We start from the raw sequence: 209,342 nt of genomic DNA, 5'->3' as shown, positions 1-209,342 counted from the left end.
GTTGACTTTTGGCACGCTGTTGAGTTCTCAAGGAACGGACACTTCCTTCGGACCGCCTTCCAGCGGGCCCTCCGGGCGCTTCGTTCTTTCGTGTTCTCAGCTTACCAGATGTTTTCCGCTCCGTTTCCGGCGCTTCGTTCATCCAACTCGCTGGTGTCTTCTGCGGCTTGACGCCCCGTCCGACGTTTCAAACTCTAGCCGATCCCCGCCCCGAAAGGCGAATCCAGCCGCAACCCATATAAACGGACATGCCGAATACAGCGTGAGCGGCGCCGTCGAAAAGAGATCGGGGCACAGCCCGGCCAGAACCGGAAAGTGGTGTTTCTAGGGATTGGCTGCCCCGGGACCGTCCGCGCAGATACGTGTCCGGTGCTCCCAGCCAGGCAGCTCGAAGAACACTAGACCTGTCAGGAGGACGAGTCAAGTGCCGCTCCCGGCTCCGGGAGCACCGGGAGGTTCTCGTCGGCCGGCAGCTGGAACGCCAGGACGGCGACGTCGTCGTCGTGCTCCGAGGTGACGCCCATGGCCCTGAGCAGGCGGGCGCAGATCACCTCGGGTGCGCCCGCGGCTCCGGCGAGCGTGCGGGCGAGCAGGTCGAGGCCCTGGTCGATGTCCTCGTCCCGGCGCTCCACCAGACCATCCGTATAGAGGACGCCGGTGGTGCCGGGGAGCAGGCGCAGGGTGTGGGAGAGGTGGACCCCGCCCCCCGTGCCCAGCGGCGGGCCGTTCTGTTCCTCACTGCGCAGGACGGTGCCGTCGGGGCAGCGCAGCAGCATCGGCAGGTGGCCGGCGGAGGCGTAGGTGAGGGCGTGGCGCCGAGGGTCCCAGACCGCGTAGGTGCAGGTGGCGATCTGGTTGGCGTCGATCTCCATGGCGAGGCCGTCGAGCAGGCGCATCACCTCGTGCGGTGGCAGGTCGAGGCGGGCGTAGGCCCGGACGGCGGTGCGGAGCTGCCCCATCACGGCGGCGGCGCGCAGACCTCGGCCCATCACGTCGCCGATGACCAGCGCGGTGCGGCCGCCGTCGATGGCGATGACGTCGTACCAGTCGCCACCGACCGCGGCCTCGGCTCCGCCGGGCTGGTAGGTGGCGGCGACCCGGAGGTCGGCGGGCTGGTCGAGCTTCTGGGGGAGCAGGCTCCGCTGGAGGGTGACGGCGGCCTCGCGCTGGCGGCGTTCGGCCTCGCGCAGCCGGGTGGCGGCGAGCACCTGGTCGGTGACCTCGGCGGCGAAGATGAGGACGCCGGCGGGCAGCCCGTCCCTCGGTTCCTCGCCCTCGCCCGGCTCGGACCGGACCTCGGCCCGGTTCTCGCGCCGGCCCTCGGCCCTGCTTTCGGCCCGGTTCTCGGCCCGGCTCTCATGGCGGCTGAGCGGGACGCAGGAGACGTTGTAGTAGCGGTTGCCGGTGAGCCCGAGGATGCAGCGCGCTTTGACGCTGCGCGGACTGCCGCCGCGGATGACCTGGTCCATCAGCGGCAGGACGCCCATCGTGCCGAGTTCGGGCAGCGCCTCGCAGGCGGGCAGGCCAGTGGGCCGGTCGCCGAAGAGCTCGCGGTAGGCGCGGTTGGCGTAGCCGAGCTGGTGCAGCGGGCCGTAGGTGACGGCGACCGGGGCGGGGATGCGGTTCAGCACCTCCCGCAGGTCCTGGGGCCGCTGCGGGTCGAGCACCTCGGTCGGGCTGACGAGGCTGGTGGGGTCGCGGGGGCTGGGGACCACGACGCCGTCGCCGGACGGTGCGCCCTGGTCGGTGCCGCTCCCGGTCGGTGGGGCGGTCCGCCAAGGGGCTCCGGTGAGCCGGGCGCTCCAGCGCATGAGGTTCAAACGACGGCCGCTTCCTCGTTTTCCAGGCATATCATCACTTTTTGTGTGCGGACTGGCACACCGGGTAATGACTCGGTCGGGCCGATCCTGTCAGGCGGAGGCCCGATTCCGGAAGTCGCGCGCGCCAGGCGCGGCCGTCTTGTCGGTCACGGCGGGGCTGCCGTCACGTCGGCCGGTCGTCCGTGGTCCCCTTGCCGAACCCGGCCTCGAACTCCGAGCGGGGGTGCTCCAGCGTCCCGAGCGAGACCACCTCCCGGGAGAACAGGCCGCCCAGCACCCAGTCCATCAGCACCCGCACCCGCCGGTCGGCGCTCGGCAGCCGGCGCAGGTGCCGGGCCCGGTGCAGCCACCAGGCGCGCCGGCCGGTGAGCCGCCCGCCGCGGCTCGTGTGGGCGACGGCGCGGCCCAGCCCCAGCGAGGTCGAGCAGGCGGGGCGGTCCGGCCGGTACTCGACGATGCCCTCGGCGCGGGGGCCGCCGTCCAGCGCGACGAGGACATTGGCGGCGAGCAGCTCGGCCTGGGCGAAGGCGTGCTGGGCGTTGGGCGCGCAGGGCGCCCCGTCCGCGTGCGGGTCCGGGACGGCGGCGCAGTCCCCGGCGGCCCAGACCCCGGGCAGCGCCCGCCCGTCCGGGCCGACCGCCTGGAGGGTGGCCAGACAGCGGATCCGACCGGTGGTGTCCAGCGGCAGGTCGGTGTCGCGCAGCAGCGGGGACGGCCGCACCCCGGCCGTCCAGACCAGGGTCCGGGCGGCGAACCGGCTGCCGTCGGAGAGCAGCACGACCCGGCCGGCGGCCGACTCCAGCCGGGTGCGCAGCCGGACGTCGACGCTGCGCTCGCGCAGCTGGGCCAGGGTGTGCGCGGCCAGTTCGGGCGACTCCTCCGCGAGGATCCGGTCGGTGGCCTCGACCAGCACCCAACGCAGGTCCTCGGGGCTGATGTTGTGGTAGCCGCGGACCGCCGTCCGGGCCATGTCCTCCAGCTCCGCGAGCGCGCCGACGCCGGCGTAGCCGGCCCCGACGAAGACGAAGGTGAGCGCCGCCTGGCGCAGGGCCGGGTCGCGGGTGGCGGAGGCGAGGTCGAGCTGCTCCAGGACGTGATTGCGCAGGCCCACCGCCTCGCCGACGGTGGAGAAGCCCAGGCCGTGCTCGGCCAGGCCGGGCACCGGCGCCGTCCGGGAGACCGAGCCGGGGGCCACCACCAGGACGTCGTAGTCGAGCTCGACCGGGGCGGGCGGTTCGCCGTGGGCGGCGGCGTCGGCCCAGGCGCGGCGGGTGGCGTGCTCGATCCGGGTGATCCGGGCGGTGAGCACCCGGCAGTCGGGCAGCGCCCGGCGCAGCGGGACGACCACGTGCCGGGGGTCGATCGAGCCGGCCGCGACCTCGGCGAGCAGCGGGTGGTACGTCAGGTAGGACTGCGGTTCGACCACGGTGATCTCCGCCTCGCCCCGGTGCAGCCGTTCGCGCAGGCCGCGCTGGAGGTGCAGCGCCGTGGACATCCCGGCGCAGCCGCCGCCGACGATCAGAATTCTGATGGCGAACCTCCTGCCGATGCGACCTTCCCCCGGCCCTCGGCCGGGGGTACCCCCCACCACGCCCTCAATGAAGGACCGTCGGGGGGCCTCTTGTCCACAGTCCGTGCCGGGTCGGTTGGGGCAGGAGTTGCCGCGTGGTGCCAGATGTGCTGCCTGGGTGACTTTCTGACGCACTTTCGGCTTCGAACGGGCGTGAACTATGGTCGGATTGTGCGTCGGGGCGGCCATCGCCATGACAACTGGTGGCGACGCACCGTGGAGCGGCCATTACGGCCTGTTCCAGCGTTGGCCCGAGAACCCGACTGCGGGACCGTGTTCCGGGGAAGGGTAGTTCCCGGACGAGGCCCCGTACGGTGCCGACGCGCCGAGCCGGATGCGCGACCCCGGCCCGGTGGCACCGGCCACGGCGGAGTCCGTGTGGCCGAGCGCGCGCGGTCCTCGTGCGTGTGCGGTCATGGCGCCACCCGGGCGCGGCGAGCGACACAACCGGCTACGAGCGATGGGTCATCGGGTCATTTCTGACAGACGGAGCTGCACCGGGGGGTGCAGGGGCGGGCGACGGCAGGGTCCGGGATCGGGCACCTGCGGGGGAGAGTTGGGATGATGGAGCAGGAGCGACTGTTGGGCCGGGCGGCTGTACCGCGCATCGGCCAGGGCGTGGTGCCGGAGCAACGCAGCCCCACGGACCTGCCACCGCAGGCCGGGGTGGCGTACGCGGCGATCCCCTACCCGGCCGAGCCGCCGCAGGGCGGAGGCGGGCCCGTGTCCGGCGCCCGGTTGCGGGTGGACGCCCGGCGGAACCTGGAGAGCGTGCTGCGCGCGGCCCGCGAGGTGTTCGGCGAGTTCGGCTACGGCGCGCCGATGGAGGAGGTCGCCCGCCGGGCCGGGGTCGGGGTGGGCACCGTGTACCGCCGCTTCCCGAGCAAGGAGGTGCTGGTCCAGCGGATCGCCGCCGAGGAGGTGGCCTGGCTGACGACCCAGGCGCGCGAGTCGCTGTACGGCGGTGGCGGTGCCTGGGAGTCGCTGGCCGGCTACCTGGCCCGGGCGGTGAGCACGGGCGCCGGGCGGCTGCTGCCGCCGGAGGCCTTCCGGTACGCGGAGGAGCTGGGCCGGGTGCCCGAGCAGCGCTCGGTCGATCCGGCCGGGGCGGGCGGCCTCCTCGGCGGCCGGTTCGATCCGCGCCATGCCGGACAGCTGCCGGACGGCGGCGGCGAACCGGCGGCCGACGCGGACCCGCGGCTGCTGCTGCAACTGCTCGCCGCCCTGGTGGCCCGCGCGGGTGCGGCCGGGGAACTGCGGCCGGGGGTGACGGTCGCGGACGTGGTGCTGGTGCTGACCGCCTCGGTGCCGGTGCACGCCGCGCGCACCGCACCGGGGGCGGACCCGTACACGGCGCCGGTGTCGGCCGCGTTCGGCGGTTCGTATCCGGCGTCGGGTGGTCAGCAGACGGACGGTCAACCTGTCGAAGGCCCGGCCGACCGGCTGCTGCGGATCCTGCTGGACGGGCTCCGGGCGCGCTGATCCCGGGCGCACGGGTGGCCGCTACCCCTCGCGGGAGCGGGAGTTGGGCGTCGGACCGGCGCGGGCGGACCGGCCGCGCGCCCGGTGCGGCCGCCGCCGCACCGGTTCACCGGACCGGGCCGAACACATCCGCGACGGCCCCTCGGAAGAGTGGGTCGCGGCGGTCCGGCTACCGCCCAACTCTGCGCTATGCCATCCTTTGCCCGTGGTTGGAGCCAATGTCCCGATGCGCGCCGTTCGCGCGCCCTCGGCGCCGTACAGCGGAGAATCGTGCGCTCACGCACTCCCGCACGCTCTGCCGCACTACGGGGGCTGTCGTGGAATCTGGGGTCCGTTGTGAGCGCCGAGGAACAGAACGACTACGGCTACGGCCTCGACTTCGGCCGCTTCGGCCCGGGCGGACCGAACGGCGGGACGAACGGCCCGGACGGGGGTTCCGGTGCGCCGGAGCACCTGTCGGGCCAGCTCCCGGGGCAGGCGCCCGGTCCGGTGCCGGGTGTGTCGGGGCAGGTGCCTGACCAGGCCGGGATGCCCAGCCGCGAGACCCTCTCCGCCTCCGACGCGCTCCCGTCCACCCGCGTCCCCGGCCAGGCCCCGGCCGGCCGCGGCGGGGTGGCCCCCGAGGCGTTCGTCGGCGGCGGCGCCCCGGCCCGCCCGACCGTCCCGGCCCCCGCCGACCCGGTGGACGGCGAGCGCCCGGCCTCCGACGCCGAGTTGACCGCCCGGGTGCGGGCCGGCGACGACGCCGCGTACGAGGAGATCTACCGCCGGCACGCCGACTCGGTGCGCCGCTACGCCCGGACCTGCTGCCGGGACAGCTTCACCGCCGAGGACCTGGCCGGCGAGGTGTTCGCCCGCACCCTGCAGGCGCTGAAGGCGGGCAAGGGCCCGGAGTTCGCCGTCCGGGCCTATCTGCTGACCGCCGTCCGCAACGTCGCCGCCGCCTGGACCCGCAGCGAGCGGCGCGAACAACTCGTCGACGACTTCAGCACGTTCGCGCAGACCTCGGCCGCCACCGTCGATCTCGACCTGGCCGACCCGGGCGCCGATGCCTGGGCGATGGCGCTGGCCGACCAGCGCATGGTGATGCAGGCCTACGCCGAACTGCCCGAGGACGACCGGGTGGTGCTCTGGCACACCGAGGTCGAGCGGGAGTCCCCCAAGACCGTCGCGGTGATGCTCGGCAAGACCGCCAACGCCACCGCCGTCCAGGCGCACCGGGCCCGCGACCGGCTGGCCGCGGCCTTCCTGCAGGCCCACGTCTCGGGCAGCCAGGCCCGGGCCTGCGAGGCGTACGCCAACCGGCTCGGCGCCTACGCGCGCGGATCGCTGCGCAAGCGGGCGTCGGCGGAGGTCGGCCGGCACCTGCAGGAGTGCGACCGGTGCACGGCCGCCTGCCTGGAACTGTCCGAGATCAACCACGGCCTGCGGGCGCTGCTGCCCGGCGGCGTGCTGGTCTGGGTCGGCGTGGGCGGCTTCAGCGCCGCCGCTGCCGCCGTGGGCGGCGCGGCGGCGGTCGGCGGCGCGGCCGCGGGGACGGTGGCCGCCGCCTCGGGCGGCGCGGCCACCGGGACCACGGGCGCGTCGGCCGGGGCGGCGGCCGGCTCCGCCGGTGGTGCGGCAGGCGGTGCAGCGGGTGGTGCGGCGGGCGGGGGTGCGGCGGGCGGGAGCGGTGGTGCCGGTGCGGCGGCGGGCGAGGGCCTGGGCATGGCGGCCAAGGCCGGGATCGCCGCCGCGGTCGCGGTGGCCGCGGCGGCCGTCGCCGCCTACGCGCTGACCGGCGCGCCCGAGCCGAAGCCCCCGCTGGCCGCTCCGCCGGCCTCCTCCCCGGCCGTGCCCGCGCCGCCGCCGGTGGCCCCCGCCCCGAGCGCGGCGCCGAGCACCCCCGATCCGGTGCCGGTGGAGGCGCCCGCACCGAGCCCCTCCGCCACGCCGTCGCCCTCCCCCTCCCCCTCCGCCACGCCGCGCCCGGCGCCGAAGGTCGTGCCGCCGCCCGCGCCGAGCAGTCCGGCCGCGTCCTCCCCGGCGCCGGCCGCACCGCCCGCGGCGCCCTCGCCGCGGCCGACCGGACCGCCGCTGCCACCGGTGCCACCGCTGCCCGTGGTGCCGACCCCAACGGTGCCCGCCGTGCCCACGCCCGAGGTGCCGGCGCCGCCCACCCCGACTCCCCCGCCGGTGCCGACCCCGACCGTCACCCCGCCGGCCCCGACCGACTTCTGGGCCGACGACCTGCCCGTGCTGAAGCCCGGGAACAACCGGGTACCGCCGCCGACCCCGAGCATCCGGCAGCGGGGCAGCGACTGGTTCTGGCAGCGCGACAGCGTCTCGATCGGCGGCACCCGCCGGGCCCACGGCATCACCGTGCACGCGCCCGCGACCACGGTGATCGACCTCAACCGCAGCTGCACGTCCTTCGACGCGGTGGCCGGGGTGGACGACCTCACCGCCTCGGTCGGCGGCGTGGTCTTCTCGGTGCAGGGCGGCGACGGCCGCACCCTGTGGCGGTCGCCCGCCCTGGCCACCGGGGACGACGCGGTGCGGGTGCGGGTACCGCTGGCCGGGCAGACGTCGATCCGGCTGGTGGTCACCCCGGCGCACGGCATCTGGTCGGCGCTGAACGTGGCCGACTGGGCCGAGGCCCGCTTCAGGTGCGTCTGAAGCGGGCCTCGGGGGGCTCCGGTCGCGGAGCTGTGCGGACCGGACGGCGCAGCGGCGGTGCGGGTCCGGCCGCGTAGGCGCGGGTGCGCGTCAGCCGGCGGTGCGGGTCGGCCGGCGGTGCGGGTCAGACGGCGCAGGAGCCGTCCGCGCAGGCCTCGCCGGCCGGGACGACCGGCACCGGCGCGGGCCGGCGCTCACCGATCTCGTCGGCGACCTGCTCCAGCACCTTGCGGAAGGTCTCGGCCTCCTGGCCGCCCTGGACGGCCCACTTGCCCTCGAAGACGAAGGTCGGCACGGCGGTGATGCCCAGCTCGCGGGCCTCGGCCAGCTGCGCGTTCACCTCGGCGACGCCCTCGTCGCCCGCGAGGTAGGCCGCCGCCCGGTCGCGGTCCAGGCCGGCGGCCGCGGCCACCTCGGTCAGCGCGGCCCGGTCGCCGACGTCCACCCCGTCGCTGAAGTGCGCCTTGAGCAGCGCCTCCTTCAGCCGGCCCTGCACCGCCGCGCCGTACTCGGTCTCGGCGAGGTGGAGCAGCCGGTGGCCGAGGAAGGTGTTCGCGTGCAGGGCGGCGTCGAAGTCGTAGTCGATGCCCTCGGTGCGGCCCAGCTCGGCCACCCGGGCGTCCATCGCGACGGACTGCGGGCCGTAGCGCTCGGCCAGCCACGCGCGGTGCGGGCTCGCGGCCGCCGGGGCGTCCGGCACCAGCTGGTAGGGCCGGTAGACCACCTCGACGTTCTCCTTGCCCGCGAAGCCGTCCAGCGCCTGCTCGAAGCGGCGCTTGCCGATGTAGCACCAGGGGCAGGCGATGTCGGAGTAGATCTCGACCTTCATGGCGGGCGTTCTCCAGGGGTGGGGAGGATGGGTTCCGAGATAGGTGAACGGTGAACCATCTCGGGACATTCCCGGCGCTCACGCCCGGTGCCCGCGCTGTCCGGGGCGGTGCGCTCCGGCACGGGGTGCACCGACCCGGCGTGAACCCTGGTCCGGACGCCCCCGGCTCTCTCGTTCAGCGCTCCGGGGGCGCGGGGACGATCAGGACGGGGCAGGCCGCGTGATGGACGGCGGCCGAGCCGACCGAGCCCAGCAGCAGCCGGCCGAAGCCGCCGTTGCCCCGGGTGCCGAGCACCAGGGTGTGCTGCCGGGCCGAGGCCGCGAGCAGCACCTCGATCACATTGCCGAGCACCACGTGCAGCGACAGCGCCCCCGTGTACGGGCGGATCCGGGCCCGCTGCACCGCGGCGACCGCGCGGCGCAGGCCGTCCGCCATGCTCTCGACCAGCGTCTCGACGCTCTCCTGGACCAGCTCGGCCATCCCCGGCGGGTACCCGGCCGGGGCCGGGTTGACCACCGCGAGCACGTACAGCGGCAGCTCGAACCGCTCGGCCTCGGTCATCGCCCGGTCCAGCGCCCAGAGCGAGCCGTCCGAACCGTCGCACGCGGCCAGCACCCCGGGCGGGCGGCCCGTCGGCGGCCGGCCGAGCACCGAGAGCACGACGGGGACGGACGGATCCGGGCTGGCGCTGGTCACCACGGCCTCCACGGGGACGGGACGGGATGGCGTCATGATCGCCCGCCCGGGGGACGCGGCCGTCGAGCCGCGCCGAGCCGGACGAGGAGGCCGGACCGGTCGGCCTCCCCGCACCCTTCCCGGGTGCCGACCGGGGCGGTCAGGCGAAGCGGGCGGCGGGCAGCGCGGTGCGCCGGGCGAGCGGCAGACCGGTCCAGCAGGCGCCGTGGCGGCGGGCGCGGACGCGGCGGAGCCAGAGTTCGGTGAAGACCAGCTCGGCGAGGCCCGCCAGGGTGCCGGGCGCGAGCGGGGCGCCGGGCTCGGCGGAGCGGGCGAGGCCGGCCCGCACGGCGGCGAGGTCGATCAGCCCCGCCTCGGCGAGCAGCGGGGCGTCGAAGAGCTCGGCGATGCCGTCGGCGGCGAGCCGCAGGCCCGCCCGGGCGGGGGCGGTGCGGTCGGGGCGGGGGCCGCGCCCCCAGTCCGGCGGCAGGTCGGTGCGGCCGGCGCCGGTGAGGACGGCGTGCAGCAGGGCGTGCCGGGCGCCGGGCTGGAGCCGGATGTCGTCGGGCAGCAGCCGGGTCGCGCGGACCACCTGGTTGTCCAGGAACGGCGCGTGCAGCCGCTGGCCGGGCTGCTCGGCGGCGTGGACCAGGGTGCGGAACCCGCGTGCGTGCCGGTGGAGGGCGTACCGGGCCCGGCGCACGCCTGGTGGTTCGGCGGGCGCCGGCTCGCGCGCCGCCAGGCGCAGCCGCAGCGCGACCGCGGAGAGCGCCTCGTCGGAGAGCCAGCGGGCCGCCGGTCCGGGCACGCACCAGACCAGGTCGTCCGCCGAGCGGGCACCCGCCGTCCCGCCCCCGTCCGGGACCTGCCGCAGCGTCAGCCGCACGGCCGCGTCGTCGAGCGCGTCGGCGTACCGGATCCGGGAGAGCCGGTGGGCCGCGCGGACCACGGTGAGCGGGGTGCGCAGCGCGCCCGCCAGGACGCCGGCCGTCGCCCGGTCGGCGCCGGCCAGCGCGGCGACCGGGGGCAGCAGTTCGCGCGGCCGGCCGGCCCGGACGAGGTCGGCCAGCCGGGCCGGGTGCCCGTCCAGGACCTGGCGGGCGCCGTAGCCGGTGAGGTGGTCGGTACCGCCGGCGTCGAAGCGGGCCCCGGCGCGGGCGGCGGCGATGAGTTCGGGGCCGGGCTCGTCGGTGAGGCGGCCGGTCCGCGGGTCGGCCCGCAGGTCGGCGTAGGGGAGGGTGTCGGGGCCGGGGGCGAGCACGGTGTGCCGCAGCCGGGGGGTGTGCGGGGCGAGCGCCAGGGTGGCCGGGCCCTCGGTCTCGCCGAGGGTGACGGCGGCCAGCTGCTCGGGGGCGGGGCGGCCCGGGGCGGACGCCCGGGCCCAGGAGCCCTTGACCGCACCGTTCCTGGCCCGGGCGCCGGGCCCGGGCGCCGTTTCCGCCACCGCGGCCGTGGCCGCTCCGGCGGCGACCGGCACCGGCGGGACGGCCGCGGCGAGCAGGGCGACGGTGGCCGAGGCCGTCCCGTACGAGAGGTCGACCCCCAGCCGGGCCCGGCCGGCCTCGGCGGACCCGGACCCGGGGGTGCGGACCCGGGAGCGGACGGACTCCAGCAGGGCGCGGGTGAGTTCGCGGACGGCCGGCGCCTCGCCGCGCGGCTGCGGCCCGCCACCGGGCTCGTCGTACGCCGCGAGGTAGGGGCGGCCGCCGCGAATGGCCAGCGTGTGGCCGGGCGGTACGCGCTGCACACCCAGGTACGGGGTGCCGGTGCCGAGCGCCTCCGGCGACTCGGGGCAGGCGAGCCGGGCGGCGAGGTGGCCGGTGTCCAGGGGCGCACCGACCAGGTCGGCGAGCGGGAGCGCGGCGGTGGCGTAGGCGGTGCCGTCGCCCCAGGGGGTGTGGAAGACGGGCTGGGCGCCGGCCAGGTCGGTGAGCAGGGCGGTGGAGCGGGTGCCGGTGCGCAGGACGACGGTGTAGCTGCCGGGCCAGGTGGTGAGGTGGCGGACGGCGCCGCCGCGGGCGGCGGCGAGGCCGGCGGCGAGCTCGGCGTCGGAGGCGCCGCAGTGGCCGAGGACGGCGAGCCGGGTGGTCGCGGGGGTGTCCTCGACCGGGTCGGGGGCGACGGGGCCGGTGGTGACCACGGCGGGGGCGCCGGGGCGCAGGGTGACCAGCCGGATCTCCTCGGACCGCCAGTCGCCGACCGCCCAGAGCGGGTTGGGCCCGGCCCAGAGGGGGCGCGCGGCGATCGGTACCACCGCACCGGGTGCCTCGTGCGCCGGGGCGCCCGCTCGGGGCGCACCCGTGCTCCAGCCCGTCAGCCACCGCATCGCGCCTCCACCGGACGAGGACCTGCACCGTGCGGCGCGTCCGCTCCGGACGGCCCGGCCGGCCCGTGGCGCGCCGCGGCGGCCGGCCGCCGCGATCGGGCGCGCCGTCAGGAGACATCGTGCCACCGCTCGCCCGTCCCGTGACCGGAGTTGGCGTTTCCGATTCGTCCGCGGGGCTGCGCGGGCGCACCGCTGCCCGGGCACCGCCCTCCCGGCGGGGGCCGAACGCGAACCGGCCACCGTCGCGGCGGCCACGACGCCCGGCCGCGGCCGCGCGCCCCGTGCGGGCCCGGTCCGGCGGGCCGCTCCTCGACCGGGCGGGCCGGGCCTCCCCCTCCCCGGCCCGGACCGCCCTTTCGCCGCCTTTGTCATGGCCATCGCGATATGGCCGAAAGGCGTCGTCCGGCCCGGGAGGGCATCCGCATGCCCTCCCGGACTTCGCCACCGTCCGCGGGGATTGAGACGGCGGCATCCCCCGGCCCGCCGGGTCCTCGACGGCGGGCCGACCCACGACCACCAGCGAATCGCCGACCGGCCGGTCGGGCCAGGGGGCACGGCCGGGCGCACATCGACACGGGACCGGAGCACAACGCTCCGGCGCGCGGCCGGCCCGATCGGCCCCGGCCACTTCCGGGTGGTCCGGCCCGACCCCCGCCGGACCGCCCGCCGCCCGCCGCCGGGTGCGCGATCCCGCCATCCGGAATGCGGCCTCTTAACCCTCGGAACGCGTCCGACTACTCTAGGTACAGCAGCTACGGCCCGGTGCCGCCCGGGCCCCGCGCACAAGGCCGCAGGAGGTGCCGCCGCCACCATGACCGTCAGCCCACGAGGACCGAACGAACGGCTCGGCACACTCCTGACCCTCGCCCAGATCAGCAACGCCGGCCTGGCCCGCCGGGTCAACGACCTGGGCGCCCAACGCGGGTTGACGCTGCGCTACGACAAGACCTCGGTGGCCCGCTGGGTCAGCAAGGGCATGGTCCCGCAGGGCCCGGTGCCGCACCTGATCGCCACCGCGATCGGCGGCAAGCTCGGGCGGCCGGTGCCGCTGGAGGAGATCGGCCTCGGCGACACCGACCCGGCACCCGAACTCGGCCTGGCCTTCCCGCGCGAGGTCTCCGAGGCGGTCCGCTCGGCCACCGACCTCTGGCGGGTCGACCTCGATCTGCGGCGCGGGCCCGGCGGCGGCCGCTGGAGCGACAGCCTGGCCGGCACCTTCTCGGTCGCGGCGTACGCGACGCCGGTCTCCCGCTGGCTGATCAACCCGGCCGACGGCTCGGTGGCCCGCGAGGCCCCGCGCACGCCCGCCGAGGCCGGCTCGTACCGGGTCGGCCACTCGGACGCCGCCAAGCTCCGCGAGGCCGCCCAGGAGGCCCGCCGCTGGGACTCCAAGTACGGCGGCGGGGACTGGCGTTCCTCGATGGTGCCGGAGTGCCTGCGGGTGGAGGCGGCGCCGCTGCTGCTGGCCTCCTACAGCGACGCGGTGGGCCGGGCGCTGTTCGGCGCGACGGCCGAACTCACCCGGCTGGCCGGGTGGATGGCCTTCGACACCGGCCAGCACGAGGCCGCCCAGCGGTACTACATCCAGGCCCTGCGGCTCGCCCGGGCCGCCGCCGACGTACCGCTCGGCGGCTATGTGCTGGCCTCGATGAGCCTGCAGGCCGGTTACCGGGGCTTCGCCGAGGAGGCGGTCGACCTCGCGCAGGCCGCGCTGGAGCGCAACCGCGGGCTGGCCACCACCCGCACCATGAGCTTCTTCCACCTGGTCGAGGCACGGGCCCAGGCCAAGGCCCGCAACGCCGCGGCGTGTGCGACGGCGCTCGGCGCCGCGGAGAGCGCACTGGAACGGGCGCGCGCCGGGGATCCCGATCCGGCGTGGATCGACTTCTACGCCTACGACCGCCTCGCCGCCGACGCCGCCGAGTGCTTCCGCGACCTCGGAGTGCCCTCCAAGGTCCGCCAGTTCACCCGGGAGGCGCTGGCCCGGCCCACCGAGGGGTTCGTCCGCTCGCACGGGCTGCGGCTGGTGGTCTCCGCGATGGCCGAGGCCGAGGCCGGCAACCTGGACGCGGCGGTCGCGGCCGGCGAGCGGGCCGTCGAGGTCGCCGGCCGGATCTCCTCGCAGCGCAGCCGCGAGTACGTGGTCGAGATGCTCCGCCGCCTCGAACCCTTCCAGGGCGAGCGCCGGGTCAGGGAGTTGACGGAACGGGCGCGCGCGGTGATCGTCGCCCCGGCGTAGCGGATCCCCGCGGGTAATTCGGATGCACGGGCGGGAGAGGCCTGGCTAAGGTCTCTCTCGTCCAGGTGCGCAGGCAGAGGTTACTTCCACTGTTAATGGGCGGGTCGCGGGTTCGAGTCCCGCCACCGGCTTTCGGGCCGGTGTAGCTCAGTCGGTAGAGCAGCTTCGTCACCTCAGCCGCCTTCGATCTCTGGACACCACATTCCTGAATAGGTTTTCCGCACCTCCCGGTGCGACGGCAGCGGTTACTTCGGTCGAGTGCCCCCAGCGGGGCGCGTTGAAGCTGGTCTCCATCGACCGCCGCCCACTTTGATCTCGGGAGGCAGAGCGCCGGGGTGCCCGGTGCGCAGGCGGGGGTTACTTCGGATCTTGCGGTTCCGGGTTCGAATCCCGGGCGTGCCGTTCGCGGCCGCTAGCTCAATCGGACAGAGCACAAGGCATACACCTCCGCCGAGGCCGGCCGCCGGGCCGGCACGATCTCGGGCACCCCTTCCTTCGCCGTGCCTCCTGCGCGTTCCACCGTCCAGCAGGGGGATTTCACCATGTCGCGTTTCAACACCCGTACCACCAGGCCCAGTCCGAACTCGCCCGTGACCACCACCGGGCGGCGCACCGCCAACCACAACGGCGGCACCGGGTTCCTGCGCGACGCCAAGTCGGAACTCTTCCTGTTGGCGGTGGCCAACCTCGTGGGCCAGGACACCTTCCACGAGAAGGGCGGGGCCCGCGACGACCGCTACACCGCGCTGGTGCGCGAACTCGCCGTCACCGACCCGGAGTGGACCCTCGGCCTGCTGCGCTGGCTGCGGTACGGCGCGCACCTGCGCACGGCCGCACTGGTCGGCGCCGCCGAGTTCACCCGCGCCCGGCTGGACGCCGGGGCGCCGGGCTTCTCCCGGCAGGCCGTGGACGCCGCCCTCCAGCGCGCGGACGAGCCCGGCGAGCTGCTCGCCTACTGGACGTCCCGTTACGGCCGCGCGCTGCCGAAGCCGCTCAAGCGCGGCGTCGCGGACGCCGTCCGCCGGCTCTACCACGCCCGCTCGCTGCTCAAGTACGACACCGCCGCCAAGGGTTACCGCTTCGGCGACGTGCTGGAGCTGACCCACCCCTCGCCCGACCCGGCCAAGCCGTGGCAGGGCGAGCTGTTCCGCTACGCGCTGGACCGCCGGCACCGGCCGGACGAGGCCGTCCCGCCGGCCTCGGACGCGCTGCTCACCGCCAACCGCGAGCTGCTCGCGCTGCCCGTCGAGCAGCGCCGGGCGGCGGTCACCGCCGAGGGCGGCGCCGAGCGGCTGGCCGCGGCGGGGCTGACCTGGGAGGCACTGGCCGGCTGGCTGCAGGGGCCGCTGGACGCGGCGGTCTGGGAGGCGGTCATCCCGTCCATGGGTCCGATGGCGCTGGTGCGCAACCTGCGCAACTTCGACGGGGCCGGCGTCTCGGACGAGGTCGCGGCCGACGTCGCGCGGCGGATCGCCGACAAGGGCGAGGTGCTCCGCTCCCGCCAGTTCCCGTTCCGCTACCTGGCCGCGTACCGGCACGCGCCGTCGCTGCGCTGGGGGCACGCGCTGGAGACGGCGCTCTCCCACTCGCTCGCCAACGTGCCCTCGCTGCCCGGCCGGACACTGATCCTGGTCGACCGCTCGGGCTCGATGTTCGACCGGCCGAGCGCGCAGACCCTGCTCAACCGGGCCGACTCGGCGGCGATCTTCGGGACGGCCCTGAAGGTCCGGGCCGCCGACGCCGACCTGGTCGAGTTCGGCTCCACCAGCCGGGTCGTCGAGGTGGGCCGGGGCGAGGCGGTGCTGCGCGTCCTGGAGCGCTTCGGCGACCTCGGCGGCACCGCCACCGCCGCCGCCGTCCGCGCCCACTACCGGGACCACGACCGGGTCGTCATCGTCACCGACGAGCAGACCGGCCCCGGCCACCGGAACGACGACCCGCTGGCCGCCGTACCGGCCCGGGTGCCCGTCTACACCTGGAACCTGGCCGGGTACGCCGCCGGCCACGGCCCGAGCGGCTCGGCGCACCGGCACACCTTCGGCGGGCTGAGCGACGCCGCGTTCCGGCTGGTCCCGCTGCTCGAATCGGGCCGCGACGCGACCTGGCCGTGGCTGGAGACCCGGGGCCGCTGAGGCCCCCTCGACCGGCCCCGCCCGCCGTGGCAGCATCGGCGGCGGGCGGGGGCCGGGTCGACCGAGGAGCGAGCGGTGGCGTACGACTTCGACGTGCTGGTGGTGGGCGGCGGGATCGTCGGGCTCTCCACGGCGTACGCGCTGACCCGGGCCCGGCCCGGGCTGCGGCTGGCGCTGCTGGAGAAGGAGCCCGGCTTCGCCGCCCACCAGAGCGGCCGCAACAGCGGGGTCGTCCACAGCGGCGTCTACTACCGCCCGGGCTCGCTCAAGGCCCGGTACGCCGTCGCGGGCGCCGCCGAGATGGTGGAGTTCTGCCGCACCCACGCCGTCCCGTACGAGGTGACCGGCAAGCTGATCGTGGCCACCGACCGGGCCGAGCTGCCCCGGCTGCGGGCCCTCGCCGACCGCGGCCGGGAGAACGGCATCCCGGTCGCCGAGCTGGACGGCGCCGGCATCACGGCGTACGAGCCCGAGGTCACCGGCATCGCCGGGCTGCACATCGGCACCACCGGCATCTGCGACTTCCCCGCCGTGGCCGCCACCTACGCCCGGCTGGCCCGCGAGGCGGGCGCCGAGCTGCGGACCGGCACCGAGCTGCGGGCGGTCGCCCGCCGGGCCGACGGCGTGACCGTGCAGACCTCCGGCGGCGAGCTGCGCGCCCAGGTGCTGGTGAACTGCGCGGGCCTGCACAGCGACCGGATCGCCCGGCTGGCCGGTGACGACCCCGGCGTGCGGATCGTGCCGTTCCGCGGCGAGTACTACGAACTCGCCAAGGAGCGCCGGGAGCTGGTGCGCGGCCTGGTCTACCCCGTCCCCGACCCGGCCTTCCCCTTCCTCGGCGTGCACCTGACCCGGGGCATCCACGGCGACGTGCACGTCGGCCCGAACGCGGTGCCCGCGCTGGCCCGCGAGGGCTACGACTGGCGCACCGTCCGCCCGCGCGACCTGGCCGGGACGCTCGCCTTCCCCGGCACCTGGCAGATCGCCCGCCGGCACTGGCGGTACGAGCTCGGCGAGCTGCGCCGCTCGCTCTCCAAGCGGGCGTTCACCACGGCCGTCCGCCGGCTGCTGCCCGCCGTCACCGCCGAGGACCTGGTGCCGGCCACCGCCGGGGTGCGGGCCCAGGCGGTCACCCGGGACGGCGCACTGCTGGACGACTTCGCCTTCGCCGGCTTCGATCCGGACGACCCGCGCTCCACCCGCCGCCTGGTGCACGTGCTGAACGCCCCCTCCCCCGCCGCCACCGCCTCGCTGCCGATCGGCCGCGAGGTGGCCCGCCGGGCGCTGGCCGCCCTGGCGGCGGGCGGCTGATCCGGCGGGGGTCCGGGGCCCCGCGTCAGGTCCGTCACAGCCCCTGGGGCCGCGCCCGGCGGCCCCGTAGAATCGGGTGATTGTGACTGCCACCGCCCCGATCCCCCAGCAATCGCCGTCCGCCCGGCTCTCCGCCGCGCCGGCCGGCTACCCCGCGCCGATGTACCCGCACCGGGCCACCGAGGCCCAGCACAGCGAGCGGCGCATCCGCAGCTTCCAGCCGCGCCGGGGCCGGATGACCAACGCCCAGGCGGGCGCGCTGGACCGGGGCTGGGAGACGTACGGCATCGCGATCGACGGCAGCCCGCTGGACCTGGCGGAGCTGTTCGACGGCCTGCCGGTCACCCTGGAGATCGGCTTCGGGATGGGCGAGACGACCGCCGCGATGGCCGCCGCCGACCCGGCGATGGGCATCCTCGCGGCCGACGTCCACACCCCCGGCCACGGCAACCTGCTCGGCATGCTGGAGCGGGACGGCTCGCCCAACGTCCGCCCGGCCGCCGGCGACGCCGTCATCCTGCTGCGCGACATGCTGCCCGACGCCTCGCTGGCCGGCCTGCGGGTCTACTTCGCCGACCCGTGGCCCAAGCCGAAGCACCACAAGCGCCGGCTGGTCCAGGCCTCCTTCCTGGAGCTGGTGCTGCCCCGCCTGGCCTCCGGCGCCCTGGTGCACTGCGCCACCGACTGGGAGCCCTACGCCGAGCAGATGCTGGAGGTGCTCTCCGCCTCGCCCGAGCTGGAGAACCTGCACCCCGAGGGCGACGGCACCGGCTGGCTGGAGCCCGCCGACCACCCGGACGGCAGCGTCCCCGGCTACGCGCCCCGGCCCGACTGGCGGCCGGTCACCAAGTTCGAACGGGCCGGCATCGCCAAGGGCCACGTGGTGCACGACCTGCTGTTCCGCCGCCGCTGAACCGCCGCCGGGCGTTCGACCCGGCGACCCCGCGACGACCACCCGGCTCCGGCCGACCCGGCCCGCAGGAGGGGATTCGTCCCGAGTCCTCCCGGCGGGCCGGTGCCGTGGCCTACCCTGTGCCGGGTGAGCAGCCCGTCCGGCGGCGGGTACCGGGCCACCGTCCAGGCCGCCGGCGACCGAGAGATGCCCACGCGCACCGCCGGCACCCGCACCATTCCGGGGCCCAGGGGGCGCCGGGCCCATCGGCTCCTGCCCTGGCCCACCGCCCCCGCCCCGCCGGTGCCGGCCGCTCCGGGGCCGCGCCCGGCCCGCCCGCTCGCGCTCTCCTCCGTCACCGCCACCGCCGTCCTGACGCTGGCCGGCTGCGGCGTGCTGATCCTCCACCTGGTGCGCCGCCAGACCGGGACCACCGGGCTGCTGGTCGGCCTCGGCCTGGCGCTCGTCCCGCTGCCCTTCGTGCTCGGCGGCCTCGCCTGGCTCAACCAGACCGCCCGGGTGCCGCTGCGCCACATCGTGTTCTGCCTGGGCTGGGGCGCCTTCGCGGCGACCACGGTCGCGATCCTCGCCAACGGCTGGACCAGCACCTACCTGACCGCCCACCAGGGCAGCCTGGGCGAGGTGCTGGGCGCCGACCTGGTCACCCCGGTGATCGAGGAGAGCGCCAAGGGCGCCGCCCTGCTCGTCCTGCTGCTGCCGCTGGGCCCCCGGATCCGATGTCACGGCCACCGCACCGACCGCCCCTGCGCGAGCGTGCTGCGCCGGCTGCCCGGCCCCGGGCAGCCCCGCGGGTACGACCGCCGGCCGGCCCGGCCGCACGCCCGGGACCGGCTGCGGCTCCGCCCCTACCTGCGCCCGCTGCCGTACCTGCGGCCCTACCCGCCGACGCCCGACCGCCCGCGCGCCCGGGCCCGCCCGCGCACCCTGGCCGCCGGGGTCGTCCTCGGCGGGATCACCGCCTGCGGCTTCGCCTTCACCGAGAACGCGCTCTACCTGGGGCGGGCCTTCACCGACGACCAGCAGCAGCGGCTGGACAGCATCGGCCTCGGGGAGTCCCCCAGCCTGCGGGACTTCGACGGCACCGTGCAGACCTTCGTCCTGCGCGGCCTGCTCTCGCCCTTCGCCCATCCGCTGTTCACCGCGCTGACCGGGCTCGGCCTGGCCATCACCCTCACCACCGGCCGGCGCCGGCTGGCCCAGCTGGCCGCACCGGCCGGACTGCTGCTGGCGATGGCCCTGCACGGCACCTGGAACGCCGCCGCCGACCTCGGCACGCACGGCTTCCTGCTGGTGTACGCGGTGCTGATGGTGCCGTGCTTCGCCGCCCTGGTCTGCTTCGCCGCCTGGGCCAGGACGAGGACGGCGCGGCACGCCGCGCGCCGTGCGCGGGCCCCCGCCGGGGTCCGGTGAGGAACCGATTTCCCATCCGGGTGACTTCCCCGTATTGTTGTGTTCACCGACGCGGGGTGGAGCAGCTCGGTAGCTCGCTGGGCTCATAACCCAGAGGTCGCAGGTTCAAATCCTGTCCCCGCTACTCAGTAGCAGGAAGGCCCGGAGGATTCGTCCTCCGGGCCTTTCGCATGTCCGGCCCCTTTCCCTCTCCGAACCCTTTCCCTCTCCGGGCGCACCCGCTCCCGGAGCCCGCGGACCGGTCGGAGACCGCCCGGACCCCGGTCGACGACCCGCGAATTAATCCGTTGCCCTCCTTCGGGCGAGCTGCCTAAGCTGGCTGCACACTGAAGGGAGGTGATCCTGAATTGAGTTCCATCAGGATGCGTGAGGTGGCTGCTCGCTAGAGCCGCCCCTGCCTGCGCAGGACGAGGCCCAGTGCCTCCGGCAGGCGAAATCCAAGCAGTCACCCGGCCCGTGGGCTCACCGGTACATCCCCGGTGCCTCGGCGCCCGGCCCTCGCGAGGCCGGACACCGAGGAGCAGCCCACGGGCCGTCTGCTGTTCCGGGGCCGGTGCTCCGGAGCGGGCGCGGCCGCCGGCGGGGCCGGGCGGCCCGGGGCGTTTGCGTCCGGCGGCTCCGGCGCTAGAGTCGGCGCGGATTCCGGAGCGGAGCGGGACGGCCACAGGGGGTAGGCGATGGCGAGGACGCGGCGGGCCGGGGGTACGGCGGTCCTGCGAACGGCACAGCGGGGCGCGGCCGGGGGGCTGCTGGGCGTGGGGGCGCTCGGGCTGCTGCTGTTCGCCCTCGGCCGGGAGCACGTCTGGCAGGCGCTGGGCGGCGGTCTGGTGGTGGCCGGGGCCTCGGCCGTCCTCGGCGGTGCGCTCGGCTTCCTGTTCGGAGTGCCCCGGGTGCGCGGCGGCTCAGGCGGTGAGCCGCAGGGCTCGTACGCGCCGAACACCAATCTGGAGCAGGTCTCCGACTGGCTGACCAAGGTGCTGCTCGGCGTCGGGCTGACCCAGCTCGGTTCGCTCGGCGAGCGGCTGCACCAGCTCGGTGCGGCGCTGGCCCCCGCCCTGGGCGGCGAGGAGGGCGCGGCGCCCTTCGCGGCGGCGCTCGTCCTCCACTTCCTGGTGCTCGGCTTCCTGACCGGCTGGCTGGTGACGCGACTGGCCCTGCCGCAGGTGCTCTCCGACGCCGACCAGGCGCTCGACCTCTTCCTGGCCGGCCAGGACCGTGACCGCCGGGGCGACAAGGTGGGCGCGGACGACCTGCGGGTCCGGGCGATGCAGCACCTGGGCCTGCTGGGCGGCAGCGTCGACCGGGCGAACGAGCCCCGCCTGCCGTCGTCGAACGCGACGACCGGGCCGGAGAGCGTGATGGCCGAGGTCAGGTCGACGGCCCGGCGCTCGGCGCTCACGGCGGACCGGGTCCGGGAGCTGTTCGCGGACGGCTCCGAGGACCGGCGGATCCAGGCGCTCGCCCTGATGCAGGGCGATCCGGCGCTGGCCGACCTGCCGAGCGTGCTGGACGCGATCGAGCACCCGCGCTCCGGCTTCGAGCAGTACCACGCGCTGCTGGCGGCCCGGGGGCTGCTCTACCGGCTGCCGGCCGCGCAGGCGCAGCGCCTGCGCGACGCGGTGGCCGGCCGGCTGGTGGCGCCGGACGGCATCCCGTACGGCTCCGACCGGAGCTGGCTGGCGGAGAAGATCCTCTCCCGCCTGGAGACCACGGCCCCCCTCCCCGAGCGGGCCGCCCCCTCCCCGCAGGCCCCCCTCCCGCAGCAGACCGGTCCGGCCGCCGGGCCCCGGCCGGAGCCGGCCGGGCAGCAGGGCGACCAGCCGGCCGAGCAGCCGGACCGGGCGGCCACGTGAGGCCCGACCGCCGCTAGGAGGTCTCCGGCGGGGGCGGGCTCCCGCCGGCGGCCCGGCGGCGGTGGTCGGCGGCCCGCAGGACGAGCACCCGGCCGAGCCGCCCCGAGCCGGCCGGGAGCCGGCGGACCTCGCTGGCGATCCGGCGCTCCCCCAGGGCCCGGCGCAGCCCGTCGAGGTGGCGGCAGCGGCGGCCCGCGCCGTCGTTCAGGGGGTGGACGCGGACCTCGCCGTCGGGGGCGGTCACCCGGACCAGCTCGGTCAGCGCGGCCAGTTGCCGGGCGGGGCCGAAGAGTTCGGGGTAGGCGAAGACCAGGAATCCGCTCAGGGTGAGCGCGAAGGTGCCGTCCGCGAACGGCAGCCGGGGCAGTGCGGCGGCCACGTACTGCTGCGGGTGGGCGGCGCAGTCCGCCGCGAACAGCCGGCGGGCCCGGTCCCAGCTGCGCAGGTAGCGGTCGTACGGGCGGTGGTAGGAGGCCGGGAAGAGGTCGGGGCGGGTGTCCATCGCGGCGGCCATGGCGGCGCGGGCGGCCAGTGCGCGGGCCGCGAGCTCGGGGGCCGGCCAGGCGTACGCCGGGTCGGTGGCGATCACCCGGCAGCCCAGCTCGCGCGCCTCGGCAGCGAGACCGGCGGCGCCGCCCGGGCAGTCGAGCACCGGTCCGCGGAGGGCGGCGAGCCCGGCCCGGGTGAGGTCGAACAGCGCGCAGTACTCGTCCAGCGGACGGGAGGTGACCAGGACGTCGGCGGCGGGGTCGGTACGGGCGGCCATTCGGCCATCGGAACACGGGCCGGCCCCGCCCGCACCCGGAGCGTCCGGGACGGGCGGGGCCGGTAGGGCCGGTGGGGCCGGTGGGGCCGGTAGGGCGGGCGGTCAGCGGCCGAGCAGGCCCCGGACGGCGAGCCGGTTGACGTTGGTCAGTCCGCGCACCAGCTGCGGGGTGAGGAGGACGAACACGAAGCCGAGCAGCGAGATCCCGGCGATCTGCAGCGGCCCCTCGATGTAGTAGACGTGCTCGACGCCGTGGCTGTCGTAGAAGTCGAACACCTTGAAGCCCGGCCAGCCGACGTACGTCGGGTACACCCAGTGGTACAGCGGGTAGAGCGCCAGCACCCAGCCGACCAGCAGGAACGTCAGCGACATCACGAAGCTGAAGACCGCCCACGGGAACATCACCACCTGGTACAGCACGGCCTTCCAGCCCGCCGCGTCCGCCAGCCGCGCGGTGATCGCGCCCCAGGTGCCGGGCCTGCTCGCCCGGACCGGCTTCGGGCCGGGCACGTCCAGGGCCAGCATGCCGAGGGCCCGGGCCCGCTCCAGCCGCCCGAACCCCCGGGCGCCGCCGGTCAGCGCGGCCAGCACCGGCATGCCGAGGACGGTGACGAGGGTGCCGAGACCGAAGGAGAACAAGGTGACGGCGAAGGCGAACCCGGCGAGGGCGACCGGCAACCCGGTGAGGGCGAAGCCGAGCTCCCGGTAGAAGTAGGACGAGAACGGCGCCCGCCAGACGTACGGCGGCTCCTCGGTGCGCCGTACCGCGTCGTCGCGGTCGTACTCACTGCGCTGCGTGCCGATGCTGCTGCTCATGGCCCTCGGGTCCTTCTCGATGGCGTGCCGGGCTGACCTCCCAAGCCTGTCAAAGCGACGGTCGGGCGGACATCCGGCTCCCCCGCGAAGCGGGTGGGGGGTTAACCCCCGGTTCGCGGCAGCCCGCCGGGCGGCCACTCGTCGGCGAGCAGCGAGTACTGGAAGGAGTCGCGCCAGGCGCCGCGCAGCAGCACGTCGTGGCGGATCCGGCCCTCCGGCCGGAACCCGGCCCGGGTGAGCACCCGGACGGAGGCCGCGTTCTCCACGTCCACCCGGGCGGCCAGCCGGTGCAGGCCGAGCGGGCCGAAGGCGAAGTCGCAGAGCAGCCCGGTGATCTCGCCCGCGTAGCCGTTGCCCCAGGTGTCGGGGCGCAGCGCGTAGCCGAGGTCGGCGCACCGGTGGCCGCCGAGCGTGAGGGCGGCGTTGCCGATCGGCACGGCGCGGGCCGGGTCGCGGGCGTCGGCGCGGCGGGTGACGGCCAGCCGGTAGACCGTCCGCTCGCCCTGCACCGCCTCCTCCAGGTACTGCTCGATCTGGTCGGCGCAGTCCTCGCGGTCGCGCGGCTCGAACGGGAGGTAGCGGGTGGCCTCCGGGTCGCCGAACACCGCGTACAGCGCGTCGATGTCGCCGGGGGTGTGGTGGAACTCGCGGATGGCCAGGCGGGGGCCGGTGAGTCGGACGGGGACCATGCCTGCCGACCCTACCCGGGCTTTCCGGTTACCTTACGTGACATGGAAGAAGAAGACCTGCGGCTCGCCCCGCGCACCAAAGCCGCCGAACTGCTCGCCTGGGCGCTGACGCAGGGCCACCCGCCGGTGGCCGAGGCGCCGGTGCGGGCGGTGCTGGCGCTGCTGGAGCTGGGCGAGGGCAGGATGCGTGACGGCTGGCCGGAGCTGACCTCGGACGCCGTGGAGCAGCTGCTGTACGAAAGGCTCTACCTGTACGTCCAGCCCGCCCCGGAGCAGGACCCGCTGGCGTACGGCGCGGCGGTGCGGCTGCTGATCGACCACCAGCGGGCGGCGAAGCGGCTGAACGCCAAGCGGCAGGAGCGGCTGCACGCGGAGGCCGAGTGGCAGGGCGAGGTGGCCGCCGGGCTGCTGCGCCGGGCCGATCTGGTCACCTGGCCCCGGCTGTACACCCTGCTGCTGCGCGCGGACGGGGTGGACCTCGCCGACGGGGCGGCGGTCCGGGCCTGGCTGGCGGCGTTCCGGGAGCTGGCGCCGCAGGACCGGTCGGCCGCGTACGAGGCGCTGGAGTGGTCGGGCGAACTGGACGCGGTGGACGACGGGGGCTGGGGCGAGGCCCGGATGCTCAGCGTCGGGATGGCCACCGACGGCGCGCGGCGGCTGCTGGAGCAGGGGTTGATGCGGCGCAGCTACCGCAATCTGACGGAGCTGACCGCGCTGGGCCGGCCGATGCCGGAGGAGCTGGCCGGGGACTTCGGGGCGTTCGAGGAGGCCGCCGCCGAGGCGGCGCTGGACCTGGTCGGCGAGTGGACGACGCCGGGACTGCCGCGGCTGCTGGTGGAGGAGTTCCCGGAGCTCGCCCCGGAGCCGGGCCAGGAGGAGATCGACGCCTACCTGGCGCAGCTGCCCGAGGCCTACGAGGCCTACGAGGACGAGGAGGCCCAGGAGGCCTACGAGGACGACGGGGCCCAGGAGGGCGGGGCGGCCGGGGAGTCCGGCTGGGGCGCCCCCGGGGCCTGAGACGCGACGGTGCCCCGGCCGTCGTGGAGACGACCGGGGCACCGTGGCGGGCTGTCAGGGGGTGATGCCGCGCTGCTCGAACCAGGTCTCCGGGTCGACCGGGGCGCCGCCACCGGGGCGGACCTCCAGGTGCAGGTGCGGGCCGGTGACGTTGCCGGTGGCGCCGACCTTGCCGAGCTGCTGGCCGGGGACGACCTTGCCGGAGCCCTTGATGATCGAGGAGAGGTGGCAGTACCAGATCTCGGTGCCGTCGGGCAGCGTCTCGACGATCCGGTAGCCGTACGACCCGGCCCAGCCGGCCGAGGTGATGGTGCCCTGGCCGACGGCGTACACCGGGGTGCCGGTGTCGGCGGCGAAGTCCAGCCCGGTGTGCAGGTGGGCCCAGTAGGAGGCGCTCTGGCCGTAGTGGGCGGAGAGGTTGTAGTCGCGCACCGGCAGGTTGATGGCGGCGAGCTTGGCCTTCTCGGCCTCCTCGGCGGCCCGCTTGGCCTCCTGCTGCTGGGCGGCGCGCTTGGCCTCGGCCTCCTTGGCGGCCTGCACGCGGGCGCCCTCCTCGGCGGCGGTGCGCTGGCTGTCGGCCTGCAGCTGGATCCGGGCGGCGAGGGCCAGGCCGGGGTCGGCGGAGAGCGCGACCGGCGTCTCGTCCGGGGCCTCGACGGCCGGCGCGGCGGCCGGGGTGGCGGAGGCGAAACCGGTCGCGCCGAGGGTGGCGGCCACCGCGGTGACGCCGAGCAGCGGAGCGGTGCCGCGGGTCTGACGGGGCATCCGGTGCCGGTTGGCCTCGACGGCCTGCGGGCCGGCCTCGGTGCCGGCCCCGCCGTACTCGCCCGGGTGGGCGGGCGGCCAGGGGTGGTCGAGCAGCTGGGTGCCGGCGGTGGAGCCGGGCAGGTGTGCCGGAGAGTGCGACGACGCCACGGAGGCGCGCTCCTTTCCTTCCTTCGCGCCTACCGGGTTAGCTGACGGGTTCGGAGCAGGAAGGTCTCCTACGGCTGGGCCTGGGCCCGGCCGATTCACCCCAAGGAACGTGGTTCCCCGGCTCCCAGGCCTGCCCGGAGGCGGCCGGCGGGATTAGGCGACGGCGCACGGTGCCGTCTGGGTACGGCGTTTGGGACCGCGCTGCGTTATCAAACGTTAATCCTAGGAGCCTCTGATTCCAAGCCGTCCGTTCGGTACGGCCGGATACGACTCGGACACTACGCGACCGGATGGGCGATTTGGGGCGATTGGCGACAACTGACACTACCGAACGTGATTGGACGTCAACGAACGACCCCCTATCTGAGTACTCCTACTCATGTGCGGGCCGGACCGGCGCGGCCATCCTGACGCCATGAACGCACCGATGCAGTCACGTACCACGGCCGCGTACTACATCCAGGCCGTCCTCTCCTTCGCCCTCTCCGGCGGCGCCCTCGCGATCGGGATCGCCTACCTGCCGGTCGGCGGCTGGACCCGCGCCTTCCTCGGGATCGGGCTGCTCTACACCGTCACCTCCTCGTTCACGCTGGCCAAGGTGGTCCGGGACCGGCAGGAGACCAACGAGATCGTCACCCGGGTGGACCAGGCCCGGCTGGAGAAGCTGCTCGCCGAGCACGACCCGTTCAAGGTGGAGGGGATCTGAGCCGCGACGCCGGGACACCCCGGGAGCCCGCCGGCCGACCGCTTGACGGCTAAGGCTATTAGCCTTAGCTTTATGGCTATCGGCACTACCGGCCGACACCCCGTCCCGGCGGACCGAGGAGGCCCCCCATGACCGGCACCTTCACCCCCAGCACCCAGTACCTCGACCGCCCCGGCGGCCGGCTGGCCTTCGACGACACGGTGCAGGGCGGCGGCGCCCCCGTCGTCCTGCTGCCGGGGATGCTCGACAGCCGGGCCGCGTACCGGCACCTGCGCCCGCTGCTGGTGGCCGCGGGCCGCCGGGTGATCACCCTGGACCTGCGCGGCTTCGGCGAGTCCTCGATCGCCTGGGACGACTACTCCCCGGCCGCGATCGCCACCGACGTGCTCGCCCTGCTGGACCACCTCGGCATCGACCGCGCCGCGCTGGTCGGCAACTCCTACACCGGCGCGACCGTGGTCAAGGTGGCCGGGGACGCACCCGGGCGGGTCGCCGGGATCGTCCTGCTGGACGCCTTCGTCGAGAACGTGCCGCCGAACGCGCTGAACCGCGCGATGTTCGCCGTGATGGGCGCGCTGCTGGTGCACTCGCCCGCGTTCTGGGGCCTCTACCACCGCAGGATGGCCTACCCGGGCGCCAAGCCGGCCGACTTCGACGCCTACGTGGACGGGCTGGTCGCCGCGATGCGCACGCCGGGCCGCAAGCAGGCCACCCGGGGTTACGTCCGCGGGGACTCCGCTCCGACCGGCTGGACCGCCGCCGTGACCTGCCCGGCGCTGGTCGTGATGGGCGGCAAGGACCCCGACTTCTCCGACCCGGAGCTGGTCGCCGACCGGCAGGCCGCCGCGCTGAAGGCCCGCAAGGTGATGATCGAGGGCGCCGGGCACTACCCGATGGCCGACCGGCCGCAGGCCACCGCCGACGCCCTGCTGCCCTTCCTCGCCGAGCTGAGCTGAACCGAGCTGAGCCGTCACTGCCCGGGTCGACCGGGCCGAGCCCAGCGCCGCCTTCCGCCGCCACCCCGCCACCCCACGGAGACCGCACCATGCCCCGAGTCGGACTGACCCCCGAGCAGGTCGTCGACCACGCCCTCGCCCTCATCGACGAGCAGGGGCCCGACGCCCTCACCCTGGCCGCCGTCGCCGGACGCGCCGGGGTGGCCACCCCCTCGCTGTACAAGCACGTCAGCGGCGGGCTCGCCGAGCTGCGCCGGCTGGTCGCCGTCCGGGTCACCGGGGAACTGGCCGACCGGCTCGCCGAGGCCGTCCTCGGTCGAGGCGGGGACGACGCCGTCGCCGCCCTCCTGCACGCTTACCACGGGTACGCCACCGAGTACCCGCACCGGTACGCCGCGCTGCCGCAGGCCCCGCAGCCGGACGACGACCTGACCAGGGCGGCCGGCCGGCTGGTCGGGGTGATCCTCGCGGTCCTGCGCGGCTACGGGCTGGACGGCTCCGAGGCCGTCCACGCCGCCCGGACCGTCCGCTCGGTGGCCCACGGCTTCGCCTCCCTGTCGATCGGCGGCGGCTTCCAGCTCGCCGAGAACCTCGCCGACACCCAGGACCGCCTGATCACCCTGCTCACCGGCGGCCTGCGGAACTGGCCCGGGGCCTGAGCACCACCGCGTGCGGGCGCCCGGGGCGATCGCGCCACACCGGGCGCACCCGCCGCACCGGGCGGCCCCGGCCGCGGCGAACCGCCTGGTCAGGGCGGCCGCCCGGGCCGGCCCCCACGACCGGACACCGGCCCGCGTACGCCGTCCGGGTCACCCTTCACCGCTTCGAGAAATAAGGTATGAAGAATTGAGTGCCCGATAAGCGACGGAAAGGCCGGGAATCCCATGGACCTGACCTCGCCGTGGCTTCCCCCCTCCGAGGACGAGAGCCGGACGCCGCGCAGCAGCCCCACCGCGCGCAGCGCGATGCGCTGCGTCCGCTTATTGCTCGGCTGCACCACCGCCGCCGAACTCCTCGGCACCGTCCTCGCCGAGGGCCCGAGCTGGATCACCGGTGAGGGCTCCGCGCTCTACCTGCTGGACCCCGCCGGAATGCTCCGGCTCACCGCCTCGCACGGCCTGCCCGACTGGGCCCACGAGCGCTACAGCGTCGTCGATCCGGCCGGTGACCTCCCCGCCGCGATGGCCCTGCGACTGCGCCGCCCGTACCTGCTCAGCCCGGAGCGCACCAGCGTCGACTACCCCAACCGCAACGCCGGCATGGGCACCGGCATGGTCGCCCTGATCACCCTGCCGATGATCGTCGACGAGCGGCCCATCGGCGTGCTGGCCCTCGCGCTCGCCCACCGGGGCACCGTCCCCCGCCGCGACCTGGACGTCCTGGAGACGCTCGGCGACGCCTGCGCCCACCGGCTCGCCCATCTGCTCGACAGCGCCCGGGCCGGCGCCCGCCCCGCGCCCGCCGGCGGTTCCGTCGACGGCGCCGGGGCCGGGGACCGGACCGCCGACCTGGCCCATCCGATGCTCTCGCTCGCCGTCCGCTCCGCCGGGCACGGCGCCTTCGAGCGGGACCTGGTGACCGGCGAGACCTACTGGGACGCCACCGCCTACCGGGTGGTCGACCGGCCCGTACCGCCCGAGGGCGCCCCGGCCGCCGCCCCCGACCTCGACGGGCTGGTCCACCCCGAGGACCTGCCGGACGTCCAGGCCGCCCTCGCCGAGGCGCTGGCCACCGGCGGCCCGTACCGGATCGAGTACCGCGTGCCGCGCCGGGGCGGCGGCGCGATCCGGATCGAGGAGACCGGCGAGGTGATGCTGGACGTGCACCGGCGGCCGGTCCGGATCGCCGGGCTGCTCGCCGACCGGGACCGCGCCCGCGCCCCCGAGGAACAGCCGCCCGCCGGCGAGCCGGGCGACGGCGCCCCGGCGGCCGGTGCCCGCTCGGCGCTGCTGCTGGCGCTGACCCGGTCGCTGTCCCGCGCCGTCACCGTCCGGGACGTGACCACCGCGGTGACCGATGTCGCCCGGCCGGCCTTCGGAGCCGCCAGCATCGTGCTCGACCTGGTCGACGAGGGGCGGCTGCTGCCGGTCTCGCACACCGTCTACGGCGGCCCGCGCCGTACCGAGCTGACCCGGCTGGCCGACCTCTCCGAGGGCGTGATGCAGCACTCGCTGGCCCGCTCCGCGCCGCTGTTCAGCGAGCCCGGCCGGGCCCGGCGCGGCGTCGGCGGGCCGCTGACCCCGGCCGCCTGGGCGGTGCTGCCGCTGGTCGCCTCGGGCCGCCAGGTCGGCTCCTGCCTGATCACCTTCTCCACCGACCGGGCCTTCGGCCGTGAGGACCGCACCCTCTACTCCGCCTTCGCCGGCATCCTGGCGCAGTCCCTGGAACGCGCCCGGCTCTACGACACCCACCACCACCGGGCCACCGAACTCCAGCGCGCCATGCTGCCGCGCACCCTGCCGCGGCTGCCGGGGCTCGCCAGCGCCGCCCGCTACCTGCCCAGCACCGAGGGGATGCAGATCGGCGGCGACTGGTACGACCTGCTCCGGCTGCCGGACGGCCGGATCGGGCTGGTGATCGGCGACGTCCAGGGCCACAACGCCGAGGCCACCGCCGTGATGGGCCAACTGCGCAGCGGCCTGCGCGCGTACGCCACCGACGGGCACGACCCGGCCGCCACGCTGGCCCGGACCAGCCGGCTGCTGTCCGAGCTCGACACCGACCTCTTCGCCACCTGCCTCTACCTCACCCTCGACCCCGCCGACGGCACCCTGCGGGCGGCCCGGGCCGGGCATCCCTCCCCGGTCCGGATAGCGGCGGACGCCAAGGCCGTCGAGCTGGACCTGCCGGGCGGCCCGCCGCTGGGCGTGGACCCGGGGATGCCCTACCAACTGGCGGTCGGGCACCTGGCGGTGGGCGAGACGCTGCTGGTCTACACGGACGGCCTGGTGGAGGACCGCGAGGAGGACTACGACGAGTCGGTGCAGCGGATGCTCGGCGGTCTGGAGCTGTGGGCCCGGCAGACCGGCCCGGTCCGGCTCGGCCCGGCCGCGGCCCTGGAGCGGCTGGCCGACCTGCTCACCCTCAACGTGACCGAGCGCCGCTCCCGGCCGGACGACGTCGCCCTGCTGTTGCTGCACCGGAGTTCGCCGGTGCAGTGAGGAGGCCGCTCCCGCCCGGCGGCGGCGGGCAGACCCCTCCGGGCACGGGCCGGTCGGGCCCGAAGGAGGTCTGATTGACGTCGTATTGACGGGATATTGACGAGATCCGGTCACTTGGCGAGATCCGTTCACACCTTCGTAGGATCATCACCCTAGAATTCGCCGCGTGACGATGACTCAGTGGTGCGCAACGGCAACCGGCGTTCTCGCCGCCCTCGCCCTCGTGGCCGCCGCCCGCTACCGCGCGGTCTCCGTCACCCAGCGCCGCCGGGCCGACCGGCAGCAGCGCGACAACGCCCGCCTCCAGGAACGGCTCGCCACCGAACTCGCCCGCCGCGGCAGCGAGCTGGCGGCCGTCCAGCAGGAGCAGGAGCTCAACGCCTCCACCCAGCGGGCCTTCCTCAGCGTGGCCCGCCGGATCCTCGTGATGGCGCACGACCAGCAGGCCCTGCTGGACGAGATGGAACGCACCCACGACGACCCGGCGCTGCTGGAGGGCCTGCTCAAGGCGGACCACGCCGCCGCCCAACAGGCCCGCCTCGCCCAGACCCTGGCCGTCCTCTGCGGGGCCCGGGCCGGGCGGCACTGGCCCGAGCCGGTCTCCCTGGAGGACGTGGTGCGCGGCGCCCAGTCGCGCATCCTGCCCTTCCAGCGGGTGGTGGTCCGCAGCCGGATCGAGACCGCCGTGGTCGGCGCCGCCGCCGAGGCGCTCATCCACGCCGTGGCCGAACTGCTGGACAACGCGACCCGCTACTCCCCGCCCAGCACCCAGGTGTTCGTCACGCTGATGCCCGTGCACAACGGCGCCGTCGTCGAGATCGACGACGGCGGTGTCGGGATGCCCGAGCAGGCCGTCGCCAAGGCCGCCTCCGCGCTGGCCGGCGGCACCTCGCTGGAGGTCTCCCGCCTCGGCGAGGTGCCGCAGCTGGGCCTGGCCGCGGTCGGCCGGCTCGCCGAGCAGTACGGGTTCCGGGTCACCCTCAGCTCCGCGCCCTCCCCCTACGGCGGGGTGCGGGTCGTGGTGCTGCTGCCGAACGCGCTGCTCACCGAGCCGCTCCCGCCGACCGTCCCGGGCCTCGGCCCCGACGACCCGGCGTTCACGGCCGGCCCCCGCCGGGCCCCGGCCTCGCCCTACCCGGGCGGCCACCCGCTGACATCCGGCCACCCCCTGGTGGAGACCCCGCCGGCCGGCCCCACCGCTCCGCCGCCGCTGCCCCGCCGGAGCCACCGGCGCGACCGCGCCAACCGCCATGCCGCGCCGGCCGCTCCCCCGCCGGCGCCCGCCCCGCCGTACCGGTCCGCCCAGGACGCCCGGGCGTTCATGGCGATGTTCCAGGCCGGCACCGCCAACGGCCGATCGGCCGCCCGGACGCAGGCCCAGCCCCACCCTTCCCTTCCCGCTTCCCCCCAGCTCCCCCAGCGCTTCGGAGAGTTCCATGACCACCACCCCTGATCTCGGCTGGCTGCTCGCCGACATCATCTCCGTCCCCGAGGTCCAGCACGCCGTCGTGGTGTCCAACGACGGCCTGGAGATCGGCCGCAGCGCGGGCATCCTGCGCGAGGACGCCGAGCGGCTCGCCGCCGCGTGCTCGGGCCTGCAGTCGCTGGCCCGCGGCGTCGCCCAGGGCTTCGGCGGTCACGGCAGCGCCACCCGCCAGATCGTCATCGAGTACGGCGGCGGCTACCTCTTCATCGTCGCCGCCGGTGCCGGGGCCCATCTGGCCGTGGTGACCGGCGAGGCGGTGGACGCCGGCCTGGTCGCCTACCAGATGCAGGTCCTGGTCGAGCGGATCGGCAGCCATCTCACCAGCCCGCCGCGCGTCGATCACGCGGCGGGGGGCCAGCGGTGAACGGGCCGGTACGGCCCTATGTGATCACCGGTGGCCGCAGCCGGCCCACCCGTTCCGCGCTGGCCGTCGAGAGCCTGGTCAGCGCCGTGGCCGACCGGCCCGAACTGCCCGAGGACGCGCTGCTCAACCGCGAGCACCAGCGCATCCTGGACCTCTGCCGCAGCCTGCTCTCGGTCGCCGAGGTGGCCGCCTACCTCGGGCTGCCGCTCGGCGTCGTCAAGGTCCTGGTCGGCGACCTCTGGGACCTCGGCGCCGTCCAGGTGCTCCCGCCCGTCCCGCAGGCCGAGCGCCTGCCCGCAACCCTCCTGGAAGAGGTGCTCGTTGGCCTCCGCCAACTCCGCTGACCCGCGGACCGCCCGGCCCCAGTCGCCGCCGCAGCCGCACGCGCAGCCGCCCGAGCCGCAGTACCTGCCGCCGTCCGTCCAGGGCGCGGTGAAGATCCTGGTCACCGGCCCGTTCGGGGTCGGCAAGACCACGCTGGTCGGCGCGCTGAGCGAGATCACGCCGCTGCGCACCGAGGAGACCATGACGGCCGCCAGCAGCGGCATCGACGACCTCACCGGGCGCCCCGGCAAGACCACCACCACGGTCGCGCTGGACTTCGGCCGGATCACGCTCAACCCCCGGCTCGCCCTGTACCTCTTCGGCACCCCCGGGCAGCAGCGGTTCTGGCCGCTCTGGGACGACCTGTCGCGCGGTGCGCTCGGCGCCATCGCGATGGTGGACCTGCGCCGCCCGGACGAGAGCTTCGACGTGCTCGGCCGGCTGGAGGAGCAGCGGATCCCCTTCGCGGTGGCCGTCAACACCTTCCCGGACACGCCGAGTTACCCCGAGGAGGAGCTGCGCTCCGCCCTCGACCTGCTGCCCGACGTCCCGATCCTGTACTGCGACGCGCGGGACCGCCGGGCCGCGTACGACCTGCTGATCGACTTCGTCGACCATCTGCACTCCACCGCCGTACTGGAGCTCCAACGATGACGACTCCCGATCCGGGCCCGGCCGCCGCGCAGCCGGCCGGGCAGCTGTCCGCACCCCCCGGCTGCCCGGCGCACGCCGGCGGGGGCCTGCCGACCGGGGTGCCGCTGCCGCCGCTGTACGGCGCCGCCGTCGCCGACGACCCGCACGGCCTGTACGCCCGGCTGCGGGCGCAGTACGGTCCGGTCGCCCCGATCGAGCTGGAGCCCGGGGTCGAGGCCTGGCTGGTGATCGGCTACCCCGAGCTGCTCGAACTCACCCGCAACGAGGCGCTGTTCTCCAAGGACTCGCGCCGCTGGAGGGTCCCCGCCGAGGGCCGGCTGGCCGCCGACTCCCGGCTGCTGCCGATGACCGCCTGGCGGCCCACCCTGCTCAACCTGGACGGCGCCGAGCACCAGCGGCTGCGTGCCGCCGTCGCCGACACGCTGGCCCAGATCGACCACCGCCAGCTGCGCGAGACCACCGAGGCCGCCGCCGACGCCCTGATCGACAGCTGGGGCCCGGACGGCACCGCCGACCTGATCGCCCAGTACGCCCGCCGGCTGCCGCTGCTGGTCTTCACCCAGCTGATCGGGCTGCCCGCCGAGGCCGGACCGCGCCTGGTCGAGCTGATCAGCCACTTCGTCGACAGCAGCAAGGACTCCGTGCGCGCCAACGCGGAGTTCCAGGCGATCCTGGTCGACCTGGTCCGGCGCCGCCGCGCCGCGCCCGGCGCCGACCTCACCTCCTGGCTGCTGGCCCACCCGGCCGCGCTGAGCGACGAGGAGGCGGTGCACCACCTGGTGGTGATGATGGTCGCGGGCAACGAGACCACCATCAACTGGACCGGCAACACGCTGCGGCTGCTGCTCACCGACCGCCGCTTCCGGGCCACCCTCACCGGCGGCCGGCTCACCGTCGCCGACGCGCTGGAGGAGGTGCTCTGGCGCGACCCGCCGACGCAGAACTTCCCCGGCCGGTGGGCGACCGGCGACACCGTCCTCGGCGGCCAGTACATCAGCGCCGGCGACATGCTCGTGCTCGGCCTGGCCGCGGCCAACGCCGACCCGGCCGCCCAGGGCGCCTCGTCCGCCGCGCACGGCTCGCTCGGCGGCAACCGGGCCCACCTGGCCTGGGGCGCCGGCCGGCACGTCTGCCCGGCGCAGCACCCGGCCCGGATCATCGTCGAGACCGCCGTCGAGACCCTGCTGCACCGCCTCCCCGACCTCCAACTCGCCGTGCCGCCGAGCGACCTGGCCTGGCGTCCGTCGCCCTGGTCACGTGCCCTGGTCGGCCTGCCGGTGCTGTACAGCGCCTTCACCCCGCCCCGCCCGCCAGCCCCCGAGAGGCCGTCATGGACACCGCCGCCCCTGAGCTCGACCGACCCGGCCGCCGGCCCGAGCCCGTCCGGCTCGACCCCTTCGGACGGGACCAGCACGGAGAGAACGCCCGACTCCGGGAAGCCGGCCCGGCGGTCCTGGTGGAACTCCCTGGCGGGGTGGTGGTCTGGGCGATAACCCACCACGACACCCTCCAGGAGCTGCTCGCCGACCCCCGGGTGGGCAAGAACCCGCAGCTCTGGAGCACCTTCACCGAGGGCCGCCTGCCCAAGGGCTGGCCGTTGCTGAACTTCGTCACCGTGCCGGGCATGATCACCGCGGACGGCGAGGACCACCGGCGGCTGCGCGGTCTGGTCACCCAGGCGTTCACCCCGCGCCGGATCGCCGAGCTGCAGCCCGCCGTCGAGGCCCGCACGCTGGCGCTGCTCGACGACCTCGCCGGGCTGACGGGCGGGTTCGACCTGCGCGAGCACTTCGCCTACCCGCTGCCGATGCAGGTCATCGGCGAGCTGCTGGGCCTGCCGCCCAAGCAGCAGGACGAACTGCACGAGCTCTCCGACACCCTGGTCTCCAGCTCCGCCACCCCCGAGGCCGCGATCGCCGCCCAGCAGGGGCTGCAGGCGCTGCTCGCCTCCGTGGTCGAGGCCAAGCGCGCCGAGCCGGGCGACGACCTGACCACCGACCTGATCGCCGCCCGGGAGTCCGGGGACCGGCTCAGCGAGCGGGAGCTGGTCGGCACGCTGCTGCTGATGCTGGTGGCCGGCCACGAGACCACCCTCAACCTGATCACCAACGCCGTCCGCGCCCTGCTCGCCCACCCCGAGCAGCTGCGGCTGGTGCTCGACGGGGAGCAGCCGTGGTCCGCGGTGGTCGAGGAGACGCTGCGCTACGACTCGCCGGTCGGGCAGTTCCCGCTGCGGTACGCGACCGAGGACATCCCGGTGGGTGACGTGGTGATCCGGCGCGGCGAGGCCCTGCTCGCCTCGTACGCGGCCGCCGGTCGGGACTCGGGGCACTACGCGGACGCCGACCGCTTCGACATCACCCGGCAGCCGAACCGGCACCTCTCGCTCGGCCACGGCCCGCACTTCTGCCTCGGCTCCGGACTCGCCCGGATGGAGGCGGAGACGGCGCTGCGGTTCCTGTTCGACCGCTTCCCCGGGCTGGCCCTGGCCGAGGGGGCGGTGACGGAGCCGATCGGGTCGTTCGTCAGCAACAGCGTGAGGACGCTGCGGGTGACGGTGTGACACCGCCGCGGTGACCTGAGGGCGGCCGGGTCGTTGGGGGTTCCATGAAGAAACTCGCGACCCTGGCCGCCCTCACCATGGCAGGCCTCGCCCTGGCCGCCCCGGCCGCGTCGGCCACGACCTCCACCGCGACGTCGCCGGACGCCCTGGACGGGCTCTCCAGCGGCCTCAACCTGTCCCCCACCGATCTCGCCCTGCACGAGGCGGGCAAGCTCCCGCTGGTCGGGCACACCGCCCAGGAGGTGGAGGCGATCGGCACCAACCAGATGACCCACCCGGGCCTCAGCGGGCAGATCGGCTGACCGTCCGCCCGGGGTGCTCCCGGGGCGCGGGCGCTCGCGCGGGGCGCCCGGCCGCGGGTGCACGCCGTGGCCGACGGCCTCGGACCGGGCGTCGGCTCAGCCCGCCGCGAGGGCGTTCAGCTCCTGGTAGGTGAGCCCGCCGTCGAGCGCGGCGTACGTCCCCCCGGCGTACACCTCCTCGGCGGCGCGGCGCACCGCCGCGTACGCCGCCTTCGCCAGGCCCGGCCCGAGGCTGACCCGGGCCACGCCGAGCTTCGCCAGCTCCGGCACGGACGGCGAGCCCGGGCCGGCCAGGACGTTCAGCGGTGCCGGGACGGCGGCCACCAGGGCGGCGATCGTCTCCGGGTCCGCCACGCCGGGCACGAACACGCCGTCCGCGCCCGCCGCGACGTAGGCCCGCAGGCGGGCGACGGCCTCGTCCAACCGGTCGGCCGGGTCGCCGAGCTGCCGCAGGAAGACGTCGGTGCGCCCGTTGACGAAGAGCGCGATCCCGGCCGCGTCGGCGGCGGCCCGGGCCGCCGCGATCCGCTCGGCCGCCTCGGCGGCGGGCCGCGCCGCGTCCTCCAGGTTCACCCCGACCGCGCCGGTGGCCAGCAGGGCGGTGATCGTCTCGCCGACCTCGGCGGCCGTCGCGCCGAAACCGCTCTCCAGGTCCGCCGTCACCGGCAGCCCGACCGAGCGCACGATCAGCGCGGTCTGGGCGAGCACCTCGTCGCGGTCGGCCGCGTCGCCGTCCGCGCTGCCGAGCGTCCAGGAGACGCTCGCGCTGGCCGTCGCGACGGCCCGGGCCCCGGCGGCGGCGACCAGCCGCGCGCTCGCCGCGTCCCACACGTTGGCGAGCACCAGCGGCTCGCCGGGGCGGTGCAGGGCGTGCAGGGCGCGGGCCCGCTCCTGCTGAGTGGTCGTCATGCCGGGCACCCTACTTGGCGGCCGGGCTGAGGCGGGAGGTCACGCCGATCCGGTTCCAGGAGTTGATGGCGATGATCAGCGCGATCAGCTGGGCCAGCTCGGCCTGCTCGAAGTGCTCGGCGGCCTCGTTGTAGACGGCGTCCGGCACGTGCCCCTGGGTCAGCAGGGTCACCGACTCGGTCAGCGCGAGCGCCGCCCGCTCCTTGGCGGTGAACCAGGACGTCTCCCGCCAGGCCGGGAGGGAGAGCAGGCGGTGGTTCTCCTCGCCGTTCTTCAGGGCGTCCGTGGAGTGCATGTCGATGCAGAAGGAGCACCCGTTGATCATCGAGGCGTGCACCTTGACCAGCTCGGCCAGGACCGGGTCCACCCCGTGCCGGGCGGCGCGGTCCAGGGCGATCATGGCCTTGTAGAAGTCGGGAGCGAGGTCGGGCAGGGAGATCCGCTGCTCGGGGGCGGACACGGTGGCGGTGGCGTTCTCGTTCGTCGTCGTCATACCGGCCAGCCTAGGGGCCGAGTGGACTGTCTCCCTGGCACATTCGGGCCGCGAAATCGTGGGCCACTTGCGCGGGGTCGGCGGCCGCCGCGCGGCCTGCCCGAGTGTGGCACGGCGCGGGCGGCAGGGGGAGGGTGCGGGCCTGCCGGGATGCGAACGATCGTGCGAGGATCGCGGGGAGGGCGGTGCGGCCGGGCCGCCCGGTGTGGGCGAGGTCAGGGGGTCAGGATCGTGTGTACCGCGTTCGTCAGCATCGAACCGACGGCGTCGGTGCCGGTGCTGCTGCTGTCGGTGCGGGACGAGTACGCCGGGCGGCGGTGGTCCCCGCCGGACCACCACTGGCCCGCGCACCCCGCGGCCGTCGGCGGGCTGGACCTGGCGGCGGGCGGGACGTGGCTCGCCGTCGATCCGGGGGCGGCGGGGGCCGCCGGTGCGGCGGCCTGTCTCCTCAACGGCTTCGGCACGATGGCGCCGGCCCGGGCGCGGCTCTCGCGCGGGGAACTGCCGCTGATCGCCCTGCGGGACGGCGGGCTCGACCGGGTCGACCTGGAGCGGTACGACCCGTTCCACCTCGTCCTCGCGGGCCCGGCCGGGGCCCGGGTCCTGAGCTGGGGCGGCCGCACCCCGGCGGAGTACGACCTGCCGTCCGGGCTGAACGTCGTGCTCAACGACGGACCGGAGGGGCTGGCGGCGGACCGCACGGCGTCCGAACTGGTCCGCTCGCTGATGGCCGCGCGGGCCGCGCACTTCCGGGCCCGCTTCGAGTCCGCCGCCCGGCCGGCGCCGGTGCCCGGGCCCGCCACGACGGAGCAGGCGTGGGGCGCGTGGCTGCCGATCGTCTCCGGCGACGGCCTGGCGCTCGACGATCCGGCGGCGCTGATCCAGCGGCGGGAGTTCGGTGACGGGCGGATCTGGGGCTCGTCCTCGATATCGCTGCTCGCGTTCGGGCCCGACGGGGTGCGGTACGACTTCGGCCGGGCGCCGGTGGCGGAGCCGGGTGCGCCCGGGGACGGTTGGCGCCGGATCGGATAGACGGGGGGAGTAACGGGCATACGCTCCCCCCGTCGCACCGAGTCGGCCGGCCCCGGCCCGCCCGTCGGCCCTCGCCATCGGACCTGCCCGTCGGCCCTGCCCTGTCAGCCCTGGGCGCGGGCCTCCAGCCAGCGCTTCGCGAGGGTCGCGTTCACCGTGTAGAAGAACTCCGACTTGAGCCCCGGCTCGGTGGTGAGCGCCTCCACCCAGGTCATCGGCCAGTTGCGGCGCCGGTAGTGCTGGTGCACCGCGCGGGTGAAGGCGGCGAGGTTGCCCTGCAGGCTCTTCTTCTCCATGCCCAGCCGGGTGGCCAGCGCGGTGTAACTCACCCGCGCGTCCGGCTGGTCCGCCAGGATGTCCAGCACCCGGGCCACCGTCTGCACCGAGCCCAGCGGCTCGATCATCAGCCGGCGGAAGTCCTCGACCGTCCACTCCACGACCGGGAGCCGGCCGTCCTCCGCCGGGGCCCCCTCCGCCGGCGCGGCCGGGGGAGCGGCGGCCGTCCCGGTGGCCGCCGCAACCCCGGTGGCCGCCGTGGCACCGGTCAGTTCCGCGAGGTACGCGTACACCTGCGTGACGTACTGGCTCGGCACGGGCACCGAGACGAACTGCGGCTGGTTGTCCTGCGACATGTGGTCCTCCCCTGGTCTGTCCGCCGTCTTCGCTGTCCGGCGACAGCACCGATCCTGACAGACCGCCAGTCACCCTGTCCAGCCTTTACTGCCGACTACTTCCTTGATCTGTCGGGCAGCTGTCGCCCCTACTGCCCGCGGTCGTCCCGGCCGGCGCGCCCGACAGCCCAGCGGCGGGCAGATCCGTCCCGACCGGGGGACGACCTGCCGGAGGCAGCCGACGGCGACGTCCGGCCGAGCGCGCCGGTCCGGTCGCACCGGCGACCCGGCGAGGTGGCCCCGGGGCGATCGGAGGCACAACCTTGGAGTGGCCGGGAGAAGTTCTCCCGGCGGCTGGCGGGCGACCGGCGCGTCGAGCCGGTCCGCGAGGCCTTCGAGCAGGGCCGTCGCCGGACCCGGTGCGGGCGCTGCCCCGGAGCACCCGGCCGGGCGGCAGGCGCGTCGCCGCACCTGCCGCCCGGGCCGCCCCCGCCGTCCGCTCAGTCGCCGAGCAGCGCCCCCAGGCCGAGCCGCGCGAGGCGGTCCGGGTCGGTGAGGATGTCGAGCGCGGTGATCCGGCCGCCCCGGATGGTGAACGCCATGAGCGACAGCGGCTTGCCGTCGGCGAGGGAGAGCACACCGGGCGCGCCGTTGACGAGCACCGGGCGGCCGTCCTGGGCGAAGCGGGCGAAGGCGATCGCCTGCGAGGCGACGTCGGCCGCGCCGCGCCGCAGCAGACCCGGCCGCAGGGCGCCGCCGTCCGAGCGGGCCACCACGTCGGGGTCGAGCAGGGCGAGCAGGGCGTCCAAGTCGCCGCCGCGCGCGGCGCCGAGGAAGGCCTCCACCACCTCGCGGCGCAGGGTCAGGTCGGCGTCCTGCGCGGGCGCGGCGCCCTGGACGCGGCGGCGGGCCCGGCTGGCCAACTGCCGGGTGGCGGCGGACGTGCGGCCGAGGATCGGCGCGATCTCGTCGAACGGCACGGAGAACAGGTCGTGCAGGACGAAGGCGAGCCGCTCGGCCGGGGCGAGCTCGTCCAGCACCACCATCAGCGCGATCCCGACCGAGTCGGCCGTCAGGACCTCCTGCTCCGGGTCGGCCGCCCCGAAGGCGGCGACGACCGGATCGGGCAGCCGGACCAGGCCCTCCTGGCCGTCCTGGCCGTGCAGCGGGTCCTCCCGCCGCGCGGTGCGCGAGCGCAGCAGGTCCAGGCAGACCCGGCCGGTCACGGTGGTGAGCCAGGCGCCGAGGTTCTGGACGGCGCCGATGTCGGAGCGGTCCAGCTTCAGCCAGGTCTCCTGCACGGCGTCCTCGGCCTCGCTGAGCGAGCCCAGCATCCGGTAGGCGACGGCCCTCAGCTGGGGCCGGTGCTCCTCGAACCGCCGGGCCAGAATCTCGTTCCCGCTCACCTGTCACATCCTCGCGTCGCGATCCGTCGGTGCAGTGAAGGACGATAACCGGCCCGGCGCGCAAGGCACTCGGGCCCTCGACGGAGGAGACGCCATGACCGCCCGGATGAAGAACCCCGCGATGGTCCTGCCCGACGCGATGAAGGGCATCCAGAACATCTACCGGGCCATGTACCAGGGCGGCGTCGCCCCGCAGATCATGGAGCTGGTGCATCTGCGGGCCAGTCAGATCAACGGCTGCAGCGCCTGCGTGTTCGCCGGCGTGACCACCGCGAAGAAGGGCGGCGAGAGCGACGAGCGCCTGCACGCCGTCGCCGCCTGGCGCGAGGCGCCCTTCTTCACCGAGGAGGAGCGCGCGGCCCTCGCCCTGACCGAGGCGGCCACCCGGCTCGCCGACCGCTCCGGGCCGGCCGTGCCGGACACGGTCTGGGACGAGGCCGCCGACCACTTCAACGAGGCGCAGCTCTCCGCGATCATCCTGATGATCGGCCTGACCAACCTCTTCAACCGCCTCAACGCCACCATCCAGGAGCCCGCCGGCGCGACCTGGGGCTGACCGCCGCCCGACGGGCACCCGCCGCCGCGCCGCTGCGACGATAATCCCGTACGGACAACAGCCCGGACGGCACAGCGCCCCGCACGGATCGGCCCCTCCCGCCCATGAGCACCACCTCCTGGACCGCCTTCGGCGGCGATCTGCACCTCGACCTCACCGGTCGGCGGGCGGCGGGAACCGGCCTGCGGGCGGCCCTGGAGGACGCGCTGCGGGAGGCCGTGCAGGACGGCCGGCTGGCCCCGGGCACGCGGCTGCCGTCGTCCCGGGCGCTCGGCGAGGACCTGGGGATCGCCCGCAACACCGTGGTCGAGGCGTACGGGCAGCTCACCGCCGAGGGGTGGCTCGCCTCGCGACAGGGATCGGGCACCACGGTGGCCGGGCGGACGACGCCCCGGCCCGGCCGGCGCGCGGCCGATCCGCCGCGCGGGCGCCGGACGGCCCGGTACGACCTGATGCCCGGACGGCCGGACGTCTCGCTCTTCCCGCGCACCGCCTGGCTGACCGCCGCCCGGCGGGCGCTCGCCACCGCGCCGCACGAGGCCTTCGACTACGGCAGCCCGCTCGGGCGGATCGAGCTGCGGCAGGCGCTCACCGACTACCTCGCCCGGGTGCGCGGGGTCCGCACCGACCCCGACCACCTGCTGATCTGCTCCGGCTTCACCCAGGGCATCGGCCTGCTCTGCACCGCCCTGCGCGAGCGCGGCGCGGGGCGGGCACGCGGCGCCCGCACCCTGGCGGTCGAGGGGTACGGGCTGCCGCCGCAGCGCGACATGGTCCGGGCGGCCGGGCTGACCCCGGCGCCGCTGCCGCTGGACACCGCGGGTGCCCGGACCGAGCTGCTCGGCGCCCGGCGGGACGCGGCCGTCCTGCTCACCCCCGCCCACCAGTACCCGACCGGCGCGGCGCTGGCCGCCGACCGCCGGTCGGCCGCCGTCGGCTGGGCCCGCGAGCAGGACGGGTACGTGATCGAGGACGACTACGACGGCGAGTTCCGCTACGACCGGCAGCCGCTCGGCGCGATGCAGGCGCTCGACCCCGAGCGGGTCGTCTACGCGGGCACCGCGGCCAAGAGCCTGGCCCCCGGCCTGCGGCTGGCCTGGCTCGCCCTGCCGGACGCCCTGGTCGAGCCGGTGGCCCGGCTGAAGCAGCTGGCGGACACCATGTCCCCGGTGCTGGACCAGCTCACCCTCGCCGAGCTGATCACCTCCGGCACCTACGACCGCCATGTGCGCCGCAGCCGGCTGCACTACCGGCGGCGCCGGGACGCACTGGTCGCGGCGCTCGCCGAACGCGCCCCGCACGTCCGGGTGACGGGCATCGCCGCCGGGCTGCACGCCGTGCTGCAACTGCCGCCCGGCGCCCCCTCGGAGGCCGAACTGCTGGCCCGTGCCGAGGACTTCGAGCTGGCCGTCACCGGCCTCTCCTGGCACCTGGCCGATCCGGCGCTCGCCCCGGACGCCCCGCCGGCCCTGGTGGTCGGCTACGCCACCCCGCCCGACCGCCTCTTCCCGGCCGCCCTGGACGCGCTCTGCGCGCTGCTGCGGACGGCGGGAGCAGCCGGCGCGAGCTGACGGTTCCGGTGAACTGCCGCTCGGCGAAGGCTACTTGTTGCGATTGCCCAGCTCGAAGAGCAGCATGATGAAGCCGGCGAAGGCGTGCGTGGCGACCATGTAGATCAGGACCCGGATGCCGACCCGGCGGTTGGCCCACTTGCCGGCGTCGACGGTCTTCGGGGCCTCGGCCGGGGCGACGGCGGCGAGGGCCTCGGTGGCCGCGCCGGCGGTGGTGGCGGTGGTGGTGGGATCAGCCATGGGAGATCTCCTCCGGGAGTTCTGACGGTGGGTCAGTGCGGTGTGGCGGGGCCGCCGCCGAGGCAGAGTTCGCCGCCGGGGCTCTGCAGCAGGGTGTGCACGAAGAGCAGCTCCACCCCGTCCGCCGAGTCGGCGGCGATGCAGTGCGGGGTGAGCGAGTCGAAGTGCGCGGAGTCGCCCTGCGCGAGCAGGTGGACGCGGTCGCCGAGGGTCAGCCTCAGCCGGCCCTGGAGGACGTAGAGCCACTCCTCGCCGGGGTGCACCCGGACCACCTCGTCCTGCACGCCCGGGGGGACGTGGACGCGCAGTGCCTGCATCGCCCGGCCGGGGGCGCCGGCCCGCCGGTAGCCCCAGCCGCCCGCGCGGCCCGGTTCGATCGCGCCGCCGCGCACCACCGGGTCCGCCTCGGCCGCGGACTCGCCGAGGAGGCCGGAGACGGAGGTTCCGTAGGCGCGGGCGAGGCCGAGCAGGACGGGCAGCGAGGGCTGCCGGCGGCCGGTCTCCAGCCGCGACAGATAGGCTGGGGAGAGGCCGACCCGGGAGGCGGCGACCTCCAGCGTGAGGCGGCTGCCGAGCCGGTGCTCGCGCAGCCTCGCGGCGAGGCCGACGACCTCCAGGTCGTCGATCCGGTCGCCGGGGGTGGAGGGGCCGGGTGGGCTGGTGGTCATGTGACCAGTGGACACCTCCCGTGCCGCACGGGCAAGAATTTTGCCTCAGAGGCAAACCGCCCCCGGGCCCCTACGGCCGGGGGATGTTCCGCAGGTTGCTCCGGGCCAGGTCGATCATGCGCCCGACCCCGCCGGAGAGCACCGTCCGCCCGGCCGCCAGCGCGAAGCCCTTCAGCTGCGCGGCCGTGATGTGCGGCGGGATGGAGAGCGCGTTCGGGTCGGTGACCACGTCCACCAGCGCCGGTCCGGGCCGTTCCAGCGCCTCCGCGAGCACCTCCCGCACCCGCGCCGGATCGGTGACCCGCTTGGCCGGGATGCCCATCGCCCGGGCGATCCCGGCGTAGTCCACGTCCCCGTTGTCGATCTCCGCCTCGGGGTAGCCGGAGACCAGCATCTCCAGCTTGATCATGCCGAGCGCCCCGTTGTTGAAGACCACCGTCTTCACCGGCAGCCGGTGCTTCACCACCGTGAGCAGCTCGCCCAACAGCATCGAGAGGCCGCCGTCCCCGGACATCGAGACGACCTGCCGCCCGGGGCAGGCCAGCTGGGCGCCGATCGCGTGCGGCAGCGCGTTCGCCATCGAGCCGTGCAGGAAGGAGCCGATCACCCGGCGGCGGCCGTTGGGCCGGAGGTAGCGGGCGGCCCAGACGTTGTTCATCCCGGTGTCCACGGTGAACACCGCGTCGTCGGCGGCGACTTCGTCCAGCACCGAGGCCACGTACTCGGGGTGGATCGGCAGGTGCTTGTCGATGTCCCGGGTGTAGGCGCCGACCACGTCCTCCAGCGAGCGGTAGTGCTTGCCCAGCATGTCGTCCAGGAAGGTGCGGTCGGCCTTGGGCTCCAGCAGCGGCAGGACGGCGCGCAGGGTGGCCGAGACGTCGCCGTGGACGGCCAGCTCCAGCGGGGTGCGGCGGCCGAGGCGGGTGGCGTCGTGGTCCACCTGGACGGTGCGGGCCTGCGGGAGGAAGGAGTCGTACGGGAAGTCGGTGCCGAGCAGCACGAGCAGGTCGGCGGAGTGCACCGCCTCGTGGCAGGCGCCGTAGCCGAGCAGACCGCTCATGCCGACGTCGTACGGGTTGTCGAACTGGATCCACTCCTTGCCGCGCAGGGAGTGGCCGACCGGCGCGTGCAGGACCTGCGCGACCTCCATCACCTCGGCATGCGCCCCCCGGACGCCCGCGCCGCAGAACAGGGTGACCTTGCGGGCGTCGTTGAGGGCGCGGGCGAGGGCCTGGACCTGGCCCCAGGGCGGCGCGGCGACCGCCTGCTCGGTGAGGAAGTGGCTGCTGCCGGTCGGCCCGGCGGCCGGCAGCGCGGCGACGTCGCCGGGGAAGGCCAGCACGGAGACGCCGTGGGCGCCCAGCGCGTGCTGGATCGCGACCCGCAGCAGCCGGGGCAGCTGCGCGGGCGTGGAGACCGTCTCGCACCAGCTGCTGCAGTCCGTGAACACCCGCTCGGGGTGGGTCTCCTGGAAGAATCCGGTGCCGATCTGCCCGGACGGGATGTGCGAGGCGAGCGCCAGCACCGGCAGACCGCTGCGCTGGGCGTCGTACAGGCCCTGGATCAGGTGGGTGTTGCCGGGCCCGCAGCTGCCCGCGCAGACCGCGATCCGGCCGCTCAACTCGGCCTCGGCGGCCGCCGCGAAGGCGCCGGCCTCCTCGTTGCGGACGTGCACCCAGCTGATGCCCTCGGCCCGGCGGATGGCGTCCACCACCGGGTTGAGGCTGTCCCCGACCACCCCGTAGACCCGCTCCACGCCGGCCTGCCGGAGCACCTCCACCATCTGCTCGGCCACACTCACCACGGGGCGCTCCTTCACCGGCCGCCGGTTGCCACAGGACACCAGCACCCTCCGGCGGGGCGGCCCGCGCCGCACCCCGGCCGGGGCGAACGGGTGACGTCCCCGGTCGCCGCCGAGGGCGACCGGGGACGCGGCCGCTCGGGCCGTCGCGCTGCTCCGCTACCGGGCTGTTCCGTTGCCGGGCCGCCCGGGCTGCTCGGCTACTCGGCCGCGAGGTGTTCCGGCCCGGGGCCCAGCGTGCCGCTGACCACCCCCGCCTGCGGCTGGCGCCGGGCCGGCTCACGGCCCGGCGGCTGGGCGCACCGCTCCTGGGTGGGCGGCACGAAGGTCGGCAGGGTGACCGGCTCCCCCGCCTTCACCTGCACCCCCTCGCCGTCGTGCCGCAGGTGGATCACCTCGCCGCGGCGCAGCGTGTACGTCGTGCCGTCGTGGGTGATCCGCACCCCGAGCAGCTGGCCGCGCACCATCAGCGAGAAGCTCAGCCGCATCAGTCCGGCCGGCAGCCGGGGCCGGAAGGAGAGCGCCTCGCCGTGGTCCCGCAGTCCGCCGAAACCGGCCACCAGCGCGATGCAGGCGCCGGCCAGCGAGGCCATGTGCAGGCCGTCGCGGGTGTTGCCGCCGAGGTCGTGGAGGTCCATCAGGGCGGCCTCGGCGGTGTAGTCGTACGCGAGGTCCAGCTGTCCGACCTCGGCGGCGATCACCGCCTGGGTGCAGGCGGACAGCGAGGAGTCGCGGACGGTCAGCCGCTCGTAGTAGGCGAAGTTGCGGGCCTTCTGCTCGTCGGTGAAGGCGTCCCCGCGCACCTGCATGGCGAGCACCAGGTCGGCCTGCTTGACCACCTGCTTCCGGTACAGGTCGAAGTACGGGTAGTGCAGCAGCAGCGGGTAGTTCTCCGGCGGGGTGCGCTCGAAGTCCCAGACCTGGTGGTCGGTGAAGCCGTCCGCCTGCGGGTGGACGCCGAGGTTCTCGTCGTAGGGGATGAACATCGCGGCGGCGGCGTCCCGCCAGGCGGCGGTCTCCTCGGTGTCCACCCCGAGCGCGGCCGCCTCGCGCGGGTGCCGGGCGGCGGACTCGGCGGCGGCCCGCAGGTTGCTCTGCGCCATCAGGTTGGTGAAGACGTTGTTGTCGGCGACGGCGCTGTACTCGTCCGGCCCGGTGACGCCCTCGATGCGGAAGTTGCCGGCCGCGTCGTGGTGACCCAGCGAGCGCCACATCCGGGCCGTCTCGACCAGCAGTTCCAGCCCGTACTCGCACTCGAACTCGACGTCCCCGGTGGACCGGACGTAGCGGGCGACGGCGGCCGCGATGTCCGCACCGATGTGGAACGCCGCCGTGCCGGCCGGCCAGTAGCCGGAGCACTCCTCGCCGCGGATCGTCCGCCAGGGGAACACCGCGCCGGCGAGGCCGAGTTGGACCGCCCGGTCGCGGGCCATCGGCAGTGTGGTGTGCCGCCAGCGCAGCGCCTGGTTGACGGCGCTCGGCAGGCAGTAGGTGAGCACCGGCAGGACGAAGGTCTCGGTGTCCCAGAAGCTGTGCCCGTCGTAGCCGGGGCCGGTCAACCCCTTGGCGGGGATGGCCCGTTCCTCGCTCCGGGCGCCCGCCTGCAGGACGTGGAAGACGGCGAACCGGACGGCCTGCTGGAGTTCGACGTCGCCCTCGATCTCGACGTCGCTGGTCTCCCAGAACTCCTGGAGGAACGAGGCCTGTTCGGCCACCAGCCCGTCCCAGCCGGTGTACCGGGCGGCGTTCAGCGCGGCCTCCACCTGGTCCCGGACGGCGGGCAGCGAGCGGGTCGCGGACCAGCCGTAGGACATGAACTTCACCAGCCGCAGCTTCTCGCCCGGTTCGAGCAGGGTGGTGACGCTGATCCGGCAGTGGTCCGCCTCGGCCTCGGCGACGGTGTCCAGCCGGTCCGGACCCTCGATGATGTGGTCCATCCCGGCCGCCACCCGGATGCCGCTGTAGCGGGTGCGGTGCACCAGGACGGCCTTGCTGCCGCCCGCGTGGTGCGCCTCGGCGAGCAGCGGCGCCTCCAGCACCGCGGACGCCCGCGGATCGCCCTCGGCGCCGCCGGGCAGCTGCTCGTTGGCGACCAGCTCCGACTGCAGGACGATCCGGACCGGCCCGTCCACCGCCTCCACGGTGTACTCCACGGCGGCGATCGCCCGCTGGGTGAGGGAGACCAGCCGGGTCGAGTGCACCTTGATGGTCCGCCCGGCCGGGGAGGTCCACTCCGCCTCGCGCCGCAGCAGCCCGTCCCGGAAGTCCAACCAGCGCCGGTGGTTGAGCAGTTCGCCGTAGCGCAGGTCGAAGGGCTCGTCGTCCACCAGCAGTCGGATGATCTTGCCGTTGGTCACGTTGATGACGCTCTGGCTGGACTCCGGGTAGCCGTAGCCGCCCTCGCCGTACGGCAGCGGGCGCAGCTCGAAGACACCGTTCAGGTAGGTGCCGGGCAGGCCGTGCGGCTCGCCCTCGTCCAGGTTGGCGCGCAGGCCGATGTGGCCGTTGGAGAGCGCGAAGACGGACTCGGCGCGGGCCATCGCGGCCAGGTCGAGGCCCTGTTCGGCGATCTGCCAGGGATCGACGGTGAAGTTGTCCAGCCCGGTCATGCCGCGCCCCCTTCGAGCAGCTCGGCGAGGTCGCCGACGACCACGGTGGCGCCGTGGCGGCGCAGTTCGTCGGCCTGGCCGGTGCGGTCGACGCCGACCACCGCGCCGAAGCCGCCGGCCCGGCCGGAGGCGACCCCGGCGAGCGCGTCCTCGAAGACCGCGGCATGCGCGGGCTCCACGCCCAGGGCCCGGGCGCCCGCCAGGTAGGTGTCCGGCGCGGGCTTGCCCGGCAGGCCGTCCCGTTTGGCGACCACGCCGTCCACGACGACGTCGAACAGCTCCTCGATCCCGGCGGCGCGCAGCACGTCCCGGCAGTTGGCGCTGGACGAGACCACCGCGGCGGGCAGCCCGAGCGCCCGCAGCCGGTGGACGTAGGCGACCGAGCCGTCGTACGGCTGGACGCCCTGCTCGCGGATCATGCGCAGCACGGTGTCGTTCTTGGCCAGGCTCACGCCGTGCACGGTGCGGGCGCCGGGTGGGTCGGCGTCGGTGCCCTCGGGCAGGTCGATGCCGCGGCTGTGCAGGAAGGCCCGGGTGCCGTCGAGTCTCGGGCGGCCGTCGACGTGGGTGTCGTAGTCGGTGACGGCGTCGAAGGGGACGAACTGCCCACCGGTGCGGGCAGCTTCGGCGCGCAGGAAGGCGTCGAAGGTGTCCTTCCAGGCCGCGGCGTGCACCTTGGCGGTCTGGGTGAGCACCCCGTCGAGGTCGAAGAGGAAAGCGCGGATGTCGTCCGGAAGCCCCAGCATGGGTGCAGTCTTACCCGCGAATGCGGGGAAGCCCCCCATTCCCGGCGGCGCGTCGCGGGAACGGGCGGCTTCCGGGGCCGCGGCGGTGGGGCCGCGGCGGGTCGGCCGCGGCGGCGCGGCTACGGCGAGTCGGGCGAGGCGATCACCGCGAAGACGGCTCCCTGCGGGTCCTGGACGACGGCCATCCGGCCGGACTGCATGTCGAACGGCGGCTGGATCACCGAGCCGCCGGCCCGGACCAGGGCGTCCACGGTGGAGTCGGTGTCGTCCACCGAGAAGTAGGTCATCCAGTGCGGCGGCGTACCGGGTGCCAGGTAGTCGGGCAGCCGCTGCATGCCGCCCACCGTGCGGTCGCCGACGTTGAGCGAGAAGTAGCCGTCCAGGCCCTGGACGGTCGCCGGGCGCAGGCCCAGCGCCCGGTGGTAGAACGCCCCGGCCACGTCGGTGTCGGTGGTGTTGAGCTCGTTCCAGACCAGCGCGCCGGGCTCGTTGACGATGCCCGCGCCGATGAAGTCGACCTTCTGCCAGACGCCGAACACCGCGCCGGCCGGGTCCGCCGCGACCAGCATCCGGCCGACGGTGCCGACGTCCATCACCGGGTAGAGGATCGTGCCGCCGCTCTCGGCGACGGACCGGGCGGCGGCGTCGGCGTCGTCCGCGGCCAGGTAGGTGGTCCAGCCTACGGGCGGGAGCGGCTGGCCCTCGGGAGCCGTCTGCGCCATGATCCCGGCCACCGGCCTGCCGTTCAGCGCGCACACGGCGTAGCCGCCGAACTCGGGCGGGCCGACCTCACCCTGCCAGCCGAACAGGTCGCGGTAGAAGTCGAGCGCGGCCTGTTGGTCGCTCGCCATCAGGTCGATCCAGCACGGGGTGCCGGGCTTGTACGGAGCGGTCACTACGGGCATTGCTGGGCCTCCAGAAGACTGGTTCCTCCGCCGCGACCGGGCGGGGCGCCGGGGGTCGCTGGCAGCGGCGCGGCCGGGCGGCGGTACACCGCCCACCTTCGCCGCGCCGTCGCGATCGCGCCACCGGACGGCGACCCGGCGGGCGACCCGTGCCGCGCGGGCGTACCGGCGGCGAACCGCGCGGCGGGGGCGCTCACGGGGCGTGCTGCGGCGGCTTCACGAAGTAGGGCTGCACCTTGCCGCTCTGCGCGTGGTCCTTGAGCCGGACCAGCAGCTCGGCCCAGGTACCGGCCACCAGCGGCACGCCGTCCTCGCTGCCGGGCTGCCAGCCGCCGTGGCGCAGCAGCAGCCGGGTGCGGTCGCTCGCGCCGGGCTGGTCGGCGAGGTCCCAGCTGATCCAGGTGCCCGCCCAGTGCGGCGGGAAGGTGCCGACGTTCGTCCACACCACCCGTTCGCGGTCGGCGCGCTCCCGGCGGAGCCGGAAGGGCTCGGGGACGTCGGGGAAGTCGAGCAGCAGCACGTCGCCGTCCCGGTCCACCTCGGTGGTCCACCAGCCGGTCAGGCCGTCGTGGCTGTCCAGCGCGGCGAGGACGACGGCGCGCGGCGCCGCGATGTCGATCTGCAGGGCGATCTCGGCCATGAGGTCCGCCTTTCGGGCCGGCGCCCCCCTGCTGCGCCCCCTCCGGCCACCATGGCACGGGCCCGGGGCGCACGCGCCCCGGGCCCGGTACCGTCGCCGTCCGTGCCCGCCGGCTACCCGCCGCTGCCGTAGGAGGTGTTGGCGCAGATGTCGTCGTCCGCCGAGCGGGCGTCGTTGGTCACGCTGGTGGGCAGCGGGGCCGGCACCGCGGGCGCGGCCGGGGTGCCGGCGGTGCCGGTGGCTCCCGGGGCGGCCGCGCCGCCGCCGTTGGCCGCCACGAAGTCCTTGCCCACGATCACGGTGATGCCGGCCGACTTGCCGACCTCCACGGTCGCCCCGGGGAACAGCGCGGCGACCTTGTCCGCGTTGGCCTTCTGCCCGGAGCCGTACTCGACCATCGTGGTGGCGTACTTGGTGCTGGCGGCGGGGCCCGCCTTGCTCGCGGCGAACTTCGCCCCCTTCAGCAGCTCGCTGGCCTTGCCGTCCATGCCGGCGGCGGTGGTCCCGTTGTAGACGGACACCTTGACGGCCGCGTTGCCCGCGTCGGCGGCCGGCACCGGCGCCGAGCTCGACGCGGCCGGGGTGGTCGGCTCGGCGGGCGTGCCGGTCGCGGCGGGCTGCTCGCCGGTGGCGTTCTGGCCGTCGATGGTCCGGTCCGCCTTGAGGGTCTCCCAGAGCTTGTCGGCGTCCGCCTTGACGATGTCGATGTTCTTGTCCTGGGTCCGGAAGCGCCACGGCAGCGTGATGAACTTGAGCTCGTGCATGTCGATGTTCTTCAGCGACAGGCCGAAGGAGAGCAGCTTGTCGGCGGAGCCCAGGCCCGGGTCGACGATCATCGACTTGGTGGCGGCGTCCGCGAGCGGCAGCAGCGTGGTCGGGTTGAGGCCCTGGCCCTTGATGTTGGAGGCGAGCGAGCCGAGGAAGGCCTGCTGCCGCTTCATCCGGCCGATGTCGGAGCCGTCGCCGATGCCGTGGCGCAGCCGGACGTAGTCGAGCGCCTGCTGGCCCTCGACCTTCTGCTTGCCCTGCGACAGGACGAGCTTGCCCTTCTTGGGGAGGTTGGGGTTGATGTCGCCCTCGTAGATCGGCTGGGGCAGGCAGATGTCGACACCGTTGACGGCCTTGGTCATCGCGGCGAAGCCCTGGAAGTCCACCACGATGGTGTGGTCGACCCGGATGCCCGTGAGCTTCTCCACCGTGTTCTGGGTGCAGGCCGGGTTGCCGTCGTCACTGGCGCCCTTGGAGAACGCCGCGTTGAACAGGTCGCTGGTGGCCGGCTTGCTCCACGAGCCGTTCGGCAGCTTGCAGGACGGGATCGCCACCATGGCGTTGCGCGGGATGGAGATCCCGACGGCGTGCTTGTGGTCGGCGTAGACGTGCAGCAGGATCGTGGTGTCCGAGCGGGCACCGCCCTCTTCCCCGCCGCCGAGGTCGGAGTTGTCCTTGCCGCGGCTGTCCGAGCCGATCAGCAGCACGTTGACCGGCTTGTTGCCGTCCGCGTTGGCCTGGGCCTCCGGCGGCCGGTCGCCGGCTATCGCGTCCGCGTCGAAGGTCTTGATGTTGGCGTTGAGCTTGAGGTAGATCGCGCCGCCCGCGCCGGCGACCAGCACCAGCACCCCGGCCGCCGACCAGGCGACGATCTTCTTCACGTTCTTCTTGGGCTTGCGGCTGTTGCGGGCCGCCGCCCGGCCGCCGGCCGCCGGCGCCTCGGCACCCGCCCGGCCGCCCCTGCCCTGGGCTCCCTTGTCCTGCGCGCCCTTGTCCTGGGCACCCTTGCCCTGGGCCGCGCGCCGGGCCTGCGCCCGCCCGCCGGTCCGCGGCTGCGGCACCCCGCCGTCGCCGCCCTCGGTCGTGAGCGCGCCGGGCGCGTCGTCACCACGAGCCGGGCCCTCGCCCCACTGACCTGACATCCGTGTACCTTTCACCGGCGGACGCGGCGCCCCACGACCGGGCGCTCTGCACACAAGAGAGACGGCCTGGAACGCCCCCGGGTTGCACATACGAAGGTCGTAATGACCGATGAACACCCCCGCGGCCGACTCCGCCGTCCCCCTCCGGAGCCCCCTGCGACCACAACAAGCCCCTTCCGGAGCATACAAGCCGGTCATATTTATCCGGCCACACCGCCGGTGACCGAGACACCGACGGGCACCGCACCATGTGCCGCGTGACGTACGGCACTTCGGGCCGGCGGCCACCGCCGCCGGCCGCCGGGCCGGACGGGCAGGCCTGACGAGCACTCAGCGCGCACCCCGGCCACCACCCGCGCCCCGGGCCCGCCGCAGCCGGCCGGACCGCGGCAGAACGCCGCCGGGAACCCGAAAGACCCAGGTCGGAGATCTCCGACCTGGGTCTTCACGGTGGGCCGCCAGGGGCTCGAACCCTGAACCTACGGATTAAAAGTCCGCAGCTCTGCCAATTGAGCTAGCGGCCCGTGGCCCGCCCCGTGCGGGGCGGGCCAGGGCGATCCTACCCGGTGGCGCCCACGGCTCCGCCAGTGGATTGTGCGGACGCGCCGGGCTCAGCGGCTGTCCGGGAGGGGTGGGGTGTAGTGGGCGGCGCGGACGCGGCGGAGCCAGGCCTCGGCGGGGCGCGGGTCCGGGGCCGACGGGAGGACGCCGGGGCGGGCGAGGCGTTCGGCGGCGGTGGCGAGCAGGGACTCGGCGGTGGCGGGGTGTTCGGCGATGCGGTCGCCGAGGTCGCGGACCCGCTCCGGGTCGGGCAGCCGGACGACGTTCTCGCCCGTCTCGTGGAGCCGCACGCCCTGCTCGGTGAGCCGGACCAGGTGCCGGGCGTGCTTGGCCGCCCGGCGGTGACCGGCCCGGTCGGCGGTGTCGCGGGTGAGCAGCTTGCGGAACTGCTGGTCGGCGTAGCCGAGATAGGAGTTACGGACGGCCGGGGCGCTCAGGAAGGAGCCGCGGATCGCGATCAGCTCCTCGCCCAGCGGGCTGCGCACCTCGTACAGGTCCGCCGGCAGCCAGACGAGTTCGGAGGCGGTCGGGTTGCAGGTGAGCGCGAGGCGGCACCACTTGGCGGCCTCGTGCAGGGTGGTGTCGGGATCGGTGGTGACCTGGGACTCGGCCGGGCGGTGCAGGCCGTGGAAGTCCTCGGTGGGGGCGGCGAACAGGCCGAGCCGGTCGACGTCCGAGCCGGCGTGGGCGAAGCCGTACGCGGTCGAGCCGACCACGCCCGAGAGCAGGACGGTGCCGGGTGCGGGGGGCATGGGTCTCCTCGGATCTCGGGCGCCGGATCTCGGGCGTCAGGTGTCGGGCGTCAGGTGTCGGGCGTCGGCTGTCGGGCCGCCTCGCGGGCGGCGGCGGTCCGAGGAGTCTGCCCTGCCGGGGCCGCACCGGGCGAACGAATTCCCGTGCCTCGAACGGCTTCCGCCCCACCGGCTTGGCCCGCCGCCCACCGGGTAGCGTTCGAACCATGTCCTCCCTTCCTTCCGCCGCCGTCACCGACGCCGCCTCCGCCGACCGTCCGGAGGTCCTCCTGATCACCGGAGCCGGACGCGGCATCGGCGCCGCCACCGCTCTGCTGGCCGGGCGGCGCGGCTACCGGGTCTGCGTCAACTACCGCGCCGACGAGGCCTCCGCCACCGCCGTGGTGGACGCCGTCCGGGCCGGGGGCGGCACCGCCGTCGCCGTCCGGGCCGACGTCACCCGTACCGCCGAGGTCGAGCGGCTGTTCGCCACCGTGGACGACGAACTGGGCCCGCTCACCGCGCTGGTGAACAACGCCGGCACGCTGGAGAAGCAGTGCCGGCTGGAGGAGATCGACGAGGACCGGCTGAACCGGATCTGGGCCTCCAACATCACCGGCCCGTTCCTCTGCGCCGCGCAGGCCGTCCGCCGGATGTCCACCCGGTACGGCGGGCGGGGCGGCGCCATCGTCAACGTCTCCTCCGCCGCCTCCCGGCTCGGCTCGCCGAACGAGTACGTGGACTACGCGGCCGCCAAGGGCGCCGTCGACTCGATGACCCGCGGGCTGGCCCTGGAGGTCGCCGCCGAGGGCATCCGGGTGAACGCCGTCCGCCCCGGTCTGATCCACACCGAGATCCACGCGCTGGGCGGTGAGCCCGGCCGGGTCGACCGGGTCGCGCCCGGGCTGCCGATGCAGCGCGGCGGGCGGCCGGAGGAGGTCGCCGAGGCGATCCTCTACCTGCTCTCCCCCGCCGCCTCGTACAGCACGGGTACCTTCCTGGACGTCTCCGGCGGCCGTTGAGACCGCGCGGTCCGTTTCCTTCCCCCGCGAGCTCCCCCGCCCGTACGGTGGAGCCCATGACCGACGACCTGCCGGACCGTGAACCCGACCTGCCGTCCGCCTTCCTCGACATCCCCGGCGTGCGCAACTTCCGCGACGCCGGGGGCGTCGGCACCCTGCGCACGGGCGTGCTCTTCCGCTCCGGGTCCTTCCACACCCTCACCCCGGAGGGCGCCCAGCGACTCAAGGACCTCGGTCTGCGCACCGTGATCGACCTGCGCAGCCCCTTCGAGCTGGAGACCTGGCCCGACCTGCGGTTCGGCCTCGACCACGAGGCGCTCAGCCTCCCCACCCTCCCGGCCGACCGCGAGGACCTCGACCGCCCGTGGCCCGAGGACCAGGCCGAGCTCTACCCCTTCATGGCCGAGACCGCCGGCCCCTCCCTGGTCGCCGCGATCCGCCGCCTCGGCGCCCCCGGCGGTGTGCCGGCCGTCGTCCACTGCGCCGTCGGCAAGGACCGCACCGGTCTGACCATCGCGGTCGTGCAGTCCCTGCTGGGCGCCTCCGACGCCGACCTGATGGCCGACTTCCTGCTCTCCAACGCCGGCCTCGGCCTGCTCGCGGGCCCGACCCCCTACGTCGACGAGACCGGCACCGAGCGCGTCTCGCGCCCGATCTCCGCCCCGCTGCTGGCCTCGTCCCTCAGCTGGATCCGGGCCCGGCACGGCTCCGTCGCCGACTACGTCCGCGCCCACGGCACCACCGAGGCCGAACTGGCCGCCCTCCGCGCCAACCTGTCGGCCTGATCGGGGCCGCCGGCCGCCGCCCGGCCGGCGGCCGCGCTACCCCCGGCGCTCCAGGCGCCACCACTGGGTGGGCGAGTCGAGGTCCTCGCGCTGTTCGACCGGGTGGCCGGGGGTGGTGGCGGTGAGCGGCTTGCCGCTGATGAAGCTGGTCAGGGTGTAGGTGCCGGGGGCGTCGAGGTGGTGTTCGAGGAGCCACTCCTGGGCCCCGAAGGCGTTGGCCGACCACTGCTGGATCAGGACGCCGTCCTCCGGGGACGCCCCGGTGACGTCGAGGCGCTTTCCGCTGGCGGCGTTCTCGACGTGGAAGAGGGCGCCGCCCGGGTGGACGGCGGCGAACCGCCAGAGCTGGGCCTCGGAGCCGCTCTCCGCCCCGAGGACGACCTTGGCGCCGCTGCGGCGGCTCCCGTCCGCGACCTCCAGCAGCAGGCCGCTGCCGACGTTGCGCACCCGGTAGAGGCCGTCCGTGATCACATGGTCAGTCACGGTGCGAGTCTCTCACCGGCGACCGACAGGCCTCCGGTACGCCTCGTGGCCGAAGGCCGCGCCGAGCACTCCGGCGACGGCGGCCACCTCCGCCAGCGCGGAGACGGCGGTGCCGAGCCGGACGGTGGCCACCAGCGCGGCGGCCGCGAGCAGGCGGGGGAGGTTCGGGGTCAGCGCGAAGGTCCGTCGGACGGCGGTGTTGACGACGAGGAAGAGGGCGACGCCACCGGCCAGCGCCGAAGCCTGGGCGAGGCCGATCGGGGCGTCCGGGTGGGCGACGGCGGACTTCACACCGGCGGCGAAGAGCAGGACCCCGAGCAACAGCCCGTAGTGGCCGAGGTTGTAGACGCTGACGGCGAGCCGGTTGCGGCGGTCCGCGGGGAGCGCGGCCATGTGGTGCTCGGCGCGGGCGTCGTCGTCGTGGCCGAAGTAGGCCCACCAGAGGCCCACGCAGACGGTCAGGCTCAGCAGGGCGACGGCGACCAGCGGGGCGGTGAGGTCGGCGGTGCCGGCGCCGACCCCGATGGCGATCACGGACTCGCCGAACGCGATGATCACGATCAGCCCGTGGCGTTCGACGAAGTGGTCCGAGCGGAGCTGGAACTGCGGCAGGTCGACCAGCCGGGGTATCGCGAACTGCAGCGCGAAGGCGGCCGCCCAGAGGACGAGTTGGGCGAACCCGGTGAGGTAGCCGCCGGTCACCACCAGGACGGTGCCGACCAGGTTGAGCCCGCCCATCCGCAGCACGGACGCGAGCACCACGCCGGAGGCGGCGAACATACCGGTGTGGACGGCGACCACCAGCAGGTACGCCCAGCCGAAGGCGACGCCGCTGCCCTCGAAGGCGTGCGGGACGGCGAGCGAGATCACCAGGAAGCCCGCCATGGCGAGCATCAGCAGGCCGCGCCGGCCGTGGGTGCGCGGCGGCATCGCGTTGGTCAGCCAGATGAACGCGTCGTACATCCACCAGATCACGGCCAGCATCACCACCACCTGGGCGAGGCCGCCCGCGGTGAGGTGGTGGACCAGGCTGCCGGTGAGCTGGGTGATGGTGAAGACGAAGACGAGGTCGAGGAAGAGTTCGAGCGGGGCCACGCGCAGAGCGGGTTCCGCCGCGGCTGTGGAGGGGGCCGTCAGGGCCCGGGTCGCGGTCACCCGCGCGAGTATGGATCACACCGTCCGCCCGGCGCGGGCGTTTTCGGCACGTGGACGTGGCGGGGCTCGGACGGGCCGGGACCTCGGGCGGACGCGCGCGCCGGACCGGCCGGCGTCGGCCGGCCGTGCCCTCGTCGGCCGGCCGTGCCCTCGTCGGCCCCGTCCGGTGCGCGCCGCGACCCGGCGACGGGGGTGTCCGGGCGGCCGCCTATGCTGCCGCGAATGGTGTCCGACCGAATTCCCACGCACGGCGGGTCCGCGGATCCGTTCGACCGTCAGCAGTCCGCCCTCGCCGGGGCGACGGCCGATCTGGAGGCGGCGATCGCGGCCGGCGAGGCCGAGCGGACCGAGGCCGCGTTCCGGCGGCTCGGCGGGCTGCTGGGACCGGCCGGCGAGCGGGAGTCGGCCGCGGTCGGCCCGCGGCTGGCCGCACTGCTCCCGGACACGCCGCCGTTCCCCCGGGCACAGCTGGCGATGATGGTGGGCGCCTGCGTCGAGCGCGGCGCCGACCCGGTGGCCTGCGCCGACCCGGTGCTGGCGGGCCTGCGCGGGGCACTGAGCGGCGCGCTGCTGCTGGTGGAACGCTGGCAGGAGACCGGCGGCGGTGACCTGCCCGACCCGGACGAGGACGACCCGGGCCGGGCGCACGCCCGGATCGAGGACCCGGAGCGGCTGGACGAGTGGCACGCGCACCGGGCCGTGGTCGGCTGGTGGACGCTGCACCTGTGGCAGATGGCCTCCTTCGCGGTCTACTCCCACGCCGCCGTCCGCACCGCGGCCCGGGCCTCCGGCGTGACGGACGTCCTGCTCGAACTGATCGACCGCTACGGCGAGGGGCAGCACGACCTCAAGGGCCTGGTCCACCTGGCGAAGACGCTCGACGACGAGCCGCTGCTGGTGCTGGACCGCCCGAGCGGCACCGGCTACCTGCTGCGGATGGACGGCCTGACCGACAACTTCCAGTTGCACACGCTGCTCGCCGGCGTGCTGATCGGCGGCGGGCACCTGCCGGGACCGCCGCCGGACCCGGAGGTCGTCGCGCTCAGCCGGAGCGCGGAGCTGGACGGCCGCCGGCGGGTCACCGCGTACGGCTCGTTCAACCTGGTCGCGCCCGACGGGGCGTGGATCTGGAACGAGGGCACGCCCGGCGACATCCCGGTGGTGGACGGCGTCCGCACCCTGGTGCTGGACCCGCAGGCGTACGAGCGCAGTTGGTCGGCCGGCCGGTTCATCCAGCAGGTCCCGGGGGACCTGCGGCTGGAGCGCGTCCTGGCACCGGCCGAGGCCGCGGACCGGCTCTCCCGGGCGGCACCGGCCCTCCCGTTCGAGCAGGCGTTCCGCTAGGAGCGCCCGTCGGACGGGGCCGGGCCGGCGGAACGGGCTTTGAACCGGTCGGCGGAACGGCCGGCGGAACGGGCTGCGAACCGGGCGGCGGGCCGGGCGGGTTATGGTCGGACGACCCGAGGATTCTGAGGAGTGGAGTCGACGATGGCGAGGATCCCGAACGTGCTCTCGGCCGCCGCGCCCGCCGCACTGACCGCGGCCGGCGGCCTGGTCGGCGGCTACGGCGTCGCCCGTTGGACCGGCCGGCGTGAGCTGGGTGGCGCCGTCCTGGCCGTGGCCGGGGCCGGCGCCGCCGCGCAGTGGAACCGCCGCTCGGGCGCGGCCACCGCCGCCGCACTGACCGGGCTCTACGTGGCGGCCTTCGGCGGCTCGCACCCGCTGGCGAAGAAGATCGGCGCCTGGCCGTCCGTCCTCGCCGTCACCGCGGTGGTCGCCGCCGCCTCGACCGCCGCGACCGCCGTGGGCCCGCGCAAGCACTGAGCCCGCACGGAGGCCGGTCCTGCGCGGGCCGGGCCCGCGCAGGAACCGGCGCGGTCGTCCGTCAGCCGGCGGCCGCGCCGAACCGGGCCTCGAAGGCGGCCCGGTTCGCCGAGACGGGCGTGCGGTCCCAGACCGCGAACACGACCCGCTCGAAGGCCGCGCCGTACTGCGCCAGCGCCCCCTCGAAGGCCTCCGCCACCTGCGCCGGGTCGTTGCGGAACACTCCGCAGCCCCAGGCCCCCAGCACCAGCGCGCGTATCTCGTGCCGGGCCGCTGCCGCGAGCACCCGGACCGCCCGCTCGGCGAGCACGCCCCGGACGTCCACATCGGCCGAACGCAGCTCCAGCTGGCCGGCGTTGGGCGCCGGCGAGGTCAGGAAGGTCACCGGGTAGGGCCGCGCCAGCAGCTCCCCCTCCTCGCTCCGGATCACCGGGACGTCGGGCGAGACGATCACCCGGTGGCTGTACCGCAGGTCACCGGAGGCCCGGTGCGCCTCGTAGTAGTCCGGCGCCTCCAGCAGGCAGGAGTACAGCAGGGCGCTGCGGCACACGTCCTCCTCCTGGGCCCGGGCGCCGCGCAGATAGCCGCCGCCCGGGTTGCGCGCCGAGGCGAAGTTGAGCACGCCCACCCGGCCGGCACCGGCCTCCACCAGCCGCCGGGCGGCCCCGATGCTGCCCTCGGCCGTCACCTCGACGGCCGGCGCCCCGGACGCCCCCGACGCCGCCGGGCCGGGCCCGGGGGCGCCGGCCCGCAGGAGCGCGTCCAGCGCCTGCGGCGTGTACGACACCGTCCCCGCCCTGGCCGCCGCCAGTTGCTCCGCCACCCGAACGGGCTCGCCCCCGGACGCCCGGTAGCTCCCCCGCTCGGCGATCTCCTCGTTCACCACCGCCACGCCGTGCAATCTGCTGCTCATGTCGGTGACCGTACGGGAGCGGGCCTCCCCCGCGCCACAGGTTATTCTCACCGGCAGAACAACGCGGCCGGCGGGCCGGGGTTCCCGCCGGGGCGGGAACGCGGACGGGCCCGCCCCACCGAAGTGGAGCGGGCCCGTCGGGCGTCAGTGCGATGCGCTACGCGGCGTCAGTTCTTCCAGCGCGGCTTGCGGTCGTCGCGGTTGAAGCCACCGGAGTTGAAGCCACCGGGGCGGCCGCCGCGCTCGCCGTCGCGGTCACGGTTGAAGCCGCCGGAGGCCTGCGGGCGGCCACCGGAGCGGTGGTCGTCGCGGCGGGAGAACGGACGGCTGCTGCCGGCGCTGCCGCCACCGCGGTTGTCACGGTCACCGAAGGCCGGACGGTCACCGAAGGTACGGGCCGGACGGTCGCCGAAGGAACGGCCGCCGCGGTCGTCGCGGTCACGGTTGAAGCCGCCACCCGAGCGGTTGTCGCGGTCACCGAAGGAACGGCCACCACGGTCGTCACGGTTGAAGCCACCGCCGCGGTTGTCACGGTCACCGAAGGAACGGCCGCCGCGGTCGTCGCGGTTGAAGCCACCGGAGCGGCCGCCGCGGTCGTCACGGTCACGGTTGAAGCCACCGCCGCGGTTGTCACGGTCGCCGAAGGAACGGCCACCACGGTCGTCACGGTCACGGTTGAAGCCGCCACCCGAGCGGTTGTCGCGGTCACCGAAGGAACGGCCGCCGCGGTCGTCACGGTTGAAGCCACCGGAGCGGCCGCCGCGGTCGTCACGGTCACGGTTGAAGCCACCGCCGCGGTTGTCACGGTCGCCGAAGGAACGGCCACCACGGTCGTCACGGTCACGGTTGTACGCCGGGCGCTCGGTGCGCGCCTCGCGGTAGGACGGAGCCCGCTCCTCGGTCACGGCGGCGGCCGGGGCGGCCGTCTCGACGGGAGCCTCGGTGGTCTCGGCGGTCTCGGCCTCGGCGGCGGGCGCCTCGTCCTCGATGCCCAGGTCGGCCCGCTCGCGAGCGGCGCGGGCGGCCAGGCGGTCGGCCTCCTCGCGCAGCTCGGTGGCGCGGCGCTGCGCGCGCTCCAGCTGGCGGGTCATGTCGGCGAGCTCGCGCTCGGCGGCACCGGCGATGCCGGCGGCGCTCTCGGCCTGGACCTCGATCAGCGAACGGGCACCGGTGATCTTGGCGACCTCGGCGTCGAAGGCGTGGTCGAGGATGTGGCGCGAGGCGTCGACGCCCGCGTCCTCCATCAGGCGGAACACGCCGCGACGCTGGTGCGGCAGCACCAGGGTGACGACGGCGCCGGAGCGGCCGGCCCGCGCGGTGCGGCCCGAGCGGTGCAGGTAGTCCTTGTGGTCACCGGCCGGGTCCACGTTCAGGACCAGGTCGATGCCGTCGACGTGGATGCCGCGGGCGGCGACGTCGGTCGCGACGACGACGTTGACGTAGCCGTCCTTGAAGTCGCCGAGGACGCGGGTACGGGCGCCCTGGGTCATGCCGCCGTGCAGCGCGTCGGCCTTCACACCGGCCTCGATGAGCTGCTCGGCGACGCGGTCGGCGCCCATCTGGGTGCGGACGAAGATGATCGTGCGGCCCTTGCGGGCGGCGATCGCGTTGGTGATCGGCGCCTTGTCCTTGGGCTTCACCACGAGGATGTGGTGGGTCATGGTGGTGACCGCGCCGGCCGACGGGTCGACCTCGTGGGTGACCGGGTTCTTCAGGTAGCGCTTGACCAGGGTGTCGATCTCGTTCTCCAGGGTGGCGGAGAACAGCAGGCGCTGGCCGCCGGCCGGCACCTGGTCGAGGATCTCGGTGACCTCGGGCAGGAAGCCCATGTCGGCCATCTGGTCGGCCTCGTCGAGCACGACGGTCCGGACGTCGCCCAGCTTGGCGCTGCCGCGGTTCAGCAGGTCGCGCAGACGGCCGGGGGTGGCGACCAGGATGTCGACGCCGCGCTCCAGCGCGTAGATCTGGTTCGACATCGAGGTGCCGCCGCAGACGACCTTGAGCTTGAGGCCGAGCACCGAGCCGAACGGCTCCAGCGCGTCGGCCACCTGCATGGCCAGCTCGCGGGTCGGGACGAGGATCAGGCCGCGCGGGTGCTTGGGCTTGGTGCGCTCGCCGTCGGCGAGGCGGGTCAGCAGCGGCAGGCCGAAGCTGAGGGTCTTGCCGGAGCCGGTGCGGCCACGGCCCAGCACGTCCTTGCCGGCCAGGGCGTCCGGGATGGTCGCGGCCTGGATCGGGAAGGGGGTGGTGACGCCGCGCTTGGCGAGGGCACGCACGACGTCGTCGTGCAGGCCCAGGTCGCCGAAGGTGATGGTCGGCTCGGCGGGCTCGGCGCTCTCCTCGGCCGCGGCCTCGTCGGCGGCGTCCTGGTCGGCGGTGGGGTCGATGTCCTGGTCGGCGTCGATCAGCTCGACCTCGGGGGCATCGGTGGGGGTGACATCGGCGGCGGACTCGCTCGCGGGCATGGCGAAGCGGGCGTCGTCAACGAGAGACATGCAAAACCTTCCGGAAGTGGCACGCGCCAAAGTCCGGGTTCTGTTTCACAACCGCCTCTATGCGGTCAGCCACGGATCGCCGGTACGCGCCAAGGGCGCCAGATGGGAATTAGGGCGCCAGTCAAATGAATCAAACGAACGATCTACCACCATAGGCGAACCTGGGGATCAGAGGCAAATGCACTGGCCAGAGCGCTAGTGCCCGCCCGAACCGGGGCTCGGGGCCGAAGATCCGGAGTTGCCGGGCGAGGGCTCCGGGGCCGGCGTGGCGGGCGGGGCGGGCGTGGCGGGGCTGGGATCGGGGGAGGCGGACGGCCGGACGGTCGGGCTCGCCGCCGGTCCGGTGGCGGTGCCGCCGCCGGAGCGTCCGTCGCCCGAGCCACCACCGGTTCCGGCGCTGCCGCCGGTTCCTCCGCCGCCCGTACCGCCCGTGCCACCCGTGCCGGCCGTCGTCCCGCCGACGGAGGAACCGGTACCCGGGTGAGGTGCGCTGCTTGCGCTCACGCCCCCGGCAGCACCGTTCGCGCCCGGCTCGGCCTCGGGCGGCACCGCGCCCGGTGCCGCCTCCGCGCCGGCGGCCGCGGCATTCGCGCCGGGAGGCGCCTCGCCCGGCGCCGGGGTCGAGCCGGCCCCCGGCGTGTTCGCCACCTGCACGCCCCCCGGGCGCTCCGACCGCCCGGACGCACCACCCGGGCGGGCGCCGGTCGGCGTGGCCGACGCCCCGGCACCGGCCTTGCCCACCGTCCCGGCCTGCCCGACCGGCACCGTCCCGTGCTTCTCGTCCGCGCCCGGACCCACCGACATGCACCCGGTCAGGCCGAGCCCGGCCACCGCCAGCACCGCCGCCGCCCGCACCACACCGTTGCGCACCGCCACCGCCCTCGGCTCCGCCTGCCGGACCGCCACCGCCCGCACCACCACCGGCCTGTCGACCGCCGGACGGACGGCCGCCGGACGACCGGCCGAACGTTCCTCCTGAGCGCCCACCTCGCGCACCGAACGCATCGCCGCCACCGAGCTCCCTCTTCCGCTGCCCCACCCGGGCCCGGGCCGCCGCCCTCGCGCGCGGCACTTTCGGTGCCCAACGCGTGCCCCGGGCCACGGGACACGGGCGGCCCGGCAGGAAGCCCCCGAACGCCATCCGGCCGGCGCAACCCGGCCGGTTCAAACCTCCGGACGGGACCCGGACGGGTCCGGGCCCAGACCCGGACCGACCGGGCCGGACGGGACCGGCCCGCCCGGGTGCTCACCCCCAGAGCGCCGAGGCCAGCCCCGCCCCCGCGTACACCGCCGCCAGCCCCGCCGCCACGCTGCCCGCCACATTGGCCAGCGCATACCGCCCGGCCCCGCCCTCGGCCAGCCGCAGCGTCTCGTACGAGAAGGTCGAATAGGTCGTCAGCGCCCCGCAGAGCCCCGTCCCGAGCAGGAGTTGGACGTGCGAGGACGCCGCGCCGGCCGCCACCGCCCCGGTCACCAGCCCGAGCACCAGGCAGCCGGCCACGTTCACGGTGAAGGTGCCCCACGGGAACACCGAGTCGTGCCGGGTCTGCACCGCCCGGTCGGTGAGGTACCGCAGCGGCGCACCGACCACCGCCCCGACCACCACCAGCAGCCAGTTCACCGCCCCGCCCCCGCCCCGTCGCCGCCCGCCCCGCCGCCGTCCGCCCCGCCGCTGTCCGTCCCGCCGCCGCCCGCCCCGCCGCCGTCCGTTCCACTGTCGCCGTCGCCGCCACGCCCGACGTACCGGATCACCTCGCAGGGGTCGAGCACCACCAGCCCCTCCGCCACCAGCCCGTCCAGCTGCGGCAGGAAGGCCCGCACCCGCTCCTCGGCGTCCACGATCACCACCGCCACCGGCAGGTCCTCGCTCATCGACAGCAGCCGGGCCGTGTGCACCAGCGACGAAGCCCCGAACCCCTCGATCCCCCGGAACACGCTCGCCCCCGCCAGCCCGGCCGCCCGCGCCCGGTGCACGATCTCGCTGTACAGCGGGCGGTGGCGCCACCGGTCGTTCTCGCCCACCAGCACGGTCAGCCGCAGCGCCGGCCCGGTCAGCCGCGTCACCCCGACCACCGCGCCCCGCGCAGGACCAGACGGCGCGTCAAGCCGGCCGCCGCCCAGACCGCGGTCAGCGCCACCAGCAGCGTCAGCCCCAGGTACGCCGCCCCGGCACCGGGCCGGCCCTGCGCCACCAACTGCCGGATGTCCACCGCGTACGTCGAGAAGGTCGTGAACCCGCCCAGCACCCCGGTGCCGAAGAACGGCCGCAGCAGCGGATGCGCGGGCCGGCCCTCGGTGATCACCACCAGGAAGACCCCGATCACCGCGCAGCCGGTCCCGTTCACCGCCAGCGTCGTCCACGGGAAGCCCCCCGGCCCGGTCGGCCAGAGCAGCCCGGCCCCGTACCGGGCCGACGCCCCGATCGCCCCGCCCAGCGCCACCACCGCCACGGCGGGTCCCTGCCCGCGCAGCACCGGCGCCCGGCGCGGCGGCACCGCCGCGGGCTCCGTCCGCAGCGCGCCGCCCGCCCCGCCCGCGCCCGCCACGCCGTCCACCGCGTCCACCGCGTCCTCCGAGGTCGCCATGGGCCCATGAAACACCGGCCGCCACCGCCTGGCACACCGTCACCCCAGACCCGACAATGATCCGGTGGAGATGACCCGGGAAGAGTTCGAGACGCTGGTCAGTGACGCCCTCGACCAGATTCCCCCGAAGCTCGCGGCCATGATGGACAACGTGGCGGTGTTCGTCGAGGACGAACCCGACCCCGCCGACCCGGAGCTCCTGGGCCTCTACGAGGGCACCCCGCTCACCGAGCGCGGCGAGTGGTACGCGGGCGTCCTGCCCGATCGGATCATCATCTACCGGGGCCCGACCCTGCGGCACTGCGAGACCCGCGAGCAGGTGGTCGAGGAGGTCCGCACCACGGTCATCCACGAGGTCGCCCACCACTTCGGCTTCGACGACCACGAGCTCGACGAACTCGGGTGGTCCTGACCGGCCCGTCGGGCCCGTCCACCCGCCCGGCCCAAACCCGTTTTGGCGATCCGCCCGACATCCCATATGCTTCTCGACGTCCCCGAACGCTGGAAACAGCGGGACAGGCCGCAAGCCCTCATCGTCTAGTGGCCCAGGACGCCGCCCTTTCAAGGCGGTAGCACGGGTTCGAATCCCGTTGGGGGCACAGCAGTACCGTAGTAAAGTGCAGTGCGCAAGACCTAGCAAGACCTCAGTGGAGCAATCCACACAAGGTCCCGTGGAGCAGTTGGTTAGCTCGCCACCCTGTCAAGGTGGAGGTCGCGGGTTCAAGTCCCGTCGGGATCGCTCGTCTCGCAAGAGACGGTGCAGTACGGCCAGGTAGCTCAGTTGGTACGAGCGTCCGCCTGAAAAGCGGAAGGTCGCCGGTTCGACCCCGGCCCTGGCCACCGTACTGGGAAGGCCCCGGAGAGTTCGCTCTCCGGGGCCTTCTGCGTGCCGCTTACCCCAATCGTTACCCCAACGGCTCAGGAGAGCCGGTCGCTGAGGGACCCGAGGGCCTTGCGCTGCTCGTCCAGCGACGCGTGGGCGTAGACCTTCACCGTCACCCCGATGTCGCTGTGGCCGGCGATCTGCCGGACGATGTGCGGCGGGACTCCGAGGTCCAGCAGCAGAGTCACGCAGGTGTGGCGCAGATCATGGAAGCGGAGCGTGAGCCCAAGGCGGTCCCGGAGCGGGTACCAGCTCCGCCAGCACCTCACGGGCGACATCGGTGCGGGCCTGGTACTCGTCGGTGCTCTCGCCGGCCACGCCGCCGAACAGCGCGTCGAACGGCGCGTTGTCGACGCCGAGCGCCAACTCAGCGAACTCCCGGGCCGAAACCGCCCGTTGACCTGCAACAATCGACTTCACGGGTTCACCTGTTGCTCGATGGGGTGTGGACCCGAGGGCCGCCGCGCGCCCGGCCAAGGAATGCGCGGCGGCCCATCTCAGGTCCAAGAACGCAGCCCCGACGCGAATGCGCGGCGTGCTGCACGTGGACGGGGAGGGAGTCGCACCCTCGCCCCCGCGGGGGCCCACTACGGGCCGTCCGTGGTCTGCCGTCCGCCTTCTCCCCAGACACCTCCCTTCACGGGGCACTCGGCGGGACCTATGGAGTTGTCAAGGAACCAGCACTTCCTTCAGGGGGCTGTCACCCCACCCCTCCAGGTGCGTTCATGCAGGTCAGAGCAGCCCAAAGAAAGCCCTCCGTGACGCTTCCGCTTCTCTCGGTTGCGACACTCTCAACATAAAGAACCTGCCTAGGCAGATCAAGAGAGTTGGGTTTCTCGCGTCTGTTGGGCATCTGCCTTAGCATTGGCGCATGGCCCTAGACCCGGATGACTCGCGCCCCCCGTATCAGCAGGTCAGCAGCTCTCTGCGGGCCTCGATCCTCACCAAAAAGCCAGGCTTCGAGACCGGCGACAAACTTCCTTCCGGCCCCGAGTTGGCGAAGCACTTCGGCGTGGCACGCGGCACCGTCGACAAGGCGCTGGACCTGCTCCGTACCGAGGGGCTGATCGTGACCAGGCAGGGAAGCGGCTCCTTCGTCCGGGAGCGCACCTCTCGGCCGGTCGGACTCCGGCCCCATCTCGAAGCGGCCTTCGAGCAGCAGCAGGTGACTCTGGACTTCGCCGGCTTCTCCAGCGAGACACTGCACAACGCACTGCAGGAGCCGCTGGACAAGGTCCGCTCCGGCCGGCTCACCCCGGAGTCCATTACCGTGCGCCTCCTGCTGCCGGACACCACGGAGCCGATGGCCGTTCCCGTGCTGATCGACGGGCTCAAGGACGAGGTGGTGCTTCGAGAACGGGCACGCAACATCGCCTTGACCAACGCCGGCGGCATCGCCCACTCAGTGGAAGTGCTGGCGGAGCTAGGGCTAGTCCAGTCAGCGAGCGTCCAGGTCAAGGTCCACCGGGCGTCGAGCTTGTTCAAGCTGTACATCCTGAACCGGTCGGAAGCCTTCTTCGGCTTCTATCCGCTGCGTGAGCGGACCATCGCGGTGGACGGCACGGACCACACGTTCTACGACGTGACGGGCAAGGACACCACCCTGTTCCACCACGCCGCCCGCCCGGATGACGCCTCGCTCGGATCGCAGTACGTCCAGCAGGCTCAGATGTGGTTCGATAGTGTGTGGTCCACCATCGCCTACGAGCGTCAGCCATGAATACGGCTCCCCAGTCGCTCGCAGACGTACTCCGGCCGGTGAAGCACGTGCTACTCGACTTCGACGGCCCGGTCTGCTCCGTCTTCGCGGGGCTGTCCGCCCCGAAGGTTGCACAACGACTCCGCGAGGGCCTGCTCGCCACCGGCGAGCAGGCCCCGGCCGGGGCCGAAGGCGAGTCAGACCCGCTCGCACTGCTCCGCCTGATCTCGGATGCCCGACCAGACCTCACGGCCAGCATGGACGAGGCGCTGGCGGTGCTGGAGACTGAAGCGGTTCGGGTCGGCCGGCCGAACGCGGGCGGAGAATCGGTTCTGCGAGCCTGCCTTGGCTCTGGTCGGCTGGTCTCGATGGTCAGTAACAATTCAAGTACTTCCATCAAGACCTACCTCGCCAGGCGTGGCCTAAGCGATTACGTGACAGGCATTTTCGGGCGGACTCTAGGTGAACCGTCGTCCATGAAACCAAACCCGCGCCTCCTGCTGGAAGCCATGACAGCTGCGGACACCAAAGCAGAGAACTGCATCTTCATCGGTGACGCAGCTCGCGATGTAGAAGCCGGGAAAGCAGCTGGCGTTCCCACGATCGGCTACGCCAACAAGCCAGGAAAAGACGCAAAGCTAGCTGCTGCCGGTGCCGTCGCGATCGTAAGTTCAATGCAGCTAATTGCCGATGCCATCAATCGATCCGCGTGAGGCGTGAAATCTAAGCTCGGACTATTGCCAGCATCGATTCGAGGCGCCACTAAGCCGACCGAGCAACCACCTATTACATCAGGGCCCGACCCACGTAAGGAGGTTGGATCAGTTGAGTGACGCTGTGAACGAGCCGCTACCTCGCTGAGCCGACGGCACGCTACGACTAGGGGTGTCCCTGTGGCACGCCTTCCCAAGTGTCGCCCCAAAGAGATGCCGTGTCAGCCCAACGCTGACACGGCACCTATGGCCCACGTGATCTAGATGTCTCCGCCGACCACCCCGTGCGGAGAATTCTTCCTCGGCAAATCGGCTGCACTCTCAATGAATGGATTTATTAGCGAGAGGAGAGGAGCCGGAACACCGAGCTTCATCGCAGAACTATGAACAGCCTCTCGAAGGTACGGGTACAATACGGTGACTCCAACCTTGTCGGTAAACTCCCGCTCAAGACCTTCCCCCCATGAGCACTTGTCTCCGACAGAGAAAACCGCCACCGCGTCGGCCACAAACGATGCGCTGTCGGACGCAACTTGCAGTCGACACCGAACCTCGATCGTATCGTCGCCATCGGCCCGAAACCACGCCATCATTGGAGTGGTAATACTCGACCGATCTTCAGATTCGGGACCTAGTTCCCTTTTTGCTGCCACCTCAAGGAAAACGACATCCCTGAGTTCGGTGGATTCAATCATGTCAGCCAAGGACTTGAGCCGCCGGCTACGACGTGTCTCGCTCATCGGACCCGCACCGACCTGTGCTCCTGCCCCGTCCACTCCCGCGTGAGCCGACCGTGGTCCCGTTCACGCACTGCGACCCGCACAGGCACCTCAGTAGCCAGGCGCCAAGCAGGTGCAAGCGCGGCTCCAGGATGACCGACCATGCTGTGCAATCGCACGCCCACAGCGCGCGCATAGCGCTGCAAGGTTGAGTAGCGAGCGTCGCCCCCAACGCGCTCAAAGTTGGAGATCGTCGACTGTGTGGTGCCCATGCGCTCAGCGACGTCCTGTTGGGACAGCCCCCGCTTCCTTCGCATCACGACAAGTGCCTCAACGAGGTCGGCGTAGTCCTCGGAGTCTTCAAGCGCCGCTGCGGTGTGGGGGTCATCTGGGTCGATGCCGAGCAGGTCATCCAATGTAGGTGCCATGTCTTCCTCCCCTCCTACTCTCCCAAGAGTATCGCCCAAAAGCGATACGGAGAACCTTAAAGTCACTCCTTCGCGCGACGCTCCTGCCAGTCCGCGAGACGCTTCCTGGCTGCATTGAGATCGTTTGAGGGGGTCTGCTGCGACTTCTTCTGGAAGAAAGCGAGGCCGAGGAGGACCAGGCCGCCTTCTTCCTCGGCGTAGAGCAGCCTGAAGATCCGCTGGTGGCCGCTGAGACGGACCTCCAGCATGCCCTTGCCAAGGTTCTTCACATCACCAGGCAAGGTCTGGCGGTCTACGACACGCTGCATGAGGGTTCGGAGCTTCGCACTCTCAGGGGTGCTGAGCTGGCACTTCGCGAGTTCCTTCTTGACGGGGGTGGACCCGTCTGAACCCTCGTAGAACTCCCAAGCCCGCTCCAAGTTCCCACCCCTGCTCGCCGCACATGCCAGCGTCCTTGATTCTAAGCCCTGTTGACGACTTAGGGCCGTCCAAGAACACCCTCACCCTCCCCTGCGCACGCTCAGGCCTACGGCATCCCTCAGACCCACCACACCTTCGGGCTACGCCAGCACGTACGCCAACAGGAACGAACACTGGTGCACGGCACCGGACGGGCGGGTCGCCGCTCCGCGGCGAAGAGACACAGACGCAACCGTCAAAGGTGGTTCCCCAGCGGCCTGAAAAGCGGAAGGTCGCCGGTTCGACCCCGGCCCTGGCCACCGTACTGGGAAGGCCCCGGAGAGTTCGCTCTCCGGGGCCTTCTGCGTGCTCGGTGCGTGACCGGCTCGGCTGAGCCGGTCACGCCGTGCGGGTCGTCCTGCCCGCGCCCGTGCCTCCCCGACCACCGGCCGGGTAGGCACGGGGAGGCGCGGGGAGGCACCGGCGCGTCCGCGTGTCAGGCGTTGCGGCGCAGGCGGCGGGCGACGAGGACCGCGCCGGCACCGAGGGTGGCGAGGACGGCGGCGACGACGGCCGGGACGGTGGAGGATCCGGAGCCGGTGGCGGCGAGTTCACCCGTGCCCGGCGCGGCCGGGGCGGAGGCCTGCGAGGCCGGGGCAGCCGGAGCGACTGCGGCGGGAGCGACCGCGGCGGGAGCGGCCGGGGCCGCGGGGGCCTCGGCAGCGACCGGCTTGGCGTCGGTCACGGGCTTGGCGGCCGGCTTGACGGGTGCCTCGACGGGTGCCTTGACGGGTGCCTTGGCGGCCGGCTTGGCCGCCGCCGTCCCGGTGGCCGGCTTGGCGGGCGCCTCGGTCGCCTTGACGACCTTGACGGTGCTCCCCGCCGCGCACAGGGTGGTCCCGCTGAACGGCGTGGCGCCCTCGTTGACGAAGACGCACGGGTTGATCTCGGTCGCCCCCAGCGGCGTGCTCGCGTCGTAGGACACGCGGACCTTGGTCACCAGGGTCTTCCCGGCGCCGATGCCGGAGTTGCGGCCCTGCAGGTAGACACCGGCCAGGTCGTCGGCGGCTCCGCCGGACACCTTCTTCAGCGTGGTCCACGTCCCGTCCGCCTTGCGGACCTGCACGGTGGCGTGGGGGTCGCTGAAGAGCACGTTGCCGAGGTTGACGTAGCCGGACGGCGTGGGGTTGGCCAGGACGGCGTCGAACTCGATCGGCGCCCCGCCGGCGACCGCCGTGGCGGGCACCGAACCGAGCGAGGTCCGGATGGACTCGACCTTGACCGTCTTCACCTGCTCGGCCAGCTTCACCCACGACCCCGGCGCGACCACGGCGGAACGCAGCGCGATGGAGCGGAAGCCGCCGTTGCTGGCCCCCTGGTGGGGCAGGCCCATCGGGGCACCGATCCGCAGGTTCAGCGTCAGCGTCTTGCCGGCCTGGACGGTGATGCCGTGCACCATGCCGTCGTAGGTGGCCGCCTCGGCGTCCTGGTGGAAGTCCAGCGGCACCGACTTCCAGGCGCCGTCGGCGGGGTCCTTGTAGTCGATCGTGATCGCGTCCGACGGCGTGCCCGGCTCGCTCGTGGTCTCCAGGACGAGCGCGAAGGTGGTGGCCTCGGTGCCGGTGTTGGTGATCTTCTCGGTGAACGCGACCGGCTGCCCGGCGAAACCGACCGCCGTCGGCGCCTGGACCGACAGCGTCGCCTTCTTCACGCCCTCGGCGAAGGCGGCCTGCGCCGGGACGGCGAGCGAGCCGCCGAGCGCGACGACCCCGAGTGTGGCGGCGACGGCGACGGCGCGGCGCGGACGGCGGACACGGGTGACGCTGGACATGGTTCCCCCTGGAACGTGATTGCGGGCACGCCGAATACCGGGTCGGCGGCGCCGTCTTGGACTGGTGGGTGAGTGGCTGAGGCGGCCCGTGAACCACGGGTCACGGGCGAAAGTCCCCCCGCCTTCGGAAGGTGGCCCCCTTCCGTGCCTCTCACTTGATTGGACGTGTGGCCCCCGCCGGGGTTGCAGGTGGGTTCGAAGAATTTTCGGACCGTTCTCGCGCACCGGTTCCACCGCAGGTCAGCGGCCGTCCGCCGGCGAGCCGATCGCGCGCCGACCGCGGGCGGACCGCTGCCGGACCGACCGGCCCCGGTGCGGACCGTCGCCCGGCGGCCCGACCGGCGTGACCGGCACCGGGGAGGCAAACGACCGGCAACTCCGGGCGGATCGGAAGCTTCCGGTCAGCGGGACCGCCGTCGGGTTCCAGCAGTTCGGGCCCGTCCGGGCCGCCCGGTGGACCGGCAATATTGCCGACCCTGCTTCCTGGCCGCCCGCCTCCGCCCGGCCTTCACTTGCACCGCACGAGGCCCGGGGCCCCCTCCCGGGCCCGGAGTCGCGGAGGAGGCGGAGCGGCATGGCACAGCAGAGGCTGTTGTCGAAGGTCGGGTTCTCGGGGCTTTCCGCCCGTAGCGGTCCACTGGCCTTCGGGCTCACCAACCTGCTGCGTGCGGTCATCGTCGACGACGACCCGTCCCATCTGAACCTGACCTCGGTGCTGCCGGTCCCGGACGGCACCGGGCTCGACGCCGTCGAGGCGGCGGTCGGCGTGCTGCTGGAGCGGCACGAGTCGCTGCGCACCACCTACCGGATCGCGCCGGGCATCGGCCCGGACACCGTCCAGCTGGTGGCGGGCGAGGGAACGCTGGACCTGCTGCTCGTGGAGGCCGGGGGCGACCCGAACGAGACCGCGGTCGTCCTGGCCCGCGAGCTGCGGACCGGCGGCTTCGACCTGGAGGCCGACCTGCCCGTCCGCCTGGCCGTGGTCCTCTCCGGCGGCGCCCCCGCGCTGCTGGTCTGCGTGGTCTGCCACACCGCCATGGACGCCACCAGCTGGGAGATCCTGGTCGAGGAGTGGGCCGCCCTGATGGACGGCCGCGAGTTGCCGGCCCCGGCCGCGCTGCAGCCGATCGACGTGGTGGCGCTGGAGGAGCGGCCCAGCGTGCGCCGGCTCACCGAGTCCTCGCTCTCCTACTGGGAGGCCCGGATGCGCGCGGTGCCGCAGGCGGCCTTCGCCCTGCCCGGTCTGACCGACCCGGCGGAGAAGGACTGGCACCACACCGGTCTGCGGATCGTGTCGGACCGGGCCGCCGAGCACCTCGGCCGGATCGCCGAGCGCACCGGGGTGTCCCGCTCGGTGATCACGCTCGCGGCCTTCGGCGCGCTGGTCGCGCGGCGGGTCGCCGAGCCGGACTGCGCGATCACCTCGCTCTCCGCCAACCGGGTGGTCAAGGAGCTGCGCGGCTACTTCGGGACGCTCGCCCAGGACGCCGTGCTGCTGCTGGACACCGCCGCGCCCGAGACCTTCGACCAGCTGGCCCGGGAGTGCCGGGCCGAGGCGATGCGGGCCTACCGCGCCAGCTGGTTCGACCCGATCCGGGCCTGGGAGGTGATCAACGGGGTCGGGGCGCAGCGCGGCATCTCCTTCGCCCGCGACCTGGTCTTCAACGACATGAGCGCGCTCGGCAAGGGAGCCGGCGGACCGGCCGGGCGACGGTTCCCCGCGGTGCGCACGCTCGGCGAGGAGAAGGCCCGGGGCGACTACGACGACACCCTCGACCTGCGGCTCGAACCGCTGCCGGCCGAGCTGGTGCCGAGCCGGCTGGTGCTGATCGCCCACCGTCTGGAGGACCGGCTGGACCTCGGCCTCTGGGCCGACCCGCAGGTGCTCCCGGCCGAGGAGGCGGCCGAGTTCGGGCGCTCGTTCGTCCGGCTGCTGGCCGAGGCGGCCGACGGGGACCTGCCGCTGGACCGGCTGCCCGCGCTGACCGGTCTGACGCCGGTGCGGCGGGGCGAGGACTGGGTGCGCAGCGACCGCTGCTGGATCGACCTGGCGGCCGTGCGCAGGCTGGCCGCCGAGGCGCTGGGCGACCGGCCGCACCTCGTGCTCGCCGAGCCGGACGAGCGGCTCGGCCACCGCCTCGTCTGCCACCTGGCCGCCGACCCGGCCGCACCGGCGGACCCGACCGCACCGACCGCACCCGCAGACCCGGCCGAGACGGCCGAGACGGCCGACCCGGCCGGGGTGCACCGGCGGATGCTCGACCTGCTGCCGGGCCGGCCGAGCGCCATCACCCCGCAGTGGTACGTCGTGCACACCGGGCCGGTCCCGGACGCCGCCGGCGCCGACGTGGCCGCCGCCTGGCGAGCCCTGCCCGTGCTGACCGAGGGGCCGGGCCGGTGAGCAGCGTCGAGGAGGCCCCCGCCGTCCCCCTGCCGACGGCGAAGGCCGCGACGGCCGCGACGGCCGCGAAGGCCGCGACGGCCGCGAAGGCCGCGAAGGCCCCGGAGCAGTCGGCGCAGTCGGCCGAACCGCCCGCGCAGCCGCCGGCCGGGCGGCTCTGGAGCCGCGACTTCCGGCTCTTCTTCACCGCCCGCACGGTGGCCATGCTGGGCGACGCGATGCTGCCGGTGGCCCTCTCGGTCGGCATCCTGGACGCGGGGTACGGCCCGAGCGGGGTCGGCTACGCACTCGGCTCCTGGACGGCCGCACTGGCCCTCTGCATGCTCTTCGGCGGCGCGCTCGCCGACCGGCTGACCCCGCGCCGCCTGATGGTCTGGGCCGACGGCGTGCGCCTGGTGGTGCAGAGCGTGGTCGCGCTCGGCTTCCTGCTGGGCACGCCCTCGCTCTGGCAGATCATCGCGGCGCAGGTGGTCAGCGGCGTGGCGACGGCGATGTTCCAGCCGGGCGTGGCGTCGATGGTGCCGGCGGTGGCGACGGACGTCCAGCGGGCCAACGGCTCGCTGCGGGTCGCGGAGGCGCTGGCCGCGCTGTTCGGCCCGGCCCTGGCCGGTGCCATGGTCGCCGGGCTCTCGCCCGGGGCGGTCTTCGCGGTGTACGCGGCGACGTACGGCATCAGCGGCTGGTGCCTGCTCGCGCTGCGGGTGAAGCTGGTGCCGCAGGCCGCCGGGGACGGTTCGCTGCTGCGTCAACTGGCCGACGGCTGGCGCGAGTTCCGGGCCCGCACCTGGCTCTGGGGGGTGATCTCGCTCTACACCGTCTACGGCTTCACGGTCGCCGGGGTGTCGCTGGCGCTGGGCGGCGTGCTGATCATCGAGGAGCACGGGGCGACCGCGTACGGGGCCGCGATGGCGGCCTTCGGCGGTGGCTGCGCCGTGGGCGGCGCGATCGCGATGAAGGCCCGTCCGCAACGGCCGCTCCTGGCGGGCGCGGCGGCGCTGACGCTCTTCACCGTCTACCCGCTGGCACCGGCCCTCGGCCTGCCGCCGTGGGCGGTCGCCACCGGGTGGGCGGCGGCCGGGGTGGGCTGCGCGTTCTGGGGCGTGATCTGGGCGACGACCGTCCAGACCCAGGTCCCGACCGCGCTGCTGAACCGGATGTACGCCTACGACGTCACCGGCTCGCTGGCCGCGATGGCGCTCGGCCGCACCTTCGCCGGGCCGCTGGCCGAGCGGCTGGGCGGGCAGCACGTGCTGATCGGGGCCACCGTCCTGGCCCTGGGCTGCTGCGCCGCGCTGCCCGCGGTGCCCGCGATCCGCGGGCTGCGGGCCGTCCCGCCGGCCGCCGACCGGGCGCCCGCCGCGTGAGCACCGGCCGCACGGGCGCCCCCGGGCCCCGGCCCGGGTCCACCGGCCCGCACCACCGGCCGACCGAACGAGTCACCGATCGAGTCACCGAACGAGCCACCGAGGGGGCCCACCGATGAGCACAGGCGAGACGCGGTTCCAGGGAATCGCGATCACGGAGCTGGCCGAGCAGTTCGGCACTCCGCTCTTCGTCTACGACGGCGAGGTGCTCGAACGCACCTTCCGGGACCTCCGGGCCGTCCTGCCCCCCGAGGTCGACGTCTTCTTCTCGCTCAAGGCCAACCCCAACATCAGCGTCTGCGCCCTGCTGCGGTCGCTGGGCGCCGGGGCGGAGGTCTCCTCGCACGTCGAGCTGGTCACCGCGCTGCGGGCGGGCGTCGCCCCGCAGGACGTGATCTTCCTGGGGCCCGGCAAGGACGCCGCCGAGCTGGCCGCGTGCGTCGAGGCCGGCATCCACGCGGTGGTGTGCGAGTCGGTGGAGGAACTGCTGCAGCTGGACGACCTGGTGGCGGCGGCCGGCACCGGCCCGTGCCGGGCGATGCTGCGGATCAACCCCGACTTCGCCACCAAGGGCTCCGGCCTCGCGATGGGTGGCAAGCCGCGCCAGTTCGGCATCGACCTGGACGTCCTGCGGGCGGCCCGGCCGGCCCTGGCGGGCCTTCGGCACGTCGAACTCGCGGGCCTGCACGCCTACATGGGCACCCGGTTCCTGGACCACGCCGATGTCGTGCACAACACCCGGGAGATCCTGGCGGCGGCCGAGCGGCTGTCGGACGAACTCGGCGTCCCGCTGGGGACGGTGGACTTCGGCGGCGGCCTGGGGGTGCCGTACTTCGACAACGAGAAGGAGCTGGACCTGGCCCGGCTGGGCGCCGGCCTGCACGAGGTGGTGGCCCCGTTCGCGGCCCGGCACCCGGACTGCCGGCTGATCATGGAGCTCGGCCGCTACCTCACCGCCTGGGCCGGCACGTACGTCGTGCGGGCCCGCTACGTGAAGCAGTCCAGGGGCGAGTGGTTCGTGGTGGCCGACGGCGGCACCAACCACCACATGGCGGCGGTCGGCGTGGGCAGCTTCGTGAAGCGCAACTTCCCGATCAGTCACCTCGGGCGGCCGGCCGAGCCCGCCGTGCGCGCCTACTCCGTCACCGGGCCGCTCTGCACGCCGAACGACGTCATCGCGAAGAAGGTCGAACTGCCCGAGGTGGCCCCGGGCGACCTGCTCGGGGTCGAGCGGTCCGGCGCGTACGGGCCGACGGCCTCACCGGGGCTGTTCCTCAGCCACGGCTACCCGGCCGAGGTCCTGGTGCACCGCGGGACGGCCCATCTGGTCCGGGAGCGGGACACCCTGGCCGATCTGCTGGCCAAGCAGCGGCTGGTCGACCCGGGCGCCGGGGTGGTCACCGGGGCGGGGGCGGAGGTCGTGACGTGACCGGTGCGCCACTGGTCGGCATCGACGTCCTGGAACTCGGGGAGCTCGACCGGCTCTGCGAGCGGCCGTGGTTCCTGCGGCACTGCTTCGCCGAGGAGGAGCTGGCCCGGGCGGGGCGGCTCGGGGCGGATCGGCGCCGGGAGTTCCTGGCCGGCCGGTTCGCCGCCAAGGAGGCCGTGCTGAAGGTGCTCGGCACCGGACTGCTGCGCGGCATCGCACCGCGTGAGATCGCCGTCGGCCAGGACCCGAGCGGCCGGCCGTCGCTCCGGCTGCACGGCCGGGCCGCCGCCCGGGCCGCCGAACTGGGCCTGGCCGCCACCGCCGTGTCCATCGCCCACAAGCGCCGGACGGTGACCGCCGTGGCGGTCGGCCGGCTCGGCCCGCCGGCCCCCGCCGCCACCGCACCCGCCGACCTCGCCGACCTCGCCGATCCGGAGGAACCCCGTATGGACCGCCCGCCCCGCACCACCGCGCCCGACAGCACCCCGCCGGACGCCGCCCCACCGGACGAGGTCGTCGCCCGGCTGCGGCTGCGGCTCGGGCAGGAGGACGCCCACTACGGCGGCGGCCTGGTGCCCGGCGCCCGCCTGCTCGGCCTGTTCGGCGACCTGATCACCGAGATCACCATCCGCACCGACGGCGACGAGGGGCTGCTCTCCGAGTACTCCGCCGTCCGGTTCACCGCGCCCTGCCACCCCGGCGACTACCTGGAGCTGACCGCCCGGCTGGTCCGCCGCACCCGGCTGCGCCGGGTGGTCGCGTTCGAGGCGTACAAGGTGATCGCCGCCCGGCCGGAGCGGTCGTCCTCGGCCGCCGAGGTGCTGGCCGAACCCCTGCTCGTCTGCACCGCCACGGCGACTGCCGTGGTGCCGCCGCCGGCCCGCACCGGCAGGGCCGCGCCCGCCGGGCCGGCCGAGTCCGCCGAGTCCACCACCGCCGATGGGAGTTCCCGATGACCGGACCGGAGCCGTCGCCGCCGGCCCTGCTGCACGAGCTGCTCGACCGGGCGGCCGACCGCTGGCCCGACCGCCCCGCGCTGTCGCAGGACGAGCTGACCCTGGACTACCGCGCGTTCGCGGCGGCCAGCGTGCGGGTGGCCCGGTGGCTGCGGGCGACCGGGGTCGGCCGGGGCGACCGCGTCGTGGTGGCGGCGCCGTCCGGGCCCGCCCTCGCGGTGCTCGTCTTCGCGGCCTCCCGGGTGGGCGCCGTCTACACCCTGCTGCACGAGCAGGTCCACGGCACACCGCTGGCCCACGTCCTCGCCGACTGCGAGCCGCGGCTGCTGATCACCGAGGATGCGGCCGACCGGGCCGCCGCCGACGCCCGCTCGATCGCCGCCCTGCCCCTGTCGGCCCTGACCGACGCCACCTTCCCGGCCCACCCGGTGGCCCCGTCCGGCACCGCCGAAGCGCCCGGCAACCCCGCCGAGCCGCTCCCCGGCAGCGGCGAACCGCTCCCCGACCCGGGGGTGCTGGCGGTCGATCCAGTCAGCCTGATCTACACCTCCGGCACCACCTCCCTGCCGAAGGCCGTGGTCAGCACCCACCAGCAGGTGCTGTTCGCGGCCCGGGCCATCCAGTCCGTGCTCGGCTACCGCGCGGACGACGTCGTCTACTGCCCGCTGCCGCTCTCCTTCGACTACGGCCTCTACCAGGTCCACCTGGCCGTGCTGGGCGGCGCCCACCTGTGGCTCGGGCGGCCGAACGAGGCGGGCCCGCTGCTGCTGCGCCGGCTGGCCGCGACCGGCGCGACCGTCCTGCCCGGCGTCCCCTCGGCCGCCGAGGGCCTGGCCTGGCTGCTGCGCCGGTCGGCGAAGAAGCTGCCGGCCCTGCGGCTGCTCACCAACACCGGGGCCGCCCTGTCGGCGGAGACCATCGCCGCCCTGCGCGAGGCCCTGCCGGAGCTCAAGGTCCAGGTCATGTACGGCCTGACCGAGTGCAAGCGGGCGACGATCATGCCGCCGGACGGCGACCTGGCCCGGCCCGGCTCCTGCGGCCTGCCGCTGCCCGGCACCGAGGTCCTCGCCGTCGACGACGACGGCGCCGCGCTGCCGCCCGGCGAGATCGGGCAGCTGGTCGTGCGCGGCCCGCACGTGATGGCCGGCTACTGGCGGCGGCCGGAGCTGAACGCCGAGCGGTTCCGGCACCGGGACGGCCTCTTCCCCGAACTCTGGACCGGCGACTACGGCTGGCTCGACGAGGACGGTTTCGTCTACTTCAGCGGCCGCCGCGACGACCTCTACAAGGAGAACGGGTTCCGCCTCAGCGCGACCGAGGTGGAGGCCGCCGCGCACCGGGTGCCGGGTGTGGTGTCGGCCGCCGTCCTCCCGCCCGAGGGCCGCCGGCCGTCGGTGCTCGCGGTGGTCGGCCGGATCGAGGCGCCCGACGTCCTGGAGCTGATGCGCGAGCAGATCGAGGTGTACAAGATCCCGCGCAGGTGCGTGGTGCTGGACGAGCTGCCGCTCAGCGCCAACGGCAAGGTCGACCGCCGCCGGCTCGCGGCCGTGCTCGCCGAAGCCGCCGTCTGAACCTCCCGCACACCCCAACGAACCATTGAAGGAGTCATCATGACTGACCGTCAGTACATCGTGAACGCCCTGGAGACCGCCCTCAGCGAGGTGCTGGAGCGGGAGATCGCCGGTCTGGCCGACGACATCCGCCTCTTCGACGACCTGCACCTGGACTCGACGACCATGCTGGAGCTCCTGATGGCCCTGGAGGACTCGATCGACCTGGTCGTCGACCCGGAGACGCTGGACATCGAGGACTTCGCCTCGGTCGGCACGTTCACCGACTTCGTCCTCACCACCCGTGGTGAGCTGTCGGCAACCGCCTGACCTGCGGCGTTCCAGGTTGGTCTAGACCTGACATCGCGTAGGTCGGTATCTTCACCCCGGGGCAGATCACTGGGGGGTGGCCGCGTGTATGCCGATGACGTGACGTCGGCCGGTGCCGGGGAGTCCGGCCGTCTTCTGCGCACCTTCCGGGAGTCCCGGGGGTGGACGCAGGAGCGGCTGGCGGACGCGTCGGGAGTCAGCGTCCGCACCATCGGAAACCTGGAGAACGAACGGATCGGCCGGCCCCGGCAGAGTTCGGTCCTCGCACTCTGCCGGGCGCTGCAGCTCTCCCGCACCGAGGCCGACCACGTCCTGCGCGAGCTGCGCCGCACCCGGCGCCCCGCCACCGGCCCGGACGCGGCGGCGGCGCGGCGCTGCGTACCCCCGCCGCCCGACCCGGTCAGCCTGGCGCCGCCCGTCCACGGGACCGAACTGCTCGGCCGGGGCGACGATCTGCGCAGACTCCGGCAGGTCCTGGGCCACCACCGGGCGGCCACCCTCACCGGACCGCCGGGCATCGGCAAGTCCCGGGTGGCGGCCGAGTACGCGCTCCGGGCGGAGGGCCCGGTCTGGTTCGTCGACCTCGCCCAGGACGACACCCGCGAGGTGCTGGCCACGCTCACCGCCGAGCTGCGCGGCGGCCGCGCCCGGCCGCCCGCCCTGCTCGTCCTCGACAACGCCGACGACGCCCTCGACGCGGTCTCCCGGCTCGCGGCCTTCCTGCTGCGCTCGGCCGACAACCGGACCAGGCTGCTGACCACCAGCCGCGAACCGCTCGGCCTCGCCCTGGAGTCCAGCTGGCAGCTCGGCCCGATCGCCGCCCCCCGGGGCCCGACCCGGCAGGGCGTCCTCGGCTCCCCGGCCGGCCGGCTGTTCGTCCAACGGGCCACCGAGGCGGCCCCGTTCTGGTCGCTCTCCGAGGCCAACTGCGCCGCGGTGGCCCACCTCTGCTCGGCGCTGGACGGCCACCCGCTGGCCCTGGAGCTGGCCGCCAGCCAGCTCAGCGCGATGACCCTGGAGGACATCCTCTCCCGGATGGCCCACCAGCTGGACCTGTTGGAGCGCCGCCGCGCCCCTCAGCAGGGCCACCACCAGTCGCTCCGGCAGGCCCTGGAGCGCAGCTGGATCCGGCTGCGGCCGATCGAGCAACGGGTCTTCGCCGCCGTCTCGGTGTTCCGCGGCGGCTTCTCCCTGGAGGCGGCCGAACACCTCGTCGCCGGCACCGACTGCGGCGCGGAGGCCGAGAGCGCGCTGGACACCGCCCGGGCGCTGCGCGACCTGGTCACCCAGTCCCTGATCACCGTCCACCGGTACGGCGACCAGCTGCGCTACCGGCTGATCGGCCCGCTGCGGGCGTTCGCGGTCGAGCGCAGCGTCGAGGCGGGGCACCACTCCGCCCTGCGGCACCGGCACGCCCAGTACTTCTGCACGCTCGCCGAGCACCACGCCCGGCTGGTGGAGGCCGGGGTGGCCGCCCGGCTGCTGCCCTGCGACGAGGAGAACGTCCGCGCCGCCGCCCACCATGCTCGTGTCCTGGGGGACTTGGTGCTCTGGACCCGGATCATGCGGACCAGGCTCTGCTTCTCGGAGACGCTCGGCCGCCCCGGGCCGGCCGACTGACCCGCAGCCACCACCGTCGGGACGGTCCCACGCGTGCCCGCCCGCAGGGCGGTTCAGCCCGCCGTCGCGCGGGCCAGCCGTGCGGTGAGCCAGTCCGCCGTGGCGGGGAGCCAGTCCGCGAGGGCGTTGCCGAGCAGGTGGTTGCCGTGCGGGACGAGCAGGAGCTCGGCCCCGGGAACCCGGCGGGCCAGCGCCTCGGCGTTGGTGACGCCGGGGATCCGGTCCTCGCCGCCCTCGACGACCAGCAGCGGGCCGGTGAGGTCCTCGGCCGGGCCGGTCAGGTCGACCCGGCCGACGAAGGCGCGGGCCGCGTCCGCGCTCCCGCAGCGCTGGGTCAGCGTCGCGGTGACGAACGGCACCAGGGCGTCCCAGTCCAGCCGGTACGGGCCGCTGACGACGGCGGTGGCCCGGATCCGCGGCTCGCGGGCGGCGGTGACCGCGGCGTAGTAGCCGCCGAGGCTCAGCCCGACCACGCCGATGCGGTCGGCGTCCACCCCCTCCCGGACGGCCACCGCGTCGATCACCCGGCCGACCACCCGGTGGTAGTCCGGCTCGGGGGCGCTGGTCGCGGCGAGGACGCCCTGCCCGGGGCCGTCCAGGGCGAGGACGGCCGCGCCGCGCGCCAGCAGCGCCTCGGTGACGGCGTGGAACTCCTCCTTGCCGGAGTCCATCCCGGGGACGACGATCACCAGCGGCCGCCGCCCCGTCCCGGCCGGGCGGCGGAGCCAGCCCGCGAAGGACCCGCCCTCGACCCGCTCGGCCGCCGGGTCGAGGCGGGCCAGGGCGGCGCGCATCGCCCCGTCCGCCTCGGTGGCGTCGCGGGCGGCGGCCGCGCGGTCGGGGTGCGGGAGCAGGCCGGCGCAGTGGAACCAGCGGGCGGCCGTCCGGTAGGACTCACCGGCCGACACCGGCCGGCCCTCGGCGGCGGCGCGCTCGGCGGCGTCGCGATGGCGCCGGCCGGCGGCCCGGAACGCCTCCGGCCACTCGCGCGCGGAGCGCAGCGCACCGGTGACCCGGGTGTACTCGTGCGGGTCCAGCCCGGCGCCGGTGGCCCGCGGGCGGTTCTCCTCGACGAAGGCCGGCAGCAGGCCGGGGTGGTCGAGGAAGGAGAGGTCGGGCGAGTCGGTCAAGGGGATCACACTCATCTCACGGTGGAGGGGCGGCGGTGGGCGGCGGGCGGTCGCGGCGGGGCGGTCGCGTCGCGGGCTGGGCGGTCGCGTCGGGGCGCCGCGCATCGGGCGGGGCGCCGCACCTCAGGACAGCGTGAGCACGGCCTTGCCGCGGATCCGCCGCTCCCGCAGGTCGGTGAGCACGGCGGCGGTCTCCGCCCAGGGCGCGACCCGGCCGATCTCCGGGGTCAGCCGCCCCTCCCCCACCAGGCGGACCAGGGTGGCGAGGTCCTCGCCGTCGGCCACGTCGGAGTCCGCGTAGTGGAAGTGCCGCAGCACGGCGGACTCCGGCCCGGCGAAGAAGTCGAAGAAGTCCAGCGTCACGGGCGTCCGGGAGGCCTGGCCGAACCAGATCAGCGTGCCGCGCCGGGCCAGCCGGGCGAGCGCGAGCGGCAGACCGGCGCCGCCCGTCGACTCCAGCACCAGGTCGTACGGACCGCGCGCCGCGCCGACCTCGTGGACCACCTCCGCCGCGCCCAGCTCCACCAGCCGCCGCCCGCGCTCCGCCGAGGCGGTGACGGCGGTCAGCTCCGCCCCCGCCGCCGAGGCCAGCTCGGTGACGTAGTGGCCGACGCCCCCGGACGCGCCGGTGAGCAGCACCCGGCGGCCGGCCAGCGCGCCGGCGGTGCGCAGCAGCCGCAGCGCGGTGAGCCCGGCCAGCGGGAGGGCGGCGGCCCGGACGGCGTCCAGTCCGTCGGGGATCTCGGCGAGCGAGCCGACGGGCACGCACACGTACTCGGCCCAGCCACCGGCCGGCGGGTGGCCGACGACCCGGCGGCAGACGGCCGGCCCGGAGCCGTCGGCGGCGGCCTGCACGACCAGGCCCGCGATGTCCTTGCCGGGCCGCCAGCCCGGCCGGGGGGCCTCCAGCTGGAACGTCTCGCCGCGGTTCACCGCGAACGCCTCGACCTTCACCAGGGCCTCCCCCGGGCCCGGCCGCGGCTGCTCCACCTCCGCGAACGCCACCGTCGCGTCCGCCCGTCCGGTCGGTGTCAGCGCCTTCATGGTCCTCGGCCCTCCCTCTTCCTCGCCGGCCGGTCCGGCCGAGGCGGTGGCACCAGCAGACCCCGGCCGCGCACCACCGGTCCAACAACCGCCCCACCGGGCCCGACAACCGGCCGTTGTCGGGCCCACCCGTCCACCACCCCGACGGCAGCACCCCGATCGCGGGGCGGCCGGGGGCACCGGCGGCTCCCTCGCCGGGCAGCGCCCAACCGGTCCGGCCCGGCGCCCGGACCTGCGCCGACAGGCCCTAGGGTGGGCGGCCATGGATCTCGATCTCGCCCAGGTCCGCGCCTTCGCGACGGCGGCCGAGGAGCTGCACTTCGGACGCGCCGCCGCACGGCTGGCGATCAGCCAGCAGGCCCTGTCCAAGCGGATCGCCCGGCTGGAGGCGGCGCTCGGCGCCCGGCTGCTCGACCGCGACCCGCGCGGTGTCGGGCTCACCGGGGCCGGGCACCGGTTCCTGGAGCCCGCCCGGCGGCTGCTCGCCCAGGGCGACCTCGCCGTGGCGGCGGTGGCCCGCGCCCGGCGCCCGCTGCGCGTCGACGTCTGGGGGCACCTGTACGCGCCGATGCGCACGCTCGCCCGGGCCGTCGACGGGGTGCCCGGGCTGGAGGTCGAGCCCGTCCCCGGGCGGGACCTCCCCTCGGTGGCGGCGGCCCTGCTGCGCGGCGAGTCGGACGCCGGTTTCGGCCGGGTGCACCCGCTGCCGGACGGCCGGGACGCGGGGCTGGCGCACCGGCTGGTCCGGCTGGAGCCGGTGGACGCGGTGCTGAGCACCGACCACCCGCTGGCCGACCGCGACGTGCTGCGACCGGTCGACCTGCGCGGCAGCGTGCTGCGCTACCCGGCCGCGGTGGACCGGCTGGACTTCCTGACCCGGTTCGCCGACCGCTTCGGCATCGAGGAACGGGCCGGCTCGACCAACCTGGGCCTGGAGGCCTTCGCCGAGCGGATACGTACCGATCCGGCCGGCTTCTCGCTGCTCCCCGCCGACTGCCCGCTCCCCGACCTGCCGGCCGGCCCCGGCCGCCCGGGCGTCCGGACCGTCCCGCTGGTCGACCCCACCCCCCTCTACGCCTGGTCGCTGCTCTGGCGCGACACCGACGAGCCGCCGCACCGGCTGGATCCGCTGCTCGGAGCGTTCACCGAGGCGGCCCGGCGCAGCCGCTGGCTGGAGTACGACCCGGCCCGCGACTGGCTGCCCGGCCCGGACGAGGCGGCCCTGGACGGCTGACGTCCCCCGCCCCCGACCGGACCTCCCGCCCGTCCCCCGACCCGACCGGGCCCGGGCCGTGCCCCGACCCGCCCGTCCCCCGACCCGCCCGGGCCCGGACCGTCCCCCGACCGGCCCGGGCCCCGGCGCGCGGCACCCCGTTCGGGCGCCCGCCGCGCCGCCGCCCCCTCAGTTCATCCAGTCCTCGCTGGTGGCGAGCACGCCGCCGTCCCGGCCGAACAGGGTGATCGACTTCGCGCTGCTGCCCGCCTTCTTCGCCACCCCGAACCACCGGACCGGGGAGTCACCGACGCCGACCGGTCGCGGCTCGGTGGTGCTGCCGTCGGCCCAGGTGACGACCACCCGGTCGACGTCCGGGGCGACCGCGGCCAGCAGGACGGGCGAGGCGTGCATCTCCCCGCCCTTGAAGCCGAGCAGCGTCCCCTCCAGGCCGCCGTTCGGGTCGGTGGACAGCGGGCCGGGGGCGCCGGGCACGGCGCTGTCGTGCACCGAGTCGTCGACCTGCCGACGGCCGTCCACGGTGACGTAGAGGTTCACCACGTCCCGGCCGGCCCGCCAGGAGCGGAGCACGTCGGCCGCCACCGGCTCCGGGAGCTGCGGGACGGCGGCGTGCCGCTCCTCCCACATCAGCTCGGCCTGCCGGAGGGCCTGCTCCCTGGTCCCGGCGGGCCAGAGCGCGGCCCAGGCCTTCCACTCCTTGCCGTTGGAGGTGCCCTGCCCGATCACGACCCGGACCGGGGCGAACGGGTCCCGGCCGGCGGCCGGGGTCGTCGCCGCGACCGCGACGGTCGCGCTCACGGACGCGCCGGCCGGGGCCGCCGCGGGCAGCGCCGTGCCCCCGGCCGTGCCCCGGTCGAGCCCGCCCAGGGCCGTACCGCCGCCGACCACGGCCGCCAGCAGCACCGCGACCGCCCCGGCCGTCGACAGCCGGCGCCGCCGGAGCCGCCGCCGCCCGCCCGTGATCAGCAGCTCGTACGGGGCCGGCCGGAGCTCGGCCCCCTCCGCGAGGTCGCTCAGCCCCCGCACGGCCGCCGCCTCGTCCTCGTTCAGTTCCCGTTCGTCCCGCACGCTCATCCCCTGTCTCCGATCGTGGTCATCCCGCGCAGTGAGGTGGCGGCCCGCAGCTTGGCCAGGCCCTTCGCCGACTGGCTCTTCACCGTCCCGACCGAGCACCCCATCGCGGCCGCGGTCTGCGTCTCGCTGAGGTCCTCCCAGTACCGGAGCACCACGGCCTGCCGCTGCCTGGGCGGCAGCGCGCCGAGGGCCGCCAGCAGCGCGGCACGCTCGTCGAGCCGGTCGAAGCCGTCCGGGCCCTCCGGCCCGGCCCGCTCGGGAACGGCGGTGACCAGGTGCTCCGGCGGCCTGCGGCGGAACCGCCGGGCGTGCTCGTTGACCAGGATCCGGCGCACGTAGGCGTGCGGGTCGTCCGCTCCGCGGACCCGGCCCCAGGCGACGTACGCCCGCTCCAGCGCCTGCTGGACCAGGTCCTCCGCCGCGTGCGCGTCGCCCGCCAGCAGGTACGCCGTCCTCAGCAGCCGCGTCCAGGCCACGGCGATGAACGCGCGGAACTCCTCGTCCCGCTCGGTCTTCTGGGCTCCCATGAGCACCCCCTCACCCTCCAGAGCCCGCACCGGCCCCCGACCGTTGCCCCGGCTCCCGCGATCGCCCGCACGCCGCCCCGGACGGGGTTCGCACTTCCCCGGCAGCGGCTGTGACACTGGAGGGGCTCGAAAACCGAGGTGCGCGCCGCCGCATCTCCTTGCGAACCTAGAGGGATGCCCGCAGTGAGTTCTCCCGCAGTCCAGTCCGCCGACGCGTCCACGGACGGCGGCGGCCCCGGTATCGGCGAGCTGGCCGCCCGTCTGCCCGAACTGACCCTGCGCGACCAGGTACGGATCGGGCGCCGGCTGGAGGGCGCCCGGCGGGTCCGCAAGCCCGAGGCCCGGCAGAAGGTCGCCGCCGAGATCGCCGGCGACATCGAGCGTGCCGAGCTGCTGGTCGCGCAGCGCCGCGCCGCCGTCCCCGAGATCACCTATCCCGCCGAGCTGCCGGTCAGCCAGAAGAAGGACGAGATTCTCGCCGCCATCCGCGACCACCAGGTGGTGATCGTGGCGGGCGAGACCGGCTCCGGCAAGACCACCCAGATCCCGAAGATCTGTCTGGAGCTGGGCCGCGGGGTCCGCGGCCTGGTCGGGCACACCCAGCCCCGCCGGATCGCCGCCCGCACGGTGGCCGAGCGCGTCGCGGAGGAACTGCGCACGCCGCTCGGCGAGGCGGTCGGCTGGAAGGTCCGGTTCACCGACCAGGTCGGCCCGGACACCCTGGTCAAGCTGATGACGGACGGCATCCTGCTCGCCGAGATCCAGACCGACCGCGAGCTGCGCCAGTACGACACCCTGATCATCGACGAGGCGCACGAGCGCAGCCTCAACATCGACTTCATCCTCGGGTACATCAAGCAGCTGCTGCCCCGCCGCCCGGACCTCAAGGTCGTCATCACCTCGGCGACCATCGACCCCGAGCGCTTCGCCCACCACTTCGGCGACGCCCCGATCGTCGAGGTGTCCGGCCGCACCTACCCCGTCGAGGTCCGCTACCGGCCGATCGTCGACGACGACGCCGACCTGGACGGCGACAACGGCCCCAGCGACGCCGACCGGGACCGCGACCAGATCCAGGCGATCTGCGAGGCCGCCGAGGAGCTCCAGGCCGAGGGCCCCGGCGACATCCTGGTCTTCCTCTCCGGCGAGCGCGAGATCCGCGACACCGCCGACGCGCTCAACAAGCTGAAGCTGAAGTTCACCGAGGTCCTCCCGCTCTACGCCCGGCTGAGCTCGGCCGAGCAGCACAAGGTCTTCCAGCGCTCCAGCTCCCGGCGGATCGTCCTGGCCACCAACGTCGCCGAGACCAGCCTCACCGTCCCGGGCATCAAGTACGTGATCGACCCGGGCACCGCGCGGATCTCCCGCTACAGCCACCGCACCAAGGTGCAGCGGCTGCCGATCGAGGCGATCAGCCAGGCCAGCGCCAACCAGCGCAAGGGCCGCTGCGGCCGTACCTCGGACGGCATCTGCATCCGGCTGTACTCGGAGGAGGACTTCCTCTCCCGCCCTGAGTTCACCGACGCCGAGATCCTGCGCACCAACCTGGCCTCGGTCATCCTCCAGATGACCGCCGCCGGCCTCGGCGACATCGCCGCCTTCCCGTTCCTGGACCCGCCGGACTCCCGCAACATCAAGGACGGCGTCAACCTCCTCCACGAGCTCGGCGCGCTGGACCCCGACGAGAAGGACGTCCGCAAGCGCCTCACCCCGCTCGGCCGCCAGCTGGCCCAGCTCCCGGTGGACCCGCGGATGGCCCGGATGGTGCTGGAGGCCGACAGGAACGGCTGCGTCCGCGACGTCATGGTGATCGCCGCCGCGCTCTCCATCCAGGACCCGCGCGAGCGCCCCACCGAGAAGCGCCAGGCCGCCGACGACCGGCACCGCCGCTTCCAGTCCGAGACCTCCGACTTCCTCTCCTACCTCGCCATGTGGCGCTACGTGCGGGAGCAGCAGAAGGAGCTCTCCTCCTCGGCCTTCCGCCGGATGTGCAAGGCCGAGTTCCTCAACTACCTGCGGATACGGGAGTGGCAGGACATCTACTCCCAGCTCCGCACGGTCGCCAAGCAGCTCGGTGTCACCATCGAGGAGCCGCACCCGGACGCCGAGCCGGACGCCGACCGGATCCACCAGTCGCTGCTGGCCGGCCTGCTCTCGCACATCGGCCTCTTCGACGTCGAGAAGCGCGAGTACGGCGGCGCCCGCGGTGCCCGGTTCGCGGTCTTCCCCGGTTCCGGCCTGTTCAAGAAGCCGCCGCGCTGGGTGATGTCCGCCGAGCTGGTGGAGACGTCCCGGCTCTGGGCGCGGATCAACGCGAAGATCGAGCCCGAGTGGGTGGAGCCGCTGGCCGGCCACCTGATCAAGCGCAGCTACAGCGAGCCGCACTGGGAGAAGAAGGCCGGCGCGGTGCTGGCCTACGAGAAGGTGACCCTCTACGGGATGCCGGTCGTCGCCCAGCGCAAGGTCAACTACGGCCGGATCGACGCGGAGCTCTGCCGCGAGCTGTTCATCCGCAACGCGCTGGTCGAGGGCGACTGGGAGACCCACCACCGCTTCTTCGCCGAGAACCGCAAGCTGCTCAGCGAGGTCGAGGAGCTGGAGAACCGGGCCCGCCGGCGCGACATCATGGTCGACGACCAGACCCTGTTCGACTTCTACGACAGCCGGCTGCCGGACGACATCGTCTCCACCCGGCACTTCGACTCCTGGTGGAAGAAGGCCCGGCACGACCAGCCGGACCTGCTCAACTTCGAGAAGTCGATGCTGATCAACGACTCGGCGGACGGCGTCACCGAGGCGGACTACCCGGACTACTGGCAGCAGGGCAAGCTCCGCTTCAAGCTGACCTACCAGTTCGAGCCGGGCAGCGACGCGGACGGCGTGACCGTCCACATCCCGCTCCCGGTGCTCAACCAGGTCACCGCCGAGGGCTTCGACTGGCAGATCCCCGGCCTGCGCGAGGAGCTGGTCACCGCCTACATCCGGGCGCTGCCCAAGGCGATCCGCCGCAACTTCGTCCCGGCCCCGGACTTCGCGAAGGCCGCCCTGCGCCAGGTGAAGGACCGCCAGGAGCCCCTGCTGCCCACGCTGGAGCACATCCTCAAGCGGATGACGGCGATCACCGTCCCGCCGGAGGCCTGGGACGACGAACGGGTACCGGACCACCTCCGGGTGACCTTCCGGGTGGTCGACGGCCGCAAGAAGCTCGCCGAGTCCAAGGACCTGGAGGACCTGCGGCTGCAGCTGAAGCCCAAGCTCAAGGAGACGCTCTCCTCGGCCGCCTCGGGCCAGGGCATCGAGCAGTCCGGGCTGACCGCCTGGCCGGCCTCGCTGCCGGTGCTCCAGCGCACCTTCGAGCAGCGCTCGCGCGGCCACTCGCTGCGCGCCTACCCGGCGCTGGTGGACGAGCGGGAGGCGGTCGGGATCAAGCTCTTCGACACCCCGCAGGCGCAGACCCAGGCGATGTGGGAGGGCACCCGGCGGCTGCTGATGCTGACCACCAACTCGCCCGCCAAGTCGATCCAGGGCCGGCTGGGCAACCAGGCGAAGCTCGCGCTCTCGTACAACCCGCACGGCTCGATCCCGGCCCTGTTCGAGGACGTGGTGGCCTGCGCGACCGACCGGCTGATGACCTCGGCCGGCGGGCCGGCCTGGGACGAGGCGGCCTTCGGCAAGCTGCACGAGAAGGTCCGGGCCGATCTCTACGAGCTCTCGGCGGACACCACGCTGAAGACGGCCACCGCGCTGATCGCCTTCCACAAGGCCTCGACCCGGCTGAAGGCGGTGAGCAGCCCGGTGCTGCTGACGGCGGTGAACGACATCCGGCTGCACCTGGCCTCGCTGGTGCACCCGGGCTTCGTGACCGAGACCGGCTGGCAGCGGCTGCCGGACCTCAAGCGCTACCTGCTGGCGGTGGACCGCCGGCTGGAGGCGCTGCCCAACCACCCCCAGCGGGACGCCCAGCAGCTGCTGAAGGTGCAGCAGGTGCAGCAGGAGTACGGGGAGCTGCTGGCGGCCGTACCGGCCGGGCAGCAGCCCTCCCCGGCGGTGCTGGCGATCCGCTGGATGATCGAGGAACTGCGGGTCAGCTTCTTCGCCCAGTCGCTGGGTACGCCGACCCCGGTCTCGGAGAAGCGGATCATGAAGGCGATGGAGGCGGCCAGGGCCGCGCTCTGAGCTGGGCGGGGCCCTCAGGAGCCAGTTCGACCTGGGGGCCCACCATGGGTTAGAGTCTGTCTTGTTCGCAGCGCGGCAAGCGGGTGAACGAGATCGGAAAACTCTGGTCCTGTGGAGCAGTTGGTTAGCTCGCCACCCTGTCAAGGTGGAGGTCGCGGGTTCAAGTCCCGTCAGGATCGCCGTAGCCGAGAGGCCCGGAACCGTTTGGTTCCGGGCCTCTCGTGTTTCTCCGGGGCGCTCCCTACCCCGAGCCAGGTCTAGACCACAAGTAACGGTCCGTGTGATCGTCGTCACTTATCTTTTCCCGAGACCGGGCAGGGGGCACCCCTCCCCAAGGGGCGCTAATTTAATATGTAAAATTGCACAGCTATGAACTGTATATCCCCCCCGCCCCAGGGCCCCCAAATCGTTATCCGGAGTTCAACATTCCGGACGCCCGGCATGATCTCGGGGACTGCGCGCGGGCATGCAAAGGGGCCGCTTACCGGACCCGGCGGAGTCCGGTAAGCGGCCCCTTTGAAAGAGCCTTCGGCCTATCAGGCCTCGGTTCGCTGGGCGGGAATACCGGCCAGCAGAGCGCGCACCTCCGCCTCGCGGTAACGACGGTGCCCGCCAAGCGTGCGAATGGACGTCAGCTTGCCTGCCTTGGCCCAGCGAGTAACCGTCTTCGGGTCCACGCGGAACATGGTGGCGACCTCTGCCGGCGTCAGCAGGGGTTCAGCATCAGGGGTACGAGCGGTCATGAGCGGCCTCCTCGGGAGAACCGAACCAGGGCGGTTCTATCCTTCAAATTCTGCACCTTGGCCCGCGATGCCCGAAATGGCATAGACGGGCCGAGTCGGTTATAGGACGAACGGCTTGTCCTGGTGTCTACAACTACACCATCCGTCCAGCCCTATCGACCAAACCGCCAAAATTGACCCCTCACGGGTTCAAGGCTGACGGATGGCGATGGACCACCCCATAACGGGCAGTCACCTTATAGTGACATCCGGTTACGGAGGGACCAGACCCTCCGTTTTCCCGCAAAGCACGCATCGACTCCAGAACCACCCAAAAGTGGGCACGCTCACGTGAAGTTGGGCTGGTTGTCCCATTTTTGCACATAGGGGTTAGTTCGCGTCAACGGTGAGTAGTGTCACGTTCGACAGGTATTGACCCGAACCAGGACCTTGGTCATACGGCTCGGGCCGTAGGACTCTTACAGTCTTACAAGTACCACCGACACCCCGTCCGGCCAGCGCTGACGCCCCTTCGGGCCGGCCCGCCCGGCCCCGCGGCAGCCCCCTCCGGCCCCTCCCCGCCGACCGCCCCGGATCCCCCGCGGGCTCAGTTCGCGTACCGCAGCGCCAGTACCCGCCGCCAGCGCACCGTCAGCTCCTCGTACGCCCGCAGCGCCTCCGCCGCGTCACCGGCCCGCAGCGCGCGCAGGCCGTCCTCCAGCTCCCCCGCCGAACGGTCCGCCAGCAGCTCCTCCGGCCCCAGCAGGTGCACCAGCCCCCCGTAGTCCAGTTCCACCAGCGAACGCGGGTGGAACTCCTCCAGCCACCGCCCCACCAACTCCGCCCCGCGCACCAGGTCCCCCTCCGGCACGGCCTCGCGCAGCGCCCGGTAGGCCCGGGCCACCCGGCGGCGCGCCTGCGCCATCGGCGTCAGGTAGAACAGCGCCGCCTGCCCGCCCCGCTCCCCCTTCTCCTCCCGGCCGGGCCCCGCGGCCGCGGCACCGCCGGCGTCGGCCGCCCCCACGCCCGTCCCCGCAGCCGCACTCGCCGCGTCGCCGGCCGGGTCGCCGGCCTCCCCCGCCGGCACGAAGCAGCGGTCCTCCTCCCCGAACGGCAGGAACCAGCGCACCGGCACCTCCCACCGGCTGGTCACGATCCACGGCCGGGCGTCCGGGTGCTCGGCCCGCCAGCGCTCCCGGTCCGCCTCCGCGGCCGCCCGGGTGGCCGGCGGCAGCGCGGTGTCCAGCAGCGCCACCGGCGCCGCCGCCCGCAGTTCGTCCAGCGCCTGCCAGGTGCGCAGCCTGGTCGCCCACGGACAGACGTACAGCACCCCGTCCACCGACCGGACGAAGGCCCGCTCGCTCTCCCGCTCCGGGAGCGCCCGGGGAGTGCGGCCGACCAGCTCCGCCAGCGCCGCCCGCTGCTCCTCCAGCGCCGCCGCGGCCACCGGCCGGCCGGCCTCCGCGGCGTCCGGCCCGTGCGCCGCGGCATAGGCCTGCCAGCGCGCCCGCTCGGGCTCCGGGTAGGCGGCCAGCGGCTCGTAGACCCGCAGGTGGGCGGCGTAGGGCGGCAGTACGGAGGTGCGCACGACGGTCACGTTCTGCATCGTCGCACGCACCGGCCCCCGCCCGGGAGGGCTTCGCCCGGGAGCCGTTCGCGAACGCACTCCGGCCGCCCCCGTCTCACCAGGCGGACAAGCTGCGCAAGCTCGTACAAGAGGGCAGATCGAGGACGCCCGCGCGACTACGCTTCGCCCTAGGCGCCCGCACCACAGCAGCGGGCCTCGGATACTGGAGTCACCACAGTGACCGACGTACAGACCGCATCCGCCGCGTACCCCGCACCCGGAGTGCTCAGCAGGATCTTCCGTACCGAACAGGACGGCGCCGCCCCCGGCGACGGCCACGAGCAGGTCGTGCTCTGCCACGACCGGAGCTCCGGCCTCAAGGCGATCATCGCCATCCACTCGACCGCGCTGGGCCCGGCCCTCGGCGGCACCCGCTTCTTCCCGTACGCCTCCGAGGAGGCGGCCCTGGAGGACGCGCTGAACCTCTCGCGCGGCATGTCGTACAAGAACGCGCTGGCCGGGCTCGACCTCGGTGGCGGCAAGGCCGTCATCATCGGCGACCCGAACAAGGACAAGAACGAGGCGATGCTGCGGGCCTACGGCCGCTTCGTCGAGTCCCTGCGCGGGCGCTACATCACCGCCTGCGACGTCGGCACCTACGTCCAGGACATGGACGTCATCGCCCGCGAGACCGAGTTCGTGACCGGCCGCTCGCCCGAGAACGGCGGCGCCGGCGACTCCTCCATCCTCACCGCCTTCGGCGTCTTCCAGGGCATGCGCGCCAGCGCCCAGGCCCGCTGGGGCCAGCCCACCCTGCGCGGCAAGCGGGTCGGCGTGGCCGGCGTCGGCAAGGTCGGCCACTACCTGGTCGGCCACCTGGTCGCGGACGGCGCCACCGTCGTCATCACCGACGTCTCCGAGGCCGCCGTGAACCGCGTGCGCGCCGCCCACCCGGAGGTCGAGGTGGTGGCCGACAGCGCCGCCCTGCTGCAGAGCAAGCTGGACGTCTACGCCCCCTGCGCCCTCGGCGGCGCCCTCACCGACGCCACCGTGGGCGCGCTCGGCGAGTTCGGCACCTCCGTCGTGTGCGGCGCGGCCAACAACCAGCTCGCCCACCCCGGCGTCGAGAAGGACCTCGCCGACCGCGGCATCCTCTACGCCCCGGACTACCTGGTGAACTCCGGCGGCGTGATCCAGGTCGCCGACGAGATCGAGGGCTTCAACTTCGAGCGGGCCAAGAACAAGGCCACCCGGATCTTCGACACCACCCTGGAGATCTTCACCCGGGCGACCGCCGACGGCGTGCCGCCGGCCGTGGCCGCCGACCGGCTCGCCGAGAAGCGGATGCGCGAGATCAGCGCGCTCCGCTCGGTCCTGCTGCCGGGCGCCCGCCGGGGCTGACCCCCGCGCGGCCGGGGCCGCCCGCCGGTGCGTCGTGGGACCCGTGACGCACCGGGGGGCGGCCCCTCCCTTTTCCGGGCCCGTCGGCGGGGCGGGGGAACACCTCCCGGCCCGCCGACGGGGGCGGCGGCCCACTCGTCCCCCGCGCATCACAATGTGGAACCGGATTCTCACTTCTGCGCCCGATCGGGTGATCCAACATCCCCCTTGGGGGGATAATCGATCCCGGAACGACGGACCTCAGCTACCTCCGGACAGCGCGCAAACTGCCGCAAAACCTCCCGTGACCTGGGAAGACCTGGTCTCGGGTGCGGCCGGTGCGCGCCACGTCACACCGACGACGTACCGTCCAGCGGCAGAAACAGGTACCGTTAATGCTCCAAGGGACGGTTCTCCCCATTCGGGCAGGCCGCTCTTGATCATGAACACGTGTCAGACTCGGGGCCGTGAGCCCCATCGTTGAGGGGGTCGACCCATGGGGCGCGGCCGGGCCAAGGCCAAGCAGACGAAGGTCGCCCGCGAGCTGAAGTACAACAGCGGCGGGTTCGACGCCAATCGTCTGTCCAACGAGCTGGGCGTATCGCCCTCTACCGCCTCGATCGAGCCTGAGCCGATCGAGGAAGAAGAGGACGACGACCCCTACGCGGAATACGCGGCTCGTTACGCCGACGACGACGAGGACGATGACAGCACGTCGGGGACCGGGCCCTCGCAGGCCCGCCGCCGCGCGTAGTCACAGTCTGGCCTGACCGGCCCGAGCGCCCAGTGCGCCGGGCCGGTTTTCGGCGTTCCCGGGGCCGGGCCCCGCGTGTCCGGTCGTCCGTACGGCTCCGGCCCACCGGTCCCGCTGCCCGGCCTCCCGGCGTCACGGGCGGGCGCCCCCGGCGTCACGGCGGCCCGGCCGCCCGGCACGCTTCGGCCGGTACGCGAAGGGCCCCTCCGGCGATCCGCCGGACGGGCCCGTTCACGATGTGCCCGGCCGTGCTCAGCCGGCCGTGAAGCCCTCGTACGCGTTGTAGAGCGCCGCGCCGCCCTCGTGCTCGCCGGAGCGGTCGACGATGTCGCCCAGCAGCCAGGCCTCGACGCCGCGGTCCTCCAGGATCGACAGCACGACGTCCACCGAGTGCGGCGGGACGACCGCGACCATGCCGACGCCCATGTTCAGCGTCTTCTCGATCTCCAGCGTGGACACCTTGCCGACCTCGGCGACGGTCTGGAAGACCGGCAGCGGGGTCCAGGTGCCGCGGTCCAGGCGGGCGTGCAGGCCCTCCGGGATCACCCGCGCCAGGTTGGCGGCCAGGCCGCCGCCGGTGACGTGCGAGAAGGCGTGGACCTCGGTGGCCCGGGCGAGCGCCAGGCAGTCCAGCGAGTAGATCCGGGTCGGCTCCAGCAGCTCCTCGCCGAGCGTGCGGCCGAACTCCTCGACCTTGCGGTCCAGCTTCCAGCCGGCCTCGTTCAGCAGCACGTGGCGGACCAGCGAGTAGCCGTTGGAGTGCAGGCCGGAGGCGGCCATCGCGATCACCACGTCGCCCGCGCGGACGCGCTCGGCGCCCAGCAGGGCGTCCGCCTCGACCACGCCGGTACCGGCGCCCGCGACGTCGTACTCGTCCGGGCCGAGCAGGCCCGGGTGCTCGGCGGTCTCGCCGCCGACCAGGGCGCAGCCGGCCAGCGCACAGCCCTCGGCGATGCCCTTGACGATCGCGGCGACCCGCTCCGGCACGACCTTGCCGACGCAGATGTAGTCGGTCATGAAGAGCGGCTCGGCACCGCAGACCACCAGGTCGTCCACGACCATGCCGACCAGGTCGTGGCCGATGGTGTCGTGCTTGTCCATGGCGGCGGCGATGGCGACCTTGGTGCCCACGCCGTCGGTGGCCGAGGCCAGCAGCGGCCGCTCGTAGCGCTTGAAGGCGGACGCGTCGAAGAGCCCGGCGAAGCCGCCGATGCCGCCGACCACCTCGGGGCGGCTCGCCTTCTTCACCCACTGCTTCATGAGCTCGACGGCGCGGTCGCCCGCCTCGATGTCGACGCCGGCGGCGGCGTAGGTGGCGCCGTTCTGGTTCGTGGTCACTGCGGTGCGGCCCTTTCGGGTCAGTGGGGGTTGGAACAGCGGTGGGGCCCCGGGTTCCGGGACCCCACCGTCAGGTCGTTACGGGCGGCGCAGGGCGTCGGCCGCGCCCGCTCCGCCGAGCAGGGACTGGACGCCGTCCAGGTCACTGCCGCTGGTCGGCTTGCCGCGGACCGCGGGCGGCTGCTGGCCGCCCTTGATCTCGGCCTCCAGCAGGAGCTTGCCGAGCAGCGCCGGGTCGGGCAGCTCCATCGGGTACTCGCCGTCGAAGCAGGCCCGGCAGAGCCGGTCCTTCGGCTGCTTGGTGGCCTCGATCATGCCGTCGATCGAGATGTAGGAGAGCGAGTCGGCACCGAGCGTGCGGCCGATCTCCTCGATGGTCATGCCGTTGGCGATCAGCTCCGCGCGGGTCGCGAAGTCGATGCCGAAGAAGCACGGCCACTTCACCGGCGGCGAGGAGATCCGGATGTGGACCTCGGCCGCGCCGGCCTCGCGGAGCATCTTCACCAGGGCGCGCTGGGTGTTGCCGCGGACGATCGAGTCGTCCACGACCACCAGGCGCTTGCCCTGGATGACCTCGCGCAGCGGGTTGAGCTTCAGCCGGATGCCGAGCTGACGGATGGTCTGGCTGGGCTGGATGAAGGTGCGGCCCACGTAGGCGTTCTTCACCAGGCCCGAGCCGTACGGGATGCCGCTGGCCTCGGCGTAACCGATGGCCGCCGGGGTACCGGACTCCGGCGTCGCTATCACCAGGTCCGCGTCGACGGGCGCCTCGGCGGCCAGCCTGCGGCCCATCTCCACGCGGGAGAGGTGCACGTTGCGACCGGCGATGGAGGTGTCGGGGCGGGCCAGGTAGACGTACTCGAAGACGCAGCCCTTGGGCTTGGCCTCGGCGAAGCGGGAGGTCCGCATGCCGTTCTCGTCGATGGCGATGAGCTCGCCCGGCTCGACCTCGCGGATGAAGGAGGCGCCGCAGATGTCCAGCGCCGCCGTCTCGGAGGCGACCACCCAGCCGCGCTCCAGCCGGCCGAGCACCAGCGGGCGGATGCCCTGCGGGTCGCGGGCGGCGTAGAGCGTGTGCTCGTCCATGAAGACCAGCGAGAACGCGCCCTTGACCTTGGGCAGGACGAGCTTGGCCGTCTCCTCGATGGAGAGGTCCGGGTGGCCGGCGAGCAGGGCCGTCACCAGGTCGGTGTCGTTGGTCGCGGCCGACCGGCCCGAGCGGGAGACGTGCTCCTCACCGGGCAGTTCGGCGACCATGGCCGCCAGTTCGGCGGTGTTCACCAGGTTTCCGTTGTGCCCGAGGGCCAGCGAACCGTGAACGGTCGCGCGGAAGGTCGGCTGGGCGTTCTCCCAGACCGAGGAACCGGTGGTCGAGTAGCGGGCGTGTCCGACGGCGATATGCCCGTGCAACGACCCCAGGGAGGCCTCGTCGAAGACCTGGGAGACGAGTCCCATGTCCTTGAAGACGAGAATCTGGGAGCCATTGCTCACTGCGATCCCCGCGGATTCCTGACCGCGGTGCTGCAGGGCGTAAAGGCCGAAGAACGTGAGCTTGGCGACCTCCTCGCCGGGAGCCCAGACACCGAAGACGCCGCAAGCGTCCTGGGGGCCTTTCTCACCGGGAAGAAGATCGTGGTTGAGTCTTCCGTCACCACGTGGCACGCCTTCGAGTCTAGGGCAGTTGGCACAGGCTTCCGGAACCGGGGAGGCGGGGATTCTTGGGCGATCGGTCGGCAACGCGCGTAGACAAAACCCCTTACCAGGTGCGGATTTCGGGGTCGCGGAATTCGGCCGAGGGGCGCTTGGCCTTGCTGTTCGCGCCTGTTGGCACATTCCGCATGCGGACGACCCGGAGGTGAACGGCGGGCAACGTGAGCCTGCTCACCCGAGGGGTCGGCGGGGCCGGACAGGGGGCGCGACGGGGGCCGGGCAGGGTCCGAACGGGGGCCGGGCGAGGTCCGAACGGGCTTCGGCACCCGGCGGGCGCCGTCCCTCCCCGACTCCTCAGCCGGCCGGGAGCAGGAGCCCCCAGGCGCCCGGGTGCACCGTCCAGGTCCGGACCCGGACCGGGCCCACCGGGTGGCCGTCCGCCTCGTAGCCGAACCCGCGCCCGGTCACCGAGACGCTCGCCGCCCGGGCGCGCACCAGCGCGCCGGGCGTGCGGACCACGACCTCCATCACGCCGGCACCGCTCGCCTCCCCGCCCGGCAGGCTCACCTCGACCACCCGGACGGGCCGGTGGACGTCCGCGAGCAGCCGGCCGTCCGCCTCGACCCGGAGCCGGGCGCTGTGCTCGCCCTTGCCGGTCTCGATCGTGAGTGAGGTCCCCTGCTCGGCCGCAGCCAGTTTCGCCCATAGCGAACGCCAGCCACTCGTACGGCTCACCATCCGACGTGCCCCGCTGCCGGAGATCCGCACCCCGCCGAGCGCCACTCCACCGCCGTCGTCCACCAGCAGGTCCAGCTTGCGCGGCACCCCCGCGAGCACCGCCCGCGCGGCCGGCACCGGCTCGCCCGGCACGCCGAGCGCACGGGCCGCCACCAGCTCGTCCGACCGCCCCACCGGGACCATGCCCACCGGGTCCGCACCCAGCTCACGCTGGCGGTGGAGGGCCTGGAGCACCCGCTGCATCGCCAGGTCGGAACCGATCACCACCGGTCGGCGCCGACCCCGGTGCGAAAGCACCCGGTCGAGTTCGGACGGGCTCTCCGGATAGGCCACCTTGGCGTCCGTCCCCCCGCACAGGACGTCCTTCGCGATCCGCACCGACTCGCCGTCGGTCTGCCGGGCCGCCGGGTCGAGGAGCAGGAGGAGCGGTTCGGGGCCGCCGCTCGCGGGCGTGGACAGGGACGACACGACCGGTCCTTCCTCAGGTAATCTCTCGGTGCAAGAGCCCCTTGCGCTATTGCGCCAGGGGCTTCGTCTATCTCGGGGCAGACTGCGGCTTTCGCAGGATGCCCCAACCGGAAGGGGTGTACGCCTGTGCCGGCACTCGTGCTCGTTGGCGCTCAGTGGGGGGACGAGGGCAAGGGGAAGGCGACCGACCTCCTCGGTGGCTCCGTCGACTACGTCGTTCGCTACCAGGGCGGCAACAACGCCGGTCACACGGTGGTCATCGGCGACCAGAAGTATGCCCTGCACCTGCTGCCTTCCGGCATCCTCAGCCCGAATGTGACTCCGGTGATCGGCAACGGCGTCGTCATCGACCCGGGCGTGCTGCTCTCCGAGCTCAGCGGGCTGAACGAGCGCGGCATCGACACCTCCAAGCTGCTGATCTCGGGCAACGCCCACCTGATCACGCCGTACCACCGCACCCTGGACAAGGTCACCGAGCGCTTCCTCGGCAAGCGCCGGATCGGCACCACCGGCCGCGGCATCGGCCCGACCTACGCGGACAAGATCAACCGCGTCGGCATCCGGGTCCAGGACCTCTTCGACGAGTCGATCCTGCAGCAGAAGATCGAAGCGGCGCTGCACGACAAGAACCAGCTGCTGGTCAAGCTCTACAACCGCCGGGCCATCCCCGCCGAGCTGGTGCTCGAGGAGTACCTCGGCTACGCGGACAAGATCAAGCCGTTCCTGGCCGACACCACCCTGGTGCTCGACGAGGCGCTCAAGGCGAACAAGGTCGTCCTCCTGGAGGGCGGCCAGGGCACCCTGCTGGACGTCGACCACGGCACGTACCCCTTCGTGACCTCGTCGAACCCGACCGCCGGCGGTGCCTGCACCGGCGCCGGCATCGGCCCGACCAAGATCGACCGGGTCATCGGCATCCTGAAGGCGTACACCACCCGCGTCGGCTCGGGCCCGTTCCCGACCGAGCTGCTGGACGCCGACGGCGAGGCCCTGCGCCGGATCGGCGGCGAGCGCGGTGTGACCACCGGCCGTGACCGGCGCTGCGGCTGGTTCGACGCCGTGATCGCGCGCTACGCGACCCGGGTCAACGGCCTGACCGACTTCTTCCTCACCAAGCTGGACGTGCTGACCGGCTGGGAGCAGATCCCGGTCTGCGTCGCGTACGAGATCGACGGCAAGCGCGTCGAGGAGCTCCCGTACAACCAGTCCGACTTCCACCACGCCAAGCCGATCTACGAGACGCTGCCGGGCTGGACCGAGGACCTCAGCAAGGCCCAGAGCTTCGCCGACCTGCCGAAGAACGCGCAGGCCTACGTGAAGGCGCTGGAGGAGATGTCGGGCGCCCCGATCTCCGCCATCGGCGTCGGCCCGGGCCGGTACGAGACGATCCAGATCAACTCGTTCGTCTGAGCCTGAGCATGTGAGGCCGAGAGGCCCTGCGGACCGCACTGCGGACCGCAGGGCCTTCTTCTTCGCGTTTTGCGTATGCACTAGTGCAATAGCATCTTGCATCTAGTGCAGAGTTTGGCTACGTTCGGGATCATGACTGCGAAGCTGCCTGCCCCCGTGACCCTGACCGGCCGCCACGTCCGCCTGGAGCCGTTGAGCCGGGACCACCTCTCCGACCTGTGGGCCACGGTCGGGCCCGACCCGGACGTCTGGCGCTGGATCCCCTTCCACCCGCCGGCGACGGAGGAGGAGCTGGGCGCGGTACTCGACATCCGCCTGGCCGAGGTGGCGGCCGGCACCGCCGTGAAGTTCGCCGTGATCGACCTCGCGAGCGGGCGGGCCATCGGCATCACCGGGTACTACGACTTCCGCGCGGAGGACGAGCTGGTCGAGATCGGCGGCACCTGGTACGCCCGGTCGGCCTGGCGGACGGCGGTGAACACCGAGGCCAAGCTGCTGCTGCTCGTCCACGCCTTCGAGGACCTGGGCATGGGCCGGGTGTCCTGGAAGACGGACGCGCTCAACGACCGCTCCCGCAACGCGATCCTGCGGCTGGGGGCCCAGTACGAGGGCATCCACCGCCGGGAGAAGCTGCGGGCCAACGGGGTCTGGCGGGACACCGCCTACTTCTCGATGCTGGCGGACGAGTGGCCCGCGGCCAAGTCCCGCCTGGTGGAGCGTCTTTCCCGCGGCTGACGGCACGCGATGAGCTGCGCGACGATGCCGACGAAGAGCACCGACACCAGCAGCCCGGCCAGCAGGAAGACACCCATCAGCCGGCGACCGCCACCACGGCCCAGACCGCTTTGCCGTACGACCCGATGAGTTCCACACCCCACTCATCGGCAAGCGCGCCCACGAGGTCAAGCCCGCGCCCGCTCGTTCGAGCATCGTTCGGGGCCGGCCGGACGACGGGGGCGACGGAGGCGTCCGAGACGGCGATGTAGAGCCTGCCGCACCGGAGTTCGAGCACGACGGTCGGCGGGCCGTCGCCGTGGACCAGGGCGTTGGTGACCAGCTCGGAGAGGATCAGGCAGGGGGCGTCGGGGTCGAGGTCGAGGGCGTGAAGGGTGTCCCGCAGGAGGCGGCGGAGCGCCCCGACGATCCCGAGAAGGGCCGGCGGGAAGAGGTCGAGCCTGAAGTCGGACGCCGGATCGGCGTCGAGCGGGCGCAGGAGCGGAAGCAACATCGACTGTCTCCAGTCCAGTTGAGGTGAGGGTGTTGATGAAGGGCCATCCACCCGTGGCCTGCCCCCGCCGACGACGAGGAGGGCAGGCGTCGGCAGCCTGCACTCGCCCATCCGGGGTGCACTTCGGGAGCACTGACCAACCATCAGAGCTCGGGTACGACACTCAACATAGAAGCAAGGGTCCATCGATGCTACAAAATATGGAGCCATTCACCCGATCGTGCGATCGCGGCCTGGCCTTCCCCATCGAGGTGGACCACCCGATGCCATGGCGGCAGACTGCACCGAGGACCTACTGAGGGAAGGGATGCATGCCACCCCGCTTGTCGCCGACCGTGCGCCAGCAACGACTTGGCCTGGAGCTACGCAGGATGCGCGAGTACGCAGGGATGACGCCGCGAGCCATGGCAGCAGAGTTGGGCACGGACGCGCCCAAGGTCTCGCAGATGGAGAACGGCAAGTCCGGCATCAGCGTCGACCGCCTCCACGCCTGGGCGGCAGCCTCCAAGTGCACCAATACCGCTCTGATCGACGGGCTCGCGCTGATGGCGCGGGACCGCGGGAAGAAGTGGTGGGACAACTTCCGAGAACAGATCCCCACCGGCTTCCTCGACATCGCCGAGATGGAGCATCATGCAACGTCCTTGGTCGTCCTGAACACCACCTTCATTCCCGGGCTTCTACAGACCACCGGATACGCGGCCGGCGTGTTCGCCCGGATTCGCCCGCCACTTCCTCGCCACGCCACAGACATTCGAGTCGCATTTCGAGTCCAGCGCCAGAACCTGCTCACGAACACCGACAAGCCGTACGTCGCCTTCGTACACGAGACCAGCCTGCGGATGCAGTTCGGTGGGCCCGCCGTGCTGCGAGAGCAGCTCGCCAGCCTGCTGGAACACTCCGAGCGCCCTGGCATCACCATCCGCGTGATCCCCTTCGAGATGGACACGTTCCCGGGTGCCGGCGAGAACCTCTACCTCGCGTGCGGCGCGATCCCGGAGCTGGACACCGTCCAGTACGACCTGGCACAAGGGCCTCAGTTCGTCCACTCCGGCGCCGAGCTGCACACCTACCGCGAAATCATCACGGAAGCCGATTCCAGCGCCCTCAGCCCATCGAAATCTCGCGATTTCATTCACCGCACCATGCATGACCTGAAAGGATAGCGAGAAATGAGCAGCTGGCAGAAGTCCTCCTACAGCGGGGAATCCAACGAGTGCATCGAGGTTCGCGCTGCCGAGGGCGCGGTCGAGCTGCGCGAATCGGAGACCGGCGACGTCGTCATCAGCACCACCCCGCGGAAGTGGGCCGCCTTCCTCCTCGGCGCGAAGGCCGGCGAGTTCGACCACGTCGGCGCCTAGCGGAATCGTTCCGGTGGTCCCTTGCGCTACGCAAGGGACCACCGGGCCCCAACGCACGAATCTGAAGGGTTGGTCACCATGCAGGACTGGCAGAACTCGTCACACAGCGGGAACAGCAACGAATGCCTCGAAGTCCGCACCGCTGACGGCATGGTCGAGATCCGCGACCCCGACACCGGCGACATCATCGTCCGCACCACCCCACGGAAGTGGGCCGCCTTCCTCCTCGGCGTGAAGGCCGGCGAGTTCGACCACTTCGTCGCCTGACGAGCCGTCCCGGTGGCCCCTTGCGCGGGCAAGGGGCCACCGGAGTTCGTCGTTCGGGGGACAGAACCCGGCGTACAGACCGACTTGCCTCCACTCAAGGCTGTTTCGGGCAGCCGTTCGGCATTCAAGGCGGTCGCGCACGAGCAGGCACAGCAGCCGGTCCTGTTTCCTGTTCTCTCAACTGCCGCTTCTTGACTGCGCCATCAAAGTGTCGGGAGCATCGAACCGAGACACCGGCCGCCAGGAGAGGAACGATGGTGAAGCTGACGCGACTCGCTGGTGAGTGCGAGAAGGGCACCTGCCCGACCGTGTACGCCGTGGACGGTACGGGAGACCTGATTGTGCAGGGCTACCTGGTGACCGACACGGAGGCGTTGAGCACTCTCCGACTCCCTGCCGGAGAGACGGCCGTCCGCATCCCTGCTTCCCTGCTTCGGAGGATCGCCAGTGAGAATCTCGGGTGAAGAGTTCGAGCGGCTCTTCTCTGACTTCAAGAGGGAAGCCTTCCGACTGGAAACGTTCGACGACTACACCAAGTCGTCGAACGCCGAGAGCATCCGAGCCTTCCTGGCGGGCGAACCTCAGCCCGCCGACTACAACCAGGAATGGGTGGAGGAGGTACGATCCGGCGTCATCAACGGCAAGCGCATGTACCGGGTCCACATCCTTTCACGCCCCTTGACGCCGTATCTTCGATTCGAACTCGGTTGGGGGTATCGAAAGAACGCCACAGCCGGCGAGGAGTTCTTCATTCTCGACGTCACCGACAAACCCAATCCACTCGAAGGTGTTCCGGACTACTGGGCCTTCGACGAGTCCACTGTGGTGACGATGCAGTACGGCGACGGCGGCTCCTTCATCGGCGCCGAGAAGCAACCGAGTGTGGCCGAGTGGCTCCAGCGCCGTGACATTGCGCTCGGCCAAGCGGTGCCATTCGCCGAGTGGTGGGAGCGGTACGGCAGCGAGTGAACAGCACGGACCTGGGGAAGGCACTGCGGCAACTGCGGCAGGCCGGCGGGAGAGAGGCCAAGGCGGTTGCCCGCAGTGCTGCCATGTCTCCGAGCAAGCTCAGCAAAATCGAGAACGGGCACCTCGCACCCAGCATCATGGATGTCGAGCGCATCCTGGCTGCCATGAATGTACCTGAGGACGTCAAAGCCCAGTTGACCGAGGCTGCACGGGCTGTCGCCACAGAGGCGACAGCCTGGCGCATATATCGTCGAACCGGCCTGCACAAACACCAGGAGGACATCCGGGCGATAGAGGCACAGACCCGATGCCTGAGAGTCTTCCAGGCGTCCTGCATCCCAGGTCTGCTCCAGTCCGCAGAATATGTGCGCGCTGTCCAGCAGAACTCGGAGTTGTCCGACGAAGCGCTTGAGAAGATGATCGGCGCGCGTCTTCGCAGACAGGAAGCTCTCTACGACCAGCAGCACTCTTTTCATTTCCTGATCACGGAGTCGGCGCTCCGCTGGGAACTCGTCCGGCCGACCATGATGGCGGCACAGCTGGATAAACTGGCCACCATGTCAAGGATGCCGAACATCACGATCGGCGTGGTGCCTCAGTCAGCTCCGAAGACGGAGATTCCGACCTGCTCATTCGTCATGTTCGACAAGCGTCTGGTAATCGTGGAGATCCCCCATGCGGAGATCAGCACCAGCGAGCCGAGAGACGTCGAACAGTACGTCAAGAAGTTTACCGAATTCGAACGCCTGGCGGTTACCGGCGACGGCATGCGCCACATGATCGAGGGCATCCGAGACGATTTCTTGCGGCAACAGGAAACCGGCTAGGCAGGCCCCGTCAATACTCCCTAAATTGGTCTCCCACCCGATGAAATTCCGAGTGTTTCAAAGAGAGGGGAGAACCAGTGTCCACCGAAGTTCTCAGTCTGCCCGAGTCGTGTTTGCCTGTACTGGACGGCCGGCGCGGGCCGGGCGACCCCTTCGCGTTCCGCTTCCTCACGCCGGTCACCGGTGCCGGAGGCATCCTGCCCTCGGACATCGCGTACGACGAGGAGTCGCAGACCTGCACGTACGAGGGGCTGCCGCCCGGCGTCTACATGACCAGCGCTCCTCCGAAGACCTTCGGGCCCACCCAGCCGACCGGGCAGCTGGACGCGCCGGACGACCCGGGAAGCAGCAACGACTGATGAGGCCGACTCCCGGGTCCGTCCTGGTGATCACGGGCGCATTCGACCCGACCGCCGACCTGGTGATCGAGGAGCTGAACCGGCGTGCGGTGCCCGTCTTCCGGGCCGACACGGCTTGGTTCCCGTCGAGGCTGGCCGTGGCGGCCGGCCTCGACGGGTCCGGTTGGCGCGGCACGCTCGCCACGGACCGCCGCACGCTCGACCTCACGACCGTCCGCGCGGTCTACTACCGCCGCCCCACACCGTCCGCGTTCCCCGACGACATGCCTTCGGAAGCCCGTGCGGTCGCCGCGGCCGAGGCGCGGCGCGGGTTCGGCGGACTGCTCTCGGCACTGCCGGCCCGGTGGCTGCCGCCGCCGGGCCGGGCTGCGGACGCCGAGTACAAGCCGCTCCAACTGAGAATCGCGGCCGAGTGCGGGTTACGCGTGCCCCGGACACTGGTCACCAACAGCCCCGACGCGGCAAAGGAGTTCGCGGAGCAGATCGCCGCACCGGTCATCTACAAGCCGTTCACACCCATCCGTGGGACGGTCGACGGCAGGTCAGTGGCGGTCTTCGCGAGCTTGCTCCGAGCCGGCGATGTCGGTCACTCGTCCATCGCCACCACGGCGCACCTGTTCCAGGAATGGGTGCCCAAGGCGTTCGAGGTGCGGCTGACCGCCGTCGGCAGTCGACTCTTCGCCGCCGAGATCCATGCCGGATCAGCCGCCGCCCATGCCGACTGGCGCAGCGACTACGACAGCCTGACCTATCGCGTGTGTGAACCCCCGACTGCCGTGACACGGGGAGTTCACCGGATGCTCGGCCAACTCGGTCTCCCGTACGGCGCGTTCGACTTCGTGGTCACACCGTCGGGCGAGTGGAACTTCCTTGAGGTGAATCCCAACGGGCAGTACGGGTTCATCGAGCAGGCGACCGGGCTGCCCATCACCAGTGCCATCTGCGACTACCTGCAAGGAACCGACACATGACCGCCGCCGTAGAGACCGGGAGCCGGCTCCTCCAGGCCCGGGTAAGGCTCGCCTGCGACATCGAGCGCGCCAGTGCCGTCCTCTCCTCCCGGGTGGTGGAGGCGTTCCTGAATGTTCCCCGGCACTCGTTCGTTCCGGTGTTCTACCGCTCCGACCACACGACTCGCCTCACGTCCGGGGACGGTGAGGCGTGGCTGCGCGAGGTCTATGCGAATCGGGCGCTGGTCACCGAGGTGGACGGGCTCAGCACGGCGGCGACCTCCTCGTCCACGCTGCCGAGCCTGATGGCCGACATGCTCGACGCCCTGGACGTCCGCCCGGGCGACCGGGTGCTGGAGATCGGTACCGGTACCGGTTACAACGCCGCGCTGCTCTGCCATCTCGCGGGCGCGGAGAACGTGACCACCCTCGACTGCACCGCTCCCCTGGTCACCGCTGCCCGGGACCGGCTCCACAACGCGGGCTTCGAGCCGGTCGTCCTCACCGCCGACGGCGCCGCCGGGCACCCCGGCGGCGCCCCGTTCGACCGGATCATCGCCACCTGTTCCGTCCGGCGCATCCCGCAGGCGTGGCTCGACCAGTGCGCGCCCGGGGGCGTCATCGTCGCCCCGATCGGCGGCGCGCTGGACGGCGGGGCGGTCGCCTGCCTGACCAAGCAGCCGGACGGGCGCGCGGTGGGACGCTTCCTGGCCGCGCCCGCCGCGTTCATGCCCCTGCGGTCAGGGGCGGCCGCCGCATCGGACGCCCCTGAGAGCGTCGAGGCGGCGCAACGAACCACACCGGTCAGAAGCAATGCCCTCAACGACTACGGCTTCTCCTTCTGGGCCTCTCTCCACCTGCCGCCGAACGTCGTCCGGCAGGCGGGCAGGCTTCACGATTCCGCCGATGGCTCGACCGCACTGGTGCGCGACCACTCCGACGGCTCGTCCACCGTGACGGTCGCGGGCCCGCGCGACCTCTGGGAGGTCGTCGAGACCGCCCACCGCGAGTGGCTCCGCCGGAACCGTCCCCGCCGGGAATGGCTCACCATCGAGGTCGGCGTCGAAGGCCAGATCGTCCGTTACGCCGCCCCGGACGGCTCGGTGTCGCGTTGGGTGCTCTGAGAAGTCGGTGGAGGCGGTTCCGCGGCTCACACACCTGGTCGCGCGGCGGCGCTGGCCGCCGCCGACGACGGGCGGGATGTGTTCGAGCACATCCCCTGTGAGTGGAAGGCAGTACGAGCATGGGCGAGTTCGCTTCCTGTCCCCCGGAAGCCGTGAAGGCCGCAGAAGCGATTTGCGGGCCGGTCGAGCTGAAGGAGATCACCGACCGACGCGGGTCTGCCGTCTGGAAAGCCACTGGCCCCATGGCCGCTGTCGCCATCAAGCTCGGGACAGGGGAGTCCGCCGAGGTGACAGCGCGAGAGGCGTCGGTTCTGGATCAGCTTCCCGGCTACACGGTCACGGCAGGCCGAGCTGGTGAGGCCGTTTGGTTCGTCACGCCGTGGCTGGCTGGGCGATCTACCTGGGAAGTCTTCCGAGCCGCCCGAGAAGGCGCTGCTGGCCGACCGATCGCGCTCGCCGGATCAGTCGATCTGTGTCGCTCGGTCGCCGGCCTCCACGCCGCCGGCTGGGTGCACGGCGATTTGCAGCCGTCGCACGGCATCCACACCAGCGGCGAGGTGAAGCTGATCGACTTCGCTTGGTCATGGCAGGAAGGGGCAACGCCCTGGACCTCCTTCCAGGGAGCCATGGTGCACCTGATGGCACCGGAGCTGGCCGCCTGGATCTCCGCCGGGCCGCAGCCGGTCAAGACGTCACCGGCCGCAGAGGTGTATGCCCTGGCGGGAGTGCTCTGGACCTGCGCGACCGGCGACTGGCCGCTCGACTATCGGGCCGCCGGAATCGACCGGAAGGAGGCCGGCCCCGATGGGCTGCGCGACGCCATCGCCACGGGGAAACTGCCTCTTGCCCCGGCGACGCCATGGCCGGAGCTTCAGGACGTGCTCCGTCCCGTGCTGCTCTCCGGGCCGGCTGATCGGCCGACCGCCGCCGACCTCGGTGACACTTTGGCGGCGGTGAGCACGTGATCCGGCTGCGGGAACTGCGGGCCGGGGACGAGCAGGCTCTCCAGCGGATCTACAGTCCCGCGTCGGTCCGGTATCTGGCCCGGAGCCCAATGAGTGAGGATGAAGCCAGGATCTACGTCAGCCGGGCCGTGGTAGCGGCCGGACTGTCTCCTCGGACGCACTTCATGCTCGGCATTGAAGCCGCCAGCGACCTGGTGGGCATTGCCAAGCTGGGCATAGCCCATGGTGCCGGCACGCTGAGCTACATCCTGCGACCGGAGGCCTGGGGCCAGGGCTACGCCACCGAGGCGGCAACCCGTCTCCTGGCCCTGGCCTTCGGTGCGTTGCGCCTTCCGGTCGTGCGGGCCAAACACCACCCGGACAACTCGGCCTCTGGCCTCGTGCTGGCCAAGGCCGGGTTCTCCCACACGGGGGCGGAGGGCGGATTTGAGCGTTACGAGGTTCGACTGCCTCGTCCGTGACCAGTCACGACAACGGCAGGCCGCGTGCGGCCTGCCGAACAACAAGCAGGTTCGAGACCGTCCTTGCGGCTGTAATGCAGTACGAGCATGGGCGAGTTCACTCCCTGTCCCGGAGACGCCCGCAGCCTCGTCGTCACTTCGCGATGAGCCGGTCCATGGGGCCGAGGAGCTGCGCCCACCGTTGCATTCCCACGACGGGCCGGCCCTGGAAGTCCCGGACGCGGACCACATCGAAGCCCCGGGGCTTGTAGTACCGGACCAGGCCCTCCTCGAAGGTGACGCGCCGCACCCACGCTGCGGGGCGCATGCGATACACGAGTGCTCCGATGGTCTCGGGGGAGCACTCAGGCTGGACGATCCACACCCCACGCAGGGGAAGCATGAGCGACGCCCTGCTGCACAGGAAGTCGGACCGGCCGACTTCCTGTGCAGCGAGCAGAGAGGCTGGCCACCCGGCGGCCCGGATCATCCGGGACCGCCGGGCTCGATAGGGCGGCGACCAACGCCGTCGGCCGCTGCGAGTGGTGCGGTGGCCCCGGGTGGGCGTGTGTCACGCCCACCCGGGGGTCTGGAGGCCGAGCAGCTCCAGGCCCCGGGCCAGCGTCCACGCGGTCAGGTGGCACACGGCCACTCGGTTCGCCCGCACGGCCGAAGTCTCCGCCAGTTGCGCTCCCGTAGAAGTCGGTGGAGCCCGGTTCGGGCCGCGGACTACGCTCGGGTGACCGACGTACTCGATGCCGGGAAGGCACTGTGACCTCGAACGATCTCTTCTCCCGTACCTCCGTGCGGCCATCGTGGGAGGCACTTCCGGCCGCTGTCCGTGACTCGGTGGAGTCCGTGCTCGGCTCGCCCGTGGTCGCGGCGGCGACGCAGGTGGCCGGGTTCAGCCCGGGGCTCGCGGTGCGGGCCACGCTCGCGGACGGTCGGGCGGTGTTCCTCAAGGGCGTCGCCACCGACCACCCCGTCCACCCGACGTACGCCACCGAGGCGACCGTCAACCGCAGCTTCGGCCCGCAGGTGCCCGCACCACGGATGATCGACTCCTGGGAGGGCGGGGGCTGGCTGCTGATGGCCTTCGAGGACGTCGCCGGCGGCCACCCGGACCTCGGGCCCGGCTCGCCCGACCTCCCGGCGGTGCTGGAGCTCCTCGACCAGCTCCCCGCGACCGTCGACCCGTCCCCGGTGCCCGACGGACCGACCGTAGCCGCCGTCCTCGGGGACCGCTTCCACGGCTGGCGCGTCCTGGCCGGGGAGCGGGCCCGGCTCGATCCGTGGTCGGCGCGCCACATCGAGCGGCTGGCGGCCGTCGAACGCGACTGGTTCGACCACTCCGGCGGCGACTGCCTGCTCCATGTGGACCTGCGCGCCGACAACATGCTGCTGCGCGACGGGGCGGCCCTCGCCATCGACTGGACCTACCTCCACCACGGCGCCGCCTGGATCGACCCGGCCTTCCTCGTCACGCAGCTGATCCGGGCCGGCCACACCCCCGGCCGGGCGGAGGAGCTGATCGGGCGCGCCGCCTCCTGGCACCACGCCCCGCCGGCGGCGGTCACCTCGTTCGCGGTCGCCCAGGCCGGATACTGGGAGCGCAACTCCCGCCTCCCGGCCCCGCCCGGTGTGCCGTACCTGCGCGACTACCAGGCCCGCATGGCGGCGGTCGGACGGACCTGGATCGCCCACCGGACCGGGTGGCGCTGACCGACCGACAGAGACGAGCCGTACGTGCCGACCGCACCCGTGATCCGCAGTGACGCCCCCGGCTCCTTCCCCTGGAGCGTGTTCCACGAGCGCCACCCCAAGCTCCTGGGCCAGGTCCTCGACGCGCTGCCGTACGGGCCCGCCCAGCGGGCGGCGGTGGAGCGGCTGCTGGTGGAGAGCACCACGGGTGTCCTGGAGCCGCCCGGCGAGAGCGTCCACGACCGGGAACAGTGGCTGGCGTGGGGCGAGGGCCTCTGGGGCCGGCCCTGGGGCGAGGCGCCGTTCCTGTGGGCGGAGAACTGGTTCTACCACCGGCTGCTCGACGCCACCGGCTGGTTCCGGCCCGGCGCGTGGCACGGCATCGACCCCTTCGGCCCGTTCAAGGCCGCCGAGTTGGCGGGCCCGGCGGTGGACGCCGAGCTCGCGGCACTGGAGCCGCTGGGCGAACTGCCGCGACGCCGGCGCGAGGAGGCCCTGCTGGCCTCCGCGCTGTGGGGGAACCGCGCCGATCTGAGCTTCCGGATCACGGCAGCGGACGACGACGCCGCCACCGCTCCGGTCGCCGACGACAGCGCGGCGTTCTGGACCGAACTGGAGCGGGCCCGGGGCGGGCGGGTCTGCGTCGTCGCGGACAACGCCGGCCGGGAGCTGCTGCCCGACCTGGTGCTGATCGACCACCTGCTCACCGAGGGCCTGGCGGCCGAGGTGGTGCTGTACGTGAAGCCCCGGCCGTACTTCGTGTCGGACGCGACCACGGCCGACCTGCTCACCACGGTCGAACGCCTGCGCGCCGCGCCCTCGCCCCGGGCGGCGGCGGTCGGGGCGCGGCTGTGGCGGGCCCTCGGCACGGGCGAACTCGCCGTCCGCGCCCACGCGTTCTTCTGTGCGCCGCTGACGTTCCACGACCTGCCCGCCGACCTCCGGGCGGAGTTCGCCGGTGCGGCGCTGACGGTCCTCAAGGGGGATCTCAACTACCGGCGCCTGGTGGGCGACCGGCTCTGGCCGCCGACCACCCCGTTCGCGGACGCGGTGGAGCACTTCCCGTCGTCCGTCGCCGCGCTGCGGACGCTCAAGTCGGACGTGGTGGTCGGTCTCGAACCCGCCGTCCTCGCACGACTGGACGGCACGGGGACGGCGTGGCGCACCAGCGGCCGGTACGCGGTCGTCCAGGTCCACCGGCGGCCGCCCGGCCGGTGAGGGCACGGCCCGATCCGCCGGGGCCGTCCGACCGGTGAAAAGGGCGAGGAGGGGCCGCCCCCGCTTCGATACACTGCGCACGCCCACAGTGGACCTTCGCTCTGTGTGGCAGCCCGGAGTCCGGCGTCCGTGCCGGGGTTCCGTTGCGGCCCCCAGACCCTGCGCCTGTCACGGCACTCCGGGCTGGGGTGCGTGCGGGAGAAATTGGAGCATCCGAGGATGGCTCGGCACCTGATCACCAGCGCCCTTCCGTACATCAACGGGATCAAGCACCTGGGCAACATGGTCGGGTCCATGCTCCCGGCGGACGTCTACTCCCGGTACCTGCGCCGGCGCGGGCACGAGGTGCTGTACATCTGCGCCACCGACGAGCACGGGACGCCGGCCGAGCTGGCCGCGCAGGAGGCCGGGCTGCCGGTCGCGGAGTTCTGCGCGCAGGCGCACGACCAGCAGAAGGCCGTCTACGACGGGTTCCGGCTGTCGTTCGACCACTTCGGGCGCAGCTCCTCGCAGCAGAACCGGGAGATCACCCAGGAGATCGCCCGCGAGCTGCACGCCAACGGGTTCATCGAGGAGCGGGCGATCCGCCAGGTGTACTCGGTCACCGACGGGCGGTTCCTGCCGGACCGGTACATCGTCGGCACCTGCCCGCACTGCGGCTACGACAAGGCGCGCGGCGACCAGTGCGAGAACTGCACCCGGGTGCTCGACCCGACGGACCTGCTGGAGCCGCGCTCGGCGATCAGCGGCAGCTCCGACCTGGAGGTGCGGGAGACCAAGCACCTCTTCCTGCTCCAGTCGAAGCTGACCGAGCAGGTCGAGGAGTGGGTCGACGCGCACGGCGACCAGTGGCCCGTCCTCGCCTCCTCGATCGCCCGCAAGTGGCTGACCGAAGGCCTGCAGGACCGCGCCATCACCCGTGACCTGGAGTGGGGCGTCCCGGTGCCGGCCGACGTGTGGCCGGAGCTGGCCGCCGCGGGCAAGGTCTTCTACGTCTGGTTCGACGCCCCGATCGAGTACATCGGCGCCACCAAGGAGTGGGCGGACGCGGCGGCGGACGGCGAGGTCCGGGACTGGAAGTCCTGGTGGTACGAGGCCGACGAGACCGTCCGGTACACGGAGTTCATGGCCAAGGACAACGTCCCGTTCCACACGGTGATGTTCCCGGCCACCCTCCTCGGCTCGCGCAAGCCCTGGAAGAAGGTCGACTACGTCAAGGCCTTCAACTGGCTGACGTACTACGGCGGCAAGTTCTCCACCAGCCAGAAGCGGGGCATCTTCACCGACGTCGCGCTGGAGCTGCTGCCGGCCGACTACTGGCGCTACTTCCTGATGGCGCACGCCCCCGAGTCGGACGACTCCAGCTTCACCTGGGACCTCTTCTCCTCGGTCGTCAACAAGGACCTCGCCGACACCCTCGGCAACTTCGTGAACCGCGTGCTCTCCTTCAGCCGCAAGCGGTTCGGCGACGACGTCCCCGCCGGGCACGCGGCGGGCGAGGCGGAGGAGCGGCTGGGCGCGCAGATCGCCGAGCTGCTGGCCGAGTACGAGACCCAGCTGGAGGCGCTGAACTTCCGCAAGGCGGCGCAGAGCCTGCGCACGCTGTGGAGCGCCGGGAACGCCTACCTGGACGAGAAGGCGCCCTGGCTCCAGGTGAAGACCGACCCCGAGGCGGCCGCGCTCACCCTGCGGACGGCGATGAACCTGATCCACCTCTACGCGGTGGTCTCCGACCCGTTCATCCCGGCCGCAGCGCAGGCCATGCGCGAGGCGTTCGCGCTCGCCGACGACGCCCCCGCCCGGACCCGGTCCTGGGTGAGCGCCGAGGAGGCGCGCGCGCTGGACTTCGTCCCGGCCGGCACCGCGTTCACCGTCCCGCCGGTGCTCTTCGCCAAGATCACCGACGAGGACCTGGCCGCCTGGACCGCGCGCTTCGGCGGCGGCGAGTAGGCGCGGCGCGGGCCGGCAGGTCACGTGCCGAGTCGCCTCCGGGCACGCCGGACCGGGCGTGCCCGGTGAGGACTCGGCGCGGCCCCCGTTGCCACCGACCGGCGGCGGGGGCCGCGCCGTCCCGGCGGGCCCGAGTGCCCGGTTTCTGCCCGGGTACCCCGTCAGGGGTGTCCGGTGGTCTCGGCGGCGACCCAGGCCAGGTAGTCGGCGCTGCCGGCGACCACCGGGACGGCGACGATCTCGGGCGTCTCGTAGTCGTGGTGCTCGGCGAGGAAGGCACCGAGGCGGGTGACGAGGTCGGCCCGGGTCTTGAGGTCGACGCGCCACTCGGGGCCCTCCCGCACCTCGCCGTCCCACCAGTAGACCGACCGGACGGGGTGGATCTGCGCGCACGCGGCCAGGCGTTCGCGCACGGCGGCGGCGGCCAGGGCGCGCGCCTTGTCCTCGGCGTCGTGGGTCGTGGTCACCACGACGACGTCAGGGGTGGAAGCTGCCATGGCGCGACCGTACCGCCGACGCGCCGGCCTACGGAGCAGGACGTCGGACCGGCCGGCTTCCGGTGCGCGGGGTGACGGCGGGCCGGGCCGCGGCCGCCGTGCTCAGGAGAGGGCGGCGCGGGCCGCGGTGAGGACGGCGGCGATCTCGGGGGTGCCGGCGGCGGCCTCGTCGAGGCTCGCGGTGAGCGTCTCGCGGTAGGTGCTCCGGGCCTCCTCGTGGCGGGCGCGGCCGGTGGCGGTGATGACGGTGTAGACGCCGCGCTTGTCGTCCGGGCAGGAGTCCCGGTAGGTGAAGTCGGCGGCGTGCAGGCGGGCGACCAGGCGGGTAACCGAGCTCTGGTTGAGGCCGAGGCCGGCGGCGAGGTCCTGCATCCGCAGCTCCCCCTTGGCCGCTTCGGCGAGCAGGCCGAGGGCGCGGTACTCGGAGAGGCCGAGGCCGTGCCGGCGCTGGAGGGCGGTGGCCAGGCGGCTCTCGACGTGGGTGTGCAGAGCGGTCAGCCGGCTCCACGTCCGGGCGTCCGCATCGTCGCCGGTGGGGCTGGGTGAAGAGGTCATGGGCTGCTCCCTGGCCGGGCCGGGTGGGTTGACACAGATTACTTGTACATGCATGCTCTTGCCCAGTCGACATCAATTTGCACATACATGCAACCACCATGACCCCGGGGGATTCCCATGGCCTGGATCTACCTGCTCGTCGCCTCGGTCTTCGAGGTCGTCTTCGCCCTCGCCACCAACGCCACCCACGGCTTCACCGTGCTGGGGCCGTCACTGCTCAGCGCCGCGGCGGCCGCCGGCGGGATCTTCTTCCTCAGCCTGGCCCTGAAGACCCTCGACGTCGGCGTCGGCTACACCGTGTGGACCGGGATCGGCTCGGTCGGCACCGTCCTCCTCGGGTCGGTGATCTTCCACGAGTCGATGAACGCCGGAAAGGCGGTGGCCTTCGTGCTGATCATCGGCGGGGTGCTCGGCCTCAAGCTCGCCGACCGGTTCGGCGCACGGCAGTCGGCCTCGGCCTGAACCGCCGGTCCCGGTACCGCGGTTCGACACACCCACCCCTCTCCCCCCTCACCCACAGGAGCAGTCCGTCATGGCCTGGGTCTTCCTCGCGATCGCCGTCGTCTTCGAAATCGCCTTCGCCCTCGGCACCAACGCCACCCGGGGCTTCACCCGGCTCTGGCCGTCCGTCTTCACCCTGGTCGCCGCCGCGGCCGGCGTCTTCACCCTGAGCCAGGCGCTCAAGACCCTCGACGTCAGCGTCGGGTACACGATCTGGACCGGGCTCGGCTCGATCGGCACCGTGGTCTTCGGCGCGGTGCTCTACAAGGAGCGGATCACCCTGCCCAAGCTGCTCTCCTTCGCCTCGATCATCGCCGGGGCGATCACCCTGAAGCTCGCCGCCGGGGTCTGAACCGGCCCGGCCGGCCCGGGGCGACCGGCCCGGGGCGACCGGGCCGGCACCCGGGCGGCGCCTCACTCCGCGCGGATCGCCCGCGCCGTGTGGACGGTCGTGGCGGTGAGGTAGAAGGCGTCGGGCCGGGCGAGGATGCCGGTGGGCGCCTCGGGGTCGAGCAGGGCGTCCAGGGTCGCGCGGTCGGTGGCGTCGAGGCCCACGCCGATCCGCCCGCGCTGACGGGTCAGGTGCGTATGCAGGTACTCGCGGGCCGTCCGGTCCAGGGGCGCCGGCAGGTCGGTGAGGAAGGTCCGCGTGCCGCTGGGGGCGAGACCGGCCCCGGCCAGCAGCGCGGGCCAGTCCTCCACCGTGTCGACGGCGTCGGGGACTTCGGCGCGCATCTCGGCGAAGGTGTCCTCCAGGGCGGCGTCCAGCCGGGCCTGGAGGCCGGGGCGGCCGAGGCCGATGTCCCGGGGGAGGAAGCGCAGCGGCAGGCCGCGCTCGGCGACGGCCAGCAGACCGCCCGGGCGCAGCGAGCCGGCCAGCGCGGTCAGCGCCGCCTGCTGGTCGCCGAGGTGGTGGATCGCGTTGGCGGACCAGATCAGATCGGCGGCGCCCAGCACGGCGAAGTCGCCCGGCAGGTCGGCCTGCTGGGTGGTGAGGCGGCCGGCCGAGCGGACCCGGGCCCGCTCCAGCAGGGCCGGGGACTGGTCCACCGCGACCACCTCGGCGCCCGGGAAGACCTCGGCCAGCAGCCCGGCGATCACGCCCGGCCCGCTGCCGACGTCCAGGACGCGCCGAACGCCGCCGCTCGCGCGGCTGTCGCCGCTCGGTCCGCCGCTGCCGCTCGATGTGCTGCCATTGCTCGCACTGCTGCTGCCGCTGCTCGATGTGCTGCCAGTGCTCGCATCGCTGCCGGCCAGCAACTCCCGGAGCCAGTGGGCGGCCTGGGTGACGGCCGGGGCGCGCAGCTCGGCCTCGTGCTCCAGAAGGGTGGCGAGGGCGTCCCAGTCGAAGTCACCGGCGGCCTCGTGGTCGTGCCCGTGGTGGTGCGCGTGCCCGCGGCCCTGACCGTGGTCGTGCTCCTGGCCGTGGCTCGGCACGGGGTGGTGCGGTCGGTTCATCACGTATCTCCGTTCCAGTGGCGGGGGTTCCACAACGGTCCGGCTCGTCCGTGCCGGCCCGCTCCGGGCCCCGCGGTAACAGGCCCCGCGGTGACAAGTCCCTGCGGTAACAGGCCCCTCGGTAACAGGCCCCTCGGTACAAGGCCCCGCGGTGACGGTCCCCGGCGCCGCTCTGCCTGTCGCCCATGGCGGTCACCTACCGCGCCAGGCTGCGACAGGCCCCGCGAGCACGGCAAGCCTTGTTGCCGGTTCCGCAAAAGAGCGGCCGCGTCACCGCGTGCGGTACCAGTACGAGCGGGCGCCGGCGGCCAGGGCGACGCCGAAGACGGCGAAGGCTCCGAGGCCGATCCAGCCGACCAGCAGGACGTCCGCCTCGGTGGGGAAGTCCCCGCGCGGCAGGGTCAGCACGCCCGTGGTGGCGAGGGCCAGGTAGCCGGCGCCGACGACGCCGTACGGCGCGAGTGTCGCGGCGCCGAGCAGCGCGGGGGCGAGCGGAAGCCAGCGGGGGACGCGCCGGCCGCGCAGCACCGGGGTCCACCGGGGGAACACCTGGCCCCACGGACGGACCAGGCCCCAGAGCAGGAACACCCCGAGCACCGCCAGCAGCGCCGTCGCGTCCACGCCCCAGGACTCCAGGGTGAGCCAGAGCCCGGAGGCGCCGTTGCGCTCGGCGACGGCCCGCATCGCCGCCCCGCTCAGGCCGGCGAACGTACCGCCGAGGGCCCAGGTCAACTTCATCGCGACGTACGGCACGAACGCCAGCGTCCCCGCGAGAGCGGCCAGTTGGACCGCGCCCGAGGCCTCCGACGGGGCGGCGGGCACACCCGTGCCGGCCGCCCGGACGGTCGCACCGCCGGTGCGGGCGCAGGCCGCCAGCAGGACGGCGCCGAGCGCGGCGAGCGCGTGCTGGGCCGCGCCCGGCCAACTGCCCACGTCCTGGTCGAAGACCAGCGTGATGACGTCCATCAGCAGGCCGAAGGCCGCCGCTCCGGTCAGGGCGCAGAGCGTCCACAGCACCGTCCGCAACCCCCGGGGCCGCGCCGGTCGCCGTGCTCCCCGGGCCGCGGTCGCTCCGGCCGCCGCCGCGACGGCGCCCACCGCGGCGACCGCCCACCCCGGCCGGGCCGCACCGATCAGGGTGGCACCGGTCAGCGCGCAGCCGAGCCCGAACCCCGCGTACGCGACGCCCCAGACGGCCACCCCCCGGCCGTCCGTGCCCCACCCCGCCGGACCCTGCTCCCCCGGGCCCCCGTCGCCCGCCGCCCGTACCGCTGCTCCGCCCGCCGCTGTCGTCATGCCCCCACGCTCACACCGGCCGCCCCGCCCGGGCCTCCCCCGCGCGAGCGAGCCCGCTCCCCCGGGAGGGTGATCCCGGAGGGTGAGCCCGGAGAGCGAGCCCGGAAGGTGAGCCCGGAGAGCGAGCCCGGCCGCGGCCGCCCCTTGCCCTGGAGTGCACTCCAGCCCCTACTGTCGGACGCCTCGGCACGGAACCTTGAACAGGGGGACTGAACCATGCGCTACCGCATCCTGGGCGGCACCGGTATCGAGGTGAGCGCCTACTGCCTCGGCACCATGATGTTCGGCGCGGTCGGCAACCCCGACCACGACGACTGCGCCCGCATCATCCACACCGCCCTCGACCAGGGCATCAACTTCGTCGACACCGCGGACATGTACTCGGCGGGCGAGTCGGAGGAGATCGTCGGCAAGGCGCTGCAGAGCCGCGGCACCCGCGACGACGTCGTCCTCGCCACCAAGGTGCACTTCCCGATGGGCGAGGGCCGCAACCGGGGCGGCAACTCGCGGCGCTGGATCGTCCGCGAGGTGGAGGAGAGCCTGCGCCGGCTGCGCACCGACCGGATCGACCTCTACCAGGTCCACCGGCCCGACCACACCACCGACATCGAGGAGACCCTCGCCGCGCTCGGCGACCTCGTCACGGCCGGCAAGATCCGCGCCTTCGGCTGCTCGACCTTCCCCGCCGAGGAGATCGTCGAGGCGTACCACGTCGCCGAACGCCGCGGCCTGCCGCGCTTCCGCACCGAGCAGCCGCCGTACTCGCTGCTCGCCCGGGGAATCGAGCGGGACGTGCTACCGACCGTACGGCGGCTCGGCATGGGCGCACTGACCTGGAGCCCGCTCGCCTCCGGCTTCCTCACCGGCCGCTACCGCAAGGGCCGCCCGATCGACCTCGGCACCGGCCGGGCCGCCCTCACCCCGGCCCGCTTCGACCCGGCGCTGCCGGTCAACGTGGCCAAGCTGGAGGCCGTCGAGGAGCTGACCGCGCTCGCCGACGACCTCGGCCGCACGCTGCCCGAACTGGCCCTCGCCTTCCCCCTGGCGCACCCGGCCGTCACCTCGGTGATCATCGGCCCGCGCACCGGGGAGCAGCTGGCGGCGGCCCTCAAGGGCGCCGACCTCACCCTGGACGACGCCGCCCTCGACCGGATCGACGCCATCGTCCCGCCCGGCACGAACGTCTACCACCCGGACGGCGTCTGGCAGCCGCCCGCCCTCACCGACCCGGCGCTGCGCCGCCGCCCCGCCACCGACCGCGCGGCCGGATAGCGGCCGGCGAGCTGCCGCCCCGGCGAATCACCCCCGGGGAATCACCCCCGGGGCAGCAGCTCCCGCGCCGCCCAGGCCAGCGCGTCGGGCAGCGCCTCGGCGGTGACCGGGAACCAGAGGGAGCAGGAGCTCAGCCCGGCCTCGGCCAGCTCGCCGAGCGCGTGCCGGACGCTCTCCGCCGACGCCGCCGTGCCGCCGAGCGGGGTGCCCGGCACGGGGCCGGCCGGGGTGTGGCCGGGCGGGACGAGGAAGACCCCGGCGGTGAGCGCCAGCGTGCCCGGGTCCCGGCCGGTCTCCTCGCCGAGGGCGGCCAGCCGGGCCCGGACGGCGGTGAGGCCCGCCGGTTCGACCGCCGCGCCGTGCCAGGCCTCGCCGAACCGCAGGGCCCGGCGCAGCGCCGCGTCGCCCTGGCCGCCGACCCAGACCGCCGGCCCGGACGGGCTCAGCGGCGGCACCCCGATCCGGACGGCCCCCTCGCCCCGCCACAACTCCCGGACGACCGCGAGCTGTTCGTCCGCCCGGCGGCCCCGGCCCGCGAACGGCACACCGACCGCCTCGAACTCCCCGGCGTCCCAGCCCGTCCCCACGCCGAGGGTGAACCGGCCGCCGGAGAGGCGGTCCAGCGTGGCGCCCTGGTGGGCCAGGAGCACCGGATTGTGCAGCGGCAGGATCAGCACGCTCGTCACGAGCCGGATCCGCGAGGTGGCGCCGGCGACGGCGGAGAGCAGCACCAGCGGGTCGTGGGACAGGCCGACCTCGGTGCGCAGCACATGGCTGCCGGCGATCAGGTGGTCGAACCCGAGCCGCTCCGCCTCCTGCGCGGTGCCCAGCACGGCGTCGAGGTCCCGGACGTCCTTCGGCCAGAGGCGGTGCGGCGCGACTCCGAGCTTCATGCTGTCCCACTTCCCCGCGTCGGTCGTGACACCCGGTCAACAGGCTTACGGCGCCGGGGATTCCCCTCGTCAGGCGGCCGAAGTCTCCTGGCGCCGCAGCAGGTCGATCACGCCGGTCAGGTCCTCCGCTCCGGACGCCTCCGCGAGCCGGCGCGCCATCAGCCCGAAGTACGGGGCGAGCAGCTCGGTGCTGACGCCCTGCTCCTCGGCGGTGCGCAGGAAGGTGGGGGTGCCGGCGACCTGCATGGCGAGGTTGGAGACCACCCCCAGGGTGTAGTCCCCGGCCTCCAGCTGCGCGGCGGTCTGCGCCGCCGAGCCGGCCATCGCCCGGAGCCAGGAGGTCAGCAGCGGGGCGAGGTCGCCCGGGGCCACGGACTCCTTGCCGATCAGCGCGTAGGCGTGCGCCACCCCGGCGAACATGCCGTACATGGCGCTCAGCAGCGCGACGTCGTACAGGGCGGCGAACCCGGCGTCCTCGCCGACGAACCGGGTGCCGGCCGGGACGGCCAGGGTGTCGCGGTGCTCCTCGAACAGCTCGCGCGAGCCGCTGTAGAAGACGTACGGGCCGGCCTCCGAGACGCCGATCATCGGCGGGACGGCCATGATCCCGCCGTCCAGGTAGCGGGCGCCGCGCTCCTGGGCCCAGGCGGCGCGGGCGCGGGCCAGGCCGGGGGTGCTGGTGACGAGGTTGACCACGTCCCGGCCGGCCAGGTCGAGGCCGTCCAGCGCCTCGGCCACGGAGGCGTCGTCGAGCAGGCAGACGACCACCAGCCGGTTGGCCGCGACCGCCTCGGCGGGGGTGGCGGCGACGGTGGCGCCCCGGGCGGCGAGGTCCTCGGCCCGGGCGGCGGTGCGGTTCCAGACGGTCAGCGGGTGCCCGGCGGCGAGCCAGGTCCGGGCCAGCGCGGCGCCCATCGCGCCGAGTCCGAGCAGGGTGAGGGAGGTCGTCGAAACGGGGTCAACAGTGTTCTGTGCCATGTCGATCAGGCTCGTCGCCGGGGCGGTCCGCGGACAAGTACGCACCTCGAAGTGGGTGGTTACCCTGAGGTGAGCGATGAGGTCGGGAGGGGTGGGTCATGGCGACGGTGCCGAGGCCGGGCGCGTACGTCTGCGGGATCGACGCGGCGATGGACGTGATCGGCGGCAAGTGGAAGGTGCTGATCCTCTGGGCGCTGGACGAGCGGCCGAACTGCCGGTTCGGCGAGCTGCGCCGCCGGGTGCCGGGGATCACCGAGAAGGTGCTCGCCGCCCATCTGCGCGAGCTGGAGGCCGACGGCATCGTGCACCGCGAGTCGTACGACGAGGTGCCGCCGCGCGTCGAGTACTCGCTGACGGCGGTCGGGGCGCGGCTCAACGCGGCGCTGGCACCGCTGGGGGCCTGGGGCCGCGAGCACGTCCTCGGCGGGGCGGAGCACCCGGGCCGGGGGGCCGCGTAACGCGACGGGGCCCGGGGCGCCGCGCCGGTCCGGGCCCGTCGGCGGCTCAGGCGATCGAGGCCGCCACGATCGCCGCCACCGCGACGTTGCAGCTGGCGGTGACCCAGACCGCCGGGTGCGGCTCGGGGTCGACCAGGACGGCGCCGAGCTTGCCGGGCGTCAGGATGTCCACCGCCCAGAACGCGACGGCCATCAGCACCAGGCCCAGCAGGCCGAAGCAGGCCGTCGAGACGAGGCCCTTGCCGAAGTCCTCGTAGGTGTACATGATCGCGGTGAAGACGATGCCGCCGATGCCGAGCAGCGCGGAGCTGAGCAGCACGGCGGCGTTGCGGTTGCGCTCGACCCAGATCTGGTGGCCGAGCCTGCCCGGCGTCAGCGCGTCGACCAGGCCGATGCCGAGGAGGAGCAGCAGCACGCCGACGGCGCCGAAGGCGGCCGCCGCACCGAGGCCGTGCAGGATGTCGTTCATGGGTGTCCGTCCCCCGTGTCCGCTCACTGAATCCCGCCGGGCCCGGCTCCGCCCGGTCCGGCGGTCAAGGATCGGCAAAACATATCCCATCGGCCCCGTGGCCGGACAGGAATCCAGGGCCCCTCCCGTACCATCCCGCCCCACGCGTACCATCGGGCGCCATGACGCCGTCCCAGTCACCCAGCACATCCCCCGGAGCCGGCCGACCGGGACCGGACGCCCGGCGCCGCTCGGGCTTCGTCACCCTCGGCATGGTCGGCACCCTCGCCCTGGCGCTCTCCGGCTGCTCCTCCGGCAGCGGTGGCAACCCGCCGAGCCGCTGCGTCGACCCGTCGACCCTCAAGGTGCTGGACAGCCACGCGTGCACGGGCGGCACCACCGCCGCCGCCGGCCGCTGGTACTACTGCGGCTCGGGCGGCACCACGGCGCTCGGCGGCACCTTCGACAAGGCCGCCACCAAGCGCGGCGGCTTCGGCTGCCCGTCCGGCTCCAGCGGCTCGGGCGGGGGCTGACCGCGGTGCGCCGCCGCGCCATCGCCCCGCGCCCCGACTGGCTGGCCACCGTCGAGGGCCAGGGCCTGATCTACGCGATGTGCTCCGACCCGTGCAACCAGGGCGGCCCGCACGCCTACTGGGACGAGAGCGGGTACTACGAGTTCTCGCTGCCCGAGGTGGAGGCGCTGGAGGAGGTGGTCGAGGAGCTGCACGGGATGTGCCTGGCCGCCGCCGACCACGTGGTCCGCACCGGCCGGTTCGCCGACTACGGGATCACCGACCCCCGGCTCGCCGCGACCGTCGCCGAGTCCTGGCGGCGGCGCGCCGAACAGCCGTCCGTCTACGGGCGGTTCGACCTCGCGTACGACGGCACCGGCCCGGCCAAGCTGTTCGAGTACAACGCCGACACCCCGACCTCGCTGATCGAGGCGGCCGGCCCGCAGTGGTTCTGGATGGAGGAGCGCTTCCCCGCCGCCGACCAGTGGAACTCGCTGCACGAGCGGCTGGTCGCCTCCTGGGCCCGCCAGAAGCACCTGCTGCCGCCCGGGCCGGTGCACTTCGCCCACTCGCGCGGCGACACCGAGGGCGAGGACTGGATGACCACCCTCTACCTCCAGGAGTGCGCCGAGCAGGCCGGCATCGACACGGTCGGCATCGCCGTGGAGGACATCGGCTGGGACGGCCTCTCCGGCCGCTTCGTCGACCTCGAACACCGCTTCATCCGCTCGGCGTTCAAGCTCTACCCGTGGGAGTGGCTGGCCGGGGACGAGTTCGGCGAGCAGCTGCTGGACGTCGTCGACCACGGTGGCGGCACCGGCTCCACGCTCTGGATCGAGCCGGCCTGGAAGATGCTGCTCTCCAACAAGGCGCTGCTGGCGGTGCTCTGGGAGCTCTACCCGGGCCACCCCAACCTGCTGCCCGCCTACCTGGACGGCCCGCGCGAACTCGCCGCCCCGGACGGCCCCGGGTACGCGGCGAAGCCGCTGCTCGGCCGGGAGGGCGCCGGCATCCGGATCGTCGGGCCGGACGGCGCCGAGACCCGGCTCGCCGCCTGGGCCGGCGACCCGGACCGCTACGGCGCCGAGGGCCACTGCTACCAGCAGTACCACCCGCTGCCCGACTTCGACGGCAACCGCCCGGTGCTCGGCGCCTGGGTGGTCGACGGCGAGGCGGCGGGCCTCGGCATCCGCGAGACGGACGACAGCCCGATCACCCACCAGGGCGCCCGCTTCCTGCCGCACGTCATCGTCTGAGCCGTCCGCAGGGCCGGGCGTCCCCGCCCGGCCCTGCGGCCACCCGGGGTCAGTCCTCGTGCGTCAGGTGGTCCACGCAGGCCGCGACGGCCAGCAGCAGCCCCGCGTCGGCGCCGTCGGCCACCTCCACGCCGTAGGTGTCACGGACCCGGAACCACTTGCGGGAGATCCGGGCGAGGTCGTCGCCGTGGGCGTTCTCGATCCGGTAGTCCTTGTCGATCAGGTTCCCGTGGATCTTCAGCTCGCCACCGCCGGCCAGCTCCACCAGGTACTTGTCGCGGAACGGCGTGAACAGCTTCTCCCGGACGGTCGCGACCACGTCGCCGTCGGCGTTCTCGATCTTCATCGCGTCCCGGACGGTGAACGCCTTCTCCTTCACCACCGCCACCACCCGGCCGGCGGCGTCCTTCAGCTCGAAGGTGTCGCGCAGCCGCAGCACCTTGCCGTCCACCAGGAACGCCTTGTGCCCCCGGTCGTCCTCGATCCAGTAGTCGTCACCGATCGCGAACAGCTTCTCCCTGACCAAGTACCGCATACCGCCTCCTCCGTGTGGGACGTCCCGCCCATTCGACCCGATCGGCCTCCCCCCCTGAAGGACCGCCACACGCCGGAGGGCCCGGCGGAGCAGGGCCGAGCCGGTCGCACGTACTGCACAGAACCACACAGAACAACCACTGGATGGTCAAGAACGGCCACGGTCGGCCATGATGTCGCTGCCCCGACCGTGGGTGCCCGCGCGGGTGTCCCGGCACCGACACCCCGCCAGCCCGGAGACTCCCGATGCGCCGACTCACCCACGCCGAATTCCTCGCGATGCGGCGGTTCGACGCACTGGACGGACTGCGTGCCGTCGCCGCCGTGATCGTGGTCTTCTTCCACTACGGCGGCCCGGAGTCCCGGTTCCTCTCCGGCTGGATCGGGGTGCACGCCTTCTTCGTCCTCTCCGGCTTCCTCATCACCACCCTGATGCTCCGGGAACGGGACCGGACCGGGCGCATATCGCTGCGGAACTTCTACATCCGGCGGGTCTTCCGGATCGTGCCGCTCTACTACGCGGGCCTGGCGATCACCATGGTCGCCGTCTACCGCTCCGGCCACAGCTGGGCGGTGCTGATGGACCACCTGCCGAACTTCCTCGGCTTCATGAACGAGTACCACCTCGCCGGCGACACCCCGTACCTGCACACCTGGACCATCGGCATCGAGCAGAAGTTCTACCTGGTCTGGCCGCTCGCGCTGATCCTGGTCGGCCTGATCTCCGAGAAGCTCCGCATCCCGCTCGCGGTGGCCGCGATCGCCCTCGTCCTGGTGCCGTACAACGAGACCTGGAAGGGCATGGGCCTGCACTACTCGGTGCTGCTGATCGGCGCCCTGCTCGCCGTCGTCCTGCACAGCCGCCGCGGTTTCGCCCTGCTCAGCCCGCTGACCCACCCGGTCGTCGGCGCGGTGGCCGGCCTCGGGTTCCTCGTCCTGCACGCGAAGCTGCCGGACCTGACCGCCCACTTCGGCGGCGAGCAGATCCCGATCTTCCTCTTCGGCCTCGGCGTCGCGCTGCTGCTGCCCACCCTGCTCGGCCCCGGCCCGGGCCGCCTGATCCTCTCGCTGCGCCCGCTGGTCTTCGTCGGTGAGCGGTCCTACGGCCTCTACCTGCTCCAGGCCTCGGCCGTGAGCGTCACCGCCGCCCTGGCCCCGTGGCTGCCCGGCGGCACCCCGCTGTTCGCGACCGCCGTCTGCCTGGTCGCGCTGGCCGCCGCCGACCTGCTGCACCGCCGCCTGGAGACGCCGATGATCGAGGTCGGCCGCCGCCTGATCACCTGGTGCGACACCGTCTCCCGCCGGATCCGGCCCACCGTGCCCGCCCCGGCCACCGCGCCCGACACCACCGTCCACCCGCCGGCCGGGGCCCGGCCCGCCCCGGCCCTCACCGGCCCCTCCCGGCCGGAGTGACCCGGCGGCGGCGCCGGTGCGCCCCGCCTCCGTGACCGGCCGGAATGAGCAGCACCCCCGTGCGGTTTGATGGGGGTATGGCATCTCGTGCACGTGTACGCGCCCCCGAGCTGGTCGGGGCAGGCGGTTGGCTGAACACCGGCGGCAAGGAGCTCACGCTCGCCGACTTCCGGGGCAAGATCACCGTCCTGGACTTCTGGACCTTCTGCTGCATCAACTGTCTGCACGTCCTGGACGAGCTCCGTGAGTTGGAGGAGAAGCACCGCGACACCGTGGTGATCGTCGGCGTGCACTCCCCCAAGTTCGTGCACGAGGCCGACCACCAGGCCGTGGTGGACGCCGTCGCCCGGTACGAGGTGCACCACCCGGTGCTGGACGACCCGGCGCTCGCCACCTGGAAGCAGTACGCGGTGCGGGCCTGGCCGACGCTGGTGGTGATCGACCCCGAGGGGTACGTGGTCGCCCAGCACGCCGGCGAGGGGCACGCGCACGCCATCGCCCGGCTGGTCGAGGAGCTGGAGGCCGAGCACGCGGCCAAGGGCACGCTGCGCCGCGGCGACGGCCCGTACGTGGCGCCCGAGCCCACCGCGGGGGACCTCAAGTTCCCCGGCAAGGTCGTCCGGCTGCCGAACGGCCACTTCCTGGTCGCCGACTCCGGCCACCACTCGCTGGTCGAGCTGGCCGAGGACGGCGAGAGCGTCGTCCGCCGGATCGGCGACGGCGTGCGCGGGCTGGTCGACGGCACCAGCCCCCGGTTCAGCGAGCCGCAGGGCCTCGCCCTGCTCCCGGAGGGCTCGGCGTACGACGTGATCGTGGCCGACACCGTGAACCACGCGCTGCGCGGTGTCCGGCTGGCCGACGGCAGCGTCGAGACCCTGGCCGGCACCGGCCGGCAGTGGTGGCAGGGCTCCCCGACCGAGGGCCCGGCCCGCGAGGTGGACCTCTCCTCGCCGTGGGACGTCGCCTGGTTCGACGGCAAGGTCTGGATCGCCATGGCCGGCGTCCACCAGCTCTGGGCGTACGACCCGGCCACCGGCACCGTCGGCGTCGCGGCCGGCACCACCAACGAGGGCCTGGTCGACGGCCCGGTCGCCGAGGCCTGGTTCGCCCAGCCCTCCGGCCTGGCCGTCTCGGCGGACGGCGAGCTGCTCTGGGTGGCCGACTCGGAGACCTCGTCGCTGCGTTCGGTTTCACGTGAAACGAAGACGGTCCGGACGGCCGTCGGCACCGGCCTGTTCGACTTCGGCCACCGCGACGGCGCGGCCGAGCAGGCGCTGCTCCAGCACCCGCTGGGCGTCACCGTGCTGCCCGACGGCTCGGTGGCCGTCAGCGACACCTACAACCACGCGCTGCGCCGCTTCGACCCGGCGAGCGGCGAGGTCACCACGCTCGCCACCGACCTGCGCGAGCCCTCCGGCGCGGTGCTGGTGGACGGCGACATCGTGGTGGTCGAGTCCGCCCGGCACCGCCTCACCAGGCTGCGGCTGCCCGAGGAGGCCGTCCGGGTCGAGTCGGTCGCGCACCGCACCCGGCGGGCCGCCACCGAGGTCGCCCCCGGCACGTTCCGGCTGGACGTGGTCTTCTCGGCGCCCACCGGCCAGAAGCTGGACGAGCGCTACGGCCCGTCCACCCGGCTGCTGGTCAGCTCCACCCCGCCCGAGCTGCTGGTCTCCGGCGCCGGCGCGGACACCGCGCTCTCCCGCGAACTGGTGCTCTCCGACCGGGTGACCGAGGGCGTGCTGCACGTCTCGGCGATGGCCGCCTCCTGTGACGACGACCCGGAGATCGAGTTCCCGTCCTGCCACGTCCACCAGCAGGACTGGGGCGTGCCGGTGAAGCTGGCCGCGGACGGCGCGCGCCGGCTGCCGCTGGTGCTCGCCGGGATGGAGTAGCCGCGGCCGGCACCGGCAGCACGAAGGGCCCGGCACCCGCCGGGCCCTTCGTGCTGTGCGGGCTCAGCCCTCCAGGAAGGCCTTGACCGCGCTCGCCAGCAGGTACGGGTCGTCCGCACCGCAGAGCTCGCGCGCCGAGTGCATGGAGAGCGCCGCGATGCCGCAGTCCACCGTGCTGATCCCGAGCCGCGCCGCGGTGATCGGGCCGATCGTCGTACCGCAGGGCATGGCGTTGTTGGAGACGAAGGTCTGCCACGGCACGCCGGCCTTCTCGCAGGCCGCCGCGAAGACGGCCCGGCCGACCCCGTCGGTCGCGTACCGGTTGTTGACGTTGACCTTCAGGATCGGCCCGCCGTTGGGCATCGGGTGGTGCCCCGGCTCGTGCCGCTCGCTGTAGTTCGGGTGGACGGCGTGGCCCATGTCGGAGGAGAGGCAGACGGTGCCGGCCAGCGCCCGGGCGCGGTCCTCGGGGCTGCCGCCGCGCGCGTAGACGCTGCGCTCCAGCACGTTGCCGAGCAGCGGGCTCTGCGCGCCGGTGTCCGACTCGCTACCGGTCTCCTCGTGGTCGAAGGCGGCCAGCACCGGGATGTACGGCAGGGCCTCGCCGGCCACGGCGGCCAGCGCGGCGGTGGCCGCGTGCACCGAGAGCAGGTTGTCCAGGCGCGGCCCGGCCAGCAGCTCGCGGTCCCGGCCCAGGTAGGTGGCGGGCTGCACGTCGTGCGTCATGAGGTCCCAGCCGGCCACGTCGGCGGCGTCCACCCCGGCGCGCTCGGCGACGTACTCGATCAGCGAGCCCTCGTCGACCGGGCCGAGGCCCCAGATCGGGGTGAGGTGGCGCTGCTTGTCGAGCTTCATCCCCTCGTTGACCTGGCGGTCCAGGTGGATCGCCAGCTGCGGCACGCGCAGCAGCGGCTCGTCCAGCTGCACCAGCCGCGAGCTGCCGTCCCGCAGCGCGAGGCGGCCGGAGAGGCCGAGGTCACGGTCGAGCCAGGTGTTCAGCGGCACGCCGCCGTAGATCTCCACCGCGACCTGCCGCCAGCCCGCCGAGCCGGTGTCGGGCACCGGCTTGACCCGCAGGTTGGGCGAGTCGGTGTGGGTGCCCACGACGCGGAACGGCGTCTGCGGCCCGGCGCCCTGCGGCACGTACCACGCGATCAGCGCGCCGCCCCGGATCACGTAGCGGCCCCCGGCCACCGCGTCCCAGGCGTCCGTCTCGGCGACCTGCCGGAAACCCGCCTTCTCCAGCCGCTCGGCGGCGCTGGCGACCGCGTGGTAGGGCGACGGTGAGGTACCGAGGAAGGCAATCAGATCATCGGTGTGCGTCCGGTCGAAGAAGGCCTGACGGGCGGCGGTCGACATGCTGCTCCTGAGTCGAGGGAGGGCCGAAGCCGGATGGGGGTCGGCTTCGCACCTTGAGCATATGCCCGTACACGGACAGGACACTCGGAACCTCCCAACGGATGCAGAACGCAGACAGAACCGTGAACTGACGCAGCGCCGGACGCCGCGCACCCAACGGTTGCGCCCGGTCGCGGACGGTCATACCGGGGCCGGCCCCGGGCAGCGGCGCAGGCCGGGACGGGGGAACGCCGAAGGGCCCGGTCCGGGAACCGGGCCCTTCGGCGTGAGGGTTGGGTCAGGCGGTCAGTGGGAGGGCGGGCGTCAGAACGCCTCCTCCGCCAGCTCCATGATCTCGTTGTCGATGCCCTCGGCGATCAGGCGCTGCGAGGAGACGGTCGGCAGGATGTTCTTGGCGAAGAAGCGGGCCGCCGCGACCTTGCCCTGGTAGAAGGCGACGTCCTTCTCCGAGGCGCCGGCCTCCAGCTTGGCCAGGGCCACCGCGGCCTGGCGCAGCAGCAGCCAGCCGACCACGACGTCGCCGGAGACCATCAGCAGGCGGGTGGTGTTGAGGCCCACCTTGTACATGTTCTTGACGTCCTGCTCGACCGAGGAGAGGTCGGCCAGCAGCTTGCCGACGATGGCCTCCAGGTCACCGGCGGCCTTGGCGAGCAGCTCGCGCTCGGTGGCCAGGGCGTCGCCGCCCGCGGCGGAGCCGAGGAACTTCTGGATCTGCTCGGACAGCGCGGTGAGCGCCTGGCCGCCGTCCTTGACGATCTTGCGGAAGAAGAAGTCCTGGCCCTGGATCGCGGTGGTGCCCTCGTAGAGGGTGTCGATCTTGGCGTCCCGGATGTACTGCTCGATCGGGTACTCCTGCAGGTAGCCGGAGCCACCGAAGGTCTGCAGGGACTGGGCGAGCTGCTCGTAGGACTTCTCGGAGCCGTAGCCCTTGACGATCGGCAGCAGCAGGTCGTTCAGGCGCTCGGCCGCCTCGTCGGCCTCGCCGCGCAGGCGGGCGGCGAGCACGTCGTCCTGGGTGGAGGCGGTGAGCAGGACCAGCGCGCGCATGCCCTCGGCGTACGCCTTCTGGGTCATCAGCGAGCGGCGCACGTCCGGGTGGTGGGTGATGGTCACCCGCGGCGCGGTCTTGTCCAGGAACTGCGAGATGTCGGCGCCCTGCACGCGCTCCTTGGCGTACTCCAGCGCGTTGAGGTAGCCGGTGGAGAGGGTGGCGATGGCCTTCGTGCCGACCATCATCCGGGCGAACTCGATGATCTTGAACATCTGGCGGATGCCGTCGACCTTCTCGCCCAGCAGCCAGCCCTTGGCGGGGTGCTTGGCACCGAAGGTCATCTCGCAGGTGTTGGAGGCCTTGAGGCCCATCTTGTGCTCGACGTTGGTCGCGTAGACGCCGTTGCGCTCGCCGAGCTCGCCGGTCTCCCAGTCGAAGTCGTACTTCGGCACGATGTAGAGGCCGAGGCCCTTGGTGCCCGGCTTACCGCCCTCGGGGCGGGCCAGCACCATGTGGATGATGTTCTCGGACATGTCGTGCTCGCCCGAGGTGATGAAGCGCTTCACACCCTCGATGTGCCAGGAGCCGTCCTCCTGCTTGATCGCCTTGGTGCGGCCGGCGCCCACGTCCGAGCCGGCGTCCGGCTCGGTCAGGACCATGGTGGAGCCCCAGAGGCGGTCGGTCATCCGCTTGGCGACCTCCAGCTGCTCCTCGGTGCCCTCCTCGGCGATGACGCCGGCGAAGGCCGGGCCGGAGGAGTACATCCAGATGGCCGGGTTCGAGCCGAGGATCTGCTCGGCGAAGCCCCAGATCAGCGAGGACGGGGTGACCTGGCCGCCGATGGACTCCGGGATGCCCAGGCGCCACCACTCGGCGTCCATGAAGGCCTGGTAGCTCTTCTTGAACGAGGCCGGGATCGGCGCGGTGTTGGTCTCCGGGTCGAAGACCGGCGGGTTGCGGTCGGTGTCGGTGAAGGACGCGGCGAGGTCGTTCTCGGCGAGGCGCGCGATCTCGCTCAGGATGTTCTTCGCGGTCTCGACGTCCATGTCCGCGAACGGTCCGGTGCCGTAGACCTGCTCGCGGCCGAACACCTCGAAGAGGTTGAACTCCACGTCCCGCAGGTTGGACTTGTAGTGACCCATCGCCGTTTTCTCCGGTTCGTCGCTTCCGGGAGACCGCCGCGTTCGGGCGCCCCGTACCCACCAGTAGGCAACATGATGCTACCCAGCGGTAACTTGTTTCAAGCCCCTGGCAGTGAATCCGCTATGAACGTGGTCACGTCCCACAAGCCGGGACGGCCACTCCTTGTCAGGATCGACGCCCGCACAGGCGGCTGCGCTCCCGATAGCCTGTCCGTGTGTACGGCTATGACCAGAACGCATACCCGGGTGATCCCTACCAGCAGCAGGCGGGACCGCAGCCGGGCATGAACGGCATGCCCGGCCCCGGCCCGTACGGCGAGCAGCCGCAGGCGTCGCAGCAGCAGTCCCTGTACCCGGAGCCGTCCCCGCCCTCGCTGGCGGACGCCGTCCGGGCCTTCACCACCGGGTCGATGGCGGTGGAGGACTTCCAGGCCATCTTCATCACCTCCAAGGTGCACTGCCCGCGCGGCGACCGCCCCGGCTTCCTGGCGCTGCACAACACGCCGACCCCGGTGATCCCGATGTTCAGCTCGCTGAAGGAGCTGCGCCGCTACGCCGGTAAGGACTCCAAGCACTTCACGGTCACCGGCGCCGAGGTGCTCGACCTGCTGCCGACCGGGTACGGCTTCGCCCTGGACATGGAGGGCGAGCACCGGATGGTCTTCGACGCCAAGGCGGTCGAGCAGATGGTCGACTTCACCATGCGCCGCATGTACGGCTGACGCACCGGACGACCGCCGCACGGCCCGGGGCCCCTCCGGAACGGGCCCCGGGCCGTCTCGTCGACACATAGTTCAAAGTTCAACTTGCTTCTTGTTGAGAATTGAACTAATCTCGTGGACGTAGGCCAGAGGAACCCCCCGAAGGAGGCCGACATGCCCGCCGTGACCGTCGAGAACCCGCTGACCCTCCCCCGCGTCACCACCCCCGACCCGGCCGCGACCAACGCCCGGCCGGTGCTCACCGTGGTGACCGCCCCCGAGGGCTTCGAAGGCGAGGGCTTCCCCGTCCGCCGCGCCTTCGCCAAGATCAACACCAAGTACCTCGACCCGTTCATCATGATGGACCAGATGGGCGAGGTGGAGTACGCGGCCGGCGAGCCCAAGGGCACGCCCTGGCACCCGCACCGCGGCTTCGAGACGGTCACCTACCTGATCGACGGCGAGTTCATCCACAAGGACTCGCACGGCGGCGGCGGCCACCTCGGCGGCGGCGACACCCAGTGGATGACGGCGGGCTCCGGCATCCTGCACATCGAGACGCCGCCGGAGTCCCTGGTGACGACGGGCGGGCTGTTCCACGGCATCCAGCTCTGGGTCAACCTCCCGGCCTCCGACAAGATGACGACCCCGCGCTACCAGGACATCCACGGCGGGCACGTCAAGCTGCTCTCCACCCCGGACGGCGGCGCGATCCTGCGGCTGATCGCCGGTGAGCTGGACGGCCACCGGGGCCCGGGCGCCACCCACACCCCGATCACCCTGCTGCACGCCAGCATCACCCCGGGCGCGCAGGTCACCGTCCCGTGGCGGCAGGACTTCAACGCGCTGGCCTACGTGCTGAACGGCGACGGCAAGGTCGGCGCCGAGGGCCGGCCGATCCACACCGGGCAGGCGGCGGTGTTCGGCGAGGGCGACACCCTCACCATCTCCGCCGACAGCCGGCAGGACTCCCGCCACCCCAACCTGGACGTGATCCTCCTGGGCGGGCAGCCGATCCGGGAGCCGGTCGCCTGGTACGGGCCGTTCGTCATGAACAGCCACCGCGAGCTGGAGCAGGCGATGCGGGACTTCCAGTCCGGCTCGTTCGGTCACCCGATCGACTGACCCCGCCCGGATCCCGGCCCCCGGAACGCCGGGGGCCGGACCCCGGCCCGCCGACCACGCCCCGGCCCGCTACCGCCGCATCGTCACAGCAGCGCGTAGAGGGCCGAGGCGTCGTCGTGCGCCTTCCCGCGCGGCCAGCGCTCGCAGCCCGCGTCCGACCGCTCGACCGCCCGCACCTGGGCGATCAGCTCACCCGGTCCCGCCTCGGCGAGCAGTCGCAGCGCGTCCGCCCAACTGCCCAGGCCGAAGCGCTCGGTGTAGCGCGAGGCGCCGTCGCTCAGCGCGGCCACCGCGTGCAGCCGCGCCAGGTCGACGAAGCCGGTCTCGGCGTGCTGCGCGGCCCTGGGGCTGGCGGCGGCGATCCACGGGCCGCCGCCGGAGTTCCGGGCGGCCCGGACGGCCAGCGCGTACTCCAGGTGCAGCGCGGCGCGCTCGGCCGTACCGGGCACCGTCGACCAGACCTGCCGGCGCAGCTCCTCGCCGTCGGGGAAGCGCTGGTTGTCCCCGATCACCCTGGGCGGGCCGTCCTTGTACTGCAGCACCAGCAGCGAGTCCCCGAGCACCAGGTACTCCAGTGCGGCGCCGTGCCGCCGGGCGGCGACCACCATGGCGGCGGGCGTGTTGGGGTGGGCGAGGTCGCAGCGACCGCCGTGCAGCGCGGCCGTCTCCACGATGGCGTCGGCCAGGCACTCGGCGATCGAGCGGTCCGCCCGGTCGGTCAGCCGGGCCAGCAGGTGCACCCCCAACCGCCGTACGTACCAAGGGGTGCCGTGGCGGCACCCGGACTCCAGGCCGGTCGGTGAACTCGCACCGTCGAGCAGTACGAGCGCCTCCGGCGAGGCCGCCGCGAAGTCCTCGCTCTCGCGGTCCGGCCGCCGTGCTTCCCCTGCCAGCTGTACCTGCATCCCGACAGTGTGGACGCCGGGTGGGGCGCGCGCCCAGACCCGTGCACGCGGCGTGCCCCGGCCCGGCCGGGGCCGTCCGGTGGCAGTGGGGGTAATTCGGCCATACCGTCGGATATCGACTGGACAATTCGGCCAATCAGGGCCCGTCAGGTTTGCGAGCTCCTTCGAGGGGCCGGCCGACACGGCGCTGACGAGGACGAGGAGCGACGGATGTTCTGGCAGTTCATCGTGCTGGTGGCCGCCTCGATCGGCTTCCCCACCGCAGCACTGCTGTTCCTGATCGGCGGCCCCCGCTTCCCCGACGAGCAGCGCGACCGGCGCTGACACCCGCCCGGCCGGGCGCCGCACGGCGACCGGCCGGGCCGGAGCCGCTCACCCGGCCGGCCCGCCCAGGGCCCGCTCCAGCGGGGCGGCCCGGGCGAGCAACAGCTCGTCGGCTCCGGCCGCGCCGACCACCTGGAGACCGAGCGGCAGACCGTCCGCACTCACCCCGGCGGGCAGGCCGAGGGCCGGCAGCCCGGCGTAGCTCCACGGCAGGGACATCACCGCGTCGCCGGTGCTGCCCAGCCCGAGCGGGGCCGGCCCGGTGGCGGCGGGCGCCAGCAGCAGGTCCACCCCCGCGGCCGCCCAGGCGTCGGCGAGGCGGGCCCGGGCGTACGTGCGGGCCCGCAGCGCCGTCTCGTAGTCCTCCGGCCGGACGGCCTGGCCGTGCCGGATGCCGGCCGCCGTCTCCGGCCGGTAGAGACCGCCGAAGCGGGTGAACCAGTCGGCGTGGCTGCGGGCCTGCTCGAAGCGGTTGATCGTCCGCACCTGCCGCACCAGCCGGTCGAAGTCCGGCAGCACGTCGACCTCGCGCACCGTCGCCCCCGCGGCGGTGAGCTGGTCCAGCTGCTCCCGGAAGGCCGCCAGCGCCACCGGCCCGGCCTGCTCCAGGTACGGCCCGACGGGCACCCCGAGGACCGGCGGCGGGCCGGCCGCCCCCGGCGCGGCCCGCCAGTCGTCGCAGAGCAGCGGCGCCGCCAGCGCCGCACCGGCGAGGTCGGCGGTGAACAGCCCCAGGGTGTCGAAGCTCGGCGCGTTCGGCAGCACCCCGTCCATCGGGATCCGCCCGTACGTCGGCCGGAAGCCCACCACCCCGCAGTAGGCGGCCGGCCGGATCACCGAACCGACCGTCTGGGTGCCGATCGCCAGCGCCACCAGCCCGGCCGCGACCGCCGCCGCCGACCCGCTGCTGGAGCCCCCCGGGGTGTGCCCGGGGTGGTGCGGGTTCCGGGTCGGGCCCGGGGCGCCGCCGGCGAACTCGGCGGTGACCGTCTTGCCCGCCACCAGTGCGCCCGCGGCCCGCAGCCGGTCCACCACGGCGGCCTGCGGCCCGGCCAGCACGCCCGGCGGCAGCGCCGAACCGGCGTGCGTGGGCAGGCCGTCCACGTGGACGATGTCCTTGATCCCGACCGCCACCCCGTACAGCGGCGGCGCGGCTCCCGGATCGGGGTGGCGGGCGACCAGCGCGCGGGCCTCGGCCCGCAGCCGCTCCGGGCGCCCGGGTTCGGGCACGAAGGTGTGGAGCAGCGGGTCCAGCTGCTCGATCCGGCCGCAGAGCCGGTCGGCCCGGTCGACCGGGCCCTCGGCCCGTACCCGCTCGACCTCGTCGGCCAGCGACCGCGGGCGGACCAGCGATCTCTCCATGCCGATCAGGCCAGGTCCGGTCGGGCTACGGGTGCTCGGTCGCCAGGTACGGCGTCTCGCGCAGGTAGTACGCGCCGCAGGTGTGGCAGCAGAGTTCGGGCGTCTTGCCCCAGTCCGCCGGATCCCGCAGCCGCGCACCCTCGTCCAGCTCCCGGCCGCACATGGCGACGGCCTCGGAGCCGCGGACCATGTGCCAGAGCCTCACCCCGGCGGACGGACCGCCGTCACCGTACTCGGCGCGCATCTGGTGCATCATTCCCCCATCGTCCGGCGGCCGTCCGGCCCCGGCAACCGGGGGCGGGGGCCGGGTCCGGACCGCCCCCGCACGCCCGGTCAGACCAGGCTGCCGTGCAACCGCAGCCGGGCGATGCCGCCGTCCGGGAAGACGTCGATCCGGACGTGGGTGGCCGGGCGGGGCGCGTCGAGCACCAGGCGGTGGACGGCGTCGGGCTGGAGCCGGGTGCGGGGCACCAGCTCGAACCACTCCTCCGGGTCGGCGCCCTGCTCGTCCCGGCCGTGCAGCGCGGCCCAGCCGGCCGCGTTGCCGACGTAGTAGCCGGTGTCGATCTCCACCGCGCGGATCGCACCGCGCCCGGCGAGCCGCAGCAGGACCCAGTCGTGGCCGTCGTCCCGGCGCCGGCGGTTCTCCCAGCCGTCGCCCATCGCCCGGGACCTGCCGGGCAGGGCGAGGTTGGCCGGGGGCGAGAAGAAGCGGTCCGAGGCGTCCTCGACCGTGCCGCCGTGCTCGATCGCGGCCAGGTCGAAGGTGCCGAGGGCGGCCAGCCAGGCGGTGTCCGGCCGGGCCTCGCCGTGCACCCGCAGCCGGGCGATGCCGCCGTCCGGGTACTGGCTGAGCCGCAGGTGGGTGAAGCGGCGGCCGCCCTCGACGGCGAAGCCGTTGGCGGCGTGGCCGCGCACCGGCGAGCGGGGCACCAGCGGGTGCCAGACGGTGGAGTCGGCCAGCAGCTCCTCCGGGCCCGGGGTGCCGGGGAGTTCGGCGCCCTCCAGGGCGATCTGCTGCGGGTGGTTGCCCCGGAAGTGCGCGGTGTCGACGATCACGCCGTGCACGACCCCCGGCACTCCCAGGCGGATCAGCGCCCAGTCGTGGTCCTCGGCGGTCGGGTGCGGGTGCGCGGTGCCGGCGCCGCGGCGGCGGCGGGTCTCCCACCCGTCCATGATCTGGCCCTTGTTGCCGAAGGTGTGCGGGCGGAACTCGGCGGGCTCGGGCAGCAGCAGGTTCTCCCGCTCGGCGAACAGCTCGTCGTTGGCGGCGATCACGGCGCCGCCGAGCCGGCGGTCGGCCAGGTCGGTCAGCGTGGTGAAGTCGAACTCGCCGGAGCGGTAGTCGGCGTACGGGTTGCCGCCCGCGTAGGGCAGCGCGGCGGCGTCGGGCAGGGTCCGGGGCGTGGTGTCGGTGGCCATGCCTCCACCATGACCCCGCCGAACTGATCAGGTCCATCACAAAGAACTGAGCAAACCGTTCACTGTGCCTGAACGGTCGCCGCCACCTCGGCCAAGGCCGACAGCACCCGGCGCAGCGGCGGCGTCCCCTCCGTCCCCGTGCGGACCGCCGCGACCACCCGGCGGGTCGGCAGGTCGGCCGGCAGCGCCCGGACCACCGCGCCGCCGAGGCGCCCGGCCGAGGCCAGCCGGGGCACCAGCGCCACCCCGAGGCCGGCCGCGACCATCGCCAGGATCGCCGACCAGTCCGCCGCGGTGTGCGCCCGCTCGGGCACGAACCCGGCGTCCGCGCACGCCGTCAGCGTGATCTCCCGCCAGGGGCCGGCCGCGCCGTAGATCCACGGCTCGTCGGCGAGGTCCGCGAGCCGCAGGCCCGGGGCGTCGGCCCGCGGGTGCCCGGGCGGCAGCGCCACGTCCAACGGGTCGCTGAGCAGCACCGACTCGACGAACCGGGGATCGCCGCCGGCCGGCCGGACCGCCAGCGAGAGCGCCAGGTCGACGTCCCCCGCCGCCAGCAGCCCGTACGCCCCGGCCGCCTCCGCCTCCACCACCCGCACCGCCAACCGCGGCGCGTCCGCCCGCAGTCGGGCGATCGCCGGGACGAGCAGCCCGCCGATCGCGGTGGCGAAGGCACCCACCCGCACCTCGCCCGCCTCGCCGTGCAGGTACCCCGCGAGCTCCGCCTCGGCCCGCTCCAACTGCCCGAACACCAGCTCCGCGTGGCGCAGCACCAGCCGCGCCGCACTGGTCAGCCGGACCCTGCGCCCGTACGGCTCCAGCATCGGCGCGCCCACCTGCCTGGCCAGTGCCGACACCTGCTGCGAGACCGCCGACGGCGAGAGGCGCAGCCGCTCCGCCGCCGCGGTGACCGTCCCGCACTCGTCGACCGCCCGCAGCACCCGCAGCCGCCGCAGATCCCACTCGCCCACCGCACCCATCGCGCCAGCGTAGTTGCGTTCCGGCCACCCCGGCCGGAACCCGTCGTCCGCCCCTCGACAGGGTGCGGCGGCGCGACCGGCCGGCGATCACCGCCGGGCCCCGAATCGCCCTGATCCCGACGCGATTCACCCGAGGCCGGAGCGAGGACCGGGCGGACCGCCCGCACCCCTTCCCGGCTTCTCAGCAGGCCCGCAGCAGGGCGTCGTCCTGCCACTTGAGGACCTTGTCGAAGCTGACGATCGCCCCGCGCAGGGGGTGGTTGCGGAGCTGGACGTGGTCGGTCAGGGCGTGGATCAGGAAGAGGCCCCGGCCGGACTCGGCGGTGAGGTCGGGCAGGGTGTCGAGGTCGACCGGGCGCAGGGTGGGCGCCGGGGCCCCGGGGCGACAGGGGGGCAGGACGTGGGTGTCGTACGGGCGTTCCTCGCGGCGCGGGCGGTGGCCGGTGAGGACCGGGCCGGGGACGCTGGCGCGGCCGCGCCGGGCGCGGCGGCGCGGGGCCGGGCGGGCCGGCGGAGCGGTCGGCCGGCGCGGCGGGAACGGTGCGGGGGCGGCGGGCGCGGCCGGCCCGGAGAGGCCGGGGCCGGAGTCCGTCACCTCGATCCGCAGGAGGTCACCGCTGATCGACGCGGTGACCTGGAAGCCGTCGTCCGCCCGCCCGCCGGCGCCGTGCTCCACGGCGTTGGCGCAGGCCTCGCTGAGGGCGACCCCGAGGTCGTCGGCGATCTGCGGGTCGACGCCCGCCGTGGCCATGGCACCGAGCAGGATGCGCCGGGCCAGCGGCACGCTGGCCGGGTCGCGCTTGAGGTGCAGAGTCCACCAGATGTCCACGGGAGGTCCCTCCTGGCTGCGGCTCCACATACAACTAGGTATCTCCGGGCGATCCTGCCGTGAACCGTGCCGGAGGTCCGCTACCGCCCGTTCGGCGGATGGACTGGGGCCGTGGTCTGTGCCGAGCGGCGCACAGCGGGGGCCGCACGCCGGGGCCGAACGGGGCATTCGTCGGACAAGCCCGGGGATTTCCCACCCTGCCAACGGCGCCGCGGTGGGCGATGAGATGATGGCCCGGCCATGACTGCCCTCGCCACCGCCCCGCACCCGGGCGCCCCCGCACCGGACGCGCCGGTGGGGGCCGCCGCCTGGGACCTGCGGCTTGCGCGGGCCGTGCCGTTCGCCCTGGTCTGCACGCTGATCGCGGCCACCGGGCACGCCCTGGCCGGCGGCGGCAACGTGACGGCGCCCGCGCTCGCGACCGGCTTCGCGGCCGTCCTGGTGCTCGCGATGGCCTTCGGCGGGCGGGAGCGTTCGCTCGGCGCCATCGCCGGTGCGCTCGGCGCGGGCCAGCTCGGGCTGCACTGCCTGTTCCACGCCTTCGGCGGTCACGCGACCGCGGCGGCCGGTGCGATGGCCGGGATGCACCACGGTGGCGGCTCCGGCCCGCTGACCCTGCCCCAGGTGGCCGGCCGGCTGATCTGCAACGAGGCCCGGCCCGGCACGCTGGCCGGCCTGCCCGGCAACCCGTCCGCCGAGCAGCTGGTCGCCAACGCGGGCCTGGACCCGCAGGCGTACGCCGTCGCGCCCTGGTGGCAGGGCGGTCTGCTCGGCATGACGCCCTCGATGCTCGCGGGCCACCTGGCCGCCGCCCTGCTGGCCGGCTGGTGGCTGCGGCGCGGCGAGGCGGCGCTCTGGCGGCTGGTCAGGATCACCGCCACGGCCGCCCGGGAGCACTGGGCGACGCCGCTGCGGACGGCGTTCGCGCTGGCCGCGGCGCTGCTGGGCGGTCTGCTCGGCACGCCCGGCGGGCCCGCCCGCCGCTCCGGCGCACGTGCCGGGGACAGCCGGCTGCCGGCACGCACCGCACTGCGGCACAGCGTGGTGCGGCGCGGCCCTCCGTTCGGGGCCCTCGCGTACTGACCCGCCGTCGACGGCGTGCCCGGCCGGGCCGCCGTACCGGGCTCCGGGCGTGCGCAGCAGCAGTGCCGTACCCGCCGCGCCCCGCGGCCTGCGGCCACCCACTCGTCCCCCACGCCGCGCGGCCCCGCCGAGGCACGGATCACCGTGTCCGGGAGCGGTCCTGCCGCCGAGCCTCCGAACGGAGACCCGAATCATGCGTTCCCTTCCCGCCCGCCGTATCGCCGCCGTCGCCCTCACCGCCGCCACGTCCGTCGTGGTGCTGGCCGGCCCGGCCTTCGCGCACGTGACCGTGAACCCGGGCAGCGCCCCGCAGGGCGGCTACACCGCCGTCGACTTCCGGGTGCCGAACGAGAACGACACCGCCTCCACGGTGAAGCTGGAGGTCAACCTCCCGCTGGACCACCCGCTGGCCTCCGTCCGCACCCTCCCGATGCCGGGCTGGACCGCGACCGTCGAGAAGTCCAAGCTCGACAAGCCGATCAAGGTGCACGGCAACGACGTCAACGAGGCCGTCTCCAAGATCACCTGGACCGCCGACGCGGGCACCAAGATCGCCCCCGGCCAGTTCCAGGAGTTCCGCGTCTCGCTCGGCCCGCTGCCGACCGACACCGACAAGCTGATCTTCAAGGCGCTGCAGAGCTATGACAACGGCGACGTCGTCCGCTGGATCGACGAGGCCAAGGACGGCCAGCCCGAGCCGGCCAAGCCCGCCCCCGTGCTGACCCTCGCCAAGGCCGCCGCCGGTGACGACCACGGCGTGACCGCCACCCCGTCCGCCGCCGCCGACGGCCACGGGCACGGCGACGCCAAGAACGAGGCCGCGGCCGACTCCTCCGCGAAGAGCAGCGACTCCACCGCCCGCGTGCTCGCCGTGGTGGGCATCGTCGTCGGCCTGATCGGCGCCGCGTTCGGCGTCGTCGGCCTGCGCCGCAAGAACGGCGGCTCCGCCTCCTGACCCCCGCACCGGCGGGGCCGCACCCGTACCGCACCCGGGTGCGGCCCCGCCGGTGATCCACCGCGCACGATCGGATCCCCCATGTCCCGCACCCTCCGCACCGCCCGCCTGGCCGGCGCCGCCGCCGTCGCGCTCGCCGCGGCCCTCACCCTGACCGCCTGCGGCTCCGACGGCGGCAGCACCGGCCCCGCGAAGGTCACCCAGCAGAAGGCCGACTCGCCGTACCAGGGCACCGTGCTCGGCAAGCACTTCGACAAGCCCGACCTCCAGCTGACCGACACCGCCGGCCAGCCCTACGACCTGCGGCAGAAGACGGCCGGTCGGAGCACCCTGCTGTTCTTCGGCTACACCAGCTGCCCGGACGTCTGCCCGACCACCATGGGCGACATCGGCGTGGCGATGACGAAGCTCTCCCCCGAGGAGCGGCAGAAGGTCGACGTCGTCTTCGTCTCCACCGACCCGCAGCGCGACACCCCGCAGGTGCTGCGCAGCTGGCTGGACTCGATGGGCAAGGACTTCATAGGCCTCACGGGGGACCTGGCCAGGGTGAAGGCGGCCGCCAAGTCGCTCGGCATCCTGATCGAGGACCCGGTGGTCAACGCGGACGGGACGGTCACCTCCACCCACGGCGCGCAGGTGCTGGCGTTCCTGCCCTCGGACGACAAGGCGCACGTCCTCTACCTCAGCGGTACGGAGGAGAAGACCTACGAGCACGACCTCCCGCTGCTCGCCCAGGGGGTCGCGGCGTGAAGGGCACCGGCGGCGCCCCGGGGTTCCGGCGGACCGCGCTCACGGGGGCGGTGCTGGCGACGGCACTGGGCGCCGGCGCCATCCTGGTCGCCTGCGGCGCGGGCGGCGGGGGCGACGCCGCCGACGGGCCGGCCCTGCTGAGCGTCGCCGACTCCTACATCCCGCTGCCCCCGGCGGGCGGGATGGCGGCCGGCTACCTGACCGTGCGCAACGACGGCGGCGAGGACCAGCTGGTCAAGGTCTCCAGCCCGGCCGCGCGATCGGTCACCATGCACCGCTCCACCGAGTCCACCATGGAGCAGGTCGAGCGCCTGGACGTCCCGGCGCACGGCGCGTTGCAGCTCGCGCGCGGCGGCAACCACCTCATGATCATGGGGTGGCAGAAGGCGCCCGCCCTCGGTGACGAGCTCGAACTCGACCTGACCTTCGCCAGGACCGGCACCGTCTCGGTCAAGGTGCCGGTCAAGGAACTCACCTACCGCCCCGGCCAGCAGTAAAGGGATCCCAGGAGATGCTGACGGCCGCGTTGCCGAACCCCACCACCCGCCGCCGGCTCGTCGGGCTGCTGGGCCTGCTCGGCGCGGTGCTCGCGCTGATGCTCGCCGGCGCCGGGCCCGCCGCCGCGCACGCCACCCTGCAGTCCACCGACCCGGCGCAGAACTCGGTCGTGGCGACGGCGCCGCAGACCGTCACGCTGACCTTCAGCGAGGCGGTGTCGCTCTCCGGGGACTCCGTCCGGGTCCTCGACCCGGCCGGCAAGGCGGTCGACACCGGCGGCCCGGCGCACGCGGACGGCAAGGACAACACCGCCCGGGTCGGGCTGAACAGCGGCCTGGCCAACGGCACCTACACGGTGGCCTGGCGCGCGGTCTCCGAGGACTCGCACCCGATCGGCGGGGCGTTCACCTTCTCCATCGGCGCGCCCTCGGACACCTCGGTCTCCACCACCGCGCTGAGCGGCGCCGAGGCCGACGGCGTGGTCGCCGCGCTGTACGGCACCGGCCGGACCGTCGCCTACGGGGCGTTCGCGCTGCTCGTCGGCGCCGCCGCGTTCGTGCTGGTCTGCTGGCCGGCCGGGGCGGCGCACCGCGGGATGCAGCGGCTGCTGATGACCGGGTGGGTGGCCCTGCTGGTCTCCACCGTCGCGGTGCTGATGCTGCGCGGCCCGTACGAGCGGGGCTCGGGCCTCGGGCAGGCCTTCGACCTGTCGCTGGTGCGCGCCACCCTGGACGAGCGGATCGGCACCGCGCTGGCCGCCCGGCTGCTGCTGCTCGCGGCGAGCGGGGTGTTCCTGTCGCTGCTGGTCGGCCAGCTCGGGCAGCCGGCGCCGCGCCCGGACGGGGCCGGGGACGCGACGGACGCGACGGACACCGAGGAGGCCGAGAACAGCGAGGACGCGGAGGAGGCCGAGCTGCGGCAGCTGGAGCAGCGCGCCGCCGAGCGCCCGCAGCACGAGGCCCGGCTGGGCCTCGGCGTGGCCGGGCTGGTGCTGGCCGTCGCCCTCTCGGCGACCTGGGTGGGCGCCGACCACGCCTCCGTCGGCATCCAGGTCTGGCTGGCGCTGCCGCTCGGCATGCTGCACCTGATCGCGATGGCGCTCTGGCTCGGCGGCCTGGCCGGCATGCTGGTCGGCCTGCGGCACGGGATCGGCGCGGACGCCGCCGACCGGTTCTCCCGGATCGCCTTCGGTTCGGTGGCGGTGCTCACCGCCACCGGGATCTACCAGTCCTGGCGCGGCCTCGGCAGCTGGGGCGCGCTGACCGGCACCGAGTACGGGCGGCTGCTGCTGCTGAAGACCGGCTGCGTGGTCGCGATGCTCGGCGTCGCCTGGATCTCCCGCGCCTGGCTGGCCCGGCTGCGGGCGGCCCCGGCGGAGGCCGGGGCGGTCGTGCCGGTCGAGGCACCGGAGCCGGTCGCCGTCGCGGCCCAGTCCGACGACCCGGTCCGGCAGGCCCAGCTGGCCCGCCAGCAGGCCGCCCGGACGAGCGCCGGCCGCGATCGCGGACTCACCCCGACCCGGGCCGGGCTGCGCCGCTCGGTGCTGGTCGAGGCGCTGGTGGGGGTGGCCGTGCTGGTGGTCACCACGATGCTCACCAACTCGCCGCCCGGCCGGGTGGCGAGCGAGATCGCCGCCTCCGGGACGGCGAACGGCGCCGCCGTGCCCGCGCCGGGCGTGCCCGCCCCGCAGACGGTGCCCGGCCAGACGCTGGAGCTCAAGCTCCCGTACGACACCAAGGGCCGGACCCCGAACGCCAAGGGCACCGCGACCGTCACCCTCAACCCGGCCCGGACCGGACCCAACGAAGTCCACCTGAGCCTGGACGGGGTGGACGGCCGGCCGGTCGACGTCCCCGAGGTGGAGCTCGCCTTCACCCTGCCGGACCGCGACCTCGGCCCGCTGCCGGTGCCGCTGACCGCGGAGGGCGCGGGGCGCTGGAGCGGTACCGCGCAGCTCCCGCTGGCCGGCAACTGGGTGGTGTCGGTGCAGGTCCGCTCCTCGGACATCGACCAGACCACCGAGATCAAGCAGCTGAAGATCGGGTGAGCGCGATGGGCAACGCCACGGCGACGGAGACCACGGGTGCCACGGACGCCGGTGACCGGGCCCCGCGCCCCGGCGTCACCCGGCGGGCCCTGCTGGGCACCGCCGGGGCCGGGCTGGTGGTCGGTGCGAGCGCCGGCGCGGCCGGGGCGGTCGCGCTGGACCGGGCCCCCGCGGCCGGGCCCGCCGCCGGCCCGAACGGCTCGCTCGGCGCCGGACGGGTGCCGTTCCACGGCGAGCACCAGGCCGGCATCCTCGAACCGCAGCAGGCCCGGGTCCAGCTGGCCGCCTTCGACCTGGCCGCCGGCGTCGGCCGGGACGGGCTGCGGACGCTGCTGCGGAGCTGGTCCCGGACGGCCGCGCTGCTGGCCGCCGGCGAACCGGCCGACGCGTTCGACAACCAGGTGGCGCTGGACGCCGGCCCCTGCTCGCTGACCGTCACCTTCGGCTTCGGGGCCGGCCTGTTCGACAAGGCCGGACTGGCCGACCGCCGGCCGGCGGCGCTGGAGCCGCTGCCCGCCTTCCCCGGGGACGCGCTGGACCCGGCCCGCGGCGACGGCGACCTCTTCGTCCAGATCGGCGCCGACGACGCGCTGGTCGCCGTGCACGCCCTGCGGGTGCTCCAGCGCCGGGCGGCCGGCACCGCGGCGCTGCGCTGGCAGGCGGCCGGCTTCGCCCGGACGCCCGGCGCCACCGCGCACCCGATGACCGGGCGCAACCTGATGGGCCAGATCGACGGCACCAACAACCCCAGGGCCGGCGAGGACGGCTTCGCCGGCAAGGTGTTCTGCGCCGCCGGGGACGACCGCGACGCCTGGCTGGCCGGCGGCTCGTACCTGGTGTTCCGGCGGATCCGGATGCTGCTGGACACCTGGGAGGAGCTGCCGGTCGACCGCCAGGAGCGGGTGATCGGGCGCCGCAAGGCGGACGGCGCGCCGCTCTCCGCGCCCGCCTCCGGGGGCGAGACCACCCCGGTGGACCTGGCCGCGCGGGGGGCGGACGGCACGCTCGCCGTCCCCGCCGACGCGCACATCCGGGTCGCCGCGCCGGCCGCCAACGGCGGGGCGGCGATGCTGCGGCGGGGCTTCTCCTACCACGACGGCCTGCTGGCCGACGGCTCGCCGGACGCCGGACTGCTCTTCCTCGCGTTCCAGGCGGACCCGGGCCGGGGCTTCACCCCGGTGCAGCGCAAGCTCGCCCGGGGCGACGGCCTCTCCCGCTTCCTGCGGCACGAGGCCGGCGGCCTGTACGCCGTGCCGCCCGGCGCGCCGGAGGGCGGCTACGTCGGGCAGCCGCTGCTGGAGTAGGCCCCGCGGCGTGCGGTCCGGGCCCCGGGCCGCGTCCCACCGGCGCCGCCCGGACCTCCCGCGGACCGGAACGCCGCCGCGGGCGGCGGGTGAAGGGCCGGGATCCTCCGGCAGATGGGCACCGCCGCCCCCCGTCCGCCGGAGGGTCTAAGGTGATCTGCTCGGTAACCATTTCGCATGGAGGCGGCATGTCGGCCACCCGCTACACCTACCTCGGCCCGGCGGGCACCTTCACCGAGGCGGCCCTGCGCACCCTGCCCGAGGCGGCGACCCGGGAGCTGGTGCCGCTGGCCTCGGTGCCGCTGGTGCTGGACGCGGTGCGCGCCGGCGAGGCCTCGGGCGCGTTCGTGCCGGTCGAGAACTCCGTCGAGGGCGCCGTCACCGCGACCAACGACGAGCTGGCCGCCGGCACCCCGCTGATGATCTACCGCGAGGTGCTGCTGCCGATCTCCTTCGCGCTGCTGGTGCGGCCCGGCACCGAGCTGGCCGACATCAAGACCGTCACCAGCCACCCGGTGGCCCAGCCGCAGGTGCGCCGCTGGCTGGCCGCCAACCTGCCGGACGCCCGCTGGGAGTCCTCGGCCTCCAACGCCGACGGCGCCCGGCTGGTCGCCGAGGAGCGGTTCGACGGCGCGTTCGCGGGCGAGTTCGCGGCGCCGATCTACGGCCTGGACCCGCTGGTCAAGGACATCGCCGACGCGCAGAACGCGACCACCCGCTTCATCCTGGTGGGCCGGCCCGGGCGGGTCTCCTCGCCGACCGGCGCGGACAAGACCTCGATGGTGGTCTGGCTGCCGGACGACCACCCGGGCGCGCTGCTGGAGCTGCTCCAGGAGTTCGCGGTGCGCGGGGTCAACCTGATGCGGATCGAGTCCCGGCCGACCGGCGAGGGGCTCGGCAACTACTGCTTCCTGATCGACTGCGAGGGCCACCTCGCCGACCGCCGGGTGAGCGAGGCGCTGATGGGCCTCAAGCGGATCTGCCCGCACGTGCGCTTCCTCGGCTCCTATCCGCGCGCCGACCGGCAGGGCTCCAAGCACCAGCGGCCGGGCACCTCGGACGCCGACTTCACCGAGGCGGCCGACTGGCTCTCCCGCTGCCTCGACGGGCGCGGCGACATCTGAGGCGTTCGGGGCGTCGGGGGCTTCCCGGGACGTCGGGGGCTTCCGGGGACGTCGGGGACTTCCCGGGTGACCGGGGCCGGCGGACCTCCGGGGGTGTCCGGGACGTCCGGGACGTCCGGGACGTCCGGGACGTCCGGGGGTGCCGAGGGCGGTTGCGGCATCCGGGTGACCTGGGCATCCCGGGACATTTGATCGCCGGCTTTCGTTTTCCTGTTCTTTCTCGACTGTTTTCGATAGCGCCCGGCCACCGGGGCGGGTGACCGCACCCGTCGTCCACAGGCACCGCACCGGTGGAACCGGCTGTCCACAGGCCCCGGGACTGTCCACAGCCGAAAGTTATCCACAGGCCTGGGGACGAGTCGACAAACCGGTATAGCCACCGCCCGTTTCGGTCGGAACACCGGTTAGCGGCGTAGAGATGACTAATCGGACCAGAGTCACCCGTGTGCCAGCAAATCACCCGTCTGAGTGCTTCAATTCCCTCACTCGGGAAGGTCAAATGAGGTTTGAAACCTCAATTCTTCGGTTCAACACACCGTCCCCACCCGAAGCCCGTCCATCCACAGCCCACCGGATCCTCCTGTGGATAACTCGGCCCCGGGCGATTGCCCACAGAAGTTATCCACAGGCTTTGGCGAGTTATCCCCAGGGGAAATCCCCTACCGGTGGACGGGCCCCCGCCCGGTAGGCTTGGGCCCGTGATTGACCTTCGCCTGCTCCGTGAGGACCCTGACCGAGTGCGCGCCTCGCAGCGCGTCCGTGGCGAGGACGTCGACCTGGTCGACGCCCTCCTCTCCGCCGACGAACGGCGGCGGTCCTCGGGCAGTCGCTTCGACGAGCTCCGCAACGAGCAGAAGACGCTCGGCAAGCAGGTCGCCAAGGCCCAGGGCGAGGAGAAGACCGCCCTGCTGCAGCGCACCAAGGCGCTCGCCGAGGAGGTCAAGGCCGCCGACGCCGAACAGGGCGTGGCCAAGGAGGAGGCCGAGCGCCTGCTCCGCTCGCTGGCGAACCTCATCGACCCGGCCGCCCCGGTCGGCGGCGAGGAGGACTTCGTCACGCTGGAGGAGATCGGCACTCCGCGCGACTTCGCCGCCGAGGGCTTCGAGCCCCGTGACCACGTCGAGCTGGGGCAGATCCTCGGCGCGATCGACACCGAGCGCGGCGCCAAGGTCGCCGGCGCGCGGTCCTACTACCTGACCGGTGTCGGCGCGCTGCTGGAGCTCGCCCTGGTCAACATGGCGATCACCCAGGCCACCGCGGCCGGCTTCACCCCGATGATCACCCCGGCCCTGGTCCGCCCGGCCGCCATGGACGGCACCGGCTTCCTCGGCCAGGCCGCCGAGAACGTGTACTTCCTCGAAGAGGAGGAGCGCTACCTCGTCGGCACCAGCGAGGTCCCGCTCGCGGCGTACCACATGGACGAGATCATCGACGCGGACAAGCTGCCGCTGCGCTACGCCGGCTACTCGTCCTGCTTCCGCCGCGAGGCCGGCACCTACGGCAAGGACACCCGCGGCATCATCCGCGTCCACCAGTTCGAGAAGGTGGAGATGTTCGTCTTCACCACGCCCGAGGACGCCGAGAACGAGCACCGTCGCCTGCTGCAGTGGGAGAAGGACTTCCTCAACGCCCTGGAGCTGCCCTACCGGGTGATCGACGTCGCCTCCGGCGACCTCGGCTCCTCGGCCGCGCGCAAGTTCGACATCGAGGCGTGGATCCCGACCCAGGGCAAGTACCGCGAGGTCACCTCGACCTCCAACACGACCGAGTACCAGTCCCGCCGGCTCTCCATCCGGATGCGCGAGGAGGGCAAGGTCCGCCCGCTGGCCACGCTGAACGGCACCCTGGTCGCCGTCCCGCGCACCATCGTGGCGATCCTGGAGAACCACCAGCAGGCCGACGGCTCGGTGGTGGTCCCGGAGGCGCTGCGGCCGTTCCTCGGCGGGCGTTCCGTCCTGCCCCCGGTCAAGTAACGCCCACCGCACCACCGCCCGAAAGCAACTCCCGGGAGACGCACGGCCCATGAGCAGTACCAGCCCCAGCCCCGTCTCCCCCGTCGCCGGTGGCGACCTGCCCTTCCGGCTGGTCGCCACCGACCTCGACGGCACCCTGCTGACCGGCGAGGAGACCGTCTCCGCGCGCACCCGCGCCGCACTGGCCGCGGCCACCGGCGCCGGGGCGGTGCACATCATCGTCACCGGCCGCTCGGCCGCCTGGGCCCGCCCGGTCTTCGACGAGATCGGCTACCGGGGCATAGCGGTCTGCGGCCAGGGTGCACAGGTCTACGACGCGGGCGCGCACAAGCTGCTCACCTCGCTCACCCTGGACCGCCGGCTGGCCGCGCTGGCCGTCGCCAAGATCGAGGCGGAGACCGGCCCGCTGGCCGTCGCCGCCAACCAGGACGGCCTGGACGGCGACGTCCTGGCCGGCCCCGGCTACGAACTGCTGATCGGCTCGGACCTGCCGGTGGTCCGGGTCGACAAGGGCGAGCTGTTCGCCTCCCCGCTCAGCAAGCTCTACGTCCAGCACCGCGGTCTGACCGACGACGCCCTCGCCGAGACCGCCCGCCGGGTCGCCGGCGACCTGGTCGGCGTCGTCATGGCGGGCGCCGGCATCGTCGAGCTGCTGCCGCTGGGCCTCTCCAAGGCCACCGGCCTGGCCGTCGCCGCCCGCCGCCTGGGCCTGCGCGCCGCCGACACCATCGCCTTCGGCGACATGCCAAACGACGTGCCGATGTTCGGCTGGGCGGCGCACGGCGTCGCGATGGCCAACGCGCACGCGGAGCTGCTGGCGGTCGCCGACGAAGTCACCGTCAGCAACGACGAGGACGGCGTCGCCGCCGTGCTGGAGCGGCTCTACCCACAGCGGTGAGACGGGCGGGGGCCGTTCCACGGCACCCGGATGCTGACCGTCACAGGAAGAGTTTGTATGCTCCGCTGAAGCTCCGCGTCTCCCGGTGCGGTGCTCCTGTGCAGTCCTCCCGGCCGACCCGGGCCGTGCCCGCCGGACACGCACAGGACTGCTGCTTCCGCCGCTGAGAGGTACGCGCATGTCAGGCCAGTGGGACGAGAGCACGTCGGGGGCGGACGGGCGGCGGCGCGCCGCGAACGCCTCCCGCAGCACCGGCGCCGCGCGCGCTGCCGGCACCCCGCGGGCCGGCAGCGGCTCACGCGGCGGCGTCGGCACCGAGAAGGCGGCCGAAGCCACCGGGCGCGTCCCCGCGCCCCGGCCGGGCGGCCGGGCGGAGGCCCGGCGGGCCGCCCAGGGCAAGGGCGGCGGCCGCGGCAAGGGTGACGGCGGCAAGGGCGAGGGCGGGAAGTCCGACGGCACCGCGGCGGGCGGCCGGGCGGCCGCGCGCAACAGCCGCAAGCCCAAGAAGAACGTCAAGAAGGTCGTGGCCTGGTCGGTGGCCGGCGTCCTGGTGGTGCTGGCCGGCGCCGGCGGCGCGATCTACTACAAGCTGAACGGCAACATCAAGTCCTTCGACGCGGACGCGATCGCCACCGACCGCCCGCCGGAGGCGGTCGCCGACGCCAACGGCAACAAGCCGGTCAACGTCCTGCTGATCGGCTCCGACTCGCGGGCCGGCAACAACAGCGACCTCGGCGGCGGCAACGAGGGCGGTGCCCGCTCGGACACCACGATCCTGTTGCACGTCTACGCGGACCACAAGCACGCGGTGGGCATCTCGATCCCGCGCGACGCGCTGGTGACCATCCCGGCCTGCAAGCTGCCGAATGGCAAGTGGACCAAGGAGTCGCCCGGGCAGATGTTCAACTCGGCCTTCTCGGTGGGCAACAGCGAGAGCGGCAACCCGGCCTGCACCCAGAACACGGTGGAGAAGCTCACCGGCATCCGGGTCGACCACACCATAGAAGTGAACTTCGAGGGCTTCGCGGCGATGACCGAGGCCGTCGGCGGCGTCGACGTCTGCCTGCCGAACGACATCTACGAGGGGCACCTCAACCCCAACCTGGGCAAGAAGGGCAAGGTCGTCCTGCCCAAGGGGAAGCAGAAGCTCGCCGGCCAGAAGGCGCTGGACTACGTCCGGCTGCGGCACGGCATCGGCGACGAGTCCGACGTCGGCCGGATGAAGCGCCAGCAGGCCTTCCTGGCCTCGCTGATGGCCAAGGTCAAGGGCGAGGGCCTGAACCCGACCACGCTGCTGCCGCTGGCCGACGCCGCCACCAAGTCGATGACGGTCGACCCCGGGCTGGACTCGGCCAAGAAGCTGATGGACTTCGCGCTGTCGATGAAGAACATCGACCTGCACGACGTCAAGTTCCTCACCACGCCGTGGCGCTACAACGGCCCCCGGATCGACCTGGTCCACCCGGCCGTCGACAACCTCTGGAAGACCCTCCAGGCAGACCGCACCATCGACGGTGAGGACGCCACGGGCAAGCAGGAGGACGCCCCGCAGACCCCGGCCCCCGCCGAGACCACGCCGGCCGCGCCCACCTCGGCCCCCGTGGAGGGCCCGCCGGTGAAGGTCTCGGTCTACAACGGGACCACCGTCACCGGCCTGGCCGCCAAGGCGGCCGAGACGCTCAAGACCAACAAGGTCACCGTCACCGGGACCACCACCGCCAAGAACACCAACAAGGCGACCACCACGGTGGAGTACGGCACCGGCCAGAAGGCCAACGCCGAGAAGATCGCGGCGATGTTCCCGGGCGCCGTCCTGACGCCCACCTCGGCGGCCGGCATCAGCCTCGTCCTCGGCAAGGACTACGCCGCGGCGAACCCCACCACGGCCACCGCCGCCCCCAGCGTGCCGGCCCCGCTGCCCAGCGAGGTGGTCAACGAGGCCCGCTCGGCCGACGACGACATCTGCAGCAACGTCTCCTACGGATAGCCGACCGACCGCCGCCGGTCCCTGGACACCCGGGGCCGGCGGCGGCGCGGGTGTCAGAGCGCGGCGCGGATCCAGCCGTCGACCAGACCGGTGAGGTCCTGGTCGGCCTGGCCGTGCTCGACCACGTGGGTGCGGATGACGTCGCCGCCGCCGTGGCCGAAGAGGCCGCCGCGCTTGTCCGCCTCCAGCACCACCTCGACCCGGTGCGCGGTGGTGACGAAGCTGACCTCCAGCGAGTTGCAGGCGTGCGCGTACTGCGGCGCGGCGGAGAACTCGATCTCCTGGTAGAACGGCAGCGTCTGGCCGGTGCCCCGGATGTGGCCGGCCTCCAGGTCGGCCGAGCGGAACCGGAAGCCGAGCTGCAGCAGGGAGTCCAGGATCCGGCGCTGCACCGGCAGCGGCTCGATCTCCAGCGGGTCGGAGTCGCCCTTGTCGAGCGCGCCCGCGATGTCGACCTCCGTCCGCACGCCGAGCTGCATGCCGTGCAGGTGCTGCCCGGCGACGACGGTGACCGGCGCCTCCCACGGCACCTGGACGGCGAACGGGATCGACCGGTTCTCACCGGGCGCCAGCACCAGCGGCGCGGTGACGGAGAACCGCGCGAACGGGTAGAGGCCGGTGCTCTCGCCCTCCTCGTGCTCGATCTCCACCCGGGCGACCAGGGTCAGCGTGATCCCCCGGATGTCCGCCTCGACCGTCCCGCCGGTCAGCTCGACCGTCCCGTGCAGGGTGCCGCCGGGCTGCACGACCGGCGTGGTCAGGACGGTGTCGACGCCGGGACCGCCGACGCCCAGGGCACCGAGCAGCTTCTTGAACACCATGGGGGCGCTCTCCTCGAAATAGGGGTGGACCGAAGTCGTCGGGAGGAACGCCAGGACGGCCCGGACGGTTCCCCGAACCCGCCCGGGGTCAGTTGTAGGATGACCGGGCAATCAGTTGTAGGATGACCGACGACCACCGAACGGGAACCGAGGGGAGCTCCGCCATGACCGCGTCCGGCCACAGCCAGGACACCTTGCAGGCCGCCGGCCGGCGCTCCCTGGTGGACACCGCCATCGACCAGCTGCGCGAGCAGCTCGCCGCCGGCGCCTGGCCGGTCGGCTCGCGGATCCCCACCGAGCACGAGCTGGCCGAGCGGCTGCAGGTCGGGCGGAACACCGTGCGGGAGGCGATCCGGGTGCTGGTGCACGCCGGGATGCTGGTCTCCCGCCAGGGCGAGGGCACCTTCGTGCGCAGCACCAGTGACCCGGCCTCCGTCCTGCGGGGCGTGCAGCGCTCCGGCGTCCGGGACGTCCTGGAGGTCCGGGCGGCGCTGGAGGCCGAGGGCGCCCGGCTGGCCGCGCTGCGGCACACGCCCGAGGACATCGTCCGGATGCGGGCCGCGCTGGCCCGCGAGGCCGAGGTGATCGCGGCGCACCCCGAGCGGGCCGGCCGCGAGGCGACCGTCGAGCACGACCTGGAGTTCCACACCGCCGTGGTCGAGGCCGCGCACAACCCCGCGCTGACCGAGGTGTACCGGTACTTCGGCGCCTCGGTGCGGGAGTCGATGCGGACGGCCTTCGGCGACCACGAGATGCCCGAGGTGGTCGTGGCCACCCACGCGGCGCTGGTGGACGCGATCGAGAGCGGTGACCCGGACCGCGCCGAGGCCGCCTGTCGGGCGCTGCTCGCCGAGCCGACCGCGGCCGTCGAGCAGCTGCTCGCGACCATCGCGGCCCGGAAGTAAGCGGCGCCCGCCCCTTCCGCGTCCGTAGCCCCCGTTTCACGAAAGAGCAGCACGCCCCATGGCCGTCACCCGTGCCCAGCAGCCGGTCGTCACCACCTCCCCGCTCCCCGTCCGCACCCGACTCGCCCACCCGGCCCTGCTGCTGACCGGCATCCTGCTGGTCGCCCTCAACATGCGGGCCTGCCTGGCGGCGATCTCGCCGATGGTCGGCGAGATCCAGCGCACCTTCGGCCTCTCCGCCACCGCGAGCGGTCTGATCACCACCGTGCCGGTGCTCTTCCAGGGCGTCGGCGCCCCGCTCACCCCCCGGCTGACCAGGCGGTTCGGCACCGAGCGGGTGGTGCTGGGCGCGGTGCTGGTGCTCGGCGCCGGCGTGCTGCTGCGGGTGCTGCCCTCGGTGGCCGCGCTGTACGCCGGCTGCGTGGTGATCGGTGTCGCGATCGCGGTGCTGAACGTCTCGATGCCGGGCCTGGTGAAGCGCGAGTTCCCGGGCCGGGCGGCGACCATGACCGGCGTCTACTCGACCACCATGCTGGTCGGCGCGACGCTCGCCGCCGGCAGCTCGGTGCCGCTGGAGCACGCCCTCGGCGGCGGCTGGCAGGCCTCGCTCGGCGCCTGGTCGCTGCTGGCCCTGGTCGCGGCCGTCGCCTGGCTGCCGCAGGTGCTGCGCTCGCGCCGGGAGAAGGCGGCGGTGGCGGCGGTGGCGGCTCCCGCCGGCCGGCCGGTCGAGGGGGTCTGGCGTTCGCCGCTGGCCTGGCAGATCAGCCTGTTCATGGGCATCTCGTCGCTGCTGGTCTACACCCTGGTGGCGTGGATGCCGACCATCCTGGCCGACCACGGGATGGACCGCGGCGAGGCCGGCCTGGTCTTCGCCTTCTCCAACCTGGTCCAGGTGGCCGGCGCCTTCCTGGTGCCGCTGATCGCCGGCCGGATGACCCGGCAGCGGACGCTGGCCGTGGTGATGGCCGCGCTGAACGCGGTCGGCATCACCGTCCTGCTGGTCTCGCCGGTGTCCGGCGCCTGGGTGTCGGCCACCGTGCTGGGCATCGCCCAGGGCGGCTCGCTCGGCCTCGCGCTCGCGTTCATCGTGCTGCGCACCGACAGCGCGGCCGGCGCCGCCCGGCTGGGCGGCATGTCGCAGGCGGTCGGCTACCTGGTGGCCGCGGCCGGGCCGGTCGGCGCCGGGGCGCTGCACCAGCTGACCGGTGACTGGAACACCCCGCTGGTGCTGATGCTGGTGCTGGCGGCCGTCGCCGCGGTGGCCGGCTGGGGCGCGGGCCGCGACCGGACGCTCTGACGCACCCGGCGCAGCTCCTCCGCGGGGCCCGGTCCGCCGGGCGGGCCGGGCCCGCCCGGCGGCGGGCTACTCCTCGGCGGCCAGGGTCAGCCCGGCCAGCCGCACCGAGGCGAGCACCGTTGCCGCCACCGTGAGCACCAGCAGCAGCGGAACGGCCACCCCGAGCGCGACGTCCGCGGTGATCGCGCCCTTCCCGGCCACCGCCTCGGCCACCGACAGCCCCCACTGCTGGATGCTGAGCGTCTTGGCGCCGTGCACGAAGTTGCCGATCAGGGACTCCCAGATCAGCGCGTACGCCAGACCGGCCACCACCGCGTGCCGGGTGACCACGCCGAGCAGCAGGAACAGCGCGCTGTACGCCGCTCCGGCCACCAGCGCGGCGACGGTGTAGCCGAGCGCCAGGCCGTCCTCGGTGCCGTACAGCAGCAGGCCGGCCAGCATGACCGGGATCGCCGAGAACACCCAGGTGGTGCCGACCGCCACGACCAGCTTGGTGGTGATGATCTTCCAGCGGGGCAGCGGCTTGGCCAGCAGGTAGACGATCGAGCCGTCGTCGATCTCGGTGGCGATGGCGCCGGTGCCGACGACCAGGCCGAGGATCGGCAGCAGCGTGCCGAGGCCCAGCTGGCCGAGGATCTTGACGGTCAGGTCGTGCTTGTCCCCGCTGGAGCCGCTGGCGATCGCCGAGACGAGCAGCAGCAGGGCGGGGACCACCAGCAGCAGGATGCCGCGGCGGCGGCCCAGCAGGCCGCGCAGCGTCAGCCTGGCGACGGTCGGGTTCATGGTTGGTCGGCCTTCCTGGGTCCGGTTCCGGGGGTGGTGCTACGCGGAGACGAGGTAGGAGAAGACGCTCTCCAGCGACTCGTCGGCCGGAGCGACGGTGTACAGCCGGACGCCGGCCTGCTGGGCGACCTTCGGCAGCAGGGTGGTGAAGCCCTGGAAGTTGACCGCCTGGATCCGCAGCCCGCCCGCCTCGCCCGGGGCCGCTCCGGCCCCGGGGCGCTGCCGGTCCAGCTCGATGCCGGCCGTGGACGGGTCCGCGATCAGGGCGGCCGCCAGCCGGCGGTCGTCGCTGGAGCGGACCAGGTAGCGGTGCGGCCGGTCGGTCATCAGCCGGCGGATCTTGCGGAAGTCCCCGGAGGCGGCGTGCCGGCCGGCCACCACGACCTCGATGTGCCGGGCCAGCTGCTCGACCTCTTCCAGGATGTGCGAGGAGAAGAGCACCGTGCGTCCGTCGGCGCCGAAGCGGCGCAGCAGCTCCATCAGCTGCAGCCGCTGGCGCGGGTCCATGCCGTTGAACGGCTCGTCGAGCAGCAGCACGGACGGGTCGTGGACCAGCGCCGACGCCATCTTGACGCGCTGCTTCATGCCCTTGGAGTACGTCCCGGTCCTCCGGTCCTGGGCGTACTCCATCTCCACCAGGGACAGCGCCCTGCGGGCGGCGGCGGCCGGGTCGGCGAGGCCGTGGAGTTCGGCGTTGGCGAGCACGAACTCCCAGCCGGTCAGGTAGTCGTACATCGACTCCCGCTCGGGGACGAGTCCGATCTGCCGGTAGACCTCCTGGTTGCGCCAGATCGGCGCGCCGTCCAGGGTGACCGCCCCGGTGGAGGGGGCGAGGAAGCCGCTCATCATGTGGATGAGGGTGGACTTGCCCGCACCGTTGGGCCCCAGCAGGCCGGTGACGCCGGGACCGATCGCCATGCTGACGTCGTTGACGGCGACCACGTTGCCGAACCAGCGGGAGACCTTGTCGATGGTGATGGTGGCCATGACGCCCTCTCAGATCCTGCGGTTGTCAGATGTTGCGGTAGCGGCGCAGCAGCAGCGCGTACGAGCCGGCCACCATCGCGGCGGCGGTGGCGGCGAAGACCACCGCACCGAGGGCGCCGGGCGCGTGCATCCGGCCCGGGTCGCTCCCGAGGTCGAACAGCTGGTTCACCAGGCTCTCCACCAGCCCGTCGGGCGAGAGCAGGGCCACCCACTGCGCGGAGTCCGGCACGTTGCCGGGACCGCCGCTGATGCCGACGACGACCCCGACCACGGCGGTGCTGATCGCCAGGTAGCCCATGATCGCGGCCACCCCGAAGCCGCGGCGCGGCGTGGCGGCGGCGATCACCAGCGCGACCGAGGTCGGCACCAGGGCGTACAGCACGGCCGTCACCAGGCCGTAGAGGAAGTGCGCGGTGTTGTGCCCGAAGTCCAGCCCGCCGAGCAGCGCACCGAGGTAGAGGACCAGCAGCGGCGCCGCCATCAGCAGCAGTTGGGCGGCGGCCATCGCGGCGAACTTGGCCCGCACGTAGTCGGCCCGGGTGATCGGGCGGGAGAAGTACAGCGGGACGGTGTGGTGCCGGAGGTCCCGCGAGAGCAGGACGGGCGCCTGCGAGGCCAGGAAGATCGAGACCAGCAGCCCGAGCATCCCGAGGTACTCGGGGTAGTCGACCGGCAGCTCGTCCTGGTGCTGGCTGAGCGCGAGCGCCACCATGATCGCGGCCGGCACGGTGACCACGCCGAGCAGCAGCATCGGCAGCACCTTGGACCGGCCGGAGCGCCCGAGGCCGTACGCGGCGCGCAGGCTCTGGGTGAACAGCGCGCGGGTGGCGTAGGCCCGGCCGAGCCGGGGGCCGGCGTAGCCGCGGTAACCGATGTCGTGGATGACGCCGGTGTCGAGCGGCCTGGCCTCAGACGGCAGCGCCATCTGCGGTACCTCCCTTGCTCTGCGTACCGCTGGTGTCCGTGAACAGCTCGGCGACCCGGTGGCGGCGCTGCTCCAGCCGGACCAGCCCGAGGCCGAGGTCCGCGACGGTGTCGCGGATGGTGTCGTAGGTGTCGTCGCCGGCGAGCCGCACCAGCAGGATCCGCGCGCCCTCCGGCTGCACCGAGAGCCCGGCGGCGGCCAGCCGCTCGTGCACGACGGCGCTCGCGTCGCGGGTGTGGTCGTCCGGGAAGTCCGTCACCTCGACCGCGAGGGTGGCCGTGACCCCGGTGAAGGAGGCGGTGGACGAGGAGCGCAGCAGCTTGCCCCCGTCGATGATCACCAGGTGGTCGCAGGTCCGCTCCAGCTCGCCGAGCAGGTGGGTGGTGACCAGCACCGAGATGCCGAAGTCGGTGTGCACCCGGCGGATCAGCGCCAGCATGTCGTCCCGGCCGACCGGGTCCAGGCCGTTGGTGGGCTCGTCCAGCAGCACCAGCTTCGGGTCGTGCACCAGCGCCTGGGCCAGCTTGACCCGCTGCTTCATGCCCGTCGAGTACCCGCCCATCGGCCGGTACCGCTCCTCGTAGAGCCCGACGTGGCGCAGCGTGTCGGCCGTCCGCTCGCGGGCGGCGGCGGCCGGCAGCCCGGCCATCCGTGCCATGTGCACCACGAACTCCGTCGCCGAGACGTCCGGCGGCAGGCAGTCGTGCTCCGGCATGTAGCCGACCTGCTCGCGGATCTGCGACCCCTGGGTGGCGACGTCGAGCCCGAGGACCCGCCCCGTGCCGGAGGTCGCCGGGGCCAGCCCGAGCAGGATCTTGATGAGTGTGGACTTGCCCGCCCCGTTCGCCCCCACCAGGCCGACCACCCCGGGCTCCACCTCAACGGTGAGCTGATCGAGGGCAGTGACCCGGGGGAACCTCTTGGTGAGGCCGTCCGTCTTGATGACAGTGGACACGTCCCTCACCGTAGTGTGGCCGCCCCGTGCAGGTCATGAGCTCGAATGACGACGCCCCGTGATGCTGCGGTATGACATCGGCCCGGTGATCCCCTAGGGGTTCCGGCACGCCACCTCCCTTGTATTCTTTGCGAATTCCTAACACGGGGGCCGCCGGGGAGAGTGCCCGGCAGGGAGGGACGTGAGCACCATGTCGGATCGCGCGACCGCATTTGACCGGATGATGAACCCCTGGGCGTACGACGCCGACGGGAACCTGACCGCCGCGGCCAGGCAGCAGGAGGGTGCCCGCACCCGGATCAACTCGGCGAACGCCCCCGGCGACGGCGGCACCGTCGGGGTCGATCCCGCCGCGCTGGACTCCGCCGCCAACTCGTCCGACCAGATCCACGGCCGGCTCAACGGGGACGGCCGGGCCGCCGACGACGAGACCACCCAGGTGGCCACCTCGCTGGCCAACTGGAGCACCGGGAAGGCGGCCGCGCAGACCGCCGCCACCTGGGACCAGCAGATCGCCGCCCTGAACAACACCATCGGCGAACTCACCCAGGCCCTGCGCGACAGCGCCACGAACTACCGCAACAACGAAACCGCCGTCAAGCACGACATGAAGGGCTGAGGGGGCGGACGACATGGTCGACTTCCACGAGCTGAGCACCGCCAAGCTGGACGTCCTCGGCACCGCCGCCACCGCCTGGGAAGACGTCGTCAAGAAGCTGAAGTCCATGGACGAGGAGTGGGACAGCGCGGTCATCGCCAAGGTCAACTCCGCCAACTGGAGCGGCCCCACCGCCGACCAGGCCCGGCCCAAGCTCCAGCGGGCCAACGAGCAGCTGACCGCCGCCGCCACCGAGGCGACCGCGATCGCCTCGATCCTCAAGGACGCCGGGAACGACTTCCAGGCCGCCAAGGCCAAGCTGGACAAGGCCGTCGCGGACGCCCGCGGCGCCGGGCTGACCGTCACCGACGACGGCACCGTCAGCTGGCCCCCGGCCGACTCGGCGACCCGGCACGACCCGGACGCCAGCCGCGCCTACAACGACGAGTACCGCGGCAAGGCCGAGGCGGCCCGCAAGGCCATCGACGCGGCCGTCCAGGAGGCCACCGCCGCCGACGAGCGCGCCGCCTACGCGCTGCGCTCGGACACCTCCACCGACAACGTGAAGTCCTTCAACGCCAAGGCCGTCGGCGGCGGCCCGGAGGCGGACGGCATCCGGGCCGCCCAGCTGGCCGGCAAGGGCGGCAAGATCTCGGACGCCGAACTCACCGAGCTCAACTCGCTGTTGGCCGCCAACTCGAACGACCCGAAGTTCTCCACCCGCTTCTACCAGGACCTCGGCCCCAAGGGCACGCTGCAGGCCTGGAACAGCATGGTCGGCGACGAGCAGCAGTTCAACGGCGCCAGCGACGCCCGGTGGAAGCAGTACCAGGAGCTGCAGAAGAACCTCGGCCTCAACCTGGCCACCGCCACCCGCACCACCAACGAGCCCCACCTGTCCGACCAGTGGGCCGCCGACCTGCGCAAGGCCGGCGCCGAGACGATGTGGGACAAGCCGTACCGCCAGAGCGGCCTGGACTACTCGCCCTACGGCTACCAGGTCCTCTCCGGCATCCTGCGGACCGGCGACTACGACCCGCACTTCCTCAACCCGATCGCCGAGCACATCACCCAGCTGGACACCGACGACAAGTACTGGCCGGCCCCGGTGATGGGCCCGCGCAGCGACCGGCGCGGCTACAACCTCCTCGGCCAGGAGGGCGGTTCGGGCTGGGAGCCGACCACCGCCGTCCTGGAGGCACTGGGCCACAGCCCGGAGGCGGCCACCAAGTTCTTCCACGACCAGCCGACCGCGTACAACACCGACGGCAGCGTCAACCCCAACGGCAAGGTCAAGCCCTCGGACTACCTCACGTACTTCACGCACGACAAGGAGTACACGCCGGACACCGTCTCGCAGAAGAACGAGCTGCGCCAGCAGGGCATGCGCAGCGGTCCGGACGCCCTCGGCCACGCCCTGGAGGCGGCCACCACCGGCCGGCCGTACGACGACCACTCCGGCGTGGCGCCCAAGCACACCGCCGACCAGGCCGAGGTGATGAACCGGGTCGTGCAGACCTTCGGCACCCACGGCGGCAACGGCGTGCTCGACGACCTCAAGGGCGAGGACGCCAAGTTCGCGCCGCTGCGCGACAGCCTCGGCCACATGACCGCCGACTACATGGGCGACACCCAGCGCGCGCTCTCCCCGCACAAGGACGACCTGCCGGTCAACGGGGCCCCGGCCGGGCTGAAGGAGGCGCCGGTGCGCGGCCTGCTCGACGCGCTCGGCCGCGACCCGGACGCGTACGGCGCCGTGGTCAACGCCAACCAGGCGTACTCGACCGCGGTGGTGCGCGGTCACATCGACAGCGGGCAGACCGACTTCGCCCGGCTGGAGTCGGAGATCGACTCCACCTCGCGGGCCGGCGGCGTCATCAGCGGCATCCTCAACGAGGCCCGGGTCGACGAGGTCCACCACGAGCACGCCGCCTCCGACAAGGAGTACAACGAGGCCCTGGAGAAGAACGCCGGCTACGCGTCGACGGCGTTCACCACCACGATCGGCCTGGCCACCGAACGGGTCCCGATCGCGGGCGAGGCGGCCAACTTCATCGTCGAGCAGATCACCGACAGCGTGGTCGAGGCCAACCAGCGCGACACCAGCGAGGACGGCAAGCAGGAGGGCCGCGACTTCGTCGCCGAGGGCCGCGAGGGCGCGGCCCTCGGTGCCAAGCAGGCCGTCATCGACGCCGCCAACGGCACCAAGCTCAGCCCCGACGACATCCAGCGGCTGGCCGACAGCGCCGGGGACCGTGCCCTGGACGGCTACACCGACGGCTCCTCCGGCAGCCAGAGCTCGAACGGGAAGGCCTCCGGGTGAGGGCGGCGCGACGGACGGCGCCGGCCGCGCTGGCGCTGGCCGCCGCGGTGGGCCTCACCGGCTGCGGGAGCGACGGCGGTGGCGGCGGGCCGGCGGCGGGGACGGCCTGCGACGGCATCGTCCGCACCGGTGACGCCGAAGCCCTGCTCGACGAGGGCGCGCGGGCCTCGTACCGCCTCGACCGGCAGCTGGACGCGGCGCAGCAGCCCGGGCTCCAACTGCTGGCCTGCTCCGTCGAGGCCACCGAGGGGCTGGGCCTGACCGTCCGGCTCACCGGCAGCGAGACCCCGGCGGGCGGCCTCCGGGCCCCGGCCCCGCCGGCCGGGGAACCGGTCTTCGCGCTCGGCCTCGGCGACCGCGGCGAGGCCACCCGGTGGGGCGCCGACCTCACCTTCCGCTGCGACGGCAGCCATCTGCGGGCCGGCGGCAAGGCGCTGTACTTCACCGTCCAGGCCGGGCCGACCCCGCCGGCCGGGGGCGGCGGGCAGGCGGCTTCGCCGCGCTGGACGCCGCAGGCGTGGGCCCGCCTCGCCGCGGCCACCGCCGAGCGTGCCGCGCGCGGTCCGCTCGGCTGCACCGCGCCGGTCGGCCGGCCCACCGGCGATCCCGTGCTCACCCCGGCGGGCCCGACGGACGGCGGCGCGGCGAGCCCGTCCGGGACGGGCGCGTGACGGAGGGCCGGCCGGCCTGACCGACGGCCGGTCCGGGTCCCGGTGGGCGGCGCGCTGCAGGGCGCGCCGCCCACCGGGTGGCCCGGTCAGGCCAGCAGGTCGGACTGGAGCGTGACGACCTGGCGGAAGGCGGCGGCCGGGACGCCCCGGGGGTTGGTCATCGTGACGACGCCGATGACATCGCCCGCCCCCAGGTAGGCCAGCCGGCCGGTGCTCCGGCCGTCCGCGCCGGACGCCGGGCTCTCGCGGGTGGCGAGGTCGACGCCGTAGACCGAGTCCCAGCCCTCGGGAGTGGTGGGCCTGAGGCCCGGCAGGTCCTTCGGTTCGCCGTTGGCGCGCAGCTCGGCGAAGACGTCCCAGGCCTCGACGGAGGAGCCGAAGCGGAGCAGCCGGATCTGGGTGCGGGTGCCGTCGGAGGCGGTCCACTCCCGGACGGTGGCGGCGCGGCAGACGTTGCGCAGCAGCAGGGAGCGCACGGCGCCGGGCTCCTTCTGCTCGGCGGCAAGCGCGTCGCAGGCGGCCCACTCGGCCGTGGGCGCCCCGGCGCCCGTGGCGCCGGCGGACGGGCCGGTGCTCCCCGACGGGCTTGCGCCGGGGCCGGCGGAGGGGCTGCCGGACGCGCTCGGCGAGGCGCTCGGCGAGGCGGTCGGCGAACCGGTCGGGGGCGCGGTCGGCGTCGGGAAGACCACCGGGGCCAGCGAGCCGCCGGCCTCCTTGGGCGCGGGCAGGAGCAGGTACCGCAGGTCGGCGGCGTGGCGGCTCTTGTTCTCCCTGGGCGCCGCCTTGCCGGAGGGCAGCGGCGGCAGGACCAGCGCGGGGAAGGTGTAGCGGCCGTCGCTCCTGGTGGCCAGGCCCGGGATGTCGGTGCGCTCGGGCGTGGTGACGGCCACCGCGGCGCCCGTACCGGCCAGTGCGCAGACCAGGGCGGCCGCGCCCCAGCGCAGCGCCGCGTTGCGCCGGCGGGTGCGGCGGGCCGCGAGCTCCTCGGGGCTCGGCGGCGGCAGGAGCGGCACGGTCCCCGCTCCGGGGACGGCCCAGGGGTCGGCCCCGGGGGCGCCCACGGCGGCCTCGGCGGGCTCCGCGGCCGGGGGCTCGGCGGGCGGTGCGAACGTCGCCGCCGGGGGAGCCGCGGGAGCCGGGGGCGCGTCGGCGGAGGTGGCCGCGCTGTCGTGCGGGGTGGCGCTGTCGGTCATGCGGACGCTCCCGGGCTGGCAAGGCGGTCGAGCTGCTGGGTGAAGAGGGTGACGATCTTGTCCTTGGGCAGCGGGGCCACGCCCTCGACATTCATGATCACCAGAAGGTCGCCCTCGGCGGCCGAGCACTCCAGGTAGTCGATCGGCGCCGACGGCGGAGCGGGCATCAGGTAGCAGTGCGCCTCGGGGTGGCCGGGGATCTCGGGGCCGATGCGGAAGAGCCCGGTGTCGCCCGTGAACACGGCCGTGTACTCGTTCAGCTTCTGCACCTCCTGCTGGTTGAACTGGCGCAGCTTCAGACCGATCACCAGGCCGTCCCCCTTCTCCTTGTAGGTGCGCACCCCGGTGGCCTTGACGTGCAGGCCCTCCCAGTACTGGCGGAGCTTGTCCCGCTTCTCCTTGGGGATCTGCTGGAGGTCGTTGTCCAGCTCGGCGGAGATCTGGTCCGCCGACAGCTCGACGTCGTTGCCGTAGCCGCCCTCGTCCGGGCCGAGCGCGTAGCCGGCCGGGACGGGCAGCAGCAGGTCGCGCAGCGAACCGAAGTGGTTGCCGTTGGACTTGGCGCCGAAGGGGGTGGGCGTGGCGCTCGGGGCGGGCGCCGCTGCCGTCGGCGCGGCGGCGACGACGGGCGCGGGGTCGTCGTACTGGGTCTTGATGACGCCGATGCCGATCACCACGCCGACCAGCGCGGCCGCCACGGTCGCGCCGGTGGCGCGGAGCAGCCGGCGGCCGGAGGCGGCGGGCGGACCGGCGGGGGCCTGGACGGGGACCTGGCCGGGGGCGTGCTCGAAGGCCTGCTCGGGCGCGGGCTCGGGGGCCTGGGCGGGGGCCTGCTCAGGGGTGGTGGCCCCGGTCACGGTGCTGTCGTCGCTCATACCAGCCGCTCCCACTGCTGCTTGGCGATGTCCTTCACGACATCGGGATTCACGGGACGCGTGCCGAAGACCTCGACCTCCATCACCAGGGTGCCGCGCTGCGCCAGCGCCGTCCCGAGGTAGTACTGCTCGGTGGTCTCGGCCCAGTACAGGGGCTCGCTGCCGACCTCGAAGCCGCCGTTGGCGTCGTCCGCGAAGGGCTTGAGGCGGTAGCCGGACGCACGGGTCTTCGCCTCGGCGGCGCGGTCCGCGGCGTACTGGATCAGCGTGACCCGGACCTTCAGGTCGTCCTTCTTCCAGTTCACCTCGACGGCGCGCCGGAAGTCCTTGCTGTTCAGGTTCTTGAAGGTCTCCGCCGACCGGCCGCTGCGCTCGGCGAGTTCGCCGACGGTGATCCAGGTGGGCGTGTCCGGGTAGTCGGCCCAGGCCGTGCCACCGGTCGGAGCGGTCATCAGCAGTTTCCGCAGATCGCCGTCGACGGCGGGCGGCTTGGGCGCCGCCGCGGCGAGGGCCGCCGGGTCCACCACCTCGGCCGGGTAGGACGGCAGCGCGACCTGGATCGGCGGCAGCGGGGTCGGCGGGCGGTTCGCCTGGACGGCGTAACCGACGGCGCCGCCGATCACGGTGCCCAGCACCAGGCCGGAGACCAGCAGCAGCACCGGGCGCGGCCGGCGCGGGCGGTGGAGGGACGGGGCCGCCCCGGCGGGCACGAACGCGCCGGCGAAGGGCTCGGCGGGTACGGCCGGTACGGCGGCGGGCGCCTCGGCCGGCGCGGGCGCGTCGGCGGGCGACGGCTCCACGGGTCGGGTGGTCACGGAGTGGCTCCAGAAAGGGAAAGGTGACGTCGGGCGTGGGCGGCGGAGCGGTTCAGCCGCCGGAGGACAGCCACTCGCGCTGGCGCTTCATCAGCTCGCTCAGCAGCGCCTTGTCCGGAGTCCCCTTCACGTCGACGTCGATCGTGTACTGGACGTCGCCCTGGCTGGAGATGCCGGTCATCGAGCCGGTGTACGCCTGCTGCTTGGGCGTGCGGACGTAGCCGTGGGCATTGGGGTCGCCGGCGATCTCGATCGGGTCCAGCTTCATCGTGTAGCCCTTGACGAAGTCGCTCGCCGACGAGGTCGAACCGAGGTGCAGCAGGGTGACCGTCACCTCGGCCTTGCCGTCGGCCGTGCGGTACATCCGGGTGGCGGCGCCCTTGTACCCGTACGAGCCGAGGATCCGGATGATGCCGTCCTGGTTGCCGAACAGTTCGGCCACCTCGTCATCGGTCATCTTCATGCCGTCCGACGGCCCGTAGGACTCGCCGCCGTCGGGGATCGGGAGCAGGAAGTAGCGCAGATCGCCGTCGTGCCGGCCGCCGCTGACGCTGCCCTTGAGGGTGCTCGTCGGCTTGGGCGCGGGTGCGGCGGTGGTCGGCGCGGCGGTGGTCGGTGCCACGGTGGGCGCGGCCGACGCAGTGGCGGTCGGGCTCGCACTCGCGGTCGCGGTCGGCGAGGCCTTGGCCGGGGCGGCCGCGACGGCCGGCCGGGCATCCGGCTTGCCGACGGCCACGGTGACGGCGGCGCTGGTCGCCGTGACGGCGAGCAGGCCGGCGGTGGCCAGGGCCACGCCGACGGCACGCGGCAGCTTCCGCCCGGAGGCGGGCGCCGGCGCGGGCCAGGGAGCGGCGGCCGGAGCAGCGGATCCGGCGACGGATTCGGCGCCGGATTCGGCGCCGGATTCAGTGGTGGGTACGGCCGCGGGCACGGCAGCGGATTCGGGCGCCGCACCGTTCGCCGGTTCGGCGGCGGACGGCACGTTTTCGGGCGCGGACAAGGAGCTCCCCCGGGGACTGTGGAATATCGCGCACGGGCCCCTCGCGGGCCACCCCCCGTGGCTCTCCAGGCCGACCGTCACGCGTCTCACCTGGAATTATGAGAGCCGCCTGAGACCTGTGCCAACAAAATCAATCACCGCACTCCCACCCAATGATCAATCAATCGGACATGCCGTGACCGAACCGCAATGGGCGGGCCGGCACCCCGTGCCGACCCGCCCGACTGCCCCGCCGCCCGACCGGCCGACCGGCGCGCCCTCCCGATCGACCGGTGCCGCTCAGGAGTGCGCGCGCTCGGTCATCTCGACGACCTTGCCCGCGGAGTCGATCGCGACCTTGTAGTCCCCGGCCGAGCAGGGGTAGGAGCCCTTGACGTTGGTGGGGTCGGCGAGGCACTCGGCGATGTGCTTCACCAGGTCGGCGACGTTGACGTCCTTGGGCTTGGCCAGGACGGAGTTCAGGTGCCCCTTGGCGGTGGGCGCGAACGGCGCGGTCTTGTCGGCACCGACCGGCTCGAAGACGACGTCGTTGACGCCGCAGGCCGTCTTGGTGTCCTTGTAGACCAGCGTGGTCGCCGTGGTGCCCTTGGCCGGGTAGATCCACTTCTGCCCGGCGGGCAGCGGCGCGGCGTCGCAGAACCCCTCCGGCTCGTCGCCGGCACCCGTCGAGGGCTTGGCGCTCTTGCCGCCCGCCGGGGCGGTACCGGTCGCCGCGCCGGTGGTCGGTGCGGCACCCGGCTTCGTGGCACCGGTCGGTGTGGCGCTGGACGTGGCGGCGGGCGTCCCGGCCGCTCCACCGCCCGCCTGGTCGGACGCGTTGTCCGGACCGCAGGCGGTGAGCCCCAGGGCGGCGGTGGCGACCAGGCCGGCGCCGAGCATTCTCCGGAAAACAGGCATGACGAATGAACCCCCGTTTAACACATGATCAGATTGTGAGGCGTGCGGCGGACACACTAGCGCCTCCCTCCCCCACCTCCCGCACCGTCAGCCCCGCCCCGCCGGAGCACCGATGGGTCCGGCGACGAGCCGTGGTCCGGGGCTCGATGTTCGGGGCCGGCTCCGCCCGGCGGGGCCAGCCGAGCGGGGCTGCCGTTCAGGAGGAGAGGCGCTTCAGTGCTGCGGTGGCGATGCCCTCGACGGCGGTCGGGGCGGCGTTGCCGGTCCGGCCGGAGAGCTCGACGACGGCGACCCCGGTGCCGCTGCGCAGGACCGCGACCCCGCCGCTGACGGCGCCGTCGCCGTTGTAGGCCGGGTACCAGCGGGCGGTGCCGCCGGAGACGGTCAGGGTGTGGGCCGCGCCGTAGTGCCAGTGGCCGGCGGGCTCGTCCTGGCAGTCCTGGACGAGCGCGACGAGCTGCTTCTCCCAGGTGTCGGCCGCGTCCTTCGTGGGGGCGCTCGCGGCCGACTCGGTCAGGAGGCCGTCGGTGTCGAAGGTCCAGGTCACGGACGCGTACGCGGTGGCCTTGCCCTTGGTCAGGTCGCGCATCGTCTCCTCGCCGGAGCACGCGGACAGCCCCTGGCGTCCGGTCAGCACGACGGTCGCGCCGACCGGGTTCAGGCCCTGCTGGACGGAGTCCTCGCTCTGGAGGAGGTCGGCGGAGCCGAGTCCGGGCGCGGCGACCGCGGGCGCGGCCGAGGGGGCGACGGTGACCGGGGCGGCAGCGACCGGGGTGGCGGCGACCGGGGTGGCGGCGACCGGGGTGCGCTGCGCGGCGTTCTGCGCGGCCCCGTCGGCGGTGGCCGACTGGGTGCCGACGACGCTGACCGTGATCAGCGCGGCGGCGAAGCAGGCCGCGACGGCGACCCGGTTGCGGCGAACGGACTTCTGCTGGACGGCCTGGTTCTCGGTCATCTGGTCCCCCTGCTGGTCGGGACGCCTGCTGCGTCCTCGTACAACCGGGGAGATGCCGCCGCTGGAGGGAAAGTTGGAGCCCCGACCGGCTGTTTCACAGCTGTGACAGAGCGGTCCTGACGACGCGGTCCATCGCGGCCGTCCCCAGGCAGGCATGGACCTCCAGCACCCCGTAGTGGCTGCCGCTGCGCAGTACGGCGATGCCGCCGCAGGGCTCCTCGCCCTCCGGCGCCCTGCCGGTGGTGTTGAGGAGTCCCTCGTAGGTGCCCATCCAGCTCGCGGTGATGTCCGGGGCGAACCGCAGCGTCGTGGTCCTTCCGTAGACCCAGTGCCCCGGCGGTTGCTCCTGGCAGGACGCCTGCTCCAGCAGCAGGCGCTCGGTGAAGTTCTGCGCCAGGGACGGGCTCGGGGCCTCGGCGGCGACCTCGCGGGCGACCTGGTCGACCAGGTCGGCGGCCCAGGTGGGGTCGTCCGGGTCGGTGCGGAGGCTGGTCGTCAGTCCGCGGAAGTGGGCACCGGGCCCGCCCAGGGTCTGGGTGAGGGTCTTCTCGCCGGTGCAGGCCGCGTTGGCGTAAACCCCGTCGCCGTACCGGTCGGTGACGTGGATCCGCCCGGTGGCGACCTCCGGGCGGAACGCCACGGGTTCCAGGAGGTTCGCGGTCGTCACCGGTTCGGTCGCACCGGCCGGCGAGGCGGAGCCGGAGGCCGAGGACGCGGGCGTCGGGACGGCCCCGCCGACCGCGGCATCCGGGTGCGCTGCCGAGTGCGCGGTGGCGCCGGAGGGCGGTGGCAGGACGAATCGGCCGGTCGCCAGCCCGAGCGCGGCGGCTGCCACCAGGGCGGCGACGGCGGACCGGAGCCGGACGACGGCGCGGCCGCCGCCCGCCGCGGGACCGTTCACAGACCGGTGACCAGGCGCTCACGCATGAAGCGGCGGGCCTGGTGGATGCGGTCCTTGACCGTGCCCAGCGGGGCGTCCAGCTCCTCGGCCACCTGGACGTAGGTCAGGTCGCCCAGGTCGCGCAGCACGAAGGACTCCACCAGGACGGGGTGCTGCTGTTCCAGCGCGGCCAGCGCCTCCATCAGGTCGAGCCGGGTCCCGGCGATGACGCTGGTGGTGCGCGGGTCGACGGACTCGGGGAGGTCGGCGTGACTGTCCTCGGCACGCCGGCGCATCGAGCGGTAGGTGGACCGGGCGGCGTTCGAGGCGATCACCGTCACCCAGCCCAGGAAGGAGCCGCGGCCGCCGTACTCGCCCAGGTGCGTGCTGATGGACAGCAGCGCGTCCTGCGCGGCCTCCTCCGCGTCGGCGTGGTGGGGCAGGAAGCGCGAGCAGCGGCGCAGCACCACCGGCCGCAGCTTGGCCAGCAGGTACTCCATCGCCCCCGGGTCCCCCGCCTGAGCAACCGCCACGAGCCTTTCCAGCTCGCCGTCCTCGAACACCCGGACCCCCCGTTCCGTCCCGCCTGGCATCCCACTCGTCAACCGGGAGTTCCGCACTCCCCCCGACTCCGGCAGAATGCTGCCACATGCGCAAGCTCGGCCGTTACCTCCTCATGGAGCGGCTCGGAGCCGGCTCCTTCGCGACGGTCTGGAAGGCCTACGATCCGGAGCTCGACACCGAGGTCGCGGTGAAGGTGCTGGCCGAGAACTGGGCCGCCAACGCCGATGTGCGCGAGCGGTTCCTGGCGGAGGCGAGGCTGCTGCGCCGGATCGCCAGCCCGCGGGTGGTCCGGGTGCACGACGTCGGGGTCCAGGAGGACCGGCCCTACTTCGTCATGGACTACGTACGCGGCGGCACCCTGGCGGACCGGGTCGGGCAGTGCGACCCGCAGGAGGCGCTGCGACTGGCCGCGGAGGCCGGCTACGCGGTCCAGGTCCTGCACGAGGCGGGCGTGGTGCACCGCGACGTCAAGCCGTCCAACCTGCTGCTCGCCACCGACCCTGCGCCCACCGCGGTGCTGGTGGCGGACCTGGGCAGCGCCAAGCAACTGGCCGACGCGTCCGGGCTGACGGTGACCACCGGCACGCCCGCGTACATGGCACCGGAACAGGCCTTCCAGACCGGCGGGTTCGACGGGAGGGCCGACGTGTACGCGTTGGGCGTCGTGGCCTACGAACTGCTGACCGGGCAGAAGCCGTTCGGCCCGGGCGGACGCGCCACGGCCCTGATGACGGACCGGCCGACCGCCTCGACGCTGCCGGCGCTCCCGGCCGGAGCGGAGCTCCCGCCGCACATCGCCCTGCTGCTCCGGACCGCGATGTCCGTCGAGCCGGCGGACCGACCGGCGACCGCCCGGGCCTTCGCGGACGCGCTGCTGGCTCCGGTCCCGCAGTCCCGGCTCCCGGAGCCCGTCCTGGAAGGCCCCGGATGGCTGACCCCGCGCGCGGTCTGTCTGGCGGTGGGCACGGTGTTCACGGCGACGACCCTGCTGAGCTGGCTGCAGCGGTGAATCCGACGGGGGAGCCGGTCCGCACCGGGCCGGGGGTTCGAGTCCCGCTCGGGCTCGGACGGCGATGAGTCGTACGCGGGTGCCGCAGAGCTTGGCCATGTCGTCGACGTCCGAGGTGAGCACGGCCACCGGCCCCGGCTGCCGCGGCGCCAGCTCTGCCACGGTCGCGTCGATCGCGTACTGGTGCCCGTGCTGCGCCTGGGCACGCTGGTGACCTCGGTCAAGCCTCGTTCACCTATCGCGCTCTGAGCTGCGAGCGAGGCCGCAGGGGAGACGAGTCAGATCTGTTCGACCGCGATGCGTGGATGGCACAGCCGGCGCAGATCATCGAGGTCGCTCGTCACGACGGTCACGTCACCGTGTTCCAGGTGGGCTGTGGCCGCGAGCAGCGCGTCGATGGCGTAGTTGTGCCCGTGCAGCCCTTCGGCCACCAGCAACGTGCTTGCGGCACGGGCGATCTCCTCCGTGACAGGCCGCACCTTGGTCAGGGAGACGGCGTGATCGAACGCCGCCTGGGGCACCTCGGGATCGCGTGCCTCCACCAGCGTGGCCGCACTTGTCACCACCAGGAGATCGAGTGTGCGGGCGACGTCCAGCCATACGGTCATGTCCCGGTGCCGACGAGAGAGCTTGGAGAGCGCCTCGCTGTCGAGAACGAGGGTGCCGCTCACACGGCGTCCGCCGGCGCGCCATCTGCACGGTGAGCCGCGTGGTGCGCGCGGATGCGCTCCGCCTTGGCCGCCACCTCTGCCGGGTCGACCGGCCCCTGCTCGGCTTCGGCGGCCGCGATGTACTCGTCGATGGCCTCGCGCTGGAGCTGCCTCTGAACGGCTTCTTCGATGTACGAGGAGACGCCCTGCTTCCCAGCGCGTGCGCGGATCGCTTCCAGGGTCTCCGTGCGTAGAGAGATGCTGGTGACTCTGGTCTTGCCAGGGCGGGAAGAGTCCACGGGGAAGTGTGTTACACCCTGTGTGATCACCGGGGCCCATTCCTCGCCTTGCCTTCATGAAGCGGCGCACGGGGCTCCCGTAGGGTCGCCGGTATGCGACTGAGCACGGTGATCCTCCCCATCCACCGGTGGAGCGAGGGGCAGAAGATCTGGCGGCGGGCCGAGGACCTCGGCTTCCACGCCGCCTACACCTACGACCACCTGTCCTGGCGGTCCTTCCGCGACGAGCCGTGGTTCGGGGCGGTGCCGACGCTGACCGCCGCCGCGACGGCGACCGAGCGGCTGCGCCTGGGCACGCTGGTGACCTCGCCGAACTTCCGGCATCCGGTCACGCTGGCGAAGGAGATCGTGTCGCTGGACGACGTGTCCGGCGGGCGGCTGACGCTGGGGATCGGGGCCGGCGGGACGGGGTTCGACGCGACGGCGATGGGCCAGGAGGCCTGGTCGCCGAAGGAGCGGGCGGACCGGTTCGGGGAGTTCCTGCCGCTGCTGGACGAGCTGCTGCGCACCGACGCCACGACCCGCGAGGGCACGTACTACTCGGCCGTCGAGGCGCGGAACATCCCCGGCTGCGTGCAGCGGCCCCGGGTGCCGTTCTACGTCGCCGCGACGGGGCCGCGCGGGCTGCGGCTGGCGGCCGGGTACGGGCAGGGCTGGGTGACGTACGGGGACCCGAAGGGCCCGGCGGACGTGCCGGTGGAGCAGGCGCCGGCGGTGATCGCCGCGCAGCTGGCGAAGCTGACGACGGCCTGCGAGGCGGCCGGGCGGGACGTCGCGGAGCTGGAGAAGGTGCTGCTCCAGGGTTCGACGGCGGAGAAGCCGCTGCAGTCGCTGGACGCCTTCGTGGACTGGGCGGGCACGTACCGGGAGTTGGGGATCACCGAGCTGGTGGTCCACTGGCCGGTGCCGGACTCGATCTTCGCGAACGACCTGGCCGTCTTCGAACGGATCGCCACCGAGGGCCTCGCCCAGCTCGGCTGAAGGCCCGGCCGCCCGGCCGGTCGCTCCTCGCGGAGCGGCCGGCCGGCGGCCGTCACGGGTGCGGGCGGGTGCGCTGGTTGGGGACGTGCAGGGTCGGGGCCGGGGAGGTGCGGCGGGCCAGCTCGGCGAGGGTGTCGAGGATGATGTCGCCGATCAGGACCGGGTCGCGCGTCTCGCGCGGGGCGTCCGGCGTGGTGGTCGGTGGGCGCTCGTCTTGGGCGTGGCGAGTTCGCATGGCTCTTCCTGCCGACGGGGTGGCCGAGGACAGTCATGCCCGGGAACGGGAAGCAGGACACCCGGGGCGGGGGCGAATCGGCCGGAAAGGACGGCTCGGGGGCCGAAACACGGTGCGCGAGCGGGCCCTTACGGCGATCGGATACCGGTCGGGGGTATTGTCTCGCCCGTGACGGCAGACGGCGGGCGCGTCGGTGGACGCGGAGGCGGCGGGGCGACGGCCCGGCTGCTGCTGCTCTGCGGGCTGCTGGCCGGGCTCTTCCTGATGCACGGCTCGCCCACGGCGGCGGGCGGCTGCCACGAGCCCGCGGCGCTCGCGGCCCCGGCAGTTGCGGCTGCCGCGGGGCACGCCGCGCACGGCACCCCCGGCGACACCCCCGGCGACACCCCGAGCCTGGACGGGCGGCGGGCCCCGGGCGGGGATCCGCAGGCCGTCTCCTGCGTGTCGAACCGGGACCGCGAGGGCGCCGGCCTCCCGGTCGCCGCACCGCTCGCGGCCGGGGCGGCGGCCGTCCTGCCCGCCGTGTGGATGCCCCCGGCCCCGCAACGGCGGCGGGCCGGTCCACGGGCACCGCCGGACGCCGGACGCCGACTGCTGCTCCGGGTGTGCGTCGCACGGACGTGACCGGGCCCGCGCCGGACGCCCCGCACAGGGGCCCCGGGCGCGCCGCGTCCTGCCCGTACCCACCGAAAGCGACACCGACCAGATGTCCCTCAGCACCCGTACCCGTACCCTGGCGCTCACCGCCGGCGCCGCCGTCCTCGTCCTCACCCTGACCGCCTGCGGCTCCGACCCGGCGGGCGGCGCGGACGGCGCGAACGGCAAGGGCGGCATGGCCGGGATGGACCACGGCGCGAGCGCCGCGGCCACCGGCACGCCGTCCGCCGCGACCGACGGCCACCAGGGCCACCCGATGCCCGGCACCGGCACCGCCACCGCCACCGCCACGGCGGCAGCCGCCCCCGCCGCCGAGCGGAACGGCTACCGCCTCACCTCCGCCGCCGAGACGCTCCCGGCCGGGGCTCCCGCCGAGTACCGGTTCACCGTCACCGGCCCGGACGGCAGGCCGGTCACCGCGTTCGCGACCGACCAGACCAAGCGGATGCACTTCTACGCGATCCGCTCCGACCTCACCGGCTTCCAGCACCTGCACCCCGAGATGGCCGCCGACGGCACCTGGACCGCCCCGCTGGCCGCCCTCACCGCCGGCGGCTGGCGCGTCTACGCCTCGTTCGTCCCGGACAGCGGCCCCGGGAAGGGCACCGGCCTGGTGCTCAGCCGGACGGTGGACGTCCCCGGCGAGGGCGCGGCGGCCACCGCCGAGCTGCCCGCCGCCACTGGCACCGCGACCGTGGACGGGTACACCGTCACCGTCGAGGGCGCCCCGGCGGCCGGGCGGGCGGGTGAGCTGAAGGTCACCGTCACCCGGGACGGCAGGCCGGTCACCGACCTCCAGCCGTACCTGGAGACCTTCGCCCATCTGACCGCCTTCCACGCCGGTGACCAGGCCTTCGCCCACCTGCACCCGCAGGCGCGGGCCGAGGCGGGCAGCACCGGCGGGCCGACCCTGTCCTTCCACGCCGAGCTGCCGGCGGGCGGGGACTGGCGGCTCTTCCTCCAGTTCCAGACCGGCGGCACGCTGCACACCGTCGCCCTGACCCTCCGGGTCGCCCCGCAGTAGGCCCGGGGTGCCCGTCGGGAGGTCGCCGTCGCGACGGTGACCTCCCGACGGCGGTAGGCGAAGATGGACCGGTGACCACTCCCCGCGCCATCCCCCGCCTGATCGCCACCGACCTGGACGGCACGCTGCTGTGCTCCGGCGGCACCGTCTCCGAGCGCACCGCCGCCGCGCTGGCGGCCGCCGAGGCGGCCGGGGTCCAGGTGGTGTTCGTGACCGGTCGGCCGCCCCGCTGGATGCAGCAGGTCAGCCGGCACATCGGCGGCCACGGCGTGGCGATCTGCTCGAACGGCGGCGCGGTGGTGGACGTGCGGCGCGGCGAGCTGTTGGAGTCCACCCCGCTCGACTCGGAGGCCGCGCTGGCCGTGGTGGCGGCGCTGCGGGCGAAGCTGCCCGGTACCGCGTTCGCCTTCGAGTACCCGGCCGGGTTCGCCCGCGAGCCCGGCTACGAGGTGCGGATGTGGGGCCAGGACGAGAACCACCCGATCGGCCCGGCCGAGGAGCTGCTCGGCGCCGGCGGGCCGGTGCACGGCCTGTTCAAGCTGCTGGCGAAGCACCCGGACCTCGACCCCGACAAGCTGCTCTCGGTGGCCCGCGAGGCCGCCGGGCACCTGGCCGAGATCACCCGCTCCGCGCCGATCCCGCTGCTGGAGATCAGCGCGCCCGGCGTCACCAAGGCGAGCACGCTGGCCCGCTGGTGCGCCGGGCGCGGGATCGACCGGAGCGAGGTGGTGGCCTTCGGCGACATGCCGAACGACCTGGAGATGCTGGCCTGGGCCGGTACCGCGTACGCCGTCGCCAACGCGCACCCGCAGGTGCTGGCGGCGGTGCCGCTGCACACGGTGAGCAATGAGCAGGACGGCGTCGCGGCGGTGCTGGAGCAGTTGCTCGGCCGCTGAGCCGGGGCGCGAACAGCGGACAGCGGGTCGCGGAAAACGGCCGGGCCGGGCCGGCGCGGCAACCTCCCGCCCCGACCCGGCCCGCCGTCGCCCGGCAACCCGGCTGTCCGGCTACCCGGCCACCCGCCTACCCGGCTACCCGAAGCGACCGTTGACGTAGTCCGCGGTCCGCTGGTCCCGCGGGCTGGTGAACAGCTGCTCGGTCGCCCCGGCCTCGACGATCCGCCCCGGGGTGTCGTGGGTGGCCAGGAAGAACGCGCAGGACTGCGAAACCCGCTGCGCCTGCTGCATGTTGTGGGTCACGATCACGATGGTGAGCCGCCCCCGCAGTTCGGCGATGGTCTCCTCGACCCGGCGGGTCGAGGTGGGGTCGAGCGCCGAACACGGCTCGTCCATCAGCAGGATGTCCGGGGAGACCGCCAACGACCGCGCGATGCACAGTCGTTGCTGCTGGCCGCCGGAGAGCGCGCCGCCCGGGGTGTGCAGCCGGGTGGCGACCTCGTCCCAGAGGCCGGCCCGGCGCAGGCTGCTCTCCACCAGGTGCTCGCGCTCGTCGCGGGACACCTTGATGCCGGCCAGCTTCAGCCCGCTGGAGACGTTGTCCTGGATGGACATCGCCGGGAAGGGGTTGGGCCGTTGGAAGACCATCCCGATCCGGCGGCGGACCTCGGCCGGGCGCCGGCCGGGGCGGTACACGTCGTCGCCGTCCAGCAGCACCTCACCGGCGAGCGCGGCGCCGCGCACCATCTCGTGCATCCGGTTGAGGATCCGCAGGTAGGTGGACTTGCCGCAGCCGGAGGGGCCGATCAGCGCGGTGACCTCCCCGGCGGGCATGGCGAGCGAGACCCGCTCCAGCACCTTGTGCGAGCCGAACCAGGCGGAGACGTCGCGGGTCTCCAGCCCGGCCAGCGGGGCGTCGGACGCGGCCGCGGCGGTCACGGGCGGCAGCGTCAGCGTGGTCTCGGCCGCGGAGCCGCCCTGGTCGTCCTCGGTGAACTGGTCGAACGGGAGTGCTTCGGTCATCGGTACATCCGTCATCGGTACGGTCCTCCGGGCGCGCTTCAGTAGAGGTTGGGCAGCAGGGCGGCGGCGTTCTCGTACACCGCCCAGAGCAGCGCGCCGACGACCGGCGCGATGCTCAGGTAGGCGGCCGAGCGGATCCAGAACCGGGCCAGCACGACGGCGGCGACCACCGCGCCCAGCAGCCCGAGCGTCCACAGCTGCAGGGTGGCCAGCGCGCCCTTGTCGGCGGCCAGCGCCTTGTCGTACGGGACGGTGGCGGGCCGGCCCCCGGGGTTGACCTCCGGGTCACCCTCCAGCCGGGCGCCGATCAGCACCGTCGAGCCGGCGATCCAGTCGGAGTCGCCGGTGACCAGCACCAGCCGGTTGCGGACCGGATCGCTGATCGGGTGGTCGCCGTCCCCGTAGACGTTGACGGTGTAGGTGAACGTGCCCTGCCCGGTGGTCGCCTGGATCCGGTCGCCGACCCGGAGCTTGGACAGCTCCGCGAACGGCGCCCCGAAGGTGGTGCCGCGGCCGAACACCACGGCCACCCCGGCCTGGCCCGGCAGCGCGGTGTCCCGGCGGTGGCCCGGGCCGCGCATGAGGTCCCGCCCGGTGGTGCCCTCGACCACGACGGCCCGGTGCAGACCGATCGCCGGGATGTCGAGGACCGCGACCGGGTCCCCGTCGGCGGCGGCGCCGGTCGGGGCGACCGCCTTGCCGAGCTGGTCCCGGAAGGTCTTGTACGCGGTGGACTGGTAGTGCCGCTCCTGGATGTGCGAGAGCGTGAAGAGGTACCCGACGAAGCCGACCGTGAGCGCCGCCAGCAGGCTGACCGCCCAGGCCCCCTGGAGGAACCGCCGCCGCGCGGGCGTGGTGCCGCCGGTGCCCCTGCCGGCCGCCTTCGGCTCCGGAACGGGCAACGCGGGCTGCCGGTCCGCCGGCGCCACCCGGGCCGGGGCCGTCGGCTTCTCCAGCGCCGGGGCCGTCACGACCGGCCGCCGGAGTTGCGGCGGCGCAGCAGGCGGCGGCCGAGCAGCGGCGGGACGAGGACGACGGCGAGCAGTTCGAGCGCGGTCAGGGTGGACAGCAGCCAGTCGTCCGGCCGCCCGTCGATGGCGACCACGTTGGCGGTGACCTCGCCGGCGGAGGTGCCGCGGCCGCGCGCGACCACCTGACCGGTCTGCGGGTCGACGACGTCCTCGGCCGTCGGGTCGCCCTCGCCGCCCGTGCCGGCCGCCGGGTCGCCGGCCGCGGCGGGCTGGTCGGCCGCGCCACCGGTGCCGCCCGCGGCGGTTCCCCCGGTGCCCGCCGCGCCGCCGGTGCCCCCGGTCCCCCCGGTGCCGCCGGACGATCCGCCGCCGGTGCCGCTCGCCGAGGGGGTCTTTCCGGTCCCGCCGCTCGTGCTGCCGCCCGTCCCGCCGGTGGTGCCGCCGGTGCCGCCGGTACCGCCGGTGCCGGAGCCCGAGCCGGACCCGGTCTTGACCGCCTGACCGCCCTGCACGGTGCAGTCCAGCGGGGCGCCCTTGGCGTCGCACGGGCTGGGCTGCGGGGCGTTGTCCAGCACGGTCAGCCGGCCGGCCGAGTTGAAGGTCGGGTTGGCGCAGTTCGCCAGGGTGTTGGCGTCGACCGGGCTGGCGTTGCCGGGGATGTGCTCGGTCTGCAGCAGCCCGCCGCGGACCAGGTTGCGCGGGATCGGGGAGTAGCCGAGGCCGTCCGCCTCGCCCTGGCCCTCGCAGAGCACGTAGGCGAGGAAGCGGCTGAGGGCGCTGCCCTTGTCGTTGGTGAAGCGCGGCGGCGGCGGCAGCGCCGCTCCGGCCCGCGGCACGATGAGGTAGCTGTAGCTGGAGAGCGGGTAGGACCTCGGGTCGTTCATCGAGTAGACGCCGTCGAGGTTCTGCTGCAGGTAGTCCGGGTCGCTGGCGGGGGTGCTGTCGTCCACGCCGCGGATCTTGGCGGCGGTGAGCGCGACGGCGACGTTGGAGGCGGTCGGCAGCGTGTAGAAGCCGGCCGGGTTGAGCACCTTCACGACCGGCCAGTTGCTGCGCTTGGCGAAGGCGTACTCGTCGTAGCCGATGGTGCCGAGGCCGGACGGGGCCTTGATGTAGCCGGCCACCACGTCGGAGCCGTTCTGCGCGGTCATCCGGCCCGACGGCGGGAAGAACTCGGTGTAGTCGCCGCAGCTGACGCCGTTGACGCTCTTGCAGTACTCGTCCCACTGCGCCTGGTGGGTGTGGCTCATCCAGCGGGTGAACTGGGCGGTCGCCCCGGAGCCGTCGGAGCGGACCACCGGGGTGATCGGGAGGCTCGGCAGCGCCTTGCCGTAGTCCGCGGTGATCTTCGGGTCGTTCCAGTTGGTGATCTTGTTGGTGAAGATGTCGACCACGGTCTGCGGGGAGAGCCGCAGGTCGCGGACCTGCTTGCCGGCGACGACCAGGTTGTACATGAAGGTCGTCCCACCCGCGGTGATCGGCACGTAGGAGAAGCCGTACCGGGGGTTCTCGGCCTTGCCGGAGCCGCCGGCCTGGCCGGCCTGGCCGAGACCGGTGTCGGTCTGCGAGCGGAACGGCACGTCGGAGGCGGTGAAGTCGTCCTGGCCGATGGCCCACTGGTTGCGGCCGGCGGCCGAACCGATCGGGTTGAAGTTGATCTGGATGCCCTGCGGGGCGACGTCCTGGCGCCACTGGTCGATGGCCGGACCGGCCCAGCTGGAGCCGTCGGCGTTGAGCGCGGTGGCCGCGAAGGCGGGGGTGCTCTGCCCCAGGAGCAGGGAGCCCGCGGCGAGGATCAGGGACAGCAGCACGGCGAACGTGCGTGCCACGGGGCGGCTTGCGGCCTCCCACGACATGGGAACTCCTCTGGTACTGAGGGTGGTTGGCTGGGACATCAGTGCTCCCCGAGGGCGGTGGCCGCGGTGGCGGGCCGGGCGGCGGCACGGGCGGCCCCGGGCGCGGTGGCGGTGGCGGTGCGGGCGGCCCCGGGCGCGGTGGCGAAGCGGGGCTTGGCCCGGTGCCGGGCCCGGGCGGAGGCCTCGACGGAGCCGGCGGCCCGGTCGATCCGTCGCCTCTGGCGGCGCGTCAGCTGGCCCGGCCGGCGGCCGCCGACGACCCGCGCGGTGACGAACAGGATGAGCACCACGGCCATCAGGGTCAGGGCCGCCGCGAAGGCGCGCGCGATCATGTCGGGATAGGGCTGCTTGACGTAGTTCCAGACGTACAGCGGCAGCGAGACCTGGTGCTCGGAGAACGGGTTGCCGTTGAACTGCGAGGTGAAGCCCGAGGTCAGCAGCACCGGGGAGGTCTCGCCGACGCCGCGGGCCATGCCCAGCACCACGGCCGTCACCAGACCGGGCCGGGCGGTGGGCAGCACGACGTTCCACACCGTCCGCCACTGGCTGCCGCCGAGCGCGTACGACGCCTCCCGCAACGTGCCGGGCACGAGGCGGATGACCACCTCGGCGGCCCGGGTGACGATCGGCATCATCATCACGGTGAGGGCCAGCGAGGCCGCGAACCCGCTCTTCTCGAAGCCGAGGGTGATGATCACGACGCCGAGGATGAAGAGGCCGGCCACGATCGAGGGCAGCGCGGTCATCGCCTCGACCAGGGTCCGCACCGGCCGGGCCAGCCGGCCGCCGACCTCGGACATGAAGACGGCCGCCGCGATGCCCAGCGGAACGGCGAACAGCGTGGCCAGGCCCAGCTGTTCGAGCGAGCCGACCAGCCCGTTGAGCGCGCCGCCCGAGGTGATCGGGGAGAGCGGGGCGGTGTGGTCCATCGATTCGAGGAAGAAGTTGAGGTGCCGGGCCGCGTCCATGCCGCGCACCAGGACGTAGCCGATCTGGTCGGCGATCAGGCCGATCACCAGCAGGCCGGAGCTCCAGGCGACCACCGAGACCAGCCGGTCACGGACCATCAGCGCGCCCCACTGGAGGCGGCCGATGAGGAAGTAGCCGACCAGGAACAGGCCGTACCAGCAGATCAGGAAGCCGGGCGCACCGCTGAACGGCAGGATCCGCTCGTAGAGCATCCAGTTGAGGGCGAGCGAGCCGACCGCCGAACCGGCCAGGGTCAGCACGTCCTCCGGCGTGACGCCGCCGAGCCGCACCCGCTTCTCGGGGCGGGGCGGCGCGGCCTCCGCGGGCGGGTCGGCCGGCGCGGGCGCGGCGACCGGCGGCAGGTCGAGTGTGGTCATCGGGACGTCCCTTCACGGCGGAGCGGCAGCGGGCGGCGGGTGGCGAGGAGGGCCATGGTCAGTCCGCCGTCGACGCGCCGGAGCGGGACCGGTTGATCACGAAGCCGGCCCCCAGGTTGACCAGCAGCGTGAGCGCGAAGAGGACCAGGCCCGCCGCCATCAGCGCGGAGAGCGAGAGGTCGTCCGACTCGCCGAACCGCAGCGCGATCAGCGCCGAGATCGAGTTGGCGCCGTTCTCCAGGATGTGGGTGATGGCCTTGAAGTTCGGGGAGATGATCAGCGCGACGGCGATCGTCTCGCCCATCGCCCGCCCGAAGCCGAGCATCACCGCACCGATCACGCCGCCGCGGCCGAACGGCAGCACCACCGTGCGCACCATCCCCCAGCGGGTCGACCCCAGCGCGTACGCGCCCTCCCGCTCGCCCTGCGGGGCCTGCGAGAACACCTCCCGGCTGAGCGAGGCGACGATCGGGATGATCATCAGCGAGACGACCACCCCCGCGATGAAGGTGGAGGAGGTGTACGAGGTCCCGATGTCGCCGGTGCGCACCTTGAGGAAGGGGATCGCGTCGCCGAGGTGGTTGGTCAGCCAGCGGGAGAAGCCGATGATCCGCGGCTGGAGGAAGAACAGCCCCCAGAGGCCGTAGACGATGCTGGGGATCGCCGCCATCAGGTCGACCAGCGAGACCAGGGTCGCGCGCAGCCGGACCGGCGCGTACTCGGAGATGAAGACCGCCGCGGTGAGCGCCACCGGCACGGCGATGACCAGCGCGATCACCGCGATCAGCAGGCCGTTCGGGAGGACGGCGGCGATGCCGAAGTTGTGGGCCTGGGTCTGCCACTTCTGCTCGGTGAGGAAGGACCAGCCCACCTCCTTCAGCGCGGCGGCGCCGCGCAGGAGCAGGAAGAAGGCGATCAGTCCCATGATCGCGAAGACCGAGAGGCCCGCCACCCGCAGCGCGCCCCGGAACACCCGGTCTCCGGGCGTGGCTGGGGAGGTGATGACACGGGGGACATCGGGTTCTGGTGGACGTGGAGCCCCGGCGTACGGTGCCGCGGGCTCGGCGGCGGCTGTCATGGTCTGCTCTCCGGCGCGCTCGGTACGGAAGTACTCGGTACAGGGAGGCCCCGGGCGGTCGCGCCCGGGGCGGGGAACCCGGTGGGGCCGAGACGGCGGCCCCACCGGGTCGGTGCCACTGCGGGATCAGGGCCGACGGCGCACCCGTGCCCAGGTCCGGGAGCAGGCGGCCAGGGCGCGACCGCCGACGGGCGTCCCGCCGAGGAGGAGCGCCGCCGGGCCGCCGACCAGCAGCACCAGGCCCGCGATCACCGCGACCGGCAGCAGCAGCCGGGCGGTGCCCGCCCGGTCGGCCGCCGGGATGCCGGCCGCCACCGGGGCGCCCGCGAGCGGGCCGGCGGAGGCGTTCGGCGTTCCGGTGGTCTTGGCCGCCGGGGTGCCGGCCGCCGGGGCGCCGGTGCCACCGGTGGTCGCCGCGGCGCCGCCCGTGCCGCCGGTACCGCCGATGCCGCTGCCACCGGTGCCGAGGCCGCCGGAGGAGGTGCCGTCGCCGGTGGTCCCGCCGGTGCCGCCGCCGGTCGTCCCGCCCGTGGTCGCGGAGCCGTCGGCGACCGGGAAGGAGGTGCCGCCGGTGGCGCTCGACTCGCCGCCGGTGCCGCCGGTGGTCGTGCCGCCGGTCGTCCCGCCGTCGCCGTCGGTCGGCGTGGTGGGCGGAGCCGGCGGGGCGACCTGGTTGCCCGGCCACTTGGCGTCCTGGCTCTCCACGTGCTTGGCCGCGTCGAGCGTCTGCTGGCGCTGGGCGCCGGTGAGGCTGAGGAAGCCCGGGGCGAGCTTGCCCGGCTCCACGCCGTAGACCTGGCCGCCGTTGGCGACGGTGGTCAGGAAGCGGGTGATCGCGGGCGCCTTGTCCGCCACCCCGCCGGTGGGCACCATCGCGTACTGGACGGTGGTCAGCGGGTAGGCCTGGGTGTCGCGGGAGAAGGCCGTGTCGGCGACGCCGTAGGGCAGCAGCTGGGTGCCGGTGGCGGCGTCGGTCGGCATGTCGCCGACCGCGGACTGGAACCCGTTGGTGGTCGGCGAGACGAAGCCGCCGGCCGGGTTGCGCAGGGCGGCCTCGGGGAGCGAGAACGCCTTGGCCTGGGCACTGTCCATGATCGCGAACAGCTTCCGGTCACCGCGGGCCATCGGGTCGCACTTCAGGTGGTTGCCGGTGGCCGGGTCCGCCATCCAGAGCTGGCAGGTGGACCGGTTCTCCAGGATGGTGCGCAGGACCTGGGTGAGACCGCCGAGGACGGGGTTCCACTCGTACTGCCGTGCGTGCTTGGCGGCCTCGCTGGCGTCCGTCGGGCCGGTGAAGTCCTGCGGCTGGACGGCGTCCACCGGGTAGCCGGAGAACGCGCCCCGCCGGTAGAAGGTGTTGACCTGCATCCCCCACGGGTCCTCCTCGCCGTCCAGGAAGCGGACGGCCTCCGGGTCCGAGGCGATCCACGAGGTCAGCTGGTAGACCAGGTCGGTGGTGCCGCCGACGATGGTCGGCTCGAAGGTCGCCGGCGCGCAGGCCGTGGGCCACTTGAGGCCGCTGTTCTCCGGGAGCTGGTTGAACTGCTGGAAGTCCCGGTCCGCGAAGATGCAGCTGGGGTTGCCGTTCACCGACGCGACCGGGCTGCCCGGCGGCGCGTACGACTGGGTGAGCAGTTTGGCCATCAGCCGGGGGGTCAGCTTCATCTGCTGGAGCTGGCGCCCGGTGTCCGGGTCGTCGACGAGGAACACCACCGAGATGCCGGTGGTCGCCAGCGGCGCGTAGACGTACGGCCGGGCCGGCGTCGCGGTGTCGGGGTAGGCGGTCAGGGCGACGTCCACCCCGGCGGACCCGCCCAGGAACGCCGCGCGGGCCTGCGGCTCACCGCCGGAGGAGGAGTACTGGAAGGCGAGCGGGGACGAGGCCAGGCAGAGGCCCGAACGCCACTGCTGGACGGCCCGGTTGGCCATCTCCAGCCCGGCCGCCTTGAACTCAGCGGCCCGGCTGTCGCAGTCGGCGGCGGTGGGCGAGAAGTACAGCGGGACGACGGTCCGCTTCTCCCAGGCGCACTGCTCGCCGATCTGCAGGCCGGCGTTCTGGTTGCCCTCCCACTCGGCGCCGTAGGCCTCCAGGCCGCCGTCGCTCGCGGTGTTGAAGAAGCCGTCGACGTCGCTGCCGTGGTCCGTGCAGTCGACGGCGCCACCGCGCGCCTTGTACGGGTCCTGGGTGTCGCCGCCGTAGTTGGGCTCGATCACCAGGGAGCAGGGGTGGGTCGCGTCGCACCCGAGCGAGGGGCTCTGGGTGGCTGTCCACACTTCGATGGACGTCGCGCCCGAGCCGTCCGCCCCGGTCGGCGCGATCGCCATGTTGGAGGGGAAGTCCGGGCTCGTGGTGCCCTCGGCCGGCGCCTTCTGGTTGAACCCCTTGGTGGCGTCCGCGTTGTACAGCTTGCTGCCGTAGCAGTCGGTGATCTTCGGGTCGGCGCCCCGGCACTGGTACACCCGAACGGCGTAGAGCTCCTGCTTGGAGCCCTTGGTGACGACGGTCAGCGGGCTGCCCTGGGTGTCCACCGTCGGGGTGAAGCCGCTCCAGGAGACCTGGAGCACCTGGTTGCCCAGCTGCTGGGTCTGGGCGACCGTCACACTGCCCTCGACACCCTCCTCCCAGGTGTTCGGGTCCCACACCTTGGGGCCGGGCTTGGTCACGGCCGACGAGGCCGCCGCCCGGGCCTGCGGAAGCGCGCCGAGGCCGATGGGGGCCACGCCGAGCGCCACCACCACCGACCACACGAGCGCGACCGCCGGCAACCTCCGGCGCCACCTCCCGCGTCTCGTATCGGGTAGTAGTCGGAGTCTCATGACGGGCACCTCCGTGCGAACGCGCACCGCCGTGACGCGGCGCGAGAGTGGATCAGGCGGCGAGCAGGCCGGCGGTTCCGGTTCGCATCCATTCGGCCAGCCCTACATGGCCGGATCCGGTCGTACCGATGTACGAGACCCCAACGTGACGACTCTGTAGCGGAGTTGGGAACTCCATATGAGAACGGCGGGCCCGTGCCGTCGCACGGGCCCGCCGTCGTACCGAGCCGGTGGCAGGTGTCAGCTGCCGGCGGTGAAGCTCAGCGAGAAGGTGCCGATCGACTGGCCGGCCTTGAAGAAGGAGGTGTTCAGCTTGGTGTCGACGTACTGCGCGCCCTCCGCGTCGACCCGGAGGTCGGCGGCGGTCACCGTCTGGGTGGCGCCGGAGCGGGTGATGTCGGTCGTGCCGGCCGGGTCGAGCAGCGCCACCGGGGCGGTGCCGCCGACCGGGACACCGGTGATCGCCCAGCTGTCGGCGCTGAACGCCAGCTGCTTGAAGACCGCGGTCTTGCCGGTGAACAGGTTGACGAAGAGCAGGCTGCCGCCCAGCTGGACGTTGCCGTAGTAGCCCTGGAGGTTGACGTCGCCGCCCGTCACCGGGAAGGAGGTGGAGAAGCCCGTGGTCGAGTCGTAGGACGGGGTGGCCGTGGGCAGCGGGATGACCACCAGGCCGTTCAGGGCGGAGTCCTTCAGGAAGGCGGTGTTCTCGTGCACCACCGCGCTGCCGGTCGGGGCCGCCGGGGCGGCGTCGGCGGCAGCCGCACCGCTCATACCGGTCACGGCGAGGACGACTGCGGCACCGGTGGCGGCAAAGCGGGCGCGGGTACGGGTCATGCTGAACTCCTTGGGAGAGGTGCGAAGGTGTGCTGGGTGGTGCGAGCGGTCGTACGACCGCCCCCACGGCCTCCCCCTCCCGCACTGCCCGGCGGGAGGGGATGCCGAAGTCGATGGGTCGAGCGGCCGGCTCAGATCGTCGATCCGCAGGCGGCGGACGGGAGTTGCAGGAACCCGTAGCTCTTGATCGCGGCGGCCTCGCTGGTGCAGATCCAGCCGCCGCGGCCGAAGATCGCGCGCATGGCCGTGCCCTTGGCCCCGGTGCTCGTCCAGTCGGCCTGGCGGACGACGTTGAAGAGCACCCGGCCGAACGGGCCGGCGACGAACGCCGCGTTGATCGTGTTGGCGGTGTTGACCGGCGCGACACCGTTGATCGCGCGCACGGTCAGCGGGCCGGCACCGTCGGCCGGGGTGCTGTGGCCGCCCACCGTCTGGCCGAGGTAGTGGCCGACCGAGTAGGGCACGAGCACGTTCGCGTCGTTGAGCACCGGGTCGACGCCCTGGTTCTCACCCGGGCCGCCGGTCACGCAGACTCCGGGGGTCGTCACCCCGATCGCGGCCAGGAAGAACGCCCGGGTGCCCGAACTCGCCTGCGGCAGGTACGGCTTGATCGTCGCGTTCGGCAGCGTCGGGACGATCTGCGTCCAGTTGGTGACGGTGCACTCGTAGATGTTCTTCAGCTGTGCCGTCGTCAGGTTGGCCGGCGCGTTCCCCCCGGACTTCGCCGCCCAGGAGACCGCGTCCTTCGCCAGCAGGACGAAGGTGTCGGTGGTGGGCGTGGACGGCTGGCGCGTCAGGTCCATCCGGTCGACGTCCACCGCGCTGCCCGACAGGTTGAGCGCGACCAGCCCGTCCCCGGCAGCCGTCGGCCGGGTGATGGCCGGCGCGCCCAGCCGGGGCGTGATCGGCGAGGGGCCGGTCGAGTCGAAGCTGTAGAGCCGGGGCGAGGTGGTGTCGCCGATGCTCGCCAGGTGGGCGCTGTAGTCGGTGGAGAACTGACCGAGCAGCGAACCGGTGGTCTGCGACCCCACCACGACGATGTCATCGGTCCCGGGCACCACGGGCGGGTCGGCGGCGGCCGTCCCGGCGAAGGCGGTACCGAGGGCGACGGCGGTGACGGCGAGCAGCTTGGCGGGTGACCTGCGCATGGGTCGTCTCCGGGGAGGTGTCTCGGTCAGGTGTGGGTGGTGGAGCACGGGCGGTGACCCACCGGGCCGCCGCGGGGATCCTGCGCAGCCGCCCGACTCCTGCGGGTACGAAGGGCGGGCGGGTATGGCCGGCGGCCACGGGCCGAAGCCCGTGGCCGCCGGATGGAGCGAGGTCGCGCGGGGTGGTGCGGTGGTGCGGGCGTGATCAGCGGGTGATCAGCTGTGGGTGGTGCTGCCGCAGGCGGCGGCGGGCAGCGGCAGGAAGCCGTAGCTCTTGATGTCGTTGTTGGCGGTGGTGTTGGTGCAGATCCAGCCCGACGGGCCGAAGATCGCGCGCAGCGCGGTGCCGTGGGCGTCGGTGGCGGTCCACTCGGCGTCACGGACGACGTTGTAGACCACGCGACCGAAGGCCGAGGCGGCGAACGGCGCGTTGATGGTGTTGGTGGTGGTGTTGACCGGCACCAGGGTGCCGACGTTGCGCAGGGTCAGGCTGCCCGGGGCCGAGGTGGCCGTGGCGTGGCCGCCCACGGTCTGGCTCAGGTACGAGGCGACCGAGTACGGGAAGACGACGTCGGCGCCGGTGAGACGGGAGTCGACGCCCTCGTTCTCCTCCGGGCCGTCCTGGACGCAGGTGCCGACGGTCGGGTTGCCGATCGCGGTCAGGAAGAAGGAGCGGGTGCCGGAGCTGGCCTGCGGCAGCCAGGGCTTGATGGTGGCGCTCGGCAGCGTGGCGCTGATCTGCGTCCAGTTGGTGATGGTGCAGTCGTAGATGCCCTTGAGCTGGGCGGCGGTCAGGCTCGCCGGGGCGTGGCCACCGGAGTTGGCGGACCAGGTCACCGCGTCCTTGGCGAAGGCGACGAAGATGTCCGAGGCCGGGTCGGTGGACTTCGGGGCACGCGAGGAGCGGGCCACGTCGACCTTGGAGCCGACCGTGTTCAGCTCGGTGATGCCGGCGCCGGAGCCGTTCGGACGGGTGATGGAGGAGGCGCCGGACTTCGGGATGATGCTGGTGGGGGTGCCCGTGGCGTCCCAGCTGTAGTAACGCGGCGACGTGGTGTTGCCGAGGCCGGTCAGGTAGGCGTTGTAGTCCGTGGAGAACTGCGTCGACACGGCCTGGGTCGTGTCGGAGCCGACGCTCACGATGTCCTGGGCGGCCGGCGTCACGGTCGGGTCGGCGATGGCGGTGCCGGCGGCGACGGTCGCGACCGAGGTGGCGATGGCGGCAATGGCGAGCAGCTTGGCAGCGGTCTTGCGCATGTTCCTGTTCCTCCGGTGGGAGAGAGGTGCATCGCTTGCCCGAACCCTGGTTGGGGGTCCGGGGCCGGTGACCGCACCCGCGGCGGCCGCTCCGGCAGAGCTGATCCTGTCGGGAGCGGCTGTTCCCCCGGAAGGGCCGTCGGCGGCCGCCGGGGATTGTCGACTCATCGGTTCGGACAGGTTTAGCGACTGGTCAGCACGGCCGCGGTGGGGTGGAAAGCCGCAGGTCGGAGGCCGGTGACGTTCTTCTCCAGGTGGCTGCTCGGGGGGTTGCCGGAAACCTGCGCTTCACCGGACCGGGGGGAACGGAGGGCCGCCCTCCGAAACGGTCGGCCCCCGAAACGGTCGGACTCCGGGACCGTCCGACGCCGGGACGGCCCGACGCCGGGACCGTCCGGCTCCGGGACGGCCGGGGCGGGACGGCCCGCGCGAGGGCACCGGCCGGCGGCACCCGCGCGAGGTACCGGGACGGGCCACCGGGCACACGGGCCGTACGGGGTCGTGCGAGCTGTGCGGAGCGTGCGAGGTGTGCCCGGGGGGGGCTACCAGGGCCGGCGGCTGTCCCGGCCGGTGCGGCGCAGCTCCTGGCCGACCCACTGCAGCCCGGCCAGGAAGCCGTCCACCCCCGCCTGGCACTGGTCGCGCCGGAGGTAGCCGCGGGCACTGCGGGCGATCGGGCCGGCCTCGGCCGCGCCGGGGCGGGTGCTGCGCACCGGCAGCTGGGCGGTCCAGACCCAGAGGCGGGCCTCGGACTGCCCGACGGTACAGCGCAGCGCCGCCCGTTCGATGATCAACTCTCTGACCGCATCGGCGAGTTCGTCCTCGCTGCGGTAGGTGCGGACGCCGACGCCGAGTTGCCGCCCGTTGGCGGCGCGCAGCGCCCAGCCGAGGCACCGGTCGGCCGCGGGGACGATCAGCAGGCGCGGGCCGCGCCGCTCAGCGGCGGACATCGGTGGGTCTCAACGGGCCGACCCGCTCGGGGAGTTCGAGCGCGGGCTGTTTGGCCAGCAGCACCACGAAACGCCGGAAGGCGTTCTGGCAGGTCGCGTACCGCTCGTACGCGCGACTGGAGCGCACCTCGGGGAGCGCACGCGAGCCGGGGACGACCCAGATCCACCCGATGCCGTCGCGGACATGGGTGATCCGGGCGACCAGGCCGTCGGCGCCGGCACGTAAGCCGTCGAAGCCGCGCTCGGCCTCGACGGCCGTCTCGTACGCGGCCGCGGTGACCGCCACGACCCGGCCGTTGGGAGCCTTGAGCTGCCAGCGGTACCGCCCGTCCGGTGCCCGTTCGACCCGGAATCCCCCTCGACCTGCCCCTGCTGCGGTGTGACCGCGGCTCGACGCGTCCACTGCTCCCCCAGTCCGGTTCTCTCCGAGACGGGAGTAAAGCTATGTGTGCACACAAGCACGCCGGAAGGGAAGGAAATACACAACTTGCTCCGTTGGCCGGGAAGTTCTCCCTCGTTAAACTTTCACCGAGTGCACACCGACTGCTCTCCTGGCCCCCTCGCCGGGTGCTCTTTACCGGCACAGACCGTTCGATAACGTGCGAGATCTCGACGGACCGGAACTCACCGCATGAGACGTCAGAGCCGGGCCGTCCAGCGGACCATCGTCCCCTTCCCGTACGGGCCGGGCTCGTGCCAGGCGTCCCCGCCGAGCGCCTCGGCCCGCCGGGTCAGGTTGCGCAGGCCGCTGCGGCGGCCGCCGGCCGGGATGCCGACGCCGTCGTCCGTCACGGTGAGCAGCACCCCGGGGCGCCCGGCCCGGTCGAGCGACTCCGGGTCACCGCTCACCGGGTGGCCCTCGTCGTCCAGGTGCACGGTCGCGTCGATCTCCACGCCGACCCGCGAGGCCCGCGCGTGTCGCGCCGTGTTGGAGAGCATCTCCCGCAGTGCGGCGAGGAGTTGACGGCCGGTCTTCTCGCCGACCAGGCTCTCCACCGGGCCCATGAAGGTCACCGAGGGCTTGAAGCCGAGCGCCGCCGCGGCCTGGCTGCCCTCCCGCAGCACCCTCGTCCGCAGAGTGTCCGGCGCGTCGCCGTGGTTGTCGTGCTGGAGCGCGTAGATGGTGGTGCGGACCTCCTGGATGGTGGCGTCCAGCTCGTCCACCGCCTTGCCGATGCCGACCTTGACCTCGGGCACCACCGAGCGCCGGGCGGCGCTCTCCAGCATCATCCCGGTGGCGAACAGCCGCTGGATCACCAGGTCGTGGAGGTCCCGGGCGATCCGGTCCCGGTCCTGGAAGACGGCCAGCCGCTGCTGGTCCCGCTGGCCCTCGGCGAGCCGCAGGGCGAGCGCGGCCTGCGAGGCGAAGGTCTCGGCGAGCTGCTTCTCCGCGTCGGTGAACGGCACCGCGCCGCGCGAGCGCCAGACGCTGAGCCCGCCCAGCACCCGCCCGGCGGCGACCATCGGCACCGCCATCGACGGGCCGAAGCTGCGGGCCAGGCGGATCACCACGGTCGGGTCGCTGGACATGTCGTCGAGGTAGACGCTGTCGCCCTGCAGCAGCCGGGAGGCGAAGCTCTCCTTCGGCAGCAGCTCGCCCTGGACGAACTCGGCCGCCTCGCCGGCGGCGTGGGCCACCCGCATCTGCCCGTCGCCCTCGCCGTCCACGGTCGGTAGCAGGATCATGCCGAGCGCCGCGTCCGCCAGCTCGCGCACCTGCTCGGCCGCGACGGTCAGCGCGGCCTCGGCCTCGTCGGTGGAGAGCAGGGCCGTGGTGACGGCCGCCGCACCGGCGATCCAGCGCTCGCGGCGCCGCCCCTCCTCGTAGAGCCGGGAGTTCTCGATCGCGACGCCGGCCGCCGCGGCGAGCGCGTGCACCACCTGCTCGTCCTCGGGGGTGAAGGCGCCGCCGCCCTGCTTCTCGGTGAGGTAGAGGTTGCCGAAGACCTCGTCGCGGATCCGGATCGGCTCGCCCAGGAAGGTCTTCATCGCCGGGTGGTCGGGCGGGAACCCGGAGGAGCGCGGGTCGGCGGCGAGGTCGGTGAGGCGCAGCGGCTCGGGCCGGTCGATCAGGGCGCCGAGGATGCCCCGGCCGGCCGGCAGCTCGCCGATCGCGGCGGCGGTCTCGTCGTCCACCCCGACGTGGATGAAGTCCGCCAGGCCGTGGCCGCCCGGCGCGATCACGCCGAGCGCGGCGTACCGGGCGTCCACCAGCTCCGCGGCGCCGGTGGCGATCCGGTGCAGCGTCGCGTGCAGGTCCAGCCCGGAGCCGACCGAGACGACGGCCTCCAGCAGCCGCTGCATCCGGTCGGTGACGGCGGCCGCGGACTGCAGCCGTTCCGCCACTTCGGTGACCAGCGTGTCCAGCCCGAGCGAGGAGATCTCGGGCACCCGGTGGGGTGCCGGGTCGGGAGCGGCGGCGGGCGGCAGGTCTGGCGTGGGGTCCATGGTGACGAGCGTAGTTTGTACGGTTTTCAGCCGAAGGACGACGCGACCACCGGAGCGCCTTGCGCACCGGGCCCCGCGACCCCGTCCACCGTCCCCGGCCCGTCCGCGACCAGCCCGTCCGCCTCCCGCTCGCGCTCCCACATCGCCCGCAGCCGGCCCTCCGGCTCCCCGACCAGGGCCGACCAGCTGCCGCGTTCGACCACCCGGCCGCCGTCCAGCACGAGCACCTCGTCGACGGTGGAGTCGTCGAGGCCGGCCAGCCGGTGGGTGATCAGCACGGTGGTCCGGCCGGCCGTGGCGGCGAGCAGGTCGGCGGTGAGCGCGTCCGCGGTGGGCAGGTCGAGGTGCTCCGCGGGCTCGTCCAGGACGAGCACCGGGAAGTCGGCCAGCAGCGCGCGGGCGAGCGCGAGCCGCTGGCGCTGGCCGCCGGAGAGCCGGGCGCCGTGCTCGCCGACCATGGTGTCGAGGCCGGCCGGGAGGGTGTCCGTCCAGTCCAGCAGCCGGGCGGCGGCGAGCGCGGCGCGCAGCTCGTCCTCGGTGGCGGTGGGCCGGGCCAGCCGCAGGTTCTCCCGCAGCGAGCTGTCGAAGACGTACGCGTCCTGGGCGCAGAGCCCGATCACCCGGCGGACGTCGTCCCCGGCCACCGCGCGGCTGTCCACAGCCTGTGGACGGCCGGCGGCGAGCGTGACCCGGCCCGCCGTCGGCTCCAGGAACCGCAGCAGCGCCTGGGCGAGCGTGGTCTTGCCGGAGCCGGACGGGCCGACCACGGCGATCCGGCGGCCGGCCGTGAGGTCGAGGTCGAGCCCGACCAGCGCGTCCACGGCCTGCCCCGGGTGGCGGGCGGTCAGCCCGCGGACGGCGATCGGCAGCGGCTGCTCCGGCAGGGCCGCCGGGGCGGCCGGCTCGGCGACCGGGGCGGCCGCGTCCAGCACCTCGGCCAGCCGCGCCGAGGCGGCCCGGCTGCGCTGGCGGGCCTGGACGGCGAGCGGCATCCCGGTGACGGCCTCGAAGGCGGCCAGCGGGGTGAGCACCACCACCGCGAGACAGACCGGCGCCAGCGCGCCGCCCTGCACGCCCCGGATGCCGACGGCCGCGGCGGCGGCCACCGTCAGCCCGGTGAGCAGCGCGATCAGCCCGGTGCCGAGCGCCGTGGTGGCGGCCGAACGGGCGGCCAGCCCGGTCAGCGCGGCGTCGGCGGAGCGGACGGCGGCCAGCCGGCCGGGGAGCGCCCCGGCCACGGTGAGCTCGGCCGTCCCGGTCAGGGTGTCGACGACGGCGGTGGCCAGCCGGCCGCGGGCCGGGGCCTGCCGCCGCTCGGCGCCGGCCGACCAGCGGGCGGCCAGCGCGGGCACCACCGCCCCGGCCAGCAGCAGCCCCAGCCCGAGGACCAGACCGGCCGAGGGCAGGAAGGCGGCCATCGCCCCCGTCGCGGCCAGCGACACCAGGGCCGCCACCGCCGCCGGCAGCCGCCAGCGCAGGTAGTGGTCCTGGACGGCGTCGACGTCGGCGACCAGCCGGGAGAGCAGGTCCCCGCGCCGGAAGGCCGGCAGCCCGGCCGGGGCGAGCGCGGTCAGCCGGCGGTACACGGCGGCCCGCAGCGTGCCGAGGGTGCGCAGCACCGCGTCGTGCGAGACCAGCCGCTCGGCGTAGCGGAACACGCTCCGCCCGATGCCGAAGGCCCGCACCGAGGTGACGGCCATCATCAGGTAGAGCACCGGCGGCATCTCGGAGGCGTAGGAGATGAGGTAGCCCGAGGTGGCCATCAGCGCGACGGCGCAGCCGAGCGCGAGCGCGCCGAGCAGGACGGAGAGCGCGAGCCGGGGCTGCGCGGTGGCCGCCCCGACGGGCTCCGCCGGCGGGGCGTCGGCGGCCGGCACCGGCCGGCCGCTGTGCGCGGGCCGCGGCGGCGCTGCGGCGGCCGCGGCCGCGGGCACCGGGGCGCCCTCCAGCCGGAGCACCCGGTCCGCCACCGCCAGCAGCGCCGGCCGGTGCGCGACCACCAGCACGGTGCGCGCCGGATCGGCCGCCAGCACCCGGACGGCGTCCACCACGGCCGCCTCCGACGCGCCGTCCAGGTGGGCGGTCGGCTCGTCCAGCAGCACCAGCGGCCGGTCGTCGGCGAGCAGCACCCGGGCGAGCGCCAGCCGCTGCCGCTGGCCCGCCGACAGCCCGGAGCCGTCCTCGCCCAGGGCGGTGTCGAGGCCCTGCGGCAGCTGCCGCACGAAGTCCAGCGCGTGCGCGGACCGCAGCGCCGTCCACAGCTCGTCCTCGCCGGCGTCGGGCCGGTAGAGCCGCAGGTTGTCGGCGACGGTGCCGGCGAACAGGTGCGGGTGCTGCGGCACCCAGGCGATCTGCCGGCGCCAGCTCGCCGGCTCCAGCTCGGCGAGGTCGTGCGTCCGCCCGTCGGCGGCGGTGATCCGGACGCCGCCCGCGTCCGGCGCGGTGAGGCCGAGCAGGACGGCGAGCAGGGTGGACTTGCCGGCCCCGCTCGGGCCGGTGAGCGCGGTGGTGGTGCCCGGACGCAGGGTCAGCGCGGCGCCGTCCAGCGCGGGCGAGGGCCGGCCGGGGAGCCGCACGGTGAGGCCCGCGGCGTCGACGACGGCGCCGGCGAGGGCGGGGGCCGGGAGCGTCCCGGCCGGCGGCAGCGGGGTCTCCAGCACCCGGAAGAGCTCGTCGGCCGCGGTCAGCCCCTCCACGCTGGAGTGGTAGAGCGCGCCGACCTGGCGGATCGGGAAGTACACCTCGGGCGCCAGGATCAGGATCAGCAGCCCGGTCTCCAGGTCGAGCGTGCCGTCCACCAGCCGGAAGCCGATCGAGACCGCGACCAGCGCGACCGACAGGGTGGAGAGCAGCTCCAGCGCGAACGAGGAGATGAAGGCGATCCGCAGGGTGCGCAGGGTGGCGCGGCGGTACTCGGCGGTGATCCGGGCGATGCCGGCGGCCTGGGCGCGGGCCCGGCCGAACACCTTGAGCGTGGGCAGGCCGGCGACCACGTCCAGGAAGTGGTGCGAGAGCCGGGAGAGGGTCTCCCACTGCCGGTCCATCCGGCTCTGGGTGGCCATCCCGATCAGCACCATGAAGAGCGGGATCAGCGGCAGCGTCCCGGCGATGATCGCGGCCGAGGTGAAGTCGGCGCCGACGACCCGCAGCAGCACGATCACCGGGACGACCACGGCGAGCGCCAGCTGCGGCAGGTAGCGGGCGAAGTAGTCGTCGAGCGCGTCGACGCCGCGGGTGGCGAGGGTGGTGAGTTCGCCGGTGCGCCGGCCCGCCAGGTAGGCCGGGCCGAGCGCGGTGGCGTGGTCCAGCAGCCGGCGCCGCAGGGTGGACTTCACCCGGGCGACGGAGCGGTGCGCGGTGAGCTCGGTGAGCCAGCCGACCAGCCCGCGGCCGACCGCCGTCAGCGCCAGCCACACCAGCGGCGTGGTCAGCTCGCCGAGGCCGGCGCGCTGCTGGAAGGCGCGGACGACGATCTCCGCGATCAGGCTCGCCTGGGCGACCACCAGGGCCGCCCCCGCCCCGCCGAGGAGGACCGAGCCGGCGAGGAAGGCGCGGGTGGTGCGGGCGTACCCGAGCAGCCGGGGGTCGACGGGCTTCACGGCTCAGCCCTGGTCGAGCGCGGCGGCCGGGTCGTGCCCGGGGATGTGCTGGACGCCGATCCGCTTGCGGAACACCCAGTACGTCCAGCCCTGGTAGAGCAGCACGAGCGGGGTGAAGACCGCCGCGACGATCGTCATCAGCTTCAGCGTGTAGGGCGAGGAGGCGGCGTTGGAGACGGTCAGGCTCCAGTCCGGGTTCAGGGTGGAGGGCATCACGTCCGGGAAGAGCGCGAGGAAGAGCATCGCGACCGCGGCCACGATGGTCGCCCCGGAGAGGACGAACGCCCAGCCCTCGCGGGCCAGCTGGTTGGCCGCCAGGGCGCCGACCAGCGCCAGCACCGCGACGACCAGTGCCACGAGGCTCCAGCCGTTGCCGTTGTCGGCCTGGGTCCAGACCAGGAAGACCAGCGCCAGCACCGCCGCCGCCAGGCCGAGCCGGAGCGCCATGGCCCGGGCCCGGTCGCGGATCTCCCCGACCGTCTTGAGCGCGGCGAACACCGCGCCGTGGAAGGTGAAGAGGGTGAGGGTGACCAGGCCGCCGAGGACGGCGTACGGGTTGAGCAGGTCCCAGAAGGTGCCGACGTAGTTCTTCTGCGCGTCGATGTCGACCCCGCGCACGATGTTGGCGAAGGCCACGCCCCAGAGGAAGGCCGGGATCAGCGACGTCCAGAAGATCGCCTCCTCCCAGTTCCGCTGCCAGCGCGGCTCCGAGCGCTTGGCCCGGTACTCGAAGGCGACCCCGCGCACGATCAGGCAGACCAGGATCATCAGCAGCGGGATGTAGAAGCCGCTGAACAGCGTCGCGTACCAGTCCGGGAAGGCCGCGAAGGTCGCGCCGCCGGCGGTGAGCAGCCAGACCTCGTTGCCGTCCCAGACCGGGCCGATGGTGTTGATCAGCACCCGCCGCTCGGCGGTGGAGCGGGCCAGCGGCTTGGTGAGGATGCCGATGCCGAAGTCGAAGCCCTCAAGGAAGAAGTAGCCGATCCACAGGACGGCGATCAGGACGAACCAGACGTCGTGGAGTTGCATGTCGGATCCTCAGTAGTCCTCGGTAGTCCGCGGTGGGGCTCGACGAGCCCGGTGGGCTCGGTCAGGGGGCCGGGGGGCGGGGGGGGCTCAGTAGGCGAAGGCGAGGGGCTTGTCGGCGTCCTCGTCCGAGGACGGGCCGCGCAGCGTCGGGTCCTCGGTGGGCGGCCGCTCGGAGGTGACCGGCCCGGCCTTGGCGTACTTGACCAGCAGCCGCACCTCGATGACGGCGAGGACCGCGTACAGCAGGGTGAAGGTGGTCAGGGCGCCGATCTGGGTGCCGATGCCGACGTTCGGCGACACCGCGCTCGCGGTGGTCATCAGCCCGAACACGGCCCACGGCTGACGGCCCATCTCGGTGAAGATCCAGCCGAAGCTGTTGGCGATCAGCGGGAAGCCCATGGTGAGGATGCCGATCCGCCAGCTCCACTTGGTGAGGAACGGGCCGAGCTCGCGCTTCGGGGTCAGCATCAGCCTGGGCACCTCGGTGTCGCCGGTGCGGAACTCCGGTGCCAGCAGCCACTTCCTCCGGGTGGTCCAGAGCCCGACCACCCCGGCCACGAAGGAGGTCATCCCGAAACCGATCATGAGGCGGAAGCCCCAGTAGGTGACGAAGATGCTCGGGATGTAGTCCTTCGGGTCGCCGCCGTACTTGGCGGCCTCGGCGTTGGCGGTGTCGTTGATGCCGGGCACCGAGGAGCTGAAGTCGCTGTTGGCGAGGAAGGACAGTATCCCGGGGATCTCCAGCTCCACCGAGTTGTGGCCCTTGCCGACGTCGCCGACCGCGAAGACCGAGAACGGCGCCGGCGCCTGGCTGTCCCAGAGCGCCTCGGCGGCGGCCATCTTCATCGGCTGCTGGCGGAACATCACCTTGGCGAGCGAGTCGCCGCTGAGCGCGGTGCCGAGGCCGAAGACCACGGCGAGCACCAGGCCGAGCCGCAGCGAGGTCCGCATCACGGCGACCCGCTTGGGGTCGGCGGCCTCCGGCCGGCGCTTGGCCTTCCAGAGGTGGAAGGAGGCGATGCCGACCATGAAGGCCGCGCCGGTGAGGAAGGCGGCGGTCAGGGTGTGCAGGACGACGGTGACGGTGGTGTCCTGGAAGAGCACCCGCGCGATGTCGGTGAGCTGCGCCTTCCCGGTGGCCGGGTCGATGGAGTAGCCGACGGGGTGCTGCATCCAGGAGTTGGCCGCCAGGATGAAGTAGGCGGAGAGCACGGTGCCGAGCGACACCATCCACATGCAGGCGCAGTGCAGCTTCCTCGGCAGCTTGTCCCAGCCGAAGATCCAGAGCCCGATGAAGGTCGACTCGAAGAAGAAGGCGATCAGCGCCTCCATCGCGAGCGGGGCCCCGAAGACGTCGCCGACGAACCGGGAGTAGTCGGACCAGTTCATCCCGAACTGGAACTCCTGGACGATGCCGGTGACCACGCCCATCGCGATGTTGATCAGGAAGAGCTTCCCCCAGAACTTCGTGGCGTGGAAGTACTTCTCCTTGTCCGTCCGCACCCAGGCGGTCTCCAGCCCGGCCACGATGGCGGCCAGGCTGATGGTGAGCGGTACGAAGAGGAAGTGGTAGACGGTGGTGATGCCGAATTGCCATCGCGCGATGGTTTCGTGAGCGATTGCCAGTTCCACGTCGCCCTCTCTCCGACCCGACCCCAAAGGGTCACTTTCCGGACAAACTTCATCTATAGCTGTAGACCGCTGCACAACCGCGCAAGCTTGTCCGCTTGTGAACGTGAACACGTTCACAAGGGCCAGTATCCATCATGCTTACGAGTGAATTGCAGGCGGGGTGGGATTGATCGGCGATGCCGTGCGCACAGTCTGCGCACCGGCCCTGGCCTGCCACAACGAGCGCCCGGGCGACTGGCGGAACGATCTTGGACGATCCGGCGCTTGACAGCCGCCGGACCGTCCGGTGCGCGGTCGGGCCCCGGCCGAGTGGCTCGGCCGGGGCCCGGGCTCCGATGCCTAGTGGCTGCCGTAGGGGCGGGTGATGATCTCCATGCCGTGGCCGGCCGGGTCGAAGAAGTACAGACCCCGGCCGCCGTGGTGGTGGTTGATCTCGCCGGGCAGCTTCAACTGCGGGTCGGCGTAGTAACCGATGCCGTCCGCCTCGATCCGGGCGAAGGCGGCGTCGAACTCCTCGTCCGAGACGAGGAAGGCGTAGTGCTGCGGGACGACCGCCTCCGCCGGGACGGACACGAAGTCGAGGGTCACTCCGTTGTCCGTGGCCACCGGGACGAAGGGGCCCCAGGCCGTCCCGACCTCAAGGCCGAGGAGGGCCGCCAGGAAGGCGGCGGATTCCCGGTTGTCCCGGGCTTGCACGATGGTGTGGTTGAACTGGACTGCCATGGTTCGAATGCCTCCGTAAGGCACTCACGGGCTACCTCCATGCCTCACCCGGACGGTGACCGACACGCGATGCCGTACCGGGAATCCTAGATCGGGAGCCCATCGGGCGGCCAGCCCCCGGGGATCAACCCGCGCCCCGGCGAACGGGATCCGGGCCCGGTACGGGTGGTCACGCCCGGGCCCGGGCCGCCAGCTCCGCGAGGTCCTCGGCGCCCAGCCGCAGCGAGGCGGCGGCGACGTTCTCCTCCAGGTGGACCGGCGAGGAGGTGCCCGGGATGGCCAGGACCGCCGGGGAGACGGCCAGCAGCCAGGCCGCCATCACCTGCGCCGGGGTGGCACCGTGGCGTTCGGCCACCCGCCGGATCGCCGGGTCGGCGGGCACCCCCGAGCCGCCGAGCGGGAAGAACGGGACGAAGGCGATGCCCCGGGCGGTGCAGTCCGCCAGCAGCGCCGCGTCCTGCGCCGAGTGCTCCAGCACGCTGAACCGGTTCTGCACGGCGGTCACCGGCGCGATCGCCTCGGCCTCGGCGAGCTGGGCCGCGTCGACGTTGCTGACCCCGAGGTGGCGGATCAGCCCCTCCTCGCGCAGCTCGGCCAGGACGGCGAAGCCCTCGCCGACGGACTCCTGACTGGGCATCCGCCGCAGGTAGACCAGGTCCAGGCGGTCCACCCCGAGTTCGCGCAGGTTGCGGTGGACGGCCGCGCGCAGCTCCGCCGGGCCGGCCGGCTCCTGCCAGCTGCCGTCGGGGTCGCGGCCGGGCCCGACCTTGGTGGCGATCACCAGGCCGTCGCGGTACGGGTGCAGGGCCTCGCGGATCAGGCCGTTCGCGGAGACGTCCTCGTGGAAGTAGAACCAGGCGGTGTCGATGTGGTCGACACCGAGCTCGACCGCCCGGCGCAGCACCGCGAGGCTCTGCACGGGGTCGCAGGCCGGGCCGTCCCAGTCGCGGGCGGGCAGCTTCATCGCACCGAAGCCCATCCGGGAGACCGGCAGGTCGCCGCCGAGCAGGAGGGAACCGGCGGCGGAGGCGTGGACGGAGGCGGGGGCGGCGGGAGAGGTGATCGTCATGTCCGTAAGCCTCGGCCCCGCTCGCCCGGCGTCCGACCGATCTGGCAGGTTACTGCCATGACCACCGACCCGATCATCACCCTGCACGGCGAGCAGGAGCTCGTCCGGCGGGCCGGCCACCTCTTCGTCGCGTCGCGTGAGGAGTTCCTGGTCGCCGCCACCGATCTGCTGACCTGGTCCACCGGCGTCAACGCCGCCTTCGCCCAGGGCAAGCGGCCGCACCTCGTCCCCGGCCTCACCATGCGCAAGCTCTACACCCGGCGGGCGCTGGCGGACCCGGAGTCCGAGCGGCGGCTGCTGCGGATCGCCGCCTCCGGCATCGAGGTCCGGATCAGCGACGGACCGCTGGCGCGGGAGGCGATCATCATCGACCGGCGCACCGCGATCCTGGCCGGTGCCCCGGTGCGCGGCGTGCGGACGTACACCGTGGTGCGGTCGCCGGAGGTGGTCGCCGGCGTGCGCTCGCTGTTCCGCGCCGCCTGGGAGAGCGCCACCGACCTCGCCGAGTGCACCACCCCGCCGCACCTCAGCGACCAGGCCCGGCAGATCCTCCGCTCGCTCGCCGCGGGCCACACCGACGAGACCGGGGCCCGCGTGCTCGGCCTCTCCCTGCGCACCTACCGGCGCCGGGTCGCCGACCTGCTGACCACCCTCGGCGCCGGCTCCCGCTTCCAGGCCGGCCTGCTGGCCCAGGGCCTGCTGGACGAGGGAGCCGCCCCCGCCGCCCACCGGTGACGCCCGGGGGCCTCAGCGCTGGTGGGGGAGCTCCACCCGGAAGGTGGCGCCGGTGCCGGGGGCGGTGTGGAGGGTGAGGGCCCCGCCGTGGGCGTGGGTGAGCGCGGTGGCGATGGCGAGGCCGAGGCCGGCGCCGCCGCCGTCGTGGCGGCTGCGGGAGGCGTCCACGCGGTAGAAGCGGTGGAAGACCCGGACGGCCTGCTCCTCGGTGAGGCCGGGGCCGGAGTCGGCGACTTCGAGCAGGCACAGGCCCTGGGCGGTGCCGACGCCGATCCGGACCGGGGTGCCGGGCGGGGTGTGCTTGACGGCGTTGCCGACCAGATTGGTGACCACCTGGCGCAGCCGCGCCTCGTCGCCGAGCACGGGCGCGGGGCCCGGGGCGCCGGTGCCGGACGGGCCGGTGAGGGCGACCGGGCGGGACGGGTCGAGGGCGGTGAGGTCGTGCAGCGCGTCCGCGGCGAGGGTGCGCAGGTCCATCGGCGCGAGGTCGAGCGGGCGCTCCTCGTCGAGCCGGGCGAGCACCAGCAGGTCCTCGACCAGGGTGCCCATCCGGACGGCCTCGCTCTCGATCCGGGACATCGTCCGCTTGACGTCCGCCTCGGTGGGCAGCGCCCCCATCCGGTACAGCTCGGCGAAGCCCCGGATCCCGGCCAGCGGGGTGCGCAGCTCGTGCGAGGCGTCGGCGACGAACCGCCGCATCCGCGCCTCGGACTCGGCCCGGGCGGCGAAGGCGGCCTCGATCTGGGTGAGCATCGCGTTGAGCGCGGCGGAGAGCCGGCCGACCTCGGTGCGCGTGGAGAGCTCGGGCATCCGGTGCGACAGCTCGCCGGAGGCGATCCGCTCGGCGCCCTCCTCGATCCGGCGCAGCGGCCGCAGCCCGGCCCGGACGGCGAAGAAACCGAGGGCCGCGATCAGCACCAGCACCGCGCCGCCGATCGCCAGGAACGAGGTGCGCAGCCGCCCGACGGTGGCGTCGATGTCCTCGCGGGAGACGGCGACCATCAGGTAGGCGGGGGTGGGGGTCGGCACGGCGAAGGCGCTGGCCGGGGCGGGCGGCCGCTGGAGCGGCAGGACGAGGGTGCGCCAGCTGCGCTGACCGCGCTGGTCGGGCAGGTCGAACGGAGTGTCCGGGGCGGCGGCGGCCGGGTCGAGACCGGCCAGCTGCGGCGCCGGGTCGTTCTCGGAGACCGGCTGGCGGACGACCTGCTGGACCTTGCCGTCCGCCGAGAGGTACTGGACCAGGTACTGGCTGGGCAGCGCCGCCAGGTAGTTGGGGGTGCCCCGCTTGCCGCTGACCGACGGCTGCTTGTAGTCCGGCCAGGTCACCCGGCCCGGCACGCGGTGCGAGAGCGGCTCGGCGAAGCGCTGCAGCTGGTCGTCGAGCCGCTGCACCAGCTGCACCCGGACGGTGCCGAGCACCACGGCGTCACTGACCGCGAGCCCGGTGGTGACCAGTGCGAGGACGAGGACGAGCAGCCGGACGCGCAGCGAGAACCGGGGGAACACGGGGGGCGGTCAGTTCTGCGGCGGTCGGCGCAGGGCGTAGCCGATGCCGCGGACGGTGTGGATCAGCTTGGGGCCGTGCGCGGGGCCGGAGTCGAGCTTGCGGCGCAGGTAGGAGATGTAGGACTCGACGATGGAGAGGTCGCCGCCGAAGTCGTAGGCCCAGACGTGGTCGAGGATCTGCGCCTTGGAGACCACCCGGCCGACGTTGGCCATCAGGTAGTGCAGCAGCTTGAACTCGGTCGGCGAGAGCGCGACCGGGGTGCCGCCGCGGGTGACCTCGTGGGCGATCGGGTCGAGGGTGAGGTCGGCGACGAGCAGCCGGCCATCCTCGGCGGGGCCGCCGGCCCGGCGCAGGATCGCCCGGATCCGGGCGATCAGCTCCTCCAGGCTGAACGGCTTGGTGACGTAGTCGTCCGCGCCGGCGGCCAGGCCCTGGACCTTGTCGCCGACGCCGTCCTTCGCGGTCAGGAAGAGCACCGGCAGGTGGTCGCCGGGGTGGCCGTGGGCGGGTCCGGCGATCTGGCCCCGGCTGGTCTGCTCGCGCAGCCGCTCGACCACCGTGAAGCCGTCGAGGTCGGGGAGCATCACATCGAGGACGACGAGGTCCGGTCGCTCGGCGGCGATCAGTTCGAGCGCCTCGGTGCCGCTGGCGGCGGAGGCGACCCGGAAGCCGGAGAAGCGCAGGGAGGCGGAGAGCAGCTCCCGGATGTTGGGTTCGTCGTCGACGACGAGGAGGAACGCCTCGCCCGGGCCGCCGGCCACGGCGGAGCTGCCAGGTGTGGACACAGTGCCTTGCACGGGGGTTCCGCCTCCCGGTCGGACGATGGCGTTCAGCTGAGGCTAGCCCGGGGAGGCTAAGCGCCATCGATGAATGTTGGATTAACACCTTATCGGGCGGATTTAGGCGAACGAGCCCGCACGGTCGGGCTGGATGGTGTGCGCACGGGCCGCCGGACTGCGGTGCGACCGGCACCGGGCCCGGCCCGGGCCGGGGCGCGCACAGCGTGCGACCAGGGTACGGACAGCGCGGCGCCCACGGAAGGGACGGCCCCGCGCTCCGGAGGCGGACAGCGCGGCGCCCACGGAAGGGACTGCCCCACGCCCCGGAGGCGGACAGCACGGCGCCCACGGTAGGGACGGCCCCGCGGCCCGGAGGCGGACAGCGCGCGGCCCGGCCGCCGGAGGAGGTTTCGGCCGGGCCGCACGGACGTCCGGAGCTGCGGGGTCAGCCGCCGGACGGGCTCTGGGTGCCCCGGGCACCGCCGGGCGCACCGCCGCCGCCGAAGCCGCCCGCGCCGCCGGCCCCGAAACCGGTGCCGCCCTCGACGAGCTGGGTGGCGGCGTAACCGCCGTCGGCGGCCGGGGTGCCGACCACGGTCACGCTCTGGCCGGGCTGCAGGTCGGTGACCTTGCCCTCCTTGTTGAGCTGGACCTTGGTGGCGTCGCCGGTGGTCACCTTGACGGTGTTCCCGTTGGCGTCGGTCAGGTAGACGGTGGTCCCGTCGACGGCCTTCACGGTGCCCCGGGTGAAGCCGCCCTGGCCCCCCTGGCCGGTGCCCTGACCGCCCTGGCCGGCCCCGCCCGCGCCCTGGCCGCCCCGGCGGGTGCCGTTCTGCCCGCCGCCGAAGCCGGTGGCCCCGGCCCGGGGCTGCTGCCCGGCGGCGGTCGTCTTCCCGGACCCGTTGGAACCGTGGTCCTGCTGGAACCAGACGCCGCCGGCGAAGGCCGCCGTGGCGATCACGGCGCCGGCCAGCACCAGGGTCGGCCACGGCAGCCGGCGGCGCGGCGGCGCGGCCAGCTCGGCGGTGACGTCCCGGGCGTCCGGTGCGGTGGAGAGCAGGACGACCTGCTCGGCCGGGGTGCGCGGCTCGATCTCGTTGCTCATGGTCTGCGGGTCCTTGGTCACTCGTGGCGGAGGGCGTCGATCGGGCGCAGCGAGGCGGCCCGGTTGGCGGGGTAGCTGCCGAAGAACAGGCCGATGGCGACGGCGATGCCGAACGCGCCGAGCACCGACTCGGGGATCACCACCGGCTTGATGCCGACGACGGAGAAGTGCGACCCGGCGAGGCCGGCCAGCACTCCGAGCCCCGCCCCGATCACCGACAGCAGGGTGGACTCGACGAGGAACTGCCCGAGGACAGCCCCGCGCGGAGCGCCGAGCGCCTTGCGGATGCCGATCTCCCTGGTCCGCTCGGTGACGGTGACCAGCATGATGTTGGTGATGCCGATCCCGCCGACCAGCAGCGAGATCGCGGCCACCGCGCCGAGCAGCACGGTGAAGGTCTTGGTGGTCGACTCCCGGGCCGTGAGCAGCGAGGCCTGGTTGCCGATCCGGAAGTCCGCCTTGCTCGGGTCGGCGATCGCGTGGGTGCCGAGCAGCACCCGGGTGACCTCGGCCTGCGCGGCGGTGGTGGTCTCGGCCGAGGTGGCCTGCACCAGGATCTGGCTGACCGGGCCGAAGCCGGTGAAGGCGTTCTGCACGGTCGGCAGCGGCGCGATCACCACGTCGTCCGGGTCGGTGAAGCCGGTGCCGCCCTTGGCCTGGAGCACGCCCACCACGGTCAGCGGGGTGCCGCCGACGGTGATCGCCCTGCCGACCGGGTCGGTGGTGGCGAACAGCTGCTTGGCGGTGGTGGCGCCGAGCACCGCGACCTTGCGGGAGCCGAGCACGTCGTCGGCCGTGAAGTACTCGCCCCGGCCGATCTTCAGATTGGCGGTCTCGAAGTACGCCGGGTAGGTGCCGACGATCGAGCCGGGGCTGTACGAGATGTCCCCGTACAACGCGGTGCCGCTGGTGGTGACCACCGGCGCGACGGACTTGATCGAGGTCGCCTCCGTGTCGCTCGCCAGCGCCTTGGCGTCGGCGACCGTGAGCTTCTTCGCGGTGGAGGCGGTGCGCGAGCCGCCGAAGGACGAACCGGCGGTGACGGTGAGCGAGTTGGTGCCGAGCGAGGTGATCGACTCCTTGACCGCCACCGAGGAGCCGTTGCCGACCGCGAGCAGCAGGATCACCGAGGCGACACCGATCAGCACGCCCAGCATGGTCAGGGCCGAGCGCACCTTGTTGGCGGCCAGGCCGCCGACGGCGAAGCGGAGCATCTGCCAGAGCATCATGCGAGCACCCCCTGGAGGCCGGCGGAGGGCAGCAGCGCGGGCGGCGGCCCGTCCACCGGGGCCTGCCGGAGGTCGCTGATGATCGCGCCGTCGACCAGCCGGATCACCCGCTTGGCGTGCAGCGCGACCTCGTCCTCGTGGGTGATCAGGACCACCGTGCGGCCGGTCGCGTTGAGGCCGTCGATCAGGGCCAGCACCTCGTCGGTGGAGCGGCTGTCCAGGTTGCCGGTGGGCTCGTCGGCGAGCAGCATCGCGGGCGCGGTGACCAGCGCCCGGGCCACCGCGACGCGCTGCTGCTGGCCGCCGGAGAGCTCGTTGGGCCGGTGCCCGGAGCGCTCGGCGAGGCCGACCAGGGAGAGCGCGGCCAGTGCCCGGCGGCGCCGCTCCGCACTGCGCACGCCCGCGTAGGCGAGCGGCAGCTCGACCTGGGCGAGCGCGGTGGTGCGGGGGACGAGGTTGAAGGACTGGAAGATGAACCCGATCTTGCGGTTGCGGACCAGCGAGAGCTGCTGCTCGTCCAGGTGGCCGACGTCGATGCCGTCCAGCAGGTAGCGGCCGGCGGTCGGCACGTCCAGGCAGCCGAGGATGTTCATCAGGGTGGACTTGCCGGAGCCCGAACTGCCCATCACCGCCACGTAGTCGCCCTGGTCGATGTCCAGGGTGACGCCCAGCGGCTCGCCGGTGGCCGGGTCGGACGGGCCGCGCAGCGCGTGCACGGTGGCGTCGCCGTGGCCGTAGGACTTGGTGAGCCGGCGGATCTGGATGACCGGTGGTGGCGTCGCGCCCTGGGGGGCGGGGACGGTCCTGCGCGCCATCAGCGGTTCCCGCCCCGGCCGCCGCCGCCCGCACCGCCGGCGGCCGCGCCGACGCCTGCCACGCCGCCCGTACCCGCGCCGGCCCGGCCGCCCTGGCCCCCCTGGCCACCGTTCAGGCCGGGGAAGGAGCCGTTCGGGAAGCCGTTGGTGCCGCTGGTGGTGGCGAGTTCGACCTTGTCGCCCTCCTTCAGCCCGGAGACCACCTGCACGGTGGTGTCGCCCTCGACGCCCACCTCGACGGTCACCCGCTCGGCGGCGCCGTCCGGGTGCACCAGGGTCGCCGTCCGGCTCGCGCCGGTGCCGGCCAGGGCGGCGGTGGGCAGCGAGAGCGCGTTGTCGGCCTCGCCGGTGACCACCGAGACGGTCGCGCTGAGGCCGGTCCGCAGCTTGCTGGTGTCCCCGGTGATCTGCAGCGTCGCCGCGTACTGGACGGCGGCCGCGCCACCGCTGCCGCCACTGCTCACCGGCAGCGAACTGACGGACAGCACCGTGGCGTTGAGCTTGGTGTCGGACTGCGCGTTCAGTGCGACGGTGGCCGACTCGCCCTTCTTGAGCTTGAGCGAGTCCAGCTCGGAGAAGTTGGCGGTGACCTGCATCCCGGCCGGGTTGGTCAGCACGATGAAGCCGCTCGGAGCGCCCGAGCCGGTCGTGCTGCCGGTGGACTTCGCGGTGCCCGTACTGCCTCCGGCACTCCCGCCCATGGTGTCGCCGACCTTGCCGGCGATCGAGGCGACCGTGCCGTCCACCGAGGCGGTCAGCGTCGTCCCGGCCAGCGCGGCTTGGGCGTTGGCGAGGGTGGTCTGCGCGGTGGCGACCTGCTGCTGGGCCTGGGCGACGGCCGCCTCGTCCACCTTGGTGGTGGTGATGGTGGTGGTCTGCGGAGCCGGGACGGTGGCCTGGGGAGCGGGCGCACTGCTCGCGCCCGCTCCCCGCTCTCCGCCACCGGAGCCACCGGCGGAGCCGTTGGAGTTGCCGGATCCGCCGGAGTTGTTGGAGTTGTTGGAGCCGCTGCCCGCGTTGCCGCCCGAGCCGTTGCCCGAACTCCCGGGGATCTGCTGGGTGGTCGTGGTGGTGACCCCCGCCTGCGCCTTGGTGAGGTTGGCGTTCGCCGTGGTGAGCGCCGACTGCGCCGCGTCGACCTGCTGTTGGGCGGCCGTGGTGTCGACGGTGGCGAGCACCTGTCCCTTGGTCACGGCGTCGCCCACCGCGACCTTGACGGCGGTGAGCCGCCCACCGGTGGTGAAGTCCTGCCCCGCGTCGGTCGGTGAGGCGAGCGTGCCGGTTCCGGACACGGTGGCCAGGACCGTGCCCTTGGCCACGGTCGCGGTACGGACCTGCGTCTTGCCGGCCGTCTTCTCGGTACCGCTGTCCAGCGTCGTGTACGCCAGGGCCGCGGCGCCCACCAGGGCCACGCCGAGCGCGGAGTTCAGGAGGACGGCACCACGCCGTCGCGGAAGCACCTTCATGCCGAACAGCTTTCCGGGGCGCTCTTGCGACACCCTGGGCGCGAGCTGGGAGAAGGCTGACCGGCCGAATCCGGGCATTACGGCACGGTCCGCCCGGCCCGGGCCCTCGGCTTGGCCGCCGCCCGGTCGGCCGTTGGCCGAACTCCCAGGAGGTTCCCAGCCATCCCCAGCCATCCGGCAGCCCGGCCCGGGCGCGGGCGGGCGGCGGCCGTCACTCCTGCCCGCAGCGTTCACTCTTATCCATTGCAACGATCGAGCCGCCTGACGTTGCGTTGAATCCAGAGTCATTGCAACGATATTCGCCCTCCGAACTGCATGAACACCGATCTCATGCAACGAACCTGTTGCCAGACCTGCGAACGCAACGTAGCTTTTCCATCGTCAGAAACGACGAGCCGAAGGACAGCACGATGCAGAAGTTCGCCACCACCGCCCCGATCACCACCGTCCTCGACATCCCCGCCGGCCGCATCCGCCTCATCGCCGCCGACCGCACCGACACCACCGTCGAGGTCCTCCCCGCCGACGCCACCAAGAGCCGCGACCTCAAGGCCGCCGAGCAGATCACCGTCGAATACACCGACGGCGTCCTGCGGATCACGGCCGCACCCGCCAAGAACCGCATCCTCGGCAACTCCGGCGCCGTCGAGATCACCGTCCAACTGCCCGCCGGCTCCCACGTCCAGGCCAGCACCGCCGCCGCCGACCTCCGCGGCGTCGGCCGCCTCGGCGACGTCACCTTCGAAGGCGCCCAGGGCACCGTCAAGCTCGACGAGACCGCCGGCGCCCACCTCACCCTCCAGGCCGGCGACATCACCGTCGGCCGCCTCGCCGGCCCCGCCCTGCTCACCACCCAGCAGGGCGACCTCACCATCACCGAAGCCCTCCACGGCACCGCCGAACTGCGCACCGAGCACGGCGACATCACCATCACCACCGCCCGCGGCACCACCGCCACCCTCGACGCCGGCACCACCTACGGCCGCATCCACAACGCCCTCAAGAACACCGACGACACCACCACCCTCACCATCCACGCCACCACCGCCCACGGCAACATCACCGCCCGCAGCCTCTGAGCCGCGCCGACGGCCCGGAGCGGCCGCCGAGACCTCCGAGGTGCACGGCCGGCGCCTCCCCCGGCCGTGCACCTCGGACCCCCTCCCGATCCACCCCCGATCCACCCCCGATCCTGGAAGAAGGCACACCATGACCAGCAAGCAGTCCGCCTGGACCGGCACGGTGGAGATCGACGACACCGCCCTGGCCGTGACCGACACCGGCGGGGCCGGGCGTCCCGTGGTCTACCTCAACGGCTCCTACGCCGACCAGTCGCACTGGCGGCGCGTCATCACCGAGCTCGGCGCCGACCACCGGCACATCACCTATGACGAGCGCGCCCGCGGCAAGTCGAAGCGCGCCTCGGACTACTCGTTCGCGGCCTGCCTGCGCGACCTCGACGCCGTCCTCGCCGCCAGGGGCGTGGACCGGCCGATCCTGGTGGGCTGGTCCTACGGCGCCATGCTCGCCGTGCACTGGGCCGCCCGGAACCCGGACCGCGCCGCGGGGGTGGTGTCCGTGGACGGCGCCCTGCCGCACGAGTGGCTCGACGACGCCAACAAGGCGCAGATCCGCAAGCTGTTCCGCCGGCTGAGCCCGCTGTTCCCGATCGCCCGCCCGCTCGGCCTGGCCGCGCGGATGAGCGCCGCGCAGCACGCCGAGATCAACATCGAGGCCAACGAGCTCTGCGCACCCGCCGTCCTCGACCCGGTCTTCGAGCGGCTGACCGTGCCGACCCGGTACGTGCTCGCCACCGGCGGCAACCTGGGCGGCGACCCGAAGCTGATGGAAGAGATCCGCGCCAACTTGGACCCGGTGCTCGCCCGCCACCCGAACATCCGGGTCAGCGCGAAGGTCGCGAGCAACCACTCCAAGATCCTGCGCAACGACTACCGAGCCGTCGCCGATGCGGTCCGCGAGCTCGCCTGAGCCCGGACACGACGGTGGGCCTGCAAGCAGCGGGTTGAAGCGAGGGATTGGAGTGGGAAGTCGGCGGGTCCGACTTCCCACTCCTACCCAACACGTTCTCGGCACCCGTGCTGCGGGCCTCAGGCCGTGCGCGCCCGAAGTGCCGAACGCGCACATGCGGTGCGCACCCGCCCGGATTCCTGGAAGCTCCTCACTCCGGTGGCTGGGAGCGTGGGTCGGTAGCGGGGAACCGGCCGGGTGATCCCGCGCGAACGATCACGAGGACGGGAGTGGGGGCACCTGCGGGTCCACCGGGCGCTGGAACCCGTAGGCGCGCTCGACCTTGGCCACGTGGACCGCGAACGAGGCGTACCAGTGCTCGCGCCCGTGCGCACGGGTCAGCGCGTGCTCCGCGTGAGCTCGCCAGGCCGCGATCGACTCCTCGTCGCTCCAGTAGGACACCGTGATCCCCAGGCCGTCCGCGCCGCGCGCCGAATCGACGCCGAGGAAACCCGGCTGGTCGGCAGCCAGCTTCAGCATCTGATCGGCCCTGTCCCCATAGCCCTCGTCGCCAGGCGTCCGCACGGAGGTGAACACCACCGCGTAGTAGGGCGGGGCAGGCAGCGATGCGGGTGCGGGATCGGCCACGGAGGTCCTCCAACAAGGCAGCGACGGGGTGTCACCTCAAACGATCTCCCGTGCCCACCTGGACCCACAACCCGTTTGCCCGCTACCGACCCACGCTCCTGGCATCACTGGTGCAGGGGTATCGCCTCCTACGCACCACTCGACGCCATCGATCGCGATACGTTCGTGGTCCAGGGCGACCACTTCGCTGGGCTCACGGTGCCGAAGGACGAGTCCGCAGTGGAGATCCCTCAACATGTTCTGGAGGAGGCTGTCCGTGTTCTTGGATGGTGACCAGTGGCGCCTGCACTTCGACGGGTACCGGCGCGACGCGTTCCGGCTTGAGGCCCAACCCGCTTACACCATGCCGCGCGAGGCCGAGAACCTCGCACGGTTCCTACGCGGCGAGCCGAAGCCCGAGAGCCACAATGCGGCTTGGCATCAGCGGGTGAAGGGGTTCGTGTCGTCCGGCAGGACAATCGGGCGCGTCCGCGTGGTGCGCAGGCCACTGACCGACTACCAGCGGTACCAGTTCGCCTGGGGGATCCCGGGCAACATCGCGGCCGGTGAGGACATCCGGATCCTGGACGCCACCGAAGACAACTTTGGGATCCCTGACCAGGACTGGTGGATGTTCGACGAGACGTCGGTCGTCCACCTCAACTTCCGCCCGGACGGCACGCAGATCAACCGCGAGTTGGTCAACGAACGGGCGGACGAGTGCCAGGAGCTGAAGAGGCTCGCGATCGAGCGTTCGGTGCCCTTCTTCGAGTACCTGCACGACCACGGGTGACGAACCAACGTGGCGGCCCTCGCTCGGCTGAGCGAGGGCCGCCGGGTCGGTCTTGAAGCCTTGGAGGACCTTGGCGAACTCGATCGGGCCACAAGGGCAGTGCTGCGGTCGGAGTGGGAAGTCGGACCCGCCGACTTCCCAC

General features: G+C 73.7%; 193 protein-coding genes, 6 tRNA genes, 2 pseudogenes and 1 riboswitch. Of the genes and pseudogenes, 96 read left to right on the top strand and 105 right to left on the bottom strand.

The window, feature by feature from the left end; genetic code table 11:
* Nucleotides 1-464: 464 nt before the first annotated feature.
* Together ACWDRR_RS13075 and ACWDRR_RS13070 are read right to left on the bottom strand one after the other, a co-directional pair.
* Nucleotides 465-1,850, bottom strand: a pseudogene (locus tag ACWDRR_RS13075) (PP2C family protein-serine/threonine phosphatase); the annotation flags it as partial.
* Nucleotides 1,851-1,983: 133 nt separating this feature from the next.
* The gene (locus tag ACWDRR_RS13070) at nt 1,984-3,351 is read right to left on the bottom strand and encodes an NAD(P)/FAD-dependent oxidoreductase (protein WP_449772246.1); all 1,368 of its coding nucleotides are present in this window, start codon (nt 3,349-3,351) and stop codon (nt 1,984-1,986) included.
* 600 nt (nt 3,352-3,951) lie between these two features.
* Here ACWDRR_RS13070 and ACWDRR_RS13065 point away from each other — a divergent pair.
* Both ACWDRR_RS13065 and ACWDRR_RS13060 read left to right on the top strand, forming a co-directional pair.
* Entirely contained in the window at nt 3,952-4,872 is a 921-nt protein-coding gene (locus ACWDRR_RS13065; RefSeq protein WP_449772236.1) for a TetR/AcrR family transcriptional regulator, read from the top strand.
* Nucleotides 4,873-5,208: 336 nt separating this feature from the next.
* Complete coding sequence (locus ACWDRR_RS13060; RefSeq protein WP_449772235.1) at nt 5,209-7,530, top strand: sigma-70 family RNA polymerase sigma factor; 2,322 nt, start codon at nt 5,209-5,211, stop codon at nt 7,528-7,530.
* Between the two features lie 124 nt (nt 7,531-7,654).
* Here the strand turns inward: ACWDRR_RS13060 and ACWDRR_RS13055 are convergent, their stop codons facing one another.
* The 3 genes from ACWDRR_RS13055 to ACWDRR_RS13045 form a co-directional block, all read right to left on the bottom strand.
* On the bottom strand, nt 7,655-8,359 hold the full coding sequence (locus ACWDRR_RS13055; protein WP_449772234.1) for a DsbA family oxidoreductase: 705 nt from the start codon (nt 8,357-8,359) through the stop codon (nt 7,655-7,657).
* 175 nt (nt 8,360-8,534) lie between these two features.
* Nucleotides 8,535-9,056: a universal stress protein gene (locus ACWDRR_RS13050; protein ID WP_449772233.1), complete on the bottom strand. Its 522-nt coding sequence runs from the start codon at nt 9,054-9,056 to the stop codon at nt 8,535-8,537.
* A gap of 139 nt (nt 9,057-9,195) precedes the next feature.
* The gene (locus ACWDRR_RS13045) at nt 9,196-11,361 is read right to left on the bottom strand and encodes an asparagine synthase-related protein (RefSeq protein ID WP_449772232.1); all 2,166 of its coding nucleotides are present in this window, start codon (nt 11,359-11,361) and stop codon (nt 9,196-9,198) included.
* Between the two features lie 811 nt (nt 11,362-12,172).
* Here ACWDRR_RS13045 and ACWDRR_RS13040 point away from each other — a divergent pair.
* The 7 genes from ACWDRR_RS13040 to ACWDRR_RS13010 all read left to right on the top strand — a co-directional run bounded on the left by ACWDRR_RS13040 (nt 12,173) and on the right by ACWDRR_RS13010 (nt 21,219).
* Entirely contained in the window at nt 12,173-13,600 is a 1,428-nt protein-coding gene (locus tag ACWDRR_RS13040; protein WP_449772231.1) for an MFS transporter, read from the top strand.
* 542 nt (nt 13,601-14,142) lie between these two features.
* Nucleotides 14,143-15,732, top strand: coding sequence for a TROVE domain-containing protein (locus ACWDRR_RS13035; protein ID WP_449772230.1), 1,590 nt, complete (start codon nt 14,143-14,145; stop codon nt 15,730-15,732).
* Nucleotides 15,733-15,807: 75 nt separating this feature from the next.
* Nucleotides 15,808-17,043, top strand: a complete 1,236-nt coding sequence (gene lhgO, locus ACWDRR_RS13030; protein ID WP_449772229.1) for an L-2-hydroxyglutarate oxidase — start codon at nt 15,808-15,810, stop codon at nt 17,041-17,043.
* 82 nt (nt 17,044-17,125) lie between these two features.
* The gene (gene trmB, locus ACWDRR_RS13025) at nt 17,126-17,956 is read left to right on the top strand and encodes a tRNA (guanosine(46)-N7)-methyltransferase TrmB (protein ID WP_449772228.1); all 831 of its coding nucleotides are present in this window, start codon (nt 17,126-17,128) and stop codon (nt 17,954-17,956) included.
* A gap of 126 nt (nt 17,957-18,082) precedes the next feature.
* Entirely contained in the window at nt 18,083-19,366 is a 1,284-nt protein-coding gene (locus ACWDRR_RS13020; RefSeq protein ID WP_449772227.1) for a PrsW family intramembrane metalloprotease, read from the top strand.
* Between the two features lie 50 nt (nt 19,367-19,416).
* Nucleotides 19,417-19,490, top strand: a tRNA-Met gene (locus tag ACWDRR_RS13015).
* Between the two features lie 553 nt (nt 19,491-20,043).
* Nucleotides 20,044-21,219, top strand: a complete 1,176-nt coding sequence (locus ACWDRR_RS13010) for a hypothetical protein (protein WP_449772226.1) — start codon at nt 20,044-20,046, stop codon at nt 21,217-21,219.
* Between the two features lie 13 nt (nt 21,220-21,232).
* Here ACWDRR_RS13010 and ACWDRR_RS13005 read toward each other — a convergent pair whose 3' ends face one another.
* From ACWDRR_RS13005 to ACWDRR_RS12995, 3 genes are all read right to left on the bottom strand, one after another.
* On the bottom strand, nt 21,233-21,985 hold the full coding sequence (locus ACWDRR_RS13005) for a class I SAM-dependent methyltransferase (RefSeq protein ID WP_449772225.1): 753 nt from the start codon (nt 21,983-21,985) through the stop codon (nt 21,233-21,235).
* 102 nt (nt 21,986-22,087) lie between these two features.
* Nucleotides 22,088-22,801, bottom strand: a complete 714-nt coding sequence (locus ACWDRR_RS13000; RefSeq protein ID WP_449772224.1) for a sensor domain-containing protein — start codon at nt 22,799-22,801, stop codon at nt 22,088-22,090.
* A 101-nt stretch (nt 22,802-22,902) separates the two neighbouring features.
* Nucleotides 22,903-23,490: a GNAT family N-acetyltransferase gene (locus tag ACWDRR_RS12995; RefSeq protein WP_449772223.1), complete on the bottom strand. Its 588-nt coding sequence runs from the start codon at nt 23,488-23,490 to the stop codon at nt 22,903-22,905.
* Between the two features lie 42 nt (nt 23,491-23,532).
* On the opposite strand from ACWDRR_RS12995, the gene ACWDRR_RS12990 reads away from it, so the two are divergent.
* Nucleotides 23,533-24,507, top strand: coding sequence for a hypothetical protein (locus ACWDRR_RS12990; RefSeq protein ID WP_449772222.1), 975 nt, complete (start codon nt 23,533-23,535; stop codon nt 24,505-24,507).
* A gap of 54 nt (nt 24,508-24,561) precedes the next feature.
* Here ACWDRR_RS12990 and ACWDRR_RS12985 read toward each other — a convergent pair whose 3' ends face one another.
* On the bottom strand, nt 24,562-25,422 hold the full coding sequence (locus ACWDRR_RS12985; RefSeq protein ID WP_449772221.1) for a M23 family metallopeptidase: 861 nt from the start codon (nt 25,420-25,422) through the stop codon (nt 24,562-24,564).
* Nucleotides 25,423-25,434: 12 nt separating this feature from the next.
* A riboswitch (cyclic di-AMP (ydaO/yuaA leader) is annotated at nt 25,435-25,578 on the bottom strand.
* Nucleotides 25,579-25,837: 259 nt separating this feature from the next.
* On the opposite strand from ACWDRR_RS12985, the gene ACWDRR_RS12980 reads away from it, so the two are divergent.
* From ACWDRR_RS12980 to ACWDRR_RS12930, 11 genes are all read left to right on the top strand, one after another.
* Nucleotides 25,838-26,128, top strand: a complete 291-nt coding sequence (locus tag ACWDRR_RS12980) for a YiaA/YiaB family inner membrane protein (RefSeq protein WP_449772220.1) — start codon at nt 25,838-25,840, stop codon at nt 26,126-26,128.
* Between the two features lie 128 nt (nt 26,129-26,256).
* A complete protein-coding gene (locus ACWDRR_RS12975; protein WP_449772219.1) occupies nt 26,257-27,084 on the top strand; it encodes an alpha/beta fold hydrolase in 828 nt (275 codons plus the stop codon).
* Nucleotides 27,085-27,173: 89 nt separating this feature from the next.
* Nucleotides 27,174-27,743 carry a TetR/AcrR family transcriptional regulator gene (locus ACWDRR_RS12970; protein ID WP_449772218.1) on the top strand — a complete coding sequence of 190 codons (570 nt, stop codon included), beginning with the start codon at nt 27,174-27,176 and terminating at the stop codon, nt 27,741-27,743.
* Between the two features lie 225 nt (nt 27,744-27,968).
* The gene (locus ACWDRR_RS12965) at nt 27,969-30,245 is read left to right on the top strand and encodes a SpoIIE family protein phosphatase (RefSeq protein ID WP_449772217.1); all 2,277 of its coding nucleotides are present in this window, start codon (nt 27,969-27,971) and stop codon (nt 30,243-30,245) included.
* 172 nt (nt 30,246-30,417) lie between these two features.
* Entirely contained in the window at nt 30,418-31,698 is a 1,281-nt protein-coding gene (locus ACWDRR_RS12960) for a sensor histidine kinase (protein WP_449772245.1), read from the top strand.
* The gene (locus tag ACWDRR_RS12955; RefSeq protein WP_387884190.1) at nt 31,682-32,095 is read left to right on the top strand and encodes a roadblock/LC7 domain-containing protein; all 414 of its coding nucleotides are present in this window, start codon (nt 31,682-31,684) and stop codon (nt 32,093-32,095) included. The genes ACWDRR_RS12960 and ACWDRR_RS12955 overlap by 17 nt, the downstream gene beginning before the upstream one ends.
* The gene (locus ACWDRR_RS12950) at nt 32,092-32,439 is read left to right on the top strand and encodes a DUF742 domain-containing protein (protein WP_360633433.1); all 348 of its coding nucleotides are present in this window, start codon (nt 32,092-32,094) and stop codon (nt 32,437-32,439) included. Before ACWDRR_RS12955 ends, ACWDRR_RS12950 begins: the two co-directional genes overlap by 4 nt.
* Nucleotides 32,440-32,503: 64 nt before the next feature.
* The gene (locus ACWDRR_RS12945) at nt 32,504-33,073 is read left to right on the top strand and encodes a GTP-binding protein (protein ID WP_449772244.1); all 570 of its coding nucleotides are present in this window, start codon (nt 32,504-32,506) and stop codon (nt 33,071-33,073) included.
* Nucleotides 33,070-34,566: a cytochrome P450 gene (locus ACWDRR_RS12940; RefSeq protein ID WP_449772216.1), complete on the top strand. Its 1,497-nt coding sequence runs from the start codon at nt 33,070-33,072 to the stop codon at nt 34,564-34,566. The genes ACWDRR_RS12945 and ACWDRR_RS12940 overlap by 4 nt, the downstream gene beginning before the upstream one ends.
* A complete protein-coding gene (locus ACWDRR_RS12935; RefSeq protein ID WP_449772215.1) occupies nt 34,530-35,636 on the top strand; it encodes a cytochrome P450 family protein in 1,107 nt (368 codons plus the stop codon). The genes ACWDRR_RS12940 and ACWDRR_RS12935 overlap by 37 nt, the downstream gene beginning before the upstream one ends.
* A gap of 44 nt (nt 35,637-35,680) precedes the next feature.
* A complete protein-coding gene (locus ACWDRR_RS12930; protein WP_380577223.1) occupies nt 35,681-35,938 on the top strand; it encodes a hypothetical protein in 258 nt (85 codons plus the stop codon).
* Between the two features lie 96 nt (nt 35,939-36,034).
* Here the strand turns inward: ACWDRR_RS12930 and ACWDRR_RS12925 are convergent, their stop codons facing one another.
* Together ACWDRR_RS12925 and ACWDRR_RS12920 are read right to left on the bottom strand one after the other, a co-directional pair.
* Nucleotides 36,035-36,847, bottom strand: a complete 813-nt coding sequence (locus ACWDRR_RS12925) for an isocitrate lyase/PEP mutase family protein (RefSeq protein ID WP_449772214.1) — start codon at nt 36,845-36,847, stop codon at nt 36,035-36,037.
* A 10-nt stretch (nt 36,848-36,857) separates the two neighbouring features.
* Nucleotides 36,858-37,340 (bottom strand): carboxymuconolactone decarboxylase family protein, encoded by a 483-nt coding sequence (locus ACWDRR_RS12920; protein ID WP_449772213.1) that lies wholly within the window; start codon nt 37,338-37,340, stop codon nt 36,858-36,860.
* Between the two features lie 231 nt (nt 37,341-37,571).
* On the opposite strand from ACWDRR_RS12920, the gene ACWDRR_RS12915 reads away from it, so the two are divergent.
* The gene (locus tag ACWDRR_RS12915; RefSeq protein ID WP_449772212.1) at nt 37,572-38,372 is read left to right on the top strand and encodes an NRDE family protein; all 801 of its coding nucleotides are present in this window, start codon (nt 37,572-37,574) and stop codon (nt 38,370-38,372) included.
* A gap of 104 nt (nt 38,373-38,476) precedes the next feature.
* On the opposite strand, the gene ACWDRR_RS12910 is transcribed toward ACWDRR_RS12915, so the two are convergent.
* A complete protein-coding gene (locus ACWDRR_RS12910; protein ID WP_449772211.1) occupies nt 38,477-39,004 on the bottom strand; it encodes a hypothetical protein in 528 nt (175 codons plus the stop codon).
* Nucleotides 39,005-39,483: 479 nt separating this feature from the next.
* On the bottom strand, nt 39,484-40,389 hold the full coding sequence (locus ACWDRR_RS12905; RefSeq protein ID WP_449772210.1) for a sigma-70 family RNA polymerase sigma factor: 906 nt from the start codon (nt 40,387-40,389) through the stop codon (nt 39,484-39,486).
* A 94-nt stretch (nt 40,390-40,483) separates the two neighbouring features.
* Between ACWDRR_RS12905 and ACWDRR_RS12900 the strand changes: the two genes are divergently transcribed.
* Entirely contained in the window at nt 40,484-40,945 is a 462-nt protein-coding gene (locus tag ACWDRR_RS12900) for a carboxymuconolactone decarboxylase family protein (protein WP_449772209.1), read from the top strand.
* A gap of 104 nt (nt 40,946-41,049) precedes the next feature.
* Nucleotides 41,050-42,516 carry a MocR-like pyridoxine biosynthesis transcription factor PdxR gene (gene pdxR, locus ACWDRR_RS12895; RefSeq protein WP_449772208.1) on the top strand — a complete coding sequence of 489 codons (1,467 nt, stop codon included), beginning with the start codon at nt 41,050-41,052 and terminating at the stop codon, nt 42,514-42,516.
* 30 nt (nt 42,517-42,546) lie between these two features.
* Here pdxR and ACWDRR_RS12890 read toward each other — a convergent pair whose 3' ends face one another.
* The 10 genes from ACWDRR_RS12890 to ACWDRR_RS12845 all read right to left on the bottom strand — a co-directional run bounded on the left by ACWDRR_RS12890 (nt 42,547) and on the right by ACWDRR_RS12845 (nt 53,348).
* The gene (locus ACWDRR_RS12890) at nt 42,547-42,756 is read right to left on the bottom strand and encodes a DUF6126 family protein (RefSeq protein WP_449772207.1); all 210 of its coding nucleotides are present in this window, start codon (nt 42,754-42,756) and stop codon (nt 42,547-42,549) included.
* A gap of 32 nt (nt 42,757-42,788) precedes the next feature.
* Complete coding sequence (locus ACWDRR_RS12885) at nt 42,789-43,424, bottom strand: helix-turn-helix domain-containing protein (protein WP_449772206.1); 636 nt, start codon at nt 43,422-43,424, stop codon at nt 42,789-42,791.
* A gap of 70 nt (nt 43,425-43,494) precedes the next feature.
* Entirely contained in the window at nt 43,495-45,207 is a 1,713-nt protein-coding gene (locus ACWDRR_RS12880) for a pyruvate dehydrogenase (protein WP_449772243.1), read from the bottom strand.
* 218 nt (nt 45,208-45,425) lie between these two features.
* The gene (locus ACWDRR_RS12875) at nt 45,426-47,834 is read right to left on the bottom strand and encodes a glycoside hydrolase family 65 protein (protein ID WP_449772205.1); all 2,409 of its coding nucleotides are present in this window, start codon (nt 47,832-47,834) and stop codon (nt 45,426-45,428) included.
* On the bottom strand, nt 47,831-48,580 hold the full coding sequence (locus tag ACWDRR_RS12870; RefSeq protein WP_449772204.1) for an HAD family hydrolase: 750 nt from the start codon (nt 48,578-48,580) through the stop codon (nt 47,831-47,833). Before ACWDRR_RS12870 ends, ACWDRR_RS12875 begins: the two co-directional genes overlap by 4 nt.
* A 119-nt stretch (nt 48,581-48,699) precedes the next feature.
* Entirely contained in the window at nt 48,700-49,485 is a 786-nt protein-coding gene (locus ACWDRR_RS12865; protein ID WP_449772203.1) for a VOC family protein, read from the bottom strand.
* 193 nt (nt 49,486-49,678) lie between these two features.
* Nucleotides 49,679-50,125 carry an SRPBCC family protein gene (locus ACWDRR_RS12860; RefSeq protein WP_449772202.1) on the bottom strand — a complete coding sequence of 149 codons (447 nt, stop codon included), beginning with the start codon at nt 50,123-50,125 and terminating at the stop codon, nt 49,679-49,681.
* A gap of 113 nt (nt 50,126-50,238) precedes the next feature.
* A complete protein-coding gene (locus ACWDRR_RS12855) occupies nt 50,239-52,035 on the bottom strand; it encodes an LCP family protein (protein ID WP_449772201.1) in 1,797 nt (598 codons plus the stop codon).
* A gap of 451 nt (nt 52,036-52,486) precedes the next feature.
* A tRNA-Lys gene (locus ACWDRR_RS12850) sits at nt 52,487-52,559 on the bottom strand.
* An 87-nt stretch (nt 52,560-52,646) separates the two neighbouring features.
* On the bottom strand, nt 52,647-53,348 hold the full coding sequence (locus tag ACWDRR_RS12845) for a nucleotidyltransferase domain-containing protein (RefSeq protein WP_449772200.1): 702 nt from the start codon (nt 53,346-53,348) through the stop codon (nt 52,647-52,649).
* Between the two features lie 206 nt (nt 53,349-53,554).
* On the opposite strand from ACWDRR_RS12845, the gene ACWDRR_RS12840 reads away from it, so the two are divergent.
* A complete protein-coding gene (locus ACWDRR_RS12840; RefSeq protein WP_449772199.1) occupies nt 53,555-54,349 on the top strand; it encodes an SDR family oxidoreductase in 795 nt (264 codons plus the stop codon).
* A gap of 56 nt (nt 54,350-54,405) precedes the next feature.
* A complete protein-coding gene (locus ACWDRR_RS12835) occupies nt 54,406-55,134 on the top strand; it encodes a tyrosine-protein phosphatase (protein WP_449772198.1) in 729 nt (242 codons plus the stop codon).
* 36 nt (nt 55,135-55,170) lie between these two features.
* On the opposite strand, the gene ACWDRR_RS12830 is transcribed toward ACWDRR_RS12835, so the two are convergent.
* Together ACWDRR_RS12830 and ACWDRR_RS12825 are read right to left on the bottom strand one after the other, a co-directional pair.
* Entirely contained in the window at nt 55,171-55,617 is a 447-nt protein-coding gene (locus ACWDRR_RS12830; RefSeq protein ID WP_449772197.1) for an RICIN domain-containing protein, read from the bottom strand.
* Between the two features lie 12 nt (nt 55,618-55,629).
* Nucleotides 55,630-56,772, bottom strand: coding sequence for a low temperature requirement protein A (locus ACWDRR_RS12825; RefSeq protein ID WP_449772196.1), 1,143 nt, complete (start codon nt 56,770-56,772; stop codon nt 55,630-55,632).
* A gap of 222 nt (nt 56,773-56,994) precedes the next feature.
* On the opposite strand from ACWDRR_RS12825, the gene ACWDRR_RS12820 reads away from it, so the two are divergent.
* Entirely contained in the window at nt 56,995-58,116 is a 1,122-nt protein-coding gene (locus ACWDRR_RS12820) for a hypothetical protein (RefSeq protein ID WP_449772195.1), read from the top strand.
* Nucleotides 58,117-58,260: 144 nt separating this feature from the next.
* On the top strand, nt 58,261-58,596 hold the full coding sequence (locus ACWDRR_RS12815; RefSeq protein ID WP_449772194.1) for a hypothetical protein: 336 nt from the start codon (nt 58,261-58,263) through the stop codon (nt 58,594-58,596).
* 61 nt (nt 58,597-58,657) lie between these two features.
* Here the strand turns inward: ACWDRR_RS12815 and ACWDRR_RS12810 are convergent, their stop codons facing one another.
* The 6 genes from ACWDRR_RS12810 to ACWDRR_RS12785 form a co-directional block, all read right to left on the bottom strand.
* Complete coding sequence (locus ACWDRR_RS12810) at nt 58,658-59,509, bottom strand: TIGR02452 family protein (RefSeq protein WP_449772193.1); 852 nt, start codon at nt 59,507-59,509, stop codon at nt 58,658-58,660.
* A gap of 167 nt (nt 59,510-59,676) precedes the next feature.
* On the bottom strand, nt 59,677-62,004 hold the full coding sequence (locus ACWDRR_RS12805) for a DEAD/DEAH box helicase (RefSeq protein ID WP_449772192.1): 2,328 nt from the start codon (nt 62,002-62,004) through the stop codon (nt 59,677-59,679).
* A 195-nt stretch (nt 62,005-62,199) separates the two neighbouring features.
* Nucleotides 62,200-63,018 carry a hypothetical protein gene (locus ACWDRR_RS12800; protein ID WP_449772191.1) on the bottom strand — a complete coding sequence of 273 codons (819 nt, stop codon included), beginning with the start codon at nt 63,016-63,018 and terminating at the stop codon, nt 62,200-62,202.
* Nucleotides 63,019-63,250: 232 nt separating this feature from the next.
* Entirely contained in the window at nt 63,251-63,625 is a 375-nt protein-coding gene (gene crcB / locus ACWDRR_RS12795; protein WP_449772190.1) for a fluoride efflux transporter CrcB, read from the bottom strand.
* Nucleotides 63,622-64,068, bottom strand: a complete 447-nt coding sequence (locus tag ACWDRR_RS12790; RefSeq protein WP_449772189.1) for a DUF190 domain-containing protein — start codon at nt 64,066-64,068, stop codon at nt 63,622-63,624. Before ACWDRR_RS12790 ends, crcB begins: the two co-directional genes overlap by 4 nt.
* Complete coding sequence (locus ACWDRR_RS12785; RefSeq protein ID WP_449772188.1) at nt 64,065-64,589, bottom strand: fluoride efflux transporter FluC; 525 nt, start codon at nt 64,587-64,589, stop codon at nt 64,065-64,067. The genes ACWDRR_RS12790 and ACWDRR_RS12785 overlap by 4 nt, the downstream gene beginning before the upstream one ends.
* 70 nt (nt 64,590-64,659) lie before the next feature.
* Between ACWDRR_RS12785 and ACWDRR_RS12780 the strand changes: the two genes are divergently transcribed.
* The 4 genes from ACWDRR_RS12780 (at nt 64,660) to ACWDRR_RS12765 (ending at nt 65,429) form a co-directional block, all read left to right on the top strand.
* Nucleotides 64,660-65,001, top strand: coding sequence for a metallopeptidase family protein (locus ACWDRR_RS12780; RefSeq protein WP_387884104.1), 342 nt, complete (start codon nt 64,660-64,662; stop codon nt 64,999-65,001).
* Nucleotides 65,002-65,115: 114 nt separating this feature from the next.
* A tRNA-Glu gene (locus tag ACWDRR_RS12775) sits at nt 65,116-65,188 on the top strand.
* 66 nt (nt 65,189-65,254) lie between these two features.
* Nucleotides 65,255-65,328 (top strand) — tRNA-Asp (locus ACWDRR_RS12770).
* Between the two features lie 27 nt (nt 65,329-65,355).
* Nucleotides 65,356-65,429, top strand: a tRNA-Phe gene (locus ACWDRR_RS12765).
* Nucleotides 65,430-65,507: 78 nt separating this feature from the next.
* Here the strand turns inward: ACWDRR_RS12765 and ACWDRR_RS12760 are convergent.
* Both ACWDRR_RS12760 and ACWDRR_RS12755 read right to left on the bottom strand, forming a co-directional pair.
* Entirely contained in the window at nt 65,508-65,750 is a 243-nt protein-coding gene (locus ACWDRR_RS12760) for a tyrosine-type recombinase/integrase (protein ID WP_449772187.1), read from the bottom strand.
* Nucleotides 65,677-65,892 carry a hypothetical protein gene (locus tag ACWDRR_RS12755; protein WP_449772247.1) on the bottom strand — a complete coding sequence of 72 codons (216 nt, stop codon included), beginning with the start codon at nt 65,890-65,892 and terminating at the stop codon, nt 65,677-65,679. Before ACWDRR_RS12755 ends, ACWDRR_RS12760 begins: the two co-directional genes overlap by 74 nt.
* Before the next feature lie 451 nt (nt 65,893-66,343).
* Here ACWDRR_RS12755 and ACWDRR_RS12750 point away from each other — a divergent pair, with 451 nt between their 5' ends.
* Nucleotides 66,344-67,192: a GntR family transcriptional regulator gene (locus ACWDRR_RS12750; protein ID WP_449772186.1), complete on the top strand. Its 849-nt coding sequence runs from the start codon at nt 66,344-66,346 to the stop codon at nt 67,190-67,192.
* A gap of 38 nt (nt 67,193-67,230) precedes the next feature.
* The gene (locus ACWDRR_RS12745) at nt 67,231-67,884 is read left to right on the top strand and encodes an HAD family hydrolase (protein ID WP_449772185.1); all 654 of its coding nucleotides are present in this window, start codon (nt 67,231-67,233) and stop codon (nt 67,882-67,884) included.
* Nucleotides 67,885-68,144: 260 nt separating this feature from the next.
* Here the strand turns inward: ACWDRR_RS12745 and ACWDRR_RS12740 are convergent, their stop codons facing one another.
* The 4 genes from ACWDRR_RS12740 to ACWDRR_RS12725 all read right to left on the bottom strand — a co-directional run bounded on the left by ACWDRR_RS12740 (nt 68,145) and on the right by ACWDRR_RS12725 (nt 71,261).
* Entirely contained in the window at nt 68,145-68,579 is a 435-nt protein-coding gene (locus ACWDRR_RS12740) for a hypothetical protein (RefSeq protein WP_449772184.1), read from the bottom strand.
* A gap of 41 nt (nt 68,580-68,620) precedes the next feature.
* Nucleotides 68,621-68,920, bottom strand: coding sequence for a helix-turn-helix domain-containing protein (locus ACWDRR_RS12735; RefSeq protein WP_449772242.1), 300 nt, complete (start codon nt 68,918-68,920; stop codon nt 68,621-68,623).
* A gap of 173 nt (nt 68,921-69,093) precedes the next feature.
* Nucleotides 69,094-69,450: a type II toxin-antitoxin system RelE/ParE family toxin gene (locus ACWDRR_RS12730; protein WP_449772183.1), complete on the bottom strand. Its 357-nt coding sequence runs from the start codon at nt 69,448-69,450 to the stop codon at nt 69,094-69,096.
* A 476-nt stretch (nt 69,451-69,926) separates the two neighbouring features.
* Nucleotides 69,927-71,261, bottom strand: a complete 1,335-nt coding sequence (locus ACWDRR_RS12725) for a hypothetical protein (protein ID WP_449772182.1) — start codon at nt 71,259-71,261, stop codon at nt 69,927-69,929.
* 574 nt (nt 71,262-71,835) lie between these two features.
* Between ACWDRR_RS12725 and ACWDRR_RS12720 the strand changes: the two genes are divergently transcribed.
* The 7 genes from ACWDRR_RS12720 to ACWDRR_RS12690 all read left to right on the top strand — a co-directional run bounded on the left by ACWDRR_RS12720 (nt 71,836) and on the right by ACWDRR_RS12690 (nt 80,911).
* Nucleotides 71,836-73,662: a condensation domain-containing protein gene (locus ACWDRR_RS12720; RefSeq protein WP_449772181.1), complete on the top strand. Its 1,827-nt coding sequence runs from the start codon at nt 71,836-71,838 to the stop codon at nt 73,660-73,662.
* Nucleotides 73,659-75,026 carry an MFS transporter gene (locus ACWDRR_RS12715; protein WP_449772180.1) on the top strand — a complete coding sequence of 456 codons (1,368 nt, stop codon included), beginning with the start codon at nt 73,659-73,661 and terminating at the stop codon, nt 75,024-75,026. Before ACWDRR_RS12720 ends, ACWDRR_RS12715 begins: the two co-directional genes overlap by 4 nt.
* 115 nt (nt 75,027-75,141) lie before the next feature.
* Nucleotides 75,142-76,455: a type III PLP-dependent enzyme gene (locus ACWDRR_RS12710; RefSeq protein WP_449772179.1), complete on the top strand. Its 1,314-nt coding sequence runs from the start codon at nt 75,142-75,144 to the stop codon at nt 76,453-76,455.
* A complete protein-coding gene (gene acpS, locus ACWDRR_RS12705; protein WP_449772178.1) occupies nt 76,452-77,411 on the top strand; it encodes a holo-ACP synthase in 960 nt (319 codons plus the stop codon). The genes ACWDRR_RS12710 and acpS overlap by 4 nt, the downstream gene beginning before the upstream one ends.
* Nucleotides 77,408-78,982, top strand: coding sequence for a class I adenylate-forming enzyme family protein (locus ACWDRR_RS12700; protein WP_449772177.1), 1,575 nt, complete (start codon nt 77,408-77,410; stop codon nt 78,980-78,982). Before acpS ends, ACWDRR_RS12700 begins: the two co-directional genes overlap by 4 nt.
* Nucleotides 78,983-79,021: 39 nt before the next feature.
* Nucleotides 79,022-79,291 carry a phosphopantetheine-binding protein gene (locus ACWDRR_RS12695; RefSeq protein WP_449772176.1) on the top strand — a complete coding sequence of 90 codons (270 nt, stop codon included), beginning with the start codon at nt 79,022-79,024 and terminating at the stop codon, nt 79,289-79,291.
* 99 nt (nt 79,292-79,390) lie between these two features.
* Entirely contained in the window at nt 79,391-80,911 is a 1,521-nt protein-coding gene (locus tag ACWDRR_RS12690) for an ATP-binding protein (RefSeq protein ID WP_449772175.1), read from the top strand.
* A gap of 53 nt (nt 80,912-80,964) precedes the next feature.
* Here the strand turns inward: ACWDRR_RS12690 and ACWDRR_RS12685 are convergent, their stop codons facing one another.
* Together ACWDRR_RS12685 and ACWDRR_RS12680 are read right to left on the bottom strand one after the other, a co-directional pair.
* Nucleotides 80,965-82,050, bottom strand: a complete 1,086-nt coding sequence (locus ACWDRR_RS12685) for an alpha/beta hydrolase family protein (protein WP_449772241.1) — start codon at nt 82,048-82,050, stop codon at nt 80,965-80,967.
* A gap of 114 nt (nt 82,051-82,164) precedes the next feature.
* A complete protein-coding gene (locus tag ACWDRR_RS12680) occupies nt 82,165-83,085 on the bottom strand; it encodes a zinc-binding dehydrogenase (protein WP_449772174.1) in 921 nt (306 codons plus the stop codon).
* Between the two features lie 262 nt (nt 83,086-83,347).
* Here ACWDRR_RS12680 and ACWDRR_RS12675 point away from each other — a divergent pair, with 262 nt between their 5' ends.
* Nucleotides 83,348-84,319, top strand: a complete 972-nt coding sequence (locus tag ACWDRR_RS12675; RefSeq protein WP_449772173.1) for a LysR family transcriptional regulator — start codon at nt 83,348-83,350, stop codon at nt 84,317-84,319.
* 168 nt (nt 84,320-84,487) lie between these two features.
* Here ACWDRR_RS12675 and ACWDRR_RS12670 read toward each other — a convergent pair whose 3' ends face one another.
* Together ACWDRR_RS12670 and ACWDRR_RS12665 are read right to left on the bottom strand one after the other, a co-directional pair.
* The gene (locus ACWDRR_RS12670) at nt 84,488-85,393 is read right to left on the bottom strand and encodes a hypothetical protein (protein WP_449772172.1); all 906 of its coding nucleotides are present in this window, start codon (nt 85,391-85,393) and stop codon (nt 84,488-84,490) included.
* Nucleotides 85,390-85,920, bottom strand: coding sequence for a SigE family RNA polymerase sigma factor (locus ACWDRR_RS12665; protein WP_449772171.1), 531 nt, complete (start codon nt 85,918-85,920; stop codon nt 85,390-85,392). Before ACWDRR_RS12665 ends, ACWDRR_RS12670 begins: the two co-directional genes overlap by 4 nt.
* A gap of 183 nt (nt 85,921-86,103) precedes the next feature.
* Here ACWDRR_RS12665 and hrpA point away from each other — a divergent pair, with 183 nt between their 5' ends.
* Both hrpA and ACWDRR_RS12655 read left to right on the top strand, forming a co-directional pair.
* Complete coding sequence (gene hrpA / locus ACWDRR_RS12660) at nt 86,104-90,096, top strand: ATP-dependent RNA helicase HrpA (protein ID WP_449772170.1); 3,993 nt, start codon at nt 86,104-86,106, stop codon at nt 90,094-90,096.
* 105 nt (nt 90,097-90,201) lie between these two features.
* Nucleotides 90,202-90,275 (top strand) — tRNA-Asp (locus ACWDRR_RS12655).
* Nucleotides 90,276-90,632: 357 nt separating this feature from the next.
* Here the strand turns inward: ACWDRR_RS12655 and bldC are convergent.
* Nucleotides 90,633-90,839 (bottom strand): developmental transcriptional regulator BldC, encoded by a 207-nt coding sequence (bldC, locus tag ACWDRR_RS12650; protein WP_014137253.1) that lies wholly within the window; start codon nt 90,837-90,839, stop codon nt 90,633-90,635.
* Between the two features lie 586 nt (nt 90,840-91,425).
* Complete coding sequence (locus tag ACWDRR_RS12645) at nt 91,426-92,415, bottom strand: hypothetical protein (RefSeq protein WP_449772169.1); 990 nt, start codon at nt 92,413-92,415, stop codon at nt 91,426-91,428.
* A 207-nt stretch (nt 92,416-92,622) separates the two neighbouring features.
* Here ACWDRR_RS12645 and ACWDRR_RS12640 point away from each other — a divergent pair, with 207 nt between their 5' ends.
* Both ACWDRR_RS12640 and ACWDRR_RS12635 read left to right on the top strand, forming a co-directional pair.
* Nucleotides 92,623-93,786, top strand: a complete 1,164-nt coding sequence (locus ACWDRR_RS12640) for a Glu/Leu/Phe/Val dehydrogenase dimerization domain-containing protein (RefSeq protein WP_449772168.1) — start codon at nt 92,623-92,625, stop codon at nt 93,784-93,786.
* A 475-nt stretch (nt 93,787-94,261) separates the two neighbouring features.
* Nucleotides 94,262-94,519 carry a DUF3073 domain-containing protein gene (locus tag ACWDRR_RS12635; RefSeq protein WP_329489015.1) on the top strand — a complete coding sequence of 86 codons (258 nt, stop codon included), beginning with the start codon at nt 94,262-94,264 and terminating at the stop codon, nt 94,517-94,519.
* 252 nt (nt 94,520-94,771) lie between these two features.
* On the opposite strand, the gene purM is transcribed toward ACWDRR_RS12635, so the two are convergent.
* From purM to ACWDRR_RS12620, 3 genes are all read right to left on the bottom strand, one after another.
* Complete coding sequence (gene purM, locus ACWDRR_RS12630; protein ID WP_449772167.1) at nt 94,772-95,857, bottom strand: phosphoribosylformylglycinamidine cyclo-ligase; 1,086 nt, start codon at nt 95,855-95,857, stop codon at nt 94,772-94,774.
* A gap of 78 nt (nt 95,858-95,935) precedes the next feature.
* Complete coding sequence (purF, locus tag ACWDRR_RS12625) at nt 95,936-97,519, bottom strand: amidophosphoribosyltransferase (RefSeq protein WP_449772166.1); 1,584 nt, start codon at nt 97,517-97,519, stop codon at nt 95,936-95,938.
* A gap of 342 nt (nt 97,520-97,861) precedes the next feature.
* Nucleotides 97,862-98,713, bottom strand: a complete 852-nt coding sequence (locus ACWDRR_RS12620) for a diacylglycerol kinase (RefSeq protein ID WP_449772165.1) — start codon at nt 98,711-98,713, stop codon at nt 97,862-97,864.
* 126 nt (nt 98,714-98,839) lie between these two features.
* On the opposite strand from ACWDRR_RS12620, the gene ACWDRR_RS12615 reads away from it, so the two are divergent.
* Together ACWDRR_RS12615 and ACWDRR_RS12610 are read left to right on the top strand one after the other, a co-directional pair.
* Entirely contained in the window at nt 98,840-100,123 is a 1,284-nt protein-coding gene (locus ACWDRR_RS12615) for an adenylosuccinate synthase (RefSeq protein WP_449772164.1), read from the top strand.
* A 132-nt stretch (nt 100,124-100,255) separates the two neighbouring features.
* On the top strand, nt 100,256-100,858 hold the full coding sequence (locus tag ACWDRR_RS12610) for a GNAT family N-acetyltransferase (RefSeq protein WP_449772163.1): 603 nt from the start codon (nt 100,256-100,258) through the stop codon (nt 100,856-100,858).
* A 76-nt stretch (nt 100,859-100,934) separates the two neighbouring features.
* Here the strand turns inward: ACWDRR_RS12610 and ACWDRR_RS12605 are convergent, their stop codons facing one another.
* On the bottom strand, nt 100,935-101,351 hold the full coding sequence (locus ACWDRR_RS12605) for an ATP-binding protein (protein ID WP_449772162.1): 417 nt from the start codon (nt 101,349-101,351) through the stop codon (nt 100,935-100,937).
* A 311-nt stretch (nt 101,352-101,662) separates the two neighbouring features.
* Here ACWDRR_RS12605 and ACWDRR_RS12600 point away from each other — a divergent pair, with 311 nt between their 5' ends.
* From ACWDRR_RS12600 to ACWDRR_RS12550, 11 genes are all read left to right on the top strand, one after another.
* Nucleotides 101,663-102,517, top strand: a complete 855-nt coding sequence (locus ACWDRR_RS12600) for a helix-turn-helix domain-containing protein (RefSeq protein WP_449772161.1) — start codon at nt 101,663-101,665, stop codon at nt 102,515-102,517.
* 6 nt (nt 102,518-102,523) lie between these two features.
* Nucleotides 102,524-102,712, top strand: a complete 189-nt coding sequence (locus tag ACWDRR_RS12595; RefSeq protein ID WP_449772160.1) for a DUF397 domain-containing protein — start codon at nt 102,524-102,526, stop codon at nt 102,710-102,712.
* Nucleotides 102,713-102,790: 78 nt separating this feature from the next.
* Nucleotides 102,791-102,979, top strand: a complete 189-nt coding sequence (locus tag ACWDRR_RS12590) for a DUF397 domain-containing protein (protein ID WP_449772159.1) — start codon at nt 102,791-102,793, stop codon at nt 102,977-102,979.
* Between the two features lie 254 nt (nt 102,980-103,233).
* Nucleotides 103,234-103,443 (top strand): hypothetical protein, encoded by a 210-nt coding sequence (locus ACWDRR_RS12585; RefSeq protein ID WP_449772158.1) that lies wholly within the window; start codon nt 103,234-103,236, stop codon nt 103,441-103,443.
* Complete coding sequence (locus ACWDRR_RS12580) at nt 103,427-103,948, top strand: DUF6879 family protein (RefSeq protein WP_449772157.1); 522 nt, start codon at nt 103,427-103,429, stop codon at nt 103,946-103,948. The genes ACWDRR_RS12585 and ACWDRR_RS12580 overlap by 17 nt, the downstream gene beginning before the upstream one ends.
* Nucleotides 103,945-104,775 (top strand): helix-turn-helix domain-containing protein, encoded by an 831-nt coding sequence (locus ACWDRR_RS12575; RefSeq protein WP_449772156.1) that lies wholly within the window; start codon nt 103,945-103,947, stop codon nt 104,773-104,775. Before ACWDRR_RS12580 ends, ACWDRR_RS12575 begins: the two co-directional genes overlap by 4 nt.
* Before the next feature lie 77 nt (nt 104,776-104,852).
* Nucleotides 104,853-105,134, top strand: a complete 282-nt coding sequence (locus ACWDRR_RS12570; RefSeq protein WP_449772155.1) for a hypothetical protein — start codon at nt 104,853-104,855, stop codon at nt 105,132-105,134.
* A 26-nt stretch (nt 105,135-105,160) separates the two neighbouring features.
* On the top strand, nt 105,161-106,105 hold the full coding sequence (gene tgmB, locus ACWDRR_RS12565) for an ATP-grasp ribosomal peptide maturase (RefSeq protein ID WP_449772154.1): 945 nt from the start codon (nt 105,161-105,163) through the stop codon (nt 106,103-106,105).
* The gene (locus ACWDRR_RS12560) at nt 106,102-107,208 is read left to right on the top strand and encodes a methyltransferase domain-containing protein (protein ID WP_449772153.1); all 1,107 of its coding nucleotides are present in this window, start codon (nt 106,102-106,104) and stop codon (nt 107,206-107,208) included. The genes tgmB and ACWDRR_RS12560 overlap by 4 nt, the downstream gene beginning before the upstream one ends.
* Nucleotides 107,209-107,327: 119 nt before the next feature.
* On the top strand, nt 107,328-108,173 hold the full coding sequence (locus ACWDRR_RS12555) for a hypothetical protein (protein ID WP_449772152.1): 846 nt from the start codon (nt 107,328-107,330) through the stop codon (nt 108,171-108,173).
* Nucleotides 108,170-108,634, top strand: a complete 465-nt coding sequence (locus tag ACWDRR_RS12550) for a GNAT family N-acetyltransferase (RefSeq protein WP_449772151.1) — start codon at nt 108,170-108,172, stop codon at nt 108,632-108,634. The genes ACWDRR_RS12555 and ACWDRR_RS12550 overlap by 4 nt, the downstream gene beginning before the upstream one ends.
* Before the next feature lie 133 nt (nt 108,635-108,767).
* Here ACWDRR_RS12550 and ACWDRR_RS12545 read toward each other — a convergent pair whose 3' ends face one another.
* On the bottom strand, nt 108,768-108,941 hold the full coding sequence (locus tag ACWDRR_RS12545; protein WP_449772150.1) for a hypothetical protein: 174 nt from the start codon (nt 108,939-108,941) through the stop codon (nt 108,768-108,770).
* 443 nt (nt 108,942-109,384) lie between these two features.
* Between ACWDRR_RS12545 and ACWDRR_RS12540 the strand changes: the two genes are divergently transcribed.
* The 3 genes from ACWDRR_RS12540 to metG all read left to right on the top strand — a co-directional run bounded on the left by ACWDRR_RS12540 (nt 109,385) and on the right by metG (nt 113,482).
* Nucleotides 109,385-110,335: a hypothetical protein gene (locus tag ACWDRR_RS12540; RefSeq protein ID WP_449772149.1), complete on the top strand. Its 951-nt coding sequence runs from the start codon at nt 109,385-109,387 to the stop codon at nt 110,333-110,335.
* A gap of 24 nt (nt 110,336-110,359) precedes the next feature.
* Nucleotides 110,360-111,532 (top strand): damage-control phosphatase ARMT1 family protein, encoded by a 1,173-nt coding sequence (locus tag ACWDRR_RS12535; RefSeq protein WP_449772148.1) that lies wholly within the window; start codon nt 110,360-110,362, stop codon nt 111,530-111,532.
* A gap of 219 nt (nt 111,533-111,751) precedes the next feature.
* Nucleotides 111,752-113,482 (top strand): methionine--tRNA ligase, encoded by a 1,731-nt coding sequence (gene metG, locus ACWDRR_RS12530; RefSeq protein ID WP_449772147.1) that lies wholly within the window; start codon nt 111,752-111,754, stop codon nt 113,480-113,482.
* 161 nt (nt 113,483-113,643) lie between these two features.
* Here the strand turns inward: metG and cutA are convergent, their stop codons facing one another.
* The gene (gene cutA / locus ACWDRR_RS12525) at nt 113,644-113,979 is read right to left on the bottom strand and encodes a divalent-cation tolerance protein CutA (protein ID WP_449772146.1); all 336 of its coding nucleotides are present in this window, start codon (nt 113,977-113,979) and stop codon (nt 113,644-113,646) included.
* Nucleotides 113,980-114,081: 102 nt separating this feature from the next.
* Nucleotides 114,082-114,534: a MarR family winged helix-turn-helix transcriptional regulator gene (locus tag ACWDRR_RS12520; RefSeq protein ID WP_449772145.1), complete on the bottom strand. Its 453-nt coding sequence runs from the start codon at nt 114,532-114,534 to the stop codon at nt 114,082-114,084.
* 117 nt (nt 114,535-114,651) lie between these two features.
* On the opposite strand from ACWDRR_RS12520, the gene ACWDRR_RS12515 reads away from it, so the two are divergent.
* Together ACWDRR_RS12515 and ACWDRR_RS12510 are read left to right on the top strand one after the other, a co-directional pair.
* Nucleotides 114,652-114,996, top strand: coding sequence for a DMT family transporter (locus ACWDRR_RS12515; RefSeq protein ID WP_449772144.1), 345 nt, complete (start codon nt 114,652-114,654; stop codon nt 114,994-114,996).
* Between the two features lie 70 nt (nt 114,997-115,066).
* Nucleotides 115,067-115,387 carry a DMT family transporter gene (locus ACWDRR_RS12510; protein ID WP_449772143.1) on the top strand — a complete coding sequence of 107 codons (321 nt, stop codon included), beginning with the start codon at nt 115,067-115,069 and terminating at the stop codon, nt 115,385-115,387.
* A gap of 62 nt (nt 115,388-115,449) precedes the next feature.
* Here the strand turns inward: ACWDRR_RS12510 and ACWDRR_RS12505 are convergent, their stop codons facing one another.
* Together ACWDRR_RS12505 and ACWDRR_RS12500 are read right to left on the bottom strand one after the other, a co-directional pair.
* Entirely contained in the window at nt 115,450-116,493 is a 1,044-nt protein-coding gene (locus ACWDRR_RS12505) for a class I SAM-dependent methyltransferase (RefSeq protein WP_449772142.1), read from the bottom strand.
* A 270-nt stretch (nt 116,494-116,763) separates the two neighbouring features.
* Nucleotides 116,764-117,789, bottom strand: coding sequence for a hypothetical protein (locus ACWDRR_RS12500; RefSeq protein ID WP_449772141.1), 1,026 nt, complete (start codon nt 117,787-117,789; stop codon nt 116,764-116,766).
* Between the two features lie 216 nt (nt 117,790-118,005).
* Here ACWDRR_RS12500 and ACWDRR_RS12495 point away from each other — a divergent pair, with 216 nt between their 5' ends.
* Nucleotides 118,006-119,061 carry an aldo/keto reductase gene (locus tag ACWDRR_RS12495; protein ID WP_449772140.1) on the top strand — a complete coding sequence of 352 codons (1,056 nt, stop codon included), beginning with the start codon at nt 118,006-118,008 and terminating at the stop codon, nt 119,059-119,061.
* 41 nt (nt 119,062-119,102) lie between these two features.
* Here the strand turns inward: ACWDRR_RS12495 and ACWDRR_RS12490 are convergent, their stop codons facing one another.
* Both ACWDRR_RS12490 and ACWDRR_RS12485 read right to left on the bottom strand, forming a co-directional pair.
* The gene (locus ACWDRR_RS12490) at nt 119,103-119,954 is read right to left on the bottom strand and encodes a TIGR03619 family F420-dependent LLM class oxidoreductase (RefSeq protein WP_449772139.1); all 852 of its coding nucleotides are present in this window, start codon (nt 119,952-119,954) and stop codon (nt 119,103-119,105) included.
* Nucleotides 119,955-120,023: 69 nt separating this feature from the next.
* Nucleotides 120,024-120,932 (bottom strand): NAD(P)-dependent oxidoreductase, encoded by a 909-nt coding sequence (locus tag ACWDRR_RS12485; RefSeq protein WP_449772138.1) that lies wholly within the window; start codon nt 120,930-120,932, stop codon nt 120,024-120,026.
* 98 nt (nt 120,933-121,030) lie between these two features.
* On the opposite strand from ACWDRR_RS12485, the gene ACWDRR_RS12480 reads away from it, so the two are divergent.
* Complete coding sequence (locus ACWDRR_RS12480; RefSeq protein WP_449772137.1) at nt 121,031-121,390, top strand: winged helix-turn-helix transcriptional regulator; 360 nt, start codon at nt 121,031-121,033, stop codon at nt 121,388-121,390.
* A 46-nt stretch (nt 121,391-121,436) separates the two neighbouring features.
* On the opposite strand, the gene ACWDRR_RS12475 is transcribed toward ACWDRR_RS12480, so the two are convergent.
* On the bottom strand, nt 121,437-121,859 hold the full coding sequence (locus tag ACWDRR_RS12475; RefSeq protein ID WP_449772136.1) for a DUF350 domain-containing protein: 423 nt from the start codon (nt 121,857-121,859) through the stop codon (nt 121,437-121,439).
* A gap of 161 nt (nt 121,860-122,020) precedes the next feature.
* Here ACWDRR_RS12475 and ACWDRR_RS12470 point away from each other — a divergent pair, with 161 nt between their 5' ends.
* Together ACWDRR_RS12470 and ACWDRR_RS12465 are read left to right on the top strand one after the other, a co-directional pair.
* Nucleotides 122,021-122,371, top strand: coding sequence for a hypothetical protein (locus ACWDRR_RS12470; RefSeq protein ID WP_449772135.1), 351 nt, complete (start codon nt 122,021-122,023; stop codon nt 122,369-122,371).
* Nucleotides 122,372-122,376: 5 nt separating this feature from the next.
* The gene (locus ACWDRR_RS12465; protein ID WP_449772134.1) at nt 122,377-123,606 is read left to right on the top strand and encodes a glutathionylspermidine synthase family protein; all 1,230 of its coding nucleotides are present in this window, start codon (nt 122,377-122,379) and stop codon (nt 123,604-123,606) included.
* 49 nt (nt 123,607-123,655) lie between these two features.
* Here ACWDRR_RS12465 and ACWDRR_RS12460 read toward each other — a convergent pair whose 3' ends face one another.
* Nucleotides 123,656-124,141: an LURP-one-related/scramblase family protein gene (locus ACWDRR_RS12460; protein WP_449772133.1), complete on the bottom strand. Its 486-nt coding sequence runs from the start codon at nt 124,139-124,141 to the stop codon at nt 123,656-123,658.
* Between the two features lie 245 nt (nt 124,142-124,386).
* Between ACWDRR_RS12460 and ACWDRR_RS12455 the strand changes: the two genes are divergently transcribed.
* Together ACWDRR_RS12455 and ACWDRR_RS12450 are read left to right on the top strand one after the other, a co-directional pair.
* Complete coding sequence (locus ACWDRR_RS12455; RefSeq protein ID WP_449772132.1) at nt 124,387-125,553, top strand: acyltransferase family protein; 1,167 nt, start codon at nt 124,387-124,389, stop codon at nt 125,551-125,553.
* 77 nt (nt 125,554-125,630) lie between these two features.
* Nucleotides 125,631-127,445 carry an NHL domain-containing thioredoxin family protein gene (locus ACWDRR_RS12450; protein ID WP_449772131.1) on the top strand — a complete coding sequence of 605 codons (1,815 nt, stop codon included), beginning with the start codon at nt 125,631-125,633 and terminating at the stop codon, nt 127,443-127,445.
* A gap of 63 nt (nt 127,446-127,508) precedes the next feature.
* Here the strand turns inward: ACWDRR_RS12450 and ACWDRR_RS12445 are convergent, their stop codons facing one another.
* Nucleotides 127,509-128,804 carry a M18 family aminopeptidase gene (locus ACWDRR_RS12445; protein WP_449772130.1) on the bottom strand — a complete coding sequence of 432 codons (1,296 nt, stop codon included), beginning with the start codon at nt 128,802-128,804 and terminating at the stop codon, nt 127,509-127,511.
* Nucleotides 128,805-129,107: 303 nt separating this feature from the next.
* The gene (locus ACWDRR_RS12440) at nt 129,108-130,937 is read right to left on the bottom strand and encodes an acyl-CoA dehydrogenase (protein ID WP_449772129.1); all 1,830 of its coding nucleotides are present in this window, start codon (nt 130,935-130,937) and stop codon (nt 129,108-129,110) included.
* Between the two features lie 215 nt (nt 130,938-131,152).
* Here ACWDRR_RS12440 and ACWDRR_RS12435 point away from each other — a divergent pair, with 215 nt between their 5' ends.
* Together ACWDRR_RS12435 and ACWDRR_RS12430 are read left to right on the top strand one after the other, a co-directional pair.
* Nucleotides 131,153-131,659: an SseB family protein gene (locus ACWDRR_RS12435; RefSeq protein ID WP_380327897.1), complete on the top strand. Its 507-nt coding sequence runs from the start codon at nt 131,153-131,155 to the stop codon at nt 131,657-131,659.
* A gap of 153 nt (nt 131,660-131,812) precedes the next feature.
* Nucleotides 131,813-132,763, top strand: a complete 951-nt coding sequence (locus ACWDRR_RS12430) for a pirin family protein (protein ID WP_449772128.1) — start codon at nt 131,813-131,815, stop codon at nt 132,761-132,763.
* 83 nt (nt 132,764-132,846) lie between these two features.
* Here the strand turns inward: ACWDRR_RS12430 and ACWDRR_RS12425 are convergent, their stop codons facing one another.
* The 6 genes from ACWDRR_RS12425 to ACWDRR_RS12400 all read right to left on the bottom strand — a co-directional run bounded on the left by ACWDRR_RS12425 (nt 132,847) and on the right by ACWDRR_RS12400 (nt 138,582).
* Entirely contained in the window at nt 132,847-133,668 is an 822-nt protein-coding gene (locus tag ACWDRR_RS12425) for an integrase (protein WP_449772127.1), read from the bottom strand.
* A gap of 372 nt (nt 133,669-134,040) precedes the next feature.
* Nucleotides 134,041-135,354 carry an amidase gene (locus ACWDRR_RS12420; RefSeq protein ID WP_449772126.1) on the bottom strand — a complete coding sequence of 438 codons (1,314 nt, stop codon included), beginning with the start codon at nt 135,352-135,354 and terminating at the stop codon, nt 134,041-134,043.
* Between the two features lie 25 nt (nt 135,355-135,379).
* Entirely contained in the window at nt 135,380-135,610 is a 231-nt protein-coding gene (locus ACWDRR_RS12415; RefSeq protein ID WP_449772125.1) for a hypothetical protein, read from the bottom strand.
* Between the two features lie 77 nt (nt 135,611-135,687).
* Nucleotides 135,688-136,776: an allantoicase gene (gene alc, locus ACWDRR_RS12410; protein WP_449772124.1), complete on the bottom strand. Its 1,089-nt coding sequence runs from the start codon at nt 136,774-136,776 to the stop codon at nt 135,688-135,690.
* A 59-nt stretch (nt 136,777-136,835) separates the two neighbouring features.
* The gene (locus tag ACWDRR_RS12405; RefSeq protein WP_449772240.1) at nt 136,836-137,744 is read right to left on the bottom strand and encodes a LysR family transcriptional regulator; all 909 of its coding nucleotides are present in this window, start codon (nt 137,742-137,744) and stop codon (nt 136,836-136,838) included.
* Nucleotides 137,745-137,934: 190 nt separating this feature from the next.
* Nucleotides 137,935-138,582 (bottom strand): ATP-binding protein, encoded by a 648-nt coding sequence (locus ACWDRR_RS12400; RefSeq protein WP_449772123.1) that lies wholly within the window; start codon nt 138,580-138,582, stop codon nt 137,935-137,937.
* A 240-nt stretch (nt 138,583-138,822) separates the two neighbouring features.
* On the opposite strand from ACWDRR_RS12400, the gene ACWDRR_RS12395 reads away from it, so the two are divergent.
* From ACWDRR_RS12395 to ACWDRR_RS12350, 10 genes are all read left to right on the top strand, one after another.
* Nucleotides 138,823-139,665 (top strand): hypothetical protein, encoded by an 843-nt coding sequence (locus tag ACWDRR_RS12395; RefSeq protein ID WP_449772122.1) that lies wholly within the window; start codon nt 138,823-138,825, stop codon nt 139,663-139,665.
* 193 nt (nt 139,666-139,858) lie between these two features.
* Entirely contained in the window at nt 139,859-140,620 is a 762-nt protein-coding gene (locus ACWDRR_RS12390) for a YcnI family copper-binding membrane protein (protein ID WP_449772121.1), read from the top strand.
* 81 nt (nt 140,621-140,701) lie between these two features.
* Nucleotides 140,702-141,370, top strand: a complete 669-nt coding sequence (locus tag ACWDRR_RS12385) for an SCO family protein (protein ID WP_449772120.1) — start codon at nt 140,702-140,704, stop codon at nt 141,368-141,370.
* Nucleotides 141,367-141,867, top strand: a complete 501-nt coding sequence (locus ACWDRR_RS12380) for a copper chaperone PCu(A)C (protein WP_449772119.1) — start codon at nt 141,367-141,369, stop codon at nt 141,865-141,867. The genes ACWDRR_RS12385 and ACWDRR_RS12380 overlap by 4 nt, the downstream gene beginning before the upstream one ends.
* A gap of 14 nt (nt 141,868-141,881) precedes the next feature.
* Nucleotides 141,882-143,915, top strand: coding sequence for a FixH family protein (locus tag ACWDRR_RS12375; protein WP_449772118.1), 2,034 nt, complete (start codon nt 141,882-141,884; stop codon nt 143,913-143,915).
* Nucleotides 143,916-143,920: 5 nt separating this feature from the next.
* Nucleotides 143,921-145,219, top strand: a complete 1,299-nt coding sequence (efeB, locus tag ACWDRR_RS12370; RefSeq protein ID WP_449772117.1) for an iron uptake transporter deferrochelatase/peroxidase subunit — start codon at nt 143,921-143,923, stop codon at nt 145,217-145,219.
* Nucleotides 145,220-145,407: 188 nt separating this feature from the next.
* Nucleotides 145,408-146,343: a prephenate dehydratase gene (pheA, locus tag ACWDRR_RS12365; protein ID WP_449772116.1), complete on the top strand. Its 936-nt coding sequence runs from the start codon at nt 145,408-145,410 to the stop codon at nt 146,341-146,343.
* 698 nt (nt 146,344-147,041) lie between these two features.
* Nucleotides 147,042-148,316: a serine--tRNA ligase gene (serS, locus tag ACWDRR_RS12360; protein WP_360636445.1), complete on the top strand. Its 1,275-nt coding sequence runs from the start codon at nt 147,042-147,044 to the stop codon at nt 148,314-148,316.
* 49 nt (nt 148,317-148,365) lie between these two features.
* Nucleotides 148,366-149,214, top strand: coding sequence for an HAD family hydrolase (locus ACWDRR_RS12355; protein WP_449772115.1), 849 nt, complete (start codon nt 148,366-148,368; stop codon nt 149,212-149,214).
* Nucleotides 149,215-149,392: 178 nt separating this feature from the next.
* Nucleotides 149,393-151,201, top strand: a complete 1,809-nt coding sequence (locus ACWDRR_RS12350; RefSeq protein ID WP_449772114.1) for an LCP family protein — start codon at nt 149,393-149,395, stop codon at nt 151,199-151,201.
* A gap of 53 nt (nt 151,202-151,254) precedes the next feature.
* On the opposite strand, the gene ACWDRR_RS12345 is transcribed toward ACWDRR_RS12350, so the two are convergent.
* Complete coding sequence (locus ACWDRR_RS12345; protein ID WP_449772113.1) at nt 151,255-152,022, bottom strand: sporulation protein; 768 nt, start codon at nt 152,020-152,022, stop codon at nt 151,255-151,257.
* A gap of 164 nt (nt 152,023-152,186) precedes the next feature.
* Here ACWDRR_RS12345 and ACWDRR_RS12340 point away from each other — a divergent pair, with 164 nt between their 5' ends.
* The gene (locus ACWDRR_RS12340) at nt 152,187-152,927 is read left to right on the top strand and encodes a FadR/GntR family transcriptional regulator (protein WP_449772112.1); all 741 of its coding nucleotides are present in this window, start codon (nt 152,187-152,189) and stop codon (nt 152,925-152,927) included.
* A gap of 58 nt (nt 152,928-152,985) precedes the next feature.
* The gene (locus ACWDRR_RS12335) at nt 152,986-154,224 is read left to right on the top strand and encodes a CynX/NimT family MFS transporter (RefSeq protein ID WP_449772111.1); all 1,239 of its coding nucleotides are present in this window, start codon (nt 152,986-152,988) and stop codon (nt 154,222-154,224) included.
* 66 nt (nt 154,225-154,290) lie between these two features.
* Here the strand turns inward: ACWDRR_RS12335 and ACWDRR_RS12330 are convergent, their stop codons facing one another.
* Genes ACWDRR_RS12330 through ACWDRR_RS12315 form a run of 4 tightly spaced genes read right to left on the bottom strand, consistent with a single transcriptional unit; the run spans nt 154,291 to nt 157,874 of the window.
* Nucleotides 154,291-155,007, bottom strand: a complete 717-nt coding sequence (locus ACWDRR_RS12330; RefSeq protein WP_449772110.1) for an ABC transporter permease — start codon at nt 155,005-155,007, stop codon at nt 154,291-154,293.
* Nucleotides 155,008-155,046: 39 nt separating this feature from the next.
* Entirely contained in the window at nt 155,047-155,994 is a 948-nt protein-coding gene (locus tag ACWDRR_RS12325; RefSeq protein WP_449772109.1) for an ABC transporter ATP-binding protein, read from the bottom strand.
* A 25-nt stretch (nt 155,995-156,019) separates the two neighbouring features.
* Nucleotides 156,020-156,919 carry an ABC transporter permease gene (locus ACWDRR_RS12320; protein ID WP_449772108.1) on the bottom strand — a complete coding sequence of 300 codons (900 nt, stop codon included), beginning with the start codon at nt 156,917-156,919 and terminating at the stop codon, nt 156,020-156,022.
* The gene (locus ACWDRR_RS12315; protein ID WP_449772107.1) at nt 156,903-157,874 is read right to left on the bottom strand and encodes an ABC transporter ATP-binding protein; all 972 of its coding nucleotides are present in this window, start codon (nt 157,872-157,874) and stop codon (nt 156,903-156,905) included. Before ACWDRR_RS12315 ends, ACWDRR_RS12320 begins: the two co-directional genes overlap by 17 nt.
* 190 nt (nt 157,875-158,064) lie before the next feature.
* Between ACWDRR_RS12315 and ACWDRR_RS12310 the strand changes: the two genes are divergently transcribed.
* From ACWDRR_RS12310 to ACWDRR_RS12300, 3 genes are read left to right on the top strand one after another with little or no spacing between them, the layout of a single operon-like run.
* Complete coding sequence (locus ACWDRR_RS12310; protein WP_449772239.1) at nt 158,065-158,493, top strand: WXG100 family type VII secretion target; 429 nt, start codon at nt 158,065-158,067, stop codon at nt 158,491-158,493.
* A 13-nt stretch (nt 158,494-158,506) separates the two neighbouring features.
* Entirely contained in the window at nt 158,507-160,795 is a 2,289-nt protein-coding gene (locus ACWDRR_RS12305) for a hypothetical protein (RefSeq protein ID WP_449772106.1), read from the top strand.
* Nucleotides 160,792-161,466: a hypothetical protein gene (locus ACWDRR_RS12300; protein WP_449772105.1), complete on the top strand. Its 675-nt coding sequence runs from the start codon at nt 160,792-160,794 to the stop codon at nt 161,464-161,466. The genes ACWDRR_RS12305 and ACWDRR_RS12300 overlap by 4 nt, the downstream gene beginning before the upstream one ends.
* 86 nt (nt 161,467-161,552) lie before the next feature.
* Here ACWDRR_RS12300 and ACWDRR_RS12295 read toward each other — a convergent pair whose 3' ends face one another.
* From ACWDRR_RS12295 to ACWDRR_RS12260, 8 genes are all read right to left on the bottom strand, one after another.
* Complete coding sequence (locus tag ACWDRR_RS12295) at nt 161,553-162,659, bottom strand: hypothetical protein (RefSeq protein WP_449772104.1); 1,107 nt, start codon at nt 162,657-162,659, stop codon at nt 161,553-161,555.
* A complete protein-coding gene (locus tag ACWDRR_RS12290; RefSeq protein ID WP_449772103.1) occupies nt 162,656-163,534 on the bottom strand; it encodes a hypothetical protein in 879 nt (292 codons plus the stop codon). Before ACWDRR_RS12290 ends, ACWDRR_RS12295 begins: the two co-directional genes overlap by 4 nt.
* On the bottom strand, nt 163,531-164,349 hold the full coding sequence (locus tag ACWDRR_RS12285) for a hypothetical protein (protein ID WP_449772102.1): 819 nt from the start codon (nt 164,347-164,349) through the stop codon (nt 163,531-163,533). Before ACWDRR_RS12285 ends, ACWDRR_RS12290 begins: the two co-directional genes overlap by 4 nt.
* Nucleotides 164,350-164,401: 52 nt before the next feature.
* Nucleotides 164,402-165,349: a hypothetical protein gene (locus ACWDRR_RS12280; RefSeq protein ID WP_449772101.1), complete on the bottom strand. Its 948-nt coding sequence runs from the start codon at nt 165,347-165,349 to the stop codon at nt 164,402-164,404.
* 279 nt (nt 165,350-165,628) lie between these two features.
* Nucleotides 165,629-166,246 carry a hypothetical protein gene (locus tag ACWDRR_RS12275; protein ID WP_449772100.1) on the bottom strand — a complete coding sequence of 206 codons (618 nt, stop codon included), beginning with the start codon at nt 166,244-166,246 and terminating at the stop codon, nt 165,629-165,631.
* A gap of 196 nt (nt 166,247-166,442) precedes the next feature.
* Complete coding sequence (locus ACWDRR_RS12270; protein WP_449772099.1) at nt 166,443-167,201, bottom strand: hypothetical protein; 759 nt, start codon at nt 167,199-167,201, stop codon at nt 166,443-166,445.
* Between the two features lie 94 nt (nt 167,202-167,295).
* Complete coding sequence (locus tag ACWDRR_RS12265) at nt 167,296-168,102, bottom strand: hypothetical protein (RefSeq protein ID WP_449772098.1); 807 nt, start codon at nt 168,100-168,102, stop codon at nt 167,296-167,298.
* Nucleotides 168,099-168,614 carry an RNA polymerase sigma factor gene (locus ACWDRR_RS12260; RefSeq protein ID WP_449772097.1) on the bottom strand — a complete coding sequence of 172 codons (516 nt, stop codon included), beginning with the start codon at nt 168,612-168,614 and terminating at the stop codon, nt 168,099-168,101. Before ACWDRR_RS12260 ends, ACWDRR_RS12265 begins: the two co-directional genes overlap by 4 nt.
* A gap of 116 nt (nt 168,615-168,730) precedes the next feature.
* Between ACWDRR_RS12260 and ACWDRR_RS12255 the strand changes: the two genes are divergently transcribed.
* On the top strand, nt 168,731-169,654 hold the full coding sequence (locus ACWDRR_RS12255; RefSeq protein WP_449772096.1) for a serine/threonine-protein kinase: 924 nt from the start codon (nt 168,731-168,733) through the stop codon (nt 169,652-169,654).
* A gap of 57 nt (nt 169,655-169,711) precedes the next feature.
* Here ACWDRR_RS12255 and ACWDRR_RS12250 read toward each other — a convergent pair.
* The 3 genes and pseudogenes from ACWDRR_RS12250 to ACWDRR_RS12240 form a co-directional block, all read right to left on the bottom strand.
* Nucleotides 169,712-169,846: pseudogene (locus ACWDRR_RS12250) on the bottom strand (DNA-binding protein); the annotation flags it as partial.
* An 86-nt stretch (nt 169,847-169,932) separates the two neighbouring features.
* On the bottom strand, nt 169,933-170,325 hold the full coding sequence (locus tag ACWDRR_RS12245; protein WP_449772095.1) for a DNA-binding protein: 393 nt from the start codon (nt 170,323-170,325) through the stop codon (nt 169,933-169,935).
* Nucleotides 170,322-170,603 (bottom strand): hypothetical protein, encoded by a 282-nt coding sequence (locus ACWDRR_RS12240; RefSeq protein ID WP_449772094.1) that lies wholly within the window; start codon nt 170,601-170,603, stop codon nt 170,322-170,324. Before ACWDRR_RS12240 ends, ACWDRR_RS12245 begins: the two co-directional genes overlap by 4 nt.
* Nucleotides 170,604-170,696: 93 nt before the next feature.
* Here ACWDRR_RS12240 and ACWDRR_RS12235 point away from each other — a divergent pair, with 93 nt between their 5' ends.
* A complete protein-coding gene (locus ACWDRR_RS12235) occupies nt 170,697-171,584 on the top strand; it encodes an LLM class flavin-dependent oxidoreductase (RefSeq protein WP_449772093.1) in 888 nt (295 codons plus the stop codon).
* A gap of 52 nt (nt 171,585-171,636) precedes the next feature.
* Here the strand turns inward: ACWDRR_RS12235 and ACWDRR_RS12230 are convergent, their stop codons facing one another.
* Nucleotides 171,637-171,819 (bottom strand): hypothetical protein, encoded by a 183-nt coding sequence (locus tag ACWDRR_RS12230; RefSeq protein WP_449772092.1) that lies wholly within the window; start codon nt 171,817-171,819, stop codon nt 171,637-171,639.
* A 168-nt stretch (nt 171,820-171,987) separates the two neighbouring features.
* Here ACWDRR_RS12230 and ACWDRR_RS12225 point away from each other — a divergent pair, with 168 nt between their 5' ends.
* The 3 genes from ACWDRR_RS12225 to ACWDRR_RS12215 all read left to right on the top strand — a co-directional run bounded on the left by ACWDRR_RS12225 (nt 171,988) and on the right by ACWDRR_RS12215 (nt 174,396).
* Nucleotides 171,988-172,443, top strand: a complete 456-nt coding sequence (locus tag ACWDRR_RS12225; protein ID WP_449772091.1) for a hypothetical protein — start codon at nt 171,988-171,990, stop codon at nt 172,441-172,443.
* A gap of 82 nt (nt 172,444-172,525) precedes the next feature.
* Nucleotides 172,526-173,500, top strand: coding sequence for a hypothetical protein (locus ACWDRR_RS12220; protein ID WP_449772090.1), 975 nt, complete (start codon nt 172,526-172,528; stop codon nt 173,498-173,500).
* A gap of 71 nt (nt 173,501-173,571) precedes the next feature.
* Complete coding sequence (locus ACWDRR_RS12215) at nt 173,572-174,396, top strand: HAD family hydrolase (protein WP_449772089.1); 825 nt, start codon at nt 173,572-173,574, stop codon at nt 174,394-174,396.
* 135 nt (nt 174,397-174,531) lie between these two features.
* On the opposite strand, the gene ACWDRR_RS12210 is transcribed toward ACWDRR_RS12215, so the two are convergent.
* The 17 genes from ACWDRR_RS12210 to ACWDRR_RS12130 all read right to left on the bottom strand — a co-directional run bounded on the left by ACWDRR_RS12210 (nt 174,532) and on the right by ACWDRR_RS12130 (nt 198,176).
* A complete protein-coding gene (locus ACWDRR_RS12210; RefSeq protein WP_449772088.1) occupies nt 174,532-175,419 on the bottom strand; it encodes a phosphate ABC transporter ATP-binding protein in 888 nt (295 codons plus the stop codon).
* Nucleotides 175,420-175,457: 38 nt separating this feature from the next.
* Complete coding sequence (locus tag ACWDRR_RS12205) at nt 175,458-176,390, bottom strand: class E sortase (RefSeq protein ID WP_449772087.1); 933 nt, start codon at nt 176,388-176,390, stop codon at nt 175,458-175,460.
* Nucleotides 176,387-178,246 (bottom strand): substrate-binding domain-containing protein, encoded by a 1,860-nt coding sequence (locus ACWDRR_RS12200; RefSeq protein WP_449772086.1) that lies wholly within the window; start codon nt 178,244-178,246, stop codon nt 176,387-176,389. Before ACWDRR_RS12200 ends, ACWDRR_RS12205 begins: the two co-directional genes overlap by 4 nt.
* 38 nt (nt 178,247-178,284) lie before the next feature.
* Nucleotides 178,285-179,592 carry a phosphate ABC transporter permease PstA gene (gene pstA, locus ACWDRR_RS12195; RefSeq protein WP_449772085.1) on the bottom strand — a complete coding sequence of 436 codons (1,308 nt, stop codon included), beginning with the start codon at nt 179,590-179,592 and terminating at the stop codon, nt 178,285-178,287.
* 58 nt (nt 179,593-179,650) lie between these two features.
* Nucleotides 179,651-180,565, bottom strand: a complete 915-nt coding sequence (gene pstC / locus ACWDRR_RS12190; protein WP_449772084.1) for a phosphate ABC transporter permease subunit PstC — start codon at nt 180,563-180,565, stop codon at nt 179,651-179,653.
* A 231-nt stretch (nt 180,566-180,796) separates the two neighbouring features.
* A complete protein-coding gene (locus ACWDRR_RS12185) occupies nt 180,797-183,436 on the bottom strand; it encodes a hypothetical protein (RefSeq protein WP_449772083.1) in 2,640 nt (879 codons plus the stop codon).
* Between the two features lie 291 nt (nt 183,437-183,727).
* Complete coding sequence (locus ACWDRR_RS12180; protein ID WP_449772082.1) at nt 183,728-184,321, bottom strand: hypothetical protein; 594 nt, start codon at nt 184,319-184,321, stop codon at nt 183,728-183,730.
* 131 nt (nt 184,322-184,452) lie between these two features.
* Entirely contained in the window at nt 184,453-185,469 is a 1,017-nt protein-coding gene (locus ACWDRR_RS12175) for a substrate-binding domain-containing protein (protein WP_449772081.1), read from the bottom strand.
* Nucleotides 185,470-185,685: 216 nt separating this feature from the next.
* On the bottom strand, nt 185,686-186,726 hold the full coding sequence (locus tag ACWDRR_RS12170; RefSeq protein ID WP_449772080.1) for a PstS family phosphate ABC transporter substrate-binding protein: 1,041 nt from the start codon (nt 186,724-186,726) through the stop codon (nt 185,686-185,688).
* A gap of 542 nt (nt 186,727-187,268) precedes the next feature.
* The gene (locus tag ACWDRR_RS12165) at nt 187,269-187,676 is read right to left on the bottom strand and encodes a hypothetical protein (RefSeq protein WP_449772079.1); all 408 of its coding nucleotides are present in this window, start codon (nt 187,674-187,676) and stop codon (nt 187,269-187,271) included.
* Nucleotides 187,663-188,079, bottom strand: a complete 417-nt coding sequence (locus ACWDRR_RS12160; RefSeq protein ID WP_449772078.1) for a DUF1508 domain-containing protein — start codon at nt 188,077-188,079, stop codon at nt 187,663-187,665. Before ACWDRR_RS12160 ends, ACWDRR_RS12165 begins: the two co-directional genes overlap by 14 nt.
* Before the next feature lie 236 nt (nt 188,080-188,315).
* Nucleotides 188,316-190,124 (bottom strand): GAF domain-containing protein, encoded by a 1,809-nt coding sequence (locus ACWDRR_RS12155; protein ID WP_449772077.1) that lies wholly within the window; start codon nt 190,122-190,124, stop codon nt 188,316-188,318.
* A 26-nt stretch (nt 190,125-190,150) separates the two neighbouring features.
* Nucleotides 190,151-193,723 (bottom strand): thiol reductant ABC exporter subunit CydD, encoded by a 3,573-nt coding sequence (gene cydD, locus ACWDRR_RS12150; RefSeq protein ID WP_449772076.1) that lies wholly within the window; start codon nt 193,721-193,723, stop codon nt 190,151-190,153.
* A gap of 3 nt (nt 193,724-193,726) precedes the next feature.
* Nucleotides 193,727-194,752: a cytochrome d ubiquinol oxidase subunit II gene (gene cydB, locus ACWDRR_RS12145; protein WP_449772075.1), complete on the bottom strand. Its 1,026-nt coding sequence runs from the start codon at nt 194,750-194,752 to the stop codon at nt 193,727-193,729.
* Nucleotides 194,753-194,839: 87 nt separating this feature from the next.
* On the bottom strand, nt 194,840-196,384 hold the full coding sequence (locus tag ACWDRR_RS12140) for a cytochrome ubiquinol oxidase subunit I (RefSeq protein ID WP_449772074.1): 1,545 nt from the start codon (nt 196,382-196,384) through the stop codon (nt 194,840-194,842).
* A gap of 339 nt (nt 196,385-196,723) precedes the next feature.
* Nucleotides 196,724-197,107, bottom strand: coding sequence for a VOC family protein (locus tag ACWDRR_RS12135; protein ID WP_449772073.1), 384 nt, complete (start codon nt 197,105-197,107; stop codon nt 196,724-196,726).
* Between the two features lie 169 nt (nt 197,108-197,276).
* Nucleotides 197,277-198,176, bottom strand: coding sequence for an aldo/keto reductase (locus ACWDRR_RS12130; protein ID WP_449772072.1), 900 nt, complete (start codon nt 198,174-198,176; stop codon nt 197,277-197,279).
* Between the two features lie 57 nt (nt 198,177-198,233).
* Here ACWDRR_RS12130 and ACWDRR_RS12125 point away from each other — a divergent pair, with 57 nt between their 5' ends.
* Nucleotides 198,234-198,911 (top strand): DNA-binding response regulator, encoded by a 678-nt coding sequence (locus ACWDRR_RS12125; protein WP_449772071.1) that lies wholly within the window; start codon nt 198,234-198,236, stop codon nt 198,909-198,911.
* A gap of 12 nt (nt 198,912-198,923) precedes the next feature.
* Here ACWDRR_RS12125 and ACWDRR_RS12120 read toward each other — a convergent pair whose 3' ends face one another.
* From ACWDRR_RS12120 to ACWDRR_RS12095, 6 genes are all read right to left on the bottom strand, one after another.
* Entirely contained in the window at nt 198,924-200,417 is a 1,494-nt protein-coding gene (locus tag ACWDRR_RS12120; RefSeq protein WP_449772070.1) for a sensor histidine kinase, read from the bottom strand.
* 9 nt (nt 200,418-200,426) lie between these two features.
* On the bottom strand, nt 200,427-201,203 hold the full coding sequence (locus tag ACWDRR_RS12115) for a response regulator transcription factor (RefSeq protein WP_449772238.1): 777 nt from the start codon (nt 201,201-201,203) through the stop codon (nt 200,427-200,429).
* Nucleotides 201,204-201,642: 439 nt separating this feature from the next.
* Complete coding sequence (locus tag ACWDRR_RS12110; protein ID WP_449772069.1) at nt 201,643-202,302, bottom strand: hypothetical protein; 660 nt, start codon at nt 202,300-202,302, stop codon at nt 201,643-201,645.
* Between the two features lie 17 nt (nt 202,303-202,319).
* Nucleotides 202,320-203,531 (bottom strand): ABC transporter permease, encoded by a 1,212-nt coding sequence (locus ACWDRR_RS12105; protein ID WP_449772068.1) that lies wholly within the window; start codon nt 203,529-203,531, stop codon nt 202,320-202,322.
* The gene (locus tag ACWDRR_RS12100; RefSeq protein ID WP_449772067.1) at nt 203,528-204,346 is read right to left on the bottom strand and encodes an ABC transporter ATP-binding protein; all 819 of its coding nucleotides are present in this window, start codon (nt 204,344-204,346) and stop codon (nt 203,528-203,530) included. The genes ACWDRR_RS12105 and ACWDRR_RS12100 overlap by 4 nt, the downstream gene beginning before the upstream one ends.
* Nucleotides 204,346-205,812, bottom strand: a complete 1,467-nt coding sequence (locus ACWDRR_RS12095) for an efflux RND transporter periplasmic adaptor subunit (protein WP_449772066.1) — start codon at nt 205,810-205,812, stop codon at nt 204,346-204,348. The genes ACWDRR_RS12100 and ACWDRR_RS12095 overlap by 1 nt, the downstream gene beginning before the upstream one ends.
* Before the next feature lie 410 nt (nt 205,813-206,222).
* On the opposite strand from ACWDRR_RS12095, the gene ACWDRR_RS12090 reads away from it, so the two are divergent.
* Together ACWDRR_RS12090 and ACWDRR_RS12085 are read left to right on the top strand one after the other, a co-directional pair.
* Entirely contained in the window at nt 206,223-206,891 is a 669-nt protein-coding gene (locus ACWDRR_RS12090; protein WP_449772065.1) for a DUF4097 family beta strand repeat-containing protein, read from the top strand.
* 130 nt (nt 206,892-207,021) lie between these two features.
* On the top strand, nt 207,022-207,801 hold the full coding sequence (locus ACWDRR_RS12085) for an alpha/beta fold hydrolase (RefSeq protein WP_449772064.1): 780 nt from the start codon (nt 207,022-207,024) through the stop codon (nt 207,799-207,801).
* A 255-nt stretch (nt 207,802-208,056) separates the two neighbouring features.
* Here ACWDRR_RS12085 and ACWDRR_RS12080 read toward each other — a convergent pair whose 3' ends face one another.
* On the bottom strand, nt 208,057-208,380 hold the full coding sequence (locus tag ACWDRR_RS12080; protein ID WP_449772237.1) for an antibiotic biosynthesis monooxygenase family protein: 324 nt from the start codon (nt 208,378-208,380) through the stop codon (nt 208,057-208,059).
* 304 nt (nt 208,381-208,684) lie between these two features.
* On the opposite strand from ACWDRR_RS12080, the gene ACWDRR_RS12075 reads away from it, so the two are divergent.
* Nucleotides 208,685-209,200: a DUF6879 family protein gene (locus ACWDRR_RS12075; RefSeq protein ID WP_449772063.1), complete on the top strand. Its 516-nt coding sequence runs from the start codon at nt 208,685-208,687 to the stop codon at nt 209,198-209,200.
* Nucleotides 209,201-209,342 lie beyond the last annotated feature (142 nt).

This window comes from Kitasatospora sp. NPDC003701 (assembly GCF_053587085.1).
The sequence above is the reverse complement of the archived record's forward strand: the minus strand, read 5'-3'. Positions and strand labels throughout refer to the sequence as shown.

Bases quoted from the DNA above. Each gene is read 5' to 3' on its own strand.
- ACWDRR_RS13065 (WP_449772236.1), top strand. From the start codon at position 3,952: ATGATGGAGCAGGAGCGACTGTTGGGCCGGGCGGCTGTACCGCGCATC.
- ACWDRR_RS13055 (WP_449772234.1), bottom strand. From the start codon at position 8,359: ATGAAGGTCGAGATCTACTCCGACATCGCCTGCCCCTGGTGCTACATC.
- ACWDRR_RS13045 (WP_449772232.1), bottom strand. From the start codon at position 11,361: ATGCGGTGGCTGACGGGCTGGAGCACGGGTGCGCCCCGAGCGGGCGCC.
- ACWDRR_RS13040 (WP_449772231.1), top strand. From the start codon at position 12,173: ATGACCGTCAGCCCACGAGGACCGAACGAACGGCTCGGCACACTCCTG.
- ACWDRR_RS13035 (WP_449772230.1), top strand. From the start codon at position 14,143: ATGTCGCGTTTCAACACCCGTACCACCAGGCCCAGTCCGAACTCGCCC.
- ACWDRR_RS13010 (WP_449772226.1), top strand. From the start codon at position 20,044: ATGGCGAGGACGCGGCGGGCCGGGGGTACGGCGGTCCTGCGAACGGCA.
- ACWDRR_RS13005 (WP_449772225.1), bottom strand. From the start codon at position 21,985: ATGGCCGCCCGTACCGACCCCGCCGCCGACGTCCTGGTCACCTCCCGT.
- ACWDRR_RS13000 (WP_449772224.1), bottom strand. From the start codon at position 22,801: ATGAGCAGCAGCATCGGCACGCAGCGCAGTGAGTACGACCGCGACGAC.
- ACWDRR_RS12995 (WP_449772223.1), bottom strand. From the start codon at position 23,490: ATGGTCCCCGTCCGACTCACCGGCCCCCGCCTGGCCATCCGCGAGTTC.
- ACWDRR_RS12990 (WP_449772222.1), top strand. From the start codon at position 23,533: ATGGAAGAAGAAGACCTGCGGCTCGCCCCGCGCACCAAAGCCGCCGAA.
- ACWDRR_RS12980 (WP_449772220.1), top strand. From the start codon at position 25,838: ATGAACGCACCGATGCAGTCACGTACCACGGCCGCGTACTACATCCAG.
- ACWDRR_RS12975 (WP_449772219.1), top strand. From the start codon at position 26,257: ATGACCGGCACCTTCACCCCCAGCACCCAGTACCTCGACCGCCCCGGC.
- ACWDRR_RS12970 (WP_449772218.1), top strand. From the start codon at position 27,174: ATGCCCCGAGTCGGACTGACCCCCGAGCAGGTCGTCGACCACGCCCTC.
- ACWDRR_RS12965 (WP_449772217.1), top strand. From the start codon at position 27,969: ATGGACCTGACCTCGCCGTGGCTTCCCCCCTCCGAGGACGAGAGCCGG.
- ACWDRR_RS12960 (WP_449772245.1), top strand. From the start codon at position 30,418: ATGACTCAGTGGTGCGCAACGGCAACCGGCGTTCTCGCCGCCCTCGCC.
- ACWDRR_RS12955 (WP_387884190.1), top strand. From the start codon at position 31,682: ATGACCACCACCCCTGATCTCGGCTGGCTGCTCGCCGACATCATCTCC.
- ACWDRR_RS12940 (WP_449772216.1), top strand. From the start codon at position 33,070: ATGACGACTCCCGATCCGGGCCCGGCCGCCGCGCAGCCGGCCGGGCAG.
- ACWDRR_RS12930 (WP_380577223.1), top strand. From the start codon at position 35,681: ATGAAGAAACTCGCGACCCTGGCCGCCCTCACCATGGCAGGCCTCGCC.
- ACWDRR_RS12925 (WP_449772214.1), bottom strand. From the start codon at position 36,847: ATGACGACCACTCAGCAGGAGCGGGCCCGCGCCCTGCACGCCCTGCAC.
- ACWDRR_RS12920 (WP_449772213.1), bottom strand. From the start codon at position 37,340: ATGACGACGACGAACGAGAACGCCACCGCCACCGTGTCCGCCCCCGAG.
- ACWDRR_RS12910 (WP_449772211.1), bottom strand. From the start codon at position 39,004: ATGTCGCAGGACAACCAGCCGCAGTTCGTCTCGGTGCCCGTGCCGAGC.
- ACWDRR_RS12900 (WP_449772209.1), top strand. From the start codon at position 40,484: ATGACCGCCCGGATGAAGAACCCCGCGATGGTCCTGCCCGACGCGATG.
- pdxR (WP_449772208.1), top strand. From the start codon at position 41,050: ATGAGCACCACCTCCTGGACCGCCTTCGGCGGCGATCTGCACCTCGAC.
- ACWDRR_RS12890 (WP_449772207.1), bottom strand. From the start codon at position 42,756: ATGGCTGATCCCACCACCACCGCCACCACCGCCGGCGCGGCCACCGAG.
- ACWDRR_RS12885 (WP_449772206.1), bottom strand. From the start codon at position 43,424: ATGACCACCAGCCCACCCGGCCCCTCCACCCCCGGCGACCGGATCGAC.
- ACWDRR_RS12880 (WP_449772243.1), bottom strand. From the start codon at position 45,207: ATGGTGGAGGTGCTCCGGCAGGCCGGCGTGGAGCGGGTCTACGGGGTG.
- ACWDRR_RS12875 (WP_449772205.1), bottom strand. From the start codon at position 47,834: ATGACCGGGCTGGACAACTTCACCGTCGATCCCTGGCAGATCGCCGAA.
- ACWDRR_RS12870 (WP_449772204.1), bottom strand. From the start codon at position 48,580: ATGCTGGGGCTTCCGGACGACATCCGCGCTTTCCTCTTCGACCTCGAC.
- ACWDRR_RS12865 (WP_449772203.1), bottom strand. From the start codon at position 49,485: ATGCCCGTAGTGACCGCTCCGTACAAGCCCGGCACCCCGTGCTGGATC.
- ACWDRR_RS12860 (WP_449772202.1), bottom strand. From the start codon at position 50,125: ATGGCCGAGATCGCCCTGCAGATCGACATCGCGGCGCCGCGCGCCGTC.
- ACWDRR_RS12855 (WP_449772201.1), bottom strand. From the start codon at position 52,035: ATGTCAGGTCAGTGGGGCGAGGGCCCGGCTCGTGGTGACGACGCGCCC.
- ACWDRR_RS12845 (WP_449772200.1), bottom strand. From the start codon at position 53,348: ATGCCCCCCGCACCCGGCACCGTCCTGCTCTCGGGCGTGGTCGGCTCG.
- ACWDRR_RS12840 (WP_449772199.1), top strand. From the start codon at position 53,555: ATGTCCTCCCTTCCTTCCGCCGCCGTCACCGACGCCGCCTCCGCCGAC.
- ACWDRR_RS12835 (WP_449772198.1), top strand. From the start codon at position 54,406: ATGACCGACGACCTGCCGGACCGTGAACCCGACCTGCCGTCCGCCTTC.
- ACWDRR_RS12820 (WP_449772195.1), top strand. From the start codon at position 56,995: ATGGTGTCCGACCGAATTCCCACGCACGGCGGGTCCGCGGATCCGTTC.
- ACWDRR_RS12815 (WP_449772194.1), top strand. From the start codon at position 58,261: ATGGCGAGGATCCCGAACGTGCTCTCGGCCGCCGCGCCCGCCGCACTG.
- ACWDRR_RS12810 (WP_449772193.1), bottom strand. From the start codon at position 59,509: ATGAGCAGCAGATTGCACGGCGTGGCGGTGGTGAACGAGGAGATCGCC.
- ACWDRR_RS12805 (WP_449772192.1), bottom strand. From the start codon at position 62,004: ATGTCTCTCGTTGACGACGCCCGCTTCGCCATGCCCGCGAGCGAGTCC.
- ACWDRR_RS12785 (WP_449772188.1), bottom strand. From the start codon at position 64,589: ATGGCGACCTCGGAGGACGCGGTGGACGCGGTGGACGGCGTGGCGGGC.
- ACWDRR_RS12780 (WP_387884104.1), top strand. From the start codon at position 64,660: ATGACCCGGGAAGAGTTCGAGACGCTGGTCAGTGACGCCCTCGACCAG.
- ACWDRR_RS12760 (WP_449772187.1), bottom strand. From the start codon at position 65,750: ATGTCGCCCGTGAGGTGCTGGCGGAGCTGGTACCCGCTCCGGGACCGC.
- ACWDRR_RS12750 (WP_449772186.1), top strand. From the start codon at position 66,344: ATGGCCCTAGACCCGGATGACTCGCGCCCCCCGTATCAGCAGGTCAGC.
- ACWDRR_RS12740 (WP_449772184.1), bottom strand. From the start codon at position 68,579: ATGATTGAATCCACCGAACTCAGGGATGTCGTTTTCCTTGAGGTGGCA.
- ACWDRR_RS12735 (WP_449772242.1), bottom strand. From the start codon at position 68,920: ATGCGAAGGAAGCGGGGGCTGTCCCAACAGGACGTCGCTGAGCGCATG.
- ACWDRR_RS12725 (WP_449772182.1), bottom strand. From the start codon at position 71,261: ATGTCCAGCGTCACCCGTGTCCGCCGTCCGCGCCGCGCCGTCGCCGTC.
- ACWDRR_RS12720 (WP_449772181.1), top strand. From the start codon at position 71,836: ATGGCACAGCAGAGGCTGTTGTCGAAGGTCGGGTTCTCGGGGCTTTCC.
- ACWDRR_RS12710 (WP_449772179.1), top strand. From the start codon at position 75,142: ATGAGCACAGGCGAGACGCGGTTCCAGGGAATCGCGATCACGGAGCTG.
- ACWDRR_RS12700 (WP_449772177.1), top strand. From the start codon at position 77,408: ATGACCGGACCGGAGCCGTCGCCGCCGGCCCTGCTGCACGAGCTGCTC.
- ACWDRR_RS12695 (WP_449772176.1), top strand. From the start codon at position 79,022: ATGACTGACCGTCAGTACATCGTGAACGCCCTGGAGACCGCCCTCAGC.
- ACWDRR_RS12680 (WP_449772174.1), bottom strand. From the start codon at position 83,085: ATGAAGGCGCTGACACCGACCGGACGGGCGGACGCGACGGTGGCGTTC.
- ACWDRR_RS12675 (WP_449772173.1), top strand. From the start codon at position 83,348: ATGGATCTCGATCTCGCCCAGGTCCGCGCCTTCGCGACGGCGGCCGAG.
- ACWDRR_RS12670 (WP_449772172.1), bottom strand. From the start codon at position 85,393: ATGAGCGTGCGGGACGAACGGGAACTGAACGAGGACGAGGCGGCGGCC.
- ACWDRR_RS12665 (WP_449772171.1), bottom strand. From the start codon at position 85,920: ATGGGAGCCCAGAAGACCGAGCGGGACGAGGAGTTCCGCGCGTTCATC.
- bldC (WP_014137253.1), bottom strand. From the start codon at position 90,839: ATGACCGCTCGTACCCCTGATGCTGAACCCCTGCTGACGCCGGCAGAG.
- ACWDRR_RS12635 (WP_329489015.1), top strand. From the start codon at position 94,262: ATGGGGCGCGGCCGGGCCAAGGCCAAGCAGACGAAGGTCGCCCGCGAG.
- ACWDRR_RS12610 (WP_449772163.1), top strand. From the start codon at position 100,256: ATGACTGCGAAGCTGCCTGCCCCCGTGACCCTGACCGGCCGCCACGTC.
- ACWDRR_RS12605 (WP_449772162.1), bottom strand. From the start codon at position 101,351: ATGTTGCTTCCGCTCCTGCGCCCGCTCGACGCCGATCCGGCGTCCGAC.
- ACWDRR_RS12600 (WP_449772161.1), top strand. From the start codon at position 101,663: ATGCCACCCCGCTTGTCGCCGACCGTGCGCCAGCAACGACTTGGCCTG.
- ACWDRR_RS12595 (WP_449772160.1), top strand. From the start codon at position 102,524: ATGAGCAGCTGGCAGAAGTCCTCCTACAGCGGGGAATCCAACGAGTGC.
- ACWDRR_RS12590 (WP_449772159.1), top strand. From the start codon at position 102,791: ATGCAGGACTGGCAGAACTCGTCACACAGCGGGAACAGCAACGAATGC.
- ACWDRR_RS12585 (WP_449772158.1), top strand. From the start codon at position 103,234: ATGGTGAAGCTGACGCGACTCGCTGGTGAGTGCGAGAAGGGCACCTGC.
- ACWDRR_RS12560 (WP_449772153.1), top strand. From the start codon at position 106,102: ATGACCGCCGCCGTAGAGACCGGGAGCCGGCTCCTCCAGGCCCGGGTA.
- ACWDRR_RS12555 (WP_449772152.1), top strand. From the start codon at position 107,328: ATGGGCGAGTTCGCTTCCTGTCCCCCGGAAGCCGTGAAGGCCGCAGAA.
- ACWDRR_RS12545 (WP_449772150.1), bottom strand. From the start codon at position 108,941: ATGCGCCCCGCAGCGTGGGTGCGGCGCGTCACCTTCGAGGAGGGCCTG.
- metG (WP_449772147.1), top strand. From the start codon at position 111,752: ATGGCTCGGCACCTGATCACCAGCGCCCTTCCGTACATCAACGGGATC.
- cutA (WP_449772146.1), bottom strand. From the start codon at position 113,979: ATGGCAGCTTCCACCCCTGACGTCGTCGTGGTGACCACGACCCACGAC.
- ACWDRR_RS12520 (WP_449772145.1), bottom strand. From the start codon at position 114,534: ATGACCTCTTCACCCAGCCCCACCGGCGACGATGCGGACGCCCGGACG.
- ACWDRR_RS12515 (WP_449772144.1), top strand. From the start codon at position 114,652: ATGGCCTGGATCTACCTGCTCGTCGCCTCGGTCTTCGAGGTCGTCTTC.
- ACWDRR_RS12510 (WP_449772143.1), top strand. From the start codon at position 115,067: ATGGCCTGGGTCTTCCTCGCGATCGCCGTCGTCTTCGAAATCGCCTTC.
- ACWDRR_RS12505 (WP_449772142.1), bottom strand. From the start codon at position 116,493: ATGAACCGACCGCACCACCCCGTGCCGAGCCACGGCCAGGAGCACGAC.
- ACWDRR_RS12500 (WP_449772141.1), bottom strand. From the start codon at position 117,789: ATGACGACAGCGGCGGGCGGAGCAGCGGTACGGGCGGCGGGCGACGGG.
- ACWDRR_RS12495 (WP_449772140.1), top strand. From the start codon at position 118,006: ATGCGCTACCGCATCCTGGGCGGCACCGGTATCGAGGTGAGCGCCTAC.
- ACWDRR_RS12490 (WP_449772139.1), bottom strand. From the start codon at position 119,954: ATGAAGCTCGGAGTCGCGCCGCACCGCCTCTGGCCGAAGGACGTCCGG.
- ACWDRR_RS12485 (WP_449772138.1), bottom strand. From the start codon at position 120,932: ATGGCACAGAACACTGTTGACCCCGTTTCGACGACCTCCCTCACCCTG.
- ACWDRR_RS12480 (WP_449772137.1), top strand. From the start codon at position 121,031: ATGGCGACGGTGCCGAGGCCGGGCGCGTACGTCTGCGGGATCGACGCG.
- ACWDRR_RS12475 (WP_449772136.1), bottom strand. From the start codon at position 121,859: ATGAACGACATCCTGCACGGCCTCGGTGCGGCGGCCGCCTTCGGCGCC.
- ACWDRR_RS12470 (WP_449772135.1), top strand. From the start codon at position 122,021: ATGACGCCGTCCCAGTCACCCAGCACATCCCCCGGAGCCGGCCGACCG.
- ACWDRR_RS12460 (WP_449772133.1), bottom strand. From the start codon at position 124,141: ATGCGGTACTTGGTCAGGGAGAAGCTGTTCGCGATCGGTGACGACTAC.
- ACWDRR_RS12455 (WP_449772132.1), top strand. From the start codon at position 124,387: ATGCGCCGACTCACCCACGCCGAATTCCTCGCGATGCGGCGGTTCGAC.
- ACWDRR_RS12450 (WP_449772131.1), top strand. From the start codon at position 125,631: ATGGCATCTCGTGCACGTGTACGCGCCCCCGAGCTGGTCGGGGCAGGC.
- ACWDRR_RS12445 (WP_449772130.1), bottom strand. From the start codon at position 128,804: ATGTCGACCGCCGCCCGTCAGGCCTTCTTCGACCGGACGCACACCGAT.
- ACWDRR_RS12440 (WP_449772129.1), bottom strand. From the start codon at position 130,937: ATGGGTCACTACAAGTCCAACCTGCGGGACGTGGAGTTCAACCTCTTC.
- ACWDRR_RS12430 (WP_449772128.1), top strand. From the start codon at position 131,813: ATGCCCGCCGTGACCGTCGAGAACCCGCTGACCCTCCCCCGCGTCACC.
- ACWDRR_RS12425 (WP_449772127.1), bottom strand. From the start codon at position 133,668: ATGCAGGTACAGCTGGCAGGGGAAGCACGGCGGCCGGACCGCGAGAGC.
- ACWDRR_RS12420 (WP_449772126.1), bottom strand. From the start codon at position 135,354: ATGGAGAGATCGCTGGTCCGCCCGCGGTCGCTGGCCGACGAGGTCGAG.
- ACWDRR_RS12415 (WP_449772125.1), bottom strand. From the start codon at position 135,610: ATGATGCACCAGATGCGCGCCGAGTACGGTGACGGCGGTCCGTCCGCC.
- alc (WP_449772124.1), bottom strand. From the start codon at position 136,776: ATGGCCACCGACACCACGCCCCGGACCCTGCCCGACGCCGCCGCGCTG.
- ACWDRR_RS12395 (WP_449772122.1), top strand. From the start codon at position 138,823: ATGACTGCCCTCGCCACCGCCCCGCACCCGGGCGCCCCCGCACCGGAC.
- ACWDRR_RS12390 (WP_449772121.1), top strand. From the start codon at position 139,859: ATGCGTTCCCTTCCCGCCCGCCGTATCGCCGCCGTCGCCCTCACCGCC.
- ACWDRR_RS12385 (WP_449772120.1), top strand. From the start codon at position 140,702: ATGTCCCGCACCCTCCGCACCGCCCGCCTGGCCGGCGCCGCCGCCGTC.
- ACWDRR_RS12375 (WP_449772118.1), top strand. From the start codon at position 141,882: ATGCTGACGGCCGCGTTGCCGAACCCCACCACCCGCCGCCGGCTCGTC.
- efeB (WP_449772117.1), top strand. From the start codon at position 143,921: ATGGGCAACGCCACGGCGACGGAGACCACGGGTGCCACGGACGCCGGT.
- pheA (WP_449772116.1), top strand. From the start codon at position 145,408: ATGTCGGCCACCCGCTACACCTACCTCGGCCCGGCGGGCACCTTCACC.
- ACWDRR_RS12355 (WP_449772115.1), top strand. From the start codon at position 148,366: ATGAGCAGTACCAGCCCCAGCCCCGTCTCCCCCGTCGCCGGTGGCGAC.
- ACWDRR_RS12350 (WP_449772114.1), top strand. From the start codon at position 149,393: ATGTCAGGCCAGTGGGACGAGAGCACGTCGGGGGCGGACGGGCGGCGG.
- ACWDRR_RS12345 (WP_449772113.1), bottom strand. From the start codon at position 152,022: ATGGTGTTCAAGAAGCTGCTCGGTGCCCTGGGCGTCGGCGGTCCCGGC.
- ACWDRR_RS12340 (WP_449772112.1), top strand. From the start codon at position 152,187: ATGACCGCGTCCGGCCACAGCCAGGACACCTTGCAGGCCGCCGGCCGG.
- ACWDRR_RS12335 (WP_449772111.1), top strand. From the start codon at position 152,986: ATGGCCGTCACCCGTGCCCAGCAGCCGGTCGTCACCACCTCCCCGCTC.
- ACWDRR_RS12330 (WP_449772110.1), bottom strand. From the start codon at position 155,007: ATGAACCCGACCGTCGCCAGGCTGACGCTGCGCGGCCTGCTGGGCCGC.
- ACWDRR_RS12325 (WP_449772109.1), bottom strand. From the start codon at position 155,994: ATGGCCACCATCACCATCGACAAGGTCTCCCGCTGGTTCGGCAACGTG.
- ACWDRR_RS12320 (WP_449772108.1), bottom strand. From the start codon at position 156,919: ATGGCGCTGCCGTCTGAGGCCAGGCCGCTCGACACCGGCGTCATCCAC.
- ACWDRR_RS12310 (WP_449772239.1), top strand. From the start codon at position 158,065: ATGTCGGATCGCGCGACCGCATTTGACCGGATGATGAACCCCTGGGCG.
- ACWDRR_RS12305 (WP_449772106.1), top strand. From the start codon at position 158,507: ATGGTCGACTTCCACGAGCTGAGCACCGCCAAGCTGGACGTCCTCGGC.
- ACWDRR_RS12295 (WP_449772104.1), bottom strand. From the start codon at position 162,659: ATGACCGACAGCGCCACCCCGCACGACAGCGCGGCCACCTCCGCCGAC.
- ACWDRR_RS12290 (WP_449772103.1), bottom strand. From the start codon at position 163,534: ATGAGCGACGACAGCACCGTGACCGGGGCCACCACCCCTGAGCAGGCC.
- ACWDRR_RS12275 (WP_449772100.1), bottom strand. From the start codon at position 166,246: ATGCCTGTTTTCCGGAGAATGCTCGGCGCCGGCCTGGTCGCCACCGCC.
- ACWDRR_RS12270 (WP_449772099.1), bottom strand. From the start codon at position 167,201: ATGACCGAGAACCAGGCCGTCCAGCAGAAGTCCGTTCGCCGCAACCGG.
- ACWDRR_RS12255 (WP_449772096.1), top strand. From the start codon at position 168,731: ATGCGCAAGCTCGGCCGTTACCTCCTCATGGAGCGGCTCGGAGCCGGC.
- ACWDRR_RS12235 (WP_449772093.1), top strand. From the start codon at position 170,697: ATGCGACTGAGCACGGTGATCCTCCCCATCCACCGGTGGAGCGAGGGG.
- ACWDRR_RS12230 (WP_449772092.1), bottom strand. From the start codon at position 171,819: ATGCGAACTCGCCACGCCCAAGACGAGCGCCCACCGACCACCACGCCG.
- ACWDRR_RS12220 (WP_449772090.1), top strand. From the start codon at position 172,526: ATGTCCCTCAGCACCCGTACCCGTACCCTGGCGCTCACCGCCGGCGCC.
- ACWDRR_RS12210 (WP_449772088.1), bottom strand. From the start codon at position 175,419: ATGACCGAAGCACTCCCGTTCGACCAGTTCACCGAGGACGACCAGGGC.
- ACWDRR_RS12200 (WP_449772086.1), bottom strand. From the start codon at position 178,246: ATGTCGTGGGAGGCCGCAAGCCGCCCCGTGGCACGCACGTTCGCCGTG.
- pstA (WP_449772085.1), bottom strand. From the start codon at position 179,592: ATGACCACACTCGACCTGCCGCCGGTCGCCGCGCCCGCGCCGGCCGAC.
- ACWDRR_RS12180 (WP_449772082.1), bottom strand. From the start codon at position 184,321: ATGACCCGTACCCGCGCCCGCTTTGCCGCCACCGGTGCCGCAGTCGTC.
- ACWDRR_RS12175 (WP_449772081.1), bottom strand. From the start codon at position 185,469: ATGCGCAGGTCACCCGCCAAGCTGCTCGCCGTCACCGCCGTCGCCCTC.
- ACWDRR_RS12170 (WP_449772080.1), bottom strand. From the start codon at position 186,726: ATGCGCAAGACCGCTGCCAAGCTGCTCGCCATTGCCGCCATCGCCACC.
- ACWDRR_RS12165 (WP_449772079.1), bottom strand. From the start codon at position 187,676: ATGTCCGCCGCTGAGCGGCGCGGCCCGCGCCTGCTGATCGTCCCCGCG.
- ACWDRR_RS12155 (WP_449772077.1), bottom strand. From the start codon at position 190,124: ATGGACCCCACGCCAGACCTGCCGCCCGCCGCCGCTCCCGACCCGGCA.
- cydB (WP_449772075.1), bottom strand. From the start codon at position 194,752: ATGCAACTCCACGACGTCTGGTTCGTCCTGATCGCCGTCCTGTGGATC.
- ACWDRR_RS12135 (WP_449772073.1), bottom strand. From the start codon at position 197,107: ATGGCAGTCCAGTTCAACCACACCATCGTGCAAGCCCGGGACAACCGG.
- ACWDRR_RS12130 (WP_449772072.1), bottom strand. From the start codon at position 198,176: ATGACGATCACCTCTCCCGCCGCCCCCGCCTCCGTCCACGCCTCCGCC.
- ACWDRR_RS12125 (WP_449772071.1), top strand. From the start codon at position 198,234: ATGACCACCGACCCGATCATCACCCTGCACGGCGAGCAGGAGCTCGTC.
- ACWDRR_RS12110 (WP_449772069.1), bottom strand. From the start codon at position 202,302: ATGAGCAACGAGATCGAGCCGCGCACCCCGGCCGAGCAGGTCGTCCTG.
- ACWDRR_RS12105 (WP_449772068.1), bottom strand. From the start codon at position 203,531: ATGATGCTCTGGCAGATGCTCCGCTTCGCCGTCGGCGGCCTGGCCGCC.
- ACWDRR_RS12100 (WP_449772067.1), bottom strand. From the start codon at position 204,346: ATGGCGCGCAGGACCGTCCCCGCCCCCCAGGGCGCGACGCCACCACCG.
- ACWDRR_RS12095 (WP_449772066.1), bottom strand. From the start codon at position 205,812: ATGAAGGTGCTTCCGCGACGGCGTGGTGCCGTCCTCCTGAACTCCGCG.
- ACWDRR_RS12090 (WP_449772065.1), top strand. From the start codon at position 206,223: ATGCAGAAGTTCGCCACCACCGCCCCGATCACCACCGTCCTCGACATC.
- ACWDRR_RS12085 (WP_449772064.1), top strand. From the start codon at position 207,022: ATGACCAGCAAGCAGTCCGCCTGGACCGGCACGGTGGAGATCGACGAC.